Source organism: Kineosporia sp. NBRC 101731 (genome assembly GCF_030269305.1).
In the GTDB taxonomy this organism is placed as follows: domain Bacteria; phylum Actinomycetota; class Actinomycetes; order Actinomycetales; family Kineosporiaceae; genus Kineosporia.
The window spans coordinates 54,522-281,831 of sequence record NZ_BSTC01000004.1; the positions used below are offsets into that span (position 1 = coordinate 54,522).

Consider the following 227,310-nt stretch of genomic DNA (forward strand, 5'->3'; position numbering starts at 1 on the left):
CGTCGGGCTGCGCACCGCGGCCGGGCTGGCGGTCATCGGCGCGATCGTCGGTGACCAGTTCTTCCAGCGCGGCACCCCCGGCCTGGGCGTGCTGATCCAGGTGTCCAACTCGCGCCTCAACGGCCCGGGCACGTTCGCGGCCATCATCACCGCCTCGCTGCTGGGTGTCGTCGTCTTCCTGCTCTTCGGTCTGCTGGGCCGGCTGGTGACCGGCAAGTGGGCCGACCAGTCCTGAACCCCGGAAAACCCCCGAAAACCCGAACTTTCGAAGGAAAACCAACCATGATGCGTCGTCCTCTGGCCACGGGCCTGTCCGTCGCCGCCGTGCTCGCCCTGGCCGCCTGCGGCGGTTCGTCGTCCTCGACCGTGAGCGCCGCCCCGGCCGCCGCCGGGTCGGTGGACCTCACCGCCGACTGCCCGGCCACCGTCGTACTCCAGACCGACTGGAACCCCGAGGCCGAGCACGGCCACCTGTACCAGCTGCTGGGCAAGGACTACACGGTGGACGCGGACAAGAAGTCGGTGTCCGGGCCGCTGATGTACCAGGGCAAGTCGACCGGGGTGAACGTCGAGATCCGCTCCGGCGGGCCGGCGATCGGGTACTCCACGGTGACCAGCCAGATGTACCAGGACAAGGACATCATGCTGGGCTACGTGAACACCGACGAGGCGGTGCGGATGTCGAAGGACAACCCGATCACCGCGGTGTTCGCGCCGCTGGAGAAGAGCCCGCAGATGATCATGTGGGACCCGCAGACCTATCCCGGCGTCACCGACATCGCCTCGCTGGGCCAGGCCCTGAAGAGCAGCGGCGGGGTGACGCGCTACTTCGGCGGCGCCGCCTACATGGAATACCTGATCAGCTCGGGCAAGCTCGACAAGAGCGTCACCGACGGCACCTACGACGGCACTCCGGCCAAGTTCGCCGCGGCCAAGGGCAAGGACGCCCAGCAGGGCTTCGCCAGCGCCGAGCCGTACATCTACCAGACCGAGGTGAAGGCCTGGGGCAAGGCCGTGAAGTACCAGCTGGTCCACGACGCCGGCTACCCGTTCTACTCCTCGGCGATGACGGTACGCACCGGTGACCTGGAGAAGGACAGCCCCTGCCTGAAGAAGCTGGTGCCGGTGCTGCAGCAGGCCGAGGTCGACTACTTCGCCGACCCGGCGGCCACCAACGAGCTGGTGCTCGACCTGGTCACGCAGTTCAACAACGGCTGGGTGTACAGCCAGGGCGTGGCCGACTACTCGGTCAAGACGCTGCTGGCCGACGGGATCGTCAGCAACGGCGACAACGACTACGTGGGTGACTTCGACGCCGAGCGGATCCAGAAGATCATCGACATCGACACCCCGATCTTCACCGCGAGCAACACCGCCCCGAAAACGGGCCTGAAGGCCGCCGACCTGTTCACCAACGAGTTCCTCGACTCCTCGATCGGGCTCAAGTGAGCGGCGTCGCTGCCCTCGCAGCAGAACTTCGCACCCTGCTCGGGCCGGAGAACGTCAGTGAGGACGCCGCTGCCCTGGATCGCGCGTCGGTGGACGGCGCGCGGTTGTCGCCGATCATCCTCGAGCAGCTGCCCCTGGGCCGGGCCGAGCTCGTGGCCTGGCCCACCAGCGCCGACCTGATCGCCGCGACGGTCGCGGCGGCCGTGCGGCACCAGGTCCCGATCACCCCCCGCGGCAAGGGCACCGGCAACTACGGCCAGGCCATCCCGATGTCCGGTGGCCTGGTGCTGGACACCACCCGGGCCCGCGCGATCGTCGAGTTCGGTGACGGCTACGTGGTGGTCGAGGCCGGCGTGCCGATGGCCCAGATCGAGCACGAGGCCAACGCCCGCGGCCAGCAGGTGCTGATGTATCCCTCGACCGCGAACTCCAGCATCGGGGGCTTCCTGTCGGGCGGCTCCGGCGGCACCGGATCGATCCGGCACGGCATGCTGCACCAGGACTTCGCGCTCGCGCTCGACGTGGTGCACGCCCGCCCGGACGCGACCCTCGTGCACGTCGAGGGGGCCGAGGCCGAACCGTACATCCACAACTACGGCACGGCCGGGATCATCGCCCGGGCGAAGATCGCCCTGGAGCCGCTGCAGCCGTGGAAGGGGCTGTTCGCCAGCTTCGCCACCTTCGAGCAGGCCCTGAGCGTGATCCGGCCGTTCGCGCAGCTGGAGCCCACCCCGCGGCTGGTCTCGGCCGACCCGGCGACCCTCGCCGGGGCCCTGCCGGCCGACGAGGGGATCCCGGCCGGGCGGGCCAGCCTGCGGGCCATCCTCGACGCGGCCTCGCTGGAGGCCGCGATCGCGCTGGTCGAGCAGGCCGGGGGCCGGGTCGAGCTGATCCGCGAGGGCACGCAGGCCATGCTGAAGATGAGCCGGATCTCCTACAACCACCCCATCGAGTGGCTGCAGAAGTCGTTTCCGGGCAAGTACTTCCACGTCGAGGTGGCCGGCGACGCGCTGGTCGACCGGATCGCCGAGGTGGAGCAGGTCTACCCCGGCGGCCTGCTGCACATCGAGGCGCAGAAGGGCCGCCCGATCGGCATGCTGACCGGGATCTACTCCAGTGCCCAGGAGGTGTACGAGGGGTTCGACCGGCTGACCGAGCTCGGGGTGGGCTTCCACAACTGCCATCAGTGGTTCGTGGACTACCAGCCCGAGCGCACGGCGGAACTGGCCCGCACCACCGACCCGCTCGGACTGCTCAATCCGGGAAAGCTGCAGCAGGAGCTCACCGTGCGCACCGGGCGGCAGGCATGAGCGGCCGCTACCGACTCGCGGAGCTCTCCGGGCCCGCGGTCGCGACCGAGCTGACCGCCTCGTCCGTCATCGTGCTGCCGACCGGGGCGATCGAGCACCACGGCGCCCACCTGCCCCTGATGACCGATGCCCTCATCGCCGAGAGCGTGGCGGAGGCGGCCGTGGTGGAAGGGCGCTCGCAGGGGCTGGACCTGTGGCTGCTGCCGACGCTCACCTACACCAAGTCGGACGAGCACGCCTGGGCCCCCGGCACGATGTGGCTGTCGGCGGAGTCACTGTGGTCGACGCTGGTGGACCTGGGCCGGTCGATCGCCACGACACCGGCGCGCACGGTCGTGTTCGTCAACGGTCACGGCGGGAACACCGCCTTGCTCGGGGTGGCGCTGCGGGAGCTGCGCCGTCAGTTCGGCCTGGCCACGTTCAGCATGCCGGCCGGGGTGCAGCGGGCCGGGCGGGGCATCGAGGGTGAGCCCGACGAGCTGGGCATGGGCATCCACGCCGGGTTCGGCGAGACCTCGCTGGTGATGCACCTGCGCCCGGACCTGGTCGACCTGGATCTGGCCGAGCGCAACGTGCCGGAGAAGATGGCCGCCCTGAAGTACGTCGGGTTCAACGGGTACCCGGTCAGTTTCGGCTGGACCAGCGACGACTTCGGTTCGGGCGTGATCGGTGACCCGACGGGATCGACCGCGGCGGTCGGGGCGCAGCTGTTCGGGGAATCGGTCCAGCGGGCCGTGGGGGCGCTGACCGAGATCGCCGGCTTCCGGCCGTGAGCATCGAGGGTGAGGCCTGGGAGCTGCTGTCGAGCTGGCTGCCGGTCAACGGTGACCCGCAGCGCCCGCGGATGCAGCTGGCGACCGTGACCGGGCAGGGGGTGCCCGACGTCCGTACCGTTCTGCTGAGTGAGTTCTCACCCGAGGGCTTCTGGTTCCACACCGACAGTCGTTCGCGCAAGGTCGCCGACCTGGCGGCCTCGCCCCAGGTGGCCCTGTTGCTGTTGTGGCCGGACTTCTCCCGTCAACTCAGCGTGCAGGGCGTGGCGTCCCTGGCATCGGCGGACGAGATCGCGGCCGCCTTCGCCGCCCGCACCCCGTTCCTGCAGCAGGTGGCCTGGCAGAACACGGACGACCTGGCCCGGCTGCCCGACGACGAGCGGCGGGCCCGGTGGGCGGCCCACGTGGCCACCGACGAGCCGCCGGTCACCTGGACCGGCTACCTCGTGCGCCCGACCCGGCTGACGTTCTGGCGGACCCATGAGGGCACGGCCAGCCGCCGGACGGAATTCACCCGCTCGTCCTCGGGGTGGTCCCGGCAGTACCTGGCCGGATAGCGCGGTTGCCTCCGTCATCCCCCTGTGCATGATCACGACCAGGAAGATGGTCTGCGCGGGAGGAGCGGCGTCCCGGGACGGTGACCGTGGCGCGCCTGACCGCCCGAGCGCGGCGGGCGCCCGGCTGGGTCTTAAGTCCCAGCTACATCATGGCGGGCTCGCCGGACCGTCATGGTTACCTCAAGTGGCCCCGATCGCCTTGACCGCCGGTCGCGAGGGGGACAATTCTCCGGGGTGAGCAATCCCTGAATGACCTGGTGGCGCAGTGCGGCCCGGCCCTTCCGGCCGGGCCGCACTGCGTCCGCCTCCCGTCAAGCTCACCGAGGAGTCAGCAATGCCACCCCCCGTTTCCCGTCCGCGTGGTCGCAAGGTCCTGGCGATCCTGATCGGCTCGGTCCTGGCCCTGATCGCGGGGCTTTTCGCGTTCGGCCCGATGGGGCCCGCCACGGCCGCCGAGCCGGCCGCCGCCGAGCCCACCGCGACCGAGCCCGCGGCCGACGAGGCCACGCTGCCGACCTCCGACACCCCGGACTTCGGCGAGAACGTCAAGATCTACGACTCGTCCACGTCGGCCGCCACCATCCAGAAAGACGTCGACGCCGCCTTCGACGCCCAGAACGTCAGTCCCACGGCCCAGTTCGGCGACCAGCGCTACGCCTTCCTGTTCAAGCCGGGCACCTACGACCGGGTCTGGGCCAACCTGGGCTTCTACACGTCGGTGGCCGGGCTCGGCCGCAACCCCGACGACGTGACCATCAAGGGCGCCGTCAACGTCGATTCCGGCTGGAACTACGGCGACACCGCCAACGCGACCCAGAATTTCTGGCGCAGCGTGGAGAACATCGCGATCGACCCCGAGGGCGGCACCGATCGCTGGGCCGTCTCCCAGGCCGCACCGATGCGCCGCGTGCACATCAAGGGTGACCTGACCCTGGCCCCCTCCAACCAGGACAACGGCCAGGGGTACTCCAGCGGTGGGTACCTGGCCGACAGCCTGGTCGACGGCAAGGTCTCGTCCGGTTCGCAGCAGCAGTGGTACACCCGCAACAGCGACATCGGCAGCTGGGAGGGCGGCGTCTGGAACATGGTCTACTCCGGCGTGAAGGGCGCTCCGGCCAACGCTTTCCCGGACAAGCCGCACACCACGCTGGCCACCACCCCGGTCACCCGGGAGAAGCCGTACCTGTACGTGGACGACGCGGGCAAGTACCAGGTGTTCGTGCCCGCGTTGCAGAAGGACTCCTCGGGCACCAGCTGGCCCGACACCGCCGGTGAGTCGATCCCGATGAGCCAGTTCTACGTGGCCAAGCCGGGTGACAGCGCCGCCCGGATCAACCAGGCCCTGGATCAGGGACTCAACCTGTTCTTCACCCCGGGCACCTATCAGGTCGACGAGACGATCGCGGTGACGCGGCCCGACACGGTCGTCACCGGGATCGGTTTCCCGACGATCGTTCCCGAGGGCGGGGTCACGGCGCTGAGTGTCGCCGACGTGGACGGTGTGAAGGTCAGCGGCCTGACGTTCGACGCCGGCACGACCAACAGCAAGACGCTGATGAGCGTCGGTGCCGAGGGCGAGCACGCCGACCACGCCGCCGACCCGACCAGCATCCAGGACGTGTTCTTCCGGGTCGGCAGCAGCGTGCAGGGCAAGGCCACCACGACCCTGCAGGTCGACAGCGACGACACGATCATCGACCACATCTGGGCCTGGCGGGCCGACCACGGTGGCGCCGCCACCGGCTGGGACGTGAACACCGGTGACACCGGTCTGCTGGTCAACGGGGACGACGTGCTGGCCACGGGGTTGTTCGTGGAGCATTACCAGAAGTACGAGGTGATCTGGAACGGCAACCGGGGTAAGACGATCTTCTTCCAGAACGAGAAGCCGTACGACGTCCCGAACCAGGCCGCCTGGATGAACGGTTCCCAGAACGGTTACGCCGCCTACAAGGTCGCGGACGCCGTCACCGATCACGAGGTGTGGGGCGGTGGCTCGTACGCGTTCTTCAACACCGACCCCTCGGTGAAGCTGGACCACAGCTTCGAGGTGCCGCAGGCGGCCGGGGTGAAGCTGCACAGCATCCTGACCGTGTCCCTCGGCGACAAGGGCACGATCAGCAACGTCGTGAACGACACCGGTGGTGCGGTGCCGAACCCGGCCGGGAACACGACACCGCGCAACCTGGTCGCCTACCCCTGAGGTAGTCCGCCCATCGGCTCCGCCCGGAAGCACCGGGCGGAGCCGATGGGGGTCAGGGGCTGATGCGCCGCCCGGTCACCTGCGACCGGGGGAGCCGGCCGGCCCGGGAATGCCCGCGCATCTGGTCGCTGACGGTGCCGCACCCACTGGAACGGCTCGTGTCGGCGGACACGGTGATCGTGCCGGGCCGCACCCTCAATCGCCGGTTCGCCGAGGAACTGGGCACCACCCCCAGCGGCTGGCTCACGCGCTCGCGGGTGCGCCGGGCCCAGCGACTGCTGGAGACGACGGACTGGCCCATCGACCGTGTCGCCGCCGCGTCCGGGCTCGGCTCGGCCCAGAACCTGCGCTCGCGGTTCGGGCCCCTGGTCGGGACCAGCCCGGCGCGGTACCGGGCCGCTCTCGGCCCCTCGGTCACCGGGTGAGAGGTGCGGGGGGTCCAGGTGCTGAAGGTGGCGCTGGAACTCGAGGTGGTCCTCGCCGGGCCTGAGGGGACGGTACACAGCGCGTGACCAGACACGCCGGGCCCGACGGTGGGGCGGAGGATGACCGATGCCGGCCGAGGGTCCGAGAGGTACTGACCAGTTACGTGTTCGGCTTGTCGCACCTGTCGCAACGTCCCCTTTTTGTCCTTCGCGACACGCCGACCTCATTACACTCCTGTAATTCATTGGCTACCTAGAGTCACTCACGCTGCAATAGGAATTCTGGGGGAGTTCACGAATGCGTGCGTGGGGTCAGTGGATCGGCGATAACAGGCCGACAGCGAAATGGTTGACGGTTGTCACCGACCGATATCGGCTCGAGAACAGGGCCGAGGATGCCAGGCAGTCCGACCGTCCGGCCTCCGAACCGGGAGGTGGGCCGGCATCGGCCCCGGCGGGCCCGCAGCGACCGGTACGCGGCCTTCGGCCCTCACCCGACAACGCGGCCGGCCGCCTGGAGCGTCGTTCGCCGACCTGCTCGGCCACGCGCTTTCCCCGCGCCACGCGCTTTCCCCGTGCCGTGCGGGTGACCGCGGCCCGTGGCCTCACCGGGCTCCTCGTCGCCGGTCTGATGATTCCGCTCGGCGCGCAGCCGGGTTCGGCCTTCACCGGCACGGTCATCGCCAACGCCAACGTACTCAACGGCAGCGTGACGCTGCTGGCGGCGGCAACGGTGAACATCGCCACCGTCGCCCGGTCCCAGTACCCGGGCACACCCAGTGCCCAGCTGGCGAACCTGTCGGGGCTCGGCCTCGACGCCGTCGCCTCGGCCGGGGTGGTCCAGACCGCCGCGACGGCCGATCCGCTCTACGACACGGCGAACTCGAGCTCCGACCTGGCCAGCCTGAACGTGGCCAGCGGCCTGGTCTCGCTGGGCCCGACGCACTCGCAGTGCGTGGCCACGGGCAGCGGGGTCACGGCCTCCTCGACCGTCACCGGACTGGTTCTGGGCGGCGGTCTGATCGGGTCGATCCCGACCGGCGCGGTGGCGCCCAACACCACGGTGCCGCTGACCCTGAACGTGCTCGGTATCCCGACCACGGCGGGCTCGATCATCCTGAACTACCAGAGCACCGCCAACCAGGGGGCCGGTCAGTACTCGACGAAGGTCGTCGCGGCGCGCATCGTCATCAGCGTCGCGGGTCTGGCCAACGTGAATCTCGACGTCGGTACCAGCGAGTGCGGCACGAAGGTGCCCACGCAGCCGGCCGTCTCCGGTATCTCGCCGGTCAAGGGTCCCGAGGCCGGTGGCACGTCCGTCACCGTGACCGGTTCGGGCTTCCTCGGCACGACCGACGTGAAGTTCGGCTCGACCAGCGCCACGAGCTACACGATCAACTCGCTGACGAGCATCACGGCCGTCGCGCCGGCGGGCACCAGCACCACCGACGTGCGGGTGGTCAATCCGGCCGGTACGTCCGCCAACACCGCCGCCGACGACTACACGTACGTGCCCCGGCCGGTGATCACCGCCGTGGCGCCGGTCCGCGGGCCCACCGCCGGCGGCACCACGGTCACCATCACCGGTACCAACCTCACGGCCGCCACGGCCGTCAGTTTCGGTGGCACCGCGGCCACGGGTTTCAGTGTGGACAGCGCCACCCAGATCACCGCCGTGGCCCCGGCCGGGTCGGCCGGGCAGGTGGACGTGCGCGTCACCACCGTCGGCGGCCAGTCCACCGTGGTCACCGCCGACCAGTACACCTACGTCGCGGTCCCGGCCGTCACGAACATCAGCCCGTCGGTCGGCACGATCGCGGGCGGCACGAGCGTCACCATCACCGGTACGGCCCTGGACAACGCCACCGCGGTGAAGTTCGGCAGCGCCTCCGGCACCATCACGAACAACACCGGCACGAGCATCACCGTCACCAGCCCGGCGGGCAGCGCCGGCGTGGCGGACGTCCTGGTGACCACCGCGGGTGGGACGTCGGCCGACACGGCCGCGGACAACTTCACCTACGTGAGCCAGCCGACCGTGACGAACGTCAGCCCCGGCAGTGGTGCGGCCGCCGGCGGCACCTCGGTGACCATCACCGGTACCGGGTTCGCGGGCCTGTCGGGCGCCGCGGCCGTGAAGTTCGGCGGCACCAACGCCACCAGTTACACGGTGAACTCGGCCACGAGCATCACTGCCGTCGCGCCCGCCGGATCGGCGGGCACGGTCGACGTGACCGTCACCAACCCGGCCGGCACCAGCGCCGCGAGCGCCGCCGACCAGTTCACCTACGTCGCCCTGCCGACGGTCACGAACGTCACCCCGGCGACCGGCCCGATCGCCGGTGGCAACACCGTCACGATCACGGGTACCGGGTTCACCGGGGCCCCGACCGTCAGCTTCGGCACGGGCAACACCTCGAGCCTGGTCACGGTGGTCAGCCCGACCCAGATCACGGCGACGGTGCCCGGGGGTTCGGGTTCGGTCGACGTGCGGGTCACCACGACGGGCGGTACCTCGCCCAACACCGGCGCGGACGACTACCTGTACGCCGGGACGCCCACGGTGACGAACGTTTCCCCGGGTGCGGGACCGGTCGCGGGCGCCACGAACGTCACGATCACCGGGACCAACCTCACCGGCGCGACCGCGGTGAGGTTCGGTGGCACCAACGCCACGAGCTTCACCGTCACCTCGGCCACGAGCATCACCGCGGTCAGCCCGGCGGGAAGTGCCGGGGCCGTGGACATCACCGTGGTCACGCCGGGAGGCACCAGCGCCACCTCGGCGAACGACCGGTTCACCTACACGGCGCTGCCGGTCATCACGTCGATCACGCCGAACCAGGCGCCCGCCGCCGGTGGTGCGCTGTCGGTGACGATCAACGGCTCGAACTTCACCGGGGCCACCGCGGTGAAGTTCGACAACACCAGCACCACCTACACGGTGGTGAGTGACACCCAGATCACGCTGACCCAGGTGCCCGCGCACGCGGTCGGCCCGGTGTACGTGAGCGTGACCACGCCCGACGGCGGTACCACGGCCCAGACCCCGGGCTCGGTGTTCACCTACGTCGGGGCACCGACCCTGACGACGGTGTCGCCGGCGTCCGGCCCGACCGCGGGCGGTAACACGCTGACGCTGACCGGTACCGGCTTCACGAACGTCACCACCGTCGACGTCGGCCCCACCGCGGTCACGAGCTTCACGAAGGTCTCGGACACGCAGATCACCCTGGTCGCCCCGGCCGGTGCGGCGGGAACGGTGAACGTCTCGGTGACCGGCTCGTACGGCACCTCGGGCACGCGGAACTACCAGTACCTGGCGCTTCCCACGGTCACGCAGGTCTCGCCGGCCGCGGGCCCGACGGCCGGGGCGACGACGGTGACCCTGACCGGTACCGGCTTCACCGGCGCCACCCAGGTGCAGTTCGACTCAGTGCCCGGCACCACGGTGACGGTCAGTTCCGACACCAGCCTGACGGTCACGGCCCCCGCCCACGCGGCCGGCCCGGCCGAGGTGACGGTGATCGCCCCGGGTGGCACCTCGTCCACCGCCGGTAGCGCGAACGACTACACCTACGTTGCGGCGCCCGTCATCACGGCCATCACGCCGAACTCCGGTCCGACCGGCGGCCTGAACTCGGTGACCATCACCGGTACGGGGTTCACCGGCACGACGAGCGTCAGCTTCGGCGGGAACACCGCGCCCGGGGCCTCCGCGGGCAGCGACACGAGCATCACGGTCCCGGCTGTCCCGGCCCACCCGGTCGGTGACGTGACGGTGGTGGTGACCACGACCGACGGCGGCGCGAGCAGTGCGTCCGCCGGATCCACGTACACCTACCTGGGCGCCCCGACCCTGGCCGGCATCGCCCCGGACAGCGGCCCGCTCGCCGGTGGCAACCAGGTCGTCCTCACCGGCACCGGGTTCAACCAGGCCACCTCGGTGGACTTCGGCGCCGCCGGCGCCACCTTCACCACGGACTCCGACACCCAGATCACCGCGACCGTCCCGGCCGGCACGGGCACCGTGAACGTGACGGTGACGGCGGGGGCCAGCGGTGCCTCGAACACCCAGCCGTACACCTACGTGGCGGCCCCGGTGGTGACCACCGTCGCCCCGCAGTCCGACTCGGTCGAGGGCGGCAAGACGGTCATCATCACCGGCACGGGTTTCACCGGGGCGACCGACGTGAAGTTCGGGACGACCTCCTCGCCCGGGCCGATCACGGTGAACAGCGCCACCCAGATCACGGCGACGGCCCCCGCGCACGCCGCGGGCACGGTCGCGGTGACGGTCGTGGCCCCCGGTGGCACCTCCGCCGCCTCGCCCACCGCGACCGACTTCACCTACATCGCGCAGCCGGTGGTCGGCTCGGTCTCGCCCACCGCGGGCCCGAATGCCGGCGGCACCAGCGTCACCATCAGCGGTAGCGGCTTCACCACGGCCACCGGTGCGTCCGCCGTGCAGTTCGACGGCGTCAACGCCACGAGCTACACGGTGAACAGCGACACCAGCATCACCGCCGTCACCCCGGCGCACGGAGCCGGCCCGGCCGTGGTCACGGTGACCACGCCCGACGGCGGAACCAGCAGCGGCACCACGGCCTTCACCTACCTCGGGGCCCCGGCCGTGACCGGCGTCTCGCCCGGCGCCGGCACCACGGCCGGCGCCACCACGGTGACGATCAGCGGCGCCGGCTTCACGCCCGGCAGCACGGTCAGCTTCGGCGCCACCCCGGCGACGAACGTGGTCGTGAACAGTTCCACCAGCATCACGGCGACCGCCCCGGCGGGCACCGGAACGGTGGACGTGCGGGTCACCACGGCCGGGGGGACCTCACCGAACACGGCGGCCGACAACTACGCCTACGTGGGTACCCCCGTGGTCTCCGGCCTGGCGCCGACGGCCGGCGGGGTGGCCGGCGGTGAGTCGGTCAGCATCACCGGGTCCGGGTTCACCGGGGTCACGGGCGTCGACTTCGGCGGCACCACGACCACCTACACCGTGCAGAGCGACACGCTGATCACCGCGACGGCCCCGGCCCACGCGCCCGGCGCCGTCAACGTGCACGTCACCACGACGATCGGTGGGGTCTCGGCCAACCAGGCCGCGAACCAGTACACCTACGTCGCGGCCCCGGTCGTGACCGCCCTGAGCCCGAGCTCCGGCACGGTCGACGGCGGTACGACGGTCACCATCACCGGTACCGGGTTCACCAGCGCCACCGGCGTGAAGTTCGGCAACATGCTGGGCACCAGCCCGAACGTGGTCAGCAACACCCAGATGACGGTGGTCTCCCCGGCCGGCGCCGCCGGCACCGTGAACGTGACCGTGGTGGGTGTCTACGCGAACTCGGGCACCTCGTCCTCCAGCCAGTTCACCTACCTCGACCGCCCGGACATCACCGGTGTCGCACCCGACGCGGGTACCGCCGCCGGGGGCACCGAGGTGACGATCAGCGGCACCGGGTTCACTCCGGCGTCCACCGTCGCGTTCGGCGCCACCCCGGGTACCGGCGTCGTGTACGTCAGCGCGACGCAGATCCGGGTGACGTCCCCGGCCGGGGTCGCGGGCCTGGTCGACATCGCGGTCACCACGAACGGGGGGACGTCGGCCACCGGTGGTACCCGCGACGACTTCCGGTACGTGGGGACCCCGACCATCACCGGGCTCAGCCCCACGGCCGGGGCGGTCGCCGGCGGTGACACCGTCACCATCGACGGCACCCAGTTCTACGACGTCACCGGGGTGACCTTCGGCGGTGTGGCCGCCACGAACGTCAACCGCACCAGCGCCACCCGGGTCACCGTCACCACCCCGCCGCACGCGGCGGGAGCGGTCAGCGTCGTGGTCAGCACCACGGCGGGCGGTGCCTCGGCCGGGTCCACCTTCACCTACGAACCGGCTCCGGCCGTCACCACGGTCACCCCGGACAGCGGGCCCACCGGTGGCGCCACCACCGTGACCCTGGCCGGTAGCGGGTTCACCGGGGCCACCCAGGTGTCCTTCGGCACGGTGCCGGCGACCGGCTTCACCGTGGACTCGGACACCCAGATCACCGCCACCAGCCCGGCCTCCAGCACGGCCGGTACCTTCTACATCACCGTCGACGGGCCCTACGGCACCTCGGCGACCGGCCCGGGCAGCGAGTTCACCTACGCCGGGTCACCGACCGTCAGCGCGATCACCCCGACCCGGGGCGCGCTCGCGGGCGGCACCGAGGTCACCGTCACCGGTACCGGTTTCACCAGCGGCTCGACGGTGAGTTTCGGCGGGAACGCGGCCACGGTGGTCTTCGTCAGCGCCACCGAACTGCGGGCCACCACCCCGGCGGGTTCGGCGGGCACCGTGACCATGACGGTGAACAACGGTTACGGCACCTCGGCGCCGGTGAACTTCGCCTACGTGGACATCCCGGCGATCACCGCCCTCTCACCCTCGAGCGGACCCCAGGCGGGTGGAACGGCCGTGGTGATCACGGGTTCCGGTTTCACCGGGGCGAGCGCCGTACGGTTCGGGACCGACACCGCGTCGTTCTCGATCATCAGTGACACCCAGATCCAGACCACCTCACCCGGTGGCACCGGCAGCGTGAACGTGCGGGTCGTGAACGACGGCGGCATCTCGGCCACCGGGTCCACGACCGGGTTCGACTACGTGCCCCCGCCGGCCGTGACCGGCCTGACCCCGGGCGCGGGCCCGATCGGCGGTGGTACCACGGTGACGATCACCGGCACCGGCTTCACCAACGCCGCGACGGTGCGCTTCGGCTCCACGCCTGCCACGAGCGTCACCTACGTCAGCGCGACGCAGCTGACCGCGGTGTCCCCGGCGGCGGGGTCGCCGGTGACCGCGAGCGTCTCGGTGACCACGGTGAACGGCACCTCGTCGACCACCGGCAGCGCGGACGACTTCGCCTACGTGGGAGCACCGTCCCTGAGCGGGGTCTCGCCCTCGGCCGGGGCCCTGGCGGGCGGCACGATCGTCACGATCAGCGGTAACGGGTTCACCGGCGCCACCGGGGTCTTCTTCGGCGGCGTCGCGGCGACCAGCTTCACCGTGAGCACGGACGGCTCGATCACGGCCACCGCCCCGGCCGGGACGGCGGGCGCGGTGGACATCACCGTGGCCGGTCCCGGTGGCACCTCGGCCACCGGCCCGAACAGCCAGTTCCGGTACCAGGCGGCGGCTGCGGTCTCCGGCATCTCGCCGGACACCGGATCGGTGCAGGGCGGCGTGACCGTCACCATCACCGGCAGCGGGTTCACCGGCACGACGGACGTGACGTTCGGTGCGACCAGCGCCACCTCGTTCACGGTGGTCAACGACTCCACCATCACCGTGGTGACCCCGTCGGTGGCCCAGGCCGGTGCCCGCACGGTGCGGGTGCTCGCCCCGGGCGGCACCTCACCGGTGACACCGGCCGCCACCTACACCTACGTGGCCCCGCCGACGGTGGGCGCCCTGTCGCCGGCCGTGGGCCCCATCGCCGGCGGCACGTCGGTGACGATCACCGGGACCGGGTTCACGGCGGCCACCGCGGTCGCCTTCGGCACCACCACGGTGACGCCGACGGTCACCAGTGACAGCACGATCACCGTCACCACCCCGGCACACGCGGCGGGCCCGGTCGACGTGTCGGTGACCGGGCCCTCCGGCACCGCCGTCCTGAACAACGCCTTCACCTTCCTGGCACCGAACTCGGCGCCGGTGCTCTCGGCGGTCGACCCGGCCCGCGGGCCGGTGGCCGGTGGTAACCAGGTGACGCTGACCGGCTTCGGGTTCACCGGTGCCACGGCCGTCACGCTCGGGGGAGTGAGCGCGGACTTCACCGTCGTGTCGAACACCGAGATCACCCTCACGGTGCCGGCCGGTGCGGAGGGCACGGTGACGATCCGGGTCACCACGCCCGAGGGCAGCAGCACCGACGTGGTCGGCTACACCTACGTGCCCCTGACGGAACTGCCGCAGGTGCTGGGCATCACGCCCGACGTGGGGCCGGTCGCGGGCGGTACGCCGCTGACGATCACCGGGGCGAACTTCGACGAGCAGACCACGGTCCTGTTCGACGGGGTGCCCGGGACCGGGCTGACCCTCGGCCCGGACGTCGGCGGGGCCGGGTGGCGCCGCCTCCCGGTACGGACGGTGCCGACGGTGCCGACCGTGCCGGCTTCGATCCGGGCGACGTACTCGAACACACTGACCGTGATCTCTCCCGCTCATGAGGCGGGGCCGGTGACGGTGCAGGTGACGAACGCGGCCGGCACGATCAGCTTCGTCCAGGCCTTCACCTTCATCCCACTACCGAGCGCGTCCGTCACCTTCTCGGTGTCGGTACCGACCGGCAGCACGTCCGTGATCGCCCCGCAGGGGGACGATTACCTCGAGCTGGGTGTGGACGCCTGCTCGGCCCCGACCGGCGGTGGTTCGGTCGAAGTCGGCCCCCGGGGCCTGGCCTGCGTCTACACGGCGCCCGGCAGCGTCGGCACCGACTCCTTCACCATCGACGTCACCGACGCGATCGGTCAGGCGAGCACCCAGACCGTGCAGGTCACCGTGACCCAGAGCGACGGCACGGGCAACGGTGGCGGTGGCGGTAACAACGGTGACGGCGACGGTGAGGGTGACGGCGGCGGTACCGGATCCGGAGGCGGCGGCGGTAACGACGGTGACGGTACCGACGGCGGTACCGGGTCCGGCGGCGGAGGCGGCAATGACGGTGACGGATCGAGTTCCGGTTCCGGTTCCGGTTCGGGCCCGGGTTCGGATTCCGACGGCGGGCTGGCCTTCACCGGCACCCCGTACTTCCTGATCCCCGCCATCTCGGGAGGCCTCCTCCTGATGCTCTTCGGCACCGGCCTGATCAGCGCCGAATCACGGCGCATCCGGGTGCGTGCCCGCCGCCGCGAGGACGAGGAGAGCACGCAGCAGTAATGCTCGGTTGCTCTCGCACCCTCGCGTGATCATGCACGGTCCGGCCAGGTGACCTTCGAACCACCTGGCCGGCCGTGCATCGTCACGTCCGCCCTCCCGGCGGGAAGAGGCCGAAGGGCCGGCCGGTTGCCACCGTCGTCCGTGATCGTGTGCCCATCGTGCATCCATCGTGCGCTGTCGAAGGAGAACTTCTGTGAAGGCGATCGTCTACACCGATACCGGGGACGCGAACGTGCTGTCCGTCGTCGAGCGGGACATCCCCGCACCGGGGCCGGGTGAGGTGCGGGTGCGGGTCGCGGTGTCCGGGGTGAACCCGACCGACTGGAAGAGCCGGGCCGGGTCGAGCACCCGCCGGCGGGTGTCGGTGGAGTCGGTGCCCAACCAGGACGGATCCGGAACGGTGGACGCGGTGGGCCCTGGCGTCTCGTCGGTGTCCGTCGGCGACCGGGTCTGGATCTACCTGGCCGCCCCCGACAACGGGCTGACCGGCACGGCGCAGGAGTACACGGTGCAGCCCGAGCACCGGGTGGTGAAACTGCCCGCGGAGGCGTCGCTGGACGTCGGAGCGTCGCTGGGCGTGCCCGCGATGACGGCGCACCGGGCCCTGACGGTCATCGAGGGTGGCCCCACGCGGCTGTCACCCGGAGCCCTCACCGGCCGCACGGTGCTGGTGGCCGGAGGCGCCGGAGCGGTCGGGCACGCGGCGATCCAGCTGGGGGTGTGGGCCGGCGCGACCGTGATCACGACCGTCAGCGGACCGGAGAAGGCCGCCCTGGCCGGGGCCGCCGGGGCCGACCACGTCATCAACTACCGCACGGACGACGTGGTCGCCCGGGTGCGGGAGATCGCCCCCGAGGGGGTGGACGTGGTGGTCGAGGTGTCGCCGTCGAAGAACTGGGACATCGACCTGGCGGTGATCAAGCCGCGCGGCACCGTGGCCGTCTACGCCAACGACGGTGGCAACCACCTGGACCTGAACATCGGGGCCGGGATGGGCCCGAACGTGCGGCTGCAGTTCATGCTGCTCTACACGGTGGGCGACGAGGTGATGACCGCCGCGGCGCAGGACATCGGCGCGGCCCTGGCCGACGGCGCCCTGCCGGTGGGGGAGGAGCACGGGCTGCCGCTGCTGCGGTTCGGGCTGGAGGACATGGCGGCGGCTCACGACGCGGTTCAGGCCGGCACGGTCGGCAAGGTCCTGGTGGACGTTCCCACCGGGTGAGGTGCCGCGGCGGACCGTGATCGTGGTTCCGCGTGGCGGTCGGCCGACCGGGTGGCCGGGGACACGGTTGCTCGTGCGGGCGCGATCACCGCCGACCGAGTACCCATGCTGAAGCTCGCGGCGAGGAGCCCGGGCCTCTTCCTCCTGGGCGTGGTCACCGTGGTCGGCGTGCCCCTGGCCACCCTGCCGGGCTACGCGGACCCGATCAGCGCGACGGCGTACTTCGTCGTCTTCTGCCTGTGCCAGGTACTGACGGTGCTGGCCGTACGCCGGATACCGGGGCGCCACCGCGGGCCCTGGAGCCTGATGCTGGTGACGTCCTTGATGTGGTTCCTGGGTGAGGCCTACACCCTGGGGATCATCCTGCGGGGCGACGAGGCGTGGCCGACCCCGGCCGACGGGGGATACCTGATCGCGTACGTGGTGATGGCGCTGGCGGTGCTGCGCCTGGACCGGGAGGAAGCCCGCCACCTACGGTCCGGATCGCTGCTGGACGCCACCATCGTGACCCTCAGCGCGGCCACCCTGACCGTGGTGTTCCTGGTGCAGCCGCTGGTGACGGACGGGACGCAGTCCATTCTCGTGCGGGTCGTGTCGAGCGTGTACCCGCTGATCGACGTGCTGCTGGTCTATCTGGTGGCCCGGCTGCTGGCCAGCGGCCGTACCCGCACCCCGTCGCTGGTGTGGCTGGCGGTGGCCATGGTCTGCACCCTCGTGGCCGACACGGTGATGAATCTGCAGTCACTGGCCGGGGACTTCCTGCACTACCCGCGCCTGCTCAACCTGCTGTGGCTGATGTTCTATCTGTGTGTGGCGTTCGCGGCGCTCGAGGCGGGACGCCCGGTGAAGGCCCTGCCCGGGCCACGCCCGCGCGCCGACGGGGGTGCCCACCGCGGCACCGCCGGTGACCTCGGTGTGGCCCGGCTCGCCGTGCTCGCCCTGGCGGCCATGCTGCCCTCACTGGTGATCGTGACCTACGGATGGTGGGGAGGGGGCTCGCTGACCTCCAGCGCCCAGCTCGGCGCCGGGTCGGTGGTGCTGATCTCCCTGGTCGCGGCCCGGATCTGGGGACTGATACGGCAACTGCGCTCGCAGGCCCGGCAGCTGGACGAGCTGGCCGCGACCGACCAGCTGACGACGGTGGCCAACCGCCGCACCTGGGACGCCGAGCTGGCCCGGCTGGTGCGCCCGGGCGAGGCGGCCCCCGAGGGGGCGGTGCTGGTGGCACTGCTGGACCTGGACCACTTCAAGCGGTTCAACGACTCCTTCGGGCATCAGGCCGGCGACGACCTGCTGCGCAGCACGGCCGCGGCCTGGCAGCGGGCGCTGCGGGCCGACGGCAGTGACGGGTTGCTGGCGCGCTGGGGCGGTGAGGAGTTCGGGGTGATCCTGCGGGTGGACGACGAGCGCCGGGGGCTGGCCGTGCTCGATGGGCTGCGCGCCGTGGTCACCGACGGGCAGACGGTGTCCATCGGGGTGAGTGTGTGGGACGGGAAGGCCGGTCCGGACGACCTCATGCACGCGGTCGACCGGGCGCTCTACCAGGCCAAACACGGTGGGCGCGACCGGCTGGTGCTGGCCGCCCCGCTGAACCCTGAGCCGGCCCTCGAGCAGGCCCCTGAGCCGCCCCCGGAGCAGGCCACTGCGCTGACCAGCTCGGTGCCCGGCCGCGTCCCCGTTCCCCAGGGGCGATCGGGCGTCCGTTCTCCCGGGACGCGTTGAGGTCGTTGACGGACGAACCGGCACCGGTCACCGGGGTCTGGGCCTCTGCCTCCCCACCCAGGGAATCGATGGGCATCCCGGGCGGGACGCGTTCGCCCGGTTCGCCGTCACCGTGAGTGACTCACCAGGGGCCGGTCTGATCCGAACCGGTCGTGGCGGCCCGGTTCTGTGAGCCGGGGCCCGGGGCGGCCGAAGGACTGGACGTGACCGGGCAGCCATTTCGCAGCACGCGCCGTGGCCCCTTCGTGGCCGGCCGGCGCCGGGTTCAGGTGGCGGTTCGGTGACGCGGGCCCGTGCGGCGGGTGTCGCGGTGGAGATCCGGATGAGTCGGGGAGCCGGGGGAGCCGGGGGAGCCGGGGGAGGTCGCCGGTGACCCCCGATGAGATCGGTGCCGCCGCCGTGCTCCAGCGGCCGGGCACCCATCAGCGGCCGAGCCGGGCCGACGGGGCACTGGACGGGTCCGGCCGGGATCGGCCGGTCGCAGCATGATCGTCCTCCTGCCGCGGCTGCTCCTGGTGGCGACGGGCATCCTGGCCACCCTGGCGGTGGCCGGGCTGACCCGGCAGAGCGAGGGCACGACCGGCATGACGGTCGCCTACACCAGCTCGGTCGGCCTGAGCTCGGCGTTCCTGCTGCTGGCCGTCCGCCGGATACCCGCACACCAGCGCCGGCCCTGGTACTGGCTCCTGGCCAACATGGGCCTGTGCCTGACCGGGGAACTGGTGCTGGCCTACTACCAGGTCATCGGCGACGACCACTGGCCCACCCCGGCCGACGCGTTCTTCGTCGTGGCCTACCTCACGACCGCCCTGGGCGTCCTCGGTCTGGACGCCCAGCGCCGTCGACGGCCACCGTTCGGAGCGGTCCTGGACGCCCTGATCGTGGCGACCGGCATCGGGGTGCTGGCCCTGGTCTTCGTCGTGCTGCCCCTGCTGTCGGACACCACCCAGCCGATGGCCGCCCGCGTCGTCGGCACCGTGTACCCGCTGGCCGACCTCCTCCTGCTCTTCCTCGTGATGCGCCTGTTCGCCGCCGGCCGCGGGGCGGGCGCCACGGTGTGGTGGGTGACCGCCTCGATGCTGTGCACCCTGACGGCCGACGCCGCGCAGAACCTGATCGAGCTGACCAGCGGCGGCAACAAGTTCGCGGTCTGGATGAACGTCGTGTGGGCGAGCGCCTACCTGTGCTGGGGATTCGCCGCTCTCAACGCGTGGCGTCCGGTGCACCCGGTGACCGTCGTGGAGCCCTCGGACCGGGCCGAGGGCCTGACCGTGCCCCGCCTGACCGTGCTGGCGCTCGCGGCCGGGCTGCCCTCGGTGGTGCTCATCGTGCGCACCGCGACCGGTCGTCACGACGGTGTGGTCCTGCTGGGGCTGGGCTCGATGGTGCTGCTCGGGATGGTGGTGACCCGGATCTGGATCCTGCTGCAGGACTTGCGGTGTCAGTCCGACCAGATGGCGCTGCTGGCGCGCACCGACCCGCTGACCGGCCTGTCCAACCGCCGCTCGTGGGACTTCGACCTGGCCCGGGCGATGGGGACGGCCCGCAGCACCGGATCGGTACTGATGGTGGCGCTGCTCGACCTGGACCATTTCAAGACGTACAACGACACGCACGGGCACCAGGCCGGTGACGAGTTACTGCGGGAAGCGGCCCAGGCGTGGAGTGCCGCGCTGGCCCCGGCACCGGTGCTCGCCCGCTGGGGCGGTGAGGAGTTCGCCGTCCTGACGCACTGCTCCGGTACCGGCACCGGGTTCGAGCGGCTGGACGCCCTGCGCGCCGTGGTACCCGGCGGGCAGAGCGTGTCGATCGGGATGGCCGTCTGGGACGGTGAGGAGGACGCCGGCCGACTGCTGCAGCGCGCCGACGCGGCGTTGTACCTCGCCAAGGCCGGCGGCCGCGATCGCAGTGTGCTGGCCGAGGTTCAGGCTCCGCTCGACCCGCTCGACCCGGCCGAGTCGGCCAGCTCGGTCAGCTCGGCCGTCCAGTCACCGTCGTCGTCCTTCTCCAGCTCGGTGAACCCCACCGACGCGTAGAGCGTGCGGGCATCGGCGTTGTCCTCGTGCACCGCGAGCCGGACCCCCGCGCAGTCGGGCAGTTCCAGCAGGTAGCTGAGCAGGGTCACCAGGGATGCGCGCCCGATGCCCGAGCGCTGCGACGGCTCGTCCACGAGCATGCCGCCGACCCAGTAGCGGTCGTCGTCCTCGTCGTAGGCATACATGATGTGCCCGGTGACCTCGTCGCCCGCATAGATGCCCAGCGACGTCCACAATCCTTCGCGCTCACTCAGCAGCAGGTACCGGGCGCCCGAGGTGGCCACCCAGTCCCGCTGGTCGTCCCGGGGCACGACATCCGCCACGGCGCGCCAGTTGTCGTCGTCCACGCCGCGCAGGGTCACAGGCCGGCCGGCCCGGTCGGTGAGGCCGGCGTCGATCATCTTCATCACCCGCAGACCATCTCATGCCCGGCATACCGCCCTCGCCGCTCCATATCATCATTGTGATAACAGGCTAATGTGAAATGAATACACGGCAGCGGAACGCATCACCGGGGCGGCAGCCAAGAAGCCACCTGCTGGCTGCCGCCCCTTCCCGTCGAGAACGGCTCAGGGCTGGCTGTGCTCTGTGTGCTCTGTGCGGCGGGCCGTCACCATCGCCCCGAACGCGATCAGCGCGGCCGCGAACATGACCACCGCGAGCGGTCCGGCCGTGTTCTCGCCGCGGATGCTGACCAGGGGCGATACGACGGCGGCGAGGCCGAACTGCAGGGCGCCGAGGGCGGCCGATCCGCGGCCGGCGGCGTGCTGGGCGTGGCTGAGAGCCAGGGCGGTGGCGTTGCCCATCACCAGGCCCAGGCTGGAGACGCCGGTGAACAGCGGCACGGCCAGCCAGCCCGCGGGAACACCGGCGAGGACCAGCAGGCCGAACACGGTGGTGGACACGAGGACGCCGGTGATGCCGGTGGACGTCATGCCGGCCGGGGTACGGGTGGCGGCCAGGCGGGCCGCGAGCCCGCTGACGACCATCAGTCCCAGGGCGTTGAGGCCGAAGGCCAGGCCGTAACCGACCGAGCCGAGCCCGATCATGTCCTGGTAGAGGAACGGGGAGGCCGAGATGTAGGCCATCATCACGGCGAACCCGAAGGCGAACGTGAGGGTCCAGGACAGGAATCCGGCGGAGAGCAGGCTGCCCGACGGCGTGGGACGTTCCTGCCTGACCTCGCCACGGAAGCGGGGATGCGTCTCGCGGATCACGCCGAGCACGCTCACCAGCATCATTGCGGCCAGGGCCAGCACCACACCGAGGATGCCGCGCCAGCCAATCGGGTCGACGAGGAAGCCGCCAACCAGGGGCGCGATCACGGGGGCGACCCCGCCGACGATCATCATCAGACTGAACGCAGACGCGGCGGCGCGGCCGTGGGCCAGGTCCGAGACGATCGCGCGGCCGATGACCATGCCGGCGGCGCCACCCAGCCCTTGCACCAGTCGGGCGGCGATCAGCACGCCGACATTCGGGGCGAACACGGCCACCACGCTGGCCGCGACACACAGCAGGGCACCCGCCACGAGTGGGGCCCGCCGGCCGAACCGGTCCGACAACGGCCCGAACGCCACCTGTCCCACGGTGATACCGAGCAGGAACGCGGTGAGGGTGAGCTGGACCGTGGTGGTGGATGTGGACAGCTCGTCCGTCATCTGTGGAAAGGCCGGCAGGTACAGGTCGGTGGAGAACGGTGCGACGGCCGACAGGAGCGCGAGCACCAGCAGCACGGGCCGGCTCACCTCGCTCCGGGGTTCCGTTCGTACGACGGTGACATCCTCAATCATTGAATTATGAAAACATAACCATTGTGAGGGGGCCAAGGCGGGGGAGGTGTGCATGATCATGAGAGGGGTAGGGCGCACCTCGCGCACCTCGCGCACCTCGCGCAGCCGCGGTGGCGCCCCCCATGTTCGCGGATCATGCAAACCTTCCCCGGTACATCGACGGCAGGGGAGTGGTGATGACGGCGAGCAGGTGGGACGGGCTGGACCCGGGGGAGAGGCTGGCGGCGCGTCTGGCCGATCTGGTGTTCGTGGTGGCCCGGGAGGTCGAGCCGCACGGGCGCCGGCGGGCCGACGTGATCGAGCTGACGAACATCGAGGCCCTGGTCATGCACTGGATCGACGACCATCCGGGCACGTCGCCGAGCGCAACGGCCGAGGCGGTCAGCCTGCAGCGCAGCAACCTGAGTACGGCTCTGAAGGGCCTGGAGGGGAAGGGGTTCATCACCCGCCGGCCGGACGAGTCCGACCAGCGTCTGGTGCGCCTGTACCCGACGCCACTGGCTCACGAGAACGTCACGAAGCTGCACCGCCACTGGGCGCAGCTGGTCAGCGGTGCGCTGGGCGGTGACACCACGGGCCTGGCGGCAGCGATCGAGGTACTGGAGCGCATTGAACAGGGTTTTCGCCCATCAGCCTGATAACAGGCTATTGCACAACTTTTAGCTCTCAAAATCAACAGCGACAGCAGGGGACGAGAGGCTAGGGTCCCGCACGTACGTTGTCCTAGGGGTGCTCGGGCAGATCATGTGCGGTCCGTGCGTTCGGCGCGCATGAATGGCCCACGATCTCGTTCGACGGGGAGTGGGATGAGTAGGTATCTGGTCACCGGCTCGTCCGGGCATCTGGGCGAGGCGCTGGTGCGCACGTCGACGGATGCCGGCCATGACGTGACCGGCATCGATGTGCGGGCCGGTGAAGGCACGACCGTCACGGGTTCGATCGCGGACAGCGCACTGATGAACGAGTGCCTGGCCGGCGTGGATCACGTGCTGCACACCGCCACGCTGCACAAGCCACACGTCGGCTCGCACAGCCGGCCGGACTTCGTCGACGTGAACGTGACCGGCACCCTCACCGTGTTGACGGCGGCAGCCCGTGCCGGGGTGAAAAGTGTTGTCTTCACGAGCAGTACGAGCACGTTCGGGCGGGCGATGACTCCGGTTCCCGGCGGGCCGGCCACCTGGATCGACGAGGATGTGCGTCCGCAGGTGAAGAACATCTACGGTGCCACGAAGGTCGCGGCCGAGGACCTGTGTGAGCTGGCCGCGCTCGACGGTCTGCCGGTGGTGGTGCTGAAGACGTCGCGATTCTTCCCCGAGCGGGATGACGTCCAGACCGATGCCCACGACACCGCGCTGAAGGTGGCCGAGTTCCTGTACCGCCGGGTCGATCTGGAAGACGTGGTGAACGCCCATCTGATCGCGGCCACGCGAGCGCCACAGATCGGTTTCGGTCGCTACATCATCAGCGCCCCGACCCCTTTCGTTCCCGGGGACCTGACCGATCTGGCGGATGATGCGCGCTCGGTCGTGCGCCACCGGTACCCCGACCTGATGGCGCGCTTCGAGGAGAAGGGCTGGCCGATGCCGTCCACGGTCGACCGGGTCTACGACAGCCGGCGGGCCCAGGCCGATCTGGGCTGGAATCCGCGGCACGACTTCGTCGCGGTGGCCGAAAGGGCTCTCGCTACAGGGGAATGGCGTAGTGACCTGGCATTGCGCGTGGGCTGGAAGGGCTACCATGACCACCCCACCGGCGTTTATACGGGTCCCTGACCCCATTTTGATAACAGGCTTTGGCCTGTCGATTTGATGCGAAAACCGTTCGGGTCTGAAGACTGCCTCACGGCAGGATGAACTCATGGACGTGCTCTCTGCTGTTGCTTCGTTCGCCGTGGTCGCCGGGCTGCTGACGATCATGCCGGGCCTGGATACCGCGCTGGTCTTGCGGAGCGCCGCCGCTCAAGGGCGCGCTCATGCTTTTGCGACCGCGCTGGGTATCAACACCGGGGCCCTGATCTGGGGTGCCGCTGCTGCTGGTGGAGCTACGGCTCTGCTCACTGCTTCGCACACCGCCTATACGGGACTGCGGATCGCCGGTGCCGTGTACCTGGTGTGGATGGGGGCCGGGATGCTGCGCTCGCTGGTGCAGAGGTCGTCCACACCAGCGCAGGTCGAAGGAGAGCCCGTACCTGTCGAGCGCGCGGTCTCCCGGCACCGGTTCTCGGGCTCCTATCGGCGTGGGTTGACCACGAACCTGCTCAATCCCAAGATCGGCGTGTTCTACATGGCGATGCTGCCGCAGTTCATTCCGGCGGGTGTACCGCACCTACCGATGGGTGTGCTGCTGGCGTTCGTGCATGATGTCGAGGGCATGCTCTGGTTCACGCTGCTGATCTTCGGTGTCGAACGGGTGGGGGTCCTGCTCAAGCGTCTTCGCATGAGCAGGCGCACCGCACAGCGGTCTCTGGACGGTGTCACCGGGACCGTCCTGATCGGGTTCGGTGTGGAACTGGCCCTGTCCGAGCGCTGAGCCTCCACCTCCTGAACACGGAGGTCAGGGGGTGGTTTCCTGTTCCTCGTGGCCGACGGCCAGGTCGAACTCGTTGCCCTCGGGGTCTTGCAGGCACACCCACTGGATGCCGTATTCCTGATGTTCGGAGACCTGGGTGGCGCCCAGGGCCAGGATGCGCTCGAGTTCGGCTTCCCAGTCGCAGTCTTCGTCGAGGGTGAGGTCGATGTGCATGCGGTTCTTGACTTTCTTGCCTTCGGGCACGGCCAGGAACATCAAGGACAGCTCTCCCTCGGCGCCGGGCAGGTTGGCGAAGTACTGATGGGCGCCCGGAGCGACCGTGCGATCCAGAAGTCCGGCCCAGAAACCGGCGAGCTTCTCGGCGTTGGCGCAGTCGAGCACGACCTGGGCGGCGGTGACAGACATGGTGGTTCCCCCTCGATGGATGTGATGCGGGTGATGCGTTGGGTGGTGCTCAGGCCGGGATGTGCGTGATCGGCCAGCAGACCTCGGTGCACAGCGAGCCCGGGTCGTCGGTCTCGGCCGGGCTGACCAGGTAGTTCTCACGGATCGGCCCCGGCGCGGCGATCCCTTCGGCGTGGACGTGCTCGCCGAGAGCCCCGTAGGTGCGGTCGATGTCGGCGTACGGGCCGCGATGCACCGCGATCGCGTACGGCTGGGACTCCAGCACCCTCACCTGCACGTCCAGGTCGGTTCCCTCGTCCCCTGCTGCTGGTGCTGCCGTGACCGGAAGCAGCGCTGTCACCGCGGCGTCCTGACCGGTGAACCAGTCACCGCTGTAGAGCGCCCCACCCACCCCCGACGGCGCCACCTGCAGTGCCTGGGCCGCGGTGAACAGCCGGGGAAAGACTTCTCCCGCCCAGGGCGCAAGATCGTCGTGACCGACCTCGTCGGTCAGCACCAGGGCGTTCTCCTGCGTACCCGGGCGGTACGTGACCGCGAGCGCCGGGTCGGTGTGGTGGAGCATCTGGTGCAGGGACAGGAGTGCTGTGGCGGTGGCGGCCAGGTCGCGTTTGAGCTGGTCGAGGTGCTCGCTGATGAGGGTGTTGCGGGTGTTTGGGTCGGTGGTGGTGAGGACGTCGCGGATGTGGGGTACGGGCATGCGTACGTCGCGTAGGCGCCGGATCAGTTGGGCGTCGGGGATCTGGTCGGGTGTGTAGTGCCGGTAGCCGGTGAGGGGGTCGATGAGGGCCGGCACCAGGAGTTCGACGTCGTGGTAGTGGCGCAGGGTTTTGGCGCTCAGGTGGGTCAGGCGGGAGAACTCACCGACCAGGAAGAAGGTCTCGGGCACGGATTCAGCATGGGGGTTCCGGTAGCGGGAAGGTCCAGTCGTTCAGCGGGCCGTGCGGTGGGCCTGGATCAGGGTGCGCGAGGAGTGCGCCACGAAGGGTTGCCCGGCTCGCATCGACGCGTCCAGGGCCCGTAGCTGGGGGGTGTAGCGGTCGATGCTGAAGTCGGGCACCCACCACACGCATTTGCGCAGGATCCAGACCACGGCGCCGATGTCGTGGAACTGCAGGCGGCACCGGGCTGTCTGCACGCTGGTGATGTTCAGGCCGGCTGCTGTGGCGTCCTTGGTCTCGGTCTGGGGGTCGCGGGTTGTGTGCGTGCGGGGGAGCGGTCCGAGGAAGACTTCGATCAGTTCGAATGCCGAGGCGGGGCCGACGTGCTGGGCGAAGTAGGTGCCGCCGTCGCTGAGGACCCGGGCGATCTGTGACCAGGCTGGTTTGATCGGATGCCGGCTGGTGACCAGGTCGAAGGATGCGTCGGCGAACGGCAGTCGGTCGGTGGAGGCCTGTATGACCGTTACGCCTCGTGGGGCCAGGGTTGCCTGCGAGCGCAGCACGTTCGGGCCCCAGGCTTCGGTGACGGCCATGCGGGCGGGTAGTACGGGCATTGTGGCGATGATTTCTCCGCCGCCGGTGTCCAGGTCCAGGGCGCTGGGGGTGTTGGCGTACCACGTCTGCAGGTGGCGGGTGTATCCCCAGGGTGGGCGTTCCTCGGTGGCGCGCCCGTTGAGCCAGGTGAAGTCCCAGCCGGTGATGTCTGCGTCCTGGGCCTGGGTGAGAAGGTCTTCGAAGGATCTCATGGTGACCTCATCGGCTCCTTGATCAGGGCGAGTGTCATCTGCAGGTTGTGTTCGGCGATGTGTTGCATGGGCGTGCGGTCGGGGAAGTCTCCGTCGAGTAGTCGTAGCGGGCCTGTGACCAGTGAGAGCCGCATTGCCAGGCGGTAGAGGCGGAGGCGGTCCTCGTCGAGGGCGTCGACGGCGAGGGCTGTGTACCGGTCGTGGAAGCGTAGTTCCAGGAATGCGTGTTCCCATTCGATGTCGAAGAACATCAGTCCTTCGATGTCGATGAGCACGCTTTGACCGGCGGTGTCGACCAGGACGTGGTCGGGGCCGAGTTCGCCGTGGATGAGCGAGTACTTCTGCCGTGGTCGTACGCGGTCGTGCAGGTCGTGCAGGCGTTGGAGGATGAGGGGGTGGGCTGCTCTGAGTCGTTCGTCCCGGCGGGCGCCTTCGTCCAGGTCGCCGCGGGCGCGCTGGAGAACCATCTGTTCGCAGGAGGTTCCGTAGTTCTCCAGATGTCCCAGGGGTCCGTAGTGGTCGGTGGTGCGTGCGTGCAGGCGGGTCAGGGAGGCGGCCAGGTCGTGCAGGACGGTTTCGGCGCGTGCGGGATCGGTGTCCATCAGCGTTTCGAGGGAGCCTGCGGGCACGTCTTCGATCACGGCGACATCGGCCGGGTAGTGCTGGTGGGAGTCGTCGGACCACAGGACGCGGGGTGAACGGACGCCGGCGGTCTGGAGTTCGTGGGTGGCGGCCAGGAGGCGGGGCAGGCCGGTGGCGGCTGCGAACGGATCGCCCGGGTCGGGGGCGTCCGTCGCACGGGGCCAGAAGTTTTCTTCCTGCGCCCAGCTGTACACCATCACGCTGGTCGGCGGCCCACCGAGATGAACCCGGTACACGCCTTTCTTGCTGCCACCGCGTAACCGCTGGATCCCGGTGACCGGCACGGCCGTTCCCAGAGCGATCTGGACGAGCCCGGCGAGGTTCTCGGTGTCGGCGGTTCGGTTCACCCGGTGACGTTACTGCGGGGCGAACGATGACGAACAGCGGTTTTCTACGCGGCCCACCAGGCTTCGGTCGCGCAGGCTACCTCGTACTGCCACCAGCCGGCCGCGGCGCCTTCTTCCAGGAGCACCTTGATGCTGCGGAAGTTCGCGTCGGCCGGCACGTCGAACGCGACCAGCGGCAGTTCCGGGCTCAGTACGGCACCCTGAAGGCCGAATTCGGCGAACTGCGCGTTCACCATGTCCGCGCTGGAGCCCAGGGGTCCGGAGGCTTCGGGGAAGACCCGTACGACGCAGTTGCCGGAGGGCTCCACCGTCTCCAGCGCCCAGTGCGCTCCCCATTCGTCGGTCTCGAACCGGACCACGTCGCCGGGGGCGACCCCCACCTGATGGAACGGTGCGCTTGCCACTCGCGCGGTGCGTGCGCTGATCGGTGCCGCCCAGACCTCCTCGGTGTCCTGATCGTGCCCCGCCCGTGGCGGATATTTGAAACAGAGTCTGATCATTGGATGGTTACCGGTCATCCGGGACATGATGCTGCCCCGGCCACACTGATGCCAACGATGCTCAGAGATCACCGGTCGATGCGGCGTTCGGCGGGCGCTGGCCGGCCACCCGCGAGCGCCGTGTCACGGGCCGGGCTGCGGGTTTGAGTGCTGGTTTTCCCTCGGTCAGTTGCTTCCTGAGCTGGGCGATCTGGGCGTCGGCGTGTTCGCGGACCCGCTGCAGGTCGCTGTCGTGGCGGGCTGCGGACTCGCGGGTGTGTTCCTCGTGCCGGGCTTGTGCCTGCCGGTGCTGCTGCTGTTCCTGTGCCAGTTGGGCGCTTAGTTCCGTGACACGATCTGCCGCCTGGTGCAGTTGCACGCCGGTGGTGGCCACCTGTAGGTCGAGCTGTGTGATGCGGGCGCGCTGGTCCTGGACGGTCTCCAGCAGCTCGGCGTGCTCGCGCCGTTGTAGTTCCAAGGATGTGCGCACGGCCTGGAGCTCGGCCTCGGCCTGGCCGCGGGCGCGTTCGTGCTCGGCGACCTGTTTCCAGGCTTCGTCGCGGATCTGCTCGGCCTCGTGGCGGGCCTGCTGTGCGCTGCGGGTGGCGCGGTCCTTGTCCTCGCGGTCGGCCCGGGCGGCCGCGAGCGCTTCCCGGCGGGCCTGCTCGGCCTGTTGTTCTCCTTCGGCGGCCCGGGCTGCCTCGGCGTGGGCCTGCTCGGCCTCGGTCTCGGCGGCCGCGACCCGCGCGAGGGCGCCGTGCTCGGCCTGTTCGAAGCGGGCCATCAGGGCGGTGAGTTGTTCGCTGAGCTGGCGTGCGACCGGCAGGACGCCTTGCGTGGCTTCTTTGGCCAGGGCCAGCGGGTCTGCGATTGAGGCCAGATCGTTGGCGCGCCGCTGACGGGAGGCCGCATCCGCGTGGGCCTTGGAGCAGAACCGGGCTCGTCGTCCGCCCTTGGGGCGCCCCAGTTCATCGCGCGGGCGCGCGGGCAGGGGTTCCTGGCAGCCGTCCAGCCCGCAGGTGCTCGCCGCCGCGTCCGCGGCCTCGTCGGTTCCTGCTCGTGTTCCTACGCGTGGTCCTACGCTGTGCGTGCTCACCTGCAGCAGTCTTCCGTATCGCCGGATTCGCCCGAGCACAGCCTGATCTGCCTCCGGTGCCGGCTGCACGCTCCTGCCTCACCTATCTCACCTGGTCTCACCTGTCTCATCTGATCCGGAGGGCCTTACCCTGTGGATCACCATCCCCCGGACCGAGGAACGATGACGTGAGCGACCCCGTGCTCGACCCGACGCCCCGCCCCGAACCTCGTCTGGTTCTGCTGACCCGCTGCGTCACCGTGGTGCTGATCCTGCTGGTCCTGCTCCCGTTCGTGCAGCCGCTCGAGCGCCGCGAGGACAATCCCGTCCTGGCGGTGGTGGGCCTGCTGGGCTGGGTCTTCCTGATCGCCGGGGGCAGTTATCTGTTCGGACGGCACGGGAGCCCGCACGACCTGACCCTGAGCGACGGGATCCTGCACCTGCCCACCCCCTTCGGGTCCCGCACGATCCGTACCGCTGATGTGCGGGCGGTGCGCTGGCGGCTGGTGGTCAGTGATGAGGACGCCGAGACCGAGATCGTGCTGCGCTCGCGGTGGCGGCGGATGCGACTGCGCTTCGATGCTGTCAGTACCCGCCCGGTCCCGGTGCTGGCCCAGGCCCTGCGTGAGATCCAGGCCCACCGCCCCGCAGCGGTCCCGGCCACCGTGATGCCGGGAGAGGACGACATCGTCGCCCCGCTGGATGTCCAGGCTCCCGGGTTCCTCGGCGGTGTGATCGCTCTGCTGCGCATGCTGTGGCACTACCTGCTGGGCAAGGCCCGCTTCACCGTGCTGGTCGTCGGCGGCGTGTTCGGGTACCTGGCCCTGGTGCTGTTCCTGCCGTTTCCCTGACCGATCCGATGTTGGACGTTCGTCCCCCACCGGATCGGTCAGGTCACCGCTCCGGTGCGGTCAGTGGGCCTTGTCCTCGAGGTCCTCGAGGACGGCCGCGCCGTCACTGTCACTGACCGACCACCGGCCCGAGGCCACCCTCGCATCTCAAGACGGCCCGCTCGGCGGCCGATCATGGGGCCGTGAGCACTCTGCGACTTCCCCATGGTTCCCGCATGAGCGAGACGTCATGGCAGGCGCGCCATCGCATCATCCGCGGCGCCGCCCTCAGCAGCGTCCCGGTCCTCATCGCCGTCGGCGTGGCCGGGCCCACCCCCACCCTCGAGGCCGTGCCGCTGTCTCTGGTTCCCCTGGTGCTGGTCGCCCTGGCCGGGATGGCCCGGGGCCGGCGCCTCACCTCCGAACTGACCAGCCTGGCCCTGATCTCGAGCGCCTTCATCGGGATCGACCTGTCCGGCGGCAGCCTGCACGCCCACTTGTTCCTGCTGTCGGCCATTCCGTTCGTGGCGCTCTACCAGCGCTGGTCACCGTTGCTGGTCACGGTCGGGGCCGTGGTCGTCCACCACCTGCTGTTCGGATTTCTGGCCCCGGCCCGGGTGATGTCGATGTCGATGCAGTCCATGCACGGCACCGAGCCAGGGGCGCGCGAGGTCGCGATCATGGTCATCACGCATGCGGTGTCCGTGATCGTCGAGATCGTCGCCGTCCTGATGTGGTGGCACTTCGCCGAGATCACCGAGGCCGAGACCGAGAGCCAGCGTGCCGCCCTGGACGCCGAACGCGAGGCCACGGCCCGGCTCCAGACCCGCAGCGCCGAGGCCGAGACCCTCGTTCAGCGCGAAGCGGCCCAGGCCGCGGCCCGCCGCGAGGAGAGCCTGGCCGCGGATGCCGAAATCATCCGGACCCTCGCCGGCAAGGCCTCGGCCGCCATCGACGACCTGACCCGCCAGTCCGACATGTTGGAATCCGCCGTGAACGACATCGCCCGCCGGTGCCAGGAAACGGCCAGCACCGCCCAGCAGGGCCAGGACGCCGCCGAACACGCCGTCCACGACGCCGCCCGGCTCGAGACCGCCGTCAGCGAGATCTCCGGTGTCAACGCCATGATCGAGAGCCTCGCCGAGCAGACCAACCTGCTGAGCCTGAACGCCACCATCGAGGCGGCCCGCGCCGGTGAGGCAGGCAAAGGCTTCGGCGTGGTCGCGCTGGAGGTGAAGTCCCTGGCCGCCGCAACCGCCGAGTCCACCCAGAAGGTCCGCACCGTCGTGGACGTGGTCTCCCAGCAGGCTCACAAGGTCGCCGACAGTTTCCGCACCAGTAACACCCTCGTGGCCCAGATCGGCGACTCCCAGACGGCTATCGCCGCGGCCGTCGATGAACAAGCCGCCGTACTCGCCGAGGTCGGGCGACGCACCTCCGAAGCCGCCGACGCCGCCCGGGAGATCACCCAGGCGCTGGAACGCATGCTCCACAACGCCGGCCGGTAGACGCCGCGAGCGCACCTTCGGGGCACGGTGCTCAGCAGGGCTGAGGTTCCGTTCCAGCGGCGCATCAGCGCGATTTCAGCGCTGCGGGAGAGTCTTCTGGGACAGACGAGCGTGTCGTTCTCGTCGGAATCAGTGAACTCGACTGCACCATGCGTGGGGAGAAAACGATGCACATCCGCACCCTGATGCTCACTCTGGCCGCAGCTGTCGCCCTCAGCGGGACGACCGCGCTGGCCGGTGCTACCACAGCGAGCGCAGCAGTACCGACGGCCGGTGCCCAGACAGCGGCCGCTACCAGCGGGTACCACCAGATCAAGAACCAAGCCACCGGTCAATGCGTCGACGCGCCGGGCGGGCGTCGTAACGAGCGGCTGCGGCTCGTCGACTGCAGCTCCGCCACCACCCAGAAATGGGGATTCACGGAGCTGGAACCGGGCGTCTATCAACTGAGGAACCAGCACAGCTCGTACTGCATGGAAGTCAACAACGGGACGAGTGTTCCTGGGGAAGCCGTCGATCAGTACGACTGCAGCATCATTGCCTCTTCGGAGAAATGGGTCCAGGACGACTTCACCGTCTTCGGCACGACCTACGCCCGGTTCCTGCACCAGGGCACCAACCTGTGCCTGGACACCGTATCGGGCCGCAACAGTCAGCTGATGCAGTGGACCTGCGATCCGGAAGGCAGTAACGGCGCTCAGAGCTGGCGCATCCTCTAGCGATGGATTCGCCGGGGCCGGAAAGGGACCGCTTCAGGCCTCTTTCCGGCCACCCTTCGACCGGTCAGGAACCTGACCTCGGCCCTGGCCGCCCGGAACACCTTTGTTCACAACGCGAACAAGCCCTGTACCGCGGTCGATGGCAGCAGAACGACCACGACCGGTCTCCGGCGTGGTCTGCGGGAGGGCAAGAAGCTGGTACCCGGAATCCCTCCGGATCCGCCGTCCTCAGTTGCGGTCCGAATATTTTCAGGAACCGAAAGCCCGGTCCATGGGAATCGGGCCCGAACTGTACGGCCTGCGTAAGAACGGCACCCAATGTCCCGTCGAGATCAGCCTCAGTTCGATCGACACCGATGAAGGACCACTGGTCGCCAGTTCCATCCGCGATCTCACCGAAAGGCATCTTGCGGAAGAGGCCAACCATCAGCCGGTCGCCATCGTCAATTCTTCCAACGACGCCATCATCGGCTCCACCCTGGACGGAACCATCACCTCCTGGAACCGCGCAGCACACGAGCTCTTCGGCTACACCGAGTCCCAGACACTGGGCTCCTCCTTGTCCATGCTGCTGGCCGACGCGGTCCGCCGGCACCAGGACGGCCACACCCTCGACGTCTCCATCAGCCTGTCCGCGATCCGGTACCAACGAGGCACGCTGATGGAAGCCTCGAAGGTGATACCAGGACATCAGCGTCCGCAAGGAGGCGGAGGAGGCCCTGGCCCTCGCCCGGGACGCAGCCGAAACCTCCAGCGCCGCGTTCGAGGCCTTCAGCTACTCCGTTGCCCACGACTTGCGCGCTCCCCTGCGGGCCATCGATGCGTTCAGTGCGCTGCTGGCCCAGGAGTACGGGGCGGGACTGGACGAGATCGGGCACGACTACCTGGCCCGCGTTCGCAGCTCGGCCCAGCACATGGCCCATCTCATCGACGGCCTGCTCAAGCTCGCCTGGGTCACCCACCGCGAACTGGGTACCGACGTGATCGATCTCAGCATGCTGGCCACATCGATCTGCCGACAACTGCAACAGAATGGCCCCGAGCGCCGGGTGAGCGTGACCATCCAGCCCGCCGTGACCGGTCGCGGCGATCCCGTCCTGCTCAAAAATGTTCTGGAGAACCTCCTCGGCAACGCCTGGAAGTTCACCTCCGGCACCACGGAGCCGCACATCGCCTTCGGTGCCGACGAGCAGGGCTTCTTCGTCCGGGACAATGGGGCAGGATTCGACATGGCCACCCCTACGAGGAACGGGACCCCAACGATCAGCCCCTCGTGGTAATCCTCGACCTCAACATCCCCAAAACAGGCCCGGGCGGTGCACCACCTGTCTGAAGGCGAAGGCCCACGTGTCGTGGTGAAGACACCACTGTCGCGAGCGCGCCCGGGCCACCCACGCTGGAGCCCGTCAGCCCCGGTCCCCTCCGTGCCCGGTGATCGTTCTGCCTCGGCGGGGTGAAAAATTACCCGGGGATGTACATGCCAGAGGCCATCTGCGCGTTAGGTGCACGTGAGAGACGACGAAGCCGAGGCAGAAGCGTAGGCAGCGTCGGCTGGCCGCCACCGCTTCAGGAGTGCTGCTGGCCGTGGCGGTATCCGTGGTGGCCGTGAACCTGCCGACCGACCCAGAATCCTGGCCAGGACGCACCTCCGCCGCACCTCACCAGCGGATCGACGTAGAACTGGCCGGCTGGTCGGTGCGGTCCAACGCCGACTCCACCCTCACGATCACCTTGCGCGATCCGCATCTGTTCGACTTCCAGCATCCTCAGCTGATCGATGAGGACCGACTCACGTCCACCCTGGCGAGCGCCGGCGTGCCGATCGTCCTGGAATTCCATGACCTGACAGCACAGGGCGGCGTTCTGGTCGATTGCCACGACACCGGCGACGACTTGGAGCAGCAGGTGGTCGTTCAGGATCCGGGAGCATCCGACGGCAGCGACGGTCATTCCTGGGTCATCACGCTTCGACCGGACCGGTTGCCCCAGGGGGCAGTCGTGAAGCTGGTGCTGACCGCGGACCGCACCACGATCGTCGACAAGAACGGCCAGGTGTCACACGGGTATGGCTGGGGCACTGCCGTCATGGTGTTCCCGGGTACTCCGCCGGCATGCACCCTCACCCGCTTGCCCGACGGCGATCTCCCGTGAGGCCGGACCCAGACGCCATCGGACCGAGGAACGCCAGGCACTTCGGCGAATCGCCATCGGGCGCTGCAGTATCGCCCCTCGTAGGCTCACCTGGCCACGAAGGTCGAGGCCAGGTTGGTGACCGTAGTGGCGATGACCGGTGGTACACAACAGCGAGGGAGTGGTGGGCTGTGCGGGGGACAGCCCACCACGGGTGATCAAGAGGGCTCTGGGGCATGCCGATCTGGGGAAAGCACCTCGGACGAAGGGCAGGAAGTATGTCCTGGATACGGGGAGCATCCATGGAGCATCTGGGGGAACTGGTCCATGCATCAGCACCCTGAGCATCGGAGCTGCCCGCGTCCAGCTCCATCGCCGACCGGCACCCCCCAGCCATCGACCGGTCGGAGGGTGACACCTGTTGCCATAGCAGCGACCGTGCTGACGGTGCGGCGAAGCCATGACTCAGGTACTGATCAGCTGGGAGGCCGGCCGGTGTCTGACGCGGTGGACGCGACCTTGAGGCGGCGCCGGGGGACGGGCGTCCCCTTGCCCGAGACCGTGGCCGGGCCCATGGGACAGGCCTTCTCCGCGGATCTGAGCACCGTGCGTGTTCACCACGATCAGGAGGCCACGGCTCTGGCCACAAGCCTCCAGGCCAGAGCTTTCGCCTACGGCAACGACCTCTACTTCAGTGCCGGGGCCTTCCAGCCCGGCACAGCCTCCGGACGCCGGCTGCTGGCCCACGAAGTGGCACATGTCCTACAGCAATCCGCTGCGGGAGGATCCGGTGCACCGACCATCGGGCGCAGCGACGATCCAGCTGAGGCTGCCGCGGACGCCATGGCGGACCAGGCTCTGAGAGCTTCAGATCCCGGACGGACAGATCGGGGGTTCGTGGGCGAGGTGCCCGTGAATCCTGACTACCGGACGTTGCGTCGCGACATCGGGTTCGAGTTCGAGATCAAAGACCTGGGCGTCACGTCCCTGGAGCATGACGGTGGGCCGCAGACGCTGAAGAAAGGGCTCTCGCTCTTGCAGAACAGCGAGCAATGGATCGCCCAGCATCGCTTCGATATTCAGGTCGACGAGATCGGCTCAGAGTTCGATGTCGAATTCGTGACGCCAACCCCCCTGAGCGACAAAGACGGGTCGGTCGCCACGAGCCGGGAGAAACTTGATTGTGCGGCGCGCGAGGTGATGAAGATCGCCGAAGCACTGAAGAACTGGCCTGATCAGAAGGGACCCGCGACGTCGCACCATTTCCGGCCCGGTCTGAGCATCGCTCATCATGGTAACGAGACGGTGAGCGGCACTCTGCAGATGACCGTCGGGCTCAGCCTCGACGAACTCGCGACCGTCCGTAGGACCGGACTCCTGCAGGAGGACGAAGAAGACCGGGGCTTGGGGCTGCGTGCCGGGCGGCCCCAAGCCCAGAGCCAACTCCCTCTACCGTACGACCAGCATGTCTACACGAAAGCCGACGGGGAAATCTCGAGCTCCGCACGTGTCTTCGGGCTCCTCAGTATCATCGCTCAACTTCCGCTGAAGGCTCACGACCGGCACCGGCGCTTGGGGTCCGCTGCGAGCGCGAAGGCCCTCGAGGAGAAGCGGACGAGCATCGGGACGAAAAGTGTTCTGCAGCAGCAGCTCGACACTCTCCAGGAGGAATCGCGCCAGAAAGAGGAGGCGGCCCGCGACGACGACGCCGACGAAGACACCCTGCGCGGCCTGAAACGGCTGGCTGAGGCGAAGGCCTGTCCGCTCCAGGACAAACTTTCCGGGCTACCTCAGGCATGGCGTGAGCATCGCAAGACGGCCCAAGCGGTGGAGTATCCCAAAGCCCTACTCGACCTGCTCTACCGCACGGATATCCCGGCCATGCTGAGTCTGCTCGCCCCGGACGAACTGGCCTGGCTGGCGCACAAGACCGACGGTGTCTCGAACCTGTGCTCAGCCGTGCTCACGATCACCGGGACGAAGGCGCAGGATCCGGTCCTTCCCCCGAACGTGATCATCGGGCACGACGGGCCCTTGAACTATGCGATCACGATGGGGCCATGGCTCACCGGCCTGCTCAACCTCGACGAGGAGGCCGTCGGACGGGGCGAAACTGTCTACCGTTCGGTCGATCCGCTGACCAAGGCCAAGACCTCGTACATCCTGACCGTCACAGCAGGCACGGTGCGCATGGACAAGACGCCGTCCGCGGCGGCGGACAGCTACAGCTATGAAGATGCCTACCTCGAATCCATCGGTGCCTACGGCTCCAAGACCGACGCGGCCCGTGCCGACGGGCAGCCACGGCGGGCCATATTCGAGATCCGTGGAATCCCCCGGCTGACCACCCGCGATCTGCCGGCCACGATGCTGAAGATCTACGACGCCGTCCAGGCCTTGAGAGAACGCGGCGCCTCCGGCTGATTCAGGTCTGTCAGCGCTTCCGGCGTACATCATCACCTCGTACCCGGCAGCGACCTCCGCCAAGGTGGGGCAAGGGCTGCATCAGGCGGAGGAGCGGTCACGTGCACGTCTGCGGCCTAAATCTTTTGTTCACGGCTTGAACATGTCGACAGCAAGGGTGGGTCTCCGTCTCGGCGGAGAAAAAGCAGTGCAGCTCCCCACCGTTCTGCACCGCTCCATCCTCACCGTGAAACCGAACCGTCGATAGGCCCAGCAGCGTTCCACCGCCGAGCTGGCCGCACCGGGCCGGCGCTCCCCGTCGAGGCACCTGCGTACCCGAAGCGTCCTGCGTCCTCCATGTGACGCGAGTGGACCCTGACCTTCGCGTGCCAATTCTCCCCTGCAGGCTGATGAACTGCGCCTACTAGCTTTCGCGTACGCGTGGCGCATATTCAAATCGCGCACCGCGTTACGCATTACCATGATTCTTCAGGAACACTATCCAGAAGGAAACTTCTAGATAGTTGATGCCAGGAGCGCCTCAGAGAGGCCCCGAGGAGGCTGCGGTAACGCGAAACGGGCACTGACGCGAATGCCCGCACGCGTCGATCGCGCAGGGCCTGCCACCACCCGTCATGACAGGCAGCGGGCTACTGGAAGGCGCAGGCGGTGGCACCACAGCGAAGAAGCCGTTCTCATCCGTGTGGACGCTCCGATCTGCGCACAGGGGTGAACCCAGGTCGGTGCGAAGGTCCCGGTCCAGGCACCTGCCGGCGCGCACCGACCCGGGTCGGCTGTGCCAAGCCGTGCCAGCGCGTGCCGATATCGCCGTCATGACAGCAGGCGCCGGCCGATCGTCGGCGCGCATCCCCCGAGAACCGATGGTGGGTAGGAGCTGAAGGCTGCGTCGGGTCACCAGTCACCTACGTGACGCGATGGCCATGAAAAGCCATGATGGATGGTATGGCTGAAATGGCTGATTCTGCCCACATCCTGGATACGCCTGAATCGCCGTGGACGGGCAAGCGGGTCGGGCTTTTCGTGGTGGCGGCACTGTGGGCGCTGGCCACGACCGCCGTCATCGTGATTCTTGCCGGGCCGCTCGTCCTCGCCTCGGCCGGGATCGGCCCGGCGTCCGGGACGGTCTCGGTCAGCTCCTGCTTCGTGGCGAGCACCGCCGACGGCTACATCGACGGTCACGAATGCCAAGGGTCGTTCACCCGCAGAGGCGAGCAGACGCCCGGCGAGATGGTCACGTTCCGCTCACGTGGCCTGCACGAGAGCGGAAAGATCGACGTGCGGTTCGCCGTCAACCACTACACCCAGGCGTATGTCGGAGGTGTCCTGAACTTCGTCTGGTGGTGCCTGCTGCTCGCCGCGATGGGCTGGCCGCCGCTGGCGTGGCTGATCGTCCGGGGTCGCAGGGACTATTCCACGAGCGATGACCTCGTCTTCGGTCAGTTGGGCCTGATCTTCATCGTGCTCGTCCTCGGTCTGCCGATGACGTTCTTCGCCTGACAACCGCACGGTGTCTGCGGGGTGGACACACGCTCGCGAGCGCCTCGCTCCCGTATCCGTTCCTGACGTCTCGCCGAGGAAATCCAGGTACGGGGTAGAGCCAGCTCTACCCCACTGGTAGCGCAGCCTCACCCGGATGCCTCAGTTCAGGCACCATCGTGCTTTGGACGCTGCGTCTTTACCGTCGTGCCATGCGAAATCGACCGATCACCACACCTGCACCGACCCCCGTTCCCGGCCGCGAAGCCGTTCGACGGCCGGCGCCGTCGGTGATCGGGTTGCTGCTGGCGGCCGCCGCTCTGACGATGAAGCTGGGCCTGGCCGCCCGGCAGCATCGACCCGACCTGGTCATCACCGATGTCCGTATGCCGCCGGGCTTCACCGACGAAGGGCTACGGGCTGCGGTGGCACTGCGCGCCGGCGATCCGGGCGCGGCGGTCCTGGTGCTGTCGCAGTACGCGGCCACCGCGTACGCCGCTGAACTGCTCGGCCGCCGGCGCACGATCAACCCCCTCGACCGGTTGAGCGGGCGGGAACGGCAGGGCCGGTGCTCGGGCAGATGGCCGAAGGCCACAACAACGCCTCCATCGCCCGGGCACTGAGCATCAGCTACGCCGCGGTCGCCAAGCACATCGGCAACATCTTCACCAAGCTCGACCTGCCCGAGGCCGACGGTCACCGTCGGGTCCTGGCGGTCCTGACCTACCTGCGTCACTGACCGCCACCGGGCCGGCGGCCGGTCACGCCGGCAGGCCCGGCCCGGTGGCGCCCACCCACCTACCGTGCGGGACGAACGTCCTCCATCACCGGGCCTGAAGATATCCACTACATGTGGTGTCGGCGTGTCGCATGAACCAGCAGATGTAGTTTCCGATCATGACGGGCAAGCAGACACAGATTGACGCCGTGGCCACGGTGACCGAATACCTGGAGCGCAGCGACTGGCGGGTGAACGCCAACGCCAATCAGGGATACTCGCTGGGCGGGCTGATCCTGAACACCGCCGGGAAGGTCGTGGCCAACTACTGGCTGGACCAGGTGTACCCCCCGGCCGTAGGGGCCGCGCACCGCGAGGGCGACCTGCACATCCACGACCTGGACATGCTGGCCGGGTACTGCGCGGGCTGGTCGCTGCGCACCCTGCTGGAGGAAGGGTTCAGCGGGGTACCCGGGCAGATCGACTCCGCACCCCCGCGGCACTTCTCCTCGGCGGCCGGGCAGATCGTCAACTTCCTGGGCACCCTGCAGAACGAGTGGGCCGGCGCGCAGGCGTTCAGTTCGTTCGACACGTACATGGCGCCGTTCGTCCGCCGTGACGCGATGACGTACGAGCAGGTCCACCAGTGCGTGCAGGAAATGGTGCACAACCTGAACGTGCCCTCGCGGTGGGGCACGCAGACGCCGTTCACGAACCTGACGTTCGACTGGACCTGCCCGGCCGACCTGGCCGATCAGAGCCCGGTGATCGGTGGTGAGGACATGCCGTTCACCTACGGCGACCTGCAGGCCGAGATGGACCTGGTCAACCGGGCCTACATCGAGGTGATGAGCGCCGGGGACGCCACCGGGCGGGTCTTCACGTTCCCCATCCCCACCTACAACATCACGGCGGACTTCCCGTGGGACAGCCAGAACGCGCACCGGCTGTTCGCGATGACCGCGAAGTACGGGTTGCCGTACTTCCAGAACTTCATCAACTCCGACCTGGAACCGGGCCTGATCCGCTCGATGTGCTGCCGCCTGCAGCTGGACCTGACCGAGCTGCTCAAGCGCGGCAACGGACTGTTCGGCAGCGCCGAGCAGACCGGGTCGCTGGGGGTCGTCACGATCAACTGCGCCCGCCTGGGGTACCGGTACGCCGGGGACGAACCGGCCCTGCTGGCCGCCCTCGATGCCCTGCTGGACCTGGCCCGCGACAGCCTGGAGATCAAGCGGGTCACGGTGCAGGACCTCATCGACGGCGGCCTGTTCCCCTACACCCAGCGGTATCTGGGGTCGCTGGGCAATCACTTCTCCACGATCGGCGTGAACGGCGTCAACGAGATGATCCGCAACTTCACCCACGACGAGCACGACATCACCACCGAGCACGGGCACGCGCTCGCGGTGCGGCTACTGGATCATGTCCGCACGCGGATGGTTGCCTTCCAGGAGCAGACCGGTCACCTGTACAACCTGGAGGCCACCCCGGCCGAGGGCACCACGTACCGGTTCGCGAAGGAGGACCGGCGCCGCTTCCCCGCCATCCTGCAGGCCGGCACCGACACCCACCCGTACTACACGAACTCCTCGCAGTTGCCGGCCGGATTCACCGACGACCCGTTCGAGGCCCTGGAACGCCAGGACGAACTGCAGGGCAAGTACACCGGCGGCACGGTGTTGCACCTGTACATGTCCGAGGCGATCTCCACGCCGGAGGCCTGCCGTTCCCTGGTGCGCCGGTCCCTGGAACGTTTCCGCCTGCCTTACCTGACGGTGACACCGACGTTCTCGATCTGCCCCGGGCACGGGTACCTGCCCGGAGAGCAGCCCGTGTGTCCCTCGTGCGGTGGGGACTGCGAGGTCTGGACACGGGTCATGGGCTACCACCGGCCCGTGTCCTCGTTCAACATCGGCAAGCAGGGTGAGCACGCCGAACGCATCCCGTTCGCCGAGCCCGCGAGCGCGGTGTGAGCGTGGGGATCCGGATCGGTGGCTGGTCGCGGCTGTCCACGTGTGACTGGCCCGGTCGCCTCGTCACCACCGTCTTCTGTCAGGGCTGCCCGTGGCGGTGCGGCTACTGCCACAACCGGAGCCTGCTCGATCCCCGGGCCACCCCGTACGTGGCCTGGGAGACGGTGACTGCTCACCTCGTGCGTCGGCGGGGGTTGCTCGACGCGGTCGTGTTCTCCGGTGGCGAGCCCCTTCTGCAGCCACACCTGGCGCAGGCCATGCATCAGGTGCGGGACCTGGGGTTCGCGGTGGGGTTGCACACCGGTGGCGCCTACCCGCGGCGTCTGGGGCAGATGGTGGACGCACATCTGCTCGACTGGGTGGGTTTCGACATCAAGGCCACCCCGCAGCGGTACGACCACGTCACCGGCACCGCCAACAGTGCCGTTGCGGCGCTGCGCAGCCTGCAGCTGTTGCGGGATGCGGGGATCGCGTACCAGCTGCGCACAACCGTCGATCCGTGTGTGCTGACCGATGAGGACGTCGCCGATCTGCGGGTGTGGCTGCGCGAGCAGGGACTGGCCGAGCATCACCAGTGGCAGCAGGCCCGGCCCGTGGGATGACGGTGTTCACTGCGGGGATGGAGTTTTTCGTCTTTCACCGTGACCGGCCCGGTTCGCTGCCTGCGCGCGATGACCTGCTCCAGGAGCACTGGTCGTACATGGACCGCTTTGCCACGGGCATGATCGCGCGCGGGCCGGTCTTCACCGCGGACGGCGAAACCCTCGTCGGGAGTGTGCACATCGTCGACCTGCCCGACCTGACGGCCGGGCGCGCGTTCGCCCTGCAGGAGCCCTACTACCAGGCGGGTGTCTTTCGTGACGTGCTGCTGCGACGGTGGCGCAACGTGCTGGGCCGCACGATGTGGGAGTTCCCCGGCGGCACGGTCGGTGAGGACGACGGCGGGTACCTGGTCCTGGGTCTGGGCACGGCTCCCGTTCCCGACAGCGAAGCAACGGACGAGGTCCTCGCCCGCGACGCCCCGGTCGCCTACGGGCCACTGCTGTCCGACGACGGACGCACCCGGGTGGGCACGGCCGCGCTCGTCCAGGCGGCGAGCGCGGCCCAGGCCCGAGAGGTACTGGACCCGGACGATGGCATGAACGGTGATGTGGACGATGATGTGGACGATGATGTGGACGGGTATGCGGTGGTCGAGGTGTACCGGTGGCAGTTCGGTGGGCGGCGCTGAATCCTGAGACCGGGCACCGGCCGACGACCCGGTTCCGAAGGCCGGAGGCTCTCTTCCCTTCTCCCGGTCCACCCGACCTGATCCCTTTGTTCAGGTCGTGAGCATAATGTCCGGTGTGATGGCACCGGCTGTTTCCTCCACCACCGATCTGCGGGGTGCCCATCTGTCCCGGGCGCTGCGGGCGGTCCACTCCTCGCCCCAGGCACTGAGCCGCGCCGATCTGGCCCGCGTGCTGGGCTGCACGCGCGCGACCGCCGGCGCTCTGGTCGCGGACCTGGAGCGTCTGGGCCTGATCGAGCAGAAAGACGTGATCGTCTCGGGTGGGCGCGGGCGCCCCAGTACGTTGCTGGGTCCGTCCGCGAACGGTCCGGTGGTCGTGGCGGTGGAGATCGGTACGGACGCGGTGCGCGCGGCCCATGTGCCGGTGACCGGTGGGCTGGTGGACGTGCAGACCCGTCCGTTGCGCTCGCATGCGGTGCCGGATGTGCTCGCGGTGGTGGGTGAGCTGCTGACCTCACGCCTGGACGCGCTCGGTGCGCGGGTGGCCGGTGTCGGGATCGCGGTGCACGGCCTGGTCGACCGGGTCAGCGGTGAGGTGCTGTCGGCGCCGGGCCTGGGCTGGTTCGGCCCGGCAGTTGATGTGCTGGGGTGTCTGGGTTTTCGGTCGGAGCACGCGTCATCACCACAGGAACGGCAACGGATGCACGTGGGCAACGTCGCGACGCTGGTGGCCGTCGCGGAGACCGTCCGGGGCCGGGCCGTCAAGGACGCCGGTGAACCGACGGGCCCCGGCGAGGCGGACACTCCCGGCTCGGGTGCCGATTCTGGTGCGGTCGGGACCGTGCTGGTGCTGCACGCCGATGTCGGGCTGGGCGGTGCGCTGCTGATGGATGGGCGTGCGGTCACCGGGCGCCGTGGTCTGGCCGGTGAGTACGGGCACCTGCCGTTCGGTACGCAGGATCGGGTGTGCCGGTGTGGTGCGCGCGGTTGCTGGGAGACCGAGGTGGACCAGATGGCGCTGGCCCGCGAGGCCGGGCTCACCGTTGCCCCGGGTGCGGCGAGCGCCGCGGCGGACGTGGTCTTCGCGGCGATGACGTCCGCGGCCGGTGGCGTCTCTGCTTCGGGCCGGAGGCGTGGTGCGGGTGGCCGGTCGGCTGACCGGGAGACGGCGCCGGTGCCTGCCGCCGGCGCCGCGCGTGCTACGCCGGGGACCGCTGACCCGGCGAACGGACTGGTGGCGGTTGATCCGCAGCGTGCTGCGGAGGCCGTGCACCGGGCCGCAGTGTCTCTGGGGCGGGGTATCGGGGCGCTCGTGCTGGTGCATGATCCGGATCTGGTGCTGTTGTCCGGGCACGCGGCGGCGCTGCTGAGGGCTGCCCCCCAGGTGGTGCGTGCAGCGATCACGGCCGATGGTGGTGGGCCTGGTGGGCTTTTCGGCGCCGGGTACGGTGTGCTGCCGGTGGAGGAGATCGCGCTCGGCGCCGATGCGGGTCTGGTGGGTGCGGCCGAAGCGGTGTTCGGTGCGCTCCTGGACGACGTGTCACTGCTGACCGCCGGCTGGGTGCGTTCCTGATGGGCACCGAGGGAGCGCGGCGTGGGACGTGGCCGCGATCGCCCTGCTGGTCACCGAGGCCGGTGGCACGGTCACCGACCGGCTGGGCGCGGCTCAGCGCTACGACCGGCCGGTGAACGGCTGCATCCTGTCCAACGGTCGGGTGCACGAGGAGCTGGTGCGCGCCTGGACCCAGGACTACGTCCCCCGGCGGTAGCCGTCGATGAGGGAAACGTGCGAGGTGAGCGAACACGTGGCCAGCTCCGACGCGCTGTCCGAGGCTGCCGGCAATGGCGATCTTCGCGCTGTCCGAGCGCTCCTGAAGTGCGGCGTAGGCGTTGATGGCACGTCTTCGCGGGGGGACACCGCGCTCGTGGCGGCCGTCGAGCACCACCATGTCGAGGTCGCCCGGGAACTACTGGCGGCTGGGGCCGACCCGGACCAGCGCATGGGGCAGGGCCGCGAAAGTTTCCCTCTTCGCTACGCCGCCATGCACGGTCTGCTCCCGATGGCCTGCGTCCTTCTGGAGGCCGAAGCAACCGTCCAAGGCCACCCCCTGTCACAGGTAAGGATGCCCGAGGTAGTCCTGCGCCAGATCCGATCAGACCTGGAGATTCGTGCAGCGCCACAGTTCGTTGCGCGTTCTCCCCTGACAGAAGCGGCCGGCCGAGGTCACACAGACATCGTGCGCTTGCTGCTGGAGCACGGTGCAGACCCCAACGACCCCAAGACCACCACCGGTGAACCGCTGAGGACCGCGGCCTATGGCGGACATCCTGGTGTGGTCCGGCTGCTGATGGAACGGGGAGCTCGCATCGGCGCTGACACGCTGGTCTGGGCCAGGAGGGGCGCTGCCAGGCCCGGCGCACACGTCGATGCCTACACCGAAGTGTTCACGCTGCTCACCGCGAAGTACGGCGGCCTCCCTTCGTGATCTCTGTTTCGGTGAGGAGATCGGCCGGCAGCGGGTAGTGGTGGTCAGGATGGGCCAGATCGAGATTGCGGGCCTGGTCGAGGTCCGCCCAGATGAGGTCGTCGTGTTCATCGGGTGCGGCGTCGGTGGGGTGCCGGTCCAGGGCTCGATCAGCCGTGCGCGCTCGCGGACGAGGTGACCGGCACCGGCTCAGCCGCCGAGGATGGTGGTGGCGCTCGCCCATGCGCGCGCCCGCTCCAGTTCACCGTCGGCCCCGCGGAATCCCGTCCACCAGCCGCGGTCTGCTGCCCAGAGCGCGGACTCCACTCCCCGGGCCGTCGCCCAGGCCGCGACCCGCGCACCGTCCAGACCCGTCAGGTCACTCAGCAGGCGCGTGCGCTCGGCGAGCACGCCGGCTGGTGGTACTGCCTCCGTCCAGTGGCCGACCTGCGTGATCAAGGGCCAGGGGTCCCAGGCGAGGTCGCCCACCACTGCTTTGGGGTCGATGGCGACCCAGGTGGCCGTGCCGTCAGTGTCATGGCGCAGGATGTTGCCCGGGTTCAGGTCGCCGTGCGCGAGTCCTTCTCGGGGAGCGCCGACCGGCAGCGTTCGTAGAAGAGTCACCGCGTGCAGGAGCAGGCCCCTGTCCCACGGGATCGGGGCGGAGCCGGCCAGCCGGTCCATCCGTTCCCCGGCGATGTCGGCGAGCTCGGCCGCGACCTGGACCAGCCGGGGAAACGGCGCATCGGGCGCCACCGTCACGCTTGCCATCCGCTCGATCAGCTCGGCACCGATGCGGATGTGCGCGGCCTCATCGAGGTCTGCGTCGCGCAGGGCCGTGCCGGGCCGGCAGCCGGTCAGCAACAGGGCCCAGTCGTCCTCGTGCGCGTCCAGGATGCGCACAGCCCCGTTCCCGGCCCACACCCGCAAAGCGTCCGCCTCGTACCGGGCCTCGGAGTGCGGGTAAGAGATCTTCAGCACCACGGGGGCTCCGGTCGGCCCGACCGCCGGGGCGGTCCAGGCGGCCATGCCATCGTCGAAGGGGCGCTCAAGCGTCAACTGCCAGCGTCGCGCGTTGCGCTGCACGAGCGTGGGGAGAGCCTCGAGCCACTCATCGCCCCCCGGGCCACCGGCAACCGAATGACGAAGACGCTCGGGCACGTGGATCATCGCTCGAGCATGTCACTTCAGAGGCCGGCCGGAGCCGGCTGTTTCGGCGCTGTTGCCGACCGGACTCGTGGAGCTGATCGAGTCCTTGGCGCTGCAACGGCACTGGGCTGCTGTGGCCCTGAACCTCGCCGAGGGCTGGTTCTCATGGCCGACCAGCTCCTACTCCTAGTGCTGTGTGTCCCGACAGGACGGGGCTTAGGCGGGCCGTGGTGAGACGGGCTGGTCCCGGTCATGCGACGGGGACCGCCCGCCTCACCCGCGGGTGGACGGGGTGGTGTGGTCGACCGAGGTCAGGAGGCCTGGAGGTCGGCGTGGGCGGTGTGGACCTGCTGGATCTTGTTCCAGGACTTGGGCCGGGTCGGGGTGGTGTCGGTGTCGGCGGTGCTGCGGCGGGCCAGGGTGGTGCCGACGCCCAGGTCGGGGCGTTCGGGGGTGAACAGCCAGGTGGTGAACAGGTCGTCGAGTTGCTGGCCGGAGATCTTCTCGGCCAGGGCGATGAACTGATCGGTGGTGCCGTTGCCGTACTGGTGCTTCTGGAGCCAGGTGGGCAGGAGCTCGAAGAACGCGTCGTCGCCGATCTGGAGCCTCAGGGCCTGCAGGGTGAGGGCGCCGCGGTCGTAGACGGCGCCGTCGAAGACCTTGTCGGCGCCCGGGTCGCCGGGCAGGACCTGCCAGAACGGGTTGTCGGCGGGGTAGCTGGCGTAGGTGAAGTCGAACAGTTCCTGGGGCGTGCCTTCGCCTTCGTGCTCGGACCAGAGCCATTCGGCGTAGCTGGCGAAGCCTTCGTTGAGCCAGATGTCACGCCACTGGGTGACCGAGACCGAGTCGCCGAACCACTGGTGGGCGTTCTCGTGGGCCACGACGTAGGTGTTGCTGCCGCGGCGCCAGAATCGTCCGTCGTAGACGGGGCGGGTCTGGGTCTCCAGGGCGAAGCCGGGGGCGCCGGGGATGGCGGCCACGCCACCGCGGGCCTCGAACGGGTACCTCCCGAACCAGGTTTCCTCGGTCTCGATGATCTCGTTGGTGCGGTTGATACCGGCGCGGGCGGCGCCCTCGAAGTCCCCGAGGGAGGTCGAGAACGCGTTCAGGATGGGTGAGCCGTCGGCGGCGGTGTCGGTCTCGATGTCGTACCGGCCGATCGCGAGGTAGGTCAGGTACGTGGCCTGGGGTTTCGTCGAGCGCCAGGACCAGCGGTTCCAGCCCTTGAGTTCGAGGTTGGGGCCGCTGGTGAGGGTGCCGTTGCTGATGACCTGCACGTCGTCGGGGGCCAGCACGGACACGTCGTAGGTCGCCTTGTCGGTGGGGTGGTCGTTGCTGGGGAACCACCACCAGGCGCTCTCGGGTTCGTTCACGGCCAGGGCGCCGTCGGCGGTGCGGCTCCAGCCGGTGTACCCGTTGACCTCGACCTGGGAGGGGATCCCGGCGTACTTGACGGTGACGGTCAGGTTCGCGCCCTTGGGGATCTGGCGGGCGGGGGTCACGACGAGCTCGTGCTCGCCCTCGCGGGTGAAGGTCGCGGCCCGGTTGTTGACCTGCACCGAGGAGACGTCCAGGGCGAAGTCGAGGTTGAACCGCGACAGGTCCTGGGTGCTGTGGGCCAGGATGGTGGTCGTGCCGCTCAGCTGGTCGGTGGCGGGCTGGTAGCGCACGCGCACGTCGTAGTGCTGGACGTCGTAGCCGCCGTTGCCGTAGTCGGGGAAGTAGACGTCACCAGCGCCGGGTGCGCCCGGGGTCGCGGCGGCGTTGGCCACCCCGGCGCCCAGGGTGAGGGCGACGGACGTGGCGGCCGCGGTCATGATCGTTCGGAGTGATCCTCTGCGCATGGTCGAGAAATCCGATCGTCAGGGTTTCTTTCTCGGTCGTCCCGGTAGGGACTGCGACATTCTCCATAAATATGGTCTAAAAGGACACCCCTGGGGGGTTCAGCTGTCATCGCGGGGCATGACCTCGAAGACGGGGACCCCGGTGGGCAGGGCGTGCAGGGCGGGCCCGAGGACTTCCAGGCCGTTGGCCCGGGCCAGGCGGTTGACCTGGGTCCACAAGGTGGGCAGCCCCGGGGTCGGCTGCTCGGTGAGCGGGGTGTTCTGGTTGCGCTGCGGGTGGGAAATCATCGAGGCCTCCGCTCGGGACAAGGTGATCGGTTGCCGGACTACGCGTCTGGTCAGTGCTCGGGGTCCGGGCCGGGGTTCAGGTGCGCGGATCGGTGTCGAGGTGCCCGACATCGTTGAAGCTGATCAGGGCCGGTGGGCGCCCGGGCCGCTGCGGGTCGTCCGGGGCGTGCGGGTCGTGACTCCAGCGCACGACGGTGATCGCGCCGTTGGCCTGGTTCAGGCCGAGCCAGCGCCATTCGGGGGCATCCAGCACGTGCCGGACGAACCAGCCGATGACGAAGTTGTGCGTGATGACCAGGTCGGTGCGCTCGCGCTCGCCGACGGCACCCAGGTGCTCCACGGCGGTGCGCAGGGCGCGTGCGCCCGGGTCGCGTTCGTCGTCGGGGACCTGCGCGAAGAAGTCGCGGTAGCGCACGGGGTAGGTGTCGGGCACCGGGGTGCGGTCGCGCACCAGGTCACACGCGTGCACCGCGACCCCGGGCAGGTGACCGGCAACAATCTGCGTGGTCTGCACGGCCCGCGCCAGGCTGCTGTGGTGCACGGCGTCGAACGATGTGCCCGAGGCCTGCAGGCCGGCCAGGCGCCGGCCCAGCTGCTCGGCCTGGATGCGACCGGTGGGTGACAGGCCACTGTCGCCCTCGTGCTCGTCCTCAATTTTCTGCTCGCCGTGACGCACGAGATACAACGTGGTGGTGGGCATGGGGCTCCTAGGACGTCGGGCAGGGCAGAATCGCGGTGTATCAGGCAGGCGCGTAGACCGTGACGGCGACCGTGGTGACGGCGTTGAGCAGGGCATCGGCGAGCTCGGCCGGCAGATCGCCGCTGGTGTGCACGCCCACCGGGCCCGGCAGGAGAGAAGGCGGGGGCTGGTTCGGCATGCCCATAGGGGTATCAGCCGGGTGCGACAGTCTTGAAATGTGCGAACGGGGCAGAATGGGCACATGACCTCCTCCGCCGTTCCTGATCCCGAAACCTGGCGTGAGACGTCCGAACTCGCCGTGATCGCGGCGGGGGGTGAGCTGGATCCGGCGTATGCGTACGCGGCGCGGCTGGCGGCGATCGATGAGCAGGCCGCGCAGGACTCGCTGGCACCTTCGACGCGGGCGGCGTACCGGCGGGCGTGGGAGTCGTTCGAGGGGTGGGCCGGTGAGAACGCGCTGGTCGCGTTGCCGGCGAGCGCCTCGACGGTGCGGGCGTTCGTGGCGCACCTGCGGGATCGGCAGGTCCCGGCGAGCCTGCCGACGATCAACCAGCATCTGTCGGCGATCTGGGCGCGGCACGCGGAGCTGGGTCTGCCCTCGGCGCGTCAGGACGGTCAGTTGCGGTTGCGGTTGCAGGGGTATGCCCGTCAGGACCAGGAACGTCTGGTGCGCCAGATGTCGGCGTTGATGGTGCGCGACGTGCAGCGGATCGTCGACACGATGGATCACGACCTGGCGGTGGAGCGGCGCGGGGTCAGCGATGTGCGGGCGCTGCGCAAGGCGGAACTGGTGTGCCTGCGCGACCGGGCGGTGATCCTGGTCGGGCTGGCCACCGCGATGCGCCGCTCGGAGCTGGCCCGGATCGAGGTCGAAGACCTGCGCGAGGAGGTGGAGGGACTGGTCCTGACGCCCCGCTGGACCAAGCGGGACCAGGCCGGCACCGAGCGCAACCCGCGGGCCGTTCCGCGCGGTGCCTCCCGGGTGACGTGCCCGGTGACGGCCTTGACGACGTGGCTGCAGGTCGCGGGGATCACCCGTGGTCCGGTGTTCCGGCCGGTGACGCGCTGGGGCACCGTGGGGACGAAAGCGTTCACGCCGCAGGTGATCCGCACGATCGTGGCGCAGCGTGCGCAGGCGGCGGGCCTGCCGGGCACGTGGGGTGCGCACTCGCTGCGGGCGGGTTTTGCCACGCAGAGCGCGAAGAACGGCGTGGCCCGGCACGTGATCATGGCCGACGGTGACTGGCGGTCGGCGGCCGTGGACCGGTACATGCGCCGCGGTGCCCTGTGGGACGGTGCGGCCGCCAAGAGCCTGGGCCTGTGAGCCAGGACCAAGCCCTTCTGCGTGGTTCTGTGTGGTTCAGCCGGTCAGGCGGGCGGTGAATGCGTCCAGGTCGGGCAGGAACCACAGGTGCCGGCCGCGGTTGCTCTCGCGCACGAAGTCGCCCAGGGCGTCGCTGGCCGTGGTGTGGGCGCTGATGTCGCCGGTGACGGCCAGGCCCAGGTGGTAGGTGACGAACTTCTGGGTGATGGCGCCGGCCAGGCCGGTGCGCAGGTGGAAGAAGTCTTCGCCCAGGCGGGCGGCGGGCAGGAGTACCCAGGTCGCGCCCTGCCAGGCGGCGTTGCCGACCAGGTCGGTGGCCTCGCGCTCGCTGGTCAGGGGTGGCCCGGCCGGGTCGCAGACCAGCGTCGTCACACCGGCCAGGGTCTGCAGGGTGTCGGTGGGCTCGCTCATGGTGGGCTCCTGGACGCTGGTGTCCGGCATCCCCGGTGTTCGGGCAGGGGGTGGGCTGCGCGCGGGGCCAGTGTAAGGGTCACCGGACGAGGGGACACCGGTCCTGTTCAGGGGCCTGACGCGCAGACACCGCTGAGCGGAGGGCCACCCGTCGTGCAGGCGCACGCAGGACCGTGCCTGGATCAGGTGGTGCGGGTGTTCGGGGATTCGTTGGTCGAGATCCAGTAGACCCCCAGTTGCTGGACTCGTTCGGCGAACTCCTCGAATTTGACGGGTTTGACGACGTAGCTGTTCGCGCCGTTCTGGTAGCCGTCGATCAGGTCGACATCCTCCCGGGAGGAGGTCATGATCACGACCGGCAGCAGACGTGTGCGCTCGTCCGCCCGGATCGCTTTGAGCACGTCCAGCCCGCTGATTTTGGGCAGGTTGAGATCGAGCAGGACGACGTTGGGCTGGACCATCACATCGCGGTCCTCGAACTGGCCCACGGCGAAGATGTAGTCGAGGGCCTCGGCGCCGTCTCGCACGACCGTGACGTCGATGCGCCGTGTGCTGGTGCGCAGTGCCCGGCAGGTGAGAGCCTCGTCGTTGGGGTTGTCCTCGACCAGCAGGACCTCTGGGCGTTGGTGGTTCATCAGGGTTTCTCCGCGAGGGTGAAGTGGAAAGTGGCTCCGTGCCCGACGCTGCTGTTGGCCTGGATGTGTCCTCCGTGTCGTTGGATGATCCGTTGCACGGTGGCCAGGCCGATCCCGGTGCCCTGAAACTCCTGCGGGCTGTGCAGGCGCTGGAACACCCCGAAAAGCTTCGCGGAAAAGGCCATGTCGAACCCTGCGCCGTTGTCGCGAACGAAGTATCCGGCGCCGTCACGACCGAACTCGATGCGGGCCTGGGGTGCGTCGCGGGTGAATTTCCAGGCGTTCGTGAGCAGGTTCTCCAGGGCGTTGGCCAGTAACGTGCGGTCCCCGAGCGTGGTGAGCCCGGGTTCGACGAGCACGTCCACCCGTCGCAGCGGTGATTCTTCCTGCAGGCGGGCCAGCACAGTGGTGGCGAGGGCGCTCAGGTCGACCGTCGTGGTGGAGATTTCGCTGTGCGTCACCTTGGCCAGGCTGAGGAGGCCATCGATGAGCGCGGCCATCTGTTGGGCGGAGGTGCGCACCCGTTGGAGGTAGTCAAGGCCGATCTCGTCGAGGATCGGAGTGTATTCATCGGTGAGGGCCTGGCTGAACCCGTCGATGGCCCGTAGGGGGGCTCGCAGGTCGTGGGCCACTGAATAACTGAAGGCCTCGAACGCCTTGCTGGAGGTTTCTGCGGCATCCTTGGCCTCGGCCAGGGCCACCTCAGTTTGTTTGCGGGCGGTGATGTCGCGGACGACTTTGGCCGCGCCGATCAGGGTCCCGTGCTGGTCGTGGATGGCGGACAGGCTGATCGAGACGTCGATCTCGTGACCGTCAGCACAGCGGCGGACCGCGTCGTGGTGCTCGACTCGTTCGCCGCGCCGGATCCGGGCCAGCATTTCCTCGGCCTCGCTCGCGTGATCTGCCGGTATCAGGATGGACATCGAGGAACCGAGCACCTGGTCCGCGGTGTAGCCGAAGATTTCCTGGGCGGCGGGGTTCCAGCTGGTGATCGTTCCATCCAGGGTCGAGCTGAGCATCGCGTCGTCGGAGGAGTCGACGATCGCGGCCAGGCGGAAGCGCGCCTCCTCGGCCTGGCGGCGTTCGGTCAGGTCACGGATCGAACTGGAGACCCAGAGCCCGCCGTCCGTTTCCAGCGGGCTGAGGCTGATCTCGACCGGGAACTGGGTACCGTCCTTACGCAGGCCGTAGAGGTCGAGCCCGGAGGCCATCGACCGGGCCGTGGGGTCGAGGAAGTACTCGGCCCGGTGGCCGGGGTGGGCGGCCCGGAACTGCTCAGGCACCAGTTTTTCGACCTTCTCGCCGAGCAGTTCGTTGCGCGGATATCCGAACAGCCGTTCGGTCTGGGCGTTGATCAGGACGATCTGGCCGTCCTGATCGGCGATGACGGTCGCGTCCGGTGCCGATTCCACGAAGCGGCGAAATTCCTCGGCCCGCGCGCGCTCGGCCCAGCGTCCGATATGGGCGCTGATCGCCTCCAGCGCCGTCGAGGTGTCGGCGTCGGGTTCGTCCATCTGCGAGGCGAAGAAGACGAGCACACCCGGGCGGTCGCCGGAGCGCAGCGGTATCCCCAGGACCGCATGGATCCCGGCCTGCAGGGCCAACGGGGCCCGCGCGAAAGGCCCCGGCGCGCGGGCCAGATCACCGAGCCAGATCGGTGACCCGCTCGACCACACCGCCCCGGGTAGCCCTTGCCCGCGGGTGAAGGCCGGCTCAGCATCACCGGTGGAAGGCGACATCACGCCCGGAGACGGCCAGGATGCCACCCGGGCGATCAGGTCACCCCCGACGTCGGACTCCCAGTACTCTCCGCCGGCCCATCCCAGGCTCTGGCAGATCACCTGCAGGATGGCGACCATCCCGGTGCCGGCCGAGCCCTCTTCGGATACCACCCGGGCCACCGCCTGCTGAGCGTTCCGCAGTTCTTCAGCGCGCCGCTGCCCGGTGATGTCACGTACCACAGCCACCGCGAAAAGCGGTGATCCTGAATCGTCACGCACCAGTGAGGCTCCGACGCTGACCCAGACGGGTTGCCCACCCGGCCGGACGACTTGGCGTTCCTGGTCCGCGAGCGCGCCCTCGGCGATCAACCGGGTCAGGCTGCTGTTGAGCATGCCCATGTCCGCCGGGGCGTAGAGATCCTGGTACATGCTGCCGCGAAGTTGATCCTCAGTCCGGTTGACCAGAGCGCACAGGGCCGGGTTGACCTGAAGGATCTGTCCCGGAACCCCGTCCGTGACGCCCACCAGAACTATGCCGACCGGGGCCCGTTCGAACGCCGATCGGTACTGCACCTCGTGCTCGCGAAGTTCTCGCGCCACGTCTTTGGACAGGACCGACCATTCCAGCCGGCTCCACGCGATCGCGATCAGCAACCCACCACCGACGACCTGAGCCACATGCGGCAGCACATCCTGGAGCACCATCTCGCCCGTCGAGGCACTTGCCATGCCCGGCATACCGGTCATTGGCGCCAGATCCGCTCCCGGGCCGACCCCGTGCAACCAGTGGATTCCCATGCCGAGATGAGTCAGGGCGCACCCGGCGAAGAACGCCATGGCCCCCCACCGCGCCACGCGCAGCAGCCCCGGCTCCATCTGCTCCGCCCGAGCCAACTGTGGAAGCACCCCGAAAGCGATGATCGCGTACATCGCCGCCACGATGAACGCCAGCACCGCCGCCAGAAGCTCCATGCCCCCCCATCGGCACAACCCCGCACGATCCGTAGTCCGCGATCAGCCGTTGAGCATCCATCACCGACCGCATACGTCGAGGCCCGTCCCGTGCGGGTTCCCCTCCCGTGGGCCACGTTGATACGGACCGCGTTGGCGGCCTGCATGGTCCGTTCGCCCGGATGCCCACGCACGGCGTCCTGGGGTCTGAACGCTGATGTCCTGCACGACCTGCGGGGCATCCCGGTGCAGGGAGATCGGTGGACGACGAACCGCCTGCGCTCACCGCAGGAGGGTGGGCGCAGGCGGGGGTTCCTCGACCGGGCCGGGCGAGAGGGTAGGACTGTCAGCTGGCGGCGAGGGACTTGCCGGCCGCGGTGGCGGCCTCGTGGGCGTCCTTCTTCAGCTGGGCGCCGATCTCGGCGAACTGGTCCAGGGCGGGGTTGACGCCCACGAGGGTGAATTCGCGCTCCACGACGGTGAGGTTGGCGCCCCAGACCTCTTTGAGGACGCGGGTCAGGTAGCCGACGCTGTGGTCCCAGCCTTCCTTGGGGGTGCCGGGGGAGTAGTTGCCGCCGCGGGTGACCAGCAGGACGACGGGCTTGCCCTCCAGGATGCGGTCACCGGGGTTGGCGCCGGCGATGACCAGGTCGATCCAGGTCTTGACGTGCTGGGAGACGCCCCAGTTGTAGAGGGGGAAGGCCAGGACGACGTGGTCGGCGTTCACCAGCTCGGCGTGCAGCTCCTGGGCCAGGGCCACGGCGGACTTCTGGGCATCGCTGCGGGCGTCCTCGGGGGTGTAGCCGGCCATGACGGCGGTGGCCCAGGCGTCGGAGGGCAGGGGGTCGGAGCCGAGGTGGCGGGTGGCGACCTGCTCGTCGGGGCGTTCTGCGGTCCAGGCGGCCAGCACCAGGTCGGCCAGTTCGCTGCTGGCCGAGTTGGGGCCGAGGATGCTCGCGTCGATGCGCAGAAGGGTCATGGAAGGTGCTCCCAGTGAGATCAGATCGTTGGATTGAATGTTCAAGTCCGAGCAGGATGTTGCCACCTATCGGTTGAACATTCAATCCAGTAGCCTGGGCGTGTGAGTGACGACACCCCCTGGCTGACCCCCGAGCAGACCTACCGGTGGATGCACGTGGTCGCGGCCAGCTCGGCGTTACCCACCGCCATCGAGCACCAGCTCAAGCGCGACGCAGGCCTGAACTTCTTCGAGTACTCCGTCCTGTCCGGCCTCTCCCAAGCCCCCGAGCGCGCCATGAAAATGTGCGAACTGGCGATGTTCTCCCACGGCTCCCCCTCCCGTCTGTCCCACGCCGTCAGCCGGATGGAACGCGCCGGCTGGGTCCAGCGCCGCAGCTGCATGGAAGGCCCCCTGCGCTCGGTCGAGGCCGTCCTCACCGACGCCGGGTACGACAAGATCGTCGAGGCCGCCCCCGCCCACGTCCGCGAAGCCCGCCGCCTGGTCGTGGACGCCCTCACCGAGCAGGAGCTCCAGCAACTCCAGCACGCCCTGCGCAAGATCCTGCGCGTCGCATCCCCACCGCTGCTGGACGTCATCGACGCATCGTTCGCGAACGCCCACCCCACCGCCGACGCTCACGACACCGAACCCACCGGCCTCTGCTGAGCCCTGCTGAGCCCTGCTGAACCCTGCTGGGCCTGCTGGGCCTGCTGGGCCTGGTGGGCCCTGCTGAACTGCACCCTCTCACCTCCGGCACACGCTCTAGCGTTACCTGACATGGCTCCCGCCGAGATCACCGCCGACCTGATCCGCGACCTCCTGCGCGAGCAACACCCCGACCTGGCCGCTCGTCCCATCGAGCTGGGGGCCCGGGGCTGGGACAACCAGCTGTGGTGCCTGGGCGAGGATCTGGCCATCCGCCTGCCCTGGGCCACCGATGCGGCCGGCGAGCTCCTGCGCAAGGAACACACCTGGGTCCCCACCCTGGCCGGGCACCTCCCTCTGCCCGTCCCTGTTTCCCAGCGCCTGGGTGAGCCCTCCGGGCGGTTTCCCCGTGCCTGGATCGTCACCACCTGGGTGCCCGGTGAACCCGCCGACCGCGCCCCTCTCACCCGCGCCCGCCCCGCAGCAGAAGCTCTGGCCACCTTCCTGGGCGCCCTGCACCGGCCCGCACCCGCGCACGCCCCCACCGGCCGCGAGCGCGCAGGAGCACTCAGCGATACACCGAGGGCTTCACCCACCACCTCACCGTCGCTACCGACCTGGGCCTGATCGGTGACCCCGACGCGCTGCGCGCCCTCTGGGACGACGCGCTCGCCGCCCCCCCTCTGGAACGGCCCACCCGTATGGGTGCACGGCGACGTGCACCCGGCCAACGTCCTGACCGGCGAGGGAACCCTCACCGGCGTCATCGACTTCGGTGACCTCTTCGCCGGTGTCCCAGCCGTCGATCTCTCCGCCGCCTGGATCCTCCTACCCGACGACCCCGACGACCCCGACCAGCCCATCAACCACTTCCACCGCAGCTACCGCCCCACCTACCAACCGGCCCTGGACACTGCGATCTGGCGCCGCGCTCGCGGTTTCGCCCTGACGCGCGCTCTGGCCTATCTTCTGAAGGCCGGTCCTGGGCTCAGAGGACTCGTAGATGCCCAGCAGGTAACCCTTGCAGCCAGACGTCCGCCTCTTCCAGCGCTGCCCCCAACACCTCTACGGGGCTGCTCCCCTCCCACTCACTTGCCGGGTACTGCGTACCCGGCACCGGGATGGCGACTGTCCAGCGCCACAGCCCGCACTCTCCGGTGGGGGTGTACCCGACGCTCAGCTCCATGCCGGCGTCCTCGTCAGGCAGGTGGCAGCACAGACGCGCCACGTCCGCCAGCAACTGTGACCACCCGCGCCACAACCGAGCGGCTTGGTGGACGAGGTCCTCCACCTCGCTCGGCACCGTGACCTCTGCGACGGTGGAGATGGACGTGACCAGCTCTTCGACCACCGCCGCGGGATGACCCGCCAGCTCGTAGGTGTCCTGACCGCAGGGGCCAAGACCGAAGTTCACCTCCCAGGACAGGTCAACTCCTTCGTCCTGGCCCAGAGGACTGTGGGGCACATACGCCACGACGAAGCCGCAGCCCTCCGAGGATCGGGCGATCAGCGAGGCCATCGCGGCCTCGAGGGCTTGCTCTACGTCCGACCAGGGACGGGGATCACCCCACCCCTTGACGTTCGAGGGAACTTCGAGATCCTCTCGGCACGCCACCCATACAGCATGACCTTGATCTGCCATCCCTACGAACAGACGCGATGTGCAACGAATCAGCACATGGGAAATCTCAAACGGTGTACAACGCTCCGCCCATCACCAGACAATCGATCCAGCGGCACGACAACCAGGCACAACAACTAGGCACACCAACGCCCCACCACCGGTTTTCGCACCCCACCGGCACCACCGGGCCACCGTCCGCAGCTACCCGCAGACCGTGCTGTCGACATTGGCCCCGTCACCCACTGCCGCCGACCGATGCCAGCAACCTACGATGACCAGGGATCACCTAGACGACGGGTGGTGGGGGACAAGTGCCGAACACGCGAACCAGTGCTCGCCTGCGCATCCTCGTGGTCCAGCACGACCCCCACGTCGCGCGATCCCTCTCCCAGGCACTACGCGGCCACGGCTTCCAGACCCTGCACGCCGCCACCGCCACCGAAGCCGCAGCGTTGACCGGGGGAGCAGACCTCCTGCTGCTCGACCTCGGCCTGCCCGCACCACCCAGCATCACCAGCACGGTCAGCACTGCCAGCACTGCCAGCACTGCCAGCACGGCCAGCCCTGCCGGCACCATGACGGGCGACACCTCCACCCACGCATCGGACAAGACGTCCGCCGGTCATGGCGCTCGCTGGCTGCTCGAACACCTGCGCCAGTCCCACCCGCACTCCAGCGCCACCCGGATGCCGGTCATCGCCCTGACCACCCACCGTCCCCGGTCCCCGGACCCGGACCTCGACCCTCACATCGACGACTACGTGACCCGGCCCTGCAGCCTGGCGGTGCTCCTGGCCCGCATCGACGCCGTGATCCGCCGCGCGCTACCGCACCGCCTGCCACCGGCCCCGGTCGTCGACTTCGGCATCCACATCGACCCCGACACCCGCCAGATCCACGGCCCGGCCGGCACCGTCACCCTGACCGCCAAGGAATGCGACCTCCTCACCGCCCTCATGCGCCGCCAGGGCGCCGTGGTCACCCGCCAGAACCTGATGGAAGAAGTCTGGGACGTCACCTGGGTCGGCGCCTCCCGCACCCTGGACGTCCACATCGCCACCCTGCGCGGAAAACTGGGCGCCAGCAGCGGAACCACCGACACCAGCACCCGCATCGACACCCTGCGCGGCACCGGATACCGACTCGTCCCGGCGGAAGCACCCACCCTCATCGCCGCCGCCACCCACGCCCGAACCCACGAGCCCTTCGCGCCCACCCACGAATAGACGACCCCGCACCCGCATCGCCGACGTCCCACTACGGCGTCACCAAAGCGGCCCTCAACACCAGAGACGGCCCACACCTGCCGGCAGAGCGGAACATCACGACCGCACGAGCCGCTGGGCGATCAAACTGCGGGCGGTATCGACGATCGATTCCTCGGCGGGACGCGGCTCGAAGCCCAGCACCCGCCGGGCCTTGGCGTTGGAGGCCTGCCGCGCGTGGCCGAGGTTGGGAACGACCGGCCGGAACTCGGCCGAGAAAAGGGCACCGAACCTGACCACGAAGTCCGGGATGGAGCGCGTCAGCAGGTGCGGGGCAGCATCACCCAGACGCTCACGCAGGATCTCTCCGACCTGCTTCATCGAGATCGCCGGATCGCCCGAGACCAGGAACCGCTCGCCCGCAGCACCCTCGGCATCCAGGGCCGCCACGTGGGCCGCGGCGACGTCACGGACGTCCACGATCGGGAAGAACAGGTTCAGGTAGCCCGGCAGGGCACCGTCCAGAATGCGCTGGACCAGCCCGTTCGACCCGGAAATCTGCGGCCCCATCACCGGACCCATGACCGCCGTGGGCAGAATCGTGGTGAGCTCCAGCGCGCCTGCCTGCGCCGCCACGAAATCCCAGGCAGCCCGCTCCGCCAGCGTCTTGCTCTTGCCGTAGGCGTCCATGCCCGGGCCGTCCACGACGCCCCAGTCCGCCTCGGTGAACGTGCGGCCCCGGTCGTGCGGGTGCCCCCAGGCGACCGAGTGGAACGACGACGTGAGAACCAGCCGCCGCACACCGGCGTCACGAGCAGCGCGCAGAACCCGCAAGGTGCCATCACGCGCCGGCAGGATGACGTCGTTCTCGTCCTTGACCCCACCCGGAGCGACCGGCGAGGCGATGTGCAGAACGACGTCGCAACCGGCGACCGCCTCGGGCCACCCCGCATCGCTCAACAGGTCCGCGGCCACGAAACTCAGATCGGCGCCGTCGGACACGCCGGCCGCGGCCAGCACCGAGCGGACCACGGCCTCGCGCTCCAGCGAACGGACGGTGGTGCGGACGGAATAACCCCGCCCAAGCAGCTGCAAGATGCAGTGCCCGGCGATAAAACCCGACCCGCCGGTGACAAGGACACGCTGTGCGCTCATGGTGGAACCTCTCTCTCAGTCACCCGAGCCTCGCCACCCGGCCCACCGTTAGGCAGTCGTGCGGTTTTCGTAGGACTACCGGGGCCACGACAACACCCAGGCAGTACCGCACACTGCAGGAATGCCATCGTGGGAGTTCGGGCGCATGCTGCGCCGCTGGCGCGATCGCGTCGCGCCCGAGGCGGTAGGGCTACCGGCAGGAGGCCGCCGCCGCGCGAGCGGCCTGCGCCGCGAAGAACTCGCCGCGCTCGCCGGCATCTCACCCGACTACCTCACGCGGCTCGAGCAGGGGCGGGCGACATCCCCCTCCGTCCAGGTCGTCGAGGCCCTTGCCCGCGGCCTGCGTCTCACCGACCCCGAACGCGGCCTGCTCTACCGCGAGGCCGGTCACGTCGCTCCCGGACCCGACCTCGTGCCCTCACGCATCCCGCCGAGCGTCCAACGTCTCCTCGACCGTCTCGAGAACGTCCCACTCGTCGTCTACGACGCCACCTGGAACCTCCTACTCGCCAACACCCCGTACGACGCCCTCATGGGCGAGACCGGACACTGGCACGGCCTCGAACGCAACGCGATCTGGCGCAACCTCGTGGGCCCGGCCGGACGGGTCCTGACCACGCCCGACGAACGCGCCGAGCACCAGGTGCGACTCATCGCCGACCTACGACAGACCGTGTCGCGGTATCCGGCCGACCGCTCGGCCGCACGACTCGTCACCGAACTCACAGCCCAGAGCCCACGCTTCGCCGAACTCTGGAAAACAGGCAACGCCGACCCCGGCCGCGACCCCGCCCGCCACAAGGTCATCGATCACCCCACGGTGGGCAGGATCACGCTCGACTGCGACACACTCCTCGTCGCCGGCGATGACCTGCGACTCATGACCTACACCGCAGCACCCGGCACCGCAGACGCCGAACGCCTCGCCCTGGCACTCGTCCTCGGCACACAAACCCTCGTCGACTGAAAGACACCCACGACAACACCCACCCATCCACCAGCCGGCCCATCAACCGGGCAAGAACGCGTCCTCAACCGCCGTCGCCACACTCGCCAACCGCGACAACGACCCCGCACCCCGGTCGTACGCCTTCGTATTGTTCAAGCTCGCATGCCCCATACCGTCCTGCAGCCGATCGATCTGCGCCCCCGCCTGATCCAGATAAATCGTCGCATGCGAAGCCCGCAACACATGCGGCGTCACATCCAGCCCCACCCGCGCCCGCCGCGACACCCGCACCGTCAAGTTGTACAGATCCCAGTAACTCAACCGCCCACCCTGCGCATTCACCAGCAACGCCCCGGACGTGCGCTCGCCGATGTACTCGGCCACGAGGTGGCCAGTGCCGGGGGACAGGGGCAGTTCCTGACGGCGCCCGCCCTTGTGCGTGACGGTCAGGGTGACGTGACCGAAATGCTGACGGACGTCGGTCACGTCGAGGCTGACCAGTTCCGTTGCGCGCAGTCCCCGGCCCAGCAGGATGCGCATGGCCACGTACGACAGTTCACCCAGACCCTGTGCGGCACTCAGGAAGCGTGCCGCCTGCTGGGTGTCCAGCGCGGCGGTCGCGGCGAAGTCGCCGCCCCGGGGACGTTTGATGTGGGCGGCGGGGGAGGCGGCCAGAATGTCCTCGCCCACCAGGTACGCGTACAGAGACGACACCGCCGCGAGCTTCAGGCGCACCGTGTTCGCCGAGGCCGGCCGGCCGTGGAAGCCGCCGGTGGCCTGGATCTGCACCCGCCAGTCATCCACGTCACCGCGGCGCGCGTCGATCGGATGCAGCGAGCGAGCCTTGCAGAACTCCCGCCACTGCAGCTCCGCCGTCATGTACGTCTTCACCGTGTTCTGCGCTCGCTGCGCGATCAGCCAGGCCCGCACGAAATGGGGCCACACGTCACCGTTCCCGACCTCGAACTCGTCAGGCAGGACAGACGTGACCTCCACCGGCACCAGCTGGGACTCGAACACCTGTCCATTGTCCCAGAACTGTCCGGTATGCAGGGCGCCGCCTGCTCAGGGCACTGCGGGAACCCGGAGCATGAACCGCGCAGGATCGGCCTCAGCGAACCCGTACTGCTCGTAGAGACCGTGCGCGTCGGCGGTCCCCAGGAACGTGCGGGGGAGTCCCAGCCCATCCAGGTCTTCCAGCACCCCGGCCACCAGCAGCTTCCCGGCCCCGTGCCCACGCACGCCCGGATCCACGAACACGTCGCACAGCCAGGCGAACGTGGTGCCGTCGGTGACCACCCGCGCATACGCCACCTGAGCGCCACGCTCGTCGTACACCCCGTAGTTACGGGAGGCGTCGATCGCGGTGTCCTGCGCGGCACGGGTACGACCCAGCGCCCAGTACGCCTGCTCGCTCAGCCACCTGTGGACGAGGTCCCGATCGATCCGGGCGGTCTCGGGGGAGAAGATCCATGTCACGTCCGGCACTGTAAGAAAGGAACCCCGCGAGACCCAACGTCCAATGTGCATCTGATGGCCCGAGCCCTGAAACGCACCGAAAACCCCTGTGTGGCAGATAATCACAGTTATCTAGGTGAAAGACGTCGAAAGGCACTGTCTCGCAACCGCTTTCGCGGTGACATAGAGTGAGGCGATGTCGTATCCGCAGGCGGGGGAGAAGCCCTCGTTCAACCCTTCCAGAGTTCCAGCAAGGTCCTTATGGCCCTCATCTCGGAGCCTGCGACCTGCGCAAATGTGTTCCCGGGAAGGTACTCATCCAAGGGTCGGTCCAGCTCCAGCAAGGTCAACGGCTCACCCAGACCGCCCGCGCCGGCGATGATCCGGTAGTACCAGGTCGCCGTGGCATCGACCTGCTCAAGGGTCGTGACGTCATGTTCCAGGGCGCCGTTCTCGCCGAGCGACCAGTCACCGTCCAGTTCGGTGTGCGCCCGTACCGTGATCATTTCCGGGCCGCCGGAAGTCCAGGTGAATCGTTGCGCCGCGAACCCGCCACCCCAGCCGGACCAGTACATCCAGCCCGTGCCGTCAGACCAGACACCTCAATTCCGAACTGCTCACCGCACACAGTATGGCTGCGAAAGAGCCCCTCTCGGCCCTGCTCCCCTAACGCCGATAATGAACATTATGACATTTCATCTGGAGAAGGGCTCCCCTCAGCAGAGATAACTGCCGCAGCGTTCTTCGTCCTCTATCCTCGGCGCGTGGATTTTGGACTCGGCCGATACGAAGCCAAAGCAGCACAACTCGAACCCGCTGCCCGGGCCGTGATAGCGGAACTGCACCCAGCCCCCAGCGACCGCGTTCTGGATCTGGGATGCGGCACCGGCAACGCCGCGCTCCTCGCCGCTGAGCAAGGAGCGAGCGTGATCGGCGTTGATCCCGCACCACGCCTGCTGACCCTGGCTCGTCGCCGCGCCGACCAGGCCGGCCTCACGCTGGACTTCCAGCTCGGTGAGGCGGCCCGGATTCCGTTGCCGGACGACTCCACGGACGCGATCGTCTCGGTCTTCGGAGTCATCTTCGCTCCCGATGCGACGACAGCAGCAGCCGAGATGACGCGCGTGCTGCGCCCCGGCGGCCGGCTGATGTTGGCCGCCTGGACTCCTGAGGATGCGCCCGCCGGCCCGGGACCGTTGCGCCGCGAAGCCCTGAGCGCTGCTGGACACGATCAGCCGGTCAGTCACGCCTTTGCGTGGCATGACCCCGCAGCCCTCAACAACCTATTCGAGTTCGCGGGGATGACCTTCACGATCCAGCGCGCTGACGTAACGATCACCGCAGACTCACCTCAGGCCTATGCTGAGGCCGACCTCGCCAGCCATCCGTTGTGGGTGGACGCCCGCTCCGTGCTCGAACCGGCCGGGCGCTGGGAGAACCTCCGCGAGCAGGTGATCCAGCTCCAGACCGAGGTGAACGAAGACCCCATGGCCTTCCGCATCACCTGTCCCTACGTGATCGCTACTGGTGTCCTCCCCCAGTAAGGCCAACAGCCAGGACAAAGGCGGCTTCTTCAAGTTGCCTGAGAGCGGGGATCGCCTCGACCGTCAGATGGTCAGGCCGGTCTTCTCCAGGATCAGCCGGGCCGCGCTGTTCCTGGCCACATCCTTGCTCGAATCGGACAACGGTTCCGCGATGGTCACCGTGCCCTGCGGGCCGAAGACCTTCATCTTGCCGACACCGGCGCGTTCCACCTCGCCGCCTGCCTTCTTGATCTTCTTGACCAGGTCCCGAGCAGCGGAGGAGCGCCAGCGTTCAGCCATGCCCCCAGCTTAGGTGCATCGTCGGGGACCCGATCGAGGGCCCACTCCCCCGTGCGCCGACAGTCCAAGATCACCGATTCATCCCCTGCACCTCACTGACCTGAGCTCATGGCAATTCGGTTCGCCGAGGTGCAGCGATACCCGAAATTCGGGGCCGAGCAGTGGTTCGGCATCAGGCCACCTGCTCACCGTCACCCCTAGATCCGTTACCGGTTGTCCCCCGCACCACCCAGCACTCCCCGGCCCTGGCGGTCAGCCAGCTTGGCCAGGTTGCCGGCCGCAATGTCGTCCAGGGACAGGTCCAGGTAATCCGCGAGCACCGCCACGTACCAGAGCACGTCCCCCAGCTCCTTGGCCAGATCGTCCCGGTCGATGCGCGACTCGTCACTGTCGAGGTCCCGCACCCACTTCTTGAACTTCTCGGCGATCTCCCCGGACTCACCCACCAGACCGAGCACCAGGTGCAGCAGCTCGTTCTTCTTCTCCCGCGGCGCCGCCGTGCGCAGGGCACCCCGCTGATACGCGTCCAGATCCATGGTCGAGCAGTATGGCGACCTCTCCCCCGGCGCCCCATCATTCCCGGGCCCCCACGAAAGCCCTGGATCGCGCTTTCATCCGGGACCACCCGGACCTCATCGAACGGGCCGCCCAGGTCAAGGGCATCGACATCGACGTCCAGAAGATCATCACCCTGGACGCCGACGTACGCTCCAGCCAGCACCAGCTCGACGAGTCCCGGGCCGAGAAGAAGCGCCTCTCCGACGGATTCCGCAGTGCAACCCCCGACCAGCGCGCCGACCTCAAGGAACGCAGCGCCACGGTCCAGGCCACCATCGACACCCTCACCCAGCAGCCCCAGAACCTCTCGTCGTCTGCCCCGCCGACGAGAACACCTCCCGGCAGTGGCACAACACCCTCCTGGCCTCGGCCGAGAACATCCTGACCATCCTCGAACTGCCCTACCAGGTCGTCGACTGCTGCACCGGCGACATGGGCCTGGGCAAGCACCGCATGAACGACATCAACACCTGGTTCCCCTCACTCGACACCTACCGGGAAACCCACAGCTGCTCAACCCTTCTGGACTGGCAGGCCCGCCGCGCCAACATCAAGTACCGCACCACCGACGGCCAGATCACCTTGGCCCACACCCTGAACAACACCGCCGCCGCAACACCCGTCTCCTGGCCGCGTTCCTCGAGAACCACCAGCAGGAAGACCACACCGTCCACATCCCACCCGGCCTGCGCGCCTACCTGCACCATCGCGACGTCCTCTGATTTAACGGCAGGACACCATCGCCACCCTCCTGCCAAGGTGAGTGCCGTGAGCAACACAGAACTCGACACCCTCAGCTTCCGCGGCGACAAGGCCGGCCTACGCGCCCGCCGCGCCGCCGACATCCCCATCCTGCACAACGAACTGCACCACGACCCCGTCGACAGCTCCCGCGCCAGCGGCCGAGCCTGGATCCCGATCTCCCCCGACAACCCCGACGACTCCCCCTTCGCCGTCAAACCCGACGCCCCCCACGCCGTCTTCTCCATCGTCGACCTCGCCACCGGAGACCTCGCCGGAGACGTCGGCCTCTGGGGCATCGACCTGCACAACCGCAACAGCCAGATCGGCCTCGTCCTACGCCCCACATTCCGCGGCCGCGGCCTGGGCACCGACACCATCCGCCTCATCTCCGACTACGCCTTCACCACCCGCGGCCTGCACCGACTCGAGATCCGCACCCTCGCCGACAACCGCGCCATGATCAAGACCGCGCTCGCCGCCGGCTTCACCCAAGAAGGCACCCTGCGCCACAACGCCTGGGTCAACGGCACCTACCTCGACGAGATCGTCTTCGGCCGCATCACCCCCCGGTAAACACCCCGAGCGGGGGCCCTACCGCTCCAGGTCCAGGGCCTCCGCAATCATCCGCAACCCCTGGCGCTCAAACCCCTCATCACCCACCTGATGAGCCCACGCCGCCGTCCCGATCGCCTCCCGCACCCGCAGACGCTCCCACGCCCCCACATCCCCCGGGCGCTCGCCGTACCCCTCGAAAAACGCCACCTCCAACTCCGGCCGCCCCCGGAACTGCTGAGCCGACAACCGCGCGAAATCCGTCAACGCAGGCCGTAAATCAGCCCGACCAAAATCAATGACGCCCACCACCGCGCCATCTGACGATCCAGCTCATCACCGGCCTTCACCACGTAGCGCTCGCCACCGTGCACGACCTTGAGCACCGTCGTACCCACGAGGTCCCAGCTGAGGTCGCGCACCACCTCAGCGCCCGGCAGCCACGCGGCCACCAGAACCCGCTGCCGCTCGTCCAATTTCTCGAAACCCGAGGTCACAGCGCGAGGATAAAGACTGTCGGTGGCCTCTGGCACGATCCTCGCCATGGACCCGGCAGCCCTCAAGACGCAGATCACCGATCTCGTCGAAGCCCTGACCCCGCACGACGATCTGGGCCGCGCCCACCAGGCCACCACGCGGGAATGGCTGGCCGGCACCGACGACATCTACCGCCGTGCCAAACCCCGCACACCCTCACCCCACCTGGTCGCGTACGTCCTGCTCATCGACCGCCAGGCCGACAGCGTCCTGCTCTGCGACCACCGCCTCGCCGGCCTCTGGCTCCCCGTCGGAGGCCACGTCGAGCCCGCTGAGCATCCCTACGACACCGTCCGGCGCGAGACCACCGAAGAACTCGGCATCACCGCGACCCCCGACCCCGTCACGGGCGCAGCGCCGTTCTTCCTCACCGTCACGCAGACCCGCGACACTCCCGAACGCCGCCACACCGACGTCAGCCTCTGGTTCGCCCTCACCGGCCGCGTCGACCAGCACCTGACGCCCGACCCGGGCGAGTTCGCCGAGATCCGCTGGTGGAAGCCCTCACAGATCCGCGCCGAAGACCCCGCCACCTTCGATCCGCACCTGGGGCGCGCTCTCGAGAGCCTGGCCCTGTGAGCCGGTCACCACGAGATCATCCACCCCGCGCTGCTCTCCCAGTCGTCGCAGGCATGCTCCCGGAAGTGCGCCGTCTCATCGACCATCTCTACCTCCACCTCACGCTCCGGGTCGTACTTCTCCCACCACACCTGACCCGGCTTCAATCCGTTCAGCGTCTCCTGGCTGAAAGAGGCCCTGATCGACCAGTCCTGGTTCTCCGACCAGCCGCCCAGGTCGTAGGTGGCATCCTCCAGAACCCCTTCGAAGGGGTGCCTGACCGTCCATTCCGACCCCGGGGATGCCAGCGGCACCTCCGCCGAACCCTTCACCGGCGTCGTGGCATCCAACTGGGCCAGCTTCACGAAATCGTCTTCGTCCTCGTCCAGATACAGCAGCAGTCCATTGACGTTTCCCTCGCACAGCGCGATCACCGCGACCGGAGCACCGTCCTCGTCCACGCTCACGCCCATGTACCCAGCGTCCGCCGGCGAACAAGCCGTCAGACACAACAACAGCCCACCGGCCACCAGAAGAGGCCGAGCCCTCACCAAGATCATGACCGTCAGTGTGCGATTCGTTCACTGACGAAATACGGCTTTTCGCGTAACGATTCAGCGAGACTCGCCCGGCGGTGGCGCCGCCGCGGACGCGGCACCGGAAAGCACCGCCTTCTGCACCACATACCTGGCCGCCACCCGGAACCCCGCTGGATCCTCATTCGCGTCCGAGGACAACCGCGTCAGTCGATCCCGTGCCTCCGGCCAGCGCCCACCGGCCTCCAGCGCCAGCTGTGCCCGCACCCACATCGGATGGTGCGCCAGCTCCCCGTCCACGAATGCCTCGGCAGAGCAGCAGGCAGTAATTGAGGCGCAATGCGTTCCTAAGCCCCGCCCTCCCATGAGATGGGAGCCAAGCGTAGGCCCCGGTTCATCCGGGCCGTTCGGCGCCGTAGGCGACGGATGTGTTGAGGAAGGGTTTGCTCAAAGCCTGTTATCGACGCAAGCTAACCTTGATGAACTCGCCACTCACGAGGAGGAAGACGCTACACCCAGCGCACCTGATTCCCCACCGCCACCGAAGTCGCCGGTCGCCCATCGAGATCCGCACAACCGGGGAAGCGGCCGCCGGTCAGGCTTCACCCCCGACTCTCCCCGCTAGCCCGGCCTTTCCAAGAGCTACCCATGGGGAGAGGTTACGTGCGTTCACAACGCAGGTGACCTCCCCCATCCCATCGCCACGGAAATTCGCCTCCTGCGCGCGTCCACACCAAGGACCCACTAGGGCCTGTCCTGGATGCTTGGCGCGGCGGCCATTACATTGGCGAGGCGGCAGTCTCGGGTGGGGCTCGGCCAAGGTTCCGCATCCACCGCTCTGGGCGACGACCTCCCCCCAAGTATCGCCACGCCGGTCGCTCCCTGTTCGTCCTTTGCTTTTTCTCGGTGAGTATAAATGGCAGAGCACAAGCCTGTTATCATCTCTAGAATGCAGGCCAGGACAGCGATCCAGTCATACCTCGGGATTCTCGATCGTTCCGGGGCCTCGCGATCCACCCGGCGGCAACGCGAGTGGGCGCTGAACCAGGCACTCACCGCTGCTGCCCTGCACCGCATCCACGGTGGTGTCCCTACCGAGGAACAGGTTCGCGACACCCTCCCCGAGCAGGTCTTCGCCGCCGGTCAGCGTATCGACGTCACCGAGATCCTCGGTGAGGACTTCGCCGGCTGGTTCCTCCCCTGGGCCGCCACCGGCATCCTCGCCCAGACCCAGGGCGCCGCCCGCAGCCAGGCCGCCTCCCGTGCCCGCGCTGCCGCGCTGCGCGCTCTGGCCCTGGCTCATGGCAGCACTCCCATCACGCACACCGAACCCGCCGTTCAGCTGCGCACCCCCACCCCCATGAACGCCCGTGCCCTGCGGCAGGTCGCCTTCGGACTCGTGGCCATCGACCCGCCGTCCAAGGCCGCGATACGCCTGAGCGCCATGCTCGCGATCATGATCACCACTCCCCTGCGCCCCATCGACCTGTGCGACATGACCCTCGAAGACGTCCGCATCGGCACCGACGGCAGCATCTCGATCCCCGCACTCCCCTTGCCTCCCGACGTCCCCGCCCCTGTCGGATACACCGGCCGGGCCCTGATGGAACCCGCCCTCGGCCACCTGGTCGAAAGCTGGCTCGAGACCCGCCAGATCCTGGTGTCGAAGCTGCAGGGCTCAGCCCCGAAGACACTCTGGGTCTCGGTACGCGCCTCCCCCACCGACGACGGAACCATCCGCCCCGCCGGTCTCCCCCTGCATCCGCGCGGGCTGGAACGCAGCTACGTCGGCCAGGCCAAGAACTTCAACGCCGAACTGCGCGCCGGCTCGCGCGGATCACTGCCCCTCGGCCGCGACGGCGTACCGGTCAGCCACCTCCCCCTATCCTTCGATCACCTGCGCCGTTCCCTCCTCACCCTTGAAGAAGAAGCCCAGGTCTCCCGCGCGGGTCACTGATGGCGGATGACCCCGGGCTCCTAGCTTCCAGGCGGGGTTGCCTGTGCTTTTGTTGGTGAGCGAAAGCCTGTTATCAGATATGAGTGATGGCGACGGGCAGCTCCGAATCACCAGGAAACGCTGCACCGCACCATCACGCTCGTACCTGACTCTCTCAGCAGCCCCGTCTCACGGCCGCAGCAGCTCGCCGCAAGGCCGAGTTCCACCCATCGAGCTCGGCTGGAGGGTCTTCTGCGAAACCGGACAGGACCACCTCCAGACGACCGCCCGCGTCCCCCGCCTTGGCCTTCCCTCCCCAGAGCCGGATCTCGGCCGAAACACGCCACCACCGGCGAGGTCTTGCACGATCACGAACGGGTGGGCGAAGGCCCCTCCCCCACCATCAGGCCGACCCCACGGGCGCCTCGAGGAGCAGACGGTTCTCCGTCACCCGGAACCCGGCCCGCCCCAACGCCCGCGCCATCGGGATGTTGGCCAGATCAGTGGTGGCGGTGATGTATTCGGATCCCTGCCCGGCATGGAAACGAATAATCTCGGCGAGTAGGTCATCGACGATCCCCCGGCCCCGGTGGGCGGGGAGGACGCCGAGGTAGCCGACATTGCGGTGGTAGGGGGTCGCCGAGGGAACGATGAAACCCACCGGCTCCCCCGTGGCGGTGGTGGCCATGCGCCACCAGTCCCGCTCACCGGGGCAGTCGAGGTAGAAGTCGTAGTCGTCACGGGCCTGGGCGGCAGGGGTCATGACCGCCAGGGACCTGCGGGTGTTGAGGTCCAGAGTGCCGACGGCCGCCCGTTCGAAGAGGTCGAGGAACTCTCTCTCGGTGCCGGGGCGCATACGCAGGCGGCCAGTCGCAGGTGGTTGCCCGGCCCTCGGTTCCCAGGCGTAGCGGAGTCGTTCCACCTGTTCGGTCAGGGCGGCCGCGGCGGCGGCGCGCAGACGCCAGCCGACGGCGTCCCGGGCAGCCGGGTCGTCACGCCAGTGCGTGGGCAGGGCCAGCTGGTAGGCGGGAGGCCGGGCCGACCCGATGAGCGCGCGATGCGCCGATATCAGCAGGTCAGCCGCGACCTGGGCGCGATCCGGGACACGTTCCAGCAGGTGCAGGCAGTCCAGGGCCAAGGGTGCGGTGCTGTCGGAGCGTCCCCACCACAGGGCCCGGCCGAGCAACGTGCCGTCCTGGTCGAGCACGAGCCAGGTCCAGGGCCATCGCAGACGCCCTGCGGCCAGTTCTTCCTGGAGGCGCCGCGGGCCGATGGTGCCGACGGCCCGGTCGAGGGGAAAAGCGAGCAGGGCGTCGAGGTCGGCCGGGATGGCGGGGCGGATGTGCACGACCTCTGGATACTTCACGGCAGCGGCGGTACCCAGCGAATAACGACTGTTGCCGCTCCCCCGTCGATGACAGCATCCAGATTTGTGACGAACCCTGCGAACCGCTACGACGCCGTCTTCCTCGAGACCCTGCCCCCGGTGGCCCACCTGATCGACGAGCCGGCGCTCACCGAGCGCTGGGACCAGGAGAGTGTGCTGGCCAAGATGTCCGTAGGGGCATTGGCCTGCCACCTGAACCGGCAGATCACGTTGGCGCACCAGTTACTGAGCACACCCACGGACTTCCCCGTGCTGAGCGGCGGAGCCGATGAGCACTATGCGCGGGCGGCGTGGGTCACGACGACCTCTCCCGACGACCCCGAGAACGACCGCAGCAGTTATGAGGAAGAGGCGCGGTGGGGCGTCCACCGTTTGAGGGAGGCCACCACGAGGGCCGCGCACGAGGTGACCACCCTGCTGACAGGCGATGGCGCAGGCGAGCTGGCGGGCTTGCCGTGGCAGGGGTGGGCACTGCGGCGGGACGCGTTTCTGCTGACACGGATGCTCGAGGTCGTGGTGCATGCCGATGACCTGGCGCTGAGCATCGGGGTGCCAACGCCGGCGTTCACCGCGGGGGTGTTCGAGCCGGTGGTGGAGTTGCTGGCGCGTCTGGCGGCGCGCCGGCACGGTCAGTCGGCGGTGATCGGTGCGTTGTCCCGTCGGGAACGCGACCGGGGTGTCTCGGCGTTCTGACCCGCTCTGACAGCTCTGACAGTTCTGAAACGGTCTCAGGCGGGGTGTTCGGGCAGCCAGGTGCGGTCCCAGGCGACGACGTCGATGAGGGCTGCCAGAGCCGGGCTTCGGGGGCCGGTGGTGCGCCAGGAGGCGGTGAGTTCACGGGTGGCCCGGTGGTCGTCGATGGGGATCTCGATGAGGTCAGGGGTGGGTCCGAGTGGGGGGACGATGGCGACGCCGAGGCCGGCGGCGACGAGTCCGCGCAGAGTGAGGACGTCTTCGCCTTCGAAGGCGGTGGCGACGCGGACCCCGGCGTCACGCAGGAGGGTGTCGGTGATGGCGCGCAGTCCGTAGGCGGGGGCGAGGGCGAGGGTGGTTTCGCCTTCGAGTTCGCTGAGGCGGATGGTTTTTCGGTGCGCGTAGCGGTGGGTGGGGGCTACGGCCAGGACGAGGTGTTCGGTGTAGAGGCTGACGGTGAGGACGTTTTCGGCAGGGTCGGGGGGTGGGGAGACGAGGACGAGGTCGGCTCCGGTGTCGAATTCGGCGAGGCAGTAGGCGCGGCCTCCTTGGCGCAGGTCGACGCGGGTGCCGGGGCGGCGGGTGACGAGGGTCTTGACCAGGGCGGGCACGACGGCGCGGCCCAGGGAGTTCTGGAAGACGATGGAGACGCGGTTGGCGCGCCGGGCTTCGTCGTCGCGGATCTGGGTGACGGCTTCGGTGACGAGGTCGAGGGCTCGGCGGGTGGTGGTGGCGAATTCGGCGCCGGCGGCGGTGAGGCGGACGCCGCGGCCGTCGCGGTCGAGGAGGTCGCAGCCGAGGTGGTGTTCGAGGCGGGCGAGGCCGCGGCTGACGGTGGATTGGGGGACGCCCAGTTCGTCGGCGGCGGCGGAGATGCCGCCGGTGTCGACGAGGGCGGTGAGGAGGGGGAGGGCGGCGAGGACCTTGCGGAGTTCGGCAGGGTCGGGAGGTGGTTCGTCGGCGTGATGCATGCATTGATGCTATGCGTTGCGCTCATTGATGCATTTGAGCTCGGTGAGGGCCGCACTTAGCGTCCGGGTTGTGAAGACTTCCCCTGCCGGCGTGTTGATGGATGGCCCGTCGAGCGTTCTGGTGACCGAGTTCTGGGAGGGGCACGCGGAGGGTTCCCGGGAGTACCGGCGCATCCTTCTGGCCCTGCTGTCGGCGGGGGTGGCGTGTTTTGCCGCCCTGTACGCGCCGCAGGGTGTTCTACCGCTGGTATCGGCGGATCTGCAGATCTCGGAGGCGCGCTCGGCGTTGCTGGTGTCATCGGGCACGATCGGTCTGGCGATCGGGGTGTTGCCGTGGTCGTGGGTGGCGGACCGGATCGGGCGGCTGACGGCGATGCGGGTGGCGATGCTGACGTCGGCGGTGTTCGGACTGGCATGGACGGTGTTTCCCTCGTTCGAGGGGATGATCGTGCTGCGGGTGCTGCAGGGCATGGCGCTGGGCGGGATCCCGGGGCTGGCGATCACGTATCTGCATGACGAGATCCGGCCTTCGCAGGCGGCGGTGGCGGCGGCCACGTACGTGTCGGGTACGACCGTGGGGGGCATCAGCGGGCGGATCATCTCGGGGCCGGTCGGGGAGGCGTGGGGGTGGCGCTGGGGTGTGGGCCTGGCCTGGGTGGTCGCGGCGCTGGCGTCGGTGTTGTTCGTGGTGCTCGCGCCTCCGGCGCGGGGTTTCGTGCGGGACACGCACACGCGGGTGCGGGATGTCGCGCACCATGTGGGGATGAACCTGCGCGACCCGGGGATGGTGACGTTGTACGCGCAGGCGTTCCTGCTGATGGGCGGGTTCGTCGCGGTCTACAACTACCTGGGTTTCCGCTTGCAGGCAGCACCTTTCGGGTTGAGCGCGGCGGTGACGTCGTTGTTGTTCCTGGCCTATCTGTCGGGCACGGTGTGCTCGCGGCAGGCCGGGCGGATCGTGGGGCGGTTCGGGCGGGGCCGGGTGCTGGCGTTCATGTCGGGCGTGATGGCGGTGGGGGTGCTGCTGACGCTGGCAGGGAATCTGGCGGTGATCATGGTCGGGTTGGTGACGCTGACCGGTGGGTTCTTCGGTGCACACGCGATCGCTTCGGGCTGGGTAGGTGCCCGGGCCCGGGTCGGGCGGGCGCAGGCGGCCTCGTTGTACAACCTCTTCTACTACCTGGGCTCGAGTGTGGTCGGCTGGGCCGGGGGGATGTTCTTCGCCGGTGGGGGCTGGGCCGGTCTGGTGGCACTGGTGGTGGGGCTGGTGGTCGTGGCCCAGGTACTGCGGATGGCGGCGGCCCGTCACCTGCGCGAGAGCTAGAGAGGCCGCACCCAGCGCGACCATTCCTCCTGCAGCCGGTAACCCCGGGCCCACCAGGCGCTCTGGGCGGGGATGTTGTCGTCGAGCACCATGGCGTCGGAGCGGGTGCCGCCCAGGGCGCGAAAGCGCTGCTCGGCCGCGTCGATGAGGGCGGTCGCGATGCCCTGGCGGCGGTGGGCGGGGGCCACGGCCAGGCGGTAGAGATGGCAGCGCCAGCCGTCGAAGCCGGCCACGACGGTGCCGAGGAGGTGGTCGTGGGCGTCCACGGCGACGATCAGGGCGTCGGGGTCGCAGGTGATGAGGTTCCTCACGGCCGTGTCGGAATCCTCGGGCCGGGCGGCGTTCTCGGCGGCGTCGCGCCAGAACTCCAGCAGGGCGGGCACGTCGTCGGGGGTGGCTGGTCGCAGCGTGAACACGAGGGCGACCCTATGGCGTCGGTGCCCTGACGTTTCCGGACCGGAAAAGGATGCCTGGTTTCAGGTCACGGTTTGGTCAACTGCCGGACACCGTGTGTGGACGCTTCTAGCCTCGATAGATGCCAGGTTTCCCGTTCGTCTTCACGCCCCGGGTGGGCCGTGCCGGGCGGGTGGCCTTCCAGGAGACCGGATTCCCGCCCGGCAGCGGGCAGCACGAAATTCTTCTTGGCACACCCCGTGAGTGTGCGTGTTCGGATGTTCCCGGTGCGGAATACTCGGCCTGGGCGGTCGGTGTGCGCTCAGGGCACGCGGTCGACCGCCTCGCCTCCGCGCCTCGCCCCGTCCCGGCGATGCGTGCAGACCAGGTACTCCTCACCTACTGAGGTGGTGCCGGGGCTCGTGAGAACCCCGGGTACGGCGGGAGTGGTTCAGGCTCCCCGCATCTCGCCGGCTGCGATGCCGTCGAGGAATGCCGACCATTCGTCGTTGCTGAAGCTGAGCACCGGCCCGAGCCCCTTGGCCTTGGTGTCGCGCACGGCCACGCCGCCGCCGGTGCGGAACGCGATCTCGACGCAGTTGCCGTTCACGGCGCTGAACGAGGACTTCCTCCAGTCCAGGGAATCGTCGTCATTACTCAGCAGGTTGACCTCGGTTGCGGACATGACCGCTCTCCCATCACTCGGTTCATCGGTGGTTCTGGTGGCCGCCCGATCTGGTCGATCGGGCCGGCCGGGCGGTGAGGCACCCGGTCGCGCATTCAGGACCGGGTGAGGTGCGACAGATCTGTGAGTACGAGAGGCTGGTCGACAACCTCCGGGCGGACGGTGAGCAGTGTCCGCCCTTGCTGGACGGTGAATTCCACCCGTCCCCAGCGGCCCGGTTCCCGTAGGGCACCCCGGCGGGCCAGCCAGCCCCGCAGTTCCTCGACCGGGATGTGCGCGTGTCGCACATCGCAGTACCAGACATCGACGCTCGAGCCGTCACCGCTGCGGGAAAGGGTCACGACGGACTGCTCCCCGGTGGTGGTGACGATGTCGATATCCATCCCGTTACTCCTCGTAGTTAATCGGTCAGTATCCGCAGCGCCGGTGACGCGGATACCGCCACCTCTCGACAGCTACGAAAGATAGCCTCCATTCCACGAAAAAGCCCAGTTCAGCCGTTCAGTCGAGGTGTCGTGACGATCAGTGGGCCGGACATTTCCCAGAGCGATCATGAGATTGCAGCAATCGATGTAAAGATTGCACTGTGTAATGCTCATATCGCCACTTAATTTCGGGGAGGGCCGATCATGGAATCCGCGCGCCGCGAGCGCGTCCATCCCTCCTCACGGCCGGCCCGTTGTGGGCGGGGCGATCTACTGGATGCGCTGGACGATCTGGAGGTGGAGCGGTGGGATACCGCGAGCCTGAGCCCGGGCTGGGCCGGTGCTGTTGGGGGGTCAGTCCGGTGTCCCGTTCTCGCCGCAGTGCTCCCCGGCGTTGATGCAGTTGCGCACCAGCGCCCTCAGGATCGTGGGCTGCCATCCGGTCACCACCCCGAATCCGTACGTCCCGCCGGAGATCCGCACGGATGCGCTCACGTCGATCGGGTAGACCACCCGTACCAGCAGGGTCGGGATGACCACGGGGTGGCTGGCCGGGCATCCTTCGCCGGCGGCCCAGGCCAGGTGGGAGCGGTGTGCGGGTACGTCCAGGTGGCGTCCGTCCCAGCATCCGGGGGCGGCGATCGTGGCGATCAGCTTGTCTCCGGCCCGGCAGGTGGAGGCCTGGGGCGGGACGGATGCGTCGTAGCCGGTGCACGCCCAGGTCACCGAGCTGTCCGGCGCCGAGGAGGGTGCCGCGCCGGTGCCTCCGGCGAGGATCCGGAGGCCGGCCGGGAACGGCTGGACGCTCGTGTAGTCGCGCACCATGCCCTTGTGCAGTATCTGGAACGACTCCGGCTCGATGTGCCGGCCGCGCTGCAGCAGGGACGGCACCCAGTACGTCGAGCGGTCGCCGGGGTTCAGGCACGAGGACGTTCCTGTCGGTGTTCGGCCCGGGGCGGCGAGCGTTGTGGCGGTGCTGCCGAACACGTCGTAGCGCGTTCCGGTGGTGGCCAGGCCGGTCACGGGGGCTTGGGTGGTGGTGCGCACGGGGGCGCACATGCTCGGGAATTCCTGGTAGACGGCGCGGGGTGGGGTTTTTGCCGGGCGGGCGGTGACGGCGGGGCGCACCCGGTAGGGGTTGGTGGTGTGGGTTGCCTTCGGGGTCGGGGTCAGCGGGGTGGGTGGGGTCGAGGTGGTGGACGTCGTGCTTGCCTGGGGGGTCGTGCTCGCCGGGGGTGCGGGGTCGTGGCCGGGCTGGATGAGGACCGGCACGACGGCGGCCACGCCCACGAAGATCACCAGCAGGATGACGGCGATCGTCACCTGGCGTGCGCTCCATTCGCCCCAGGTACCCGGCACCCGCATTCCCTGCTCCTCCCGTTCGAATTCAGTGCCCGACGTCGCGGCCGTTGCGCCCTCTTCCTTGTTCGTGATCGTGCAAGGTGTCCCGAGTGTTCTGGATCTGTGACGGCGGGAGTTCTGGAGCTTCGGGGTTGCTTTGCATGATCACGAACGGAAGCTGGGTTCAGGGGAGTGGGGCACTACCGGCGCGTCACCCTATGCTGCCCGCATGAACGGCCCGTCCCCCTCCCGTCGCCGGGCCCGTGAGCTCGTGGAACCGCAGCACTGGGTCGGTGGCGCGACCGAGAGTGTCGCCGGGCTCTGCCAGTTCGTGCTGCTCCTGCGGCTGGGGGCCACGCTGATGCTGGTCGTGGCGGCTGTCCTGATCGAGCCCGACCCGCAGACCTTGCTGCTGGGCACCCTGGTCGCGGGCATCGTGACTGCCGCCGAGCTGGCCGTTGTGGTGCGGCATCCGGTGGCGGTGGTGCGGTGGCCGGTGTTCGTGCTCGTCGAGCTGGCCGCGGGCGCCGCGATTGCCGCGCTGATGCAGGGTGGGCCGGTGTTCTTCTCGTTCTCCTGCGGGTCGGCGGCCGTGTTCGGGGTGGCCGCGGGGCTGCGGGCGTGGCCGGTGTGGGTGGTGCAGACGGTCGCCGCGTACGCGGTGGTGGCCTGGATCATCCGCCTGGACGAGGTTCCCGCGACGCTGGCCGTGTACCTGACGGGTGTCCCCACGTTGTATGTCCTGGTCGGCCTGGCCTCGGCGACGGCCCGTGCCGCGGTGATCCGGCACGTGAACCTGGCTCGTTCGGCGCTGGAGGCGATCGAGCGGTCGGCGGTCGCGGCCGAGCGCACCCGGGTGGCGCGGGAACTGCATGACTCGGTCGAGAAGACGCTGCGTGGGCTCTCGTTCGCGGCCGCGTCACTGCCCCAGGCGGTGCAGCAGCGCCCGCAGCTGGCCGCCGAGCTGGCCCGTACGGTGGCTGAGGGGGCTCGCACGGCCGCGGACGAGGCCCGGGAGCTGCTGGGCATGCTGCGGGCCGACGACCTGGATGCCACCTTGGCCCAGGCCATTGAACGGGCCTGCCGGGAGTGGTCGGCGAAGAGCGGTCTGCGGGCCGACACCGACCTGAGCGACGTGGCGGCCGATCTGCCGGTGCGGCACGAGGTGCTGCGCATCGTGCGCGAGGCCCTGGGTAATGTGGCCCGCCACTCCGGCGCCGAGCACGCCTGGATCGACCTGGTCCGGGAGGGCGTCAACCTGCGACTGACGATCCGCGACGACGGTCACGGCTTCACCGTTCCCGCTGACCTGGACCGGCTGTCGGCCGCCGGGCACTACGGCGTGGTCGGGATGGCCGAGCGCGCCCGGCAGATCGGCGGGCGTCTGCGGGTCTTCTCCGGCGAGGACCTGGGCGCGGTCGGGGGCACCCAGGTGGTGCTCTGGGCACCGGCTGGAGTGATGGCACCGATGTCTGACAGGGTCCGCACATGAGGATCCGGGTCGCGGTGGTCGACGACAACCCGATGGTGCGCGCCGGGCTGCGGGCCATGCTCGAGCTGGGCGGCATCGACGTGATCGCCGAGGCCGGCGACGGGCGCGCCGCCGTCGATGTTGTGACCCGGTACCGGCCGGACGTCATCCTCCTGGATCACCGCATGCCCGTCGCCGACGGCCTGCAGGTGCTCTCCCACCTGGCCGACCTCACCCGTGTGCTGCTGCTGACCTCTGACGACAGCGACGCCGTGATCAGCCAGGCCCTGGCCCGGGGCGCCAGCGGGTTCCTCAGCCACAACTGCCTGGGTGGTGACGAACTCCTGCGCGCGGTGCACGCGGTCGCGGCCGGTGAGGGCTGGCTGGCCCCGGTCGCCGCCGCTGTCGCCGTCCGTCAGCTGCGGGGGCGGGCCGAACGTGAGTCCGCGGCCCGCATCCGCTTCGATCTCACCCGCCGCGAGCGCGAGCTGATGGATCTGCTGATCAAGGGCATGACGAACGCCGAGATCGCCGCGCACCTGGTGCTGTCGGAGAAGACGGTGAAGAACCATCTCAACCATGTCTACGCGAAACTCGGCGTGCGGCACCGCACCGAGGCCGTGGCCCGCTGGCAGGGCGAGGTCTGAGAGGTCGGAAGGGTCGGAGAGGGATCTGAAGGGGAGGGGCCCACAGATCTGGGCCCCGCGCGTCCTTCATGTGGGACCCGGGACCGGCGAGCGCACAGCCGCCGCACAGCCAGACTTCGAGGCGTCCGCACGACGACGTCTCGAAGGGAACCGCGAACAGTGAAACGACGCTATACGGTGGCGGGGAGCGTGGCCGGGGCCGCGCTCGTGGGAGTGCTGGTCGCCGTGTCCAGCGGCGTTCCCGCGTTCAGCGCCCAGAACACCTCCAAGCACCACCCGATGACCGGCATGCATCACAGCGCGAGCGCCACGACCTCAGCCGCCCCTGAATCGGCTGAATCGGCCGAATCGGGTGAGCCCACCGCGGGGCCGACCGCCACCAAGCCGGCCGACGCGACGCCCCCCGGCGACAGCGACGACGACGCCTCCGACACCGCGGGAGGTGCGACCGGGACCGCCGACCCCTCGGCGCCCACGGCCACTCCGGACGCCACCAACGACCACAACATGCCCGGCATGGTCGCCCAGCCCGCCTACGGCCCGAATCTGGACCCGGGCGAGTCTGACACGGTCTCCCCCGCGGTCAAGGGCATCACTCCCGAGCAGAGCTTCAACCCGGGCCCGGACATCTCCACGCACCGTGAGTTCCAGGCCAACTGCTACATGAGCCACCACGCGGCCAACGACCCGATCGTGTTCCCGGGTATGACCGGCGCCTCGCACATGCACACGTTCATGGGTTCCAGCACCACCGACGCCGACACCACGACGAAGTCGCTGCCGGCGGGCAAGACCAGCTGCATCACCCCGGGTGACAAGTCCGGCTACTGGCACCCCTCGATCTACAACGGCGACAAGCTCGTGACGACCGAGTACAAGCAGACGATCTACTACAAGTCCGGGATCTCCGACTACCGCACGGTGCGGGCGTTCCCCTCGGGTCTGCGGTTCGTGGTGGGCAGCCCGACGCAGACCAAGGACGAGTTCAAGAACCACCCCGGCACTGTGGAGGGCTGGGAGTGCGGCAACAGTGCCAACAATTTCGAGATCCCCGACCACTGTGCCGAGGGCAGCTACCTGAACATCCGGATGCAGGCCCCCAGCTGCTGGGACGGCGTGCACCTGGACTCCGCCGACCACAAGAGCCACATGGCGTACCCGGTCGCCGAGAACTACCGCAAGGTCTGCCCGGCCTCGCACCCGGTCGCCGTGCCGATGGTCGAGTTCAAGATGGGCTTCAACGTCTCCGGTGACATGAGCAACGTGCGCCTCTCCAGCGGCACCGACTGGAGCTGGCACTACGACTTCTTCAACGGCTGGGACGCCCCCACCCTGGCCGCCCTGGTCAAGCACTGCATCAACGGTGGACTGCAGTGCGACCCGCGCGGTTTCGACCTCTACAAGCCCGGGCGCGGCGCGGCGCTGAACGAGAACTACGAACTCGCGAGCTGACCCCTCGCACCGCAGGCCCCGGTCGTCCCCACCCTCCAGGGACGGCCGGGGCTCTACCTTCCCGACGAATGCCGGCAGCCACCGAGAGCTGCCTAGAGCTGCAGGGTGAAGTACGCGCTGTTCGGGTCGTTCGTGTAGTCCGCGAACGGGTCGGCCTGCACGAACCCGTAGCGCGCGTACAGGCTGCGGGCCGGCTCGAAGAAGTCCTCGCTGCCGGTCTCCAGGCTGATGCGCTTGTACCCGGCCTCGCGCGCCTGGTGCACCGCGTGACGCAGCAACTGCCCGGCGATGCCCTGCCGCAACCGCGCCGGCAGCGTACGCATCGACTTCAGCTCCACATGGTCATCGTCCAGACGCTTCAGCGCCACGCACCCGACCACCTCATCGCCCTCCCGCGCCGCCCAGAACGAGATCGCGGGCCCTCGCAACGCCTCGACGTCCAGCGCGTGGACACTCTCGGGCGGCGACACCTCCCGCATCTGCGCCACATGCCCCTCCAGCAGGGCGATCACCTGCGGATCGGAGAGGTCGTCCAGCGATATCACCAGTTCAGCCACACCGAACATGGTCGCAGACCACCCCTGGTGGACGCCCGTCCGCCCGGTCCCGGCGTGGCCACGGGGGCGGGATACCCGTGGCGCGTTAGCCTGTTATCGACGGAGACGGGAGCATGGGGACGGCCTGCGGAGAGGGCGGGACTGACTCAGGACGGTGGCCGGCACATCAACAGCTCGGCCTCGCCCGCCACCTGCAGCGCTCCCGCCGCGTACGGCACCACCGTGGTGGTGCCCGCCGCCAGCCGTGTCACCGCCCCGGCCGCGGGGCGCACCTGCACCGACCCCGACAGCACCACCAGAACCCCGAATCCCGACCTCAGCACGGCCGAACCCGCCACCGACACGCGCTCGAGGACGAAGTACTCCCCCGCCGCCACCGGCAGCACCTGCGGGCCGACGCCGGCCGGGCCCACCAGCAGCGCGATCTCCTCGATCGTGCGGGCCGTACGTTCCACCGCCGCCAAAGCCACCCCGAAGCCCAGCCCCAGATGACCGTCGCGAGCGCCGTCGAGCTCGAAGCCCTTCCACTCCAGCAGGATCGACAGATCTTCGGGCTCCTGCACCTCGACCAGGAACACCCCCTCACCGATCGCGTGCAGCACCCCCGGCGGCACGTACACCACGTCACCACGGTGCACCTCGATCCGGTGCAGCAACCCCAGCAGAGCCTCGGTGTCCTGTTCCTGGACCAGTGCGGCCAGCTCGTGGGCCGGGATGTCCTCGCACAGCCCCAGATGCACCACGCCGCCGGACAGGATGTACCAGGCCTCCGCCTTGCCGTGCGAGCGGCCCAGATGAGTGGCCGCGAACGACCGGTGCGGGTGGGCGTGCACCGGGAGCCGCTGGCCTGCGTCCAAAAGCTTGACCAGCAGTTTCGTGTCGGCGCCGAACGTGTCCACGTGGGCCGGGCCCAGCCACCCGAGCGGGTCGGCCGTCACCGCCGCCGCCAGCGAGCGCCCGTCCGGCAGCGTGCTGCGGCCCCGGGTGGGTTCCCCGAACAGCGAGGTGGTGGAGGCCACCCAGTCTTCGGGCTCACGGGCGGGGGCCGGGCCGGGCTCACCCCGGAAGGAGACGATGCCCGCCCCGCCCCGGTAGAAGCGCTCGGGGGGACGGTTCGAGGAAAGCTCTACGACGTCCATACTTGTGTTCCCTCCTGCAGGACGGCCGACAGGAACCCACCGACGAAAGTGTCACCCAGACCGACCGTTGTGGGTACCTCCACCTCCAGCCGGAGGCCGGGACGGCAGCGCACCACCACACCGCACACGGCTGCGCTCGTCTCCAGCTCCCCGGCGAACGCCACCGACTCGGCCCGGCGCGGCAGGGCGGCGACGCCGGCCATCTGATCGTCCGTGAACCCGTCGCCGTGCACGTACCGCACACTGGCCATCAGCATGCCTGCCTCCAGCGCCGGACCGTACGCCGGTGCGTGCGTCCCGATCGCGGCCGACCAGTACTTGGTGTGCACCACCAGGACCGGCGCCGGGATCAGCCGGTGCAGCTCGGTCAGGGCCGAGCAGACGTCGGGGGCGCACAGCAGGTCCACCGCCCGTCCCAGGTAGGCCTGCATCTCGTCCTCGTTCAGGCCGTACACGTCGACCCGCCCCAGTACCGCACGGCGCACCCGGGCCCGGAACGCCGGCTCGTGGAACGCGGCGTCCTCGTAGTAGACGAACGCACCGCGCGGCAGCCGTTCCATGTCCCTGCTCATCGTGCCCAGGCGCGCGTCCAGCAGGTCCGGGTCCCGCACCGCGTTGAACCCGCTGATCAGGAACAGCCGCGCATCGGCCAGCAACGCCCCGAGCTCGTCACTGAGCAGCAGTTCCTCGTTGGCCACGTCGTTGACGTAGATCAGCCGGTTCGGGAACGGCGCGACCAGGTCGATGTCCCCGGCCCGCACCCGCAGCCCGGCCTCGTACTGCACGATCAGGTGCGGGTAGAGGCTGTCGTGCGGGGAACTGCACACGTAGTCGCTGCGCGCGGGCAGCAACCGGCGGAAGTGCTCATTGAGCGTCACCAGGTGCAGCGTCGAGGACAGGCCCAGACGATCGAGGGTGAATCCGGCCCGCACCGACGTCCCGCCCAGCGCGATGCCCCGGGGGAAACGGGCCGCGAAGCTCTCCAGTGCCGCGGGTGAGGCCACGAAGTGCTCCCCTCCGCCACCACGCCTCAGGTACCCCAGCACCGACACCAGCAGGTCCCGCTCGTCCGTGATCGAGGCGACCACCGACGTCCCCTGCTCCTGATATTCCAGTTCCGCGGCCCGCACCCCGTGCTCCCGCACGAGCCGCTCCAGGCCACGGGAGGTGAGCCTGACCTCGTAGTCCACACAGCCCCCCAGGCCCAGAACGACTCGGGAGCTCATCTCAGTACAGCTTCGCCTTGCCGGCCGCGTCGAACAGCTCGATCTTGTGCGCGGCCACCTCCTTCAGGGCGTCGATGCACGGCGGCTGGATGCTGTTGGGCTCGCGAAGACCCTTCTCCAGCAGCACCTCTCGCATCTTGTTGTGGTAAACGACCTTGATGTCGCTGGAGATGTTGATCTTGTTGACGCCCAGCTTCACGGCCTGTGCGATCTCGTCGTCGGGGTTGCCCGAGCCACCGTGCAGCACCAGCGGGATCCCGACCGCGGCCTTGATCTTCTGCAACAGATCGAGCTTCAGCTCCGGCTTCAGGGTCGGCGGGTACAGACCGTGGTACGTGCCGATCGCCACCGCCAGACTGTCCACACCCGTTTCCCTCACGAACGTCACCGCCTCGTCCGGGTCGGTGTACAGGATCACGTCCGCGCCCGCCTCGGCCTCCGGATCCTCGTCCATCTTCCCGATCGTGCCCAGCTCGGCCTCCACCGAGACACCCACCGCGTGGGCGATCTCGACGGTCTGACGGGAGATCGCGATGTTCTCCCCGAACGGCAGCATCGAACCGTCGATCATCACCGAGGTGAACCCGATCCGCAGCGCCGTCAGCATCTGCGGGATGTCCGCACCGTGGTCCCAGTGAATCGCGATCGGCACGCAGGACGTGTGCGCCCGCTCGCGGATCGCCGGGATCAGCTCGTGGCGGATGTGGGAGACCTCGTCCGGGTGGATCGCCACCAGCAACGGCGCGTTCGTCTCCTCACTGATCTCCACGATGCCGTTGAACATCGCCCAGTCACTGATGTTGAACGCGGGAACGGCGAAGTTCGCCTCGTTCGCCACGTCAAGGATCTTCTTACCCGTGGTCAGCATCGCAGCAGGTCTCCTTCGGGGGTGGGGGGTGTCAGGCCTTCACGGCGCCGGCGGAGAGCCCGCCGATGAAACGCCGCTGAAAGATCAGGAAGAGGACGAGAACCGGGATCGACCCGAGGATGCTCATCGCCATCATTTCGTTCCACTGGTACGAGTGCTGGCCCATCAGCAGCTGGATCCCGATCGGCACCGTGCGCATGTCGTCGGTGCGGGTCAGCGTGAGCGCGAAAAGGTACTCGTTCCAAGAGATCATGAACGTGTACACACCCACCGCGATCATCCCGGGCACCGAGATCGGCACCAGGATCCGCCACAGGGCCGTCCAGCCGGTGGCGCCGTCGACCTTCACCGCCTCGTCCAGTTCCCGCGGCAGGGTGTTGAAGTAGGCCGTCATCATGATGATCGCGTAGGGCAACGTGAACACCATGTGCGTGATGATCAGACCCGGATAGGTGTTGTACAGACCCATCGACACCATCAGCCCGAAGTACGGGATGACCAGCGTGATCGGCGGCACCGCCTGCACGCTCACGATCACCACGTTCACCAGGCGCTTGCCCGGGAACTCGTACCGGCTGAACGCATACGCCGCCAGGATCGCCACCAGTAACGTCAGCGCCGTCACCGCGAGCGCCACCACGTAACTGTTGACGAAGAACCGCAGCTTGTCCGGGTCGGTCAGCACCGTGGTGTAGGCGGCGAACGAGACGTTGCCGCCGATCAGTTGCGGCGGGGTCGCCATGACCTCGCCGTTGGGCTTGAGTGACGTGGACAGCATCCACAGCACGGGGGCCGCGGCGAACACCGCCCCGAGGCTGAGGCCTGTGATCAAGGCGGCCTTGGTCAGCCGGCGCCGGCGTTCTCTGGTGCGGTGAAGGGTGGACGTCGTGGTCACCGTGCTCACGCGGCTCACCTCTCCCGCTGCTGGCGCACGTAGAAGATCGCCAGGAGCATCGTCAGAAGCAGCACGATCACCGCAGCCGCGGAGGCCAGGCCGAACTCGTAGCTGCTGAAGGCCTGCTTGTACACGTAGGTGCTGAGCATCTCGGTGCTGTTCAGCGGGCCGCCGCCGGTCGTCATCCAGATCAGGGCGAACTGCTGGCTGGTCCAGATCAGGTCCAGCACCGCCATGCTCACCAGAATCGGGCGCAACTGCGGGATCGTGACGTTCCAGAAGGTGTGCCACGGGCCCGCACCGTCCACGGCCGCGGCCTCGTACAGGTCGGTGGGGATGCCCTGCAGGCCGGCCAGGATGCTGATCATGAAGAACGGGTAGCCCGACCAGATGTTGATGAACAGCACCGCCCACAGCGCGGTGGTGGGACCGGCCAGCCAGTCGACCTGGCCATCGATCAGGTGCAGCTGCTCCAGCACGTAGTTGACGACACCGGCCGGGTCGAGCATCAGCCGCCACAGCACCGCCACCACGGCGATCGTGAACAGCCAGGGCAGGATGTACAGCACCCGAAAGACACTGCGGGTCAGCGGGCCCAGCAGCGGCGAGTTCAGCATCATCGCGAAGGCCAGGCCCAGCACCAGGTGGGCGCCCATGCTGCCGAGGATGAAGATCGCCGTGTTCTTGATCGCGGTGCGGAAGTTCGGGTCGGTCAGGATCTGCGTGTAGTTGGCGAACCCGACCAGCACCGGGTTGCGCTCGACGATGACGTTGTCCTTGAACGAGTAGCTGATCACCATGACGATCGGCACGACCATCAAGACGATCAGCAGCACGATCGTGGGGGTCAGGTACCCCCAGGGCACCAGTTGCCGGGACACCCTGCGGGCCCAGGGCATCCGGGCCGGACGAGGGGGCGGGTTCTGCTGCGGGGCAGGGGTTGTGGTGCGGGTCAGGGTTGAGATCGAGGACGCCGGGGTCGGCCCGGCGGGAAACGCCGGGTCGGGTGGCGACGGGCGGACGGACGGGCCGGCGGTCGGGTGCGCGGGCTCCATCGGGCACCTCCTGGGTAGGCGGGGACTGCACCGCAACCGGCAGTCCTGACGGGACAGGACGGCCGGACGGCGCCGGTTGCGGTGCGGCCCCCCCCGACGAGGGGGCGGGTGAGGGGAGCTCACCCGGAAGGTCCTCAGAAGTCCTCAGAAGACGGAGGCCCAGTTGTCCTGGGTGTTCTTCAGGGCCTCGTCCACACTGGTCTTGCCGGTGAGGACGGCCTGCAGCTGCTCGTTGAGCGTGCGCATCAGGTCTTCGGACTTGGGCAGGCCGGTGAACTCGTTGGCCGGCGTACCGTCCTGGTAGATCGTGAAGGCCTCTTCGAACTTCGGGTCACTGTCACCGAAGTCCGGCTCCGCGGTGGTGTTCCCGGGAAAACCGTTGGCCAGGGTGGACAGCTGCGCGTTCACGTCCTTGCTCATCAGGTACTCCACGAACCTGAACGCCTCGGCCGGGTGCTCGCTGGAGTCGGCCACCCCGATACCCCAGCTGGCGTAGGGAATACCGCGCTTGCCGGTGTAGTCGTCGGCCGCCGGGATCGCCGCGACCTCGAAGTTCAGGTCGGGCGCGTTCTCCTTGATCAGATTGATGTGGGCCAGGGAGTCGACCATCATCCCGACCTGGCCGGTCGAGAACTTCTCGACCTTGTCCTGCTCCTTCATGGTCAGGTACCCCGGCGCCACCGCATCCGCGTCGGTCAGGCCCTTGATCATGTCGATGACGCTCTTCACCTCGGGCGTGTTCATGTTCGGGCGGCCCCCGGCCAGCATGCTGCCGCCCGAGGCCCACAGCCACGACATCACATCGTTCTGCGCGCCGTTGGGGGCCGAGGTGTCCAGCGGAAGGGCCCAGCCCTTCTTGTTGTCCCCCAGCGCACTGATCTTCTTCGCCGCCTCGACGAACTCGGTGCGCGTGCTCGGCACCTCGTTCACCCCGGCCTCCTTCAGCAGGTCGGTGTTCACGAACAAAGGGTAGACGAAATTGACCACCGGGATCATGTAGGTCGACCCCTCGACCTGGATCTGGCTGGCGAGCTGACTCTCGTCGTAGCCGGCGTCTTTCATCAGGTCACTGAGGTTCGCGATGGCGCCCTGCTGCGAGAAGTCGTTGACCCAGGCCCCGTCCAGGCCCACCACGTCGGGCAGCGTGCGCGAGGCCGCGCCCGAGACCAGCTGCTGCTTGGTGGAGGCGTACGGGGCGGTCACCAGCTCCACCGTGATCCCCGGGTTCTTCGCCTCGAATTCCGCGACGATCTTGTCGAAGGCACCGTCGGGGAGTTCCGCGGCCCACCACTGGGCGAACTCCAGCTTGACGTCGCCACCGGAGGCGGCCGCACCGGACCCGGAACCGCATGCGGCCAGGGCGCCGATGACGGCCGCCGTGGTCACGATCCCGAAAAACCGACCCGGCCGTAGGGCCTTCCTGACACCGCTGACTGCCGACATCCTCAACTCCCTTGTCGAGATACCGCTCTGTGCTGCGTTCCGCGACAGTAACAAGAAGTCTTGAGCATCTACAAGGTTCTTCTTGCAAAAGTTCCGACCAGAAACGCATTTCTATGCAGAGAACCGCAGACAAGCGCGCGTAAGATGCGTGGAGTGTCCCTTTCGTCACCCCGGCAGGAAGAATTCATGCCGGTTCCTGAGGCGGGTACTGCCTCCGGGGGCCCCAGGGATGCGAAGATCTGCTGTTCTCAGCACCGGACAGTGCCGAAGATGCGCACCACCCGTGCGCAGGAACCGCAACCACCAGGCCACACAGACGGGACCACACCGTGACCGCACGGGAACCAGCGCTCGACCCGGCGCATGAGCCCACCTCCGGAGCCGCACCGGTGTCCGTACAGGGATCAGCACCCTCGGCACCACCCTCGGCACCGTCGGAGTCACCCACGCGGTCCTCCCCTGAGTTCTCGCGGGAGTCCTCGCCGGACTCCTCACCGGACTCCTCACCGGACTCCTCACCGGACTCCTCACCGGAGTCGGAGGAGAAGCAGCGGCACCTGCCGGCTGGGCGCAAGGCCCAGCTCGCCGCCTACGTGAGCGAGGCCGGACAGGTCACCGTCACCGAGCTCGCCACCCGTTTCGGGGTCTCCAGCGACACCATCCGTCGTGACCTGGACCAGCTCAGCAACGACGGCGTCCTGGTGCGCACCTACGGTGGCGCGGTCAGCCAGTCCACCATGGCTCCCGTCGACAGCACCATCGACGTACGGCTGAAACTGCAGCAGGACGAGAAAGACGTGATCGCCGCCCTCGCCGTCGGCCTGATCGAGAACGGCTTCACGATCATGCTCAACGGCGGCACCACCACCCTCGCCGTGGCCCGGGCCCTGCATCACCACCGCGACCTCACCGTGGCCACCAACAGCCTGCCCATCCCCCCGGCCATCCCTGAGTCCGCCGTGCGCGGGGTCTACCTGGTCGGCGGCGCCGTGCGGCTGCTCACCCAGACCACCGTCGGGGCACTCACCTTCCGCACCGCCGGCGGCAACGAGCTCGAGGTCAGCTGCGACCTCGCGCTCATCGCCGTCGGGGCGGTCTCGGCCGACGCCGGATACACCACCAGCAACCTGGCCGAGGCCGAGATGATGCGTGAGATGTGCTCACGCTCCTCCCGCGTGGCCATCCTCGCCGACTCCACCAAGTTCGGGCGCCGCCTGTTCGCCCAGGTCTGCGCCCTGAGCGACGTCGACTACCTGATCACCGACGCCCCACCCCCGGCCGACCTGCGCGCAGCCCTCGCCGCGGCCGGGGTCGAGATCCTCTTCCCAGAGCTCTGAGCCAGCCCTAAACCCTTTCCAGATAACCGTTGTCGACCAGCCACAGCACATTGAGCGACGCCGGCGCCCCCGGCACATAGGCCCCCGACAGCTGGTACTGCCAGCCCTCACCCCGCTGCTCGAACCACGCCGCGATCGGCCCGGCCGCCACCTCGAACGACTTCAGCACCCGGTAACGGCGGTAGTTGCACCCCGCCGCCGGGGTACCGGCCAGGTTCGAGGGCGGAATGGCCCGCTCGGCGTACGGAGTGCCCGCCGGACTCAGGAAGGCGCCGTACTCACTGCCGAACCGGTCCAGCTCCCGCCCCACCTTCAGGGTCTTGCGCCAGACCTCCGGGGCACCGTCCGACCCCAGCTGATAACCGTTCTGCGGCGGATAGATCCACGTCCCCACCGACGCGTCGTAGTACTCGGCCAGGAACGCCTGCGCCGACAACTCCCCCGTGCGCCGGTACCCCTTCAGCTCGAACCCGACCGTGCCGGAGTTCGGCAACGTGGCCGGACCCAGCCGCCGGTCCCCCTCGGCGTACTCCACCGAGCAGGTCGTGGACAGCTCCCGGCCCGCCGCCACCGGCGCCACCACCGAGGACGCCTGAGCCGGAGCGACCGGCGCCACCACCGTCCCGACAGCCAGGACAGCCGTGGCGAGCGCCGGGGCAAATCCCCGCAGACGAACGAAGAACGCAGTACTGGAATGCATTTCGGAATCCCCCCGACAACCGGTCATGATCGCCGCAGACCTTAGCCACCCAACCCGCCAGTACCCCGCAACCGGCCCCCGACAACCCGATGCCCGCCACCAACGCCCCTGCCGCCGCCTCTTCGCCACGACAGCCGCAGGTCGATCCGGTGGCAGGCGCCCGTGCTCGAAGGCGCCGCAGCGATCACGGGACGAACGGGGAAGCCGCCGATCATCTGGGCCCCGTGAAACTTCTCCTCGCGGGTGGCGCACTGGCCGGTCCGGCATTCGTCGCGGCGTTCCTGATCGAAGGTGCGCGCCGGGCCGACTACGACCCCGCGCGTCACCCGGTCAGTTCCCTGGCGCTCGGACCGGGCGGGTGGCGGCAGGCAGCCAATGTCGCGACGGCCGGGGCGCTCTACCTGGGCCTGGGCGCCGGTCTGCGTCAGTCCTCCCGCGGTGACGCGCTGGTGGCCGCGGCCACCGGTGCCGGACTGCTCGCGTCGGCGGTCTTCACCACCGACCCGGTGAGTGGGTACCCGCCGGAAACGGCATCCCGACCCCGAAAGTCTTCCTGCGAGGGCCAGTTGCACGACCTCGCGGCACTGCCCATCTTCCTGGGCCTGCCCGTCGGCCAGCTGGTCACGGCCTGGCTCTGCCGACGGCAGGACCGCCCCTGGGCCCTGGCCAGTGCGGCTGCGGGCATCACGATGCTGTGGACGCTCTCCGGGTTCTCCCGAGGCTTCTCGCAGGACCCGCACTTCGTCGACCGAGCTGGGCGGTTGCAGCGAGTGGGAGTCACCACCGGCTTCCTGTGGCTGAGCGGTCAGGCCCTGCGCGCCGGGCGGACGTAGGCGCGCGGACGTAGGCGCGCGGACCAGCTCAGGCGCAGAACACGCCCCAGAGCGCCGTTCTAGGTGGGCGCCCCTCCTCTGCCCCTACTGTGTGAGGCGATGTCCGGGACCGGGGAACGGCAAGGCGGGCAGCCAGACATGTGGCCACCCACCTGGGCGTGCCCGCGCGCGGGAGCCCGGTCCCAGCCAGGGCTGCTGGGGTTGCTGATGGTGTGGACCGTCATGGGCGGTCTGCTGGCCATGCACGCTCTCAGCACAGGCCACAGCTCACACACCGCCATGCCGACCGGTACCCAGCACGGCGCCGCAGACGTCCACTCCAGCGGCCACCACCCAACCGACTCACCTCGGACCGGCCCGTTCGATCGGGCCCAGAGCGCCGTGGGTGCTGCGGTTGCCTCGGCGGTGAACGGTCTGAGCGTCGGCCCCTCTGTTGTCCGGGCCGACGACGCGGTTGTCCGGGGCCCAGCCGGGCAGCAGGCGGTGCGGGGGCCCGGGATCACGAGCGCCGTCCTGGTCGGCACCCGTGATGAGCACGCCGAGCGAGTCCTCGGTCATGAGCTGCGCCCGGAATGGGTGCCGGGTCATGGCCCGGATGCGCCCACGGGTACCCCCCTGTGCCAGGCGATTCTCCGTGGTGCAGGTGTGGTGCTGCTGCTCTTGATCCTGAGCAGGCTGGCCCTGGCCACCCGGGGAACGGCGTGGGTCCTGGCCCGGCATCCGATGTCGACCGCCGACGGTCATGGCCGGTGGAGAACCTGGCAGTGCCGCCTGCCGGTCCGGGGCCCTTCGTTGCAGAAGCTCTGCATCAGTCGCACCTGAGCCGGCCCTGAGCACGCACCTACCCGCCCGCACCCGATGCCGGGCACGGATGGCCGTAGGCGTGTTCCTCATCGGCACGGTGCCAGCAGACGTTCCCTATGCGAAGGGTTGAACCAGCATGCGTACAGCACACCACCTCAAGGCCTGCCTCGCCCTGCCCGTCATCGCCGGCCTGCTCCTGAGCGGATGCGGCAGCGACGACGAGCCGGCCTCGAACGGCAGCGCCACCAGCAGCGCCACCAGCAGCGCCAGTGCAGAACAGGGCGTGTCGTTCAACGACGCCGATGTCGACTTTGCCAGCGCGATGATCCCTCACCACGCGCAGGCCATCGAGATGGCCGATCTGGCCCTGACCAAGGCCACCAGTGCGCAGGTCAAGAACCTGGCCGAGAAGGTCAAGGCCGCCCAGGCCCCAGAAATACAGACCCTGTCAGACCTGCTGTCCAGTTGGAACCAGCCGGTTCCCAGCACCGAGGGCAGCAGCTCCATGGAGGGGATGGATCACGGCGAGTCCGACTCCACCATGATGACCAGCGAACAGATGGACGACCTCAAGGACGCCGGCGCCGCCGAGTACGACCGGATGTGGGTCGACCTGATGATCCAGCACCACGAAGGTGCCATCGCCATGGGCAAGACCGAGGTCGCCGACGGCACCCATGAGCAAGCCACTCAACTGGCCCGGACCGTCATCGAGGCGCAGACCACGGAACTCGCCCAGCTGAAGAGCCTGGCCGCCGAACTGGCCTGATGCTCCCTTCCGACACCGCGTCGGAACGGGCATCCATCACTGCCCTGACGCCTGGCCGCCGACCAGTCCCAGGTCCTTGATGGGCAGGGCGGGGCCTCGCCCCGACAGCGAGGCCCCACCCCCCCGATCTGGGAACTTGCGTGCCCCGGACGCTTGCGGTCCACCTGCCGTCCTTGGCCCTCCCACAAGGAGCGACATGAACGATCGAACCGCTACCTGCCGTTCCCCCTGGCCACGACGGTGGCTGCTGCTCGGACTGGCCGTTTTCGCCAGCATGATGGTGGCGTTCCCGGCCTCCGCTCACCTGGATCTGGTCTCCACCACCCCGGCCGACGGCACGATGCTGAAGAACCCCTCGGCCGCGATCACCGTCACCTTCACCAAGGCGGCCACCCCCTCCGGCAAGGGGTTCACCCTCTACAACTCCGCCGGCCGGGCCGTGCCCGTCCAGGGCGACACCAGCGATGACGGAGTGACCTGGAAGATCCGCCCCACCACGGCGCTGCAACCCGGTAGCCGCTACGGCCTCACCTGGAAGGTCACGGGCGGCGACGCCCACGTCAAGTCCGGCACCATCACCTTCCGTGTCGCCGCAGCACCCGCAGCCAGCCCCGACGACACCGTCCCATCCGACTCCTCCTCGACGTCCTCTGTACCGGCATCGTCGGACGGCCCCACCGATGCCGGCGCCATCGAGGCGACCCCGGAATCGGCCTCGGACGCTGATGATCACGCACAGATGCCCGGGCACACGATGAACGACCCGGACACCCAGGACACCCAGGTCGGTGCCGATCTGGGTACCGGTCCCGAAGCCGGTCTGGATGCTGTGCTGGCTTCAGCCGACGAGGAAGGATCCACCCTCGCGGACACCGCGACCGCGGTGGCGCGCTGGATGTCCTACCTCGGGATCCTGGTGAGTGTGGGGGCACTGATCGTGGTCATCACCACCCTGGTCGGAGCCGCCGGGGACGTACGTCTGGGCGAGCACGTCGTGCGGTGGGCGGCGGGACTGTGCGTGCTGGGTGCCCTGATGGAGGGCGCCTGCCTGCTGTGGGCATCAGACACCCCGGTGCCGTGGTCACCGGCCCTGGCCACAGGCCTGCGCCTGGCCGCCGGCACGGCGATGGTCCTGACGCTGGAGCTCGTACCGCGCAGCACCGGGGGCCGCCGCTCGTACGACGTTCCCGCGCTACCGGGCGCGCCCCGCACCCGATCCTTCTCAGCTGCACGAGGCGAGCGTCCTCACGGGGAAAGCAGCAGGAACGACGCCGTCTCAGGGACCAGCCGCTCGTCCCAGTTGATCCTGACTCCTCCGGTGCGTACCGGGCGAGTACGCGGGGTCCCGATGCGCCCTGCCCTGACCGCCGTGATCGGCACCGTGATGCTGGTGTCATTCGTGTTCGACGGGCACACCGCCACCGTCAGCCCACGACTGCTGATCGCCATCGCCGACCTGGCCCACACCACCGCAGCCGCCGTCTGGGTCGGCGGCGTGGTCCTGCTGGCCGTCCTGCTGCTGGTGCGCGCCCGTGCCGGGGTGCCGACCGGCGCCGGCGAACTCGCCGTCCGCTTCTCCGTGCCCGCCACCGCCGCCGTCGTCGTCGCCGGCCTGGCCGGAACCGTCCTGACCCTGCTCATCATCGACAGCCCCGACGACCTCACCGGCACCCCCTGGGGCCGGATCATGCTGATCAAGCTCGGCCTGGTCGCCGCCGTAGCGGTCATGGGCTACGCCAACAACCGCTACGCCCTGCCCGCCCTCGATTCCTGGCGCCCCGGCACAGCCCGTCTGCTCCGCCGCACCGTCGCCGCCGAAGCCACCGTCATGATCGCCGTCCTGCTGATCACCGCGATCCTCGTCGCCTCACAGACCTGATCAACAGCCTCGTGACGTCCGGAGGGGAATACCGCGAGAACCTATGAGGCCCGCAACCGACACGCCCATGGGGACCTAGGGCCGCAGCTGCTGCATCGGCCGCGAACGGCGCAGGACCGGGCCGGTCAGAGCCAGGACGGCCAGTTCGGGCAGGAGCGGGAGCAGCATGCCCGGGCTGACGTGTGAGGTGTGCGGAATGAGCGTGGGGGCCGCGACCAGGGCGACCGCCCCGTGCCCGTGCGCGGTGGGGGCGCCGGTGAACGCGGGGGTCACGGCCAGCAGGTAGCCCAGGTGCGCCACGATCATCAGCGCAGCCATACCGGAGGCCATCATCAGGGCCGATCGCGAGCGTGCCCGCATCAGGTGCAGCGCGCAGCCCAGGCAGATGAGGGCCATGGCGCCGAAGACCCAGGCGGTTGCGTCATGTGCGGTGAGCGTGGCCAGGTGCAGCAGGCCGCCGAGCCCGGCCAGGGCGCTGATCGTCCGGGCGGCCGGGAGGCGGCACGGGTTCGGGTCGGCGGTCGGGCTCACATCCGCCAGCGTGCCACATTGGATCCATATTCATCTAGAGAGGATCCAGAAAGGCGTGCAAGTCCGGGTCCGGACATGATTCGAGACCGGGGCCACACCGGCGCCGGTCTCGTCAGAAGAAAGGATCAGGCAGTTGCTGCGAGCGTGAAGACCTCGTCGTCCTGCGGACGGGGAGCAGCCAGCAGGGCGGCACCGCGCTCGCTGGTCTCCAGCACGATCGCGTACTCGTCGTCGTTGGACAGGCCGAAGCGGACCTTGGCGACCTCGGTCAGCGGACGGCGCACCATCACACCGATCAGCATCACGACCACCCCGAGAGCGCCCAGCAGGACCGGGGTGAGCAGGTCACCGTCGTCGAGCGTCAGCGCGGCCGCGGCCAGCAGCGAGGCCCCGACCACACCGAACAGCGCGGTGGACGAGTGCACCAGCGACGTCTTCACGCGCTCGCGGGCGGCGATCACGCCCAGGGCCCGGTCGCACTCGGCCTGCAGCTCGTTCATCAGCTCGCGGTGGGGCAGGTCGTGCTCGCGCCGGAAACGCAGGTTCACGACGGTGGCGTGAACGGCGGGGTTGCGGCAGCCCTCGGGATCGAAGGCGTCCAGTACCCAGCCGAGGTGCCGGTACGCATCGCGGTAGACCCACTCCAGGCGACGCGGAGCCTGCACGGTGGCGAACTCGTAGTCGGCCGGGTCGACGGCACCGTCAACGATGGTCTCGGACATCAGGATGTTCCCCTTGGTTCGTGCCGCGGCCGGTCCCTCACCGTCCGCCGACCTGCATAAGCCTGCTACTCGAAGATCTTCAGCGCATCCGCCTGCAGGAGCATTCCCGGGTACGACGAGAGTCGTACGACGGGGCGTATGGCATCTGCCACAAAGAGATACTTCGGCAGGTCGTCCTGATACGAACGCACTACGGACGTGCGACGGACGTGCGAGGGACGCAGGTGCCGGATCGGGAAATCCGGACGGACGGGGCGCCAACCATCAGGTCAGTGATAAACCCACGTCAGGCTTCGTCCGAGCCTTGGGATAAGCCTGCAGCCGGGCAGTCTCCACCGATAGTGTGCCCTTGACAACGCAGGCCCGGCATCAGCCGAACACAGGAGCAGACTCGACGTGTACGACCTCCGGCCCGGGGATCCGGAGCAGATCGGCGAATTCTCGGTCGTCGGCCGCCTGGGCGGCGGTGGCATGGGCACCGTATACATGGCCGAATCACCCGACGGCACCAGGGTCGCCATCAAGGTCGTGCACGAGTACCTGGCCGCCGACCCCGAGTTCCGGCGCCGGTTCGCGCACGAGGTCGACTCGGCCGGCAAGATCTCCGGCACCTACACCGCCGAGGTCCTCACCGCCGACACCGAGGCCCGCCTGCCCTGGATGGCCACCGAGTTCGTCGAGGGCCGCAACCTGCTGCAGACGGTCGACGCCGACGGCCCGCTGAGCCCCGAGGCCGTGCTCGAGCTGGCCGCGGGCGTGGCCGACGCCCTGACCGAGATCCACCGGGCCGGCGTCATCCACCGCGACCTCAAGCCCTCCAACATCCTGCTCTCGCCGCAGGGCCCCCGGGTCATCGACTTCGGGATCGCCCGCGCCGCCGAGGCCAGCACCGTCACCAGCACCGGCAAGATCACCGGCTCGGCCGCGTACATGTCGCCCGAGCAGGCCGTGGGCCAGCGGGTCGGGCCCGCCACCGACGTGTTCTCCCTGGGCGCCCTGCTCTACTACGCGGCCACCGGCGAGCCCGCGTTCGGCACCGGCCCGGCCACCGCCATGCTCTACCGCACGGTGCACGGCGAGGTGAACATGGAGCCGATCCGGTCCGCGCCCCTGCGCGACCTGATCTCCGCGCTCCTGGAGAAAGACCCGGCCGACCGGCCCAACGCCAAGCACATCGCGATCGCCGCACGCACCGGCAACCCCGTCACGCGCCTGCCCCGCAGCACTCCCGCGGCCGGGGTCCGGGTCGCACCGCCGGTGCCCACCCCCGCCGGCGGCGTCAGCGCCTACGACAACCTGATGAACCAGGTCGCCCTGGCCACCGCCTCGCGCGGCAACCCGATCATCCAGACCACGCAGCAGCACGCCCCGGTCGACCGGGCCTCCCGGTTCCGGTCGCCCTTCCTGGTGCAGGCCGCAGCCGGCGCCGCGCTGCTGATCGCCCTGGTCGTCGGCGGCGTGATCCTGTTCACCACGGACGACAAGGCGAAGGCGCCCGCAGCCAACGTCTCCGGCTCCGACGACGGGCCCTCGCCCACCGCCACCACCGCCGGGCCCCAGAGCACCGGCAAGACCCGGCCCGTCGGCGCCGGTGGCCCCACCAGCGTGCCGACCTACGCCACGACCACCGGGCGCAGCTACACGACGACCACAGCCGGCGCTCCCCTGGCCACGGTGACCGTCAAGCCATCCCAGACGAGCACCCCCACCCCGACCAAGAGCAAGCCGCCCGCGACCACGAAGCCGCCCGTCACGACCACCACCAGCACCCCGGCAGTCGACCCGACCACCACCAGCGGTGGGGACGACGGCGGGGACGACGGGGGCGACGGCGACGGAGAGACCGGCGGCAGCACCCCCTCGCCCTCGGCACCCGGTGCCGCCGAGGAAAACCCGTAAGCCCTCTGCGGCCACATCAATCTCCCGGCCGCAGCAGGCGAAGGGCCGCCACCTACGATCGGCGAACGTCCGGGGGCATCGCACCAGCTACGGCTGCGGTCGGCGCCGGGCCAGGAAGTCCGCCACCCGGTGACCCTTCTCGATCCCGCGGGCCTCGAACCGGGTCACCGGCCGCCAGGCCGGGCGGGCCACGGCGCCCCCGCCCTCCAGCGCGAGGGCGGGCTCGGCCGCCAGCACCTGCGCCATCTGCTCGGCGTACGGCTCCCAGTCGGTGGCGCAGTGCAGCAGCCCACCGGGCGCCAGCCGGTCCGCGACCAGCGCCGCGAACCGCGGAGTGACCAGACGGCGCTTGTGGTGCCGGGCCTTCGGCCAGGGATCGGGGAAGAACACCCGCACCCCGGCCAGGCTGCCCGAGGGCACCCGCTCGCGTAGCAGCGCCTCACCGTCACCGTTCAGCACCCGCACGTTCTCCAGCTCGCCCTCCGCGAGCGCGAGCACCAGATTGCCCACGCCCGGGGTGTGCACGTCGGCGGCCAGGACACCGGTGCCCGGATCGGCCGCGGCCATCGCCAGGGTGCTGCTGCCCGAGCCGAAACCGATCTCCAGGACCACCGGCATCCCCGGTGAGAACATCGTCCCCAGGTCCAGCGGTTCGTCACCGGCCGGGACCTCGAACCGCGACAGGTGCGCGGCCATCGCCTCGCGCCGCATCAACCCCATCCGCCCCCGCCGGAGCTTGTAGGTGGGAACGGCGGGCGCGGGTGTCTCGGTCACGCCGGTCATTATCCGGCCAGGCACCATCCGGTGATTCAACCGGTCATCCAGCCCGGCATCATCCGGGACGCGCCCTACCGGCGGCGGGAGGGGTGCGGCGGCTGCTGACGCCCCGACCGCACCGGAGGGGCCGGGACCGCACAGTCCTGACCCTCCTGCGCCCACGGGTTCTGCGGGTCGCCCTCGGCGAGCGCGCCCTCGTACAGGGAGATCTTCAGGCTGACGGCGTCCAGACTGGCGGCCAGGCGTTCCATCTGGGCGCGCACCGCGCCCTGGTGCTCGCGCAGCAGGGCGAGGCGTTCCTGTTCGTTGCCGGCGCCGGCGCGGACCAGTGCGGCGTAGCGGGCGATCTCGGCCAGGGGCATGCCGGAGTCACGCAGGCGGGTGGCCAGCAGCAGCCACTGCACGTCCTGGCGGCCGTAGACGCGCCGGCCCGACCCGTCGCGCGCGACCGGGTTCACGAACAGGTTCTCCTGCTCGTAGAAGCGCAGCGTGTGCGCGGACAGGCCGGTCTGCGCGCTGATCTCGCCGATGCTCAGGACGTCGGACGCGGGGGCTGCGCTCGTGGTCGTCACAGCCCTCACTGTAATCAACGCTCAGCACTTGTCTTCGAGTCCTCTCGAACTCCTAGCGTCGTCGGTGACCACGAGGAAGGACTTCCCCCCATGAGTACCCGTACCTGGATGATCACCGGCGCCTCCGGCGGTTTCGGCCGTCTGATGACGCAGAAGCTGCTGGAACGGGGCGACACGGTGATCGGGGCCGTGCGCCGCCCGCAGGCCCTGGACGACCTGATCGGTACCTACGGCCCGCAGCGGTTGCGGACGGTCCAGCTCGACCTGACCGACGCCGGCTCGATCCGGGCGGCCACCGACGCGGCGTTCGCCGCCGGCGAGCGCATCGACGTCGTCGTCAGCAATGCCGGGCACGGAACGTTCGGTGCCGCCGAGGAACTCACCGACGAGCAGATCGAGCGGGTGATCGGCGTGAACCTGCTCGGCTCGATCCACCTGATCCGCGCCGCGCTGCCGCACCTGCGGGCGCAGGGTGGGGGCCGGGTGCTGCAGGTGGCCTCGGAGGGCGGGTCGATCGCCTACCCGAACTTCAGCGCCTACCACGCCAGTAAGTGGGGCATCGAGGGGTTCGTGGAGTCGGTCCGGCAGGAGGTCGCACCCTTCGGGATCGACTTCACCGTGCTGGAGCCCGGGCCCTCGCAGACCGGCTTCGGCGACGCCCTCGACACCGCCCCGGCCTCACCGGCCTACGACCAGACGCCCTCCGGCGACCTGCGGCGGATGCTGCAGACCGGTGAGGGGCTCGACTGGTCCGACCCCGGCCTGATCGCCGAGGCGACGATCGCCGTCGCCGACGTCACCCCCGCCCCCGTGCGCCTGGCCCTGGGCCGGGGCGCGTACGCGCAGATCCACGCCGCCCTGGAGTCGCGGCTGGCCGAGCTCCAGGCCCAGCGCGAGATCAGTGAGTCCGTGACCGTCTGAGTCCTCGGGGTGTGGGCCCTTCCCGGTTCACCGGGTTCACCGGGAAGGGGCCCACCCGATCCGTCCGCTCAGGGGCCGACACCCGCCCGAGGAAACCATCCGCGTCCTGCATCACCCCACGCATCGGTGACGACCGGGGTGAGGGCGTCGGTGTCGAACGTCTGGGCGGCCGCCACATCGGGCATACCCCGGCTGATGACATCGAACGTGAGCTGCATGGTCTTCTCCCCCGTCCTGGTACGTCTCAGACGGTCTGCTGCATCCGGATCAGGTTGCCGGCCGGGTCGCGGAAGGCGGCATCACGCACGCCGTAGGGCTGGTCGGTGGGTTCCTGCACGATGTCGATGTCACCGGCCTGGAGCTTCTCGAAGGTGGCGTCCAGGTCGGGCGTGGCCAGGTTGAGGCTGGCGAACGTGCCCTTGGCCATCATCTCGGCCACGACGCGCTTCTCCTCGTCGCTGACGTTCGGGGTGGCCTCCGGCGGGTAGAGCACGATCGCGGTGTCGGCCTGACCGGCCGGGCCGACCGTGATCCAGCGCATGGCCTCGTAGCCGACGTCGAGGCGCACCTCGAAGCCCAGCAGGTCACGGTAGAAGGCCAGCGAGGCCTCCGGGTCGGTGTGCGGAAGGAAGCTCGAGTGGATGGTGATGTCCATGACCGTCACGCTAGGGGCCCGCCCCTGAGCTGGGCTTCTCGATTCCTGATCGGCTCGCCGTTCTCCACCGTTCTCCACTGTTCTCCGCCGGACGGTGGATGCGCCCTGTGCGATGCTGACAGGCGTGACGTCGTTGGAGGATCTCGTCCGGCTGCGCCGGGCCCGTGACCTGATGGACCGGGACTACGCCAGTCCGCTCGACGTGACTGCCCTGGCCCAGTTCGCCCTGATGTCGCCCGGGCACTTCTCCCGCAGCTTCCGGGCCGCGTTCGGGGAGTCGCCCTACAGCTACCTGATGACCCGCCGCATCGAGCGGGCCATGGCCCTGCTGCGCCGCGGTGACCTCAGCGTCACCGAGATCTGTTTCGCCGTGGGGTTCTCGTCACTGGGCACCTTCAGTTCCCGCTTCAGCGAACTGGTCGGCGAGAGCCCCAGCGCCTACCGGGCCCGCGACCACGCCGCAGCCCCCGGCATCACGGGTTTCGCCGGGATCGCGCCCTGCCTGGCCAAGATCCACACCCGCCCGGTTCGCCACCGGTCAGCACGACCCGAAACTGTCGGACCCCGTCCCTAGACTCGCGCGCATGGACGGAACGACTCTGCGGGCCACAGCCTTGCGCATCGCGACCGGGCTGCCCGCCGCCGAGCACTGCTTCCCCTTCGGGCCCGAGCACGAGGTGTGCAAGGTCGTCGGCAAGGTGTACTTCCTGGCCGGAGAGCTACGGGCGCAGCCGCTGGTCACGCTCAAGTGCGAGCCGGAATACAGCCTGGCCCTGCAGGAAGAGTTCCCCTCCATCTCTCCCGGCTATCACATGAACAAGAAACACTGGATCTCGATCAGTGCCGGTGACGACATCACCGATGAACTCCTCGACGAGCTGGTGCGGTCGTCCTACATGCTGGTGGTCAGCACGCTGCCCCGCGCGAAACGGCCGGGCCTGTCGGCGCAGGCCATGAAAGGCATCGTCCACGAATGAAAGGGACGACGAAGCACCTCACCCCTCGCGCACGTGACCGGCGATCTGCCGGTCCAGTCGCCGCGCCCGGGTCCGGTGCTCACGCACGACCCGGACCTGCTGCTCGTACGCGCGGTTGAGCCACCACTCCTCGAGTTTGACCTTCAGGAGCAGAACGAACGGACGCGTGGGGGCGCCGGCCTCCAGGGCCTGGGCCCGCACGTCGAAACGCACCGCCCAGCGCCCACCTGTCAGTTCCTCACCCGGGACGGCACCGAAGAAGGTCGCGACGGTGGAGATCTCCACAATGGCCTCGACCTGCGGCACCTGCTTCTCCCGGTGCACCAGAGTCACATCGGTGACCCTCAGCGACCAGGGCGTCAGCGGAATGCGCTGCCGCGCGTTCAGGCGCCCGACAATCTCGGCCGCGGGGAGCGGGAGCTCGTACCCGGCTGTCATGAGCTCACGGTAGAACCGGCCACCCACCTCCGAACCGGGCCTTTGGTCGTCCTGCGCGGGAACCTCGTCCTCTGGTGAACCCCCGCCGGTACCGGCCGCTGCAGATGCGCCTCGACCATGCATCACGGGCACCGATCAGAGCGGGGAAGTTCCGTGCGCCGAGACCGCACGGAACTTCCCCGATCCGATGAAGGACGGGCGTCCCGAACCCTCTGGCCCCGAAGATCGACCACGCCGGGTGAGAGGGCCGGATCAGACGGCCGGATCGAGGACGCCCTTGGTCAGGACGGGGGCACCGGCCAGGAAGGGAGCCAGCGCCGTGGGTGCACCCGGCCCGGCGCGGAACGTGCGGTACGCCTCGTCGGCCTCCAGGGACTCCCAGCGCTCGACCACCACCAGGTGTGCGGCGTCCGCCTGGTCGACCATCACATCCACGCTCTGGCACCCGGCAAAAGCCCTGGTCACCTGGAGCACCTCGTGAACGACCGGCAACGCCTCGGCGAGAGTCTCCGGCTTGAAGGTGAAGTCGAGCACCGCGATCACGGTCATGGTTGATTCCTCGCCTCGTCGTTCGGGTGACACCCCAGACGTTAACCCCCGCCTGCGGTGAACCCCGCGACACCGCCACGTCGTATAGGTACCGGCCGGATCACGGCCGCACTTTCGGGAGCTGCCGCAGCTTCGACCACAGACAGGAGGGCCCCGGTGGCCGACATCTTCCTCCCGGGTGACGACCTGGACGCTGCCCGCGCAGCGCTGGACAAGGTGCGCGAGAACATCGACATCAGCGGCGCGAACATCGACTTCGACCAGGCCCTGGGCCGTGACCTGGCCCGCGCCGCCGGCTCGTTCGAGAGCGCCTGGTCCGACGGCCGGTTCCAGCTGCTCCGCGAGATCGACGGCATCCGCGACAAGTTCCAGCAGGTCAGCGACGCCTTCGCCGACACCGACGCTCAAGCCGCCGAAAGCCTCGTGACGGAGTAGCCATGCCCGACCGTGAACGCTTCCTGCTCAACGTGCCCGAGACCTGGAACACCACCGACCTGTCCGGCCAGGAGATGGCCGCAGCCCGCGCCCGGGCGCTCGCCGAGACTCCCGACCCCCGGGCCAAGGCCCAGGTCAACGATTTCTTCCGCACCGGCCGCGAACTCCTGCGCTCGGCCCGTAAACACGGAGCGCTCTTCAGCGCCAGCACCGCCGAGATGTACGACGACGGGCTGTTCATGGCCTACGTGATGGTGTTCGCGGTGAACACCCCCGAGGGCCTGGAGTTCACGTTGCCCGTGCTGACCCAGGCGCTGGGCACCTCCCGGCGCGGTCCCAGCGACCGCGAGGTCACCTCCGTCACCCTGCCGCACATCGGCACGGTCGCCCGCGTGACCGGCACCGAGGAGACCGCGATCGCCGCCGACGTCTCGACGAAGTTGCTGACCATGCACACCATGCTGCCCGTGCCCGGCAGCCCCCAGGAGTACCTGGTCGTCTCCTGCGCCAGCCCGAACCTGCCGCTGAAAGAAGCGGTGCACCCGCTGTTCAACGCCATCACCGCGACGTTCCGTTTCGTCGCACCCGACGGCGCACCCCGGCCGGCCACGTCCTGAGCAAAGCTTTTCGAGGAGGATCCCGGTGCCCAGACCGACCAGCGCAGACCTGGCCCTCGTCGGCCTGTCCGACGACCCCACCCCCGGCGACACCGCCGAGATCGCCCGGCTGGAGGCCCGCTACCGCGACGTCGGCGACCAGGCCTCGACCGCGCTGAACTTCGTGCGCAAGGGTGGCGTACTCGACACCCGCGGCCGCGGACAGGCCGTCGACGCCCTCAAGGAGCAGGTGTCCAAGCTCGAGGGGTTCCTCCAGCAGACCGTCGAATCGTTCCAGCAGGCGGCCGACGCCTACCAGGACTACTCCACGAAACTCGACGACGCCCAGGGCAAACTCGACGAGGCCATCGCCGACGCCCGGCCCGTGGCCGGCACCGCCTCCCAGACCGTCGCACCCCTGGCCACCGACGCCACCGACACCCAGCGCTCTGACGCCCACCTGCAGCAAGACCGTATCGACGACGCCAACGAGGCGCTGAGCGCGGCAAAGCGTAAGGCCGAAGACGCCCGCAACGACCGCGAGAGCGCCCGCCGCGCCTGCGAGAGCGAACTCGACGAGGCCAAGGACAAGGCCATCGCCGAACGCAACGTCTTCCAGAAGATCGCGGACTTCTTCGAGGACAACTTCTTCGTCCAGCTCATCCTGGCCGCCATCGTCGGCATCATCGCCCTGGTCTTCCCCGTCGTCGGACTCCTGCTCGGTGGCCTGCTGTTCGTGTTCAATCAGGCCGTGGCGATCGGCGACGGAGCCTTCAAGATAGGCGACTTCATCACCGGTCTCATCGCCCTGGTGCCGGGTGGGGCCCTGATCGGACGATTCGCCGGCACCCTCACGAAACTGCCCGGCCTCCAGCAGATCCTGAACTCCGGCCTGGTCAAGGGCGTCACCAAGTTCAGCGAGAACCAGGGCAGCAAGAACTTCGCCGGCCTCCCCCTGGACAAGGTGGTCGGGCCCTCCGGCGACCTGATCAGGGAATTCGGCAAGGGCGCCACCCTCGAGGTCATCGGCAAGGCCGGCAACGGCGAGGAGATCACCGCCGCGAACATCCTGGCCCCGACCGCCGTCGGCGCCCTGGGCGCAGTCGGGGCCGGAGGCCTGCTGAGGAAGTTCAACCCGGACAAGACCCCGGCCGGAGCAGGAACACCCGGCGGAGCAGGAACACCGGGCGGGGCAGGAACACCGGGCGGGGCAGGGACCGGTGGCACCAGCCGCCCCGGCAGCCCGACACCCGGCGCCACGCCCGCTACCCCGCCCGCCGCGGCTGGTGCCGGGTCTGCCGGTACAGGTTCCGGTGCGGGCGCAGGTTCCGGTGGCCCAGCGGTTCCGGCCGCGGCCAGTGATCCGAGCCCTCCGGCTGCTGCGAGCAGTGCCGGAAGTGCCGGCGTGCCGGGGAAGTTCGTCCCCGAGCGGTCCGCCCGGGACGAGGTCAACGAGCAGCTCGCCAACAACATCTCGCAGTTCGCGGGGGCCTTCACCAAGGTCGGGGTGTCCATGGAGGAGAAGGGCATCACGTTCGAGGAGGCCCTGAACGGCGAGGCCGCGAACCTCATCCCCGGCGTGGCCGGTGGCCCGGCGGGCAAGGATCGCTCGGTGAGGAACGTCTTCGGAGAAGTCCCCGCGACCGGCCCCCAGAACCCCCAGAACCAGGGCCCGAACTCCGGTGGCATCCCCCTGACCCCGCAATCCTCGCAACCGTCGCAAGGTCAGCCGCCGGACCCATCACCCTCGCCGTCCCCGACGCCAGCAACTCCCGACCCGGCGACCCAGCAACCGGCCCCGTCACCTCCGGCCTCCCCGACCCAGGCGACCCCCGACCCGGCCCCGCAACAACCCGCCCAGTCGCCGTCCTCACCGACTACGACCACGCCCGACCCAGCCCTCCAGCAGCCCGCGCAGTCACCGGTGCCCGACCAGACCGCGCAGCAACCTGCCCAGTCATCATCGTCAACACCGGCCCCAGCCACGCCGGACCCGGCCCCACCGCCGACGCAGGCACCTGACCCCGCCGCCCAGCAGCCGGCCCAGACCTCGACGCCGACTCCGACCACGCCCGCCCCGGAAACCCAGCCGGTGTCCCCGTCACAGCCGACCGCGGACCCTTCGACTCAGCAACAGACCCCGTCACCACGGTCTCCGGCCCCGTCCGTACCTGGCCCCGTGACACCGCCGGACCCGGCACCGCCACCACCGGCCCAGTCGCCGCCCTCGCCGGTGACATCCGCTCCGCAGGCACCCGCACCGCAGCAGCCCGCGGATCCGCCGACGACGCCTGCCGATTCGACCCCGGCCGCGCCGGGCTCGTCCCCACCCGGTTCGGATCCGGCGCCCAGTACCCCCACCCGACCCGGCGGCGCTTGATGCGAGATGACCGCCGACCGGATCGGGGAAGTTCCGTGCGCCGTGACCGCACGGAACTTCCCCACAGATGGACGACGGCACGTTCTCGCGCATCCGGACAAGGGTTCGGGTCAGACGGCGTGGCTCATGAAGAGGTATCTACCCCCCTCAGGCGGACAACCCGATCAGCACAGCCACCGCCGTGGCCAGCGCGGCAGCACAGAAGGCGCTCACCCACCGGCCGGCGGGGTCCCCCGCCCGCAGGTGAAGAATCATGGCGCCGACGGCGCCGACAGCCAGGTAGATCGCTGCCCCTGTCGCCACCCACGGCTGGACCAGGCCCGCCACGATCAGCCCGGCACACAGCACCTCCGATGCACCGAGCCAGCGATAGACCACGTACGGGATGCCCAGCCCCTCTGCGTCCTGTCGGACGGGCGCGAATCCCACGATCCGCAAGGGACCTACGACCAGGAGGAAGAGGACGAGAACACCGGCCAGGATCACCGTCGGAACAGGCACGAACGACTCCTCGAAGACATCGACGGATCACGGGTCGCAGCGCTGCTGCGCTCGTGATCGTCACAGCGTCGCCGGACTTCTTGCCAGCGATCTTGCCGATCGGCAAAATCGCCCGCATGAGTGACGCCGATACACGGGCCCAGGCCGATGTCGGGCAGCGCCTGCGTACGCTGCGTCAAGGTCGCGATCTGCGGCTGGCCGAGCTGGCCGAACTCACCGGCATCACCGTGAGCACCCTGTCCCGGCTCGAGAACGGCCTCAGACGGCCCACTCTGGCCCAGCTCGTGCCGCTGGCCCGCGTCCACGGCATCACGCTCGACGAACTGGTGGGCCTCGATCGACCCGAGCGCGTTGACCAGCCGCGCGTCATTCACCGGCACGGGGCGGTCTTCGTCCCGCTCGCCCAGCAGGCCGGTGGCATCCAGGCCTACAAGATGTACTCGCCGGCCCGGACCACCCTGCCGGAGCCTGAACCACGCAGACATGAGGGTTTCCAGTGGGTCTACGTCCTGAGCGGCCGCCTGCGGGTTGTCTTGGGTGACAAAGATTTTCTTCTCACCCGGGGAACGGCGGCCGAGTTCGACACCGGTGTCGCGCACTGGATGGGCCATGCCGACCATCACCCGATCGAGCTGCTGATGATGTTCGGGGCGCAGGGCGAACGTGCCCAGGTCATCGCCCGCACCAAGGACTTACGGTCGGCACACACCCACTGAGCACCGACCGGGTGCGCCGTCTCCCGGGCCAGGACCTCCCCCGGCACACGCGGTCGCCCTCACCCCCGCACCGGCACCTGCACACCCAGCAGAACCCCGTCGCCCAGGTGCAGGAGGCCACGGCCGGGCTGCGGGGCCTGACCGACCAGACCGCGGGTCAGCTTCACGCCGATCACCTCGCCGTCGCTGAGCCCCTGCGGGGACAGCAGCATTCCGGTGCGGTTGCGCTTGGCCTGCCCGACCCATCCGGCCAGGCTCAGGCTCAGGGACTCGGCATTCCCGGCCGCGAGCACGCCCCAGCCGTTGCCCTGGGCACCACGGGCCAGCGCGGCCAGGTCGGGGTCGATCTCCGAGTTCATCAGCAGCTCGGCGTCGTCGACCACGATGACGGCCGTCGGCTCGGGAATGTTGCCCAGCACCTGACGGAAGGCACCGACGCCGACCTCGGCCTCGGTGATCACGGCCGCGACCCCGGGCCGGCCGGCCAGGTCACGCAGCGGCGAGCGCCGCGGGGCGATGACGACCAGGCCACTTCCCGCCGCCAGCAACGATTCCGCGGCGGCCAGGAGGGCGGTGCTGCGGCCGCTGCGGGGAGGCCCGGCGATCAGGAACGAGGGGACGTCCGAGAGGTCGGGTCCCAGCGCGGTGAGGGTGTCACCGCCCACCGCCAGCAGCGGACGCATGGCGCCGGGTGTGTAGGGCAGCAGCACGGCCTCGGCGTAGGTGATGCGGTCGGGCAGGACGTCCAGGCGCAGGGCCCGGCGGGTGGCCGGCACCCCGGCCTCGCGCTCGTGCAGTTCGGCGCCCAGCGAGCGCAGCACCTCGGCCTGGGCCGTGCCGGCCAGGTCGCGGGACAGGACGGCGATCTGGACCTCGCTGAGGTCGCTGGTGCGCACGGCCCGGCCGGGGGCGGGGTCTTCGGGGGCCTGACGGGTCGGGATGCCGACGCTGGAGTAGTCCTGACGGTCGTTGAGGCGCAGGACGAGTTTGTCCTCGGTGGTGCCGGAGTAGCGGTTGCTGCCGAGCACCTTGTCGCCGGCGAGGATCAGGTGGATGCCGACGCCGGCGCCGTCGCGCAGCAGACGCAGCAGACGCTCAAGGTAGCTGCCGTTGTCGTAGGACAGGAACTCGCGGTCGAAGACCTCGAACCGGTCGACCATGACGACGATGTGCGGCAGGCGCTCGCCGGGGGCCTGACCGGCGCGCAGCTCGGTCAGGTCGGCGGTGCCGCGGGCGCCGAGAATGCCCTGCCGACTGGTGAGTTCGGTGTTGAGGCGGTCGAGGAGGCGGCCCAGGCGCTCGATCTGCTTGCGGTCGACGACGGCGCCGGTGTGGGGCAGGGCGGTCAGGGCGTTGAGGGCGCCGTTGCCGCCGTCGATGCCGTACAGGTGCAGGTCGTCGGCGCCGTGGGCGGCGGCGAGGGCCGCGGCCAGGGTGCGCAGGGTCTGGGAGCGGCCGCTGCGGGGTGATCCGACCACGTGCAGGTGCCCGGAGCGGTCGAGGTCGAAGGTGAGGTCGGTGCGGGCCTGCTCGGCGGGCAGGTCGATGATGCCGAAGGGCACACCGGGCAGAACCGCAGGGCGTACGGGCGCCTCGGGCGGCGCGGGTGGTCGGGTCCAGTCGAGCAGGAGGGGCAGGGCGGGCAGCCAGGGGCTGGGCTGGCGCTCGATCCCGGCGTCGCGGGCGGCCTGGGCCAGGGCCTCGACCAGGACGGCGAGGTCGGTGACGGCCTCGACGTCACCTCCGCGGGGGCCGCGGGGGCGGGCCGGCAGTGGGCCGCCGAGCTCGGCCCAGGTGACGACCTGGGCCTTCACCGGGGGCGGGGTGTCGGTGCGGATGTCTGCGAGGCCGGCCGGGCGGCGGCCGCCGACGCGGGCGGACTGGAAGGGCAGCAGCACCGAGGGGCCCAGGCGGGCGTACGCGCGTCCGGGGTTGGCCGGTGAGATCTCCCCGGAGGCCGGGCTGTCGATGATGTCGCGGCTCTCGGTGCCGTCGGTGGTGCGCAGGGCGATGCGCAGGTTGGTGTTGGCGCGGATGTCGGGGGTCACGGCGCCGCCGGGACGCTGGGTGGCCAGGACCAGGTGGATGCCCAGCGACCGGCCGCGCTGGGCGATGTTGACCAGGCCGGAGATGAAGTCGGGCAGTTCGCGGGCCATGGACGCGAACTCGTCGATGACCAGCATCAGCCGCGGCAGCGGGGGCAGGCGGTCGGCGCCGCGGCTGCGCTTGTCCAGGTAGTCGAGGATGTCCTTGGCCCCGGCCCGGGCCAGCAGGGTCTCGCGGCGGCGTAGCTCGGCCCCGAGGGAGACCAGGGCGCGCTCGACCAGGTGGGTGTCGAGGTCGGTGACCAGACCGACGGTGTGGGGCAGCTCGGCCGCCTCGGCGAACGCACTGCCGCCCTTGTAGTCGACGAGCACGAAGGTCATCTCGTCGGGCCGGTTGACCACGGCCAGGCCGGCGACCAGGGTCTGCAGGAGCTCGGACTTGCCCGAGCCGGTGGTACCGGCGATCAGGGCGTGCGGGCCGTCGCGGACCAGGTCGACGGAGAACGGGCCGTCGTAGCCGGCGCCCAGGGTCGCCACGGTGCTGCGCCCGCCCAGGCTCCAGCCGGCGACCAGGGCACTGGGTGTGGGCGGTTCCAGTTTCATCAGGTCGAGCAGGCGCACCGCTGCGGGCAGGGTGCTCTCGTCGCTGTCGCCGACGCCCCGCAGCGGGGCCAGGGCCCGGCCCAGGTGCTCGTACCAGGAGTGCTCGGGTGAGTCGGTGCGCACGTTCTCCAGTGCGGCCCCCGGACCTGTGCGCAGGGTGAGGGTATGGCCGCCCCTGGACGGCCCGGCCGAGGAAACCGGCGCGGTGACGATGACCGCGCCGCTCTCCTCGGGCAGGAGACGTTCCTCGCGGTCGACACCGATGACGAACACGCCCACCGCCGGGCCCTCGCGCAGCAGCGCGATCACCCCGGGCAGCGAACGGGCCCGGCGGGCCTGCTCCAGCACGACCAGGATGTCGGGGTAGCCGTTGACTCCGCCACGGGTCAGGTCACGGCCCAGGGCCGTGCGGGAGGTGACGATCTGGCCGAGTTCACCGATGCGCCGGGCCAGGGAGTCGGTGGAGGTCCCCACCAGGCAGTACGCGTCCTCCCCCTGAGCCTGGGTGTGCGGCAGCCAGCGGGTCCACGACCAGGTGCTCTCGCCGTCCGGGCCGGCCAGGACCACCAGCCGCAGGTCGGTCGGGCCGTGCAGCGAGACTGCCTGGGCCGCCATCCAGGCCGCGAGCGCGCTGCCCTGCGGGCCGGCGATGCCGACGACGCCGGCCTGGCGCACGTCGACGCGGACCGGCACCTGGTCGAGCCAGGGCACGGTGGTGCGGCGGTGCTCGTCGCGGGTGGGGTCCTCGACGCTGGTGGCCGAGGGCAGGTCGGTGGTGCCGACCCGCACGCTCAGGAAGTCGGGGTCGGCCCAGCGGCGTTCCCACAGTCGTTCGGAGGGCTGGGCGGCCATCCGCAGCAGCGAGGCCGGGTCGGGCAGTGACAGACGCAGGTTGTGCTGCTCGTCCAGGACCGTGGCCTCGATGTCGTGCGTCAGCCGGGCCACCCGGGCCTCGTGCTCGGCCAGATCCTGGCGGTACTTCTCCATCGCCTGCTTACGGCCGCTGAACTGGGTGACGAGGGCACCCAGCGGGGAGAGCAGGGCGATGAAGATGAAGGTCCACTTACCGGTCACGAGGATCGTGACCAGAGCGCTGCCGGCCGGCAGCAGCAGGATGGGCAGTAGCGGGATCGGCCGCTTGTCGGGCTTCTTCGGCGGCGACGGCAGCCGGAAGGTCTTCCCGGCCTCCGGCGGCAGAAAGCGCGGTGGCCGGTTGAACTCCAGGCCCAGGCCGTCTTCGCTGGGGGTCAGCGGTGCTGGGACCGCGTGCGCCGAGGACACCTCCAGCAGGCTGTCGCCCACGCCCAGCAGGCTGCCTTCGCGCCAGCGGACGCTGCCGGTGAGGTTCTTGCCGTCGAGCTGGGCCGCGTCGGCCCGCAGCAGTTCGGCGGTGCCGTCCAGGTGCACGCGCACCTGCGCGGCGAAGGGCGGGGTGCCTCCCTGTGCCGACAGCCGCACCCGGCAGGCCGGGTCGCTGCCCAGGTCGTAGTCGCCCGGCGGGAGCCGGAACACCGTGCCCGCCGAGGGACCGGAGACCACCCGGACCTCGGTGCGGCCCTCCGGCGGCGGCCCGGCCGCGGCCGGCGCCCCCAGCCCGAGGTCGGCCCCGTCCCGCACCCCCGCCCGGCGCAGCGTGTCGCCGGGGGCCAGGGGCAGGGCCCCGGCGAACAGCACCGGCTCGCCCGCCCCGACCTGGTCCTGCCCCGGAGAACCCACTGTACGAGCCAGTTCCGCGGCGAGATCCCCGACCCGGGCCGCGGGGTCGGTCTCGACCACGACGGTGGTGGACACCGCCGGGTCGTACGGGTCGCGAACGCTGACATTCAGTCGCACGGCACATCGGCCTTCGTGATCGGTGGGTCCGGTGGGGCAGACAGGCCCGAGCTGGCAGGAACAGAGGACGACGGTGGGCCCGGGCGGTTCAGCCCAGGTTCGAGCCGAGCTGGTCGTCGGTCTGGGTGAAGGCCTCACCGACCGAGCGCACGTACTGGCCGATGCCCTGCAGGCCGGTGTTGACCTGCTCGAAGCCCTTGCTGAACTCGTCGAAGAAGGGCGAGAACTTCTGCTGCGCGGCCGGGGTGGAGTACCCGTTGGCCAGCAGACTCTGGATCTTGCCGCGCACCTCGGTGAGCTTGTCCTGCAACTGCGTGAAGTCGTTCAGCAGCGCCTGTGAGGTGGCCGCGGTCTCGTCAGAGTTGATCTTGTAATCGGGCACGGCGGTATCTCCTCGGCGTTGGGCGGCTCGTTCACGTGCGTGTCGCCAGCCATACGACGCACCGGGTCCCAAGGGTTCAGTGCACGAACATCGAACCCTTGACCCACTGCGCCTCGTACCCCGGGCATGACGCGGAGAATTCCCGGCGGCCGGGCACTGCTGAGCCTGACCCTGCTGCTGCTCGTGACGCTCGGGCTGCTCGGCACCCTGGCGACCACGGCCTCCGCCGCCCCGCTCACCCGGACCACCCACAGCCGGCTCGCCCTCGTAGCCGCTACCGCCGGAACTGCGAGCGACGGCGAGAACCTCGTCAAGGTCTTCGTCGTGCCCGGGCTGGACCGGACCGGCGGGCAGCCGGTCGGCCTGGCCCAGGTCGCCGCCGCCACTCTCGGCGACCAGAACCGCGCCGGCGAGATCTTCCAGCTGAACCAGGGGCAGCGTCAGCCCGACGGTGACGCCCTGCAGAACGCGAACCAGCAGCTGACCCCCGGCTGGATCCTGCGCCTGCCCGACGACGCCACCGGTCAGCTCGTGCAGCTGGCCCGTGAGCGGGCCGACCAGGCCGTGGAGATGGACAACGGCCAGACCCAGGGCGGCAACGACACCGGTCTCCCGACGGCGGCGGTGCTCGCCGCCGCCGGCTCGGTGCTGCTGGCCCTGATCACCACCGCGATCGTGGCCCGGCGCCGGGTGGCCCGCTGGTTCTCCGGCCTCGGCCGGGCCCTGGACCGCCTGCGCGAGCCCGGCCGCCGACGCCGTCGCCTGGCCGGCCGGCGCTCGCTGGGCGACTCCTTCCGCTCCGACACCGAGACCGTGCGCCGCGCCTACGGCACGCTGGGCACCCTGCAGGCCGTTCCGGCTCCTCCCGGCGGCCACCCCCAGGTGCACGCGCTGGAGGTGGACCACGCCGGCGTCACCGTCTGGATCTCCGCCGACACCGTGGAACCGGTGCTGCCCGCCCCCTGGCAGAACCTGGAGAGCACCCGCTGGCGGATGAACGGCCCCGGCCGCCCCGACGCCCCCGGCGCCCACGGCACCAGCGACGGCAGCGCGTGCCTGGTCCGGGTGGGACGCTCCGACTCCGACGGCATGACCGACGCCGTCCTCGTGGACCTGAGCCGGCTCGACGGCGTCCTCAGTGTGACCGGGGACCCCGAGGTGAGCCGCGACGTCGTGCGCCACCTGCTCGCCGAGGTGGCCGCCGTGGCGCCCGGCACCCCGGTGCAGGTGATCGGCGCGCACCCCGCCCTGCCCGTCCCGGCCGGGCTGAACCAGGTCTCCGGCCCACCGGCGCGCACCCCGGCCCCACGGGAGAACTCCCCCGTGCGCGCCACCGCCGTGCGCCGGCCGGTCCGGGGACTGGTCGTGGTCGCCGGCACCCCCGACCGCGCGACCCTCGACGAATTGTTCCGGCTCTGCGGATCCGACGCAGCCGGATGGACGGGCCTGGTCGCCGGCGACGTCGCGACCGGCGCGCACTGGCGCTGGCACGCCCGCGCCGACGGCGACGTGCGCATCCCGGTGCTGGACCTCGACGTGACCGTGCCGGCCTGAGACCTACCCCCTGTTCGTGATCATCGAGTCAGGCGGCAACCTTCCGGCGCAGGACCGAAAGGGCATAGTGACGACGGGACTTCACCGTTCCCACCGGAATGCCGAGAGCCAGGGCGGTCTCCCGGGCGGTGAGCCCGTTCAGGCAGGTGTAGCGGATCACGTCGCGGTGCTCGGCCGACAGATGACGCAACAGCTCGTCGGTGATCTGCACGGCCACCACCTGGTCGGCGTGATCGGGATGCACCTGGCCGGTCAACGGCTCGGGACGGTGGTCGGTGCCGACACTCTCGTGCCGCGCACTGGCGCTGCGGATCCGGTCGATAGCCAGGTTGCGGGCCACCGTCAGCAGCCAGCCGCGCACCGAGCCCCTCGCCGCGTCGAGCACCCCGGCGTGCCGCCAGGCCCGGATCAGTGTCTCCTGCACGATGTCCTCGGCCAGGTGGTGATCGTTGATCACCGACTCGACGTACGCGAGCATCGCCCGGGAATGCTCGGCGACCAGGGCATCGAACAGCGGGTCCTGCCCGGTCACGGGAGATGACGTGATCATGGCGGTCATGTCAGGGACCGTAGGTAGGTCCGCTTCCGGAACTCTGACGTTTTTCTGACGTCCGTCCGACCGGCCCCGCCGGTTGGCCCTCCCCCGGGCCCTCCACCGGTTCAGGAGCGCTCGCGCCGCATCCCCGACCCGGTCGCCAGCACCTTGACCCGCACCAGCTCGGCGTCCGGATGACCGAGGTCTTCCAGCACGACCAGCGCCTGCCCCCACGCCGTGACGGCCGCCGCCGGCCGGCCCGCCCCCTGGTGCGCGTCACCGATGTGCACCAGGGTGTCGGCCTCCAGGTAGCGGTCGGCGATGTCGCGGAAGATGGCCAACGCCCGGGCGAACGAGTCCAGGGCCTCCTCGTACCGGGCGAGATGGTGCTGCGCGTACCCCAGGCTGTCCCAGGCCGCCGCCTCACCGTTGGGGTTGCCCACCTGCCGGTGCAGCGTGATCGACGCCCGGCAGTCGCCGAGCGCCTTCTCGTGGTCCCCGATCAGGATGTGCGTCCAGCCGACCTCGTTGTGCACCCAGCCCTGACCGCTCAGGTCGTCCAGTCCCCGGTACAGCGCCGCGGCACTGCGGTACTGCTCCAGCGCGACCAGGTGGTCACCTCGTCCGTTCGCCTGGAACGCCAGCTGCCGGTGCGTGAACGCCTTGCCGACGAGGTCGCCGATCCGATCGAACAGCCCCAGCGCCTCGACCAGGTTGCGGGTGGCCTCGGGGAACAGACCCAGGCGGAACTGCGCGAACCCCAGCGCCCGCGCGGCGTGCGCCTGACCGGCCCGGTCACCGCTACGCCGGGCCGCCCGCACCGCCAGCGACTGCAGCTGGGCCTGCACCTGCCAGGAACCGGCCCGGTCCAGGTAGTTCTCGATCACCCCGGCCAGCTGCCAGACGTGCCGGGCGTGATCGCCACGGTCGGCATGGTCGGCGCCCTCGGCGAAACTGCCCGGCGAACCGTGGATCTCCTCCTGCCGGATCGTCGAGACCAGCGCCAGCCGCTCGGTGTCCAGCCAGCCCGCCGCTTCGCGGGTGCTCGCGAACGTCTGCGTGACGGTGCCGGGAACCGCGTCCGGCAACGGGATCCGGTCGCGACCGGGCCTCAGGGTGGCCGCCGCCGCGTCGGCGCTGTGCAGGTAGTGGTCGAGCAGCCGGGTGCGGGCGGCCGCGGACTCCTCCCGATGCTCCGGGAGCGCGGCCAGTTCCGCCGCGTACGCCCGCAGCAGCTCGTGGCAGCCGTACCGGCCCGGGCGGGTCTCGAAAATCAGGCTGGCGCGCAGGAGTTCGCGCAGCAGCAGCCGCACCTGCGGGCGTGGCTGACAGGCCAGGCTGACCGCCGCGGACAGGGAACAGTCGGGGCCGGCCTGCAGCCCGAGCAGACGGAACAGTCGCGCGGCGCCGGAGGTGAGGACCTGGTACGACCAGGAGAACACCGACCGCACGTCGGTGGGGGCGCTCTCACCGCTGAAGGAGTCGAGGCTGCCGATCTCCCGCAGGTCGGTGGCCACGGCCTGCAGTGAGTAGGCCGGATTCACCGCGGCGTGCGCGCAGACCAGGGCCAGGGTCAGCGGCAGCCGCCCGGTCAGGTCGACGACCTGGGCCGCGGCGTCGGCCTCCAGGGTGGTGCGATCGGCGCCGAGCCGGGCGGCCAGGAAGGCCAGAGCCTCCGGGCGGGGCAGCAGGTCGAGCGCGACCGGGTGCGCACCCTGCGTCGCGACCAGATCGACCAGCTGGTGACGGCTGGTCACGATCACCAGGCTCCCGGTGGTGCCCGGCAGCAGATGACGGACGTGGTCGCTGTCGCGGGCGTTGTCCAGCAGGATCAGCATCCGGCGTCCGGCCAGCAGACTCCGGTACAGCGATGCCTGGGCCTCCAGCCCGGCCGGGACCCGCGGCGCAGGCACCCCCAGCGCCTCCAGGAACGAGCGCATCACCTCGATCGCACCGGTCACGACGCCGCTGGGATGGAAACCGCGCAGGTTCACGTAGAGCTGGCCGTCGGGGAACCGGTCGGCGACCTGGTGCGCCCAGTGCACGGCCATGGTGGTCTTCCCCACCCCACCCATGCCGCTGATCACCACCAGCCGGGGGGCACGGCCCGTTCCGGTCCCGGACAGCAGCGACGACACCACGTCCAGTTCGTGCCGTCGGCCCGTGAACGAGGCCAGGTCGGCCGGCAGCTGGGCGGGCGCGACCAGGGCGACCACCTCGTCCTCAGTTCCGGCCTTCTCGTCCTGATCGGCGTGATCGGCGTGATCGGCGTGATCGGGCCGGGCCGAAGAGCGCGGAACAGAGGACGAGGCGCTCACCTCGGTCTGCTCACGCACGCGCTGCCGGGCCTCGCGCAGTTCCGGACCCGGGGTCAGACCGAGCTCCTCGTCGAGCACGACCCGCAGACGCTCGAACCGGTCCAGCGCCTCCGCGGAGCGGCCGACCGCCGCCAGTACCAGCATCAGCCGGGCCTGCACGGCCTCGTCCAGCGGATACCGGTCCGAGGCCTCCCGCAGCCGGGCGGGCAGATCACCGGCGATCGGGGCCCCGCCCGCGAGCGCCCGGTCGGCGGCGCGCCGGACCGCGGACAGGTACTCCGCCTCGACCGCGACGAACGCCGGGTGCTGGCGCACCTCGGGGGTCAGGTCGGCGACCACCGGGCCGTGCCACAGGGACAGGGCCTTCAGGAGCATCCCGGCGGCACGGTGGTGATCGGTGAGGGACGAGGCCTCACGCACCAGGTCGCGGAACTCCTCCAGATCGAGTGCGCGGCCGGGCGCGGCGGATGCGGCGCGTGCACCGCCGGTCACGTCGAGGCGGTAACCGGCTGCATCGCGGGTGACCCAGCGTGATGGGGTGCGCGCGGGAAGTTCGGGTTCGAGGGTGCGGCGCAGGGCGGCCATCTGCCGGTGCACCACGTTGACGGCCGTGTGCGGTGGATCGTGCGGCCAGAGCAGGTCGACGAGCTCGTGCAGCGCGACCGGCTGCCCGGACCGGACCAGCAACAAGGCCAGGACGGCCCGCTGCTTGGGCGGCCCGAGGCGTAGCTCGGCGTCGCCCGACCAGCCGCGAAGAGGCCCCAGCACCCTGAAATGCACAGATACCAGTCTAGGTGGCCCTTTACGGTGAGTCACGGTTTTGCGCTCCCCCGTGTACTTCTGGCTCTCGCGGTCCGCGAGCGCAGACGGCAGCCAGATCAGTCACTCCCGCGACGCTACGGCGGTGCGGGCGAACACTCGACGAACCGGCCGGAATATCCGGGAAACGCCCCACCGAGAACACTTCCGACAATCGGAGAATTACTCCGAGTCGGTCCTGAGAAATTCGGCTGCGTGCTAGCTTCGGGGTCTTGCTCCGCTAGTGTGACCAGTCGAAACTCGGGGGAGATTGATCCGCATGCCGCGATCATCCATCGGCTTGATTTCACCGTCCGGCATCAGCGTCATTTCTGACGCGCTGGATGTTGCACTAGGGGGGAAGACCTTGGTTGACGACGATCTGCGTATTGCACGAGCTGTACCGCCACGACCCCGTCCTTCCGGAGAGACCCGGACGGTGCCGGAGATCATCGCTGAGTCCGGCGGGGAACTGACCATTCCCCAGCTTGCGGAGAAGATGGACAAGCCCATGCTGACCGTGGCCGAGATCGTGCTGGAACTCGACCGTCTCGAGATCGTCCAGCTCGCCGGCCGTCCGGGCCACGAAAGTGTCCGGCTTCCTCCGCGGTAGCACCAAGGCCCAGGACGGCGGGGGTTCGCCCCCGCGTCTGGCGGCCCTGCGGGAGACCCCGACCGAATGGCGGCGGGGGCATCTCCTCGGCGCCGCGCTCGCGCTGGCGACCCTGATGGTGCTGACCCGTGAGGCGGTCGTGCTGGATGACCCGGGGTATTGGTCGTTCTACATCTCCGGACTTCTCGGCGGTATGACGTCCTTGGCGGAACTGGTGTCCCGGTATCGGGATGCCCCGGTGGTCGCCTCGATATCCATGCCCGGCCTGGCCTATATCCTGGTGAATGTCGGGGCCGCCCTGTGTGCCCTGTACATCGTCCAGAAATTTCATTGGGATCTGGGTGCGGGCCGCGAACACGAGCAGATCGCCCAGATCTTTCTCGCCGGATTCGGGGCGGCCGCCGTCTTCCGCAGTTCTTTTCTCAATGTCACCTGTGGCGAGCAGCGGGTCAGTGTCGGCCCGTACGCGGTGCTGCACGTGATCCTGACGGCCGCGGACCGGGCGGTCGACCGGGAGCGGGCGCTGGCCCGGACCCGGCACGTGCGCCGGGCCATGCGCGGCATCTCGTTCCACGAGAGCGCGGACACCCTGTTCACCTACACCGTGGCGACCCTGCAGAACCTGCCGCCCGACGAGGTGGCGAGCGTGACGAACAAGATCTCCTTCCTGCGGGACTCGCAGAACCAGCGCGTTCCCGACTCGGCGAAGGCCCAGATTCTCGGGCTGTCGCTGATGACCCTGGTCGGCAGCAAGGTGCTCATGCAGGCTGCCGAGCACGTGCGCGAGCTCCAGAACGAGCGGCACCCGGCCGGCCGTACCCAGCACCGCGTGATCCAGCTACCGGACGAAGCCGGTGACACCGACCGCGCGGCGCGGCTGAGCGCGCTGATCGACGTCACCCTCGCCCAGGAGGAGCAGGTGCCGCTGACCACCCTGCGGCAGTTGCTCGAGGCGCCCCTGAACGACTTCGTCCCGGTCATGAACGCCCGGCTCAAGCAGGGCACCCTGCTCGTGCACGGATCACCCGGGGCCGAACTCGTCTCCCGCCCGATGCCCGGCCCGGGCGAGACCGCGGTCGCCGTGGACGATCACGAGACCGTCTGAGACACCGTGCCGGCCATCTCGTCCAGGGCCCGGATCCACTCCTGCATCATCGCTTCGCCCCCGTGCCCCTCGTCCCCGATCACCACCAGGCGGCTCGCCGGCCAGGCCCGGTGCAGGTCCCAGGCCGTGTCCAGCGGTGAGGACACATCCCAGCGGCCGTGGATCAGCACGCTCGGGATGTGCGCGATGCGGTGCATGTTCTCCAGCACCGGGCGGTCGTCGAGGAAGCAGCCGTTGCCCCAGTAGTGCGTGATCAACCGGACGGACACCTGCTGCTCCAGCGGGGGTTTCAGCGTGTAGTGCGGCCCGGCGTTCGGGGCCAGGGACGTGTGCGTGTCCTCCCAGACGCACCACGCCTGCACGGCTGTCGCGACCACCGCCGGGTCCGGGTCGCCCAGCCGCCGGGCGTAGGCCGCGGCCAGGTCGCCGTCGCGCTCGCCCGGGGGCACCACGGCCGCGAACTCCTCCCATTCCCGCGGGAAGAGACGTCGCATGCCGCGGGTGATCCATTCGGTCTCGCGGCGGCGCCCCGCGGTCACGGCCATCAGGACGATGCCCGCCACCCGGTCGGGGTGCGCCTGCGCGTAGGCCAGGGCCAGCGACGACCCCCACGACACCCCGGTGACCACCCAGCGATCGATGCCCAGGGACGTCCGCAATGCTTCGAGATCCCGCAGGAGATGCGCCGTGGTGTTCACTGACAGGTCGACCCCGGCGTGCTCGGCGAGTGGCCGGCTCCGGCCGCAACCGCGCTGGTCGAACAGGACGGCCCGGTAGACGGCGGGATCGAAGATCTCGCGCATGCTCGGCCTGGCCCCCGACCCCGGACCGCCGTGCAGGTAGACCACCGGCAGACCCTCGGGGTTGCCCGACGTCTCCCAGTAGATCTCCTGCCCGTCGCCGGGTTCCAGATGACCGGACGCGTAGGGCTCGATCGCGGGGTACCGCATCAGTGCTTCTCCACGGTGCGCGCCAGGATGCCCAGCGTCGCCTTGAGCCCGGCCTCGGGGATGACCGGGAAATTGACGACACCGCGGTAGCGCGGGGCGATCTGGCTCCAGTCGTAGTACGACGTGACCAGCGTGCCCTCCGGCGTCGGCTCCAGCGTGTACCCGTAGAGATGCTTGATCGGTGGCTGCACCGTGCCGGAGATCGTCCACTCGATCGCCGCGTCCGGCTCCAGGCGCGTGATGATCACCGTGACGTCGTACTTGCCCATCGGCAGGTCACCCAGCGACTCCCGGTCCATGTGCACCACGAACGTGTCGCCCACCTGCGCGACCCGCTCCCCCTCGGCCCACTGCAGCATGCCCGAGGAGTCGATCGCGACATGCCCCTGCGGGTCGGTCAGCACCGCGAACACCTCCGCCGGGCTCGCCGCCACGTGCCGCCCGACCTCGAACCGCTCATTCGTCATGGAAACAGCCTAGTTTTCCGCCCGCGCCGAGATCTGCTGAATGGCCCAGCCATTGCCGTCCGGATCGCTGAAGAACACGAAACCCACATTGTCCAGAGCCTTTCCACCCCGCTCCAGCCTGGACGCATCCCCGTCGAGGGCCTGCACGTCACTGACCTCGACACCCCGGGCCGCCAGCTCCGCGTGCGCGGCGACGAGGTCGGCCACCACCAGCTGCAGCCCTCTCAGCGCGCCCGGCTCCATCCCCATCTCCGCCCCCAGCACGATCGAGCAGCCCGAACCCGGCGGGGTGATCTGCACGTAGCGCACACCGGGCCGAGGCTCGACGTCGTGGTCGACGGGCCACCCCATCTTCCGCTCGTAGAAGTCCTTGGACGCGTCGATGTCCCGGGTCGGCACGGCCACGACCTCAAGCGTGTAGTCCATCTGGTCTCCTCCTGGCTTGAACGCCAGTTGATCCTGACGCTCCCTGGTTGGGAAACTCATCGTCGCCATGACAGATCCCCATCTGCGCCGCGCCACGCCCGGCGACGCCCCCGCGATCATCGACCTGCACCTCGCCGCCCTGCGAGCGGTGGGGGCCGACGCCGGCCCCGGCCCCTGGGACGACGACCTGAACAACATTCGGCAGCACTACCTCGAGCCGGGCGGTGAGTTCCTCGTGCTGGAGTCGGAATCCCAGATCATCGGCATGGGAGCCCCCTGAGGGCGGCCTGCCCGGTTTCCCCAGCGGCAACGCTGCGTCATAGGACTTAGCTCACTGTGCGAAGCCCGGGGTCCGACGCAGGATGGAGCCATGAATCGCACCGAGTGGATCGAGCAGTACGCGGAAGCTTGGCGCGGTCGGGATCACGAGGGCGTGGTTGAATTGTTCGCGGTCGACGCGGTTTACCACTCCTCCCCCACCGGCGTCCCATATCGAGGTCATGCGCAGATCGCGGCCTACTGGAAACGGGCCACGCACACCCAGACCGATCTGAAACTCTTTCTCGGCGTACCGATCAGCGACGCACGCCGCACGATGGTGGAGTGGTGGGCCACGATGCGCGACCCGGACTGGACACCGGACGCCGCTACGCCCGAGGTGACGCTTCCCGGCTGCCTCGTGCTGACCTTCGACGCGAACGGTCTGTGCGAAGAGCTCTGGGAGTACTACAAACCGGTTTTCGGGAAGACGGTGGACGCACCGGCCGGCTGGGGTGCCTGAACCGACCCGGCAACGAACGGACGCGGCCCTCCCCGGAAGGGGGAGGACCGCGTCCGTTGCTCGAGAACCGGAAAATCAGCAGGCCTGGTAGACGTAGCCCTTGCTGCCCTTCGGCGACACGTCGACGTCGCGGCGCACCACCGAGAGCTTGCTGCCGTACGCGTTGCAGGTCTTCGTGAAAGCGCTCTTGGTGTACTCGATCACGATGACGTGGTTGCCGTAGACCTTGGTGTAGTCGCCGCACTCGCTGTAGCGGCCGCACTCCTCGGTGACGGCGAAGTCCAGCCCGGCCTTCTTACCCTGCGTGCCGAGCTCGACGGTGTTCTTCTGCCCGATCGCCAGGCCGGCCGTGTGGGCGCGGGCGGCCAGCAGCTTCGTGAAGGCCACCGCGTTCGCCTTGGTCAGCAGCTTGCCCGAGCGGGTGTACGAGTCCAGGTTGTCCGGCTCGACGGCCTGGTATCCCTTGGTCGCGCAACCGGTGAACCACTTGCCCACGATCGCGGCGAGCTGCTTGCGCTTGGCCGCCGTGGAGGTGTCGAGCATCAGCTCGTCCCAGTCCTCGTCCACCACGTAGTCACCGCTGCTGTCCTTGAGCAGCAGGCCCGGGTGGTTCTTCTTCCACCACTTCTCCTCGCCCGGCTGCACCTGGAACGCGTTGACGTAGCAAATGTTGTACGCACCCTTGGCGATCTTGGCCGTGCGGTCACGGGTGACGATCTTCGTGCCCGCCGGCGGGGTGTAGGCCCCGCCCAGCTGGTAGTCGACCTTGCCGTTGACCGGCGGGAGCTTGTAGGTCTTGGCCGCCGCAGCAGTGGTGGCCGTGGTGGTGCCCGAGGCGGCAACCTTGGGTGTGGCGTCAGCACCCGACATGGTGAAGTACGCCACCGCGCTCAGGGCCACGACCGCGGCCAGTCCGAGCGCGAACAGGCGCTTGAGGTTCAGGGCAGGGGACACCGGGTCTCCGAACGTGCTCAGCGGTCTGCCCCGCCTCGGGATATCCCTGGCGACCGGATGCCGGACTGGGTACCGGCTGGGCTCGACCACGATTCGGCCTTCACCCTGGCGGAAAAGCGCAGGTCAGGTCAACCGGCGGTAACCCGGGCGGGGTAAAAGCCGTTGATCTTGCACGTTCAGCCCTCCATCGTGGCCCTCGTGTCCATCCGTGCCGCGCTCGCCGAAGACCTGCCCGTGCTCCCGCAGATCGAGTGGGCGGCGGGCGAAAGGTTCCGGGAGGTCGGGATGGACGAGATTGCGGACGACGAACCTCTCAGTCTCGCCGAGCTCGACGTCTACCGGGCCGCGGGGCGCGTCTGGGTCCACGTCGAGGACGGAACGCCGGTCGCCTACCTGCTCATGGACGTGGTGGACGAGCTCGTCCACATCGAGCAGGTGTCGGTGCACCCCCGGGCGGCACACCGCGGGATCGGGCGGGGACTGATCGAGCACCTGTCCGACCTGAGCGCCGGCCAGAGTCTGGTCCCGCTGACCCTGACCACCTTCCGCGACGTGCCGTGGAACGCGCCCTACTACGCGCGGCTCGGGTTCCTGCCCTTCACCATGCCCGGGCCGCAACTGCTGGAGGTGCGCCGGCAGGAAGCGGCGCAGGGGCTCGACCGCTGGCCCCGCGTGTGCATGATCCGGCCGGCCGCCCGACGATGAGGGATCAGGCCACGTAGAGCGGTGGCCTCGGGCCCGGCTCGACGGTCTCGATCGCGCCCGAGGCCAGCGACGCCACCCCGGCCTCGGCCGCGACCTGGGCCGCATAGCCGTCCCAGGCGCTGGGGCCGCCGAGGTCTGCGGCCCAGACCGAGCCGGTCCGCACCGACCCGGCCCACCGGCCCAGTTCGATGCGGTAGGCCTCGGCGAAGTGGGCGACGAAGTCGCTGCGCACCACCCGGCCCTCGACCCCGGCGATGCGGGAGGAGACCGGTGACGCCGTGGCTAGCGAGACCGTCCCGAGGGTGCCCACGCATTCGCAGCGCACGTCGTACCCGTACGCGGCGTTGACGAACACCTCCACACTCGCCATCACGCCGTTCCCGGTCCACAGGGTGGCCAGCTGAGGGTCGCGAAAGCCGTTCCGCACGGGTGACTCCACCCGGATCGCGGTCAGGTGCGACCCGACCAGCCAGGGGATCAGATCCAGCTCGTGCACCATCGACCCGGTCACCAGCCCGGCGTCGTCGGTGCTCGTGGCGTTCGCGGCATTGCGGTGCACGGCGTGCACCACGCGCACGTCACCGATCGTCCCGTCGCTGACGGTGCGGCGCAGATCGACGAAACCCGGGTCGTAGCGGCGCATGAAACCGACCTGCACCAGGCGTTTCCCGGCGCTCAGCTCGGCCTCGACCACGCTGTAGGCGTCGCTCGCGGTCACGGCCAGGGGTTTCTCGCACAGCACCGGCCGGCCCGCGGCGATGCAGGCCCGGGCCAGAGCGGCGTGGGTGACGTCGGGCGAGGCGATGACGACGGCGTCGACGTCCGGATGACCGATCAGTTCACCGGCGTCGGCGAACACCCGGGCCCGCACCGGATCGGCCGCCCGGGCGGCCCGGTGCGGATCGGGGTCGAACACGGCCGTGACCCGGGCGGCCGGCACATCACTCGTGATCGTGCGGACGTGGGCCGAGCCCATCATCCCGGCCCCGATCACCCCGATGCGTAGCGGCTGCACATCAATCCCCCCGAACCTCGGTGACCGGCGTCAGATACGGGCGCTGGGCGCCCTGGTGCTGCTCGTAGACGCTCCGGGCCTCCCGGGTGGACGCGATCGTCGAGACCTCGGCGACCGGCACGTCCCACCAGGCTGCATCGCCCAGGGAGCCGATCGGTTCCCCGGGGACCGTCTCGACGTGGATCACCGTGGTGTGCGGGGACTTCTGTGCCCGGCGCAGCGCGTCGTCGAGTTCGGGACGGGTGGACGCGGTGAGCACGTCGGCGCCCAGGCTCGCGGCGTTGGCGGCCAGGTCGACGGGCAGGCGATCCCCGTCCAGGCGCCCGGAGGCCGAGCGGTACCGGTACCGGGTGCCGAACCCCTGCGAGCCGACCGTTTCCGACAGGGCCCCGATCGAGGCGTAGCCGTGGTTCTGCACCAGCACGACGATGATCTTCACGCCCTCGGCGACCGCGGTGACGATCTCGCTGCTCATCATCAGCCAGCTGCCGTCACCGACCAGCACGTACACGTCCCGGTCCTCGCCCGTATCGAGCACCGCCAGCCGCACCCCGAGCCCTCCGGCGACCTCGTACCCCATGCAGGAGTACCCGTACTCCACGTGATAGCCCTTGCGGTCGCGGGTGCGCCACAGCTGGTGCAGGTCACCGGGCATCGAGCCGGCGGCGCAGACCACCACGTCCTGCGGGCGCGACACCTCGTTCACCGCCCCGATGACCACGGACTGGGCCACCTCGTCCTGCGCCGGCAGCCCGTACATCCGGGTGACCGTCGCGTCCCACTGCCCCGCGAGCCGGGTGGCCGTCGCGCTCCAGTCACGGGGCGCCGCCCAGCCCCGCAGGGCGAACCCCAGCGCGGTCAGGCCCTCCCGGGCATCGGCCACCAGGGACAGCGCCGACAGCTTGTGCGCGTCGGGGGTGGAGACGTTGAGATTGACGAAACGCACGTCCGGGTCGGCGAAGACGGTGCGGGAGGCGGTGGTGAAGTCGCTGTAGCGGGTGCCGATGCCGAGCACCACGTCGGCCCGGGCGGCCAGGTGGTTGGCGGCCCTCGTGCCGGTGGCGCCCAGGGCCCCCACCGACTGCGGGTGGTCGTACGGCAGCGATCCCTTGCCGGCCTGGGTCTCGGCGACGGGGATCCCCGTGGCCTGCGCGAAAACTCGCAGCGCGGCGTCGGCCCGGCTGTAGATCACGCCGCCACCGGCCACGATCAGCGGCCGGCGCGCGGACCGGAGCACAGCGACCGCCCGCTCCAGGGCGGCCGGTTCCGGCCGCGCCCGCGGCACGTGCCACACCCGGGGCGCGAACAGCTCGTCCGGCCAGTCGAACGCCTCGGCCTGCACGTCCTGCGGCAGCGCGATCGTCACGGCGCCGGTGCGGGCCGCGTCGGTGAGCACGGCCAGCGCGTTCAGCAGCGCCGAGGGCAGCTGCTGCGGGCGCTGCACCCGGTCGAAGTACACCGACACCGGCCGGAACGCGTCGTTGACCGAGACATCGCCCGCCGCAGGGTGTTCCAGCTGCTGCAGCACCGGGTCGGCAACCCGGGTGGCGAACGTGTCGCCCGGCAGCAGCAGCACGGGCAGCCGGTTGATCGTGGCCAGGGCCGCGCCGGTGACCATATTCGTGGCGCCCGGCCCGACCGAGGTGGTGACCACGTGCGCGGCCAGCCGGTCACGGTGACGGGCGTAACCGACGGCGGCGTGCACCATCGCCTGCTCGTTACGGCCCTGCCGGTAGACCAGAGAACTCCCGGCCAGTTCGCCCTCCAGCAGGGCCTGGCCCATCCCGGCGACGTTCCCGTGCCCGAAGATGCCCCAGCAGCCGGTGAAGAACGCGTGCCGGTCACCGTCGCGCTCCACCTCCTGGGCCTCCAGGAACCGGACGGTGGCCTGGGCGACGGTGAGCCGGACGGTCATGTCTGTCCTCCGTACGGAAGACGCGGGTCCACGGGCTGGGAGGGCCAGGTCTCCCGCACCCACGCGTGGTCGGGGTCGTCGCGGATCAGCCAGGCCCGCTGCGAACCGGCCATCACGTTGAGGTAGTACAGGTCGTAGCCGGGCGCGGCCATCGACGGGCCGTGCCAGCCGTGCGGAATCAGCACGGCGTCACCGGTACGCACCTGTGTCAGCACATCGGCCGAACCGTAGACCCGCTGATAGGCCGGGCCCTCGGTCTCGTAGTAGTAGATCTCCTCCAGACGGGTCTCGCCGTCGCGTTCCTCGTCGTGCTTGTGCGGCGGCCACGACGACCAGTTGCCGCCCGGTGTGATCACCTCGCAGGCGATCAGCCGGTCGGCCTCCAGTACCCCCGGCACCCCGAAGTTGTGCACCTGCCGGCTGGCGCTACCGGTGCCGCGCAGCTCGACCGGCACGTCAGCCGCGGGCAGGTGGGCGGGCTGCAACCGGGCCGTGCACACCGCCGAGCACAGGGCGAAACGACCGCCCCGCGGCGAGATCACGCTGAACGTCGCGTCGCGCGGCACGTACACGACGTCACTGGGCCCGGCCAGCACCCCTGGCCGCCCGTGCAGGGTGAACTGCACCGATCCGTCCACATCCACCGTGGCCGACCCGGACAACGAGATCAGGGCGACCTCCGCGTCCTGGGTCCGGATCGTCTGCGACCCGCCGGAGGGCAGTTCGAGGATCCGCAGCCCCGCGCGTTCCCACCCCGCCGACTGCGGCGTCACCTCCAGCGCGAACGCCCCCTGGGCACCCTCGTGCCGGCGCACCACCGCAGGGCCCCTCACAGCAGGCCCACGGTCGCGTCCACGGCGGCCTCCACGTCACCGCCGGGCGGGAACAGCAGCGAGCGCCCCACCACCATGCCCCGCACCGCCGGGGCGGCCAGCGCCTTCGCCCAGGAGGCCAGCTGCGCGTCGTGCTCGGCGGCGTCCGTACCCACCTCACCCCCGAGCAGCAGCACCGGCAGCGACGTGGCCGCGACCACGGCCTCCATGTCGTCCACCACCGGCAGTTTCAGCCAGGTGTAGGCCGAGGTCGACCCCAGGCCGGCGGCGACGGTGGCCGAGCGGACCACCGACTCCACCGACAGGTCGTTGCGGATCCGGCCGTCCGGACCGCGACGGGAGATGAACGGCTCGACCAGGGCCACCAGTTCGCTCTCGGCCAGCCGGTCCACCGCCCGCGCGCAGGCCTGCAGGGCGGGCGCGGTCAGCGGGTCGTCCGGGTCGATGCGCAGCAGCATCTTGCCGCCCTGAAAGCCGGCACCGGCCAAGGCCGGCGCGGTGTACCCGGTGAAGCGGTCGTCGATCTCGAAGACGGTGCCCGCCAGGCCGCCGCGGTTCATCGACCCGAACACCACCTTGCCGTCGAGCGCGCCGAGCAGCAGCAGGTCTTCGAGCACGTCCGCGGTGCCCAGCACCCCGTCCACCCCGGGCCGGGCCAGGGCCCGCACCAGACGGTCCAGCAGCGTGGCCCGGTCGCCCATGGCCAGCGGGTCGTCCCCGGCCCGCAGGCTGCCCCGGGCCGGATGGTCGGCGGCAACGATCAGCAGCCGCCTGCCCGGCCCACACACCCCGGACGGGCGCGGCCGGGCGGCGGCCAGACGGGCGATGTGGCCCGGGTCCTGCATCCGGGTGCGCACGATCGAGGTCAGGTCGTCGGCGGTGACCGCCCTCATGCGGAGCTCTCCAGGTAGCTCTCCAGGTAGCTCTCCAGCTCGGCCAGGTCGGGCATGGCGTCGGCGCAGGCCAGTTGCCCGGCCACGTACGAGCCCGCGGCGTTGGCCAGGGTCAGCGTGCCGGCCAGGTCGTCGCCGGCCAGCAGGCCGTGCACGAGGGCGCCGCCGAAGGCGTCCCCGGCGCCGAGCCCGTTGACCACCTCCACCGGCAGCGGCGGCACCACCACGCGTTCGGCCGTGCTCCGCCGGCTGCCCAGCACCCCGGCCGGCCCCTGTTTCACCACCGCCAGGTCCACCCCGGCGTCGTGCAGGGCCTTGACCGCGCCGTCCGGCGACCCCTCACCGACGGCGACGCGGCACTCCTGCAGATTGCCCACTGCCGCCGTGACGTACGGCAGGGCACTGGCGATGTGCCGGGCCGCAACCCCTTCGGACGACCAGAACATCGGCCGGTAGTCCAGGTCGAGCACCGTGATCCCGGACCGGCCGCGCGCCTCCAGCGCGGCCAGGGTGGCCTCCCGGCTGGGCGAGCGGGACAGGCCGGTGCCGGTCACCCAGAACACCCGGGCGGCGCGGATCGCGTCCAGGTCCAGCTCGTCCGGGGAGATCTCCAGGTCCGGGGCCTTGGGGAAACGGTAGAAGTAGAGCGGGAAGTCGTCGGGCGGGAAGATCTCGCAGAACACCACCGGGGTGGGCAGGTGCTCCACCGGGCGCACCCAGCGGTCGTCGACGCCGAAATCCTGCAGGGCGCGGTGGACGTAGCGGCCGAACGGGTCGGCGCCGGTGCGGGTGATCACGGCCGTGCGGCGGCCCAGCCGGGCCGCGGCCACCGCCACGTTCGTGGCACTGCCGCCCAGGAACCGGCGAAAGCTCGTCACCTGCTCCAGCGGCACCCCGACCTGCTCGGGATAGATGTCGATGCTGACCCGGCCCATCGTGACCAGGTCGAAGGCCGCCCTCATGCGAGCACCCGCCTCAGGTAGTCCAGGGAGCGGCTCACGGCGTGCACCGGCCCCGCGCCCGGCGGCGGTTCCTGCCCCAGCATCACGTCGTGCTCGAGCACGTACCAGCCCTGGTAACCGACCTGCTGCAGGGCGCCGATCATGCTCTCCAGGTCGACCGAGCCCTCCCCCAGCACCGTCCACAGACCGTTCGCGACCGCGTCCGAAAAGCTCAGTTCCCCGCCGGTCACCCGGGCCGCCAGGGCCGCGTCCACGTCCTTGAGGTGCACATGCCCGACCCGCTCGGGGGCGGCGAGGGTGATCGCGACCGGGTCGGCGCCCGCAGCCACCAGGTGGCCGGTGTCGATGCACAGGGCAATGGACGATCCGGTCAGGACCCGGCGCACGTCACCGTCGTTCTCGATCAGGGTGCCCATGTGGGGATGCACCACGGCCAGCAGCCCTCGCCCGGCCAGGTGCTCGTTCAGGAGGTCCAGGTTCGCCAGCAGCGTCTTCCACTGAGCCGGGTCGAGTTCGGGCCGCACGTCGTAGCCGTCCAGACCGGTGACCGCCGCCAGCACCACCACCTCGGCCCCGGCTGCCGAGCACGCGTCCGCGAACACGTCTACCTCCGGCAGCGGGTCGTGTTCGGCCCGGTGCAGCACGACCGGCAGGAATCCGCCGACCGCCTCCAGACCGAAATCCGCCAGGAGCGAGGCTTTCTGGCGGGGATCGACGGGAAGGAAGCCCGACGGGCCGAACTCGGTGGCCCGCAGGCCCAGGTCGCGCATCTCGGCCAGTACGCGCGGGGCGGGCATCTGGTAGCCCCATCCGGGCACCTCGCAGACGCCCCAGGAGATCGGCGCCCCGGCCGTGCGGGAACGCGAAACATCACTCGTCATTGAGCGTTACAGCTCCTCGTTCGGCCTTACACGTCACCGTGCAGGAAGGCCTTGCCGGGAACACGGGCCGTCTCCGATCGTCAGCCGCGGGTATCGGGATGTCAAGGTTTGTCAGGACAAACGGCCATCCCGCGACCCTTCACGATGCCGGGAAGGTATGGGCCCGTACCCGAACGGAGTTGGACACGCATGAGAGCCGGTTCCTGCGCTCCGGGCATCCCCGGAGTGCCTCATCGAAGGAGAGATCAGCACTCCCCGCCCTCTGATCGCCGTGAAGGCTCAACTTCGCGCTCGGCCTGCCGATCACGTCCGGGTAGGAGGGGCGTGTATGCCAGGGGCTGGAGCCGTGGCACGGCGATGGGTCGTGGCCACCGTGGCGTGCTGGGTACTGCTCGGCGCCGTCATCGTCCTGCCGCGCCCCTCCGGAGCCTTCTTCACGGCCGGCACCGGTACCACGGCGCAGTTCCGGGCCCCGGCCTGGACCCCGCTCTCGGGTCTGTTCTGGTCGGGCGACGACTCGTCCGGTTCGGCCGGGGAGGCCGGGACCGGCGACACGGTGGCCGTGCGCAGTGCCACCGCCCTCGCCGGCGGCGGGACGTTCTCGGCCCTGGGCACCGGCTACTACCACTCGTGCGCGATCCGTTCCTCGACCGTCGGCGCCCAGGGCCCGGGCACCCTGGTCTGCTGGGGCCGTAACGGCGGGGGGCAGCTCGGGCGCGGTGCCACGAGCACGCTGGAGGCCACCCCCGGGTCGGTGCTGCCGGCCGGTACGACCTGGAAGGCCGTGACCGGTGGCGAGGAGGTCACGTGTGCCCTGCAGAGTTCACCGACCGACGGATCGGTGTGGTGCTGGGGCTGGGGCGGCGTGGGCCAGCTGGGCGCCGGGAGCGTGGTGCAGAAGCTCAACCCGAACCGGATCACCTACGGCGGCGGTGTTCCCGAGACCTGGCGCTCGATCAGCGGTGACGGCAACCGGTTCTGCGCGATCGCGACCGACGGCGGGCTGTGGTGCTGGGGCCGTAACAGCGACGCCGAGGTGGGCGACGGCACCACCACCCACCGCACCGTGCCGGTGCGGGTCGAGAGCGGCGCCACCTTCTCGTCGGTGTCCGCGGGGCAGATGCACACCTGCGCGCTCGCGGCCTCGGGCACGGTGCAGGGCGCGGCCGTGGTCGCGGGACAGGCGTTCTGCTGGGGCGGCAACTCCTACCGCCAGTCGGGCACGAGCAGCTCCGCCGCCTCGCTGACGGTGCCGACGCCGGTGGTCGCGGCCGGCTCCACCGGGGTGCGCACCTGGTCGATGCTGGCCGCCGGCAGCCGCGCGACCTGCGCGATCACGGCCGACAGGGGTGACAGCGCCGTCCCCGCCGGGCAACTGTGGTGCTGGGGCCAGCTCGGCGACGGCGGCGCGAACACCACCGCTCCGGCGCAGGTGGGCACCTCCACCGGCTGGACGTCGGTCGATGTCGGGGGTGACGGCGTGAACCAGTTCTGCGGCGTGGACGCCGGGGTGCTGACCTGCCGGGGCGGCAACTCCCAGGGGCAGGCCGGTGACGGCACACAGATCTACCGCACGGCCTGGGGGCCGGTGGGTGGCGGCACCACCAGCAGCTGGAGCTCGGTCTCGGTGGGCCGGGGCCACGGCTGCGCCCTGACCACCACCTCGCAGCTGTCGTGCTGGGGCTCGGCCGAGTTCGGGCAGCCCGGCAACGGCGCCGTCTGGTTCCGCAACACGCTGCGACCGATCAGCAGCAGCACGGCCCGCTGGTCGTCCGTGGACAGCGAGGACACCCACACCTGCGCGTTGCAGGACAGCAACCTGTTCTGCTGGGGCCGCAACACCAGCGGTCAGCTCGGTCTGGGCTCCTACGTCTCGTACGGCACGCCGCAGCCGGTGCCGGGGGCCTGGTCACGGGTCACCGTCGGCACCGAGCACACCTGTGCGCTGGACACCGGCGGCGCGGCCTGGTGCTGGGGACGCAACCTGGCCGGCGCCACGCTGGGCACCGCGAGCGGGAACTCCACGAACGTGCCGACCCCGGTCGTGGTGAGCGGGGTGAGCGGGGAGCGCTGGACCGGGATCGACGCGGGCCTGAACGCCACCTGCGGCACCCGCTCGGACGGCACGCTGTGGTGCTGGGGCGCCCAGTCGCAGGGGGTGCTCGGCAACGGCACGAGCACCACCTCCGCGACCCGGCCCGCCCGGGTCTCCGGCGGCGGCACCGACTGGGCCGGTGTGCAGGTCAGCAGCAACGAGCACGCGTGCGCGACGCGCACCTCGGGCACGCTGTACTGCTGGGGGTCGAACGGGTACGGGCAGATCGGCACGGGCACGTCCGGAGGAACCGTCACCGCGCCGGTCGCGGTGACCCGGCCGGCCGCCGTGAGCGGTGCCCTCATCGCGTACGGGGTGGGGCAGGAACACACCTGCGCCCTGGACTCCGCAGGGGTGCTGTGGTGCTGGGGCCACAACAACGACCGGCAGTTCGGCACCCCGGCGAACACGGCCGACTCGGCCACCCCGGTACCGGCCGCCGCGGCCACGAGCGGCACCACCTGGACCTCGATGGTCGTGGGCGGCAACAGTACCTGCGCCGGGCGCTCGGACGGTGGCCTGTGGTGCTGGGGCCACAACTACCGCGGCAAGCTCGGGCAGGGCAACGACAACGCCACCGTCAGCGCCCCGGCCCTGAGCTCCGCCGCCACCCCGGTCGCGGTGCGGCTGTCGCGGGTATCGCTCTTCGTCCTGCGGTGAACCCCCCACGCGCCCGGCACGAGCCCGACGGCAGAAGGACGCGTGATCGCGTATCACACCGCGACCACGCGTCCCCTGCCGAAAGTTACTGCCGAAGAACCGGCGCTCGCGGACTCAGTGCCCGGCTGCGGTCTTCTTCTTCGGCACGAAGTGCATGATCGTCACGACCACCGCGCCGACGACCAGGCCGATGAGGGCCGAGCAGAGGGTGTTGACGCACCAGGCCAGCACACCGCCGACACCGCCGACGTCGTGCACGCTCTCCTCGAGGTGGTGCACCAGTTCGTAGGGCCCGTGCCAGCCGAGCTCGTCGACACCGACGAGCAGGATGTGGCCACCCACCCAGAGCATGGCTGCGATGCCGACGGTCGAGAGCACCGACAGCACCTTCGGCATGGCGGCGACCAGGCCGCGGCCGAGCGACGCCCGCGCGCCCGGGCCGGACTCGATCAGCTTCAGGCCGACGTCGTCGACCTTCACGATCAGGCCGACCAGGCCGTAGACCACGACGGTGACGACCAGCGCCACGAAGGCCAGGATGATCGCGCGGGAGACGAACGGCTCGTCGGTGACCTCGTTGAGGGAGATCACCATGATCTCGGCGGAGAGGATGAAGTCGGTGGTGATCGCGCCCTTCACCATTGCCTTCTCGGCGTCCGGCCCGAGCGCGGCCGCGGTCTTCTCCGGCTGGTGGTCGCCGTGACCGCCGAACATCTCGTAGACCTTCTCGGCCCCCTCGAAGGCCAGGTACACGCCGCCGCACATCAGGATCGGCGTGAGCGCCCACTCCGCGAACTGACTCAGCAGCAGCGCGGCCGGGAGGATGAAGAGGATCTTGTTGCGCAGTGAGCCCAGCGCGATCCTCCACACGATGGGCAGTTCCCGGTCGGGGGTGAAGCCGTGCACGTAACGCGGAGTGACAGCCGTGTCGTCGATGACGACCCCCGCCGCCTTCGTGCTGGCTCGTCCCGCAGCCGCGGCCACGTCGTCCACCGACGCGGCGGCTGCCTTCGCCAGTACGGCGATGTCGTCCAGAAGTGCCGCCAGACCGCCTGCCATCGAACTCCCTCACTCGTGATCCGGGTGGGCGCATGGGCCCCATCGTGCGCACAGCATCCCGTACCCGCCCTTCGCCCGAGGGTTCTGCGGCCCGATGGGCGTCGCGAGGAACGTCACCCGGCCGGACGGGAACTTTCACAGGATACCGATGGCTAGCTCCCCGTGACCGGCCGGTGACCAGGGGCGGAGCATATTCCCGATCTTCGCGGGCGATTTGCGCCCGCGGGCGTAAGTGTGACGAAATGTCCCCGCCGCCCACTGAGATCGAGGGAAATCCATGGCCCCGCAAGTCGGAAAGTCACTCGTCGCGCTCCTCGGGGTGACCGGTCTTCTCGGTGTCGGCCTCCTGGCCACCCGGGGCCTGGACGACACCGGGGCGACCAGTGCGGTCGCGGCGGTCCTGAGCTCGGGTTCCACCCCGTCGGCGAGCACGCCGGCCGTCGACGCGGTCACCGACATCGCCGAGAACACCCGGCAGTGCGCGCTGATGTCGTTCGACCAGATCTCCACGGTGACCGGTGGCGTGGTCGGGTACGACCCCGACCCGGCCGCGTTCGAGGGCGACGTGTGCCGCTGGAAGATCTCCGGTTCGCAGAAGGTGCCGGCCGGGACGCTGCTGAGCCTGTCGGAGACGCGGGACCTGTCGGCCCGGACGTTCCGCACGTACGCGGCCGCGGCGGTCAAGAGCGGCCGGGCCCAGCGCGTGAAGGGCCTGGGTGAGCCGGCGATCGTGAACAGGGCCGGCGAGCTCGAGGTGTACTCGGCGGGAAGCTCGTACCGGATCGGGTTCGACATCCCGGACTCCCGCCCCCCGGCCCAGGAGATCAAGGCCCTGCAGATCGAACTGGTGCAGGTCTTCGTACAGTCCGGCACGGGAGCCTAGGACAGGCCCTTGACCGCTTCCACGCGGGGGACGCGCTGGTCGGCCAGCCAGGCGTGCAGGGCGACGGCCGCGAGCGGTTTGGCGATCAGGTAGCCCTGGATCAGGTCACAGCCGCCGGCCTGCAGCCAGGTCATCTCCTCCTCCGTCTCGACCCCCTCGGCGACCACGGAAAGCCCTAGCCGGTGCGCCATGTCGATGGTGCTCGCGACGATGATGCCGGTCCGGGCGTCGGTACTGAGGCGACTGGTGAAGGCCCGGTCGATCTTCAGCGTTGCCACCGGCAGGTCGTGAAGGTAGGCCATGCTGGAGTAGCCGGTGCCGAAGTCGTCGACCAGCAACTCGAACCCCAGATCGCGGACGGCGAGCAGGAATTCGCCGGCCCGGCCGTGGCTGTCGACCAGTAGCGACTCGGTGATCTCGATCTTGATGGCGGAGGCGGGCAGGCTGCGCCGGGCCAGGCGCTGGGCCAGTTCGTGCTCCAGCGAGCCGTTCATCAGGTCGCTGGCCGACAGGTTCACCGAGACCGCGATGTCGTAGCCCAGGCGGCGCAGGGCATCGGCCTCGTCGAAGGCCAGGTCCAGCACGATGCGGGTGATCTGGGGCATCAGCCCGGCGTGCTCGGCCAGCGGCAGGAACACGTCCGGCGGTACGAAACCGCGCTCCGGGTGGGTCCAGCGCACCAGAGCCTCAACCGACCGGATCTGGCGCGTGTGCGCGTCCACGATCGGCTGGAAGGCCAGGCTCAGCTGGTGGCGGTCGAAGGCGAGCCGTAACGCCTCGATGGTGGCCAGGCGGTCCCAGGCGCTGCTGTGCTCGGCGTCGTCGTACGTCTCGAAGCCGGTCCGGGCGGTCTTGGCCCGGTACATCGCCATGTCGGCCTGGGCCAGGGCACGGCCCACCTGGGTGCCCGGGGACAGGGCGGTGATGCCGATGCTGCCGCCCACGTGCAGCAGGGTGCCGCCCACGGTGAACGGCTCCTCGAGCGCGGCGATCAGGTTGGCGGCCGTGCGGGCGGCCTCGTCCCGGGAGGTCAGGGGTAGGTGCACGGCGAACTCGTCACCGCCGAGGCGGGCGATCACCCCTGGTTCCGGTACCCGGGCGACGAACCGGGTCGCGACCTCCCGCAGCAGCTCGTCGCCGACCTGGTGACCGAGGGCGTCGTTGATCTCCTTGAACCGGTCCAGGTCGATGATCATCACGGCGCCGGTGCCGCTGCTCTTCTGCTCCAGCAGGTCGTAGAGGGCACGCCGGTTCGGCAGGCCGGTGAGGCTGTCGGTGCCGGCCATGCGCCGCATGTCGGACAGGTCCACGACCTCGCGCATGGTCAGGGCGGTGCGTACCGCGAGCGCGGCCAGGGCCCCGATGGCCAGCACGATCGCCAGCAGGCTGCTGGAGACCGAACCCAGTACCAGGACCACCAGCGGCGGCAGGCTGAACAGCAGCGGCCCCAGGAACTCCCGGTTGCTCACGGCGCCGCTCGTGCGCGGTGGGCCGGTCTCCTCCGGCCGCAGGGCGGCCAGGGCGATGAGGGCGTCGGCGACCAGGTACGAGGCGTCGTTCCAGCCGCCGTGCACGAAGGTGCCCTCGAGCACCAGCACCAGGTACCAGGAGTCGGCCACGGTGAAGGCGACGAACCCGCAGACGAGCAGGATCCAGGTGGGCCGGCGCCAGGCGCCGAGCGCGGCCATGGCCCCGATCGCGGCGGCGGCCAGGCTGAGATCGACGACCGGGTAGGCGAAATTGGTGACGATCTGGGCGACGGAGCCCTCGCTGGCGGCGTCGGTGATCCGGGGGAAGAGCAGCAGCGACCCGACCGAGGCCAGTCCCAGGCCGGCGATCGCGCCGTCGAGCAGGAAGCTGCTGCGCCGGGGGATGCGGGCCCGCAACATCAGCCAGATCGCGGCCATCGACAGGGGGGCCAGGGCCAGCCAGAGGGCGTCGGCCGGACCGGGGTAGGGCACCACGTCGCGCCGCTCGTACACCAGCTGCCACAGCAGGGTGCCGAGGGCGTAGCTGCCCATCCCGGTAGCGATCAGGGTCCAGGCCAGCCGGTCGGCGGGCACCCGGGCGGCGCGCAGCCCGCAGGTCACCGCGGAGCCGGTGAAGACGACCTGGGGAAGGCCGACGATGACGAGCTGGTTCAGGGTGAGCACGCCGAACTCGCTGAGCGCGACCAGGGCGCAGTAGACGAGCAGCGCGGTCACGACGACAGCACACATCCATCGCACCGCGCGCATGTTCCCCCTTTCCACCGCTGGGAAAAGTTATCGACGCGCCCTGGACCGAACTTGATGTCCGGGGCCGCCTGCTCCATAGATGATCTAGGGCGTTCTATGACAAGGAGTGGCATGCGGCAATCGGTGGACGTGTGGTGCCGGCGGTTCCGCACGGCCTCGGCGAAGGTTCCGGTCGTGGCCCGGCTGGTGTGCCTGCCGCACGCGGGCGGTTCGGCATCGTTCTACCTGCCGTTGACGCGGGCTCTGGCCCCGGCCGGGATCGACGTGCTCGCCGTGCAATATCCGGGGCGCCAGGACCGCAGCTCCGAGGTGCCGGTACGCGACCTGGGGGTACTGGCCGACCGGGTGGCCGAGGCGGTGGGCGCCCTGCCCGGCGAGGTGCCCTTGAGCCTGTTCGGGCACAGCATGGGGTCGGCGGTGGGTTTCGAGGTGGCCCGGCGGCTGTCGAACACCGGACGCGGCCCCGCCCGGTTGTTCGTGTCGGGCCGGCGGGCGCCGTCGGTCTTCGGGGGCGGGACCGTGCACCGCCGCGACGACGCGGGGCTGCTCGCCGAGATCCGGAGTCTGGACGGCACCGCGGCCCTGGTGCTGCAGGACGAGGAACTGATGCGCCTGGCCCTGCCGGCCCTGCGGGCCGACTACGAGGCGATCGAGCTGTACCGGGCCTCGCCCCAGGACACCGTGGACTGCCCGGTCACGGTGCTCACGGGTGATGCCGATCCCCGCACGCCGCTGGAGGAGGTGGCGGGCTGGGCCACGCACACCACGGCCACCTGCGAGGTGCAGGTGTTCCCGGGAGGGCACTTCTACCTCAGCGAGAACGTCGACGGCGTGGCCGGCCTGCTCCGGGAACGGCTCCTGCCGTAGCGGGCTCCAAGGTGCTCTTGGGCGGACCCCAACCGGCGCTTGGCGTGCCGAAAGACCCGCTGGCGAGGTCTCGTCCGTACCCTCTACGGTTCGCCACAGCGGTGTGCACGGCACAGCACGGCACAGCGCCCGACAATCTCGATCTTGTTAGTCTAGAAACTCAGCTTTACCGGCGACACCAAGGAGCAGGCATGCCGGCCGACCGGGCTGCACGACCGACCATCCTGATCGTGGGCGCAGGCGTGGCGGGCACGCTCGTCACCCTCCACCTGGCCCGCCTGGCCGCGCGCCGGTCCACCGGGATCGACATCGTGGTGCTCGAGCCCAGCGATCTGCTCGGCCGCGGCGTGGCGTTCGGCACGCCCGAGGACCGGCACCTGCTCAACGTCCCGGCCAGCGGCATGAGCGCCCTGCCGGAAGAGCCCGGGCACTTCGTGGCCTGGCGCGCGGCCGACTACGACGGTCAGCCCACCCACCCGTACGACTTCACCTCGCGCCGCGAGTTCTCCCGCTACGTGCGGCTGCTGCTGACCGAATCGCTGCACGCGGCGGGCGACTTCGTCACCCTGCGGCACGTGCAGCAGCAGGCCGTGACGGTGCGCCGCTCCGGCGCCGGGGCCGTCGTCACCACCGCGGCCGGGCGCAAGTTCGCGGCCGACGCGGTCGTGGTCGCGACCGGCCTGCCCGCCGCGGGCTGGGACTGGGCCCCCGAGAGCCTGCGCGCATCACCCTTCTTCGTGCCCAGCCCGTGGGCCCCGGGCGCCCTCGACGTGATCCGCCGCGACCGCAGCGGGCCCGCTTCCGTTCTCATGGTCGGGACCGGGCTGACGATGGTCGACGTCGCGCTCTCCCTCAGCGGCCAGGACGCCGGTCGCGACGACCGGGTGCTGCACGCCCTCTCGCGCAGTGGCCGCCTGCCCCGCACCCACGCCCGCGGCCCGAAACTCCCCACGATTCCCGATGTCTCGGACTGGGACACCTCGATCGAGGAACTGCGCCGGCAGGTCCGGCGACACTTCACCGAGGTGGTCCGGGCCGGCGGCGACTGGCGACCGGCCCTGGACGGCCTGCGGGTACAGGTGTCACACCTGTGGAGCCGGATGAGCGACGAGGACCGTCTCACCTTCCTGCGCGAGGACTCCGGCTACTGGAACGTGCTGCGCCACCGTATGCCGCTGTCCAGCGCGGACAAGCTCAACGCGCTGCGGGCCGCCGGCCGGCTGCACCTGCACTCCGGAGCCACGGTCGCCGAGGCCGAGCCCCTGCCCCGCGGCGGTCTGCACGTCACGCTCACCGACGGCTCCACCCGCGACGTCGGCTGGGTGGTCAACTGCACCGGCCCGCGCACCGACATCCGCGAACTCGGCAACCCGCTGCTGAACGACCTGCTCGCCCCGGTGCACGGCGTCGCCTCGGCCACCGTCGCCACCGGCGGCATGGGCCTGCGCACGGTCAACGGCCGCCTCATCGACTCGGCCGGCAGCCCGGAGGCACCACTGTGGACCCTCGGCGCCCTGCGCCGCGGTGAACTGTGGGAGACCACGGCGGTCCCGGAGATCCGCACCCAGGCACTCGCCCTGGCCACCACCTTGCTCGACACCCTGGCCCCGCTCCCCCGGCGCCTGGCCGACGGCCGCCTGGTCAGCGGTCACCACCCGGTGGCCCGGCCCCGCGATCTGCTCGGCCTGCCGCTGTCCACCACCGCCGAGGCCGCGGCCAGTTTCAACGCCGGCCTGGAGCGCGTCATGCGGCTGGAGGCCGGCCCGGAAGACCTGCTGCGCGAGGCCATCGAGCACGACCCGGACTTCGCCCTGGCCCACGCCGCCCTGGCCATGCTCGGCCACGAGGCGGGCGCCCACGCCGACGTCGCCGCCTCCCTGGCCGCCGCCCAGCGCGCCGTCGCGCTCAAGGGCGACGACCGCGAGCGCAGCTTCGTCAACGTGATCGAGCGGCGGGTGCACGACGTGCGCCGCTCGGGGGCGCAGGCCCTGATCGCGCACATCGCCGCCTACCCGCGGGACGTGCTCGCGGTCTCGGCCGCGGTGCCCACGATCGCCTTCTCCGGTGTCACCGACCTGCAGCAGGAGACCTGGGCACTGGTCGAGGGCCTGGCCCCGGCCTACGGGGACCACTGGTGGTACATCTCGCTGCTGGCCTTCACCCGGCAGGAACAGTCCCGGTTCGAGGAGGCCGCGCTGCTGGCCGAGAGCGCGCTGGCCTGTGAACCGGCGTCCGGGCACGCGGTGCACGCGCAGACCCACGTGATGTACGAGACCGGGCAGCACGATGAGGGACGCGTCTGGCTGGACCACTGGGTCGGGGAGACCGGGCGCTCGGCCGGGTACCGGGCGCACTTCGCCTGGCACGCCGCCCTGCACGAACTGGCCCTGGTCGACCTGGAGGCCGTGCGCCGCCGCTACGAGACCCACCTGGCCCCGCCGGCCGTGACCGGCGTCCGGGCCCTGATCGACTCGGCCTCGCTGCTGTGGCGCTGGCGTCTGGCCGGAGACCGGCCCCCGCCGGCCGGTCCGGTGCTGGAGGCGATCGGTGAGGGCCTGCTCAAGACCCCGCAGACGCCGTTCATCGCGCTCTACGCCGCGATCGCGCTGACCGCGAACGACGACGTGAAGGGGCTCGACGAACTGCGGCGGCACGCCCTGGGCTCGGCGGAGTCGTCCATGCACACGCTCGTCGTGGCGGCCTGTGAGGCGCTCACGGCCGTGGTGGAGAAGCGCTGGGCGCAGGCCTGGCCGATCCTCGAGGACCTCTACCCCCAGCTCGACCACTACGCCGGATCGGCGGCCCAGCGTGAGGTGTTCCAGGACACGCTGATCCACGCTCTGGTGCAGGACGGCGAGCAGACGCGGGCCCAGGAGCTGCGGGCGGCGCGGCCGGAGCGTCACCGTTGCTAGATTCGGCGCCGTGCCTCCCCTGGAACCGCTGAACGACCTGCCGGCCGCCGCGCGCACCATCGCCCGCACCACGATCGAGGCGGTGGACGCCGCGCTGGCCGGTGACGTCGTCCTCTTCGAGGAGGCCGCGGCCCGGCTCGCGCTGTGTGAACCGGAACAGGTGCGGCTGGTGCTGGGCAACGTGGTGCGTGACCTGCTGGAGCACCTGAACCCGGACGGGCTGGCGAGCGACGACCTGCTCGAGCTGATCCGCAGCTGCGCCCGCCGGGCCTTCACCTGGTACCCGACGATCGACGTGAACGCGCTGATCGTGGTACTCACCGGCGCCTTGGGCCTGCAGGAGGACGAGGACGAGACCAAGCCGATCCGTTACACCCCGGCCCAGGTCGCGCAGCATGCCCCGCTGTTCATCACCGAACTGCTGTCCCAGCCCCGGCCGGCGCCCCTGACCCTCCCCCAGTACCTGCGCGCGGCCTTCGACCAGCTCCGCACGGCGGAACTGAACGAGATGCCCTGACCTCTCCCGTCAAGTCCCGATCATGGTCGATCCCCGGAAAACCCTTGTCTGCCTCCTCCTCGGCGCGGGGCTGGTGGCCTGTGGTGACGAAGAGCCGAGGAGTGCCGCGCAGGACGCGCAAGCACCCCGAACTCTCTGGGACGCACTGGGAACCGTCAGCTACGACTTTCCCGTGTACGGCACCGTGCCGGGCCTCGTCGATGCCTCGGACCTGGCCGTCGTGGGCGACGTCGTGGATGTGCGCGCCGGGAAAACGCTGGGCGCGCCCGACACCCCCGATGCCGTTCAGACATCGCATCTGGTGATCGACGTAGAACGCGTGCTGCAGGCACGGCCGGGCCACCGGCCGCGGCAGGTGGTCCTGGCCATGACCACCCCCATGGGGCAGGACGCCGCGTCCCTGGCCGAGCTGGCCGCTGCGCAGGAGCAGAGCATCTTTCTGCTCACCGAGACCGGGAGCCCCGAACTGTACGGCCCCACCAGCGGGGACGGCATCGTCATAGCGACGGCCACGGGTGCGGCCTTTCCCCTCGTCGAGGGGGAGACAACGGCCCTCACCGAAGCGTCCCGAGGATCTTCCCTGCAGGAGGTGGCCGCACGCGTACGGGCAGCCGGCGCACGCTGAGGAGCACGCTGAGGCGCGCGTTCAGGCGCCCTCGAGCAGAACCCCCGGCCGCCGGGCGACTTCGGCCGCCGCCGGGCCGATCCGGCCGCCCTCGTGCGGCTGCGTGACCGACGTCAGCGCGCGCCAGATCTGCTCGATCTGGGCGTCGAGCACCGATGTCGCGTCGTAGCGCACCGCCAGGCGCCCGGCGTGCAGGGTCTCGCCGGTGAAGGGGCCGCCCGGCTCGTGCCGGGTGGCCTGCACCTGGACCAGGGCCCTCACCCCCAGGCCGGGCTCAGAGGTGACGCCGGCCCCGACCAGCGCGCCGTCGGGAGGCTGCGCCCCGGCGGGCAGCGGCAGAAAGCTCTGCACCCCGCTGCCACAGGTCATGGCCTCGTCGGCCGCGGCGTGCGCGTGCACCTGGTACAGGCCCCGTGGGCCAGCCGGGCTGCACATCCACCAGGCGCCCGGCAGGGCGTCCCGCACCCGGGAACCGAACGCGCGCAAGTCGTCGTCCAGCAGCCAGAGGCGGGTCGTTCTCGTCGTCACGCCGCCAGTTTCCCAGTCCGTGCGGAACGCTGCGGCGCAGGTCCCGGCCCGGCGGGCAGACGAGCCGGCGCCGGACCACCGGCGCGTGCAGCATCATGATCCGATGGTCGCGCCCGATGCCCCCGACGTCCCCGACGTTGACGGCCCCAGGGCCCCGCTGACCGTCCCGCAGGTACAGGCGCTCTTCGGCGCCCTGACCGTTCGCTGGTGGCTCTCCGGCGGTCACGCGATCGATCACCGCCTCGGCCGGGTGAGCCGCGAACACGGAGACATCGACGTCAGCACGCTGCGCCCGCTGCTGCCGGCCCTGCTCGAACGGCTGCCCGGCACCCTGGTGCCGTTCGCCGCGATGTCCGGGCGGGTGCGTCCTCTGTTCCAGCACCTCGACGACCCATTGCTGCACAACATCTGGGTGCACGATCACCTCACGCATCGGTGGGTTCTCCAGATCAACCTCGAAAACGGGGACGACGAGCACTGGGCCTACCGTCGTCACCCGGACATCACGCTGCCGTGGCACCGTGCCGTGCAGCCCGTGGCCGGTGTACCCACCGGAACCCCCGCCACCCAGCTGCTGTGGAAGGCGAAGTCACCGCGGGCCGTCGACGAGCACGACCTCGCCGTCACGCACCTGTCTACGGAAGAACAGGCCTGGCTCCAGAACTCGATCCGTGCCGCTCATCCCGACTCCCCCTGGGTCTTGCGCCATACCGACACCTGACGTTCGCTGTCGGCGGTGAACGGTGTGCCGTCCCAGTCCTGGAGCCGCTGTTCCAGCGTCATACCGGCCAGCTGCGCCATCAGGTCGAGCTCGGAAGGCCACACGTACCGGAAGTGATGGTCGCCATAACGGTAACCGCCGTCGGGCTCCCGATGGAAGTGGTGCGAGGTCGCCTGCTGGGTGACCAGATCGAACGTGTCGAAACCGGTGTGTGTCTCGCTGATCTCGAACGGCACCCCGACCTGGCCCGGCGGCAGGCGGCGCAACGGTGGCACCAGCACCTCGATCACGAACCGCCCGCCCGGCACCAGGTGCCGCGCCGCGTTGGCGAAACACCGCACCTGCTCGGCCTGCGTGCGCAGATTGCCGATCGTGTTGAACACCAGATAGACGAGCGTGAACTCACCCTCGACCACGGTGGTGGCCATGTCCCCGGTGACGACGGGCAGCTCGGCGGCGGAGATCTTCTCGCGCAGCTTGGCGGTCATCGGCGGCGACAGTTCGATCCCGGTCACCGGCACGCCCCGCCGGGCCAGCGGCACCGCGATCCGGCCCGTGCCGCTGGCGAACTCCACCGCCCGCCCACCCGCGGCCTTCTCGACCAGGAAATCCAGCACCGGGTCGATCTTTTCGTCCGAGAACATCTCCCCCGAGAGATCGTCGTAGTGCTCCGCCTGATCCTGGGTCCAGAGGTCGCTACTGGTCATGGGAGCCATCCTGGGCGAACCCACGGGCCTTGGCGAACGGTTTTCCGGCGATCAGGGCCCGGCCGGGCCGCCGCCCCTCACGACTGCGTCAACGGCACCGTGCTGTTCCGCGCTGTTCCGCGCTGTTCCGTGCAGGTCCTCACGGTCAGCAGGACGGAGCCCCTGGCTCACGGCGTGCGCCGGCGGAGTGTGGCCGCTCCCAGGATCACGAGCCCCAGGACGAAGCCGGCAACGATCAGGACGTCTTTGAGCACCGACCCGGTGGCCTGCGCCGATGTCGTGATCGTGGTCATGGCGTCGATGGCGTAGGACAGCGGCAGGATGTCCGACACCTGGGACAGCCCACCGGGTAGGTCGTCGCGGGGTACCAGCAGACCGCACAACAGGAACTGGGGAACGATGACGGCGGGAAGAAACTGCACCGCCTGAAACTCGCTGCGCGCGAAAGCACTGATGAACAGGCCCAGAGCAGTGCCGAGCAGCGAGTCGACCGTGGAGACGACGACCAGCAGCCACAGCGGGCCGGCGACGTCCAGGCCGAGGACCTGGACCGAGAACGCGGTGGCGATCAGGGCTGCGGCGATCCCCAGGCCACCGAAGGCCACGGCATACCCGCCGATCAGGTCGGCCTTGGCCAGCGGCAGGGTCAACAGACGTTCCATGGTGCCGCTCTGGCGTTCCCGCAGCGTCGAGACACTGGTGATCAGGAACATCACGATGACCGGGAAGAGAGCCAGCAGAGGGGCACCGATCCGGTCGAACAGGCCACCCCCCTGATAGATCCAGGCCAGCAGACCGATCAGGGCGCTGGGCACGACCAGGAGCATCGCGAGGGTGCGGGGATCGTGCCGGATCTGACGCAGCACCCGGATCGCGGTGGCCAGGGTGAGGGAGATCGTCATGCTCGCGCCCCACCGCTGCGGCCCGCTCGATCGACCAGCGTCAGGAAAGCCGTGTCGAGGTCGGAGGCACCGGTGCCGGTGAGGATGTCGGCCGGCGTCCCGTCCCCCAGGACCCGGCCCTCCCGCAGCAGGATCAGCCGGTCGCACCGGGCGGCCTCGTCCATCACGTGGCTGGAGACGACGATCGTGGTTCCGGCCTCGGCCAGCGCCCGGAACAGCTTCCACAGTTCCCGGCGCAGCACCGGGTCCAGGCCGACGGTCGGTTCGTCCAGCACCAGCAGTTCCGGTGTCCCCGCGAGCGCCGCGGCCAGGGACACGCGCGAATACTGGCCGCCGGAGAGCCGATCGACGCGGCGGTGTGCCTGCTCCTCCAGATCGACCACTGCCACCAGACGATTCACCTCCGCCTCCCGCCTCCTGCGGGGAACACCGACCACGGCGGCGAAGTAGCGCAGGTTCTCCGCGACGGTGAGGTCCCCGTAGACGCTCGGGCTCTGGGTCACATAGCCGATCCTGGCGCGCAGCGCCGGATGACCGGCGGGCAGACCGAGAACCCGGGCCGAACCGCCGGCGACGATCTGGGTCCCGACCAGGGCCCGCATCAGCGTGGTCTTGCCGCATCCGCTGGGGCCGATCAGGCCCGAGATCTGCCCGGCCGGAGCCTGCCAGCTGAGGTCCGGCAGCACCACGCGGCGGCCCCGCAGCACCCGTAGCTTCCCGACCTCGATCGCGGGCATCGCCGTGGTGGTCATCTGCGGGACTCCTACGTCTCAAGGATGTGACGCGCCCAATGGCGTGCTCGGCCCGGGGATCCTCGGGCCGATCACCGTCCGGTGGACCGTTCCAGCTTCCGGGTGCCCGAGGTCGAACGGCCAGAGTCGAACGGCCTGGGGCGGCAAGAAACTCGTGGTCGTGACCGCCGAGGCCGGTGAGGGCCTTGTGGTCACCGCTCGATCAGGGCCGAGGCCAGAGTGCGGCCGTCGGCGCGGGGGGTGCTCTCGCGCAGCTGCACGTGACCGGTGACCCGGATGGTCTCGACCGGGGTCCCCGATTCCCGAAGAGCCAGTTCCACCGCGCGCTCCCCCAGTTCCTGCAGGGGCACACCGACGGTGCTCAGGGCCGGGGTGACGTCGCGCAGGGTCTCGATGTCGTCGAAACCGGCGATCGCCACGTCGCGGCCGGCCACCAGCCCCGCCTCCCGCAGCGCCGCCATCGCGCCGACCGCCATCACGTCGTTGACCGCGAACACGCACGACACCGCCGGGGCCCGCGCGATCAGCCGTTGCATCGCCTCGTAACCGCCGTCCCGGGTGAAGGCCGCTCGCAGCACGTTCTCCCGGGCCAGGCGGGTGCCCGAACGCCGCAGGCCGTCGCGGAAACCGGCCAGCCGGTCCTGCGAGGTCAGCATCGCCGGGTCACCCGCGAGCACCGCGAACTCCTGGTGCCCGAGCTCCACCAGCGCCTGGGACAGGGCCTGGGCGCCGGCCCGGTTCTCGATGGCCAGGGTGTCCACGGGCAGCACCGGCTGGGTGATGGCCGCGACCCGTCCGCCGGCCTCGATGTATGCCTCGAACTCCTCGATCAGGCGCGCGGTCGCGACCTGGTCGGAGGTCCGGCTACCGACCAGCACGATCGCCCGCGCCCGCTGCCGCCGCAGCCGGGCCACACTCTCCAGTTCGGCCCCGGCACGGCGCCCGGTGGTCGCGATGGTGACCGCCAGGCCCTGGTCCTCCGCCCCCTTGATCACCCCGGCGGCGATCGAGGAGAAGTAGGGGTCGGCGATGTCGTGCATGACCAGGCCCACCGAGTCGGTGCGGCCGCGGGCGACGGCCTGGGCATTGGGGTTGGGCGCGTAGTCCAGGCGCCGGGCGGCCTCCAGCACCCGCTCGCGCAGGTCGTCGGCCACCCGCCGGTTCTTGCTGCCGTTCAGCGCCCGCGACGCGGTGGCCAGCGAGACCCCCGCGAGGGCAGCCACGTCGGCGAGCGTCACCAGGGCCACGCCGCCGGAGCTTCTGTCGAGGTCACGCATGGCACTGATTGTGCCGCAGAGTAGTCAGAGTAGTCAGGGCCCTCAGCCACCGTCACCCGGTCCTCCCGATCCTCCCGATCACCGTCCATGTCAGGCGTTCGGGACGGGGTAGGCGTTCAGGTAACCGCACATGCCGAGCGTCACCTGCTCCGGTCGTTGCGTGCGCGACACCGTGGCCTCCCGCAGATACGTGTGGTCACCGGCCGCCAGAGCGTCCAGTTGCGCTGCGGTACGGGCAACGGACGCGGCGGCACCCGCGGCGAGGATCCCTCGCCAGTCGTCGAGTACGGGTTGCACCAGACGGCTTGAGGACGCGTGGAACGCCTCCAACGGTTTCGGGTCACCGGCCTCGAACGCCTCCCGCAGTTCCCGGAAACCCACGACGGCCAGGTCACGCCGCCGGCGGGCCCGGTCGGCGGAGGGAGTGCCGTCCGGGCCCGTCAGGTCGCGCGCCCTCCGGTAGGTCTCCCGGTCGGCCAGGTGAGCGGGCGGGAAGGTGAGCACGGCGTCGCCGGCCTCGGGCAGGCCCGAGTTCTGCATCAGCACGAGTACCTGCAGGTCACCGTCGTTGATCGCCCGGTGGATCGTTCCGGGGGTGAACCAGACCACGTCGCCGGCGCCCAGCGGCTGCTCGCTGAACCCGTCGAGGGTCAGCGTCTGCAGCCGGCCCCGCCCGGAGATCACCAGATAGGCCTCGGTACAGCACAGATGCAGGTGCGGTGAGCCACCGCACAGGCCGTCGAGCGCTTCCCAGGGATACACCCGCAGCGCACTCAGACCCACGCTCCCCGGAAGGGGGGCGTCGTGCGTCCCTGATTCCGAACTCACTGGGCCACCCGCGAAAGGTAGCTTTCGATGGCGTCTTTGGACCAGGCGCCGTCGGCGATGACGAACCGGTGCGCGAGGATGAGGGTCTCCCCGGGGGCCAGCACGATCTCCTGGTGGAAGGCGGGCGAGGGCGCGACCGCCGGGAACGGGTCGTTGCGCACGAACCACGTCAGCGAACCGTGCGAGGTCTCCCCGGCCACCGCGAGAATCGTCACCTCCCCGTCGATGTCGTCGTTCTGCCCGGTGTAGGCCAGCCACGCCGACTCCGTGCCCATGGCCTGCGCACCGGCCCCGTCCGCGGCCAGCACCGCACCGCCGGTGAGGTTACGCGGGCCCCGCCAGAACCAGCCGGTGTAGCCGGCGTTCTCGCGGCCGTGGGTGGTCGGGCTGCCCAGTTCGAGGTCCGCCCCGCGAATGTTGGTGAGCTCGCTGCGCACGTCGATCACGTACGACCCGGTCGTGGCGTCCACCGAGTGCACCCGCAGGCGACGCCGCTCGGACACCCATTCCTCGCCTCCCTGCGTCACCCAGGTCAGCTCCTCGTTCAGGGTGAGCTCGGTGCCGTCGTGATCGATCGTGTCGAAGGCGTCGTGCCGCATCCCGCCGACGTTCTCCAGCGGGAGGTAACCCTCACCGTGCACGTAGGTGTTTCCGCCCCAGAAGTTCTGGCCCGACACGTGCGACCAGGTCATCTGAAGACCCTTGTGCCAGCGGTGGTCCCACGGCCGGTAGGCCGACACCAGAGCCCCTGACAGCGTCCGTAGCGGGTGCAGGTACGGCTTGGGCGCCTCGAACTGCGGCATCTCCTCGCCGTACACGTAGCGCAGGATCTCGACGGCCCCGACCCCGATCCCGATGCTGTGGCCGTGCCGGTGGTCGATCGTCAGCTGGGTCATCGGGCGACCTCCGGGGTCGTGCCGGGACGTGCGGGCCGGTACTGCCCGCCGCCGTCGAGCTGGGTGTAGAAGGGGTTTCCGGGTCTCAGGTCCTCGCGCCGGACCGGCTGACCGGTGATCGCCGACTGGTAGAGACCGGTGACCAGTTCCAGGCTGCGGCGGCCGTCGTGACCGCTGGCGGGCGGGCGCGACCCGGCGTCCATCGCGTCGAGGTAGCTCTTCAGCTGGGCCGTGTGCGAGCTGGCCTCGTCGGTCGGCGGGGCCCAGGCGGCACCGTCCACCCCGTCGCGGGGCGTCCACGTCCAGTGCGAGTTGTCGTACCCGTACAGGTGCGAGACCTCGACCGTGGCGTCGGTGAAGTCGAACCGCAGGTAGCTCTCCTGCCGCGGCGAGAGCACGCTGTTGACCACCGAGGCCAGCGCGCCGCTCTCGAACGAGACCGCGGCCACCGACACGTCTTCGGTCTGCACGTCGCGATCGAGAGTGCCCATCAGTGAGCGGATCTCGTGCCAGTCGCCGAGCAGCGAGAGCATCAGGTCCATCTGGTGGATGCCGTGGCCCATGGCCGGGCCACCACCCTCGGTCTCGAACTTCCCCCGCCAGGGCACGGCGTAGTAGTCGTGGTCGCGGTACCAGAGGGTGTGGCAGATCGCGACGTGCGGGCGCCCCAGCGTGCCTTCAGCGACCTGCTGCCGCAAGGTGTTCGCGGCCGAGCCGAAGCGGTGCTGGAACACGTAGCCGACGTACGGACCGGCCTGATCGTCAGCGCTTTCGGCCGCCGCCAGCTCGTCGTACTCGGCCAGCGACAGCACCGGGGGCTTCTCACACCACACCCAGGCCCCCGCCGCGAGGCTCGCCAGAACGGCCTCGCGGTGGGCGCCGGGCGGGGTGCACACCGTCACCAGGTCCGGGTGGACGTCGGCCAGCAGGGTCGCGAGGTCGGTGAACACGGCCGGCACCCCGTGCTCGGCCGCGAACGCCGCCGCACGCGCCCCGTCCAGGTCGGCGACCGCGACGACCTCCGCCCGGTCGCCCAGAGCCCTGACCGCCCCGGCGTGGGCCGCGGCGATGGCCCCGGCCCCGACGATCGCGACCCGGTACTTGCTCCCGCTCGGCATATTCCGTGTCCTCCCGGTCGTGCTGGTCAGTGCTGTTCGCTGCTGGCTACTGGCTACTAGCTACTAGCTACTGGTGACCGGTTACTTGGCATTCTCGACCGAGGCGGTCAGCTCCTCGACGTACTTCTTGCCCGCCTCGGCCGCGGACTGCCGGTCGAACAGCACCTCCTGCATGTACCGGGCGGTGAGGTTGTTGATGTCGCTGGCGCCGGCCGGGGTGAGCGCCGGCGGGTCGGCGACCACGGAGGCCACCTTGTCGTTGTACGCGGCGGCCAGCTCCGACGTCGGGTCGAGGCTGGGCCGGATCGCCTTCAGGGTCGCCTCGTTGGCCGGGATACCGCGGTCGGTGCCGAGGATCTTGGCGGCCTCGGTGTTGTTCGTCAGGTAGTCGACGAACTTCGCGGCCTCGGCCGGGTGCTGGGTGCCCGCCGAGATCGACCAGTACATCGACGGCTTGTAGTAGAAGCCCGGCGCGCTGCCCCCGGCCGCCTGCGGCAGCTGCAGCAGCTTGAAGGTCTCCTCCTTCGTGGCCTCCTGCAGCGACGAGATCTGGGTGTTGTAGTTGAAGTTGATCGCCTGCTTGCCCAGCACCAGCCAGGTCTGGTTCAGCGGGGCGGTCAGCTGCTCGGCCGTCGACTCCGCCGAGGGCTGGCCCTTACCGGCCAGCTTGCGGTTGAACTCCCACATCTCCGCGGGAATCGCCGGGTCGAGCACGACCTTGCCCTCGTCGTCGAAGAGCGCACCGCCGTGCTGGCGGGCCCAGATGGTGAGCAGACCGGCCTCGGTACCCAGCGCACCGGAACCGACCACGTCACCGCCGGAGGCCTCCATGATCTTCGCGGAGATGTCGGCGAAGTCGTCCCAGGTCCAGCTGGTGTCGTCGGGCAGGTCCACGCCGTACTTGTCGAACAGCCGGGTGTTGACCACGGCCGACAGCGAGCCGTTGCCGATGGGCAGCGCGTACTGCGTGCCCCCGGCCTGCCCGGCGGCCAGGGAGATGTCGCTGAAGCCGTCGGTCTTCAGGAACTCCTTGGTCTTGCCCAGGTCGAGCAGCGAACCGCGGTCGGCGTAGGTGCGCAGGTACAGCTCGTCCATCTGCACGATGTCGGCGGCGTCGCTGGCCGCGAACGTGGTGGCCAGCCGGTCCCAGTACCCCACCCAGTCGGCGAACTCACCCTTGATCTTGATCTTCGGGTTCTCCTTCTGGAACGCGTCGATCACCTTCTGGGTGACCTCGTGACGCGCGTCCGAGCCCCACCAGGTGAACCGGAGTGTCACCTCCTCGTTGGAGAGGGCGACGTCGGTGTCTTCGTCCTGGCTGACCCCACAGGCGGCCAGGCTCAGGGCGGAGAAGCCCGCGAACGCTCCGCCGAGCAGTGTCCGGCGGGAGAAGGGGGTGGTCATCACTTGCCTCCGGTGGTGGCGATGCCCTGGATCAGGTAGCGCTGACCGAGCAGGAACGCCAGGAAGATGGGGACGAGGGAAACGACGCTCATCGCGAACAGAGCGCCGAAGGAGCTGTTCTCCTGGGCATCGATGAACGAGCGCAGCGCGACCGGCACGGTGTACAGGTCCGGGTCGGTCAGGAAGATCAGCTGGGTGAAGAAGTCGTTCCAGGTCCAGATGAACGTGAAGATCGCCGTGGTCGCCAGCGCCGGTGTCATCAGGGGCAGGATGATGCGCAGGAAGATCCGGGCGTGCCCGGCACCGTCGATGCGCGCCGCCTCGTCCAGCTCCCGGGGGATGCCGCGGATGAACTGCACCATCAGGAAGATGAAGAACGCGTCCGTGGCCAGCAGTTTCGGGGCGATCAGCGGCACGAACGTGTTGATCAGGTCGAGGTTGGCCCACAGGATGTACTGCGGAACGATCACCACGTGCACCGGCAGCATGATCGTCAGCAGCATGATCGCGAACGCCGTGCGCTTGAACGGGAACTCCAGCCGGGCGAACGCGTACGCGGCCATCGAGCACGACACCAGGTTCCCGACGATCGCGCCGAGCACCACGATCGCCGAGTTCAGCAGGTAGCTGCCGAACGGCTGGGCCAGGGCGTTCCAGCCGTCCGGATAGTGCGAGGTGTCGAACGTGTTGACGAAGATCCCGTAGCTGCTGAAGATCTCGTTGTCCGGCCGCAGTGAGCTGGCAACCATCCACAGCAGCGGGTAGAGCATCACGAACGCCGCGGTGATCAGCAGTGCGTGCCGCAGTACCGAGCGCAGGCGAGATCCGTTGCTGCGGCGCGGAATTGCTCTCGGAGTCGGTGGTTTCGGCGGTGGCGCGGCTACGGGCGGAGCCACCGAGGCATCAGTTGTCATAGAACACCCAGAATTTCGAGGCCCAGAAGTTGATGGCCGTGAAGACCGCGATGATGAGCAGCAACAGCCAGGCGAGCGCCGATGCGTAGCCCATGTTGAAGTTCACGAATCCCTGTTGGTACAGGTAGAGCGTGAAGAACAGCGTCGAGTCGGAGGGACCACCACGACCGTCGGACACGATGAAGGCCTGGGTGAAGGACTGGAAGGCCCCGATGAGCCCGAGCACGAGGTTGAAGAAGATGATCGGCGAGAGCATGGGCAGCGTGATGTTGCGGAACTGCTGCCGGCGCGAGGCACCGTCCACCGACGCCGCCTCGTAGAACTCCCGCGGGATCTGCCGCAGCCCGGCCAGGAAGATGACCATCGGCGCCCCGAAAGTCCAGACGTGCAGCAGGATCAGCGTCGACAGGGCGGTCGAGGGCTGAGATATCCAGCCCGGTCCGTCGATGCCGAACAGCGACAGGAACTGGTTGAACAGCCCGTCGACACCGAAGACCCGCTTCCACAGCACGGCCACCGCCACGCTCGAGCCGAGCAGCGAGGGCAGGTAGAAGATCGAGCGGTAGAGCGAGAGCCCTCGCAGACCCCGGTCCAGCACCACGGCCAGCCCGAGGGCGACGGCCAGCTGGATCGGGGTGGAGACGAAGACGTAGACCATCGTGACGGTCAGGCTCTTCGCCAGCCGGGTGTCGTCCAGCATGCGCTGGATGTTTTCCAGACCGGTGAAATTTGCGTTGCTGAGCAGGTTGTAGTCCGTGAAGGACAGATACAGCGACATCAGCATCGGGCCGGCCGTGATGGCGACCAGTCCGATGATCCAGGGTGCCAGGAAGACGATAGCCGCCTTCCCGTCGTGGGTCTTCACTCCTTGACCCTTGCGCCCGGAGCGCCCGGAAGGCTTTCTCAGCGTCCGGATCTCACTGACCACACTCAAGGCCGACCTCCTTGCCTGCCAAGCGACGTTGCTGCAGGGAAAGCGCTATCCAGCGCGGACCCAGTGAAACAGCTCACGCGGATTCGGGCAATGCCCTTCTCCCAACTTTCCGGCGCCAACCGGACATCTGCCGTTCACCGTCTGCTGGTGGGAGCAAGCGTGCGACGAACGGTCGTGCGGCTGTTGACCCTCGCCGCCGGTGGTGCCAGTCTGCTGGAAAGCGTTTACCACGAGGTCGTCGGCGGGCCGCCTGCCGACGACCCGTTTCCCTGTGCGCGAAGCCATCGAACGAGGAGTCGGCATGGCACACGACCCCATCGGCATCATCATGAACGGCGTCTCCGGGCGCATGGGCTACCGCCAGCATCTGCTGCGCTCGATCCTCGCGATCCGTGAGGACGGCGGCGTCCTGCTCGCCGACGGCACCCGGGTCCAGGTCGAGCCACTGCTGGTCGGGCGCAGCGAGGACAAGCTCGCGCAGATCGCGAAGAAGCACGACATCGCCGACTGGACGACCGATCTGGACGCCGCCCTGAGCGACCCGCGCTGGAGCGTCTACGGCGACTTCCAGATCACCAGCGCCCGGGTCCCGGCCCTGCGCAAGGCGATCGCGGCGGGCCGGGCGATCTACACCGAGAAGCCCACCGCCGGAACCCTGGACGAGGCCCTGGAGCTGGCCGGGCTGGCCCGGGCCGCCGGGGTGAAGAACGGCGTGGTGCACGACAAGCTCTACCTGCCCGGCCTGCGCAAGCTCGCCCGGCTGGTGGAGTCCGGGTTCTTCGGGCGCATCCTGTCGATCCGCGGCGAGTTCGGCTACTGGGTGTTCGAGGGCGACTGGCAAAGTGCGCAACGCCCCAGCTGGAACTACCGCAGCGAAGACGGCGGGGGCATCGTCGCGGACATGTTCCCGCACTGGAACTACCTGCTGGAGAATCTGTTCGGACCGGTCGAGGCGGTGTATGCACGGGCCGTCACGCACCTGCCCAGCCGCACCGACGAGCAGGGCCGCCCGTACCCGGCCACGGCCGACGACGCCGCCTACGCGGTGTTCGAGCTGGCCGGCGGCGTGGTGGCACAGCTGAACTCCAGCTGGGCGGTGCGGGTCAACCGCCAGGAGCTCGTGGAGTTCCAGGTCGACGGCACGCACGGCAGCGCCGTGGCCGGGCTGTTCGGCTGCCGGGCCCAGCACCGCACGGCCACCCCGAAGCCGGTCTGGAACCCCGACCTGGCCGAGACCCACGACTACGCCGCCGACTGGGCACCGGTGCCGGACAACGATGTGTTCGGCAACGGCTTCCGTGAGCAGTGGGAGCAGTTCCTGCGCCACGTCGCGGACGACTCCCCCTACCACTTCGACCTGCTGGCCGGTGCCCGTGGTGTGCGGCTGGCCGAGGCCGGGCTGGAGAGCTCACGCACGGGCCGGCGCATCGAGCTGGCCCCGCTGCAGACCAGCGGCCCGGACGTGAGCCCCGGCACCTCGACGGTGGGGGCCCTCTGATGCCGTTGATCGCCACCCTGGCCCCCGACGGGACCACCGGGAACCAGGAGCTGAGCGACGCCCACCGGTTCACGCGTCCGGTGGCACCTCTGAGGTCACGCGTGGTGTACGCCGCCGCCCACGTGGTGCCCCGGGTGGCCGGCGACAACGTCCCCGGCGCTCCCGCCGACATCGACTGGGACGCCACCCTGGCGTTCCGGCGTCACCTCTGGTCGTGGGGCCTCGGGGTCGCCGACGCGATGGACACCGCGCAGCGCAACATGGGGCTCGACCCCGTCGCGGTGCGGGAGCTCATCGCCCGCAGCGCCGCCGAGGCCGTCTCGGCGGGCGGCGCGCTGGTGGTCGGGGTGAACACCGACCACCTGAGTGACGAGGTGGTGTCGCTCGACGACGTCGTCGCGGCCTATCTGTACCAGCTGGAGCACGCCGAGAAGCACGGCGCCGGCGTTGTTCTGATGGCCTCGCGGCACCTGGCCCGGGCGGCCACGTCGGCGGCGGACTACGAGCGGGTGTACCGGGAGGTGCTGGCCCGCGCCGGATCCCCGGTGGTGCTGCACTGGCTCGGCGAGGCCTTCGACCCACAGCTGGCCGGGTACTTCGGGCCGGAACTTGACGTGGCCGGGCGCATCGGCGTGGTGGCCCGCATCATCACCGAGAACGCCGCGCAGGTCCGCGGGATCAAGATGAGCCTGCTCGACGCCGGGCACGAGATCTCGCTGCGGGCCCAGCTTCCCACCGGGGCGGCGATGTTCACCGGCGACGACTTCCACTACGCCGGGCTGATCGCAGGCGACGGGGTGCGTCACTCCGATGCCCTGCTGGGCGCCTTCGCAGCCCTGGGACCGCATGCGTCGGCCGCGGTGCAGGCGCTGGACGCCGGCGACACCGATGCCTACCACCGCATTCTCGATCCGACGCAGCAACTCGCCCGGCACGTGTTCGAGGCGCCGACGTTCCACTACAAGACCGGGATCGCGTTCCTGGCCTGGCTGAACGGGCATCAGCCGGCGTTCACCATGGTCGGGGGTCTGCACGCGGCCCGGGGCCTGCCGCACCTGTCGCGGCTCGTCGAGCTGGCCGACCGGGTGGGGGCCCTCGAGGATCCGGAACTGGCGGCCCATCGCTGGAACCGTTTCCTCGGCCTGCACGGCGTCTGCGTGCCGACGGTGGTGCGGACATGAGCGAGCTGTCGCCGAACCGGCTGTCCCGCCCGTCCCGTCTGTCGCGGTTGTCACTGAACCAGGCCACGATCAAGTACGCCGACCTGGCCACGGCCCTGTCGGTCACCGCCGGGGCCGGGATCGACGCGATCGGGCTGTGGCGCGAACCGGTCGCCGCGGTCGGGCTGGCGCAGGCCGCGCAGATGGTCGCCGACTCCGGCCTGCGGGTGTCGAGCCTGTGCCGGGGCGGGTTCTTCACCGCGTCCTCACCGGATCTGCGGCAGAAGGCGCTGGACGACAACCGCCGGGCCATCGACGAGATCGCCACGCTGGCCGAGGCCGGCGCCCCCGGCTCGGCGCCGGTGCTGGTGCTGGTCGCGGGCGGTCTGCCCGAGGGCGACCGTGACCTGGCCGCCGCCCGGGGCCGGGCGGGCCAGGCCGTCGAGGACCTGGCCGCGCACGCCGCCGGGGCCGGGGTGGTGCTGGCCGTCGAGCCGATGCATCCGCTGTACGCGGCCGACCGGGGCGTGATCTCGACGCTCGGGCAGGCGCTCGACCTGGTCGCCGATCTGCCGGCGCAGGTCGCGGGCGTGGTCGTGGACACCTTCCACGTCTGGTGGGACCCCACGCTGACGGCCCAGGTCTCCCGGGCCGGGGCGCAGGGGCGCATCGCCTCGTACCAGGTGAGCGACTGGATCACGCCGTTCCCCGGGGACGCCCTGCTCTCGCGCGGGATGATGGGAGACGGGCACATCGATCTCGCGTCCTTCACCCGCCAGGTGCTGGACGCGGGGTACACCGGCGACATCGAGGTGGAGATCTTCCACCAGGAGATCTGGGACGCCGATCCGGGCCAGGTCGCGATCCGCACCGCGAAGGCCTTCGGCGAGAGCGTCGGGCCAGGGTTATAACGGTCCGTATTCCGTGGCCTTTCGGGCACCCGTCCTCGGCGTCAGCTGCGGGGGCGGGTGTCGTCCATCACTGCTACACGACGTCTGAGGCCTTTTGTCCCCGTCAAAGTATTCGTAAAGGCGCCATTTCGGGCCTCCCGCCGATTTACCCGCCTGTTAGCGTCCCCGCCCGAGGTGGGGGCACATCTTCTTGGCACCCCGTGAGCGCGTGTGACTGTGGGGCGTTGGGTGAATCAGAACGAGTCAGGACAGCGGGAACCGGGCGAAGGCCAGGGGGCGGACAGTAAGCCGTTGACAGACCGGGATTTTGGGTTCGGAACGGTTTCGGGCGGGCCGGATGCGAGCGCGCAGAACTCGGGTGGGCAGGTTCCGGGTGGCCCGGTCTCGCACGGCGCGATCTCGAACGGCCCGGTCTCGAACGGCCCGGTCTCGGGTGGGCAGGATTCCGGTCAGGCTGATCAGTCTGGTGTGACGCGGCCGCTTCCGGGCGGGCAGAGCTCACCGCAGGCTTCGGCCCAGTCCGGCGAAACGGCGTCCTCGGGAAGTGCGGCCTCGCCGGAAGGCGCTTCTGACGCTGGATATTCGGCACCGGTGGCGGGCGAGTCCCGGCCGTCGGAGTTCGGCGCGCCCGCACCGTCGGCGCATCCGGTCGGCTCGAGCGACGCGTCCGGGCCGAGTGGTCAGGCGGAGCCTGCCGGCCCGTACGGCGCCCCCGTCCCGTCCGGCGGGTCGGAGCAGTTCGGCCAGGCGGCGCCGTCGGGCCAGCTTGGTCAGGCGAATCAGCCGGGTCAGTTCGGCGAGCAAGGCCAGTTCGGTCAACCAGGCCAGTTCGGCCAGCCGGCTCAGTTCGGCCAGCCGGCTCAGTTCGGCACGGGTCAGTCCGGCCGGTTCCACCAGAACAGCAGCGGCCAGAACGGCTCCGGCCAGTCCGGTCAGTCCGGTCAGTACGGTCAGTACGGTCCGCCTGGTCAGTTCGCGCAGCCCGGCCAGCCCAGCCAGTACGGCCCGCCCGGTGCCGGCTGGGGCCCGAACGCCGCCCCGGCCGCGGGCTGGAACGGTTCCCAGCCGTCGAAGCCGATGAGCTCGAAGCAGAAGAAGGTCATTCTCGGCGCGGCCGGCGGGGCCCTGGCACTGCTCCTGGTCGCCGTGATCGCGGTCGTCGCCCTCAGGGGTGGCGAGAAGGACAGCGGGACGTCCGGGAACAAGACCTCCAGCCTGTCGGCACCGTTCGTGGATGCCGCGAACTCGTTCATGGCCGCATCGGGCATCGGGTACAGCGACGGAGACTACAACGTCCGGGTCATGAAGAACGGTGACATGACGGGAACTTTCGGAGGCTACGCCAAGCTCCCGATCCTGCGCACCGACGGCACCACCTACGCGAAGCTGGCCTCGTACGAGGTGCGTCAGCTGATCCCCTACCTCGACTACTCGTTCGGCACCGACGACCGGTGGGTACAGATCGAGGACTCCAACCTCGAGGCACTGAACGTCGACCACGTCGCGCCCGAGTCACCGGAGGTCGTCGGTCAGCGTGTCCTGGACGCGCTCAACCAGTCCACCACCAACTTCTCGCCGTCGCCGTACGGGTCCGACGACTTCGCGGACCTTTACAACACGACCGAGCCCGCCGACGGCGCCACCAACACCGAGGTGAACCTGGACGGCACCGCCGCCCTGATGGCGAGCACCCCGGCCGGTCCGGTGTACATCACCGCGTCGACCCCGCACACCCTGCTGAACGTGCCGGCGGAACTCGTGACCGGCGACTCCTCCAGCTCCTCGGCCGGCGGCAGCACCTCCTCGGCCACCCCGTCCGGTGAGTCCAGCACCCAGGAGTCCTCGAACCTGCCCGACGGGGAGGCACTGGGCGGTTCCGGGAGCACGGCCGAGAACGTCGGGTTCAGCCGGCGGGCGGCCACCTCGCCGCCGTCGGTCTTCGCGACCGACGGGGTCGCCCTGACCGAGATGAACATCGACCAGATCAGCCGGGCCTACGACGACATGATCGTCTACGCCCAGAAGCTCGGCGGGTCGCTCGACGCCCGGTTCGAGGTCACGGCCGGCACCCCGAAGTACACCTGCACGGCCGCGCGGTGCTCGTACAGCGTCGAGGTGAGCGTCAGCCCCTACACCGGCGGTGGTGACGCCACCACGGCCCTGGTCGGCGTGGTCGCGAGCTTCACCGTGGGCGACGCCCGGACCGCGGCCGACACCTGCTCCTCCACCACCGAGGTCCCGCTGAACGGGACCAAGACCGTCTCGTGTTCCACCACGGGGACGGCCAAGCAGATGAAGGCGGCGATCGCAGCGGCCAAGGCCGAGGCCCGGGAACGGTCGAAGGCCTACGGCTTCACGATCGACCCGGCGGACGTGCGGTACTACACCGACGGCGCCGTGCTCGGTGTCTCCGGTGTCGACTCCGTGAAGCTGGTCAGCGCACTGACCAGTGCTCAGAGCGAGTTCAAGGCCGGCCAGTAGCCCGGCCGGAGTCAGGGAGCCGGAGTCAGGGAGAAGGGCCGGGGATCAGCGTGACCGATCCCCGGCCCTTCTCGTTCCACCGGCGGCTCTCGTGCGGCAGCCCCGAACCGTCACTCCTCGTCCGTGGTCACCGCACCGGCGATCCCCAGGGAGGACGCGTGTCCCTCACCGGTGCGAGCGGTACCGTCGTACAGGTGGCCGCACGCGGCCCGGTGGTGGGGGCCTGCTAGTCTCCCCGCCCGAAGTGGGGGCATCTGCGGTTTTATGCCCCGTGGACGCGTTGCTCTGGGGCGGTTCGTGAATCAGCAGGATGCAGGCCAGCCGGAACCGGGTGCTCCGGGGGCGTCATCGGGGGCAGACGCCTGGCAACGGCCGGGCGGATCCACCGGGCCCGATCAGCCGGTTCCGTCGCTCTTCACTCCCCGGGTGGCGCCTCCCGCGTCCCCACCGAACTGGGGCCCGGGCCCCCACAACGCCCCTGGGCCACACACCGCCTCCGGGCCAAACAGCATCTCTGGGCCAAACAGCATCTCTGGGCCACACGACGCCCCTTGGCCGCACAACGCCTCGAGCCCGCACAACGCCTCGAGGCAGAACAACATCTTCGGCCCGGACAACGGTTCCGGCCCTGCCGGTGCTGCCGGCCCGGGCAACGCCTCCGGCCCGGTCTGGGGCGCCTCGTCCCCGGCCCCGATGTCCGGCCGGAACAAGCGCCTGGTCCTGGGCGGGCTGGGCAGCGTGGTGGTGCTGGCGCTGATCGCCGCGATCGCGTTCGTCGCCGTGCGGGGTTCCTCCGCTGACGACGGCCCCTCGGCCGAGCAACTGCGAGCGCCGTTCCTGGAGGCCGCCAACTCGCTCGGTGCCGCGCCCGGGATCGACTACGACGACGGCACGTACCAGGTGAAGCTCTCCCGGTACGGCGATCTCACCGGCACGTTCGAGGCCCGCTTCACCCGGTACCCGATCATCCGCACCGACGGCGTCACCTACGCGCAGCTCGACGCGGCCACGGTGAGCAGGATCCTGCCCTACGTGTCCACGACGACGGGGACGACGGGAAAGTCCTGGGTCCGGCTCGGTGAGGTGGCCTACGCGGGCCTCTTCGTCGATGCCCGGGTGCCGGACTCCCCGGAGGCCCTGAGCAAGCGGGTCCTGGCCGAGCTCAATGGCCCGGAAGCTGATTTCACGCCGCCGACGGATTCCGCCGCGCCCTCCACGGCGGAGCCCTCGTCGGGCTCGGCCAACACCTCGGTGACGTTCGAGGGCACCCCGGCGCTGATGGCGATGACCGGTGCCGGGGCGGTGTACGTGACCGAGGCGTCCCCGCACAAGCTGCTGCACCTGCCGGTCGAGCTGCTGACGGGTGAAGCCGCTCAGGAGACCGAGCCGGACACGGCCGGCAGTGCGCAGACCGATCACACCGATGTCGTCTCGTTCTCCCGGCCGCGCGCGTCGGGCGGCCCGGCCGTGGCCGCGTTCGCGGGGGTGAACGTGGCCGAGCTGAGCACCGGGCAGGTCGGCGACGCCTACGACGAGCTGCTGGACCGGGGCCGGGCGCTGACGGAGGTGCTGGACGGGGAGGCCGCGCTGGCCCTGGGCCTGCCGAAGGTCAACTGCACGCTCTCGACCTGCTCGTACAAGGTCAAGGTGACCGCGAGCGCGGCGGCGGCGTCGCGGATCGCCCTGACGGCCACCTTCGAGGTCGACGGCAAGAAGAAGGCGGGTGGGTGCAGTGCCGTCCTGACCTTCGCCCAGAGCCAGGCCCGCACGGTGGGTTGCTCCACGACATCGGCTGCGGGCGAGATGAAGGCCGCGATGGCGAAGGCCCGCGCCGACGCCCTGGTGAGGTCTCGGGCCCTGGGCGGTGCCCGGGTCAGTTACTCGGTGCCCTACTACGGCGAGGGTCTGGTGCGGGGCATCGTGCCGGTCGGCGTCAAGAAGCTGGTGAGCGCCCTGCGGGAACGGCGCAGCGAGTTCGGCCCGGCGGTGGGCGGCAGCGACACCCAGTGACCCCCCAACCGGAGGGGTCGGGCGTCCATCATCTGACCCTGGCCGGCCGGCTCAGCCCCACAGACGCTGGGCGTCGGTGGGGATCTCGAGACCTTTGAGGACGATGTCCGCGCCGAGTCCGTCGAGGTCCTCGACCCGGGTGCCTCCGGTGGCCACCAGGGCGCAACGCAGCCCCAGGGCCTGGGCGCAGGCCAGGTCTCGCGGGGTGTCACCGATGATCCAGCAGTCGCGCGCCTGAGCGGGCCAGTCCGGGCCGAACAGCGCCACGAGGCTGGCCGTGGCCACCTCGGCGCGGGTGGTGCCGCTGTCGCCGTAGCCGCCCACTTCCGGATCGATGGGCGGAACCAGTTCGGCTGCTGCCAGTTTCATGGCGGCGACGCTACGGATATTGCCGGTTACCACGGTCTGGCGGATTCCGGCGTCCACCAGCCGATCGATCAGCTCCCGAACGCCGGGCAGGGCCCGGGTCTGGGCCTGGAGCGCCCGGACGTTCTGCTGGACCAGGTCGTGCAGGCGCTTCAGCACGGCCGGGACATGACCGGCGTCGTGCCCGGTGGTGGCCAGCAGCAGGGTCGCGATCTCGGGGTCGATCCGGCCGCCGAACTCGATCCCCTCGACCTGCGGGGGCACACCGGTGACGTGCTCCACCGCGTCGAGGAAGGCCCGGGCCGCCACGCTCCCGGACGTCAGCAGTGTTCCGTCGATGTCCCACAGCACCGCGGACGCCGACCCCAGCCCGCCTGATACCTCCGCAGCCTTCATACCCGCGAGCCTACGACTCTCTCCTTCGTGCGTGATCAGGCGATCTCCCGGCCTTCGGCCGGGGAAACGCTTGCATGATCACGCACGCAGGGGCGGGGCGGCGCTCGTCTCGTCGTGCTCTACCGGTCTGGGCTTCCGGCGACGATCGGGCCGGAGGAGCCGGCGAGTTCGAGGCACTCGTCCTCGCTGCCGATGTCGTCGGAGTCGAAGGAGACGTCGCTCTCCTGGGTGGAACGCCCGATGCTCCAGCCCGAACCGGACCGCTGTACCGCGACAGTGGCCACCACCAGCCCCTGACCGTCCTGGAGCGTGATGATGGCGCAGTCGTCCCAGCCGTCGGTCCAGGCCACGGAGGCGTCGGTGTCACCGGTACGACGGCGGTACTGCGTCAGGGCCGCCTGGGCGGCGGCGTCGGACTGGTGATGACCGTGCACGAGCCCGCCCGTGATCAGGAGGGCGACGGTGCCCAGAACGCCGGCGGCGACAGACTGCTTCACCGGCCCATCATGAGGGAAATTCCTGTCACCTCACGGCAACCTTCACAGCATCGGGTAATGCCATCCTGAACATGGGGTGACCACGGTTTAATCGCGCGCGTCAGGCGCGCGGGTTTGGATAGGGTCGTCGGGTTACTCATGGGGATTTTCGGTTCGGGGTAGGCGCGCGGCGCGCAATTCGTCCGTCAGTTGTCGGTTTTCGCAGGACGACGGCGCCCATCACCGGCCCGGTCAGTGACCGCACCACGTTGTGCGACGGAGGGGTTAAGCAGTGACACGCGTATTCAGAGGGCTCGGGCAGCTGGTGTCGCGGAGGCCATGGTGGGTGATTCTCGGCTGGGTCATCTTCGCCGTGCTGTCGGTGGTGCTCGCGCCGACGGTGACCGCGACGACCGACCAGGCCGACTTCCTGCCGAACAAATACGAGTCTATCAAGGGTTATGAGCTGCTGGAGAAGGCTTTTCCGCAGCAACAGCAGTCCGGGGCAACGATCGTCTTCGACCGCGGTGACGGCGCCGCGCTGACCGAGGCCGATCTGGCGAAGATCACCGAGATCAGTAAGGGCCTGAAACTGGGGGACGCGTTCGGCACGGTGGACGCGCCGGTCCCGTCCCCGACCAACCAGGTCGCGATCGTCAACATCGGCCTGGCGCAGGGCGTCACGGGTCAGGACCAGGAAGATCTGGACCAGGTCGCCGACCTGCGCGAGGCCCTGGGCAAGGCCGTCGAGGGCACCGGCCTGGACGAGGGGGTCACCGGCTCTCTGGCCCAGGGCTACGACCAGACCCAGTCCGGCCGGAATGCCGAAATCATCGTCACCTTCGCCACTCTGGGTTTGATCATCCTGCTGCTGGGGGGAATCTTCCGCAGCGTTCTCATCGCCTTCATGCCGGTGGTACTGGTCGGCCTGGTGTCGGTGGTGGCCGGCGGCCTGATCGCCATGGTGGAGAAGGCGTTCGACCTCAACCACGACCCGTCCACCAGCGTCATCCTGATCGTCGTGCTGTTCGGCATCGGCACCGACTACATCCTGTTCTTCTTGTTCCGCTACCGCGAGGCGCGACGCGACGGCCAGGAGCACCGCGAGTCCGTGGCCTACTCGATCGAGCACGCCGGTGAGGCGATCGCCTCGGCCGGCGGCGCGGTGTTCGTCGCGTTCATGACCCTCGTGCTCTCCACGCTGGGCATCTTCCGGTCGCTGGGCCCGTCGCTGGCGGTCGCGGTGGCGGTGACGCTGCTGGCGGCGCTGACCCTGGTGCCGGCCGCGGTGACCCTGCTGAACCGGGCGCTGTTCTGGCCCTCGAAGAAGTGGCGCGAGCAGCCGACCGGCACCAGTTTCGCCCGCGTCGGAGCGTCCCTGGGCCGGCACCCGGTGCGGTACGCGAGCGTCTCGGGCGTCTTCCTGCTGGTGCTGGCGGTGTTCGCGCTGCTGTTCAACCCGACCTTCGACCTGGCCGACAGCAACTCGGCCTCCGATGTCGAGTCCGCCCAGGCCACCGCCACGATGGAGGCCAAGGGCTTCAGCGCGGGGGCCACCGACCCGACGCCGATCGTGCTGCACTCCTCCGGCGGCACGGCGCTCACGGAAGAGGCGGTCAAGACCTTTGCGGACGCCATCGGTGCCGTCGACGGGGTCGGTCAGGTCAGTGCGACGACGGTCTCTCCGGCCGATCCGAGCACGGCGCTGGTCATGACGATCCTGGACTCCGACTCGGCCTCGACCCGGGCGCTGGAGACCGTGAAGGACCGGCTGCGCCCGGCCGCCGACCAGGCCGCACCGGAGGGTTCCGTGGCCTACGTGGCCGGTACCTCGGGGGTCTTCGTCGACTTCCAGGCCGCGATGAACCGGGACTACAAGGTCGTGTTCCCGGTGGCCGCACTGATCATCCTGCTCATCCTGATGGTGCTGCTGCGCAGTCTCGTCGCCCCCTGGTACCTGATGATCTCGGTCGGGCTGGGCTTCGCGGCCACGCTCGGCGCCGCGGTCATCGTCTTCCAGATGATCAAGGGGAACGACGGCCTGATCTTCCTGCTGCCGATCTACATCTACCTGTTCGTGGTGGCGCTGGGCACCGACTACAACATCCTCATGGTGGCCCGGCTGCGGGAAGAGGCCCGTCTCGGTAAGGACCCGAGAGAAGCTGCCTCGCAGGCGGTCCGGCACGCCGGTCCGACGGTGGCGGCAGCCGGCGTGATCCTGGCCGGCACCTTCGCCTCGCTCATGCTGGCGGGCAACTCGCTGCTGCTGACCATGGGTTTCGCAGTGTCGTTCGGCATCATCATCGCGGCGGGCGTGATGGCCATGTTCTTCGTGCCCGCGCTCACCGCGCTGTTCGGGCACGCGGCCTGGTGGCCCGGGCACTCCGACACCGCTCCCCCGGCGCACCCGCCCGTGGGCCCGGACGGGCAGGACGGGCAGGACGCACCGCTGGAACCGCACAACGACCCGGTGGCCTGACACCGCGTCCTTGATCAGGGACCGGGTGGGAACTGCTCAGACATTCCCACCCGGTCCGATCAGAGCGGTACCACCGTGCTCAGCCGAACAGGGCCGAGACCTTCTGCACGGTCTCCCAGATGCCGTACGCCAGCAGGCCGCCGACCACGACCCACAGGGCGATTGCCGCCCCCTGGACCGAGGCGGGGGCCGAGGCGGCCGCGGGGGTGCTCACGTCGTCTTTCATTTTCCCTCTCCTACCGGGGTTTCGGCGGACCCGGCCCGGGTCCGGGGCAACGCCCGCACCAGGGCGTTGGCGGCGAAGCCGACCACGAGAATGCCCACCATGATCTGGAACGACAGGGTGTAGAGGTCGGCGCCGGACTTACCGGCGGCGTCCTGGTGGTCGGCCACCCGGTTCACGACCAGCGGGCCCACCACTCCGGCCGCCGACCAGGCGGTCAGCAGACGGCCGTGGATGGCGCCGACCTGCAGGCCCCCGAAAAGGTCTTTCAGGTAGGCCGGGATGGTCGCGAAGCCACCGCCGTAGAAGCTCAGGATCACGCAGGCCGTCACGATGAACAGGCCCACGCCCGAGGTGCCCGACAACGCCAGCACCAGGTACAGCAACGCGCCGATGCCCAGGTAGATCGCGTAGATCGGTTTGCGGCCGATGTGGTCCGACGTCGTCGACCAGACGAAGCGCCCGGCCATGTTGCACAGCGACAGCAGGCCCACGAAGCCGGCCGCCTCGGTGGCGTCGACGTCGGAGAAGAAGTCCTGGATCATCGGCGACGCCTGCTCGAGGATGCCGATGCCCGCGGTGACGTTGCAGAACAGCACCGTCCACAGCAGCCAGAACTGCGGGGTGCGGATGGCCTGGTTCGCCGTCAGGTCCACGGGTGCGCCGTGCCCGAGCCCCGGACGCCGGGCCGCCGCGACGACCGCCGCACCCGAGGAGAAGCCCGGCGGCGTCCACCCCTGCGCGGGAACCCGGATGACCCAGGCCCCGAGCGACATCAGCACCACGTAGATCGCGGCGAGGGTCAGCATGGTCGGCGCGATCGCGTCCTGCGGCCGGTCGGCGTAGGCGTCCAGCAACCGGCTGGTCAGCGGGGAGGCGACCAGCGCGCCGCCCCCGAAGCCCATGATCGCCAGACCGGTGGCCAGGCCCGGGCGGTCGGGGAACCACTTGATCAGCGTGGACACCGGCGAGATGTAGCCGATCCCCAGGCCGATGCCACCGATCACGCCGTACCCGAGGTAGACCAGCCAGAGCTGATCGGTGGCCACACCCAGCGCGGCCACCAGGAACCCGGTCACCCAGCAGGCCATCGACACGGTCATGGCCTTGCGCGGGCCGTTGCGCTCGACCCAGGTGCCACCGAACGCGGCGGACAGGCCGAGCATCACGATCGCGATCGAGAAGATGATCCCGATCGCGGTCAGGCTGGAGTCGAAGTGGGTGACCAGCGGGGTCTTGAAGACGCTGAAGGCGTAGACCTCGCCGATCGAGAGGTGTACCGCGAGCGCAGCCGGCGGGACCAGCCACCGGTTGTACCCCGGCGGGGCGATCGTTCGATCACGGTCAAGAAAACTGGGCATGCGCTCGCTCTCCGGCTCACCATCGGGCTGACGGGCATCAGGCTTGCACAGGTAAGAGGCTTTCGCCCTGTTGTGCGTCCCCGGAACCGAAGAACGTTCGGGACCGGCCGTCGCGGTGTTCCCCCGCACGCCGTGGCCAGCGATCACGATCGGCTCCCGCCGTACACGCGCGTTGTTCCCGGGCCCCGGCGACCGGGCTGCTACGTTCGCCGGACCGGGCGGGGGTCCGGGCAGGATGCTGTCGGACGGGGTGAACACGGGTGAGGCGGTCAGTGCTGGCCCGGTATCTCGGGGCTCCCCTGCTGCTGCTCCTGAGCTCCTGCGGATCCGGGAGCGACGGCGGACTGACCTGGGCCCTGGCACTCCGGAACCAGGACTGCGCCAACCCGGTCGGAGCGGGCGGGCCGGGCGAGCCGATCAGCCGGGTGCGAACCGTCGCGTGCAGTCGGGCCCATCAGCTGGAGGTCTACGCCACCCTCAGCTACTCGCCCGGCGACCGGCCGGGCGGCACCGATCCCCGGGCCCAGTACCCCGGGCACGAGGCCCTCAAGAAGTACGCGCGCGAGCAGTGCGCCGGCCGGTACCGGGCCTATCTGGGCGCCGCACCGCGGACACCGGACCAGTACCTGACCTATCTGTACCCGTCGGTGGCGTCCTGGACCGCCTACGGCGACACGACACTGAGGACGGGGCCCCTCGAGCGGATCGTCGGCAAGGCGCCCCCGCCCCGGCGCACCATCATCTGCGTGGTGCAGTCGACCGGCGCCGCCTTCGACCACTCGGTGCGTACCGGGGGAAAGAACCCCGCATGAGCCCGCTCCCGGTGGTGTCAGGTGCCTTGCTGCAGTGTTCGATGGGCACGGTGCCCACCCCTCTCACGGTTCTGCCCACGGCCCGGGTCATCGTCGAGAGCCGCCCGGTCGCGAGGGTGACCGACAACGTCCCGGGCCTGAACATCACGCCGTTCGGCCTGTGCCGCAGTCCCGCCAACCCCGCGGTGGCGATCGCCACCGCCGCCGCCCTCGGTGTTCTCACCCCGATGCCCTGCTGGCCGGTGCCGGCCGGCCCCTGGATCAGTCCGGCCACCCGCAGCGTCGCGGGCGGGATCCCGTTCCTGGCCTCCGGCGGCACCTGCCTGTGCGCCTACGGCGGGGTCATCAGCATTCAGATGCCCGGGTCCCTGCGCAGTCAGGTGAGCTGACCGGTGCCCGTCTTCGGGGTGGGCGCTCAAGGTTCGCCCACCGCTCACCGAAAGCCTTGACGGTTGCTCCGTTCCGGGTGGTGCTGTTGACATCGTCCGGCGGAAGGGTCCGGGAGACGGATCCACGGGGGTGGGCACGGAAAATGCCCGATCAGCTTCTGCGCAGCCGACCTACGACTCTCAGGAGCTTCCGGCATGCCCACCTATACCGCTCCAGGCGTCTACGTGGAGGAAGTATCTTCCTCGCAGAAGGTGCTCACGGCCGCGCCCACCGCGGTGGCCGCGTTCGTCGGCTTCACCGAGCGCTTCCCGGCCGACGACCCCCGCGACCCGGAGGGTCTGTCGCCCCGCCTCGTCACCAGCTGGATGCAGTTCGAGAGCCTGTACGGCAGCTTCATCGCCGGCGCCGTGCTGCCCCTGTCCGTGTACGCGTACTTCCAGAACGGCGGCCAGCTCGCCTACATCGTGCGGGTCCCGCACACCGCACCGGCCGGGGCGCCGTCGGCGATCGCCGTGCCGGCCGCCGACCGTGCCCTGGGCGCACCGCTCAACGTCGAGTCGCTCGAACCCGATGCCCCGCTGAGCATCTCGGTGCACCCGGAGGAACCGGCCGGCGACGATGCCCCGGTCACCTTCCGCCTGGAGGTGCACGAGGGCGACCAGGTCGTCGAGTCGTACCCGGGCCTGACCCTCGACGGACCGGACGAGGCGTCCACGAAGATCAACGGCACCTCGACCCGGGTCAAGGTCGAGGTCCGGGTGAGCGCCGACGCCGACCTCGCCACCCAGCTGGAGCTGTTGCGGCCCGGCCACTACGAATTGCTGAAGGCCCAGCCCACACCGGTGCCGGTCACGGGCCGCCACTTCGCCGGCAGCGAGTCCGAGCGCCGCGGCCTGGGTGGCCTGTCCCTGGCCGAGGACGTCACCATGGTGCTGCTGCCCGACCTGGTCACGGCCGCCACCCGGGAGGACGGATCGATCGACCTGGGCCTGTGGAAGGCCGTGCAGACCTCGCTGATCACCCACTGCGAGCAGTACACCAACCGCATGGCCATCCTCGACCCGCCACCGGGGATGACCGCGCAGCAGATCAAGGAGTGGCGCAGCGATGTCGCCATGTACGACAGCCCTTTCGCCACGATGTACTACCCGTGGGTGAAGGTGGAGAACCCGATCGGCTCCGGTGCCGACACCGAGATCATGGTGCCGCCCAGCGGTCACATCGCCGGGCTCTGGGCGCGCACCGACGCCACCCGCGGTGTCTGGAAGGCCCCGGCCAACGACATCCTGCGCGGTGTCCTCGACATCGAGCGCAGCATCAGCCAGAACGAGCAGTCGCTGCTGAACCCGATCGGGATCAACTGCATCCGGCCGTTCGGTGTGCGGGGCATCCGGGTCTGGGGTGCGCGCACCCTCACCAGCGACACGGACTGGACCTACATCAACGTGCGCCGGCTGTTCAACATGGCCGAGAAGACGATCCAGGACGGCACCCAGTTCGCGGTGTTCGAGCCGAACGACATCGCACTGTGGGAGGGCGTGAAGCGCACGCTCGACGCTTTCCTGCGAGGACTGTGGACGCAGGGGGCACTCGTCGGCTCCTCACCCGACCAGGCCTACTACGTCAAGTGCGACGAGGAGACGAACCCGCCCGAGAGCGTGGACGCCGGTCGCCTCATCGTCGAGGTCGGACTGGCCCCCGTGAAGCCCGCCGAGTTCGTCATCTTCCGCATCGCCCAGCACAAGCAGACGGCCGCCTGACCCACCTGAGTCCCACCTGACTCCCATCTGATTTCGAAGGAGCACCCCACCATGTCCGACACGACCGTCGTCTCCAACACCGGCCTGATGTCCAACGCCTTCTACCTCGAGGTGGACGGCTCCCCCATGACCATGCTGACCGGGGTCAGCGGCCTGGACGTCAGCGTCGAGGCGACCGACATGCAGCAGACCACGGCCAAGGGGCAGATGGTCTGGACCCGCACCCTGGGCAGCCGCCAGACCAGCGGCACCCTGACCCTGACCCGCCTGGCGGTCGACGACTCCCCCACCGACGGCGTCTGGCAGTGGTTCTCCAAGGTCAAGGACAAGGGCTCGCTGACCGACGCGCGCAAGAACGGTTCGGTGGTGCTCTACGCCACCGATCACGCCACCGAACTGGGCCGTTACAACTTCACCAACGGCTGGGTGTCCAAGATCGCCCTGGACAGCCTGGACGTGTCCAGCGGCAACCCGCTGAAGGAGACCATCAGCCTGGAGATCGACAGCCTCGAGCGCAAGAAGTAGATCCAGGACGAGGCACCTCACCTGCCGGCCGGTTCCCGCAGGTGAGGTGCCGGCCATCGGGGAAGGGACGCGCATGACCCTCATGACCGGCATGACCCGAGCACAGTTGACGGTGCGTGTGCGAGGAGCAGTCCGTGGCGGCCGCTGACGCGACCGCGCTCGGCGACCAGCCTCCCGTCGCCGCCAATTTCCTGCTGGAGGTCGACGGCATCGCCATCGGGACCTTCGAGAAGGTGCAGGGCCTGGAGGTCACGGTCGCCGTGCAGGAGTACGCCGAAGGCGGCGTGAACGGCTTCGTCCATCGCTTCCCCGGCCAGATGAGCTGGCCCAGCCTCGTCTTCAGTCGTGGCCTGACGAAGTCGGACAACCTCTTCGAGTGGATGAGGAAGACGGCCGGCGACGGGTTCCAGGGGGCCGGCGGCAAGCTCGAGCGCAGGACCGCTTCCGTCACGCTGGTCGACGTGGGCGGTACCCGCCTGCGGTCCTTCTCGATCAGCGACGCGTTCCCGATCCGCTGGACCGGCCCGGCGCTCGCCACGGCCGACACCTCGGTCCTGTCCGAGGAGCTCGAGATCGCCCACCACGGCTTCACGTCCAGCACCCTCGCATGAGTACGTCCGGCACCCAGACCAAGGCCTACTTCCAGCCGGAGACCGGGGCGCGGATCGACTGTCTGTTCAACCCCTCCGAGCTGGCCATCTCCCGCAGCAACGAGTGGCGCTGCGCCCCCCGGGCCGGCCGGGACGTTCCCCGGCTGGAGTACGGCGGGGCCGTCAGCGGCACGATGTCGTTCGAGATCTTCTTCGACACCACGGGCACCGGCACACCCGTGACCCGCTACACCGGTGCCCTGATGGCGCTGATGGACGTCGATCCCGATCTGCCCGGCAGCGACCGCACCACCGGCCGGCTCCGTCCCCCGACCGTCGTCTTCCACTGGGGCGATCTGCGCTCGTTCCCGGCGGTCGTCACCGCCCTGGACGTTCACCTGGTCTACTTCTCCGGCACCGGGGTTCCCCTGCGCGCCCGGGTGCGGGTGTCGCTGCAGCAGTACGAACAGGACGATGCCTTCGGCCCGCAGAACCCCACCTCCGGTACCCCCTGGCCCCACACCGTGCACCAGGTCAGCCCCGGCGAGACGCTCGACCGGATCGCCGCCCGCTACTACGCCGATCCCACCGCCTGGCGGCTCATCGCCGAGGCCAACAACATCCAGGACCCGCTGGCCGTGCGCCCCGGCGCCACGCTGGCCATCCCCGGGAGGCCCGCATGACCTGTGTCCCGATCATCACGCTCGGCGGGAACCAGCTGCCCTGGGACCTGGGCGCGCACCTGATCAGCGTGTCGGTGGAACGTGGGCTCCGGCGCGCTGCACGGGCGGAGATCTCCTTCAGCGATCCAGGTTTCGTGATGCTCACCGACAAGGCCCGGTCGTTCGCACCGGGCACCGAGGTGGCCGTCTCCTTCCCCGACGCGCGAGGTGCCGCGGTGAAGGTCTTCGCCGGCACCGTCAGCGGCCTCCTGGTGTCCTGCCCCGACGAGGGCGACCACCACACCGCGGTGACGATCGTGGCCGAAGACGCCGCCCACGGCCTGGGCAGTGTGGGCCGCACGGTCAACACGGCCAACGCGCCCCTGACCGACGCCCTGCAGGCGGCGCTCACCCCGCACGTGCGATCGGTCCGGATCGCCGGGCTTCCCGCCGGCGCCCGCGATGCCGTGATCGTCGCCTGTTCGCCCCTGGAACTCCTGGAGCAGATCTCCGAACGCTACGGGACGGAGTGGTGGATCGACCCGGCCGACGGTGTGCTCCAGGTAGCTCCGGCCCCGGCCTCGGGTTCCGCCGTCACCCTCGACCTGGGCGCCGACATCGCCGATCTCGACTTCCGCACCTCGGGCAAGGCCACCGGCACGGTCGTGCTGCGCGGCTGGGACCCGGTCACCAAGCAGGAACTCACCGGCCGTAACACCTCCGCGACCGCCACCTCCGGCGGCCCGGCCCTGCTCACCGGGGCCGGCGGGTTCGCGCAGTCCGACACCGCATCGACCTACGAGACCCGCGCGCTGTCCACCGCCGGTGAGGCCGACATCATCGCCCAGGCCACGGCCCAGGCCGGGCGCTTCGCCCGGTCCGGCACCACCCTGCGGGTGCGCACCCATGCGATCGCGCCGGACATCAGCCCCCGCAAGGATCTCTCGCTCACCGGCGCCGGACCCCTCGCCGGCCGGCACGCGGTGGTCGCGGTGCGGCACGACTGGGGCCCGGTGACGGGCACCACGATCGTGGCCGGGGACCGCACCCACGGTGCGGTGCCGGTCGTCGCCGCACCGGGCGTCCCGCAGGCGCCGCCGGTGACCTCGCCCATGATCGGCGGGACGATGGGTCTGATCCCCGGCCTGATCTCGAACATCCACGACCCCAAGAACTGGGGACGCGTGCGGGTCAAGCTCCCGACACTGGGCCCGGATGTCGAAACCGGCTGGGCCCGGGCCGTTCTGCCGGCCGCCGGGCCCGGCCGGGGAATGGTGGTGCCGCATCGGGTGGACGACGAGGTCCTCGTCGGTTTCGAAGAGGGAGACCTGCAGAGGCCTTTCGTACTCGGAGCGGTCCACAACGGGCACGACGGCACCCCGGCGGCCACCGCCGGCCGCCAGGCCGATCTGTCATCAGGCATCACGACCGCCAACGGGCACGCACTGGTGATGACCGATGCCTCGGCCCCGGGGAAAAACTCCGTCAGCCTGAAACAGACGTCAGGACATGAACTCCTGATGTCCGGCGACGGGATCGTGCTCCGGGCGGCGGCCGGGAGCCCGATCAAACTGCAGGCCGGACAGGCGTCGATCACGCTGGACGCGCAGGGAAACATCAGGATCGAGGGGGTCAACGTCACCGTGACCGGACAGCAGGGCGTGGATCTGCGGGGAACGAAGATCGCCGCGCGGGCCTCGGCCACCCTGGCGCTCGAGGGCACGACGTCCAGCGAACTCAAGGGCCTGAAGGTGGACGTCACCGCCGGCGGACCGGCGTCCGTCAAGGGCGCCACCGTGGCGATCAATTAGGAGGCGCCATGAGCGACACCTTCGACACGTCGATCAACACGTCGATGTCCACGCGCCCGATCCCGGCGCAGCGCCGTCCCGCCGTACGCGCCGGGTGGCACTCCCAGCCTCCCACGATCGACCCGGCCCCGAACGTCGCCGGGCAGCGCGAGCTCACCGACTTCGTCGGACGGGGCATCGCCTGGCCCCTGCGCGTGGACCACACCGGTGTCATCGCGCTCGACGGCGGGCCCGCAGACCTCGAGTCCTCGGTGCGCACGGTGCTGCTCACCGCACCCGGCGAGCGCCTGATGCGCCCGGAGTTCGGTTGCCGTATCCACGAGCTCGTCTTCGAGCCGGTCAACCCGAACACCATCGGCCTGATGCGCCACGCGGTGCGGGAAGCCCTCACCCGGTGGGAACCCCGGATCACCGTCGACGAGGTCGATGTCGTGCCCGATCCGGAATCGGCCGGCCTGGTGCACCTTCACGTCGGCTACCGGATCCGGACCACGAACGACCGCCGCAACCTCGTTCACCCGTTCTATCTCATCCCGCAGGAAGACGCCTGATGCCCCTCCCCGTACCCACCCTGGACGACCGCCGGTTCCAGGACTTCGTCGATGAGGCCAAGCGCGCCATCCCCCGCCACTGCCCCGAGTGGACCAACCACAACCTCAACGATCCGGGCGTCGCCCTGATCGAGTTGTTCGCCTGGATGAGTGAGCAGGTGATCTACCGGCTGAACCAGGTGCCGGACCGGCTCTACCTCCAGTTCCTGAATCTGCTCGGGATCGAGCCGTTCGCCCCCGGCGTGGCCTCCACCGACCTGACCTTCTGGCTCTCCGACGTGCTCGACCACGAGGTCCGGGTCCCCGCCGGGAGCCAGGTCGCGACCATGGCCGGGACCGGCGACGCGGTGGTGTTCAGCACCGTGCGCGAACTGGTGATCACACCCCCGGTACTGGCCCACACCCTGTCGGTCACGGCCGACCCGGACGCCCGGGATCTGCTGCCCATCCTGCGTTCCGGCGTGGCCGTGGACTGTTTCGGCCCGGATCCCGTCGAGGGGGACGCCCTCTACCTGGGGTTCACCGAACCTCTGCCCGGCACGGCCCTGCGGCTGAACATCACCGCCCAGGCCGCCGGTATGGGCATCCACCCGGACCGCCCGCCGATCCTCTGGCAGGCCTGGACCGGGCAGGAATGGACCCCGGTGACGGTTCACCGTGACAGCACCGGTGGCCTGAACCGGCCCGGGGAGCTGATTCTCCTGATGCCCGGTGCCCACGTCGCCCGGGCCGTCGGTGGGCGGACCGCCTCCTGGGTCAGGGTCGTTCTCCAGGACCCGGACCCGGGCGAGCCCGGGTACACTCGTCCGCCCCGGATCTCCTCCCTCACCGCCTCGGCGGTCGGGGGCACGGTGCCCGCACAGCACGTGGAGCTGGTCGAGGCCGAGGTCCTGGGTCGCAGTGACGGTGGCCCCGGACAGGTTCTGCGGACCTCGCGCCGGCCGGTGGCCCCCCGTCGGCCCGGTGAGGAGGTCACCGTGACCGGCGCCACGGGCACCGATGTCTGGACCGAGGTCGCGGATTTCACCCGTAGCGGCGCTCAGGACAAGCACTACGTCTGGGAGGGTGCCAGCGGCGAGATCCGTTTCGGGCCCTCGGTCCGCCAGCCCGACGGCAGCGTGAGGCGTCACGGGGCCGCACCGCTGGAAGGCAGCCTGATCGGCGTCACCGGATACCGGGTGGGCGGAGGCGCGGCCGGCAATGTCGGCGCGCGGACCCTCGTGGCGCCCCGGTCGCCGCTGCCGTACATCACCACGGTCTCCAACCTCCGTGCGGCCACCGGTGGATCCGATCCGGAGACCGTCGACGAGGTGAAGGTGCGGGGGCCCCTGACACTGCGCACGGGCCGGCGGGCGGTCACCGCCGCCGACTTCGAGCAACTGAGTCTGGAGAGCAGCCCCCGGCTGGCCCGAGCGCGCTGTGCGGTGCCCGAGACCGACGGTGGGCCCGTGCGGCTGCTGCTGGTGCCCCGCCGGCCACCGGCCCCGGGCCTGCGGAACGTGGACGAGTTCGCTCTCGAGGAAGAGCTTCTGGAGGAAGTCACCGCCGGTCTGGAACCGCGCCGGCTGGTCGGCTCACGCATCGAGCTGACCACCCCGTACTACATCGGGGTCGCCGTGGAGGTGTCGGTGCGGGCCGCCACCGGTCACAGCGCGGCCGCGGTGCGTCAGACGGCCGAGGAGACGCTGCGCACCTGGCTGGACCCGCTGCACGGGGGTGCCGACCGCAGCGGCTGGCCCTTCGACCGACATCTCACCGGGTCCGCCGTCGTGCACCGGCTGGAAGGGCTGGCCGGTGTCGCGAACATCGAGGACGTGCGCCTGTACGAGTACGACCTGCGCCGGGGGGAACGGGTCGGCCCGGTCCGGGACGTCCTGACGCTGGACGCCGACAGCCTGTTCCTGCCGGGTGAGCTGATGGTGGTGGCCCGATGAGTGCGCCGGCCCCCGGCTGGCTCGCCCGGCAACTGCCGGTCGTCATGCAGCAGGACGACTTCACGGTGCGCTTCCTCGCGATCTTCGAGGACCTGGCGGACACCCTGCTGCACTCGGTGGGTTCGGTGGCCGAGGCGGCCGATCCCACCGTCGCGCCCGCCCCGATGGTGCCCTGGCTCGGGAGCTGGATCGCCGGCCCCGTCGATCCCGCCGCCGGCACCCACCCGCTGCGCGACCGGGACTGGCTGCGAGCGCAGTCCCGGGCGCTGGGGGCCCGGGGCACCCGGGCCGGTCTGGAGCAGTGGCTGTCCCTGCTGTCCGGCGGGCGCCCGGTCGAGATCATCGACGGCGGTGGCGTCTACCGCGAGGGTCAGGCCCCGGAGGGAGCGACCGGCTGGGTCCAGGTCCGGATGCCACTGGCCGGCGATGTGGATGCGCAGCAGGTCGTCGCCCTGATCGAGGACGAGGTGCCCATCGGCGTGAGGGTCGAGCTCCTGGTGATTCCGGACGAGCCCTCCGGGGTGCCCCGGCCCCGGGACGCTCAGGACGATGCCGATCACACCGATCACACCGCTGACGCCGATCTCCGGGAGCCGATGCCGGGCGGCCCGTACTTCTGGGACGGCGGGGACGAGGACGTCTTTCCGCCCCTGTGGGAGGAAGCGATCCCGGCCCCGGAAGTCACGGAGAACACGCAGGAGGCCCCGCTGTCCGGTGCGCTGCGCCGGCTTCCGGGAACGGGCGGACGGGCCGTGCGCGCCGGGCGCTTGTGCCCGGAGTGCGCCGAGCCCAACGCCTTCGGATCACTCACGTGCCTCCGATGTGCATCGGTGTTGCGGGTTCCCCGTCCGGTGGCGGAGCCGGTTCCGGAGCCCGAACCGGAGCCCTTGTGGGACGACGAGGACTGGCTGCCACAGCGGCGGACCCGGCCCGTCGTCGTCGCGACGGCCGGGCTGCTCCTGCTTTTGAGCCTCATCCTGTTCCTCACGTACCTCCTGCGCTGAGCCTCACCGGCGCCAGGGTGGTCCTGGCGCTCGTCACCGTCTCCACCATCACGCAGGCACCGCTGTAGCCGCGGCTGCGGAAGTAGATCGCGTATATGCCGGGCGGCAGATCCGCGCTCCAGTCGTGGCCGCTGATCGTGACCGGGTACGTGGTCCGGCCCGTGCGGGCGCTCGCGCCGCTGAGGTTCTCGCGCGAGAGACCACGCACGAACGCCGTGATCGGTGAGGAGGCACCGCCGTCCAGGAACACCGTGCCCTGGACCCGTACGGGGCCCGGGGCGCGACGCATGCGGGCCACATTGGCATCCCGGTCGGCGGTGTCGACGATGGCCGCCAGGGTGCGCGCCCGCGGTCCGGCCGACGCGGCCGTGAACACTTTCACCCCCGCCACGACCATCAGCAGCAGCGCGACCAGCAACACGGCGATCACGGCGACCACCCGAGGACGCCGCGTTGCCGGTCGCGCAGAACCGCTCGGGGGTTGTGGTCGGTCGGTGAACGGCGGGCGGCGAACCGTCAGCTGGGAATCGGCGACCGGCACCGGAGCACCCGAGGTCTGCGCGGTCAGGGTCCAGAGGTACCGGCCGGGCAACGTTCCGGCCGGAGGGGTCAGGTAGACGAAGACCTCAGCCGTGTTGTGACCCGGCAACTGCAGGACCTGGGCCGGCGGGCACCAGGACGACGGCAGGCCCCGGGCGAGCAGAACAGCCCGCACCTCCTCGCCCGTCAGGTTCTGGACGGTTCCACGCACGACCACCGTCTGGCCGGCGTCGACCGTCCCTTCCTGAGCCGTCACCCTCAGCGTGGCGCGGTCACCTGACCAGGACGCTGCCTGCCGGTCTGTTGTGGGGCTGCTCATGAAACTCCTTCCGACGACGTTTCGGTGGGTGTGGCCGGTGGGGCGGTCGTCGCCGACGGCCGGACGCAGATGAAGACGTCGTGCCACCAGGAGCACCCGGCCGGGCCCGACACGCCGTCCTCCCCCGGGGGACCGCTGGGACCCGGCGGACCGGAAGGCCCTACGGCGCCGTCCGTTCCGTCAGCACCGTCGCTGCCGTTCGTCCCGTCGGTGCCGTCACTCCCGCCGGTGCCGGCCGTGCCGTCGGTGCCGTTCGTTCCGTCCGTGCCGTCCGTTCCGTTCGTGCCGTCGATGCCGTTGGTTCCGTCCCGGCCGTTCGTACCGTCCGCACCCGGGTCGCCCGTCGTCCCCGCACCACCCCGGTCACCGCGAGGGCCGGGTTCTCCGGTCGCACCCGGCGGAAGCCGCAGTCCGCTCGCGGGATCCGGGGCCAGTCGTAAGGTCACGTCGGCGGGCACCCCCGGCTCCAGCGTCACGGTGGCCTGAGCCGGGCGGTATCCCTCCTTGGCGGCGACCACCGTGTAGCGGGCCGGGGCAAGCACGTCCTTCGCCACGAATACCGCGGTACCCGGCAGTTGCTCCGCCTGCCTCACCCCCGCTCCCGGAGCCGCGGTTCCCTCACCCAGCTGAAGATTCACCTCGGCACCCGCCGGGATGTCCATGTCGAGGGTCACGACGACCGTTCCCAGCGCCAGTCCCGGCACCATCGGATTCAGCGACGTGCCTTCACCACCGGTCGCGGTGACCGGTGCCGCATCCTCCGGGTCGGTCGCCTGGGGGTACCAGATCGGATGCGGACCCGTGCCTTCGAGCCGGATCAGGTACTCCCCGGACGGAACCTCCATCTGCCAGGTGCCGTCCGCACCGAAATCCTTGGTGCTGACCACCGGGACGGCGGTGTCATCGAGCCGGTACGCGGAGACGACCGCACCGGTGGGCAGTCCCCGGCCCCGACGTCCGCCGCTGCTCACCGGCGCCGCACGTCCGGACCGGACCGACTCGGGCTCCGGCTGCACCGTTCCCTTCAGGAAGCAGGGGCAGTCGGCCGAACCGTCCGCCGCTCCCCCGACGTGCGGATCGCTGACCTCGTCCAGTTGATCGGCGGTATTGGCCTGTTCCACGTCGTGCTGGGTGAAGATCGCGCCCACGGTGACGGCGGCCACGCCGAGCACCAGCGCCAGGACCACCAGACTCGCCCCCAGCGACAACGCGGCCCGGCTGATCCGCGGTTTCTGCAGGAAAGCTCCCTGGGCCAGCGGCCCCTCGACAGGAACCCCGATCCGGCGTTCCTGATCCGTGCGCGCATCCGCATACACCGAGAACATCCGGGGCGCCGGCATACCCGTCCAGGGCCGGCGCCGCCGGACCGTCACGTCGATGCGGGTCTGCTCCCCCGGCGCCAGGTCCAGCCGCTCCGAGCTGAAATCGAAGGTGAGCCGGGCCTCGTCGTCCACTCCCACCAGAGGGCTGCCCACGGTCGTGTTGCCGGCGTTCTCGGCCCTCAGCCGGAAACCGGCACGACGGCCTCCGGACACCAGCGGCGGCCTGACCGTCAGCAGCAGGCGCTCCCGGGCGGGCACGTGCACCTCGACCGGCTGCAGCCAGCATTCCTGGCGGCCACCGACCTCCTGGACCTGCACCGTCAGGGGATGGGAGCCGGCGGGAAACGTCTCCGGCAGGAGCACCCGCACCGTCAGCTCGCGCGATTCACCGGGAAAGAGCTCGAACTCAGGAACGCCGACCTCGACCCAGTCCGGGTCGGCCCCCAGAATGCGCACCGAGAACGCGGAAATGGTGTCCCGGACGTTCTGCACCCGCAGGGTCATCTCACCCGGCGAGCCGGCCCGGTGCACGATCTGCCCGGGTGAGAACTCGGTGATCATCCGGGATCACCTGCACAGGTCGCCGAACTCGCCGAGAACGGCACGGAATAGAAGTTCGCCCGCGCCGGGAGCACATGCAGACGACAGGCGTGCATCGCCTGCCCGCCCACGGTCATCGTGAGGTCGTAGTAGCCGGGTGCCAGCAGCCCCGTCAGACGGATCTGGCTCTCCCACCCGCCGCCGGCGGCGGGCCGGGACGGAAACTCCCCCGGCCCGGAGCCGCCCGCCGGGTCGCCGGGTCCGGCGCCTTGTGTGCCTTCCTCCCCCTTACCCGTCGGCGTCCTGGCCGGCAGCCAGACCGGGCCGGCCGGCCGGGCCGGATCGGACCGGGCACCCTCGAACGCACCCGTCCCCGCACCGGCAGAACGACCGGCGGAAGAACCGGACAGCGCTGTCGCAGAGGGTTTCCGGGCCGAGGAAGGGATCGGCCCGCAGGCCGGGACCGGTGTCGGGGCCACCGTGACACCCGGGGACCTCCCGGCCTCCGGGGTTCCCCCGGTATCGACGTCCGCCGAGGGCTGCTTCGGCGCCGACAGCCGGGCGGTGACGTGCACGGCCGGCGTGGCGGATCCGTCCGGGTTCCGCAGCCTCACCGTCAGCTGAGCCGGACGCCCCGGCAGCCGCCCCCGGACCCGGCAGGACTCCTGGTCCACGGCGGCCCGCAGCCTCGCATTCCCGTTCCAAGGCGGTGCGAGAACGATCTCGTAGCGGGCGGGAAAGGTGTCCGGCAGCCAGAACCGGCCCTGGCTGTCACTGGCGGTCCGGTAGGTCGTGGTGGCCTCGGTACAGCGCGACCGCGGCCGCACCGCAGGGTCCTGGCTGCACGCCAGCACCTTCACCCCGGACACCGGCGAACCGTCCACCTCCGAGACGACCAGTCCGGACAGTGTGAGCGCCACATCCAGAACGTCACGAGGCCCCGGACCCGTCCGGAACCCGTCGGGTACCGCGACCGGCGGTGCCTCCGGGCGGACGAAGGCACGCAGCCCGAGATATCCCAGGGTGCCCCAGATCGCCAGCACCAGAACGAGGACCACCGCGAACACCAGCCCGTGACCCAGCACGGGCCGCTGACGGAAGGTGACCCGCACGTCCTGGTGCAGCTCCTCGTCCAGCATCGGGTGCCCGGGCGTGACCGACGCGGCCACGACGCGTACATCGGCCAGGTGCTCACGGACAGCGCCGAGCAGACGCCAGGGGGCGGTGACCTCCACCCGGCAGACCTTCGTCTGCCACGGTTCGATCATGGCCTCGTCCGGCTCGAACGTCATGGAGACCCCGTCGGGGAGGTCGACCTCGCGGGGATGAACCAGCAGAGCGGTGTTCCCGCGGTTGGCGACCGTCATCGGGAAGGACACGCGACGGGTGCCCATGCGTACGCAGGGGCGGACACCGGCCGTCAGCGCGGGACGCGCGGCCACGTCGACCTGCAGGCCGGCCTGATGCTCCCTCTCGGTCGCGGTCGCCCGCACCACCACATCGACGCGGTGCCGGCCGGCCGGTACCTGGGCCGGCAGTTGCACCTGCAGCGGTAACCGCCGCCGCTCACCGGGAAACAGCGTGGGGGTGCTCTCCAGGCGCACCGTGGCCCCGGAGAGACCGGTCAGGTCGATCTCGACCGCGTCGATCACATCGTCGGTGTTGACGACGTCGATCAGCACCTCCCCCGGAACCTCCGGTTCCAGGCTGACCTCGTCGTTGACCAGCCGGACCTCCATCAGGCCCCGTCGCGCTGCCGTTGCCGCGAGGCCCCGAACCAGCCGGGGCGACGCCCGGTGTCCGTCGCGCTGCCCGACCGGCGCAGCGGCGCCACGGTGGTCTCCACCCGCCGGACCGGCGCCGCGACGCGCTGCGGGCGGTCCAGGGTAACGGCGGTCGTGGCGACGAGAACCAGAGAGGGGCGCAGCTTTCCCCCCAGACCACCCCAAAGATCCCGGCCTCTGACCTGTTCCGGATCCGCCAGGGCGATGTTCACCTTGCCCGTGATCTCCCCGCCCTCCGTGTCCCCGTCCAGCACCGGTGTCCGCAGCAGACCTCGCACGGCATCCCCCAGGAGCCGGTGCTCCTCCCGCACCCCGCCACCCCAGGCACTCAGGAGGTACGAGAACGAGACCACGGGCGCCGGCCGGTCCCGCACGACCACCCCGTTGGTGTCGCGGTACGGACCGGTCACCGCGGGTTGCACTGCCGCCCGGGCAATGTCGAAAAGAAAAAGGTTCAGTGTCGGCCGCGTGAGAGACGTACCCCAGGTGCCGTCCGGGCTCTCGAACGAGACGTCCCCGTCCTCCTCGGGCAGCGGCACCTCTTCTTGCAACCACGACTTCAGCGTGCTTTCCAGCGCGGACAGCGGCACGATTCCTCCCCGGTGCTCGGGCCGGTGCAGCTCACCTGGACAGGAGCCCCCGGCACCGGCACGAACCTCAGGGACGTTACCAAGGGCGAGGACGCGTTCCGCGAACCACGCGCAACGGAAGCCATGAAGTTGCTACTCACCCGCGAGAGACCTCGCACCCGCATGTCACCGACCGCAGCTGCCGTGGTTCGTGAAAGGGTGCGGCAGAGGATGAAACCAGGGGGAAGCCATGTCTCCAGTCGACCACCGGGACCGGCCGCTCTCACGCCGATCCGTGATGAGCATGGGTGTGACCGCCACCGTGGCGGCCGGCCTGACCGCCGCCGCGGCCACCGGCACGCTCAGGATCGCGTCGTCCCTCGACCCGCCCTCCCCGGTCGTCCCCGGCCAGGAACCCGATCATGCCTATACGACGGACACCGCTGAGGCCCGGGCGCTGGCGCAGGCCGGTTACCTCGACGAGACGCTGCGCCATCCGCTCTACCTCTTCACCCAGGAGGTCCCTTCCGAGGAGAGTGGCCGGATCGCCCGGCTCCGGCGCTTTTACAACGGCCCTGGGCAGGATCACTTCTACACACCGTTCGAGGACGAGTTCCTGTCCGTCGCCCACGACGAGGGCTACACCGACGAGAGCGCCGACCATCCGATGTGGGTCCTGATGGCCGACAACGAGGACGACATACCAGCGGGCGCCCAGCGGCTGTACCGGGTCTTCCAGCCCGTGTGGGTCGACAACTTCTACACGACGAGCCTCGCCGAGGCCGAGGCCGCGGTCGCCGGCCAAGGGTACGAATGGCGCTGGACCGACCGGCGTTACCCGTGCGTCTTCACCTCTCCCGCCATCGGCGGCGGAACCCCTGCGGCCAGGTGGCACCGCCTGTACAACCCGCCGCGATAACCGGTCCGCCCGAGGTCACGGCCGCACCGTTCTCCCGGCCGCGACCACGTCCGCGGTCATGTCGGCGGTCACGCCTGCGGTCATGTCGGCGGCGCTCTGGGTCACCGGTGTCCGGCGCCGCGGAATGCCCGGCCGGTCGCGCCGGCCCATCTTGCGCAACTCACGCTGCAGCGCCGAGGTCACGTGCCGGTGCCCGACCCGGCCGGCGCTGTCGTCGAACGCGGCGAAAGCCGCCGAAAGAACCACGTTCCGGATGACGCCACCGCTCAGTTCGTCCACGCACGACAGGGCTTCGATGTCGATCGGGTCGTCGAGATCGAACTGCGCGACGTGCTGGAGGTGGGCTCCCCAGAGGGCGACGCGTCCGGCGTGGTCGGGTTCGGGGAAGTTCAGGATGAACTGGAGCCGACGCGTGAACGCGGAGTCGAGGTTGCCCCGCAGGTTCGTGGCCAGCACCACGATGCCGTCGAACTGCTCCAGACGCTGCAGCAGGTACGAGACCTCGAGATTGGCGTAGCGGTCGTGCGCGTCCTGCACCGCGCTGCGGCTGCCGAAGAGCGCGTCCGCCTCATCGAAGAACAAGACGCAGTTGAGCCTTTCGGCGGTGGCGAAGATCTTGGCCAGCCGCTTCTCGGATTCCCCCACGTACTTGTCCACGACCGTGGCCAGATCCACCTGGTACAGATCGAGCCCGAGGCTCCCGGCGATCGCCTGCGCGGCCATGGTCTTTCCGGTACCTGATCCGCCCGCGAACAGCGCCGCGATGCCCCGTCCGCGTCCCCGGCCCATGAGCGGGCCCTGGGCGAGCACGGCGTCGCGATGGCGCCCCCAGCGGATCATCTCTTCCAGACCACCGCGGAGCGACGCGGGCAGCACCAGGTCGTCGAGGGTCACCTCCGCCCGCCGCATCGTTCCGGCCTGATCACCCAGGCGCCGTGCTGCCTGCAGAAGGTCTTCGGCCGTAGGATTTTCCGTCGTAGAGCGGGCCAGGTCACCGACCGCGCGAATTTCTTCCGGCGTCACGCGCAGAGCCATCAGGTCCCGCCGGACCTCACCGTCGGGCGACCGTTCGCCGAGCTGGCCCGACCACAGACTCTCCCGCTGATCGTCGCTCAGGCGCAGCGCGGGAACCACCGGTGGCAGCCACCCGGCCCAGGCCGGGTCCCACGCCGTTGCGGCCACCACGGCCACCGGCACCGGGGCCTCGGACAGGCGGTGCACCAGCTGGGCCCCGGTCCCCTCCGCCCGCCCGGTGACGATCAGGGCACCCCCGCACAGAACGGCTTCGAGGACCGCGGCATCCAGTCGGCCGGCCGGATCGTCATCGGCCCGGGACAGATCGACCGCGACCACCTCGAGCCCGAGCCGTGCGGCCGCGCCCGCCACCATGGCCAGACCGGCGCTCCCCTGCGGGCCGTGTACCCAGACCAGACCCGGGCCCGACCGCCAGTGCTCCAGGACCTGGCCGCCACCGGGAAGATCCAGGGGGCAAGGAGTGACGAGGCACGCCCCGAGCGTGGCGTCAGGCGTGTGGTCACCCAGCAGATGGGCGGCCACCCGGTCGGGCAGGACCAGACTGCGGGTGAGGAAGGGACCCGTGTCCGGCACCCGGAGCAGACCGGTGAGCTGGAGGCTTCCACCCGGACGCAGCGCCGCACGGACCTGCGGGACGACGTTGGCGATGCCGAGCAGTTCCAGCACCGGACCGATCGTGGGATGTTCCTTCGGCCCGCCGAACGGCCTGATCCGGTCCAGGGCCACGGCCAGGGACGGATCGAGGTCCGCGGCCAGCGTGACGGCGACGAGGTCGGTCTCGAACTCGGTCAGCCCGACGGCGGCGGCCAGGTCGTCCAGGCTCTCGTCGATGCGCGCGAACAGGTCCGGCGCGCTCGTCCAGGCCTGCCGGACGGCCTGCCCACAGGACTCCAGGATGCTGATGTCACGGTCGGACTCCGCGCCGGCCGGCCGGTCCCGGGCCGGTGCCCGCCGCCGGACCGCTTCGTCCAGACCGTCGAGAAAACGCTGCCAGCGCACCGAGAGTGACTCCCCCATCCGGCAGAAGCTACCGGTAGCGGCGCGTGGCTCAGCGCTGACGCGCGGGCCGGGTCAGGCCGTTCACCGGTAGCTCAGGCGTCCTGCTCGTAGTCCGATTCCGACTCGTAGGCGTCCAGTTCCGCAGCCGCCTGCAGCCGGGCCACTTCTTCCTCGCAGACGAACGTGGCTCCACCGTTCTTCCAGATCGCGCCGGGCAGCTCGAGGCGGACGAGCTCGCGCATCCGCTCAGCGGCGGCCGCGTCGTTGCGCATCCAGGGAGGCATCCGCCAGTTCGGGTAGGAATACCGGTGGGTGCCGCCGGTGACGGCCCGGTACCCGGTGGCCGCGTGTTTCTCGTTGAACACCAGGAAACCCAGATGGCACAGTCGGCAGTCGCGGTGAACGCCGCCGAACGGCAGATCGTGCACGGCCTCGGCCGGTTCTCCACCGACGTGAGCGATCACCGCGCCGAGGATCGCCATCTCGGCGTGAACATCCCCCTTCTTGTCCTTCTTGTTGGCGACCCACTGCATCTTTCCCTCGGCCAGGGGGGCCTGCAGCGCGGTCTGCAGGGCCGTGAGCCGGGCCGACTCGGGCTCACCGAGTTCCTGGAGCCCCAGGTACTCCCCGGTGGCGAGAAGACCGATCTTGCGCAGGTCTTTCCGTTTGCGCAGGGCGTTCGCCCGCTGGTAGCTGGCGGGCAGCTTCTCGGTGAGAAATTCGTGCCAGTTCCCCCGGGGGGCCCGGCCGTTGCTGTTGGCGGCCAGGTAGAGCACGTCACCGGCCAGGCAGACGGCCACGTGCGGGCCGACCTCGCCGAACTTGTTCTGCACGATCCGGCCGATCCGGTCCAGCATCCCCTGGGAGGCAGGCCCGGGCGAGAGATTGACCGGGTTCGCCAGGTGCGGCGTCACATAGGCATCGCCCCGCGATGCCTTGTCCTCCTCGACCTTCCTACGCCACTGCGGCGGCGCGGGCACCTGCACCATTTCGGCCATGCGCGGTGATCGGCAACCGCCCGGTCCGGCTTGAGACCCGGGGCCGTCCTGCGGTTAGGCCGCCACCGGGCGCACCGGCCGCACCGCCGCGCCCGGCAGGAACCGCCCCACCACCGCCACCCCACCGGCGGTGGCGGCGGCCAGCCCGGCGAGCGCCAGCCACGGCACGGCGTGCCCGAGCGCGAACAGGGCGGTGAACGCGCCCGGCACCACGACATTGGCGATGGCGAAGCCGTACTGGAACCCCGCCAGGTACATGCCGCGGTGCTGGACGGGCGCGGCGTCGGCGGCCAGGGCCTGGGCGACCGGGGCGTGGATCATCTCGGCCAGGCAGTAGACCAGGACGAGGACGGCGAGCAGGAACGAGGAGAAGATCATCGACCGGACCGGCAGGACGGCCATGGCCAGGGCCCACACGCACCACAGTCCGCCGGCGGCCGCGAGCGCCTGTACGCGGGAGAAGCCGCCGAGGCGGTCGGCGACGAACAGTTGCGCCGTGACGATGACGAGGGTGTTGAGCGCCAGGAGGGGTCCGAGCACGGCCACGTGGGCGATGCCGCCCTCCTTCACCGCGATGGGCAGGCCGACCATCAGGGCGTCGCTGCAGATCGCGAAGCCGATGTCGACCACGATCAGGCCGAGGAAGGCGCGGTCGCGCAGCAGGGTCCTGAGCCCGGACTGCCGCTGCGCGGCGGGGACGGTGAGGGCCATCGGTACCTGGAGCAACAGCACGGCGGCCACCAGGTAGGAGAGCACGTTGAACGCCAGGGCCACCTGGAACAGCGGCATCGATCCGTGCGCCACGAGCAGGCCGCCGATCAGGGCCCCGACGCCGAACCCGATGGCCTGGGTCATGCCGGTCATGGCGAACAGGCGTTCCCGGGACAGCACCAGGGGCAGCCCGGCGAGCATGGAGAAGAAGGTGGCCCAGAACACCCGCAGCCCGGCGGTCGACAGCACGAACGCGAGGAAGATCGGCACCGGGTCGCGGGCGACGAGGAACAGGATGTAGCCCAGGGCCTGGATCAGCTGCCCGGCCACGACCAGGGCGCGGGGTGAGAAGCGGTCGGCCAGGCTGCCGGCGAAGAGCGGGATGACCAGGCCGGTCGTGGCAGCGACGCTGGCGATCAGTCCCACCTGGGCCAGGGGCAGGTCGGCGACGCGGTGGAAGTACAGCAGCACCATCGGCCCGGCGGTGCCCGATCCGAGGGAGTCGATGAGCAGGGACGCGAGCAGGATCGGGTGGACGCGGGTCACGTCGGGTCCGGTTCACCGGCCGTGTAGGCGGCGGAGGTCAGCTCGACGATCCAGCCGTCGAAGGTCCGGTCGGGTTGCTCGCGCTCCCACGGGTCGGCCCGGTCGACCTGGCGCAGTCGTCCGCTGTTCGGCACGGTCTCCCGCGTGCGCTCACGCAGAACCCGCCCGACCGTGAGCACCTGGATGCCGGCGACGGTTCCGGTCAGTACCCCGTCGGTCCGGCCGCCGTGGTGCTCCTCCTGGAAATGGATCCGGCGCGCCCGGTCCGCGCTGAGCCGATCGTCCACCCCGCCGATGCCCTCCGGGGTGGCGAGCACGTCCCAGCGCACGTCGTCACCGGTCCGGAAGACCTCACCGCAACACTGGAACTGCCAGCTGTCCACCCACACGTACGCGCGCACGTCCATGATCCTCTCCCCGAACCCGCCGGTTTCCTGAGGTTACTCAAGCATTACGCAGCGGTTTCCCTCCGGCGTACCCGCCGGTTGAGGACAGGGCGGGTCCATGCCGTACCGTTCCCCCTCGGCCCCGGCCTCGTGCGCGACCTGAGGTCCTTGGTCCCGGGCCCCGACGCCTGCCTAGAGCCGCGCCCGCACGGCCAGTCCCGCGCAGACGATGACGACCACCCCTCCGGCGAGGGTCGGCCAGGTGAGCTGTTCGTGCAGCAGGAGCGAGGCCCACAGGATGCTCATCACCGGCTGGGTCAGCTGCACCTGGCTGACCTGGGCCATCGGTCCGATGGCCAGTCCCCGGTACCAGGCGAAGAAGCCCAGGAACATGCTCACCACACAGAGGTAGGAGAACGCCGCCCACTGCGCGGGCGACCCGGCGGGCGGCTCCCGCAGCAGTGACGACAGGGCCAGGGCGAGCATCAGCGGGGCCGCCAGCACCAGCGCCCACGAGACGGTTTGCCACGAGCCGAGTTCGCGGGCCAGCAGGCCGCCCTCGGCATATCCCACGGCGGCCGCGACGACGGCACCGAACAGGAGCAGGTCGGCCTGCGCCAGGCTGCCCAGTCCCCCTGACTGCAATCCCGCGAAGAACAGCGCCGCCACCGCGCCCAGCCCGGCGAATCCCCAGAAGGCAACCGCCGGTCGTTCTCCCACCCGCAGCACGACCGCGATGGCGGTGGCCGCGGGCAGGATCGCGATCACGACCGCCCCGTGACCGGCCGGTGCGGTGGTCAGCGCGTAGGAGGTCAGCAGCGGGAACCCGGCCACGACACCACCGGCGACCACGGCCAGGCGACCCCACTGCCGGCGGTCCGGACGGTGCTGACGGGTCGCCCAGAGCGCCACCGTGGCCAGGACAGCGGCGACCACCGCGCGGCCGGAACCGATCAGCAGGGGCGAGAGCCCACCGACCGCCACCCGGGTGAAGGGGACGGTGAAGGAGAAGGCCAGGACCCCGAGAAGGCCCCAGGCCAGCCCGGTCCGGGGTGATAGCACCGGACGTTCAGGAGTGATAGTGCTACCGTGCGTCGACATGGCCGACGGTAGCACCGAGCGCATTGTCCAGGGAGTGCGAGCCTGGATCGCCGCCGCTCCGGCCGGGGCGAAACTCCCGAGCAACCGGGAGCTGATGGCCGAGTACGGCGCCGGGCCGGTGACGGTGCAGAAGGCCATGCACGCCCTCAGCGGCCTCGGCCTGGTCGAGAGCCGGGCCGGGATCGGCACGTTCGTGCGACCCGCGCGCCTACCGCAGCCGGTGGACCACCGGTGGCAGACGGCCGCGCTCGGGCAGCCCCACACCCGGCTCCCGTTGGTGCCCACTTCGCAGCGACTCGCGGCGCCCGATGCGATCGGCCTGCACTCGGGTTATCCCGACCCGGATCTGCTGCCCGGTCCCCTGGTGCGGGCCGCCCTGATCCGGGCGGCGCGCTCGGGCCCGACGCTGACCCGCTCCCCGGTCCGTGGGCTCCCGGACCTCCAGGCCTGGTTCGCGGCCGGTCTGGCCGGCACCGCTCCCGCGGGGGTGACACCTCCTGTCAGCCGCGACGTCACGATCGTGCCGGGCACGCAGAGCGGGCTCAGTTCGGTCCTGCGCTGCGTGGTCGGTCCCGGCCGGGCACTGCTCGTGGAGTCGCCGACCTACTGGGGTGCCCTGCTCGCGGCCGAGCAGGCCGGCGTCACCCTGGTTCCGGTGCCGGGCGGCCCGGACGGTCCCGACCCCGAGACCGTGCGCGAGGCCTTCGCCCGCACCGGGGCCCGGGCCTTCTACGCCCAGCCCACGTACGCCAACCCCACCGGCGTCCAGTGGTCCCGCGAGCGCGGGCAGGCGGTGCTGGAGGTGGTGCGCGAGTTCGGGGCGTTCCTGATCGAGGACGACTGGGCCCACGACCTCGCCATCGACTCAGACCCCGGTCCGCTGGCCGCGCACGACGACAGTGGGCACGTCATCTACCTGCGCTCGCTGACCAAGAGCCTGTCGCCCGCCCTGCGCATCGGTGCGGTGATCGCCCGCGGGCCCGTGCGGGACCGGATCGCCGCCGACCGCGGGGCCGAGGGGCTCTACGTCAGCAGCATCCTGCAGACCGCCACGCTCGATGTCCTCACCCGGCCCGGATGGCGTACCCATCTGCGAGAACTGCGGCAGGGACTACGGATCCGGCGTGACCTGCTGCTGCGGTCGTTGCGCGAGCACACGCCCGCCGCGCACCTCGAGCAGGTTCCGGCCGGCGGGATCCACCTGTGGGTGCGGCTGCCCGACGGCATCGATCCGGACCGGCTCGCCCGTGACTGTGAGGCCCGTGGTCTCATGGTGGCGCCGGGCCCGGAGTGGTTCCCGGCCGAGCCGACCCACCCCTACCTGCGGCTGAACTACTCCGCGCCGGGCCCCGACCGGTTTCCCGAGGCCGCGCAGATTCTTCAGGCCGTCATCGAGGGGTAACCAGGGTGATCGTGCAGATCGTGCACGGCCTGCCAGCGTCTTGACCGGCCGTGCATCACCGCAGGTGGCGTGGCTCAGCCGAGCCAGGCCCAGTCGCTCGGCGAGGCCGAGTAGGTCACGTCGCCCCAGACCGCATCGACGTCGGTGTCGGGGGTCGGGGAGTCGATGTAGACGGTCTGGCGCAGACCGTTCTTTCTGTCGTCCCTGGTGATGCCGACATTCGAGTCCGGGCACAGGTCGCCCGGGATGTCGATGATCTCGGTGCAGACCCGCACCGTTCCGCTGGGGCCGGTGAACTCGGCGCTACGGGCGATCGACTGCAGATCCCCGTTGCCGTCGTAGATGCTCGCCACCGACCAGAACCGCTTGAGCTGATAGCCACCGGGCATCGTCGTCGGCAGGGGCAACGTCACGCCGGACGCCTCGGCGTACGCGTCCTCGACCTTCACCCGTGCTTCGTTCTCCTGGACATGACCACAGCCGGCCAGAGCCAGGAGCACCATCCCCACCACAGCCAGCTTCTTACCTACACGCACACGCACTTGCGACGGCCCTCCCCGAGCCTCGAACGGCCAGCTCGATCCGGGCATTTGCTGGCCTACAGCGCGAACCTTCGCACAGATGGCCCCGGCTCGGTCAACTTCTGGGACCGCTTCGGCAAAAGTATGACGCAGCGTGAAACACCGTGTTGGCATTGATGATTTGGACGGCATACCGAGAACACTCAGCGCGGTCGCCCGCCACCAGAGCGCTACCGGCGCACTACCGCGACCGGCGGCGCGATCATCCCCCGGTCATAGGGGTTTTCAGCTAGCCGCCGGACAATCGCGATCTTTACCGGGCGGCCGACGGGAGAGCGCCACGCTCCGTCCACCGTGCGACGCGACCCTCCCCGTCTGCGCTACGCCAGATGGCTGACGTGACCCACCGACTGTGACCCCGAGTCACCTATCTGGCACTCAGCGGTGTTAGCTTTTGGGGGTCAGGCAATCCGTCGCCATCAGGCGGGCAGTAAGCCCCCGTCGAGACCACCGGCGGAAGACCAGCAGCCTTCGACCGGAAGGGAACAGCCGTGAAATTGGTCCCGTGGCCACGCAAGAACGACCGGACGTCCGCGGCACGATCCAGCCGCCTCCCTGTCGAGGCACCCATCCAGCGGCGTCGTTTCGTCCGCGAGATGGTGCGGGTGCCGGTGGTGGTACTCAACTCGAACGGCATCCGCCTGGCCTCCGGCGCCACCATCGAGGTCAGTGAGGGCGGGGTCCGCGCCCACCTGAACCAGCACCTGCACGAGAACACCCGGGTGCGTGTGGAGATGCACCTGGCCCGCGACCGGATCGTCGCCATCGGCGGCACGGTGCGCCGCGCCCCGGGCGACCGGCGCCCGATCGTGGTCGCGTTCGATCACCGGCACGCCCACCAGGACGATCTGCGGGCGCTCGTCTTCGCCGCCCAGCGGGCCAACGCCAAACGCTGAAGCCTCGCCGCTGTTCTGCCGAGACACGCCGTGACGCAGGTTCAGCCGAAGCGACGTCAGGGGAACGACATGGCGGTCACCGCCCTGAAGATCGGCCGGTTCAGCATCTCGGTCGCCAAGGCCGAGACCTGGGTGAGGCAGTACACCGCCGAACGCACTCGTCCGGCCTACGCCTACCCGGCGTACGACGGCTACCGGGCGTCCGGGCGCGCCGGTCCCCTGGAGGACGCCGACCTGCTGGCCCCGGTGCTGCTCAACGTCCGGCCCACCCTCGAGGCCTACTACTGGCTGCAGAGCCGGCTGCCGGTGCTCAACGAGGCACTGGACCGGATCCCGCCCGACGCCTCCATCACCGGCAACGACCTGGGTCTGCTCGAGCCGTTGTTCGCCGTGCTCGACGGCAACACCCGCTGGGGGGTGGGCATGCCCACCCTGGCCACGGTGCTGCACCGCAAGCGCCCGGGCTTCGTACCGCTGTGGGACGAGCGCGTACGCGCCTGCTACTACGGGGCCGACGCCCCGGTCCCACCGGTCCCGGGCCGCGGCAAGGGACAGTTGGCCGTGGCTGTGGCCGCCGCCATGCGCGACGACCTCACGGCTGCGACCCCGGCCTGGGCGGCCCTGGCGACCATCGCCACCGAACCGGCGATCACGCCCCTGCGCGTCCTGGACATCGTCGCCTGGCAACTGGGCAAGGACGGCGAGTCGGTGCCGCGCCAGGCCGGCCCGGCCGACGCGACCGTGTGATCCACTCGCCCATTCGTGACCAGGGCCCCGGGCCCGATCACGAACCAGGCGGGGCGTGGCTCCCGTCGAGCAACCGCTGCGCGAGATCGGCCATCCGATCGCGCAACGACGCCGGCTCCTCGATCACGAACGGCAGGTCGAGCCCCGCGATCAGCGCCGGCACCCAGTCAAGTCGCTGCGCGTTGAGCCGCACGCGCACCCAGCCCGGGTCGTCGGCCAGCTCCTCCACCAGCGCCAGCCCGGGCGGCAGGCGACGGCCCACGTCGACCGGGCCGGCCTGCACCCGGACCGACACCGGATGGGCCCACGGGGTCCGGGCCAGGGACGTCAGCACCGTGGCCCCCGGATCAGGATCCCGATCCCCACCGGCGCCAGAGCCGGAGCCCGGGTCAGTGGCCCGCTCGACGGCCCGTTCCGGGGCCGATGCGATGGCCTGCTCGACGGCCGATCCGGTGGCCGGTTGCGAGGTGCCCGGCACCTGCGTGACCCGCGAGATCCGGTCCAGCCGGAACGTCCGCTGCTGGTGCTCCTCGACCGTCGCCGTCAGGTACCAGCGACCCGCATGCCCGACCACATGGTGCGGCTGGATCGAACGGACGGACGCGCGTCCCTCACGGTCGGTGTAAGCAATGTCGACACCAAGGTTCTCGTGGGCGGCAACGGCCAGCGACAAGAGGACGCCGGTGTCCACCGGCGGTTTCCGGGCTGCCGGGGCAGTGAAAGCCGCCGTCGCGAGGAACGCCTCCATCCGCGTACGGGAGGCGTCGGGCAGGACGCGGCGCAGCTTGGCCAGAGCGCTCTCGGAGGCGGTGGAGTCCGGCACCAGACCGGCCCGGCTACCGATGACCAGGCCGGTCATCACCGCGATCGCCTCGTCGTCGGTCAGCATGAGCGGCGGCATCCGGAACCCCGGGGCCAGCCGGTAGCCGCCGTAACGCCCACGCTCGGACTGCACCGGGATACCCAGATCCATCAGGTGCGCGGCGTATCGCCGTACCGTGCGCTCGTCGACGTCCAGCCGCTGCGCCAGGTCCGCCACCCGGCGGGTGCCCCCGGCCTGGAGCATCTCGAGCAGCGCGAGCACGCGGGACGTCGGACGGGTCATCGGAAAAGAACATCACGGATACCGGGCGGATCCTGCCCGGTATCCCTCCTACGGTCGCGTCATGACCGCAACCAGCTTCGCCTCGATCCGCATCATCACCGCCGACGTGCCCGCCCTCGTCGCCTTCTACGAGAAGATCGCCGCCACCACCGCCGACTGGGCCACCGACCTGTTCGCCGAGGTGCGCACCCCCGCCGCCCGGGTGGCCGTCGCCGGCACCGCGACCCTGGCCCCCTTCGGCATCCGCCTCGACCCCGCCGCCAACCGCTCGGTCATCGTCGAGTTCCTGGTGACCGACGTGGACGCCGAGTACGACCGGCTCACGGGCGAGCTGGACGGGCTGAAGGTCGTGCAGGAACCCACCACCATGCCCTGGGGCAACCGCTCCCTGCTCGTGCGCGACCCGGACGGCAACCTGGTGAACCTCTTCACCCCGGTGACCGCGGCCGCGCAGGAGCGGTTCGGGCAGCCCGGCTGAGCGAACCTCGACATCGGCGCGACCGGCCGCGCAGCAGCTACGGATGCTCCACGCACCTACGCTCCCGTGCTCACGTCCGTCCATCTATGTCGGTGTCCACCACGTCGGACAGCCACGTCGGACAGCCACGTCCGACAGCCACGTCCGACAGCCACGTCCGACAGCCACGTCCGACAGCCACGTCCGACAGCCACGTCCGACAGCCACGTCCGTAGCCCTACTGATGCCACAACAACCTGATGCCACAACGGCCTGGCGCCACAACAACCTGGCGCCACAACGGCCTGATGCCACAGCGACCGGCCTGGGTGCCGTCTCCTCTGGAGCCCCACGGGAATCACCCACAAATCGCGGCACTCGGAGCGCGGAAGCTCCCATGAGGGAACACTTATCGATTGTGTACACATGGTACATCCGGTACCGGATGTACCGTTTGTACATGATTGATCTGCCCCGTCTGTCCATCCGTGACGTCCGCGAGCGGCTGGCCGACGTGGTGGACGAGGCCTGCCACGACCGACCCACGGTGATCACCCGCCGGGGCAGGCCTGTGGCGGCCCTCGTCCCGATCGACATCCTGCGGCGCTACCTCGAACTCGAAGAACGCGAGATCAACCGCATCATCGATGAGCGGATCTGCGGGCACCCGCAGAGCGAGGGTGAGACCGAGGACAGTGGCGCCCCGGCCGGAGCAGTCCCACTGGAGACCGTACTGCGCGAAACAGCCTCTCGTGCAGAGTGATTACCAGGTAATGGTGATGCCATCAGCCCGTGCGGAACTCGCCCGGGCTTCCCGGGCTGCGGCCCTGCGCATCCTGAGGAGACTGATCGAGCTCGAAACCGATCCCTACAGTTTCTTCTCGGCCGGACCGGTGCCCTTCACCTCCCGACCAGAACGCCGCATGCTGCAGGTGGGCGATCACCGGGTGGTCTACACGATCGAGCGGCAACACATCATCGTCCGGGCCGTACTGGCCGGCGGGGGCACGACGCTGCCGGTGACTTCACCGATGCGGTGACCACGTCGTCCTCCATGGGGGAAGGTGGCCCGGGAACGCCGGTGGGCCCGGCCGATCCCGCGAGGGATCAGCCGGGCCCACCGATTGTTGCTGTGAGCCTGAAGGATCAGGCCAGGTCGAACCGGTCGGCGTCCATGACCTTGACCCACGCCTTGACGAAGTCCGCGACGAACTTGTCCTGGGCGTCGGCGCTGGCGTAGACCTCGGCGAGCGCGCGCAGGATCGAGTTCGAGCCGAAGACCAGGTCCACCGCGGTGGCGGTGTACTTGACCTCGTCGGTACCCAGGTCGCGGATCTCGTAGAGGTTCTCGCCCTCGGCGGCGGCCTTCCACTTCGTGCCCGGCGAGAGCAGGTTGACGAAGAAGTCGTTCGTCAGCTGCCCCGGCTTGTCGGTGAAGACACCGGCCGGGTTACCGCCCACGTTGTTCCCGAGCACCCGCAGGCCACCCAGCAGCGCGGTGGTCTCCGGGGCGGTCAGGCCCAGCATGTAGGCACGGTCGACCAGCAGCACCTCGGGCTGGGTCTTCTCACCCTCGCGCAGGTACTGACGGAAGCCGTCGGCCCGCGGCTCGAGCACCGCGAACGACTCCACGTCGGTCTGCTCCTGCGTGGCGTCGGTGCGGCCCGCGTGGAACGGCACGGTCACCTCGACGCCGGCGTCCTTGGCCGCCTTCTCGACGGCGGCCGAACCGGCCAGCACGATCAGGTCGGCCAGCGAGATCTGGGCGCCACCGGCACCGTTGAACTCGGCACGGATGCCCTCGAGCTTGCCCAGGACGGAGGCCAGCTGCTCGGGCTGGTTGACCGCCCAGCTCTTCTGCGGCTCCAGGGCGATGCGGGCACCGTTGGCGCCACCGCGCTTGTCGGTGGTGCGGAAGCTCGCGGCGCTGGCCCACGCGGTCTGCACCAGCTCGGCCACGGACAGGCCGGACTCCAGCACCTTGGCCTTGAGCGACGCCACGTCGGCGTCGCCGACCAGGGCACCCTCGACGGCGGGGACCGGGTCCTGCCACAGCTGCGGCTCGGCGACCCACGGGCCCAGGAAGCGGGCGACCGGACCCATGTCACGGTGCAGCAGCTTGTACCAGGCCTTGGCGAAGGCCAGCTGGAACTCGTCCGGGTTCTCCAGGAAGCGCTTCGAGATCGGGCCGTAGATCGGGTCGAAGCGCAGGCTCAGGTCGGTCGTCAGCATCGTCGGGCGGTACTTCTTCGACGAGTCGTAGGCGTCCGGGATGATCTCGTCGTCCGTCTTGGCCACGTAGTGCTTGCCGCCACCGGGGCCGGTGGTCAGCTCCCACTCGTACCCGAAGAGGATCTCGAAGAAGCGGTTGCTCCACTCGGTGGGCTTGTCGGTCCAGGTGACCTCCAGGCCGGAGGTGACCGTGTCCTTACCCTTGCCGGTGCCGTTCGGGTTCAGCCAGCCCAGGCCCTGGGCCTCGATGGCCTCGCCCTCGGGCTCGGGGCCGATCTCGGCCACGGAGGCGCCGTGCGTCTTGCCGAAGGTGTGGCCACCGGCGATGAGGGCGACGGTCTCCTCGTCGTTCATCGCCATCCGGCCGAAGGTCTCGCGGATGAAGTGCGCGGCGGCGCGGAAGTCGGCGCTGCCCTTGGGGCCCTCGGGGTTGACGTAGATGAGACCCATCTCGGTCGCACCGACCCCGGGCAGGACCTCGTTGTCGGAGACGTAACGGCTGTCGGCCAGCCAGGTGTCTTCCGGGCCCCAGACGATCTCTTCCGGCTCCCACACGTCGGCGCGGCCGAAACCGAAGCCGAACGTCTTGAAGCCCATCGACTCCAGGGCCACGTTGCCGGCGAGCACGAGCAGGTCGGCCCACGAGACGGTCTGGCCGTACTTCTGCTTGACCGGCCACAGCAGGCGGCGGGCCTTGTCCAGGTTGGCGTTGTCGGGCCAGCTGTTCAGCGGAGCGAAACGCTGCCCGCCGTCACCGGCGCCACCGCGGCCGTCCTCGATGCGGTAGGTACCGGCTGCGTGCCAGCTCATCCGGATCATCAGGCCGCCGTAGTGACCGAAGTCAGCCGGCCACCAGTCCTGCGACGTGGTCAGGACCTCGACGATGTCGGCCTTCAGGGCCTCGACGTCGAGCTTCTTGAACGCCTCGGAGTACTCGAAGTCCTCACCCAGCGGGTTGCCCTTGGACGAGTGCGCGTGCAGGACCGACAGGTCGAGCTGGTTCGGCCACCAGTCCCGGTTCGTGCGCGGTGCACTGGTCTTGGGGGTCGGCGCGCTGATCGCCGGGTTTTCGCTCTCGCTGCCGTTCGCCGTCACTGAGTCGTGCGCGACGGGGCAGCCGCCCGCGTTCTGGGTGTCGCTCATGTGCATCCTTCCGGGGCTGGCCAATTACTGAGATGTGCGTTCGGCCGTACAACGGGGGCACATGCCCCAGTAGACGACCTCCGCCTCGTCGACCACGAAGCCGTGGTCGTCCGCAGCGGTCAGGCAGGGGGCGTGGCCCACGGCGCACGCCACATCGGCGATCGCTCCACACGATCGGCACACGACGTGGTGATGGTTGTCGCCCACCCGGGTTTCGTACCGGGCATTGGCACCCATCGGCTGGATCCGCCGGATCAGCCGGGTTTCGGTGAGAACACGCAGAACGTCGTAGACGGCCTGATGACTCACCGCCGGCAGCTCGGTCCGCACCAGGCTGATCACCGTGTCGGTGTCGACGTGCGGGTGCTCGTGCAGGGCCGTCAGTACGGCCACGCGAGGCCGGGTCACGCGCAACGAGACCGAGCGCAGCTGGGCCTCGAAGTCGGACGTCATAGGCATGACCTTAGGGCACTTTTCTGGAGTAGTTCAAGTTTCTGGGCGGGCCAATCCGTGTGCCCCCGGTCGCTCCCTGCCTACGCCCGGTGACCCCACCGCCTTATTCGTGATCATGCCGATTCCCAGCCTTGGGCCGGGAGATGTCCGATCGGGTGGATTCCTGCGGACGAACAGACAGAGATCCCTCCATCGGCACGTCAGGCACGTCGCCATACGTCAATCTGACTCTTCGCAGTGTGAGGGGCCTGGCCCGTGACGGCCCTTCGCCGGTGCCGGCCGCGGCACGACCCCATCGGCTTCCTCGCCGGCCCCGACACCGAAGGACGCGCCCCAGCATGAGCCTGCCCGACCTCAGCCAACCCGAGCAGCCGCCCATCTCGGGCCCCCTGACCGGCGGGACCTGGACCCCGGTCGGGGTTCTCGCCGCCGGCATCATGGTGGAACGGCTGCTGCACTGCCTGCTCGTGCGCCCGGCCCGCCCCACCCCGGCCCAGGCCGAGGCCGGCGCCCAGCTGCGGGTCTTCGCCGAGGCGGCCGACCTGACCGTCTCCGCGACGGCCCCCGGCCCCGGCCACGCCCTCACCGTGTACATCGCCCCGTTCAGCGGCACCAACCTGTCCGGGCTGCTGACCACCCTGCGCGAGCCCCTGAACCGCCTGCGCGAGGCCGGCGGCTACCAGCAGATCCGGGTCGTCACCGGCGGCGTGGCCCGCGAACGCGGTTCCGGGGCGAACCCGTTCCACGCACTCGCCGACGCCCTGCGCGTCCCCGTCCTGGCCCCCCTCGGCACGCTCCTCCAGGTGCCGGGCAACACGCTCTTCCCGGTGGACGGCCCGGGCGCCGGCAACTGGCAGCGTTTCGCGCCCGGCCGCGTCGAACCGGTCCTGGTCGGCCCCTGGCACTTCACCGCGTCCTGGGGCTCCACGCTGCCCCTGCCCGCGCCGCGCACCGGGGAGTCCGGACTGGACGTGCTCCCGGTACCCGCCGGGGTCGTCCTCCTGCCCCACGACGGCAACGCCTCCCCCGCCGACGACATCACCTACTCGCTGCCCCTGGACCCGCGTCACCCGCTCGTGGTGGTCGACCGGCTGGGCAGTTCCCGGGTCGAGCCCGAGCAGGTGGCCGGATACCTGCGGACGATCCCGGACCAGACCCGGCACGCCGTGCGGGTGTGCACCGCTGCCACCGAGCCCACCCCCGATTGGGGACGCGCGGTCGCGGACGCCCTGGGTGAGCCGGTCGAGGTCCTTACCGGTCTACCCCTGCTGCGGGCCGGGGAGTACACCTCCTGTGTGCTGCGGACCGACGCCGCGGGTGGGGTCGAGGTGCTGTGGGAGCCGTTCGTCAGCCGCCTGCGCTACCCCTCCGGTGCCCCGGAGGTGGCGGCGCAGGTCACCGGCTGGCGTTCACCCGGCAGCGACCTGAGCCAGAGCACCGATCGGGTCTACCGGCTGGACGAGGACTGGGTGGTCGAGGTCCTGGCCAGCGGTCTGTGGTTGCGGCGCAGCGGGAACCACGCACGTGACGCCGCCGTCGACGCCCCGTTCGACCCGGCCGAGCCGACCCTCCTGGTCGGGGCCCCCGGCGACGACCTCACCGAGCAGGCCTGGTCGTACGTGGGTGACCTGACCGACCGGATCGGCCGGGGCACGGGTGCCCGGGGCCGGGTGCGGGTGCTCGGCTCGACCGGCTCGACCGGTGCGACCGGCTCGACGGCCGGGACCGCCGCACCCGTCCCCTCCCTCGACGAACCGGACCTGACCGCGTTCCCGGAACAGCCGCACGCCGTGAGCGCCCGGCAGCCGGGCGAGAACACGTCCGCGTCGGCCGACACCGCCGGCCACGAGCAGGCCGACGTCATCCCGTCCCCGCATCCACGTTCTCAATCCCTTCCCTGAGGAGCCGAGTCCGCTCATGCCGGATACCACGACCACCGTGCCGCGACGTCTGGAGGAACTGGAGGTCCGGCCCGCACCGCAGCTGTTCGCCCGGGCCACTGCCCTCCAGCTCTTCACCGACGAGCCGGAACCCGTCGAGGATCCCGGCGCCGGTCACGGGAACAGCGTGGACAGTGGTGCGGGAGCGGACACCGGGTGGATGGCATCGGGCCCACCCGCCGCGCTCAGCGGGACCCACGATCACGAAGGAGCAGGCGCTTCCCCCGGCTTCGAGGGACCCGGCCGGAGAATGCCGACCCTCCGGCGCTGCCTGGCCGTGGCGGGTGTGGTCGCGGTCCTCATGACCGGCGCGGGGCTGAGTGCCCAGGCTCTCGGCCCCGACGATCCGGCCGAACCTCCGGCGGCACCACCGTCGGCGTCCACCCCCGAGACCGCTCCGGGCACCAGCCTGGCGGGGACCACGGTGGGCTGGGGATCAGCCGGCCTGGCCGTGGGCGGCGGTATGGCGGCGCGCGCGTACTTCGGCCGGCTGGACGACCTCGTCTCGGAACTCGACGGCACGGTGAGCTTCCGGATCGTGCCCGGATACCTCGAATCCTTCCCCGAACGCTGCGCACTGACGGTCATTTTCACCGGCGTGCACGGCAAGGAGGCCAGCGCCTACGCCATGGACCTGGGCGACAGCTGGCCGGCCCCGGAGCTGGCCCCCTCCTCGAAGGTGTCCACCGACCACGGCGTGGTGCACCACCAGATGGTGATGCCGCCCGCATCCGTGAAGGCGGGCACCTCCTGGACCTACTGGTCTCTCATCGACGTCGACGGCCAACAGACCAACACCGGCCCGTACTCACTGAACCTGGTGAAACGCGACGGCTCCCGCCTGACCTGGTCATTCGGCGGGCAGACGATCACCTGCTCGGTGTACTGAGAGAATCAGCCGTGCCGAAGACCGAAAAGGGCTCTGTGCCCGAAGATCCACGCCGACCTCTGGAGATCAGGATCCAGGTGCTGGCCACGCAGGCCCAGGCCCTGGCCCTCCAAGACGTTCTCGGCGCGGCGATCTGCGGTGCGGAACTCGACCATGACGGCCCCTGCCGGGTGGCCTGGAGCACGGGCGTGACCACCGATCTCTCCACGAAGGACCGCAAGTTCCTCTGGAAACACCTCGGGCAGGTCGAGACCTGGGACAACACGGCGGTGAACGAGTCCCTGGGGATCGTGGACGAGGTCTGACGGCTCACGACGTCCGGGACCAGCCTCATGACCAGCACCGATTGTCCCCTTCGAGCCGGTGATGGCTAGGCTCCGTGAGTGGAATCAGGTACGGGCACGCCCCGCAGCACCGAAGATCAGCCTTCTGACGTCGCCGGCCCGGCGGAACGCGAGGACGGCCGGATGGCTGACGTGCTGCCCTTCCCGGGAGCTCTCGCAGCCAAGCACGCGGGCGAGCCGGAGGCCGATGCCCTCTACCACCAGGGTCAGGCCCTGAGCTCGGCCGGAGATGCCGCGGGCGCACTGGACCACTTCGAACAGGCCCTGAGCCTGTACCGGGCCGCCGCCGACCAGGCCAACGAAGCCGCCACCCTGAACGAGATCGGCAGCGTTCATTCCGAGTCCGAAGAGCCGAGTGAGGCCTTCGAACCCTTCGAGCAGGCCCTTCTCATCCTGCGGGAGATCGGCGACCGGGTCGGTGAGGCCACAGCGCTTCACAACATCGGCCACGTTCACCACCGGCTGGACGACACCGAGAAGGCCCTTGCCTGCTTCCGGCAGGCGCTCCCGATCCGCAAGGCAGTCGGTGACCGGGCCGGCCGGGCCGTCACCCTCATCAACATCGGCCAGATTCACGAGAAGCTCGGTGAGTATCTCCCCGCCGTGCACCACTACACGCAGGCCCTGACGATTCAGAAGCAGCTCGGCGACCGGGCCGGTGAGGCGGCGACCCTGAACAGTCTCGCCCACGTGCAGGATCTCCTCGACAATCCCCAGCAGGCCATCAACAACTACAGTTTGGCTCTGCCCATCCTGCAGGAGCTCGGAAACCGGGCCGCCGAGGCCACGATCCTCAACAACCTCGCCGTGATCGCCCACAAGAACCGCTATCTGGAGCAGGCGCAGGCCTACATGAACCAGGCCCTGGAACTGGTCCGCGCTCTGGGCGATCGCGCCACCGAGGCATCGTTCACCTTCGCCAGCGCCATCATCATGTACAAGCTGGACCACCCCGAGGAAGCTCTCACCACGCTCCGCGGGGCCATCGACCTGGCCATCGAGACCGGGAACCCCGATCTCAAGGACATGCAGGAATTCCGGGAGCACCTCGAAAAGTCTCTCCCGACAGAGGAATAGCTAAGGCATCGGCACCTGGGTACCACGACGCACCCGGAGGGTGGCACCCCGGTACCGCATCGGTGAGGCCCATGGGCTGATTCGCCGGGGTGCCGGCGCTGCCTAGATTGCCGGTATGTTCGCGAAGATCGCCTGCCGGCCCAGCCGATCACTGAGAATTCCTCAGCAGGTCAAGGAGTTTCACCGGGACCGGGCGCGGGTCATCGCGCTGCTCGTCCTCGTCTCCACGCTGATCGTCGCCCTCGACCGGTTCGTCTTTCACCTGGTACCACGAGACTTTCTGACCTACCGGTACGCCGGACAGCAAGCCGCTGCCGGGCACGACATCTACCAGGGTGACATCTCGGGCCTCGACCTCACCGGGCAGCCGTTCACCTACCCGCCGTTCGCCGCTCTCGTCTTTCGCGGGTTGGGCTTCCTGAACTGGCAATTCAGCTACTTCCTCTGGACCGTCGCTTCCCTCACCGGTCTGGGACTCGTCGTCTATTGGCTGCTTTCCCCCCTTGCCCACAGACGTCTTGAGTGGTCGGCCGGAGCCCTCGTCGTGGCCTCCTGCACGAGTGTGGGTTTCACCAATGTCGCCGACGGGCAGGTGAACATCGCCCTGATGACTCTCTGTCTCCTCGATCTCCACCTTCTGCGATTCTGCGTGGACCGCAACGGCACCGGGCGCTGGATCCAGAACCTCAGCGGTGTTGGCGTGGGCCTGGCGGCGGCGATCAAGATCACGCCCGCTCTGTTCATCGTCCATCTGGCCGTGAGCCGCCAATGGAGGACACTGGCCGTCAGTCTGATGTCAGGAGGCTCGGCCACCCTCGCGGCCTACGTGTTCTTTCCGCAGCTGTCGACGACGTTCTTCTCGGCCGTGCTCTGGAACCTTCAGGATCGCGTCCGCATGGATCATCCCCTCAGCTTCTGGGGCAATGCGTCTGTCACCGGGGCGCTCCACGCAGGGGGAGACTGGACAACTCCCGTCATTCCCCTTGTCCTGCTGATGATCGTGGCCGGGGCTCTCGCCGGCGCCGCCTTCGCCCACCGACGCGGCCACCCCCTGAACGCGATCCTCATCATCGGGCTCGTCGCCCCGATCATCTCGCCCTACGCCTGGGTCCACCACTACATCTACCTGGTACCGGCCGGCACCATCATCCTCCGGCCGCTGCTACTGCACCCACCTCATCCGGATCTCTCGAACCGGCTCCGCCGGGCCGGGGCCGTCTGGTGTCTGCTGGCCCTGGGACCTGGTTCCGGGCACTGGCTGCTGCAGCACGGCGGAGAGTGGCTGCTGCCCCTGGCCCTGATCATTCGCGAGGGGCCGATCCTGGCCAGCCTTCTGTGCATCACCCTGTTAGTGCGTGACGCCCAGACACGATCGCCTGTAGCGACACCGACCACGACGTCCTTCATCGGTCGGTTTTCCTGACCGCCTCGACCTCACGCACCTGCAACGCCGGGCTGAACGACAGCACGCACGCGGTGAGCACCAGACCCGAGCAGATGAGCAGGCCACGCTGCATGCCGCTTTGGGTGACGGTGACGGTGACGGTGACGAACAAGGGGCGGCGACCGAGGGCGTCCCCCAGTCGTCCACCGGGAACCAGCCCGAGGCCGAAGGCGAGCGAGTAGATGGACAGGAACCACGCGACCCCGCTGCTCGGGGCACCGAGCTCGGTGCCGAGGGACGGCGCGGCGTAATTGACCACGGCCGAGTCCAGGAGCGTGGCGAAGCCAGCCCCGGTACAGGCGGCGAGCAGGCCCCGTTGCTCCCGGGCGGCGACATCTACGGAATCGTTAACGTCAGCAACGTAACCCTGCCGATCGTACTTTGTCCACTAATCTGGTCGACATAGGTACGCCGGCATGTCTCTCAGGAGGTTCCGATGAGTGATTTCGAGGTCCGCCAGATCGTTCTGTCGACCGACGATCTGGACGCGTCGATCCAGTTCTATACCGAGACCCTGGGCTTCGCCCTGAAGTTCCGCGACGGCGCCCACTACGCGGCGCTCGACGGCGGTTCCGTCACCGTGGCGCTGGCCACGCCCGTGGATCACCCTCTGCCGGGCAAGACCGTGGTGGCGATCAAGACCGCCGACGTGGACGCGGCGGCCAAGGCGATCGAGGCCGGCGGCGGTGCGATCGTGAAGGGGCCGTACAACGACGCCCACGAACGGCGTGCGGTGGCCTACGACAACCAGGGCAACGGGCTGGTGTTCTACAGCCCTCTGCCGCGATGAATTCCGTTCTGGTCAGGCGTTTTTCTCGAACCAGGCCGCGAACCGCGCGGTGAAGAGGTCTGCGCCCTTGCGCTGGGCGACCGTCTCCACCGTGGCCGCGGCGACACCGGCGGGTGTCGGGAGTTGCCCGACGCCCGCCCGCGGGCCCAGCGGCAGCAGGATTCTCCGATCCGGATCCGGGGTGTGAACAGCGCCCGGCCGGTCACCGGCGATCTGTGCCGTGATGTTCTCGGCCACCAGCGCGGCGTGGTTCATCGCGTAGGACGCCATCTTCGGATCGGGCAGGTCGGCGATGTCACCGATGGCGTAAACGTGATCGTGGCCTGGCACATTCAGCCGCTCGGTGACCGGGACCAGGCCCTGTTCGGTGAGGGGTGAGAGCTGCGCGTCGGCCAGATAGTCGGTGTTGACCTGAACCCCGAACGCCCGGAACCAGATGTCGGCGACCACCTCGTCCCCCTGTTCGGTGGTGACCGTGAAACGACCAGCCCGGCCCGGCTCGACCGTCGGCAACGAGACCAGAGAGGTCCCCAGCTTCAGGTCGATGCCGAGCTCGTCCAGCTGACGCAGCAGACCGTCGCGCACCTCGGGCAGGAAGCCGGGCAGCAGCTGGTCGGACCGGTCGACGATGACCACGTCCTTGTCCGGCCAGACCTCCTTGATCTCACCGGCCAGCTCCAGGCCGACGGGCCCGGCGCCGAGAATCAGCGCGCGGTCGGCGTCGGCCAGTTCCTGGTGCGTCTCGCGCAGGTCCCCGAGCTGTCGATCCAGAAGGGTGGACGATGGACGCGGCTTGGCCGGGTAGGCGTAGGTGGATCCGGTGGCCAGCACGAGATAGTCGGCCTCGACCCGTTCTCCCGAGGCGAGCTGCACACCCTTCGGGTCGGCCGAGACCACCCGGTCGCGGATCACCCGTCCCCGTTCGAGCAGCGTGCCGAACGGGAAGAAGGCGTGGGGCGCCCAGTCCGGCTGCGTCAGGGCTCGCAGCGAGGCGGCCGCATTGACGAACGCCTCGCGGGGGTCGATCAGGACGACATCTGCCGCGGGATCAAGCGTCCGGGCGACCAGCGCCCCTGCGTACCCTCCGCCGACGACCACCACTGTGCGATGCATAGAAGTTCTCCTGAAAGTGCTTTGACGGTCTGACGTACATCGCCACCCGAGTTGACGTGTCAACTTTAGGTCGGGAAAGTTGACACGTCAACTCGTAGGCCCGGTACGATTCGGGCATGGCCAAACCCCGCACCCTGAAACCCGAGGAGTGGGAGCTCTGGCACACTTGGATGCAGGCGCAGCGCCTCCTGGCCCGCGAGCTGGACCGCGGCCTGCAGCGCGACTACGGCATCTCCAAGGCCGAGTTCAGCGTGCTCGTGTCACTGCACCAGGCGCCCGAGGGAAAGATGCGCGTCGGCGAACTCGCCGAGTCTCTCGCCTGGGAGAAAAGTCGTGTCTCGCACCAGCTGACGCGGATGGAGAACCGCGATCTGGTGACTCGCACCGATTCCGGCGGCCGCCGCTCCGGGATCGAACTCACTGCCCAGGGCCGCAGCGCCGCGCAGGCCGCCATCCTGGGCCACGCCGAGAACATCCGCCGCTACTTCTTCGAGACTCTCACCCCCGAGCAGACCTCAGCCATTCAGGGGTGGAGCCAGCAGGTGGTCGGCCTCATCGAGGGGCATGACGGCGACGGTCCCGAATAGCCCACACATATCTAAGCTTCCGCCGGGGCCACCTCAGCTGGTCCCTGCCCGGGGTCCCCCGGCCTCGGTCGGGGGACCCTCCACCGGGCGAACAGACCTACGCCGAACGATCGATGCGGTAGACGACGTGGGTGGCCAGCGGTGAGGCGGCCACGTCGATGGGCTCGGCTTTGAGGTCGGGGACGCCGTCGAAGAGTCGCTCACCGCTACCCAGCAGCACGGGGGCGGTACTGAGCATGATCTCGTCGATGATCCCGCGCTGCAGACCCTGGCGCACGGCGCTCGCCCCGCCGGCAATGGTGACGGTCTTGTCGCCGGCCGCCGTGACCGCCTGCTTGACGGCCTCGTCGAAGTCATTGACGAAGTAGAAGGTGGTGCCACCCTCCATCTCGATCGGTTCGTGCGGGTAGTGGGTGAGGACGAAGACGGGCGCGTGGTAGGGCGGCTCGTCACCCCACCAGCCGCGCCAGTCGCAGTCGCTCCACTCGCCGCGGACCGGCCCGAACATGTTGCGGCCCATGACGTAGGCGCCGCGCGGCCCCATGAGCCGCTCGTTCATGCGGCGGTCGGCGTCGTTCGTGGGCTCGCTGATGTGCCAGCGGTGCACCTCGATCCCGCCGACGCCGAGCGGGTTGTCCTGACTCTGGTCGGGGCCGGCGACGAAGCCGTCGAGGGAGATGGAGAGGTGGGCGGTGATGAGAGGCATGCTTGTACGACTGTCCCCGCCCATGGAACTCATCGGGCTGCCGGCCCGACCGGACGGCCGGTGATCTCCGGCAGAAGGTCCCTCAGGGTCCGGACCGTTTCGCGGTCGAGAATGACGCCGGCCTCCAGGTTGCGCCGGTCGATCTGATGCAGGAACTCCCGGCACCGGCCGCAGGGTGGCAGGACCTCGAGCTGGCCCTGCTCGTTGCGGGTGACGGCGACGACCTGGTCGATGTGCGACTGACCGGCCGTGATCATCGCCGCGACCGCCGCGGCCTCGGCGCAGAACCCGAGGCTGCAACGGGTGTCGATACAGACGCCGAAGAACAGATCACCCTGCCGGGTCAGGATCGCCGCGGCCACGCTCCCGGACAGCCGATCGTCCACCTGCACGGGATGCAGGCGGTCGGCGGCCAGGTCGATCAGCTCCATCAGGGTTTCTCCCCCAGCAGCGCCCGCACCCCGTCCGAGTAACCCTCGATGCTCGTGCCGGGCATCAGCAGGTTCTGTACCAGGAAGCCCTGCGTGATGCCGAGCATGACGGCACCCACCTGGACCGGGTCGGCGCCGGCCGGAAGCTGGCCCTCCGCCTGCGAGCGCTGCACCACCTCGGTGTACCGGCTGCGCAGTCGCGAGACGGCAGCGTTGACCCGGGCGCTGAGGTCGGGGTTACGCACGGCCTCGGCCCAGACCTGCAGCGCGATGCGGGTCAGGTCGACGCCCGCGACGGTCTCCCGGGCGACGTTGGTCATCAGGTGATCGATCATGGTCGTGACGGCCTGGGCCGGGGAGGGCGCCGGGTCGAGCTCGAGCAGCTGGGCGAACACTTCGTCGGCTGTGCCCAGGGCACTCTCGGCCACCGCGCCGATGAGTTCCTCCTTGCTGCGGAAGTAGCGGTAGACCGCCCCGGCGGACAGCCCGGAGGCCGCGATGATGTCGGCCATCGACGTGACATGAAAGCCGTTTCGGGCGAACAGCTCCCCCGCGGCAGAGATGATCTCGCCGCGGCGGGCGGCACGGTATTCCTCGGTGACGCGGGGCATGCCCCCACCTTAAAAGCGAACGTTCGTTCTTGACAACGAGACCTCCGACTCCTAGCTTCAAAACGAATAACCGTTCTCCTTTAAGGAGCGAACGTCCATGACCACGGACGGCGCCACGACTTCCCCCGCAGAACCCCAGAACTCCCCCTGGCCCCAGGTCGCCGTCACGGTGGCGGTGCTGACCGTGCTGATCAGCCTGATCCTGGTCGCGTTCGCCTGGCCGGCGGCGCGCTCCTCGGCCCACGACATCCCGATCGCGGTGGCCGGCCCCGCCGCAGCCGCCGACCCGGTCGTCGCCGCCCTGGAGCAACGCGACGCCGGGGCCTTCGACATCACCCGGGTCGACGACACCGCCGCGGCCGAGGCCGCCGTGCGCGACCGGGACGTCTACGGCGCGATCGACGTCAGCACCGGCACCCCACAGGTGCTCATCGCCTCGGCCGCCAGCCCGGTGATCGCGCAGACGCTGCAGGCTGTGGGGGCCGCCATGTCCTCGTCGGCCGGCCAGCCGGCCTCCGCCGTGCGCGACCTCGCTCCCCTGCCCGCCGACGACCCCCGCGGCGCGGGCCTGGCCGCCGGTTCACTGCCTCTGGTGCTCGGCGGCATGCTCGCCGCCCTGCTGCTGACCAACCGGGTGCGCGGAGCGTCGCGGCGCATCGTCGGGGCCCTGAGCTACTCGATCACCGGCGGCCTGGCCATGGCCGCGATCCTGCAGTTCTGGCTGGGCTCGCTGGAGGGCAGCTACTGGGCCAACGCCGGCGCGATCGCCCTGGCCGTCGGCGCCACCTCGGTCACCATCCTCGGCCTCGAGAGCCTGCTCGGCACCGCCGGATTCGGCATCGGCGCCGCGACCATGATGCTGCTGGGCAACCCCTTCTCGGGCACGACCAGCGCCCCCGAGATGTTGCCGGGCTGGTCGGGTCAGGTGGGCCAGTTCCTGCCGCCGGGCGCGGCCGGGCACCTGCTGCGCTCCACCGCCTTCTTCGACGGCCACGGCGCGCAACAGTCGGTCGTCGTGCTCATCGTCTGGCTGCTGGCCGGAGCCGTTCTCGTGACGATCGGCAGCACCCGCTCATCCCACCGCACCCGTCCGGCGGTTCCGCAGCCGGCCGAACCCGCCCTGGCCTGATCACTGCGCTCCGCCCACCGGATCGGGGAAGTTTCGTGCGCTGTGACCGCACGGAACTTCCCCGATGACGATGACAGCCGGCGGCGGGAGACCGCGTGCGTGATCACGGAACGGAAGAGCTCAGCCCCGGCGCAGAGCTGTGTGGTCCACCGGGCAGCCACCGTTCGCAGGGGCACCCTCATCGGCCCACACCGACTCGTGCGGGTGCGGAGAGGTTGACCGCTCGGCCATCGTGACCGCGTGACGCCCGGTGCGCGACGATTCCAGGTCGGCCAGGTGCACGGGCACGTCGGGGCGCAGTGACTTCACCGAGAGCCAGTGCTTGACCAGCGCGGCACCCTGCTCCTGCGGCTTGTGCGGCATCGGGTGGCTGGGGAAACGGAATCGCGAGCCGATGCGGTTGGAGGTCCACCCGGTGTCGTTCGGCGGCATCTCGCCGTGCGTGGCCTCGTGCCGCGTGCAGAACTTGGCGAAACCGTTCTGGCTGGAGGAGAGGTTGTTGAGCTTCATCCGGTTCTTCTTGAACCCGGCGCGCACGGCCCGCAATGTCGCGATCTCGATCTGGGCCATCTTGTACTCGTCGAAACGGTCAGTACGCGAGAGCATCTGACGATCAACCGGACCGTGGATGGCCTCGCTGATCCGACCGACCCAGTCGTAGCGACGGGTGTCGAGGAAGTTGGTGGCCAGTTCCTCGTCCACGTACCAGCCGTTGAAGATCGTGCAGTAGCGCTGCCCGGCGATGTCGATGTCGAAGTTGGTCTGCAGCGGGATCGCCGGCCAGCATGCGAACGGCTCGCCGTACCCGGCGTCGTCACCCGCGGTGACGTCGGTCTCCGGGTGCCGCGGCCACGGGATGTCGATGAGGTACTGGGCGGCATTCGGCACGGACGCCATGACCAGCTCGCCCTCCTCGCCCATCGCGATCATCGGCAGCACGTCGAAAGAGGCCGGGCGGTAACCGGGCATACGCTGGATCAGCGCGGAACCACCATTACGGTGCACCCAGTCGGTGACGTCCAGATAGCCACCGTCGCCGACCCAGCCCTCCGGCGTGCGGTATCCCGCCGCGCGCAGCATCTGCTCGGTCACGAACATCGGGCCCAGCTCACCGGGCGCCGTCGGCCCACCCAGCACCGTGATCACGGTCTGCGGCGGAACCGGCGCGCTCATCGCCATTTTCGCATGATCGACAACAGCCTTCAGCAGGTCGACCGCACTGCGGGCCTCGGGCCGGTACTGGATCACGGCGTGCTGCAACGCGTGCTGACGCCCCGAGCAACGGTCGGAGTTGATCCACGAATACCGCACCCAGAACTGCATCTCGTTCGGCTGCACGGTGAACGTGCGCCCGGGCCCGACCTCGGCCCGCAGCTCACGGATGCGGGCGCTGCGCGCGGCGTAGGTCAGGTCGGCCGCGGTGAAACCGCAGACCGAGGCCATCTCCTCGTCGCGTTCCAGCCACTCGTACATGAGCGCCCAGTCGCGCGCCACCCGCTCGGGGTCGATCGGCGCACGCTCGGTGTCGTGCCGGAACGCCGTGGTGTCCCGGAACACCGGGTGTTCCTGCGGGACATCCGAGAACGAGGTGCTTGAGGACGACGTTGTCACCGCCGGCGCGGTGGTCGCCGGGGAACCCGTGACCGGCGAGCCGGTGGCCGGGGACGCCGTGGTCATCGAGGGCATACCGGCTCTCGATGACACACCGGTCGAGGACGAGGTGGTCATCGCGGACGAGGTGGTCGCCGCCGATGCGGGGGTCACGGCCGAGGTGGGAATCGCAGCCGAGGTGGGGATCGCGGGGGCCGCCGCCGGTGTCGCAGTGGCGGACAGGTGGCTCGCCGACGCCGTACCCGGGCCGTCGGTGAACGGCGGCACCGCGGCGATCGGCGGCATCGGGGCGACGGGGGTGACCGGGGACGTCGGCGCGACCGAGGGTCGCGTCCCCGCCGAAGACCTCGCGGCCGTCGAAGACCTCGTGGTCACCGAAGACCTGGACGTCCCGGCGGGCATGGACGTCCCGGCGGGCAGGGCGGTCGTCGGCTGCGCGGAACTGACCGGCAGGCCCGACGGGGCAACACCCACCTGGGGGGCTGCCGTCAGACCCGCCGGTGGGGTCGGGGGCAGCGACGGGGTGGGCGCCGTGTCCGGCGAGGTGCTCACCGCGACGGTCGGCGCGCTCGCCTCGAACGAGTCGGCGCCCGCGGCGAAAGCCTGTGCGTTGGCCTCGAACGAGGGAAGCCCGAACCCGGCGCCGGAGTGCAGGTTCTGCTGGGTCATGCCGTGCCCTGCCAGGTCTCCGCCGGGTACCCCGGCTGCGGCTGCGTGTCGTCGGGCCCGATCTCGTCGTTCCCGTACTGCTGTTGCGCGTCGTACCGGGCCTGCTGCGCACGGTCGGCCTGGTCACGCTGCTGCTGGGTGTACCGGGGCGGGTGCGTGTAGGTGGCGGGTTCGGCGTGGGCCGGCTGCCCGGTGTAGGCAGCACGCTGCTGCACGGCCCGGGAGCGCTCGCCGTACCCGGCCCGATCACCGCGGTCGGTGCGCCCGGCGTACCTCAACTGCTCCGGCTCCGACTGTCCAGCTTGTCCACCCTGTCGGGCCGACCCGGGCTCTTCGGCGTAACCCGGCTGGGCACCGTACTGCGACTGCCCGCCCTGACCCGGCTCGGAGTACCCCGGCTGCGCATAGGCGTCGGGGTTCTCGTACCCGGTCGGTTCCGCGCGCCCCGGCTCGGCGTATCCGGCCTGGTGGTCCGGCCCCGGGCGCTCGAAGTAACCCGGCTGCTCAGGGTGAATAACCGGCCGGGCATACCCGGCCTGACCCTCACGCCCGGCCTGCGGGAAATACCCCGGCTGCTGGGCCCGGTCGGACTGGTCGAGGTCACCGGGCTGCTCGAAGTAGCTCTGCTGCCCAGCGGTACCCGGGCGCTGTGCGAACCCGGCCGACTGCTCGGCTCCACCGTGCGGCGCGGCGTATCCGGACGCCTCGCCGGCCTCGGGCTGCTCGAAGTAGCCCGGCTGCACGAGCGCACCGGTCTGGCCGGACTGCTCGTCATAGCCGCGCTGGCCGGCTTGATCGCCCGCAGCGGACTGCTGCCCCGGCAGACCCGGCCGACCCGCGTATCCCTGGCCGGCCGGCTCGAAGTACCCCTGCTGAGCCGCGGCACCCGTCTGGCCCGACTCCTCGAAATACCCCGGCTGCCCGATCGAACCGGTCTGCCCCGGCTCCTCGAAGTACCCCTGCTGAGCCACGGCACCGGTCTGGCCCGACTGCTCGAAATACCCCGGCTGATCGGCCTGGTCGGCCACTCCCGGCTGCCCGGCGTACCCGGCGTCGTGACCCGCTGGATCCGCGTAACCCTGCTGCCCCGAATATCCCGGCCGGCCGCCATTTCCAGGCTGCTCGGCATAACCCTGCTGGTCCGCGTATCCAGCCGACTCGGCGTATTCAGACTGTTCAGCGTATCCGGACTGCTCGGTGTAGCCCTGCTGATCCGGGTACCCGGCCTCGTTCGCGTAGTCCTGCTGCTGCGCGTAAGCGGCGTCTTCAGAACGCAGAACGGGCAGCTGAATGGCCGCCGTCTCACCGGTGTAGCGCTGCGGGGGCCGGGCGAACTGGGCGACCGCACTGGGCTGGGGCCGGACCTGGTTCTGGCCTGTCGAGGGCTGACCACCCTGGTTCCGGCTGATCTGGTTCTGCCCGGTCTGGTACTGACCGTGCGGATACTGGCTCACCGCCGGCTGGCCGGTGGGGTTCTGCCCCCGCGCCGGGTTCTGGGACCGGCCGCCGTACTGCGCCGGCTCGTCGTACTGTTCCAGGGAACCGGAGGCCTCAGCCTGCTCACCGCGTCGCGCGAGAGGGGTTCCCGGCTGCGCGGCGTACGGGGCGGCGTTCGGCTGCCCGTCCGGACCGGCCTGACCGTAGGAAGGCCCTGCCGGCAGGGCGTTCTGCTGCGTGGGCGGCGCACTGTAGTACTGCTGCTGACCGGTGTACTGCTCGGGCTGGTCGGCCTCGTAGTAGGGCCGCACCACCGCACCCTGCCGGGTCTCGGCCATCCGCTCGGCCTCTTCGGCCTCGTCGGCGCCCGCGATCATCACGGCGGCCATCCACTCGTAGACGGCCATCCAGCACGAGGCGACCGTGGTCTCCAGGTCGCCGCCGTTGAGTTCGCGCAGGGCCCGCACCAGCGCATGGGCCACGTACGGGTAGAGGTCATTGGTCACGGAGTGCTTGCGCCGGTGCACGCCACCCCAGCGTCGCAGGTGGGACTCCACGGCCTCCGGATCGTCGAGGTGCTCGACCGTGAGCAGGATCGCCTTCAGCAGGCGCTCGTTCTGCTCGGTCATGTCCTCGGGAAAGAGTGCCCGCGCGTGCGGAGCCATGACAAAGAGCTGGCGGTAGAACTCCTGCGTCAGCTCGATGTGGTCCGGCGGCAGGGCGGCACAGCTCTTACGTACGACCGCGATGGTCCGCGGGTCGAAAGGAGGAAGCTCCTCCAATCGTCGCGGCTCGCGAAACATCCAGCACTCCCAAGAAATTCGTTTCAGGGCGACGGTTCAGGGTCACCGGATGAGGTTGCGTCGAAGACCGTTCTACAGAGAAAACCCGGAAACATGCAAACCCGACAGAACCTACGAAATTGATCACTCAAAGTTATCGACCGAGCACGCGTTGCACGTCATGCCTGGTGAAAGGCTCTGGCCAGAGCCAAGTTGGCCAGTTGAACATGCCCAACTCTGAGTTACACCAATGAATATTGGTCCGCAGGACGAGAAAGTCGGCGCGAGGTATTGACATGCTTGTCATCGATCAAGCAATGCGACGTAAAATCCCGGTAACGGATATCGGCCGACGCTGTGAAGATCGCCTCCTGGCAAGGCATTGCCACCCGATGATCACTGTTACTAGAATCACGCTCTAGATGTCTGTCGGTGGCCAGGGGATGGTGATGGGGATCAGCACCGCGCGCGACCGGCGCGCACCCCTGGGTGATGCCTGAACGCCGGATCAGCACCCTGATCGTCGATGCCGATCCGATCGTCGCCACCATGCACGCCCAGTACGTCGGCCAGACACCCGGTTTCATCGTCTCCGGCATCGCGAACACCGGCGCGGACATGCTGCGCCAGACGCAGCCCGCGGACCCCGACCTCATCCTGCTCGACCTGAACCTGCCCGATGCCAGCGGCCTGGAGCTGTGCCGCATCCTGCGGGCGCGTAACTCCACGGTCGACATCATGGTCATCACCTCGTCGCGCAACCTACTCCTGGTGCGACGCGCCATCAGCTTCGGCGTCGTCCACTACTTGCTCAAACCCCTTTATCTGCAGGACTTCCAAGAGCACCTGCGGCGCTACGCGGCCTTCCGCCGCCAGACCGCCCACTCCACCGGGCCGGTCAGCCAGCGTGACATCGACTCGGCCCTGGCCCTGCTGCGGCCCGACGTGCGAGCCGAAGTCGCTCCCGCACGCCTGTCGGCCCGCCGCACGCTCGACAAGGTCGCAGCGCATCTGCGCACCACCCCCGACCCGGTCTCCGCCGACGAGGTGGCCCAGGCCCTGGGGATCTCCCGGGTAACGGCGCGGCACTACCTCGAAGAGCTCACCTCGCGGCACTTGGTGTCCCAGACGCAGCGTTACGGCACCTCCGGACGTCCCCGCAATCTCTACCGCTGGCACGCCGACCAGATGAGCTGAGGGTTACGTTTCAACGACAAAGCGTGACCATGGACAGTCCAAGAGGGCCCGATCGGGTGGTATCTGACACTCCCACGTGATCTACGGGACGGATGCCCGCTTCGTCATCCAGAATCGGCGACCATGAGTTCCGACCTGGGGGGCCAGGCTGATCATGCCCGGACGGTGCTCGACACCGTTCCCGAGCTCAGCCGTCTGCTGCTCGACCTGAGCAGATGCCCGAACTGTTCCGCCGTCCTGAGCGGACCGCACTGCGCGGTCTGCGGCATCGACCTCACCGGACCGGAGGGCGGCCACCTGCAGCGGCTGGGGCGCGACGCCGCCGCGGCCCTCGACCGGCGCGAGAGCGTGCTGCAGTACCTGCGCGCCCAGGTCCGCCCCACCACCTCGGCCGCCCCAGACCCTTCCGCAGGCCCGTCCGCAAGCCCGTCCGCAAGCAGGGGCGCCGCGACCTCACCGCCCTCGCCCGTACCTCCCGGTTCAGCGGCGACCCACCCCGGCACGCCCTCCCCCGTGAACGCTGCGCAGGCCACCGCACCCGACGCGTCCCCAGAAACTCCAGGACACCCCTCGACACCACAGACCGCACAGACTCCACAGACCGCGGCCACCTCCTCGTCCTCCATCGACCCCGTGGTCTCACCGCCCGCGCCGGGAGGCAACTGGTCCGGCCCGAACTACCCCCCGCAGCCCCGCCCACAGCCCGTGTCACAGATGTCACAGGTGTCGCCGGTGTCGCAGGTGGGCGTCAACACCATCCTGGTCGGCATCGGTGCGCTGCTGCTGGCCGTGGCCGCGATCGGCTTCCTGATCTTCTCGTGGCAGAGCATGCCGCTGGCCGCCCGCGCCGCCGTGATCGGCGCCGCCACCCTCACCGCCCTCGGTGTCGCGGCCTGGCTGCGCCCGCGTCTGCCGGAGACCGCCGAGGCGGTCGGAGCTCTCGGCGTCGTGCTGGTGCTCGGCGACGGCTGGGCGATCCGCCGCACCGGCCTGTTCGGGGCCGACCATCCGCACGCCGCGCTCTACACCGGCGCCGCGCTGCTGGTCAGCGGTGTGATCACAGGTCTTTGGGGACGCGTCGGTCGCCTCCGCGCCGGCACCCACGCCGGCGCGGTGTTGGTGCCGATCGGCACGGTGCTCACGGTCGGCCAATCGTTGAACAACGTCCTCGACCGGTTCGTCCTGTGCTGGTCGCTCGCCCTGGTGGCCGGGGCCGCGGTCGCCCTGCTCCGGCGCACCCTGCCCCCGCAGTGCCGCACCGAGCGACTCCTGGCCCGGACCCTCGCCGCCACCATGCTGGTGCTGGCCACCGTCCCGGCTCTTCTCGGCCTCCCGGACCCGAACCTGGCCCTGCTCACCCTGCTCTGCACCACCGCGGGTTTCGCCGCCCAGACCTGGGCCGACAAGACCACCGACGTCCGTGACCAGTCGCTCCCCCGCCCTCCGGCCGGGGAGGACCACGATCACCGACAAGAAGGGTGGACGCCCACCCCCACGTGGGCGGACGGGGCCGGTGTGCGCGCAACCAGCACCGCAACGCTCTCCCGCCGGACCGATCCCCTCGGACTGAACCGGGTCTGGTCGGTTGCCACCGGTATCTCCGCCACCGCTGCGGCCGCGGTCGCCGGGCTGGCCGTCACCGAGTCACTCAGCCTGACCTCCGACATTCCCGTCCTGATCCCGATCACCCTGCTGACCGGTCTGCTCCTGATCGCTGTCTCCCGCCTGACCCCGGCCCCACAGTCCGCCCTGCGCCGCACCGCCCTGGCCCTCGGGGTCCTGGGCACCTACGCGCTGATCGCCGTGCCCCCGCTGGTCCTGGTCCTCGCCCAGGTCGTCCGGCCCCTGCCCCAGGTGCCTCGCAGCGTCGACGCCACCGCCCGGCTCGACGCCATCGGCGCCGTCGACGCAGCCCCGGACCATCTGACCCTGACCTGGGTCGTGACCCTCGCCTGCCTCTCGCTTCTCGCGGCGGTGACCTGGGTGGCCTCCCGCGGTGACGCCTGGCCCGCCGGTCCGTGGCCGCGGCGGGTGCGCCGCACCCTGCGCCAGACTCCCCCGGTGCTGCTGGCCCTCGTCGCACTCCTGCTCACGCTGGTACCGGCCGCCGCGGTCGTGACCACCGTGATCGCGCTGCTCGCCGTCGCCGTGGCAGCCTCGGTCCTCGCGATCCGCGCCGACCGGAGTACGTTTCCGTCCCAGATCTTCTGGCTGTTCAGCGCCCTGACCGGCACGCTGGCGGCCACCCTGGCCTGGACCACCCACGAACTGCCCAGCGTCGCCACAGCTCTGGCCGCCCTGGCTCTGCTCGCCGCCCGCCGCCGGATCACGGACGACGGACCGGACAGCCGTACCGGCCGGGCCGGTCTCGCTCTGCTGGCCTTGAGCCTGGCCCCGGTCGCGCTCGGTGTACTCCTCGACCAGGCGAACCGCAGCTCACCGCTCTTCTGGGTCGCCGTGACCGGTGCTCTCGTCTCTCTCGCCCTGCTCACGGTGCCCCGGCTGCCGCTGCCGGAACGCCCGGGCCGCGCCACCTGGACCCCTACAGACCGTCTCGCGGCCGCCGCACCGGGATACCTCGCGCTCGGCATCGGGCTCGCCAGCACCCTCGGCATCGACTACCAACCGGCCTGGCACCAGCCCGTCCTGCTCGCGGTGACCGCGCTCGCCGCCCTCGGCGGTGCGCTGTGGGCCCGCGCCGGCCTGGTCCAGACCGTGCCCCTGCTCGCCCCGGTCTTCACCGCCCTCATCACCCCGGCCATCGCCCTGTTCCTGCATTCCTGGGCGCACGCCGGTTCTTTCGACGCTCTGACCCCCGCCCTGATCTGGGCCCTGACCGCAGCCGCCGGCGCCCTGCTGGTCACCGTGCTGGCCCTGCGGGGGCGGCTCGGGAGTCAGGCGCTACGACGGGCCGGGGCCGAGGCCGGTCTGGCGATCACCGGACTCGTCGCCCTCGCCCTGGCCGTGACTCCGGGGCAGGAGGAACAGCTCTGGCTGGTGCTCCTGATCGTCGGCTCGGCGGTGACCGCGATCGCTCTGACCCCCGGCCGCTCGCAGATCGGCTGGGTGGCCGGGCTGCTGCTCACCGCCTCCAGCTGGACCCGGCTGGTGGATGCCGATGTCAGCCTGGTCGAGGCCTACACGGTGCCACCCGCCCTGGTCCTGCTCGGCATTCAGCTCTGGGCCCGGCACACCAGATCAGACCCGGCCGGGAACGACCGCCTGATCCTCACCCCACTCGCGCTCGGCCTGGTGCCCAGCGTGATCACCTGCCTCGTGCGCGACGACATCGCCCGGCCGATCACGCTGATCACGCTGGCCGCGCTCGTGGTGGCCGGCTGTACCTACCTGATCCGTTCCGGCACAACGGATTCCGTGCCCACCTGGCTGGGTGGCACCGCCGTGGTGCGCCCGGCCCTCCTGGCCGCCACCATCACGGCGGTGGCCACCGCGCTCGCCCGGGTCGTGTTCGGGCTCAGCGATCAGGGCGGTCCGGGGGCCGATCCCGGCCTGTCCTTCGGCGTTCTCGAGGTCTGGACGATCCCGGCCGCCCTGATCGCGCTGCTGCACGGCCTCGACCGCTTCCCGCTGCTGGAGGACAGGATCCGGAGGCACCCCCAGGACAATCTGCCGGGGGCGCTGCCGTCGCCTCTGCCGGCCTCCTGGCCGGCCTTCTCCCCGGGACTGGTCCTGCTGCTGGCCCCCGGTCTCCTCTGCACCCTGACCGGGACCGAAGGCCCGGACCTGCGTCCGTTCCTGGTCATCCTGCTGGCCGCCGCCGTCGCCGCGGCCGGTGCGCAGCAGCGTCTGCAAGCTGTCCTGGTGCTCGGGTCGGCCACGCTGGTGCTCGAGGCGCTGGTGCTGCTGTCGCCGTGGATGACCGAGATCGGCGCGACCGTGCCGCTGTGGGCCTGGGCCGCCGTGGTGGGCCTGGCCCTGCTGGTGCTCGGTGGTGGTTACGAACGCCGCCTGGCCCAGCTGCGGTCGGTGCGTTCCCGTATCGCGGCGCTGCGCTGACCACGACCGTCACTTCGTGATCGGGCCAACTGTCCCCGGGGACAGTTGGCCCGATCACGAACAAGGGCTCGGCTCACATGGTGACGACGATCTTCCCGACGTTCTTCTCCCGCACGTAGGTCACGACCGCGGTGACTGCCTCGTCCAGGGTGAAGCGGTGGGCGATCCGGGCCGACAGCTCACCCTTCTCGGCCGCGCGGGCCACGTCGTCCATGGTGCCGAACCGGCCGTCCGGGTCCAGGTAGTACCGCAGCGAGACATCCTCCCGGCCGAGCAGTTCCGGTGTGGGCTCGGGGAAGATGATCGACACGAAGCGGCCGCCCGGCTTCAGCACCCGGGCCGCGGACGGAAGGTCGGCCGGGTACAGGGCCAGGTTGAACACCACGTCGACGTCGGAGGGGTACCCCTCCGGTGCGTGCCCGATGACCTCACCGGCCCCGAGCTCCCGCAGGATCTGCGCCCCGGCCTCGGTCGAGGACGTCGCCACGATCTGCGCCCGCGCGGCCGCCAGCAGCGGGATCACCGCCGTGCCCACACCACCCGTGGCCCCGATCACGAGAACCCGGTGGCCCGGTTTGATCTCGCCGAGCTTCATCAACCCCAGAGCGGTGGACCCGACCACGCCCAGTGCCGCGGCCTGCTCGGCCGGCACCGAGGCCGGACGCAGCGCCAGCAGCGGAGTGTCGGCCTCCACGACGGCGTACTCCGCGAGCCCACCAGTGCTGAGCGACGGCCTGTTATCGTCGGCTACGAAGTTCAGCTGCCGGGGCATGGACAGCCCGAAGATCTCGTCCCCCACCGCGAAGCGGGTGACGCCGGCGCCGAGCTCGACCACCCGGCCCGCGAAGTCATTACCCGGCACGTAAGGGAATTCGAGCTCGACCAGCTCGCGGAACCCGCCCCGCACGACGATCGCGTCGGTGGGATTGAGCGACGAGGCGGCGACCTTCACCAGCACCTGACCCGGGCCGGGTTGTGGCACCGGGAGTTCGGCGATCGACAGCTGCTCGGGCGGGCCGTACCCGGTGGCGACAAGGGCCTTCATGACAACCTCCAGTAAAGTGACCGTTGGGTCCGTTTATTGACCAGGGACGCTAGCCACAAACGGACCGGGCGGTCAACTTGGTAAGGTGCGTGGGTGAGTGAGCCCGTCCGACCCCTGCGTGCCGATGCGGCGCGCAACCGTGAACTGCTGATGGCCGCGGCCGAGGAGGAGTTCGCGCAGCGGGGGCCGGAGTCGTCGGTGGCCGACATCGCGCGCCGGGCGGGGGTCGGGAAGGGCACGGTGTTCCGGCATTTCGCCACCAAGGAAGACCTGATCGCGGCGATCGTGCTCCAGCACCTGGAGCCGCTGGACGCCGCGGCGCAGCGCCTGCTCACCGCCGACGACGCGGGTGCTGCCCTGCTGGAATTCCTGACCGTGGCGGCCGATCAGCGTCAGCAGCACGACGTGTCGTTCCTGCTGGGCGCCAGCGAGAACCACACGAGCGTCATCGAGTTGCGTGACCGGCTGTTCGGCGCCGTCACCGCGCTGACCGACCGGGCCCGCGAGCAGGGAAAGGTGCGCCCGGACGTCACCGGTGCCGACATCTGGGTGCTCATCTGCGCACCCGTGCACGTGGTGAGTTTTCTACCGAACCCCTCACCCGACCAGTGGCGCCGCTATCTCGCGATCATCTTCGACGGCCTGCGCCCCGAGGGCGCCCACCCGCTCCCCCAGCCCGCGCCCACACTCACCTGAGCGATCTGAGCGCGAGGGGACACCTCGTCCTCAATTCGGCAGTAGACGCGGGACCACCCGCACGTACACGACCATGCCGACCACCTCGACCAGGGTCTGGGTGACCACGACCACCGCGGCAACCGCGAGCGCGTCGGGCAGGGCCAGGGCGACCGGGAGCACGACCAGGGAGTTGCGGGTGGCGCCGGTGAACACGATGGCGCGCCCGGCCGGGGCGTCGAGGCGGAACAGGCGGGCGACGGCGAGTCCGGCGAAGGCCATGACGACCAGGAAGGCGACGTACACCGGTATCACGCGGGCGACCGGGGCCAGGGAGTCGTTCACCCGGGGGATCTGGGAGGCGACCACCGTGAGCAGGGTGGCGATCATCAGGGGCACCATGGTGAGGTTCGCGGTCGTGGTGAATCGTTGCCCCGCAACGCGTCGCGCCGCCCAGGCCTGGGTCGACCAGGCCAGCGTCAGCGGGATCACGATGAGGACGACGAAAGCCTCGACGAACGGCCCGGGTTCGATCACGTCGGCCAGATCGGGGCCGAGGAACAGCAGCAGGTAGACCGGCAGCAGCATCATCTGGGTGATGAGCAGCATGGGGGTGGCGGCGAGCAGGCGGCGGTTGCTGCCCCCGGCCAGTCCGCTGAACACGATCACGTAGTCGACGCAGGGGGCCAGGAGCACCAGCAGGACCCCGAGGCGGACGGCGCGGTCGTCGGGCAGGACGGTGAACAGGGCGGCGACCACGAGCGGCACGACGACGAAGTTGACCACCAGGGCGGCAGCCAGGAACCGGCCCTCCCGCAGCGAGCGGCCGAGTTCGGCGGCGGGTACCTGGAGGAAGGTCACGTACAGCAGCAGGCCCAGGACGGGGTTGATGGCGTGCTCCAGGCCCGGTCCCAGTGCGGGGGCGGCCAGGCCGAGCAGGGCGCCGGCGGCCAGGGCGGCGAGGTAGAGCGCGACCTGGTGCTGTTCCATCCGGGCGATCATGGAGCTCCTTGCGCCCGGGCTGGTGAACGGTGAACGGGGAACAAAGCTTACCCGGGGCCGGACTTTCGTCCCTGGGCCGGGGCGTGCAGCGGGTCGAGACTGGGGGCATGAGCCCGGGAGTCCTTCTCGTGACGTTCCTCATCGTGATCGGCCTCGTCGCCACCTGGTGGGACGTGAGCCAGGTGCTCGCCCAGCGCCGGCAGCGCCGTGATCCCGCACACGCCGTGTCCCCGCCGGTCGTCGCCGCGGTCACGCTCGAGGGGGTGCTGGCCCGCCAGGTGATGGGTCACCAGATCACGACGGCCCAGTACCGCCGGGCCATGCGGTCGGTCGCCGACCGGGACGACGGGCGTCATCCCCTGGACCTGCCGCCGGATCTGCGCCCGCCGCAAATGCTTTAGGCCTCGGACGAGCCGTACTGCTCCCGCCAGCGCCGGGCCCGCCGAGCGTCGCGCAGCACGAACGGCAGGGAGGCGTACATCATGATGAACGCGAAGAGCGAGAACCAGTCCAGGGAGCCGCGATCGCCCCAGATGATCCGGGCGAGGAACGGCAGGGAGACCAGCGGCAGCAGCAGGACGAGCCAGCGTTGCCCGACCATCCGCCGGGCCAGGTCGTCGGCGACTTCCTGATCGGCCTCCGGCACCGGCTCGACGGCCCGGATGTTCTTGAAGATGCTCTGACGTCGCTTGCGGTCGACGCCCAGCGACAGCGGCGGCTGGGCCCATCCGACCCCTCGACGGCGCAGCCAGAACAGTCCGCCCAGCACGAGCAGCAGGATCAGGAGTTGCACGCCGCCCAGGATCCAGAGGAACGGCGGGAGGCTGTCGCGGTCCTCCTCGTCGACGACGAGGAAGGTCGCCAGAAGGATCCCGGGCAAGAGCAGGACGCAGATCCCGAGAAAGAGGAGCCACACCGTGTTCTGCCGGCGTCGTGCGCGCTGAGCCACATCCGTGTCGGGCATGCCTGTGATGATCACGGGGAGGGACGTAGTACGCATTTCGACCGGTCTGAGGTGCTCCGGGTCCGGGCAAGTGCCCTGCTCAGGACCTCGCAGCGTATGCTCGAGGGGTGATTGCGGCGGGTCCTGACGATCTCGGTCTGGGCGCCTGGCGCCGCGACCGGGGCACGGTGCTGCACCGGGGTGGAGGGCGGCCGGTGGCGGATCCCGCGCCGCTCACGATCGTGGCCCAGTCTCACTCGCACAGCGTGGCAGCGGAGTGGTCGCCGCACGTGCATCCGATGCATGAGCTGGTCTGGGTGCGCGGGGGCACGCTGACCTCCCGGATCGGGCATCAGATCTTCACCGTGCCAGCCGGTTTCGGCATGTGGCTGCCGGCCGGCGTGGTGCACGGGGGCCGCGTGACCGCCGCCGCGCAGTTGCACAGCGCCTTCTTCGCCCCCGGGCGCATCCCGGTCGAGTTCTCCGGGCCGACGTCGATCACGATCACCCCTCTGCTGGAGTCTCTGCTGGTGCGCCTGGGCCGCACGGATCTGGACGAGGGGGCGCGGGCCCGCGCCGAGGCGGTGGTGTTCGACGTGCTCGAGGCCGCGGAACGGCAGTTCGCCCTCGACCTTCCGGGCGATCACCGGATCGACGCGATCGCCGAGGCACTGATCGACGATCCCTCCGACGACCGCAGCCTGGCCGAGTGGGCCGCACAGCTGGGCACGAGCGACCGCACGATCACCCGGGCGTTCCGCGAGGCGACCGGACTGTCGTTCGCGCAGTGGCGCCAGGCGCGGCGGATCCACGCGGCGCTGGCGCTGCTGTCGGCCGGCGCTGACGTCCAGGAGGTCTCCGAGCTGCTCGGCTACGCGCAGCCGAGCACGTTCATCGCGGCCTTCCGGCGCGTGATGAAGGTGACTCCCGGCACGCTGGCCAAGACATCCGGACCGGGATTGTCCGAAAACCCGTATCCCCTGTCCTGACGACGGGATTGTCGGCCAAGATCCTCGGCACCTAGTCTCTATTAGGTAAGGCTGGCCTACCTCAACGGAGTCGATCGATGCCCACCCCGGGTGTGCCCGCCGTTCTGCGCGGCGACCGGCTCGTTCTCCGGTACGGCAGAACCACTGTGGTCCAAGATGTTTCACTGGAGCTGCGACCCGGACGGATCACCGCACTGGTCGGGCCGAACGGCAGCGGGAAGTCGACGCTGCTGCGCGCCCTCGCCCGGCTTCACGACGTCGAGAGCGGCCAGGTACTCCTGGACGACCAGCCGGTGTCGACGCTGAGCGTGCGCCAGTTCGCGCAGAGGGTCACCCTGTTCACGCAGTCCCGGCAGGCCCCGCCCGGCCTGACCGTGAGCGAGGTCGTCGCGTTCGGGCGCCATCCGCACCGGCGCCGCTTCAGCGGTGCCTCCACCCACGACCGCGCCGCGATCGACCGGGCCATGGCGGCCACCGGAACCGCGGACAAGGCCGACCGGCCGGTCAGTGAGCTGTCCGGCGGCGAGATGCAGCGTGTCTGGCTCGCCGCCAGCCTCGCCCAGGAGACCGGCGTCGTGCTCCTGGACGAGCCGACCAACCACCTGGATCTCCGCTACCAGGTCGAGACCCTGGACCTGGTGCGCGATCTCGCCGACGAGCGGGGCGTCGCCGTCGGCATCGTGCTGCACGATCTCGACCACGCCGCGCGGATCGCCGACTCCCTCGTGCTCCTGCACGCCGGGCGGATCCACGCCGCGGGCGACCCGTTCCAGGTACTCACCGCCGAGCACCTCAGCGAGGTCTACGGCCTCACCGTCGAGGTCGCCACCGACCCGGGCACCGGGCGCCTGCGCATCGACCCCCTCGGACGGCACCCCGTCGTCCGTACTCTCCCTGTCACCCCGAAAGAGACGTTGGCATGATCTCTGTCCCCCGCCGCGCCCGCGGCGCCGCGACCCTCGCCGTGATCACCCTGGCCCTGGCCGCCTGCGGCACCACGGATGTCGAGGCGGCCACCGGCGGCACCGCCGCCCCCGCCTCGCAGACCTGTGCCGACGACACCACGAAGACCTCGACCGGCCCGGTCACGATGACCGACGGCGTCGGGCGCACGATCAAGCTCGACAAGCCCGCCGAGCGCGTCGCGGTGCTGGAGTGGCAGCAGACCGAAGACCTGCTCACCCTGTGCGTGACCCCGGTCGCGGCCGCCTCCACCGACGGGTACGCCCAGTACGTGACCGCCGAGAAGCTGCCCGCATCCGTTCCCAGTGCCGGCGAGCGCGGCGAGCCCGACCTGGACGCGCTGTACGCGACGAACCCCGACCTCATCGTCATGGAGGTCTACCAGGCCGACGACGAGCTGCTCGCCAAGCTGGAGAAGCGGGGTGTTCCGGTGCTGGCCACGGTCGGGGCCGATGCCTCGGGCCAGATCGACAACATGAAGAAGGTCTTCTCCATGATCGGTGAGGCCACCGGCCGCACCGAGCGGGCGGACGCCGTCCTGGCGGAGTTCGACACGCACTTCGCCGAGGCGAAGCAGAAGGTCGTCGACGCCGGGGTGAAGCCCACCGACTTCCTCTTCTTCGACGGCTGGATCGAGGGCAGCAACGTGGTGATCCGCCCCTACGGCAAGGGCGCCCTGTTCACCGAGATCGGCGAGGCCCTGGGCATGACGTCGGCCTGGACCGACGAGATCAACTCCACCTACGGCAGCGGCGGTGTCGACCCCTCCTACGGTCTGGCCCAGACCGACATCGAGGGCCTCACGGCTGTCGGTGACGCGACGCTCTTCTACGCCAACGACGGCACCGAGGACAACTACGTCGACGAACTGGGGAAGAGCAAGATCTGGAAGGCTCTGCCGGCGGTGAAAGAAGGACGCGCGCACGCGTTCCCCAACAGCGTCTGGGGTGCCGGTGGTCCCAGGTCGAACGAGCAGGCCATTGACGCCTACGTGAATATCCTGACCGCGAAGTGACCGGAAGCTCGCCGTCGCGGCCGCTGCCCGGGATCGGGCTCGGCCGCGGCGCGAGCGGGACGGCCGTGTTGCTCGTCCTGCTCGCCTCGGTCGTCCTGGTCGGCCTGTGGCATCTGACCCAGGGAACGTCCGGCGTGGGACCCCTGGACCTGGTGCGCTATCTCTTCGGTGTCCGCGAGAACGTCGGCGGTGTCCCGATCGGTGATGTGCTGACCGGGTCGCGGCTGCCGCGGCTGCTCGCCGGGACCGCGGTCGGGGTGGCGCTCGGCGCGGGTGGCGCCCTGCTGCAGTCGATCACCCGCAACCAGCTGGCCTCCCCCGACACCCTGGCCGTCACCGCCGGGGCCTACTTCGCGCTGACCGGCGTCGCCGCGTTCGGCCTGGTCGTGCCGCTGTGGGCCTCGGGCGCCGTGGCCTTCGGCGGTGGCCTGCTCGCCGCGGGCGTCGTGCTCGGGCTGGCCGGGGCCGCGACCGGCGTCAACTCCACGCGGTTGATCCTCGCCGGGTCGGCGGTCGCGATGGCCCTCGACGCCGCCAGCGCCATGCTGCTGATCCTGTTCAAGGAAGGCACGGTGGGGCTGTACGCCTGGGGCAACGGTTCTCTCGCGCAGCTCAACCTCGACGCCGCGGCCCGGGCGAGCCCGGTCATCACCGTCCTGATCGTCCTGGCCGTCCTGATGTCCCGGCGCCTGGACGTTCTCGGGCTCGGTGACGATGCGGCCGCGTCCCTGGGCGTGCCGGTGCGCTCGACCTGGATCGTGGCCGTGCTGGTGGCCGTCATGCTGACCGGCATCTCGGTGACGCTGGCCGGGCCGCTGGCCTTCGTCGGTCTGGCTGCTCCGGTCGCGGTGCGCCTGGCGGCCACGCGCATCGGCGCTCTGAGCCGTCACGTCTTCGGGATCCCGGCCTGCGGGCTGGCCGGCGCGTTGCTGGTGCTGCTGGCGGACGCGGTGCTGCGGGCGATCATGGGGGCCCAGGCCGCGGCCTCGATCCCCACCGGGATCCCGACCTCGCTGCTCGGTGCCGTGGTCATCGTGTTCCTGGCGCTGCGCCTGCGCGACCTGGGCCCGGCCCCCCACGCCCACGTCGCCGTGCGCTCGAGGCGGCGCTTCCTCACCGTGATGGTCGTCGTCACCGTCCTGCTCGTGGCCGCCGTGCTCGTCGGCCTGCTGGCCGGGAGCCTGTGGCTGCGCCTGGGTGACCTCTCCCTCTGGGTCCAGGGCACCGCCCCCGACCTGATCGCCCGGGCCCTGGACGACCGCGCACCCCGCGTTGCCGCGGCCGCCACCGCCGGTGCGGCCCTGGCCCTGGCCGGAACGGTGGTGCAGGGCACGGTGCGCAACCCGCTGGCCGAACCCGGCATCCTCGGCATCACCGCCGGGGCCGGGCTCGGCGCGGTGCTCGTGGTGACCTCCGGACTGCCCGGCGGCCGGCCCACGCTCGTCGTCGCCGCCGTCGCCATGGGCCTGGCGACCTTCGCCCTGATCACCGCGCTGTCCTGGCGCGGCGGCTTCCGGCCCGACCGCTTCCTGCTCATCGGTATCGGATGTGGCTACGCACTCAGCAGTTTCAGTACCTTCCTGCTGCTGCGCGCCGATCCCTACGACACCCCGCGGATCTTCACCTGGCTGTCGGGCACGACCTACGGCCGGACGTTCCCGGACGTTCTCCCGGTCGCGGTGACGCTGGTGATCGCCACGCCCCTGGTGCTGGGCATGCGACGTGAGCTGGACCTGCTGGCCATCGACGAGGACACCCCGCAGATCTTCGGGGTCCGCCGCGAGCGCGCCCGCCTGGCCCTGCTGACGATCGCCGCCGTGACCGCCGCCACGAGCGTGATCGCGGTCGGGGTGGTCGGTTTCGTCGGGCTCGTGGCCCCGCACCTGGCCCGGGCCCTGGTCGGCGTGCGGCACGGGCGGATCATCCCGGTCGCCCTGCTGCTGGGCGCCCTGCTCGTCGTGGCCGCCGACGCCCTCGGCCGCACCCTCATCGCCCCGTCGCAGATCCCGGCCGGGCTGATGATGGCCCTGATCGGTGCGCCGTACTTCGTCTGGCTGCTGCACCGCTCACGCAGTACCCGGTGATCGACGGGATCGGTGGGTTCGCCGGTGCCGCCTACGACACCGGCGTCCCCGTGGGCACCGCTACCCGACCTCGACGATCAGCTCCACCTCGACCGGCGCGTCCTTGGGCAGGACCGCGACGCCGACCGCACTGCGCGAGTGCTTGCCCGCCTCACCGAAGGCGAGGTCCATCAGGGCGCTGGCGCCGTCGGCGACGGCCGGCTGACCGGTGAAGCCGGGCTCGCTCGCGACGAACACCACGACCTTCACCACCCGCTTCACCGCGGACAGGTCGCCGATCTCGGCCTTGATCGCGGCCAGTGCGTTGACCGCCGCCTGCCGGGCGCAGTCGGCGGCCTGCTCGGGCAGCACGCCGCCGCCGACCTTGCCCTCGGCGAGCATCACCCCGCCGGACAGGGGCAGTTGCCCGGCGGTGAAGATCAGGGAGCCGGCGCGGGTGGCGGGCACGTAGTTGGCCAGCGGCGCCACCGGGGCGGGCAGCTCGATACCGGCCTCGGCCAGGCGGCTCTCGGGAGTGGTCATGGTGCTGGCGTTCCTTCCGTCGTTCAGCTGTTCCACCTGTGCGGCGCTCAGGGTATCGACGGCGTCTTTCAGTCCGCGTCGATCATGCCCTCGGCCCCCGGACCGAGCGAGGCCCCGATCTCGTCGGAGCGCTCCAGCATGATCTTCTCGTAGCTGGTCAGGGCCTCCTCGACGGTCGCGGAACCGGCCAGGGCGAGGGCCAGGTCGTGGGCGTCGTGCAGGGCCAGGTTCACCCCGACGCCGATCGGGGGCATGACGTGCGCGGCGTCGCCGAGCAGGGTGAGCGTGGGTGAGTGCTCCCAGCCGTAGGGGGCGGGCAGGGCGAAAATCGGGCGATTGACGTAGACACCGTCGTTGTCGGTGAGCATCTGGGTCATCCGCGGGCCCCAGCCGGCGAATTCCCCCAGCAGGTGGGCGCGGATGCCCGCGGTGTCGTGAATCGTCAAGCCCAGTCGGGAGATCCAGTCGAGCTCAACCTTCTGAATGATGTAGACCCGGATGTGGTCGCCACCGTTGCGCTGGGCGAACAGGGCGCGGGAGCCGTCGGCCGAGGCCATCAGCCCCTGCCCGACCAGGTCGGCCAGGTCGGTGTGCCGGGCTTCGACGTCATCGAACCAGGCCTCCAGAAAACTGATGCCCGAGTAGAGCGGAGCGCAGGACGACACGGCCGCCCGCACCCGGGAGGAGGCACCGTCGGCGCCGATCACCAGGTCGGCGTCCTCCTGCGTGCCGTCGGTGAAGTGGAGGCGGCGCCCGTCCTGCACGGAGGCCAGAGCCTTTCCCCACCGGACGGTTCCGGGCTCCAGCGAGTCCAGCAGCAGGTTCCGCAGCAGCCCGCGGTCGATCTCGGGCTTGAACATCTCGTCGGGCTCGGGAAGGTGCTGCCCGAGCAGCTCTCCGGTGGGGCCGACCTTGCGCATCTCCTGGCCCTCGGGCCGGGCCAGGGCGAAGAACTGCTCGAGCAGGCCGGCCTCCCGCAGGGCGTTCTGGCCGTGCTCGGTGTCGAGGTCGAGGGTGCCGCCCTGGTTACGGGCGTCGGGGCCGGAGTCGCGGTCGTACACGGTGACGTCCAGACCGTGCTTCTGCAGAATCCGGGCGCAGGTCAGGCCGGCCGGACCGGCTCCGACGACGGCGATGCGGGCTTCACGAGGCGATGTGCTCATGTCCATCATGAAAGCTCACTCGATCCAAAAGTGCAATGGTTTCACTTTTTAATCTGTTGCACTTTTGCTCTACGATGAACCCATGCAGACCCCCGTCACCCCAGGCCGCCGCGAGCGCAAGAAGGCCGCCACCCGGCAGTCGATCGCCGACGCGGCGCTGCGCCTGTTCCTGGAGCGGGGCTACGACCAGGTGAGCATCCGGGACATCGCGAACGCGGCAGACGTCTCCACCACCACGCTGTTCAAGCAC

Annotated in this window: 213 protein-coding genes and 4 pseudogenes (2 of these 217 running past the window's edge); 111 read left to right on the forward strand and 106 right to left on the reverse strand. The window is 70.0% G+C overall.

Annotation, left to right across the window (positions count from 1 at the left end):
- The 11 genes from QSK05_RS13095 to QSK05_RS13145 form a co-directional block, all read left to right on the forward strand.
- Positions 1-235, forward strand: the end of a protein-coding gene (locus QSK05_RS13095) for an ABC transporter permease (protein ID WP_285597429.1). The gene continues 542 nt to the left of window position 1, outside the view; the window shows 235 of its 777 coding nt (coding positions 543-777); the start codon falls outside the window, past its left edge; the stop codon is at positions 233-235.
- A 47-nt stretch (positions 236-282) separates the two neighbouring features.
- Complete coding sequence (locus QSK05_RS13100; protein WP_285597430.1) at positions 283-1,449, forward strand: substrate-binding domain-containing protein; 1,167 nt, start codon at positions 283-285, stop codon at positions 1,447-1,449.
- The gene (locus QSK05_RS13105; protein ID WP_285597431.1) at positions 1,446-2,759 is read left to right on the forward strand and encodes an FAD-binding oxidoreductase; all 1,314 of its coding nucleotides are present in this window, start codon (positions 1,446-1,448) and stop codon (positions 2,757-2,759) included. The genes QSK05_RS13100 and QSK05_RS13105 overlap by 4 nt, the downstream gene beginning before the upstream one ends.
- Positions 2,756-3,532: a creatininase family protein gene (locus tag QSK05_RS13110; RefSeq protein WP_285597432.1), complete on the forward strand. Its 777-nt coding sequence runs from the start codon at positions 2,756-2,758 to the stop codon at positions 3,530-3,532. Before QSK05_RS13105 ends, QSK05_RS13110 begins: the two co-directional genes overlap by 4 nt.
- Positions 3,529-4,089: a pyridoxamine 5'-phosphate oxidase family protein gene (locus tag QSK05_RS13115; protein WP_285597433.1), complete on the forward strand. Its 561-nt coding sequence runs from the start codon at positions 3,529-3,531 to the stop codon at positions 4,087-4,089. Before QSK05_RS13110 ends, QSK05_RS13115 begins: the two co-directional genes overlap by 4 nt.
- A 334-nt stretch (positions 4,090-4,423) precedes the next feature.
- On the forward strand, positions 4,424-6,292 hold the full coding sequence (locus QSK05_RS13120) for a pectate lyase-like domain-containing protein (RefSeq protein WP_285597434.1): 1,869 nt from the start codon (positions 4,424-4,426) through the stop codon (positions 6,290-6,292).
- A 62-nt stretch (positions 6,293-6,354) separates the two neighbouring features.
- Entirely contained in the window at positions 6,355-6,717 is a 363-nt protein-coding gene (locus QSK05_RS13125; protein ID WP_285597435.1) for a helix-turn-helix domain-containing protein, read from the forward strand.
- Between the two features lie 580 nt (positions 6,718-7,297).
- On the forward strand, positions 7,298-15,655 hold the full coding sequence (locus QSK05_RS13130) for a beta strand repeat-containing protein (protein WP_285597436.1): 8,358 nt from the start codon (positions 7,298-7,300) through the stop codon (positions 15,653-15,655).
- 193 nt (positions 15,656-15,848) lie between these two features.
- Positions 15,849-16,877 carry an NADPH:quinone reductase gene (locus QSK05_RS13135; RefSeq protein ID WP_285597437.1) on the forward strand — a complete coding sequence of 343 codons (1,029 nt, stop codon included), beginning with the start codon at positions 15,849-15,851 and terminating at the stop codon, positions 16,875-16,877.
- Positions 16,878-16,982: 105 nt separating this feature from the next.
- On the forward strand, positions 16,983-18,599 hold the full coding sequence (locus tag QSK05_RS13140; RefSeq protein ID WP_285597438.1) for a GGDEF domain-containing protein: 1,617 nt from the start codon (positions 16,983-16,985) through the stop codon (positions 18,597-18,599).
- Positions 18,600-19,084: 485 nt separating this feature from the next.
- On the forward strand, positions 19,085-20,635 hold the full coding sequence (locus QSK05_RS13145) for a GGDEF domain-containing protein (protein ID WP_285597439.1): 1,551 nt from the start codon (positions 19,085-19,087) through the stop codon (positions 20,633-20,635).
- On the opposite strand, the gene QSK05_RS13150 is transcribed toward QSK05_RS13145, so the two are convergent.
- Positions 20,524-21,036 (reverse strand): GNAT family N-acetyltransferase, encoded by a 513-nt coding sequence (locus tag QSK05_RS13150; protein WP_352301376.1) that lies wholly within the window; start codon positions 21,034-21,036, stop codon positions 20,524-20,526. The genes QSK05_RS13145 and QSK05_RS13150 overlap by 112 nt on opposite strands.
- A 168-nt stretch (positions 21,037-21,204) precedes the next feature.
- A complete protein-coding gene (locus QSK05_RS13155; protein ID WP_352301115.1) occupies positions 21,205-22,428 on the reverse strand; it encodes a multidrug effflux MFS transporter in 1,224 nt (407 codons plus the stop codon).
- A gap of 176 nt (positions 22,429-22,604) precedes the next feature.
- On the opposite strand from QSK05_RS13155, the gene QSK05_RS13160 reads away from it, so the two are divergent.
- From QSK05_RS13160 to QSK05_RS13170, 3 genes are all read left to right on the forward strand, one after another.
- Positions 22,605-23,066, forward strand: coding sequence for a MarR family winged helix-turn-helix transcriptional regulator (locus QSK05_RS13160; RefSeq protein WP_285597441.1), 462 nt, complete (start codon positions 22,605-22,607; stop codon positions 23,064-23,066).
- A 168-nt stretch (positions 23,067-23,234) separates the two neighbouring features.
- Positions 23,235-24,203: an NAD-dependent epimerase/dehydratase family protein gene (locus tag QSK05_RS13165; RefSeq protein WP_285597442.1), complete on the forward strand. Its 969-nt coding sequence runs from the start codon at positions 23,235-23,237 to the stop codon at positions 24,201-24,203.
- Between the two features lie 85 nt (positions 24,204-24,288).
- On the forward strand, positions 24,289-24,960 hold the full coding sequence (locus QSK05_RS13170) for a LysE family translocator (protein ID WP_285597443.1): 672 nt from the start codon (positions 24,289-24,291) through the stop codon (positions 24,958-24,960).
- A gap of 24 nt (positions 24,961-24,984) precedes the next feature.
- Here the strand turns inward: QSK05_RS13170 and QSK05_RS13175 are convergent, their stop codons facing one another.
- The 6 genes from QSK05_RS13175 to QSK05_RS13200 are packed head-to-tail and all read right to left on the reverse strand — an operon-like array spanning position 24,985 to position 29,613.
- Positions 24,985-25,365, reverse strand: coding sequence for a VOC family protein (locus tag QSK05_RS13175; RefSeq protein WP_285597444.1), 381 nt, complete (start codon positions 25,363-25,365; stop codon positions 24,985-24,987).
- A 49-nt stretch (positions 25,366-25,414) separates the two neighbouring features.
- Positions 25,415-26,251 carry a MerR family transcriptional regulator gene (locus tag QSK05_RS13180; protein WP_285597445.1) on the reverse strand — a complete coding sequence of 279 codons (837 nt, stop codon included), beginning with the start codon at positions 26,249-26,251 and terminating at the stop codon, positions 25,415-25,417.
- Between the two features lie 42 nt (positions 26,252-26,293).
- Complete coding sequence (locus QSK05_RS13185) at positions 26,294-27,049, reverse strand: methyltransferase domain-containing protein (RefSeq protein ID WP_285597446.1); 756 nt, start codon at positions 27,047-27,049, stop codon at positions 26,294-26,296.
- Positions 27,046-28,038, reverse strand: coding sequence for an aminoglycoside phosphotransferase family protein (locus QSK05_RS13190; protein ID WP_285597447.1), 993 nt, complete (start codon positions 28,036-28,038; stop codon positions 27,046-27,048). Before QSK05_RS13190 ends, QSK05_RS13185 begins: the two co-directional genes overlap by 4 nt.
- Positions 28,039-28,082: 44 nt before the next feature.
- Positions 28,083-28,565, reverse strand: coding sequence for a DUF4265 domain-containing protein (locus QSK05_RS13195; protein WP_352301123.1), 483 nt, complete (start codon positions 28,563-28,565; stop codon positions 28,083-28,085).
- A 34-nt stretch (positions 28,566-28,599) separates the two neighbouring features.
- Positions 28,600-29,613: a hypothetical protein gene (locus tag QSK05_RS13200; RefSeq protein ID WP_285597448.1), complete on the reverse strand. Its 1,014-nt coding sequence runs from the start codon at positions 29,611-29,613 to the stop codon at positions 28,600-28,602.
- Positions 29,614-29,780: 167 nt separating this feature from the next.
- On the opposite strand from QSK05_RS13200, the gene QSK05_RS13205 reads away from it, so the two are divergent.
- The 15 genes and pseudogenes from QSK05_RS13205 (at position 29,781) to QSK05_RS13275 (ending at position 45,090) form a co-directional block, all read left to right on the forward strand.
- A complete protein-coding gene (locus QSK05_RS13205; protein ID WP_285597449.1) occupies positions 29,781-30,443 on the forward strand; it encodes a hypothetical protein in 663 nt (220 codons plus the stop codon).
- A 215-nt stretch (positions 30,444-30,658) separates the two neighbouring features.
- The gene (locus QSK05_RS13210) at positions 30,659-31,930 is read left to right on the forward strand and encodes a methyl-accepting chemotaxis protein (protein ID WP_285597450.1); all 1,272 of its coding nucleotides are present in this window, start codon (positions 30,659-30,661) and stop codon (positions 31,928-31,930) included.
- A gap of 167 nt (positions 31,931-32,097) precedes the next feature.
- Positions 32,098-32,649 (forward strand): RICIN domain-containing protein, encoded by a 552-nt coding sequence (locus QSK05_RS13215; protein ID WP_285597451.1) that lies wholly within the window; start codon positions 32,098-32,100, stop codon positions 32,647-32,649.
- Between the two features lie 271 nt (positions 32,650-32,920).
- Positions 32,921-33,226: pseudogene (locus QSK05_RS36345) on the forward strand (PAS domain S-box protein); the annotation flags it as partial.
- A gap of 142 nt (positions 33,227-33,368) precedes the next feature.
- Positions 33,369-33,929: a sensor histidine kinase gene (locus QSK05_RS13220; protein WP_285597944.1), complete on the forward strand. Its 561-nt coding sequence runs from the start codon at positions 33,369-33,371 to the stop codon at positions 33,927-33,929.
- Positions 33,930-34,233: 304 nt separating this feature from the next.
- Positions 34,234-34,800: a hypothetical protein gene (locus QSK05_RS13225; protein WP_285597452.1), complete on the forward strand. Its 567-nt coding sequence runs from the start codon at positions 34,234-34,236 to the stop codon at positions 34,798-34,800.
- A 528-nt stretch (positions 34,801-35,328) separates the two neighbouring features.
- Complete coding sequence (locus QSK05_RS13230; protein WP_285597453.1) at positions 35,329-37,203, forward strand: eCIS core domain-containing protein; 1,875 nt, start codon at positions 35,329-35,331, stop codon at positions 37,201-37,203.
- Between the two features lie 942 nt (positions 37,204-38,145).
- Positions 38,146-38,700 (forward strand): hypothetical protein, encoded by a 555-nt coding sequence (locus QSK05_RS13235; RefSeq protein ID WP_285597454.1) that lies wholly within the window; start codon positions 38,146-38,148, stop codon positions 38,698-38,700.
- Between the two features lie 191 nt (positions 38,701-38,891).
- Positions 38,892-39,418: pseudogene (locus QSK05_RS36350) on the forward strand (response regulator transcription factor).
- 158 nt (positions 39,419-39,576) lie between these two features.
- Positions 39,577-41,373 carry a ribonucleoside triphosphate reductase gene (locus QSK05_RS13250; protein WP_285597457.1) on the forward strand — a complete coding sequence of 599 codons (1,797 nt, stop codon included), beginning with the start codon at positions 39,577-39,579 and terminating at the stop codon, positions 41,371-41,373.
- Positions 41,370-41,975, forward strand: coding sequence for an anaerobic ribonucleoside-triphosphate reductase activating protein (locus QSK05_RS13255; protein ID WP_285597458.1), 606 nt, complete (start codon positions 41,370-41,372; stop codon positions 41,973-41,975). Before QSK05_RS13250 ends, QSK05_RS13255 begins: the two co-directional genes overlap by 4 nt.
- A gap of 17 nt (positions 41,976-41,992) precedes the next feature.
- Positions 41,993-42,604 carry a YciI family protein gene (locus QSK05_RS13260; RefSeq protein WP_285597459.1) on the forward strand — a complete coding sequence of 204 codons (612 nt, stop codon included), beginning with the start codon at positions 41,993-41,995 and terminating at the stop codon, positions 42,602-42,604.
- A 118-nt stretch (positions 42,605-42,722) separates the two neighbouring features.
- Complete coding sequence (locus QSK05_RS13265; RefSeq protein ID WP_285597460.1) at positions 42,723-44,177, forward strand: ROK family transcriptional regulator; 1,455 nt, start codon at positions 42,723-42,725, stop codon at positions 44,175-44,177.
- Positions 44,178-44,205: 28 nt separating this feature from the next.
- Positions 44,206-44,373, forward strand: coding sequence for an inositol monophosphatase family protein (locus QSK05_RS13270; protein WP_285597461.1), 168 nt, complete (start codon positions 44,206-44,208; stop codon positions 44,371-44,373).
- 24 nt (positions 44,374-44,397) lie between these two features.
- Positions 44,398-45,090, forward strand: a complete 693-nt coding sequence (locus QSK05_RS13275; RefSeq protein WP_285597462.1) for an ankyrin repeat domain-containing protein — start codon at positions 44,398-44,400, stop codon at positions 45,088-45,090.
- A 189-nt stretch (positions 45,091-45,279) separates the two neighbouring features.
- On the opposite strand, the gene QSK05_RS13280 is transcribed toward QSK05_RS13275, so the two are convergent.
- The 5 genes from QSK05_RS13280 to QSK05_RS13300 form a co-directional block, all read right to left on the reverse strand.
- Entirely contained in the window at positions 45,280-46,239 is a 960-nt protein-coding gene (locus tag QSK05_RS13280) for an aminoglycoside phosphotransferase family protein (RefSeq protein WP_285597463.1), read from the reverse strand.
- Between the two features lie 290 nt (positions 46,240-46,529).
- Positions 46,530-48,035 (reverse strand): M1 family metallopeptidase, encoded by a 1,506-nt coding sequence (locus QSK05_RS13285; protein ID WP_285597464.1) that lies wholly within the window; start codon positions 48,033-48,035, stop codon positions 46,530-46,532.
- A gap of 126 nt (positions 48,036-48,161) precedes the next feature.
- Positions 48,162-48,350, reverse strand: coding sequence for a hypothetical protein (locus tag QSK05_RS13290; protein ID WP_285597465.1), 189 nt, complete (start codon positions 48,348-48,350; stop codon positions 48,162-48,164).
- Between the two features lie 76 nt (positions 48,351-48,426).
- Positions 48,427-49,050 carry a histidine phosphatase family protein gene (locus QSK05_RS13295; RefSeq protein ID WP_285597466.1) on the reverse strand — a complete coding sequence of 208 codons (624 nt, stop codon included), beginning with the start codon at positions 49,048-49,050 and terminating at the stop codon, positions 48,427-48,429.
- A 40-nt stretch (positions 49,051-49,090) separates the two neighbouring features.
- On the reverse strand, positions 49,091-49,228 hold the full coding sequence (locus tag QSK05_RS13300) for a hypothetical protein (protein ID WP_285597467.1): 138 nt from the start codon (positions 49,226-49,228) through the stop codon (positions 49,091-49,093).
- Positions 49,229-49,291: 63 nt separating this feature from the next.
- Between QSK05_RS13300 and QSK05_RS13305 the strand changes: the two genes are divergently transcribed.
- Complete coding sequence (locus QSK05_RS13305; RefSeq protein ID WP_285597468.1) at positions 49,292-50,374, forward strand: tyrosine-type recombinase/integrase; 1,083 nt, start codon at positions 49,292-49,294, stop codon at positions 50,372-50,374.
- Positions 50,375-50,410: 36 nt separating this feature from the next.
- Here QSK05_RS13305 and QSK05_RS13310 read toward each other — a convergent pair whose 3' ends face one another.
- The 4 genes from QSK05_RS13310 to QSK05_RS13325 all read right to left on the reverse strand — a co-directional run bounded on the left by QSK05_RS13310 (position 50,411) and on the right by QSK05_RS13325 (position 55,071).
- Positions 50,411-50,785 carry a DUF4180 domain-containing protein gene (locus QSK05_RS13310; RefSeq protein ID WP_285597469.1) on the reverse strand — a complete coding sequence of 125 codons (375 nt, stop codon included), beginning with the start codon at positions 50,783-50,785 and terminating at the stop codon, positions 50,411-50,413.
- A 182-nt stretch (positions 50,786-50,967) separates the two neighbouring features.
- Entirely contained in the window at positions 50,968-51,420 is a 453-nt protein-coding gene (locus QSK05_RS13315) for a response regulator (RefSeq protein WP_285597470.1), read from the reverse strand.
- On the reverse strand, positions 51,420-54,113 hold the full coding sequence (locus tag QSK05_RS13320; RefSeq protein ID WP_285597471.1) for a PAS domain S-box protein: 2,694 nt from the start codon (positions 54,111-54,113) through the stop codon (positions 51,420-51,422). The genes QSK05_RS13315 and QSK05_RS13320 overlap by 1 nt, the downstream gene beginning before the upstream one ends.
- Positions 54,114-54,438: 325 nt before the next feature.
- Complete coding sequence (locus QSK05_RS13325; RefSeq protein ID WP_285597472.1) at positions 54,439-55,071, reverse strand: FMN-dependent NADH-azoreductase; 633 nt, start codon at positions 55,069-55,071, stop codon at positions 54,439-54,441.
- Between the two features lie 102 nt (positions 55,072-55,173).
- Between QSK05_RS13325 and QSK05_RS13330 the strand changes: the two genes are divergently transcribed.
- Together QSK05_RS13330 and QSK05_RS13335 are read left to right on the forward strand one after the other, a co-directional pair.
- The gene (locus tag QSK05_RS13330; RefSeq protein ID WP_285597473.1) at positions 55,174-55,719 is read left to right on the forward strand and encodes a MarR family winged helix-turn-helix transcriptional regulator; all 546 of its coding nucleotides are present in this window, start codon (positions 55,174-55,176) and stop codon (positions 55,717-55,719) included.
- 111 nt (positions 55,720-55,830) lie between these two features.
- A pseudogene (locus QSK05_RS13335) lies at positions 55,831-56,574 on the forward strand (phosphotransferase); the annotation flags it as partial.
- A 112-nt stretch (positions 56,575-56,686) separates the two neighbouring features.
- Here QSK05_RS13335 and QSK05_RS13340 read toward each other — a convergent pair.
- The gene (locus QSK05_RS13340) at positions 56,687-57,313 is read right to left on the reverse strand and encodes a hypothetical protein (RefSeq protein WP_285597949.1); all 627 of its coding nucleotides are present in this window, start codon (positions 57,311-57,313) and stop codon (positions 56,687-56,689) included.
- A gap of 320 nt (positions 57,314-57,633) precedes the next feature.
- Here QSK05_RS13340 and QSK05_RS13345 point away from each other — a divergent pair, with 320 nt between their 5' ends.
- Positions 57,634-58,548 (forward strand): response regulator transcription factor, encoded by a 915-nt coding sequence (locus QSK05_RS13345; RefSeq protein ID WP_285597474.1) that lies wholly within the window; start codon positions 57,634-57,636, stop codon positions 58,546-58,548.
- Positions 58,549-58,644: 96 nt separating this feature from the next.
- Here the strand turns inward: QSK05_RS13345 and QSK05_RS13350 are convergent, their stop codons facing one another.
- Positions 58,645-59,682: an SDR family oxidoreductase gene (locus QSK05_RS13350; protein ID WP_285597475.1), complete on the reverse strand. Its 1,038-nt coding sequence runs from the start codon at positions 59,680-59,682 to the stop codon at positions 58,645-58,647.
- 121 nt (positions 59,683-59,803) lie between these two features.
- Here QSK05_RS13350 and QSK05_RS13355 point away from each other — a divergent pair, with 121 nt between their 5' ends.
- Positions 59,804-60,649 carry a helix-turn-helix transcriptional regulator gene (locus tag QSK05_RS13355; protein ID WP_285597476.1) on the forward strand — a complete coding sequence of 282 codons (846 nt, stop codon included), beginning with the start codon at positions 59,804-59,806 and terminating at the stop codon, positions 60,647-60,649.
- A 42-nt stretch (positions 60,650-60,691) separates the two neighbouring features.
- On the opposite strand, the gene QSK05_RS13360 is transcribed toward QSK05_RS13355, so the two are convergent.
- The 3 genes from QSK05_RS13360 to QSK05_RS13370 all read right to left on the reverse strand — a co-directional run bounded on the left by QSK05_RS13360 (position 60,692) and on the right by QSK05_RS13370 (position 62,664).
- Positions 60,692-61,651 carry a tyrosine-type recombinase/integrase gene (locus QSK05_RS13360; protein ID WP_285597477.1) on the reverse strand — a complete coding sequence of 320 codons (960 nt, stop codon included), beginning with the start codon at positions 61,649-61,651 and terminating at the stop codon, positions 60,692-60,694.
- A 45-nt stretch (positions 61,652-61,696) separates the two neighbouring features.
- Complete coding sequence (locus tag QSK05_RS13365) at positions 61,697-62,110, reverse strand: GNAT family N-acetyltransferase (protein ID WP_285597478.1); 414 nt, start codon at positions 62,108-62,110, stop codon at positions 61,697-61,699.
- Positions 62,111-62,319: 209 nt separating this feature from the next.
- Positions 62,320-62,664 (reverse strand): hypothetical protein, encoded by a 345-nt coding sequence (locus QSK05_RS13370; protein ID WP_285597479.1) that lies wholly within the window; start codon positions 62,662-62,664, stop codon positions 62,320-62,322.
- Positions 62,665-62,853: 189 nt separating this feature from the next.
- On the opposite strand from QSK05_RS13370, the gene QSK05_RS13375 reads away from it, so the two are divergent.
- Entirely contained in the window at positions 62,854-63,633 is a 780-nt protein-coding gene (locus QSK05_RS13375) for a class I SAM-dependent methyltransferase (protein ID WP_285597480.1), read from the forward strand.
- Between the two features lie 63 nt (positions 63,634-63,696).
- Here QSK05_RS13375 and QSK05_RS13380 read toward each other — a convergent pair whose 3' ends face one another.
- Together QSK05_RS13380 and QSK05_RS13385 are read right to left on the reverse strand one after the other, a co-directional pair.
- Positions 63,697-63,912, reverse strand: a complete 216-nt coding sequence (locus QSK05_RS13380; RefSeq protein WP_285597481.1) for a hypothetical protein — start codon at positions 63,910-63,912, stop codon at positions 63,697-63,699.
- A 206-nt stretch (positions 63,913-64,118) separates the two neighbouring features.
- On the reverse strand, positions 64,119-64,448 hold the full coding sequence (locus QSK05_RS13385; protein WP_285597482.1) for a nucleoside triphosphate pyrophosphohydrolase family protein: 330 nt from the start codon (positions 64,446-64,448) through the stop codon (positions 64,119-64,121).
- An 11-nt stretch (positions 64,449-64,459) separates the two neighbouring features.
- On the opposite strand from QSK05_RS13385, the gene QSK05_RS13390 reads away from it, so the two are divergent.
- The 3 genes and pseudogenes from QSK05_RS13390 (at position 64,460) to QSK05_RS13400 (ending at position 65,787) form a co-directional block, all read left to right on the forward strand.
- Positions 64,460-64,855, forward strand: coding sequence for a serine--tRNA ligase (locus QSK05_RS13390; protein WP_285597483.1), 396 nt, complete (start codon positions 64,460-64,462; stop codon positions 64,853-64,855).
- Positions 64,771-65,192 (forward strand): annotated as a pseudogene (locus QSK05_RS36640) (aminoacyl--tRNA ligase-related protein); the annotation flags it as partial. The gene QSK05_RS13390 and the pseudogene QSK05_RS36640, both read left to right, overlap by 85 nt.
- A 46-nt stretch (positions 65,193-65,238) precedes the next feature.
- Positions 65,239-65,787, forward strand: coding sequence for a GNAT family N-acetyltransferase (locus tag QSK05_RS13400; protein ID WP_285597485.1), 549 nt, complete (start codon positions 65,239-65,241; stop codon positions 65,785-65,787).
- Between the two features lie 18 nt (positions 65,788-65,805).
- On the opposite strand, the gene QSK05_RS36355 is transcribed toward QSK05_RS13400, so the two are convergent.
- Both QSK05_RS36355 and QSK05_RS13410 read right to left on the reverse strand, forming a co-directional pair.
- Positions 65,806-66,078 carry a phosphotransferase gene (locus tag QSK05_RS36355; RefSeq protein WP_352301143.1) on the reverse strand — a complete coding sequence of 91 codons (273 nt, stop codon included), beginning with the start codon at positions 66,076-66,078 and terminating at the stop codon, positions 65,806-65,808.
- Positions 66,030-66,263, reverse strand: coding sequence for a hypothetical protein (locus QSK05_RS13410; RefSeq protein ID WP_285597487.1), 234 nt, complete (start codon positions 66,261-66,263; stop codon positions 66,030-66,032). The genes QSK05_RS36355 and QSK05_RS13410 overlap by 49 nt, the downstream gene beginning before the upstream one ends.
- 46 nt (positions 66,264-66,309) lie before the next feature.
- On the opposite strand from QSK05_RS13410, the gene QSK05_RS13415 reads away from it, so the two are divergent.
- Positions 66,310-66,882 (forward strand): NUDIX hydrolase, encoded by a 573-nt coding sequence (locus QSK05_RS13415; RefSeq protein WP_285597488.1) that lies wholly within the window; start codon positions 66,310-66,312, stop codon positions 66,880-66,882.
- Between the two features lie 5 nt (positions 66,883-66,887).
- On the opposite strand, the gene QSK05_RS13420 is transcribed toward QSK05_RS13415, so the two are convergent.
- Positions 66,888-67,334, reverse strand: a complete 447-nt coding sequence (locus QSK05_RS13420; protein WP_285597489.1) for a hypothetical protein — start codon at positions 67,332-67,334, stop codon at positions 66,888-66,890.
- A 1,012-nt stretch (positions 67,335-68,346) separates the two neighbouring features.
- On the opposite strand from QSK05_RS13420, the gene QSK05_RS13425 reads away from it, so the two are divergent.
- Positions 68,347-69,354, forward strand: a complete 1,008-nt coding sequence (locus QSK05_RS13425) for a site-specific integrase (protein ID WP_285597490.1) — start codon at positions 68,347-68,349, stop codon at positions 69,352-69,354.
- A 382-nt stretch (positions 69,355-69,736) separates the two neighbouring features.
- Here QSK05_RS13425 and QSK05_RS13430 read toward each other — a convergent pair whose 3' ends face one another.
- Positions 69,737-70,699 carry a GNAT family N-acetyltransferase gene (locus QSK05_RS13430; protein ID WP_285597491.1) on the reverse strand — a complete coding sequence of 321 codons (963 nt, stop codon included), beginning with the start codon at positions 70,697-70,699 and terminating at the stop codon, positions 69,737-69,739.
- Positions 70,700-70,765: 66 nt separating this feature from the next.
- On the opposite strand from QSK05_RS13430, the gene QSK05_RS13435 reads away from it, so the two are divergent.
- Positions 70,766-71,413, forward strand: coding sequence for a maleylpyruvate isomerase N-terminal domain-containing protein (locus QSK05_RS13435; protein ID WP_285597492.1), 648 nt, complete (start codon positions 70,766-70,768; stop codon positions 71,411-71,413).
- Between the two features lie 35 nt (positions 71,414-71,448).
- Here the strand turns inward: QSK05_RS13435 and QSK05_RS13440 are convergent, their stop codons facing one another.
- Positions 71,449-72,384, reverse strand: coding sequence for a LysR family transcriptional regulator (locus tag QSK05_RS13440; RefSeq protein WP_285597493.1), 936 nt, complete (start codon positions 72,382-72,384; stop codon positions 71,449-71,451).
- Between the two features lie 70 nt (positions 72,385-72,454).
- Here QSK05_RS13440 and QSK05_RS13445 point away from each other — a divergent pair, with 70 nt between their 5' ends.
- Positions 72,455-73,708, forward strand: a complete 1,254-nt coding sequence (locus QSK05_RS13445) for an MFS transporter (RefSeq protein ID WP_285597494.1) — start codon at positions 72,455-72,457, stop codon at positions 73,706-73,708.
- Here the strand turns inward: QSK05_RS13445 and QSK05_RS13450 are convergent.
- The 4 genes from QSK05_RS13450 to QSK05_RS13465 form a co-directional block, all read right to left on the reverse strand.
- Complete coding sequence (locus QSK05_RS13450) at positions 73,705-74,124, reverse strand: GNAT family N-acetyltransferase (protein WP_285597495.1); 420 nt, start codon at positions 74,122-74,124, stop codon at positions 73,705-73,707. The two genes, QSK05_RS13445 and QSK05_RS13450, sit on opposite strands and share 4 nt — an antisense overlap.
- A gap of 428 nt (positions 74,125-74,552) precedes the next feature.
- Positions 74,553-74,786 carry a DUF397 domain-containing protein gene (locus QSK05_RS13455; protein WP_285597496.1) on the reverse strand — a complete coding sequence of 78 codons (234 nt, stop codon included), beginning with the start codon at positions 74,784-74,786 and terminating at the stop codon, positions 74,553-74,555.
- Between the two features lie 95 nt (positions 74,787-74,881).
- Positions 74,882-75,169 carry a hypothetical protein gene (locus QSK05_RS13460; protein ID WP_285597497.1) on the reverse strand — a complete coding sequence of 96 codons (288 nt, stop codon included), beginning with the start codon at positions 75,167-75,169 and terminating at the stop codon, positions 74,882-74,884.
- Between the two features lie 396 nt (positions 75,170-75,565).
- Entirely contained in the window at positions 75,566-76,576 is a 1,011-nt protein-coding gene (locus tag QSK05_RS13465; RefSeq protein ID WP_285597498.1) for a DUF1996 domain-containing protein, read from the reverse strand.
- A gap of 205 nt (positions 76,577-76,781) precedes the next feature.
- On the opposite strand from QSK05_RS13465, the gene QSK05_RS13470 reads away from it, so the two are divergent.
- The 3 genes from QSK05_RS13470 to QSK05_RS13480 all read left to right on the forward strand — a co-directional run bounded on the left by QSK05_RS13470 (position 76,782) and on the right by QSK05_RS13480 (position 80,122).
- The gene (locus QSK05_RS13470) at positions 76,782-78,044 is read left to right on the forward strand and encodes a sensor histidine kinase (RefSeq protein ID WP_285597499.1); all 1,263 of its coding nucleotides are present in this window, start codon (positions 76,782-76,784) and stop codon (positions 78,042-78,044) included.
- Positions 78,041-78,670, forward strand: a complete 630-nt coding sequence (locus QSK05_RS13475; protein WP_285597500.1) for a response regulator — start codon at positions 78,041-78,043, stop codon at positions 78,668-78,670. Before QSK05_RS13470 ends, QSK05_RS13475 begins: the two co-directional genes overlap by 4 nt.
- A gap of 159 nt (positions 78,671-78,829) precedes the next feature.
- Positions 78,830-80,122 carry a DUF1996 domain-containing protein gene (locus QSK05_RS13480; RefSeq protein WP_285597501.1) on the forward strand — a complete coding sequence of 431 codons (1,293 nt, stop codon included), beginning with the start codon at positions 78,830-78,832 and terminating at the stop codon, positions 80,120-80,122.
- Positions 80,123-80,214: 92 nt separating this feature from the next.
- Here QSK05_RS13480 and QSK05_RS13485 read toward each other — a convergent pair whose 3' ends face one another.
- The 7 genes from QSK05_RS13485 to QSK05_RS13515 form a co-directional block, all read right to left on the reverse strand.
- Positions 80,215-80,670 (reverse strand): GNAT family N-acetyltransferase, encoded by a 456-nt coding sequence (locus QSK05_RS13485; RefSeq protein ID WP_352301379.1) that lies wholly within the window; start codon positions 80,668-80,670, stop codon positions 80,215-80,217.
- A gap of 155 nt (positions 80,671-80,825) precedes the next feature.
- Positions 80,826-81,818 (reverse strand): class I mannose-6-phosphate isomerase, encoded by a 993-nt coding sequence (locus QSK05_RS13490; protein ID WP_285597503.1) that lies wholly within the window; start codon positions 81,816-81,818, stop codon positions 80,826-80,828.
- Positions 81,806-83,044 carry an ADP-dependent glucokinase/phosphofructokinase gene (locus QSK05_RS13495; RefSeq protein ID WP_285597504.1) on the reverse strand — a complete coding sequence of 413 codons (1,239 nt, stop codon included), beginning with the start codon at positions 83,042-83,044 and terminating at the stop codon, positions 81,806-81,808. Before QSK05_RS13495 ends, QSK05_RS13490 begins: the two co-directional genes overlap by 13 nt.
- A 1-nt stretch (position 83,045) precedes the next feature.
- Entirely contained in the window at positions 83,046-83,912 is an 867-nt protein-coding gene (locus QSK05_RS13500) for a ketose-bisphosphate aldolase (RefSeq protein WP_285597505.1), read from the reverse strand.
- Between the two features lie 31 nt (positions 83,913-83,943).
- Complete coding sequence (locus QSK05_RS13505; protein WP_352301382.1) at positions 83,944-84,807, reverse strand: carbohydrate ABC transporter permease; 864 nt, start codon at positions 84,805-84,807, stop codon at positions 83,944-83,946.
- A gap of 14 nt (positions 84,808-84,821) precedes the next feature.
- A complete protein-coding gene (locus QSK05_RS13510; RefSeq protein WP_352301385.1) occupies positions 84,822-85,706 on the reverse strand; it encodes a carbohydrate ABC transporter permease in 885 nt (294 codons plus the stop codon).
- A gap of 300 nt (positions 85,707-86,006) precedes the next feature.
- The gene (locus tag QSK05_RS13515; protein ID WP_285597508.1) at positions 86,007-87,305 is read right to left on the reverse strand and encodes an ABC transporter substrate-binding protein; all 1,299 of its coding nucleotides are present in this window, start codon (positions 87,303-87,305) and stop codon (positions 86,007-86,009) included.
- Between the two features lie 329 nt (positions 87,306-87,634).
- On the opposite strand from QSK05_RS13515, the gene QSK05_RS13520 reads away from it, so the two are divergent.
- On the forward strand, positions 87,635-88,642 hold the full coding sequence (locus QSK05_RS13520; RefSeq protein WP_285597509.1) for a DeoR/GlpR family DNA-binding transcription regulator: 1,008 nt from the start codon (positions 87,635-87,637) through the stop codon (positions 88,640-88,642).
- Positions 88,643-88,649: 7 nt separating this feature from the next.
- On the opposite strand, the gene QSK05_RS13525 is transcribed toward QSK05_RS13520, so the two are convergent.
- Positions 88,650-89,342 (reverse strand): TNT domain-containing protein, encoded by a 693-nt coding sequence (locus QSK05_RS13525; RefSeq protein ID WP_285597510.1) that lies wholly within the window; start codon positions 89,340-89,342, stop codon positions 88,650-88,652.
- A 224-nt stretch (positions 89,343-89,566) separates the two neighbouring features.
- On the opposite strand from QSK05_RS13525, the gene QSK05_RS13530 reads away from it, so the two are divergent.
- The 4 genes from QSK05_RS13530 to QSK05_RS13545 all read left to right on the forward strand — a co-directional run bounded on the left by QSK05_RS13530 (position 89,567) and on the right by QSK05_RS13545 (position 93,627).
- On the forward strand, positions 89,567-90,175 hold the full coding sequence (locus QSK05_RS13530; protein ID WP_285597511.1) for a DUF998 domain-containing protein: 609 nt from the start codon (positions 89,567-89,569) through the stop codon (positions 90,173-90,175).
- A gap of 138 nt (positions 90,176-90,313) precedes the next feature.
- Positions 90,314-90,997 carry a hypothetical protein gene (locus tag QSK05_RS13535; RefSeq protein WP_285597512.1) on the forward strand — a complete coding sequence of 228 codons (684 nt, stop codon included), beginning with the start codon at positions 90,314-90,316 and terminating at the stop codon, positions 90,995-90,997.
- Positions 90,998-91,115: 118 nt separating this feature from the next.
- Positions 91,116-91,748, forward strand: coding sequence for a DUF305 domain-containing protein (locus QSK05_RS13540; protein WP_285597513.1), 633 nt, complete (start codon positions 91,116-91,118; stop codon positions 91,746-91,748).
- A gap of 196 nt (positions 91,749-91,944) precedes the next feature.
- Complete coding sequence (locus QSK05_RS13545) at positions 91,945-93,627, forward strand: copper resistance CopC/CopD family protein (protein WP_285597514.1); 1,683 nt, start codon at positions 91,945-91,947, stop codon at positions 93,625-93,627.
- A gap of 75 nt (positions 93,628-93,702) precedes the next feature.
- On the opposite strand, the gene QSK05_RS13550 is transcribed toward QSK05_RS13545, so the two are convergent.
- Together QSK05_RS13550 and QSK05_RS13555 are read right to left on the reverse strand one after the other, a co-directional pair.
- Positions 93,703-94,158 (reverse strand): hypothetical protein, encoded by a 456-nt coding sequence (locus tag QSK05_RS13550; protein ID WP_285597515.1) that lies wholly within the window; start codon positions 94,156-94,158, stop codon positions 93,703-93,705.
- Between the two features lie 125 nt (positions 94,159-94,283).
- Positions 94,284-94,880, reverse strand: a complete 597-nt coding sequence (locus QSK05_RS13555) for a hypothetical protein (RefSeq protein ID WP_285597516.1) — start codon at positions 94,878-94,880, stop codon at positions 94,284-94,286.
- A 396-nt stretch (positions 94,881-95,276) separates the two neighbouring features.
- Here QSK05_RS13555 and QSK05_RS13560 point away from each other — a divergent pair, with 396 nt between their 5' ends.
- Entirely contained in the window at positions 95,277-96,779 is a 1,503-nt protein-coding gene (locus tag QSK05_RS13560; RefSeq protein ID WP_285597517.1) for a serine/threonine-protein kinase, read from the forward strand.
- 87 nt (positions 96,780-96,866) lie between these two features.
- Here the strand turns inward: QSK05_RS13560 and trmB are convergent, their stop codons facing one another.
- Entirely contained in the window at positions 96,867-97,562 is a 696-nt protein-coding gene (gene trmB, locus QSK05_RS13565; protein WP_352301160.1) for a tRNA (guanosine(46)-N7)-methyltransferase TrmB, read from the reverse strand.
- A 65-nt stretch (positions 97,563-97,627) separates the two neighbouring features.
- Positions 97,628-98,128: a MerR family transcriptional regulator gene (locus QSK05_RS13570; RefSeq protein ID WP_285597519.1), complete on the reverse strand. Its 501-nt coding sequence runs from the start codon at positions 98,126-98,128 to the stop codon at positions 97,628-97,630.
- A 90-nt stretch (positions 98,129-98,218) separates the two neighbouring features.
- Between QSK05_RS13570 and QSK05_RS13575 the strand changes: the two genes are divergently transcribed.
- A complete protein-coding gene (locus tag QSK05_RS13575) occupies positions 98,219-99,049 on the forward strand; it encodes an SDR family oxidoreductase (RefSeq protein ID WP_285597520.1) in 831 nt (276 codons plus the stop codon).
- A 68-nt stretch (positions 99,050-99,117) separates the two neighbouring features.
- On the opposite strand, the gene QSK05_RS13580 is transcribed toward QSK05_RS13575, so the two are convergent.
- Both QSK05_RS13580 and QSK05_RS13585 read right to left on the reverse strand, forming a co-directional pair.
- The gene (locus QSK05_RS13580) at positions 99,118-99,267 is read right to left on the reverse strand and encodes a hypothetical protein (RefSeq protein ID WP_285597521.1); all 150 of its coding nucleotides are present in this window, start codon (positions 99,265-99,267) and stop codon (positions 99,118-99,120) included.
- Between the two features lie 26 nt (positions 99,268-99,293).
- On the reverse strand, positions 99,294-99,704 hold the full coding sequence (locus tag QSK05_RS13585) for a VOC family protein (RefSeq protein ID WP_285597522.1): 411 nt from the start codon (positions 99,702-99,704) through the stop codon (positions 99,294-99,296).
- A gap of 112 nt (positions 99,705-99,816) precedes the next feature.
- Between QSK05_RS13585 and QSK05_RS13590 the strand changes: the two genes are divergently transcribed.
- Both QSK05_RS13590 and QSK05_RS13595 read left to right on the forward strand, forming a co-directional pair.
- The gene (locus tag QSK05_RS13590) at positions 99,817-100,278 is read left to right on the forward strand and encodes a helix-turn-helix domain-containing protein (protein WP_352301165.1); all 462 of its coding nucleotides are present in this window, start codon (positions 99,817-99,819) and stop codon (positions 100,276-100,278) included.
- Positions 100,279-100,288: 10 nt separating this feature from the next.
- Positions 100,289-100,681 carry an MmcQ/YjbR family DNA-binding protein gene (locus tag QSK05_RS13595; RefSeq protein WP_285597524.1) on the forward strand — a complete coding sequence of 131 codons (393 nt, stop codon included), beginning with the start codon at positions 100,289-100,291 and terminating at the stop codon, positions 100,679-100,681.
- 18 nt (positions 100,682-100,699) lie between these two features.
- Here the strand turns inward: QSK05_RS13595 and QSK05_RS13600 are convergent, their stop codons facing one another.
- Together QSK05_RS13600 and QSK05_RS13605 are read right to left on the reverse strand one after the other, a co-directional pair.
- Positions 100,700-101,119 carry a hypothetical protein gene (locus tag QSK05_RS13600; protein WP_285597525.1) on the reverse strand — a complete coding sequence of 140 codons (420 nt, stop codon included), beginning with the start codon at positions 101,117-101,119 and terminating at the stop codon, positions 100,700-100,702.
- Positions 101,120-101,371: 252 nt separating this feature from the next.
- Positions 101,372-101,668, reverse strand: a complete 297-nt coding sequence (locus QSK05_RS13605; RefSeq protein WP_285597526.1) for a putative quinol monooxygenase — start codon at positions 101,666-101,668, stop codon at positions 101,372-101,374.
- A 156-nt stretch (positions 101,669-101,824) separates the two neighbouring features.
- Between QSK05_RS13605 and QSK05_RS13610 the strand changes: the two genes are divergently transcribed.
- Genes QSK05_RS13610 through QSK05_RS13620 form a run of 3 tightly spaced genes read left to right on the forward strand, consistent with a single transcriptional unit; the run spans position 101,825 to position 105,079 of the window.
- Entirely contained in the window at positions 101,825-102,103 is a 279-nt protein-coding gene (locus QSK05_RS13610; RefSeq protein ID WP_285597527.1) for a hypothetical protein, read from the forward strand.
- A gap of 2 nt (positions 102,104-102,105) precedes the next feature.
- Positions 102,106-102,720, forward strand: a complete 615-nt coding sequence (locus QSK05_RS13615) for a hypothetical protein (protein ID WP_285597528.1) — start codon at positions 102,106-102,108, stop codon at positions 102,718-102,720.
- Between the two features lie 25 nt (positions 102,721-102,745).
- Positions 102,746-105,079, forward strand: coding sequence for an AAA family ATPase (locus tag QSK05_RS13620; protein ID WP_285597529.1), 2,334 nt, complete (start codon positions 102,746-102,748; stop codon positions 105,077-105,079).
- A gap of 147 nt (positions 105,080-105,226) precedes the next feature.
- Here QSK05_RS13620 and QSK05_RS13625 read toward each other — a convergent pair whose 3' ends face one another.
- Complete coding sequence (locus QSK05_RS13625; protein WP_285597530.1) at positions 105,227-105,580, reverse strand: DoxX family protein; 354 nt, start codon at positions 105,578-105,580, stop codon at positions 105,227-105,229.
- A 116-nt stretch (positions 105,581-105,696) separates the two neighbouring features.
- Here QSK05_RS13625 and QSK05_RS13630 point away from each other — a divergent pair, with 116 nt between their 5' ends.
- Positions 105,697-106,296, forward strand: coding sequence for a helix-turn-helix domain-containing protein (locus QSK05_RS13630; protein ID WP_285597531.1), 600 nt, complete (start codon positions 105,697-105,699; stop codon positions 106,294-106,296).
- Positions 106,297-106,355: 59 nt separating this feature from the next.
- Here the strand turns inward: QSK05_RS13630 and QSK05_RS13635 are convergent, their stop codons facing one another.
- Positions 106,356-110,777, reverse strand: coding sequence for an FtsK/SpoIIIE domain-containing protein (locus QSK05_RS13635; RefSeq protein ID WP_285597532.1), 4,422 nt, complete (start codon positions 110,775-110,777; stop codon positions 106,356-106,358).
- Positions 110,778-110,865: 88 nt separating this feature from the next.
- Positions 110,866-111,159, reverse strand: coding sequence for a WXG100 family type VII secretion target (locus QSK05_RS13640; protein WP_285597533.1), 294 nt, complete (start codon positions 111,157-111,159; stop codon positions 110,866-110,868).
- 126 nt (positions 111,160-111,285) lie between these two features.
- Here QSK05_RS13640 and QSK05_RS13645 point away from each other — a divergent pair, with 126 nt between their 5' ends.
- Positions 111,286-112,713, forward strand: coding sequence for a hypothetical protein (locus QSK05_RS13645; protein WP_285597534.1), 1,428 nt, complete (start codon positions 111,286-111,288; stop codon positions 112,711-112,713).
- Between the two features lie 28 nt (positions 112,714-112,741).
- Here the strand turns inward: QSK05_RS13645 and QSK05_RS13650 are convergent, their stop codons facing one another.
- Entirely contained in the window at positions 112,742-113,272 is a 531-nt protein-coding gene (locus tag QSK05_RS13650) for a sigma-70 family RNA polymerase sigma factor (protein WP_285597535.1), read from the reverse strand.
- A 101-nt stretch (positions 113,273-113,373) separates the two neighbouring features.
- On the reverse strand, positions 113,374-116,346 hold the full coding sequence (locus QSK05_RS13655) for an AfsR/SARP family transcriptional regulator (protein WP_285597536.1): 2,973 nt from the start codon (positions 116,344-116,346) through the stop codon (positions 113,374-113,376).
- A gap of 298 nt (positions 116,347-116,644) precedes the next feature.
- Between QSK05_RS13655 and QSK05_RS13660 the strand changes: the two genes are divergently transcribed.
- Both QSK05_RS13660 and QSK05_RS13665 read left to right on the forward strand, forming a co-directional pair.
- Positions 116,645-116,977: a hypothetical protein gene (locus QSK05_RS13660; RefSeq protein WP_285597537.1), complete on the forward strand. Its 333-nt coding sequence runs from the start codon at positions 116,645-116,647 to the stop codon at positions 116,975-116,977.
- Positions 116,955-118,082, forward strand: coding sequence for a hypothetical protein (locus QSK05_RS13665; RefSeq protein ID WP_285597538.1), 1,128 nt, complete (start codon positions 116,955-116,957; stop codon positions 118,080-118,082). The genes QSK05_RS13660 and QSK05_RS13665 overlap by 23 nt, the downstream gene beginning before the upstream one ends.
- Here QSK05_RS13665 and pip read toward each other — a convergent pair.
- The 3 genes from pip to QSK05_RS13680 are packed head-to-tail and all read right to left on the reverse strand — an operon-like array spanning position 118,067 to position 119,925.
- Positions 118,067-119,032 carry a prolyl aminopeptidase gene (pip, locus tag QSK05_RS13670; protein ID WP_285597539.1) on the reverse strand — a complete coding sequence of 322 codons (966 nt, stop codon included), beginning with the start codon at positions 119,030-119,032 and terminating at the stop codon, positions 118,067-118,069. The two genes, QSK05_RS13665 and pip, sit on opposite strands and share 16 nt — an antisense overlap.
- Positions 119,032-119,499, reverse strand: a complete 468-nt coding sequence (locus QSK05_RS13675; protein ID WP_285597540.1) for an SRPBCC family protein — start codon at positions 119,497-119,499, stop codon at positions 119,032-119,034. The genes pip and QSK05_RS13675 overlap by 1 nt, the downstream gene beginning before the upstream one ends.
- A gap of 9 nt (positions 119,500-119,508) precedes the next feature.
- Positions 119,509-119,925 carry a VOC family protein gene (locus tag QSK05_RS13680; protein ID WP_285597541.1) on the reverse strand — a complete coding sequence of 139 codons (417 nt, stop codon included), beginning with the start codon at positions 119,923-119,925 and terminating at the stop codon, positions 119,509-119,511.
- A 67-nt stretch (positions 119,926-119,992) separates the two neighbouring features.
- On the opposite strand from QSK05_RS13680, the gene QSK05_RS13685 reads away from it, so the two are divergent.
- Positions 119,993-120,205 carry a GNAT family N-acetyltransferase gene (locus QSK05_RS13685; RefSeq protein WP_285597542.1) on the forward strand — a complete coding sequence of 71 codons (213 nt, stop codon included), beginning with the start codon at positions 119,993-119,995 and terminating at the stop codon, positions 120,203-120,205.
- Between the two features lie 90 nt (positions 120,206-120,295).
- Positions 120,296-120,706, forward strand: coding sequence for a nuclear transport factor 2 family protein (locus QSK05_RS13690; protein ID WP_285597543.1), 411 nt, complete (start codon positions 120,296-120,298; stop codon positions 120,704-120,706).
- Positions 120,707-120,781: 75 nt separating this feature from the next.
- On the opposite strand, the gene QSK05_RS13695 is transcribed toward QSK05_RS13690, so the two are convergent.
- Positions 120,782-121,576, reverse strand: a complete 795-nt coding sequence (locus tag QSK05_RS13695; RefSeq protein WP_502879761.1) for an endo alpha-1,4 polygalactosaminidase — start codon at positions 121,574-121,576, stop codon at positions 120,782-120,784.
- A 282-nt stretch (positions 121,577-121,858) separates the two neighbouring features.
- On the opposite strand from QSK05_RS13695, the gene QSK05_RS13700 reads away from it, so the two are divergent.
- Positions 121,859-122,365 carry a GNAT family N-acetyltransferase gene (locus QSK05_RS13700; RefSeq protein WP_285597545.1) on the forward strand — a complete coding sequence of 169 codons (507 nt, stop codon included), beginning with the start codon at positions 121,859-121,861 and terminating at the stop codon, positions 122,363-122,365.
- 4 nt (positions 122,366-122,369) lie between these two features.
- Here QSK05_RS13700 and QSK05_RS13705 read toward each other — a convergent pair whose 3' ends face one another.
- The 6 genes from QSK05_RS13705 to QSK05_RS13730 are packed head-to-tail and all read right to left on the reverse strand — an operon-like array spanning position 122,370 to position 128,864.
- The gene (locus QSK05_RS13705; RefSeq protein ID WP_285597546.1) at positions 122,370-123,380 is read right to left on the reverse strand and encodes a Gfo/Idh/MocA family oxidoreductase; all 1,011 of its coding nucleotides are present in this window, start codon (positions 123,378-123,380) and stop codon (positions 122,370-122,372) included.
- A gap of 1 nt (position 123,381) precedes the next feature.
- Positions 123,382-125,295: a 3D-(3,5/4)-trihydroxycyclohexane-1,2-dione acylhydrolase (decyclizing) gene (gene iolD / locus QSK05_RS13710; RefSeq protein WP_285597547.1), complete on the reverse strand. Its 1,914-nt coding sequence runs from the start codon at positions 125,293-125,295 to the stop codon at positions 123,382-123,384.
- A complete protein-coding gene (iolB, locus tag QSK05_RS13715; protein ID WP_285597548.1) occupies positions 125,292-126,113 on the reverse strand; it encodes a 5-deoxy-glucuronate isomerase in 822 nt (273 codons plus the stop codon). Before iolB ends, iolD begins: the two co-directional genes overlap by 4 nt.
- Before the next feature lie 11 nt (positions 126,114-126,124).
- Positions 126,125-127,021: a Cgl0159 family (beta/alpha)8-fold protein gene (locus QSK05_RS13720; protein ID WP_285597549.1), complete on the reverse strand. Its 897-nt coding sequence runs from the start codon at positions 127,019-127,021 to the stop codon at positions 126,125-126,127.
- A complete protein-coding gene (gene iolC, locus QSK05_RS13725; RefSeq protein WP_285597550.1) occupies positions 127,018-127,983 on the reverse strand; it encodes a 5-dehydro-2-deoxygluconokinase in 966 nt (321 codons plus the stop codon). The genes QSK05_RS13720 and iolC overlap by 4 nt, the downstream gene beginning before the upstream one ends.
- On the reverse strand, positions 127,980-128,864 hold the full coding sequence (locus QSK05_RS13730; RefSeq protein ID WP_285597551.1) for a TIM barrel protein: 885 nt from the start codon (positions 128,862-128,864) through the stop codon (positions 127,980-127,982). Before QSK05_RS13730 ends, iolC begins: the two co-directional genes overlap by 4 nt.
- 346 nt (positions 128,865-129,210) lie before the next feature.
- On the opposite strand from QSK05_RS13730, the gene QSK05_RS13735 reads away from it, so the two are divergent.
- Positions 129,211-131,619: an RCC1 domain-containing protein gene (locus tag QSK05_RS13735; RefSeq protein ID WP_285597552.1), complete on the forward strand. Its 2,409-nt coding sequence runs from the start codon at positions 129,211-129,213 to the stop codon at positions 131,617-131,619.
- Positions 131,620-131,733: 114 nt separating this feature from the next.
- On the opposite strand, the gene QSK05_RS13740 is transcribed toward QSK05_RS13735, so the two are convergent.
- On the reverse strand, positions 131,734-132,678 hold the full coding sequence (locus QSK05_RS13740; RefSeq protein ID WP_285597553.1) for a DUF808 domain-containing protein: 945 nt from the start codon (positions 132,676-132,678) through the stop codon (positions 131,734-131,736).
- A 277-nt stretch (positions 132,679-132,955) separates the two neighbouring features.
- Between QSK05_RS13740 and QSK05_RS13745 the strand changes: the two genes are divergently transcribed.
- Positions 132,956-133,561 (forward strand): hypothetical protein, encoded by a 606-nt coding sequence (locus QSK05_RS13745; protein ID WP_285597555.1) that lies wholly within the window; start codon positions 132,956-132,958, stop codon positions 133,559-133,561.
- Here the strand turns inward: QSK05_RS13745 and QSK05_RS13750 are convergent.
- Positions 133,558-135,798: a putative bifunctional diguanylate cyclase/phosphodiesterase gene (locus QSK05_RS13750; RefSeq protein ID WP_285597556.1), complete on the reverse strand. Its 2,241-nt coding sequence runs from the start codon at positions 135,796-135,798 to the stop codon at positions 133,558-133,560. The two genes, QSK05_RS13745 and QSK05_RS13750, sit on opposite strands and share 4 nt — an antisense overlap.
- 111 nt (positions 135,799-135,909) lie before the next feature.
- Here QSK05_RS13750 and QSK05_RS13755 point away from each other — a divergent pair, with 111 nt between their 5' ends.
- From QSK05_RS13755 to QSK05_RS13770, 4 genes are all read left to right on the forward strand, one after another.
- On the forward strand, positions 135,910-136,665 hold the full coding sequence (locus QSK05_RS13755; RefSeq protein ID WP_285597557.1) for a thioesterase II family protein: 756 nt from the start codon (positions 135,910-135,912) through the stop codon (positions 136,663-136,665).
- A gap of 191 nt (positions 136,666-136,856) precedes the next feature.
- Positions 136,857-139,577: an FAD/NAD(P)-binding protein gene (locus QSK05_RS13760; RefSeq protein ID WP_285597558.1), complete on the forward strand. Its 2,721-nt coding sequence runs from the start codon at positions 136,857-136,859 to the stop codon at positions 139,575-139,577.
- A gap of 10 nt (positions 139,578-139,587) precedes the next feature.
- A complete protein-coding gene (locus QSK05_RS13765; RefSeq protein WP_285597559.1) occupies positions 139,588-140,094 on the forward strand; it encodes a hypothetical protein in 507 nt (168 codons plus the stop codon).
- A 22-nt stretch (positions 140,095-140,116) separates the two neighbouring features.
- On the forward strand, positions 140,117-140,719 hold the full coding sequence (locus QSK05_RS13770) for a hypothetical protein (RefSeq protein ID WP_285597560.1): 603 nt from the start codon (positions 140,117-140,119) through the stop codon (positions 140,717-140,719).
- A 21-nt stretch (positions 140,720-140,740) separates the two neighbouring features.
- Here the strand turns inward: QSK05_RS13770 and QSK05_RS13775 are convergent, their stop codons facing one another.
- On the reverse strand, positions 140,741-141,247 hold the full coding sequence (locus QSK05_RS13775; protein ID WP_285597561.1) for a hypothetical protein: 507 nt from the start codon (positions 141,245-141,247) through the stop codon (positions 140,741-140,743).
- A gap of 103 nt (positions 141,248-141,350) precedes the next feature.
- On the opposite strand from QSK05_RS13775, the gene QSK05_RS13780 reads away from it, so the two are divergent.
- Positions 141,351-141,968 (forward strand): nucleotidyltransferase domain-containing protein, encoded by a 618-nt coding sequence (locus tag QSK05_RS13780; protein ID WP_285597562.1) that lies wholly within the window; start codon positions 141,351-141,353, stop codon positions 141,966-141,968.
- Here QSK05_RS13780 and QSK05_RS13785 read toward each other — a convergent pair.
- The 10 genes from QSK05_RS13785 to QSK05_RS13830 all read right to left on the reverse strand — a co-directional run bounded on the left by QSK05_RS13785 (position 141,926) and on the right by QSK05_RS13830 (position 151,673).
- On the reverse strand, positions 141,926-142,675 hold the full coding sequence (locus QSK05_RS13785) for a class I SAM-dependent DNA methyltransferase (RefSeq protein ID WP_285597563.1): 750 nt from the start codon (positions 142,673-142,675) through the stop codon (positions 141,926-141,928). The two genes, QSK05_RS13780 and QSK05_RS13785, sit on opposite strands and share 43 nt — an antisense overlap.
- 167 nt (positions 142,676-142,842) lie before the next feature.
- Entirely contained in the window at positions 142,843-143,577 is a 735-nt protein-coding gene (locus QSK05_RS13790; RefSeq protein ID WP_285597564.1) for an ABC transporter permease, read from the reverse strand.
- Complete coding sequence (locus QSK05_RS13795; RefSeq protein ID WP_285597565.1) at positions 143,574-144,329, reverse strand: ABC transporter ATP-binding protein; 756 nt, start codon at positions 144,327-144,329, stop codon at positions 143,574-143,576. Before QSK05_RS13795 ends, QSK05_RS13790 begins: the two co-directional genes overlap by 4 nt.
- 191 nt (positions 144,330-144,520) lie before the next feature.
- The gene (locus tag QSK05_RS13800) at positions 144,521-145,606 is read right to left on the reverse strand and encodes a LacI family DNA-binding transcriptional regulator (protein ID WP_285597566.1); all 1,086 of its coding nucleotides are present in this window, start codon (positions 145,604-145,606) and stop codon (positions 144,521-144,523) included.
- Between the two features lie 90 nt (positions 145,607-145,696).
- Positions 145,697-146,434, reverse strand: coding sequence for a cupin domain-containing protein (locus QSK05_RS13805; RefSeq protein ID WP_285597567.1), 738 nt, complete (start codon positions 146,432-146,434; stop codon positions 145,697-145,699).
- A complete protein-coding gene (locus tag QSK05_RS13810) occupies positions 146,431-147,330 on the reverse strand; it encodes a DUF6807 domain-containing protein (protein WP_285597568.1) in 900 nt (299 codons plus the stop codon). Before QSK05_RS13810 ends, QSK05_RS13805 begins: the two co-directional genes overlap by 4 nt.
- Positions 147,327-148,448 (reverse strand): Gfo/Idh/MocA family protein, encoded by a 1,122-nt coding sequence (locus QSK05_RS13815; protein WP_285597569.1) that lies wholly within the window; start codon positions 148,446-148,448, stop codon positions 147,327-147,329. The genes QSK05_RS13810 and QSK05_RS13815 overlap by 4 nt, the downstream gene beginning before the upstream one ends.
- A gap of 81 nt (positions 148,449-148,529) precedes the next feature.
- Positions 148,530-149,852, reverse strand: a complete 1,323-nt coding sequence (locus QSK05_RS13820; RefSeq protein WP_285597570.1) for an ABC transporter substrate-binding protein — start codon at positions 149,850-149,852, stop codon at positions 148,530-148,532.
- Positions 149,852-150,766 (reverse strand): carbohydrate ABC transporter permease, encoded by a 915-nt coding sequence (locus QSK05_RS13825; RefSeq protein WP_502879756.1) that lies wholly within the window; start codon positions 150,764-150,766, stop codon positions 149,852-149,854. The genes QSK05_RS13820 and QSK05_RS13825 overlap by 1 nt, the downstream gene beginning before the upstream one ends.
- On the reverse strand, positions 150,756-151,673 hold the full coding sequence (locus QSK05_RS13830) for a carbohydrate ABC transporter permease (RefSeq protein WP_352301391.1): 918 nt from the start codon (positions 151,671-151,673) through the stop codon (positions 150,756-150,758). Before QSK05_RS13830 ends, QSK05_RS13825 begins: the two co-directional genes overlap by 11 nt.
- Positions 151,674-152,001: 328 nt before the next feature.
- On the opposite strand from QSK05_RS13830, the gene QSK05_RS13835 reads away from it, so the two are divergent.
- The 5 genes from QSK05_RS13835 to QSK05_RS13855 all read left to right on the forward strand — a co-directional run bounded on the left by QSK05_RS13835 (position 152,002) and on the right by QSK05_RS13855 (position 159,760).
- Positions 152,002-153,198 (forward strand): Gfo/Idh/MocA family protein, encoded by a 1,197-nt coding sequence (locus QSK05_RS13835; protein ID WP_285597572.1) that lies wholly within the window; start codon positions 152,002-152,004, stop codon positions 153,196-153,198.
- Positions 153,198-154,379 carry a dihydrodipicolinate synthase family protein gene (locus tag QSK05_RS13840; RefSeq protein WP_285597573.1) on the forward strand — a complete coding sequence of 394 codons (1,182 nt, stop codon included), beginning with the start codon at positions 153,198-153,200 and terminating at the stop codon, positions 154,377-154,379. Before QSK05_RS13835 ends, QSK05_RS13840 begins: the two co-directional genes overlap by 1 nt.
- Positions 154,376-155,269: a sugar phosphate isomerase/epimerase family protein gene (locus QSK05_RS13845; RefSeq protein WP_285597574.1), complete on the forward strand. Its 894-nt coding sequence runs from the start codon at positions 154,376-154,378 to the stop codon at positions 155,267-155,269. Before QSK05_RS13840 ends, QSK05_RS13845 begins: the two co-directional genes overlap by 4 nt.
- Positions 155,270-155,560: 291 nt before the next feature.
- On the forward strand, positions 155,561-157,750 hold the full coding sequence (locus QSK05_RS13850) for a collagen-like domain-containing protein (protein ID WP_285597575.1): 2,190 nt from the start codon (positions 155,561-155,563) through the stop codon (positions 157,748-157,750).
- A gap of 693 nt (positions 157,751-158,443) precedes the next feature.
- Positions 158,444-159,760, forward strand: a complete 1,317-nt coding sequence (locus tag QSK05_RS13855; RefSeq protein WP_285597576.1) for a hypothetical protein — start codon at positions 158,444-158,446, stop codon at positions 159,758-159,760.
- A gap of 51 nt (positions 159,761-159,811) precedes the next feature.
- Here QSK05_RS13855 and QSK05_RS13860 read toward each other — a convergent pair whose 3' ends face one another.
- Together QSK05_RS13860 and QSK05_RS13865 are read right to left on the reverse strand one after the other, a co-directional pair.
- On the reverse strand, positions 159,812-160,522 hold the full coding sequence (locus QSK05_RS13860; RefSeq protein ID WP_285597577.1) for an HAD family hydrolase: 711 nt from the start codon (positions 160,520-160,522) through the stop codon (positions 159,812-159,814).
- 119 nt (positions 160,523-160,641) lie between these two features.
- Positions 160,642-161,019, reverse strand: a complete 378-nt coding sequence (locus tag QSK05_RS13865) for a hypothetical protein (RefSeq protein ID WP_285597578.1) — start codon at positions 161,017-161,019, stop codon at positions 160,642-160,644.
- Between the two features lie 271 nt (positions 161,020-161,290).
- Here QSK05_RS13865 and QSK05_RS13870 point away from each other — a divergent pair, with 271 nt between their 5' ends.
- Positions 161,291-163,477: an MMPL family transporter gene (locus QSK05_RS13870; protein WP_285597579.1), complete on the forward strand. Its 2,187-nt coding sequence runs from the start codon at positions 161,291-161,293 to the stop codon at positions 163,475-163,477.
- A 79-nt stretch (positions 163,478-163,556) separates the two neighbouring features.
- On the opposite strand, the gene QSK05_RS13875 is transcribed toward QSK05_RS13870, so the two are convergent.
- Both QSK05_RS13875 and QSK05_RS13880 read right to left on the reverse strand, forming a co-directional pair.
- The gene (locus QSK05_RS13875) at positions 163,557-163,703 is read right to left on the reverse strand and encodes an MFS transporter small subunit (protein WP_231489220.1); all 147 of its coding nucleotides are present in this window, start codon (positions 163,701-163,703) and stop codon (positions 163,557-163,559) included.
- Positions 163,700-165,061 (reverse strand): L-lactate MFS transporter, encoded by a 1,362-nt coding sequence (locus QSK05_RS13880; protein ID WP_285597580.1) that lies wholly within the window; start codon positions 165,059-165,061, stop codon positions 163,700-163,702. Before QSK05_RS13880 ends, QSK05_RS13875 begins: the two co-directional genes overlap by 4 nt.
- Positions 165,062-165,321: 260 nt before the next feature.
- On the opposite strand from QSK05_RS13880, the gene QSK05_RS13885 reads away from it, so the two are divergent.
- The 10 genes from QSK05_RS13885 to QSK05_RS13930 all read left to right on the forward strand — a co-directional run bounded on the left by QSK05_RS13885 (position 165,322) and on the right by QSK05_RS13930 (position 175,100).
- Positions 165,322-165,873, forward strand: coding sequence for a septum formation family protein (locus QSK05_RS13885; RefSeq protein WP_285597581.1), 552 nt, complete (start codon positions 165,322-165,324; stop codon positions 165,871-165,873).
- Positions 165,870-166,262, forward strand: coding sequence for a DUF4280 domain-containing protein (locus tag QSK05_RS13890; protein ID WP_285597582.1), 393 nt, complete (start codon positions 165,870-165,872; stop codon positions 166,260-166,262). The genes QSK05_RS13885 and QSK05_RS13890 overlap by 4 nt, the downstream gene beginning before the upstream one ends.
- A 195-nt stretch (positions 166,263-166,457) precedes the next feature.
- Positions 166,458-168,023, forward strand: a complete 1,566-nt coding sequence (locus tag QSK05_RS13895) for a phage tail sheath family protein (RefSeq protein WP_285597583.1) — start codon at positions 166,458-166,460, stop codon at positions 168,021-168,023.
- Between the two features lie 51 nt (positions 168,024-168,074).
- Complete coding sequence (locus tag QSK05_RS13900) at positions 168,075-168,548, forward strand: phage tail protein (protein ID WP_285597584.1); 474 nt, start codon at positions 168,075-168,077, stop codon at positions 168,546-168,548.
- Positions 168,549-168,682: 134 nt separating this feature from the next.
- Complete coding sequence (locus QSK05_RS13905; RefSeq protein WP_285597585.1) at positions 168,683-169,159, forward strand: phage tail protein; 477 nt, start codon at positions 168,683-168,685, stop codon at positions 169,157-169,159.
- A complete protein-coding gene (locus QSK05_RS13910; RefSeq protein WP_285597586.1) occupies positions 169,156-169,821 on the forward strand; it encodes a CIS tube protein in 666 nt (221 codons plus the stop codon). Before QSK05_RS13905 ends, QSK05_RS13910 begins: the two co-directional genes overlap by 4 nt.
- Entirely contained in the window at positions 169,818-171,611 is a 1,794-nt protein-coding gene (locus QSK05_RS13915) for a phage baseplate assembly protein V (protein WP_285597587.1), read from the forward strand. Before QSK05_RS13910 ends, QSK05_RS13915 begins: the two co-directional genes overlap by 4 nt.
- Before the next feature lie 8 nt (positions 171,612-171,619).
- Positions 171,620-172,162 (forward strand): GPW/gp25 family protein, encoded by a 543-nt coding sequence (locus QSK05_RS13920; RefSeq protein WP_285597588.1) that lies wholly within the window; start codon positions 171,620-171,622, stop codon positions 172,160-172,162.
- Entirely contained in the window at positions 172,162-174,096 is a 1,935-nt protein-coding gene (locus QSK05_RS13925; RefSeq protein WP_285597589.1) for a putative baseplate assembly protein, read from the forward strand. The genes QSK05_RS13920 and QSK05_RS13925 overlap by 1 nt, the downstream gene beginning before the upstream one ends.
- Complete coding sequence (locus QSK05_RS13930; protein WP_285597590.1) at positions 174,093-175,100, forward strand: hypothetical protein; 1,008 nt, start codon at positions 174,093-174,095, stop codon at positions 175,098-175,100. Before QSK05_RS13925 ends, QSK05_RS13930 begins: the two co-directional genes overlap by 4 nt.
- Here QSK05_RS13930 and QSK05_RS13935 read toward each other — a convergent pair.
- From QSK05_RS13935 to QSK05_RS13950, 4 genes are read right to left on the reverse strand one after another with little or no spacing between them, the layout of a single operon-like run.
- Positions 175,081-175,959 carry an NEW3 domain-containing protein gene (locus tag QSK05_RS13935; protein WP_285597591.1) on the reverse strand — a complete coding sequence of 293 codons (879 nt, stop codon included), beginning with the start codon at positions 175,957-175,959 and terminating at the stop codon, positions 175,081-175,083. The genes QSK05_RS13930 and QSK05_RS13935 overlap by 20 nt on opposite strands.
- Positions 175,956-177,842, reverse strand: coding sequence for a hypothetical protein (locus tag QSK05_RS13940; RefSeq protein WP_285597592.1), 1,887 nt, complete (start codon positions 177,840-177,842; stop codon positions 175,956-175,958). Before QSK05_RS13940 ends, QSK05_RS13935 begins: the two co-directional genes overlap by 4 nt.
- Complete coding sequence (locus QSK05_RS13945) at positions 177,839-179,560, reverse strand: hypothetical protein (RefSeq protein WP_285597593.1); 1,722 nt, start codon at positions 179,558-179,560, stop codon at positions 177,839-177,841. Before QSK05_RS13945 ends, QSK05_RS13940 begins: the two co-directional genes overlap by 4 nt.
- Positions 179,560-180,195, reverse strand: a complete 636-nt coding sequence (locus QSK05_RS13950; protein WP_285597594.1) for a Pvc16 family protein — start codon at positions 180,193-180,195, stop codon at positions 179,560-179,562. Before QSK05_RS13950 ends, QSK05_RS13945 begins: the two co-directional genes overlap by 1 nt.
- Before the next feature lie 289 nt (positions 180,196-180,484).
- Here QSK05_RS13950 and QSK05_RS13955 point away from each other — a divergent pair, with 289 nt between their 5' ends.
- Positions 180,485-181,093 (forward strand): hypothetical protein, encoded by a 609-nt coding sequence (locus QSK05_RS13955; protein WP_285597595.1) that lies wholly within the window; start codon positions 180,485-180,487, stop codon positions 181,091-181,093.
- A 15-nt stretch (positions 181,094-181,108) separates the two neighbouring features.
- Here QSK05_RS13955 and QSK05_RS13960 read toward each other — a convergent pair whose 3' ends face one another.
- The 5 genes from QSK05_RS13960 to QSK05_RS13980 form a co-directional block, all read right to left on the reverse strand.
- Positions 181,109-183,145 (reverse strand): ATP-binding protein, encoded by a 2,037-nt coding sequence (locus tag QSK05_RS13960; RefSeq protein WP_285597596.1) that lies wholly within the window; start codon positions 183,143-183,145, stop codon positions 181,109-181,111.
- A 74-nt stretch (positions 183,146-183,219) separates the two neighbouring features.
- Positions 183,220-184,125, reverse strand: coding sequence for a hypothetical protein (locus QSK05_RS13965; protein ID WP_285597597.1), 906 nt, complete (start codon positions 184,123-184,125; stop codon positions 183,220-183,222).
- 54 nt (positions 184,126-184,179) lie between these two features.
- Complete coding sequence (locus QSK05_RS13970; protein WP_285597598.1) at positions 184,180-185,382, reverse strand: MFS transporter; 1,203 nt, start codon at positions 185,380-185,382, stop codon at positions 184,180-184,182.
- Complete coding sequence (locus QSK05_RS13975; protein ID WP_285597599.1) at positions 185,379-185,789, reverse strand: DUF6578 domain-containing protein; 411 nt, start codon at positions 185,787-185,789, stop codon at positions 185,379-185,381. Before QSK05_RS13975 ends, QSK05_RS13970 begins: the two co-directional genes overlap by 4 nt.
- Before the next feature lie 171 nt (positions 185,790-185,960).
- A complete protein-coding gene (locus tag QSK05_RS13980; protein WP_285597600.1) occupies positions 185,961-186,830 on the reverse strand; it encodes a DMT family transporter in 870 nt (289 codons plus the stop codon).
- 37 nt (positions 186,831-186,867) lie between these two features.
- On the opposite strand from QSK05_RS13980, the gene QSK05_RS13985 reads away from it, so the two are divergent.
- Positions 186,868-188,271, forward strand: coding sequence for an aminotransferase-like domain-containing protein (locus QSK05_RS13985; RefSeq protein ID WP_285597601.1), 1,404 nt, complete (start codon positions 186,868-186,870; stop codon positions 188,269-188,271).
- A 74-nt stretch (positions 188,272-188,345) separates the two neighbouring features.
- Here QSK05_RS13985 and QSK05_RS13990 read toward each other — a convergent pair whose 3' ends face one another.
- Positions 188,346-188,813 carry a hypothetical protein gene (locus QSK05_RS13990; protein WP_285597602.1) on the reverse strand — a complete coding sequence of 156 codons (468 nt, stop codon included), beginning with the start codon at positions 188,811-188,813 and terminating at the stop codon, positions 188,346-188,348.
- A gap of 530 nt (positions 188,814-189,343) precedes the next feature.
- Between QSK05_RS13990 and QSK05_RS13995 the strand changes: the two genes are divergently transcribed.
- Together QSK05_RS13995 and QSK05_RS14000 are read left to right on the forward strand one after the other, a co-directional pair.
- A complete protein-coding gene (locus tag QSK05_RS13995; RefSeq protein ID WP_285597603.1) occupies positions 189,344-189,748 on the forward strand; it encodes a PilZ domain-containing protein in 405 nt (134 codons plus the stop codon).
- A gap of 69 nt (positions 189,749-189,817) precedes the next feature.
- Positions 189,818-190,495, forward strand: coding sequence for a DUF6308 family protein (locus QSK05_RS14000; RefSeq protein WP_285597604.1), 678 nt, complete (start codon positions 189,818-189,820; stop codon positions 190,493-190,495).
- 37 nt (positions 190,496-190,532) lie between these two features.
- Here the strand turns inward: QSK05_RS14000 and QSK05_RS14005 are convergent, their stop codons facing one another.
- Positions 190,533-191,600, reverse strand: a complete 1,068-nt coding sequence (locus tag QSK05_RS14005) for a helix-turn-helix transcriptional regulator (RefSeq protein ID WP_285597605.1) — start codon at positions 191,598-191,600, stop codon at positions 190,533-190,535.
- 61 nt (positions 191,601-191,661) lie between these two features.
- Between QSK05_RS14005 and QSK05_RS14010 the strand changes: the two genes are divergently transcribed.
- The 3 genes from QSK05_RS14010 to QSK05_RS14020 all read left to right on the forward strand — a co-directional run bounded on the left by QSK05_RS14010 (position 191,662) and on the right by QSK05_RS14020 (position 193,097).
- Positions 191,662-192,078 carry a VOC family protein gene (locus QSK05_RS14010; protein WP_285597606.1) on the forward strand — a complete coding sequence of 139 codons (417 nt, stop codon included), beginning with the start codon at positions 191,662-191,664 and terminating at the stop codon, positions 192,076-192,078.
- A 439-nt stretch (positions 192,079-192,517) separates the two neighbouring features.
- Positions 192,518-192,820: a type II toxin-antitoxin system Phd/YefM family antitoxin gene (locus tag QSK05_RS14015; protein ID WP_285597607.1), complete on the forward strand. Its 303-nt coding sequence runs from the start codon at positions 192,518-192,520 to the stop codon at positions 192,818-192,820.
- A gap of 16 nt (positions 192,821-192,836) precedes the next feature.
- A complete protein-coding gene (locus QSK05_RS14020) occupies positions 192,837-193,097 on the forward strand; it encodes a type II toxin-antitoxin system RelE family toxin (RefSeq protein ID WP_285597608.1) in 261 nt (86 codons plus the stop codon).
- Between the two features lie 106 nt (positions 193,098-193,203).
- On the opposite strand, the gene katG is transcribed toward QSK05_RS14020, so the two are convergent.
- Both katG and QSK05_RS14030 read right to left on the reverse strand, forming a co-directional pair.
- Positions 193,204-195,432 (reverse strand): catalase/peroxidase HPI, encoded by a 2,229-nt coding sequence (gene katG, locus QSK05_RS14025; protein WP_285597609.1) that lies wholly within the window; start codon positions 195,430-195,432, stop codon positions 193,204-193,206.
- Between the two features lie 24 nt (positions 195,433-195,456).
- A complete protein-coding gene (locus tag QSK05_RS14030) occupies positions 195,457-195,885 on the reverse strand; it encodes a Fur family transcriptional regulator (protein WP_285597610.1) in 429 nt (142 codons plus the stop codon).
- A gap of 338 nt (positions 195,886-196,223) precedes the next feature.
- On the opposite strand from QSK05_RS14030, the gene QSK05_RS14035 reads away from it, so the two are divergent.
- From QSK05_RS14035 to QSK05_RS14055, 5 genes are all read left to right on the forward strand, one after another.
- On the forward strand, positions 196,224-197,786 hold the full coding sequence (locus tag QSK05_RS14035) for a hypothetical protein (protein WP_285597611.1): 1,563 nt from the start codon (positions 196,224-196,226) through the stop codon (positions 197,784-197,786).
- Between the two features lie 16 nt (positions 197,787-197,802).
- On the forward strand, positions 197,803-198,714 hold the full coding sequence (locus tag QSK05_RS14040) for a hypothetical protein (RefSeq protein ID WP_285597612.1): 912 nt from the start codon (positions 197,803-197,805) through the stop codon (positions 198,712-198,714).
- Between the two features lie 11 nt (positions 198,715-198,725).
- Positions 198,726-199,019 (forward strand): hypothetical protein, encoded by a 294-nt coding sequence (locus QSK05_RS14045; RefSeq protein WP_285597613.1) that lies wholly within the window; start codon positions 198,726-198,728, stop codon positions 199,017-199,019.
- 78 nt (positions 199,020-199,097) lie between these two features.
- Positions 199,098-200,135, forward strand: coding sequence for a tetratricopeptide repeat protein (locus tag QSK05_RS14050; RefSeq protein ID WP_285597614.1), 1,038 nt, complete (start codon positions 199,098-199,100; stop codon positions 200,133-200,135).
- Between the two features lie 115 nt (positions 200,136-200,250).
- The gene (locus QSK05_RS14055; RefSeq protein WP_285597615.1) at positions 200,251-201,558 is read left to right on the forward strand and encodes a glycosyltransferase family 87 protein; all 1,308 of its coding nucleotides are present in this window, start codon (positions 200,251-200,253) and stop codon (positions 201,556-201,558) included.
- Here QSK05_RS14055 and QSK05_RS14060 read toward each other — a convergent pair.
- Positions 201,539-201,889 carry an MFS transporter gene (locus QSK05_RS14060; RefSeq protein ID WP_285597946.1) on the reverse strand — a complete coding sequence of 117 codons (351 nt, stop codon included), beginning with the start codon at positions 201,887-201,889 and terminating at the stop codon, positions 201,539-201,541. The genes QSK05_RS14055 and QSK05_RS14060 overlap by 20 nt on opposite strands.
- 126 nt (positions 201,890-202,015) lie before the next feature.
- Here QSK05_RS14060 and QSK05_RS14065 point away from each other — a divergent pair, with 126 nt between their 5' ends.
- Positions 202,016-202,369: a VOC family protein gene (locus tag QSK05_RS14065; protein WP_285597616.1), complete on the forward strand. Its 354-nt coding sequence runs from the start codon at positions 202,016-202,018 to the stop codon at positions 202,367-202,369.
- 12 nt (positions 202,370-202,381) lie between these two features.
- Here QSK05_RS14065 and QSK05_RS14070 read toward each other — a convergent pair whose 3' ends face one another.
- Entirely contained in the window at positions 202,382-203,482 is a 1,101-nt protein-coding gene (locus tag QSK05_RS14070) for an NAD(P)/FAD-dependent oxidoreductase (RefSeq protein WP_285597617.1), read from the reverse strand.
- A gap of 116 nt (positions 203,483-203,598) precedes the next feature.
- Between QSK05_RS14070 and QSK05_RS14075 the strand changes: the two genes are divergently transcribed.
- Positions 203,599-204,069 (forward strand): MarR family winged helix-turn-helix transcriptional regulator, encoded by a 471-nt coding sequence (locus QSK05_RS14075; protein WP_285597618.1) that lies wholly within the window; start codon positions 203,599-203,601, stop codon positions 204,067-204,069.
- A gap of 97 nt (positions 204,070-204,166) precedes the next feature.
- Here QSK05_RS14075 and QSK05_RS14080 read toward each other — a convergent pair whose 3' ends face one another.
- The 3 genes from QSK05_RS14080 to QSK05_RS14090 are packed head-to-tail and all read right to left on the reverse strand — an operon-like array spanning position 204,167 to position 205,817.
- On the reverse strand, positions 204,167-204,775 hold the full coding sequence (locus QSK05_RS14080; RefSeq protein WP_285597619.1) for a dihydrofolate reductase family protein: 609 nt from the start codon (positions 204,773-204,775) through the stop codon (positions 204,167-204,169).
- A 29-nt stretch (positions 204,776-204,804) separates the two neighbouring features.
- Positions 204,805-205,206 carry a cytidine deaminase gene (locus QSK05_RS14085; protein ID WP_285597620.1) on the reverse strand — a complete coding sequence of 134 codons (402 nt, stop codon included), beginning with the start codon at positions 205,204-205,206 and terminating at the stop codon, positions 204,805-204,807.
- A complete protein-coding gene (locus tag QSK05_RS14090) occupies positions 205,206-205,817 on the reverse strand; it encodes a TetR/AcrR family transcriptional regulator (protein WP_285597621.1) in 612 nt (203 codons plus the stop codon). The genes QSK05_RS14085 and QSK05_RS14090 overlap by 1 nt, the downstream gene beginning before the upstream one ends.
- 97 nt (positions 205,818-205,914) lie before the next feature.
- Between QSK05_RS14090 and QSK05_RS14095 the strand changes: the two genes are divergently transcribed.
- Complete coding sequence (locus tag QSK05_RS14095; protein ID WP_285597622.1) at positions 205,915-206,946, forward strand: hypothetical protein; 1,032 nt, start codon at positions 205,915-205,917, stop codon at positions 206,944-206,946.
- 120 nt (positions 206,947-207,066) lie between these two features.
- Here the strand turns inward: QSK05_RS14095 and QSK05_RS14100 are convergent, their stop codons facing one another.
- Positions 207,067-209,226, reverse strand: coding sequence for a nitric oxide synthase oxygenase (locus tag QSK05_RS14100; RefSeq protein ID WP_285597623.1), 2,160 nt, complete (start codon positions 209,224-209,226; stop codon positions 207,067-207,069).
- Positions 209,223-211,466: a globin domain-containing protein gene (locus QSK05_RS14105; RefSeq protein ID WP_285597624.1), complete on the reverse strand. Its 2,244-nt coding sequence runs from the start codon at positions 211,464-211,466 to the stop codon at positions 209,223-209,225. Before QSK05_RS14105 ends, QSK05_RS14100 begins: the two co-directional genes overlap by 4 nt.
- 471 nt (positions 211,467-211,937) lie before the next feature.
- Here QSK05_RS14105 and QSK05_RS14110 point away from each other — a divergent pair, with 471 nt between their 5' ends.
- Together QSK05_RS14110 and QSK05_RS14115 are read left to right on the forward strand one after the other, a co-directional pair.
- Positions 211,938-212,642 carry a response regulator gene (locus QSK05_RS14110; protein ID WP_285597625.1) on the forward strand — a complete coding sequence of 235 codons (705 nt, stop codon included), beginning with the start codon at positions 211,938-211,940 and terminating at the stop codon, positions 212,640-212,642.
- Positions 212,643-212,765: 123 nt separating this feature from the next.
- Positions 212,766-216,659 carry an SCO7613 C-terminal domain-containing membrane protein gene (locus QSK05_RS14115; RefSeq protein WP_285597626.1) on the forward strand — a complete coding sequence of 1,298 codons (3,894 nt, stop codon included), beginning with the start codon at positions 212,766-212,768 and terminating at the stop codon, positions 216,657-216,659.
- Between the two features lie 73 nt (positions 216,660-216,732).
- Here QSK05_RS14115 and QSK05_RS14120 read toward each other — a convergent pair whose 3' ends face one another.
- Positions 216,733-217,704 (reverse strand): NADP-dependent oxidoreductase, encoded by a 972-nt coding sequence (locus QSK05_RS14120; RefSeq protein WP_285597627.1) that lies wholly within the window; start codon positions 217,702-217,704, stop codon positions 216,733-216,735.
- Between the two features lie 93 nt (positions 217,705-217,797).
- Here QSK05_RS14120 and QSK05_RS14125 point away from each other — a divergent pair, with 93 nt between their 5' ends.
- Positions 217,798-218,400: a TetR/AcrR family transcriptional regulator gene (locus QSK05_RS14125; RefSeq protein WP_285597628.1), complete on the forward strand. Its 603-nt coding sequence runs from the start codon at positions 217,798-217,800 to the stop codon at positions 218,398-218,400.
- Positions 218,401-218,430: 30 nt separating this feature from the next.
- On the opposite strand, the gene QSK05_RS14130 is transcribed toward QSK05_RS14125, so the two are convergent.
- Positions 218,431-219,381, reverse strand: a complete 951-nt coding sequence (locus QSK05_RS14130; protein WP_285597629.1) for a bile acid:sodium symporter — start codon at positions 219,379-219,381, stop codon at positions 218,431-218,433.
- 107 nt (positions 219,382-219,488) lie between these two features.
- Between QSK05_RS14130 and QSK05_RS14135 the strand changes: the two genes are divergently transcribed.
- Positions 219,489-219,782 carry a hypothetical protein gene (locus tag QSK05_RS14135; RefSeq protein ID WP_285597630.1) on the forward strand — a complete coding sequence of 98 codons (294 nt, stop codon included), beginning with the start codon at positions 219,489-219,491 and terminating at the stop codon, positions 219,780-219,782.
- On the opposite strand, the gene QSK05_RS14140 is transcribed toward QSK05_RS14135, so the two are convergent.
- On the reverse strand, positions 219,779-220,345 hold the full coding sequence (locus QSK05_RS14140) for a hypothetical protein (protein WP_285597631.1): 567 nt from the start codon (positions 220,343-220,345) through the stop codon (positions 219,779-219,781). The two genes, QSK05_RS14135 and QSK05_RS14140, sit on opposite strands and share 4 nt — an antisense overlap.
- 107 nt (positions 220,346-220,452) lie before the next feature.
- Here QSK05_RS14140 and QSK05_RS14145 point away from each other — a divergent pair, with 107 nt between their 5' ends.
- From QSK05_RS14145 to QSK05_RS14160, 4 genes are all read left to right on the forward strand, one after another.
- Positions 220,453-221,313: a helix-turn-helix domain-containing protein gene (locus tag QSK05_RS14145; protein ID WP_285597632.1), complete on the forward strand. Its 861-nt coding sequence runs from the start codon at positions 220,453-220,455 to the stop codon at positions 221,311-221,313.
- A gap of 77 nt (positions 221,314-221,390) precedes the next feature.
- On the forward strand, positions 221,391-222,236 hold the full coding sequence (locus tag QSK05_RS14150) for an ABC transporter ATP-binding protein (protein ID WP_285597633.1): 846 nt from the start codon (positions 221,391-221,393) through the stop codon (positions 222,234-222,236).
- Positions 222,233-223,291 (forward strand): iron-siderophore ABC transporter substrate-binding protein, encoded by a 1,059-nt coding sequence (locus tag QSK05_RS14155; protein WP_285597634.1) that lies wholly within the window; start codon positions 222,233-222,235, stop codon positions 223,289-223,291. The genes QSK05_RS14150 and QSK05_RS14155 overlap by 4 nt, the downstream gene beginning before the upstream one ends.
- Complete coding sequence (locus QSK05_RS14160; protein WP_285597635.1) at positions 223,288-225,375, forward strand: iron ABC transporter permease; 2,088 nt, start codon at positions 223,288-223,290, stop codon at positions 225,373-225,375. Before QSK05_RS14155 ends, QSK05_RS14160 begins: the two co-directional genes overlap by 4 nt.
- A gap of 60 nt (positions 225,376-225,435) precedes the next feature.
- Here QSK05_RS14160 and QSK05_RS14165 read toward each other — a convergent pair whose 3' ends face one another.
- Both QSK05_RS14165 and QSK05_RS14170 read right to left on the reverse strand, forming a co-directional pair.
- Entirely contained in the window at positions 225,436-225,897 is a 462-nt protein-coding gene (locus tag QSK05_RS14165; protein WP_285597636.1) for a RidA family protein, read from the reverse strand.
- A gap of 68 nt (positions 225,898-225,965) precedes the next feature.
- Positions 225,966-227,060 (reverse strand): FAD-dependent oxidoreductase, encoded by a 1,095-nt coding sequence (locus QSK05_RS14170; protein WP_285597637.1) that lies wholly within the window; start codon positions 227,058-227,060, stop codon positions 225,966-225,968.
- An 82-nt stretch (positions 227,061-227,142) separates the two neighbouring features.
- On the opposite strand from QSK05_RS14170, the gene QSK05_RS14175 reads away from it, so the two are divergent.
- Positions 227,143-227,310 carry the beginning of a TetR/AcrR family transcriptional regulator gene (locus tag QSK05_RS14175; protein WP_285597638.1) on the forward strand. It continues 417 nt past the right edge of the window, so only the first 168 of its 585 coding nucleotides appear in the window; it begins with the start codon at positions 227,143-227,145; its stop codon lies beyond the right edge, outside the window.

What these genes read in the sequence shown, in the direction of transcription:
- QSK05_RS13100 (WP_285597430.1), top strand. Translation starts at nt 283, where the DNA reads ATGATGCGTCGTCCTCTGGCCACGGGCCTGTCCGTCGCCGCCGTGCTC.
- QSK05_RS13110 (WP_285597432.1), top strand. Translation starts at nt 2,756, where the DNA reads ATGAGCGGCCGCTACCGACTCGCGGAGCTCTCCGGGCCCGCGGTCGCG.
- QSK05_RS13120 (WP_285597434.1), top strand. Translation starts at nt 4,424, where the DNA reads ATGCCACCCCCCGTTTCCCGTCCGCGTGGTCGCAAGGTCCTGGCGATC.
- QSK05_RS13125 (WP_285597435.1), top strand. Translation starts at nt 6,355, where the DNA reads ATGCGCCGCCCGGTCACCTGCGACCGGGGGAGCCGGCCGGCCCGGGAA.
- QSK05_RS13140 (WP_285597438.1), top strand. Translation starts at nt 16,983, where the DNA reads ATGCTGAAGCTCGCGGCGAGGAGCCCGGGCCTCTTCCTCCTGGGCGTG.
- QSK05_RS13145 (WP_285597439.1), top strand. Translation starts at nt 19,085, where the DNA reads ATGATCGTCCTCCTGCCGCGGCTGCTCCTGGTGGCGACGGGCATCCTG.
- QSK05_RS13150 (WP_352301376.1), bottom strand. Translation starts at nt 21,036, where the DNA reads ATGATCGACGCCGGCCTCACCGACCGGGCCGGCCGGCCTGTGACCCTG.
- QSK05_RS13155 (WP_352301115.1), bottom strand. Translation starts at nt 22,428, where the DNA reads ATGATTGAGGATGTCACCGTCGTACGAACGGAACCCCGGAGCGAGGTG.
- QSK05_RS13160 (WP_285597441.1), top strand. Translation starts at nt 22,605, where the DNA reads ATGACGGCGAGCAGGTGGGACGGGCTGGACCCGGGGGAGAGGCTGGCG.
- QSK05_RS13165 (WP_285597442.1), top strand. Translation starts at nt 23,235, where the DNA reads ATGAGTAGGTATCTGGTCACCGGCTCGTCCGGGCATCTGGGCGAGGCG.
- QSK05_RS13170 (WP_285597443.1), top strand. Translation starts at nt 24,289, where the DNA reads ATGGACGTGCTCTCTGCTGTTGCTTCGTTCGCCGTGGTCGCCGGGCTG.
- QSK05_RS13175 (WP_285597444.1), bottom strand. Translation starts at nt 25,365, where the DNA reads ATGTCTGTCACCGCCGCCCAGGTCGTGCTCGACTGCGCCAACGCCGAG.
- QSK05_RS13185 (WP_285597446.1), bottom strand. Translation starts at nt 27,049, where the DNA reads ATGAGATCCTTCGAAGACCTTCTCACCCAGGCCCAGGACGCAGACATC.
- QSK05_RS13195 (WP_352301123.1), bottom strand. Translation starts at nt 28,565, where the DNA reads ATGTCCCGGATGACCGGTAACCATCCAATGATCAGACTCTGTTTCAAA.
- QSK05_RS13210 (WP_285597450.1), top strand. Translation starts at nt 30,659, where the DNA reads ATGAGCGAGACGTCATGGCAGGCGCGCCATCGCATCATCCGCGGCGCC.
- QSK05_RS13215 (WP_285597451.1), top strand. Translation starts at nt 32,098, where the DNA reads ATGCACATCCGCACCCTGATGCTCACTCTGGCCGCAGCTGTCGCCCTC.
- QSK05_RS13235 (WP_285597454.1), top strand. Translation starts at nt 38,146, where the DNA reads ATGGCTGAAATGGCTGATTCTGCCCACATCCTGGATACGCCTGAATCG.
- QSK05_RS13250 (WP_285597457.1), top strand. Translation starts at nt 39,577, where the DNA reads ATGACGGGCAAGCAGACACAGATTGACGCCGTGGCCACGGTGACCGAA.
- QSK05_RS13260 (WP_285597459.1), top strand. Translation starts at nt 41,993, where the DNA reads ATGGAGTTTTTCGTCTTTCACCGTGACCGGCCCGGTTCGCTGCCTGCG.
- QSK05_RS13265 (WP_285597460.1), top strand. Translation starts at nt 42,723, where the DNA reads ATGGCACCGGCTGTTTCCTCCACCACCGATCTGCGGGGTGCCCATCTG.
- QSK05_RS13280 (WP_285597463.1), bottom strand. Translation starts at nt 46,239, where the DNA reads ATGATCCACGTGCCCGAGCGTCTTCGTCATTCGGTTGCCGGTGGCCCG.
- QSK05_RS13285 (WP_285597464.1), bottom strand. Translation starts at nt 48,035, where the DNA reads ATGACCGCGGCCGCCACGTCCGTCGCCCTCACCCTGGGCGCCGGGGTG.
- QSK05_RS13290 (WP_285597465.1), bottom strand. Translation starts at nt 48,350, where the DNA reads ATGATTTCCCACCCGCAGCGCAACCAGAACACCCCGCTCACCGAGCAG.
- QSK05_RS13295 (WP_285597466.1), bottom strand. Translation starts at nt 49,050, where the DNA reads ATGCCCACCACCACGTTGTATCTCGTGCGTCACGGCGAGCAGAAAATT.
- QSK05_RS13300 (WP_285597467.1), bottom strand. Translation starts at nt 49,228, where the DNA reads ATGCCGAACCAGCCCCCGCCTTCTCTCCTGCCGGGCCCGGTGGGCGTG.
- QSK05_RS13305 (WP_285597468.1), top strand. Translation starts at nt 49,292, where the DNA reads ATGACCTCCTCCGCCGTTCCTGATCCCGAAACCTGGCGTGAGACGTCC.
- QSK05_RS13310 (WP_285597469.1), bottom strand. Translation starts at nt 50,785, where the DNA reads ATGAGCGAGCCCACCGACACCCTGCAGACCCTGGCCGGTGTGACGACG.
- QSK05_RS13315 (WP_285597470.1), bottom strand. Translation starts at nt 51,420, where the DNA reads ATGAACCACCAACGCCCAGAGGTCCTGCTGGTCGAGGACAACCCCAAC.
- QSK05_RS13320 (WP_285597471.1), bottom strand. Translation starts at nt 54,113, where the DNA reads ATGGAGCTTCTGGCGGCGGTGCTGGCGTTCATCGTGGCGGCGATGTAC.
- QSK05_RS13325 (WP_285597472.1), bottom strand. Translation starts at nt 55,071, where the DNA reads ATGACCCTTCTGCGCATCGACGCGAGCATCCTCGGCCCCAACTCGGCC.
- QSK05_RS13350 (WP_285597475.1), bottom strand. Translation starts at nt 59,682, where the DNA reads ATGAGCGCACAGCGTGTCCTTGTCACCGGCGGGTCGGGTTTTATCGCC.
- QSK05_RS13355 (WP_285597476.1), top strand. Translation starts at nt 59,804, where the DNA reads ATGCCATCGTGGGAGTTCGGGCGCATGCTGCGCCGCTGGCGCGATCGC.
- QSK05_RS13370 (WP_285597479.1), bottom strand. Translation starts at nt 62,664, where the DNA reads ATGTACTGGTCCGGCTGGGGTGGCGGGTTCGCGGCGCAACGATTCACC.
- QSK05_RS13380 (WP_285597481.1), bottom strand. Translation starts at nt 63,912, where the DNA reads ATGGCTGAACGCTGGCGCTCCTCCGCTGCTCGGGACCTGGTCAAGAAG.
- QSK05_RS13385 (WP_285597482.1), bottom strand. Translation starts at nt 64,448, where the DNA reads ATGGATCTGGACGCGTATCAGCGGGGTGCCCTGCGCACGGCGGCGCCG.
- QSK05_RS13390 (WP_285597483.1), top strand. Translation starts at nt 64,460, where the DNA reads ATGGCGACCTCTCCCCCGGCGCCCCATCATTCCCGGGCCCCCACGAAA.
- QSK05_RS13415 (WP_285597488.1), top strand. Translation starts at nt 66,310, where the DNA reads ATGGACCCGGCAGCCCTCAAGACGCAGATCACCGATCTCGTCGAAGCC.
- QSK05_RS13420 (WP_285597489.1), bottom strand. Translation starts at nt 67,334, where the DNA reads ATGGGCGTGAGCGTGGACGAGGACGGTGCTCCGGTCGCGGTGATCGCG.
- QSK05_RS13425 (WP_285597490.1), top strand. Translation starts at nt 68,347, where the DNA reads ATGCAGGCCAGGACAGCGATCCAGTCATACCTCGGGATTCTCGATCGT.
- QSK05_RS13440 (WP_285597493.1), bottom strand. Translation starts at nt 72,384, where the DNA reads ATGCATCACGCCGACGAACCACCTCCCGACCCTGCCGAACTCCGCAAG.
- QSK05_RS13455 (WP_285597496.1), bottom strand. Translation starts at nt 74,786, where the DNA reads ATGTCCGCAACCGAGGTCAACCTGCTGAGTAATGACGACGATTCCCTG.
- QSK05_RS13460 (WP_285597497.1), bottom strand. Translation starts at nt 75,169, where the DNA reads ATGGATATCGACATCGTCACCACCACCGGGGAGCAGTCCGTCGTGACC.
- QSK05_RS13465 (WP_285597498.1), bottom strand. Translation starts at nt 76,576, where the DNA reads ATGCGGGTGCCGGGTACCTGGGGCGAATGGAGCGCACGCCAGGTGACG.
- QSK05_RS13470 (WP_285597499.1), top strand. Translation starts at nt 76,782, where the DNA reads ATGAACGGCCCGTCCCCCTCCCGTCGCCGGGCCCGTGAGCTCGTGGAA.
- QSK05_RS13475 (WP_285597500.1), top strand. Translation starts at nt 78,041, where the DNA reads ATGAGGATCCGGGTCGCGGTGGTCGACGACAACCCGATGGTGCGCGCC.
- QSK05_RS13490 (WP_285597503.1), bottom strand. Translation starts at nt 81,818, where the DNA reads ATGGACGTCGTAGAGCTTTCCTCGAACCGTCCCCCCGAGCGCTTCTAC.
- QSK05_RS13495 (WP_285597504.1), bottom strand. Translation starts at nt 83,044, where the DNA reads ATGAGCTCCCGAGTCGTTCTGGGCCTGGGGGGCTGTGTGGACTACGAG.
- QSK05_RS13500 (WP_285597505.1), bottom strand. Translation starts at nt 83,912, where the DNA reads ATGCTGACCACGGGTAAGAAGATCCTTGACGTGGCGAACGAGGCGAAC.
- QSK05_RS13510 (WP_352301385.1), bottom strand. Translation starts at nt 85,706, where the DNA reads ATGCCCTGGGCCCGCAGGGTGTCCCGGCAACTGGTGCCCTGGGGGTAC.
- QSK05_RS13515 (WP_285597508.1), bottom strand. Translation starts at nt 87,305, where the DNA reads ATGTCGGCAGTCAGCGGTGTCAGGAAGGCCCTACGGCCGGGTCGGTTT.
- QSK05_RS13525 (WP_285597510.1), bottom strand. Translation starts at nt 89,342, where the DNA reads ATGCATTCCAGTACTGCGTTCTTCGTTCGTCTGCGGGGATTTGCCCCG.
- QSK05_RS13535 (WP_285597512.1), top strand. Translation starts at nt 90,314, where the DNA reads ATGTGGCCACCCACCTGGGCGTGCCCGCGCGCGGGAGCCCGGTCCCAG.
- QSK05_RS13540 (WP_285597513.1), top strand. Translation starts at nt 91,116, where the DNA reads ATGCGTACAGCACACCACCTCAAGGCCTGCCTCGCCCTGCCCGTCATC.
- QSK05_RS13545 (WP_285597514.1), top strand. Translation starts at nt 91,945, where the DNA reads ATGAACGATCGAACCGCTACCTGCCGTTCCCCCTGGCCACGACGGTGG.
- QSK05_RS13555 (WP_285597516.1), bottom strand. Translation starts at nt 94,880, where the DNA reads ATGTCCGAGACCATCGTTGACGGTGCCGTCGACCCGGCCGACTACGAG.
- trmB (WP_352301160.1), bottom strand. Translation starts at nt 97,562, where the DNA reads ATGACCGGCGTGACCGAGACACCCGCGCCCGCCGTTCCCACCTACAAG.
- QSK05_RS13575 (WP_285597520.1), top strand. Translation starts at nt 98,219, where the DNA reads ATGAGTACCCGTACCTGGATGATCACCGGCGCCTCCGGCGGTTTCGGC.
- QSK05_RS13580 (WP_285597521.1), bottom strand. Translation starts at nt 99,267, where the DNA reads ATGCAGCTCACGTTCGATGTCATCAGCCGGGGTATGCCCGATGTGGCG.
- QSK05_RS13585 (WP_285597522.1), bottom strand. Translation starts at nt 99,704, where the DNA reads ATGGACATCACCATCCACTCGAGCTTCCTTCCGCACACCGACCCGGAG.
- QSK05_RS13590 (WP_352301165.1), top strand. Translation starts at nt 99,817, where the DNA reads ATGCTGACAGGCGTGACGTCGTTGGAGGATCTCGTCCGGCTGCGCCGG.
- QSK05_RS13595 (WP_285597524.1), top strand. Translation starts at nt 100,289, where the DNA reads ATGGACGGAACGACTCTGCGGGCCACAGCCTTGCGCATCGCGACCGGG.
- QSK05_RS13600 (WP_285597525.1), bottom strand. Translation starts at nt 101,119, where the DNA reads ATGACAGCCGGGTACGAGCTCCCGCTCCCCGCGGCCGAGATTGTCGGG.
- QSK05_RS13605 (WP_285597526.1), bottom strand. Translation starts at nt 101,668, where the DNA reads ATGACCGTGATCGCGGTGCTCGACTTCACCTTCAAGCCGGAGACTCTC.
- QSK05_RS13615 (WP_285597528.1), top strand. Translation starts at nt 102,106, where the DNA reads ATGCCCGACCGTGAACGCTTCCTGCTCAACGTGCCCGAGACCTGGAAC.
- QSK05_RS13630 (WP_285597531.1), top strand. Translation starts at nt 105,697, where the DNA reads ATGAGTGACGCCGATACACGGGCCCAGGCCGATGTCGGGCAGCGCCTG.
- QSK05_RS13645 (WP_285597534.1), top strand. Translation starts at nt 111,286, where the DNA reads ATGACGCGGAGAATTCCCGGCGGCCGGGCACTGCTGAGCCTGACCCTG.
- QSK05_RS13650 (WP_285597535.1), bottom strand. Translation starts at nt 113,272, where the DNA reads ATGACCGCCATGATCACGTCATCTCCCGTGACCGGGCAGGACCCGCTG.
- QSK05_RS13660 (WP_285597537.1), top strand. Translation starts at nt 116,645, where the DNA reads ATGCCGCGATCATCCATCGGCTTGATTTCACCGTCCGGCATCAGCGTC.
- pip (WP_285597539.1), bottom strand. Translation starts at nt 119,032, where the DNA reads ATGCGGTACCCCGCGATCGAGCCCTACGCGTCCGGTCATCTGGAACCC.
- QSK05_RS13675 (WP_285597540.1), bottom strand. Translation starts at nt 119,499, where the DNA reads ATGACGAATGAGCGGTTCGAGGTCGGGCGGCACGTGGCGGCGAGCCCG.
- QSK05_RS13680 (WP_285597541.1), bottom strand. Translation starts at nt 119,925, where the DNA reads ATGGACTACACGCTTGAGGTCGTGGCCGTGCCGACCCGGGACATCGAC.
- QSK05_RS13685 (WP_285597542.1), top strand. Translation starts at nt 119,993, where the DNA reads ATGACAGATCCCCATCTGCGCCGCGCCACGCCCGGCGACGCCCCCGCG.
- QSK05_RS13690 (WP_285597543.1), top strand. Translation starts at nt 120,296, where the DNA reads ATGAATCGCACCGAGTGGATCGAGCAGTACGCGGAAGCTTGGCGCGGT.
- QSK05_RS13695 (WP_502879761.1), bottom strand. Translation starts at nt 121,576, where the DNA reads ATGTCGGGTGCTGACGCCACACCCAAGGTTGCCGCCTCGGGCACCACC.
- iolD (WP_285597547.1), bottom strand. Translation starts at nt 125,295, where the DNA reads ATGACCGTCCGGCTCACCGTCGCCCAGGCCACCGTCCGGTTCCTGGAG.
- QSK05_RS13720 (WP_285597549.1), bottom strand. Translation starts at nt 127,021, where the DNA reads ATGAGGGCGGTCACCGCCGACGACCTGACCTCGATCGTGCGCACCCGG.
- iolC (WP_285597550.1), bottom strand. Translation starts at nt 127,983, where the DNA reads ATGAGGGCGGCCTTCGACCTGGTCACGATGGGCCGGGTCAGCATCGAC.
- QSK05_RS13730 (WP_285597551.1), bottom strand. Translation starts at nt 128,864, where the DNA reads ATGACGAGTGATGTTTCGCGTTCCCGCACGGCCGGGGCGCCGATCTCC.
- QSK05_RS13740 (WP_285597553.1), bottom strand. Translation starts at nt 132,678, where the DNA reads ATGGCAGGCGGTCTGGCGGCACTTCTGGACGACATCGCCGTACTGGCG.
- QSK05_RS13745 (WP_285597555.1), top strand. Translation starts at nt 132,956, where the DNA reads ATGGCCCCGCAAGTCGGAAAGTCACTCGTCGCGCTCCTCGGGGTGACC.
- QSK05_RS13750 (WP_285597556.1), bottom strand. Translation starts at nt 135,798, where the DNA reads ATGCGCGCGGTGCGATGGATGTGTGCTGTCGTCGTGACCGCGCTGCTC.
- QSK05_RS13755 (WP_285597557.1), top strand. Translation starts at nt 135,910, where the DNA reads ATGCGGCAATCGGTGGACGTGTGGTGCCGGCGGTTCCGCACGGCCTCG.
- QSK05_RS13760 (WP_285597558.1), top strand. Translation starts at nt 136,857, where the DNA reads ATGCCGGCCGACCGGGCTGCACGACCGACCATCCTGATCGTGGGCGCA.
- QSK05_RS13770 (WP_285597560.1), top strand. Translation starts at nt 140,117, where the DNA reads ATGGTCGATCCCCGGAAAACCCTTGTCTGCCTCCTCCTCGGCGCGGGG.
- QSK05_RS13780 (WP_285597562.1), top strand. Translation starts at nt 141,351, where the DNA reads ATGGTCGCGCCCGATGCCCCCGACGTCCCCGACGTTGACGGCCCCAGG.
- QSK05_RS13785 (WP_285597563.1), bottom strand. Translation starts at nt 142,675, where the DNA reads ATGACCAGTAGCGACCTCTGGACCCAGGATCAGGCGGAGCACTACGAC.
- QSK05_RS13790 (WP_285597564.1), bottom strand. Translation starts at nt 143,577, where the DNA reads ATGACGATCTCCCTCACCCTGGCCACCGCGATCCGGGTGCTGCGTCAG.
- QSK05_RS13795 (WP_285597565.1), bottom strand. Translation starts at nt 144,329, where the DNA reads ATGACCACCACGGCGATGCCCGCGATCGAGGTCGGGAAGCTACGGGTG.
- QSK05_RS13800 (WP_285597566.1), bottom strand. Translation starts at nt 145,606, where the DNA reads ATGCGTGACCTCGACAGAAGCTCCGGCGGCGTGGCCCTGGTGACGCTC.
- QSK05_RS13810 (WP_285597568.1), bottom strand. Translation starts at nt 147,330, where the DNA reads ATGACCCAGCTGACGATCGACCACCGGCACGGCCACAGCATCGGGATC.
- QSK05_RS13815 (WP_285597569.1), bottom strand. Translation starts at nt 148,448, where the DNA reads ATGCCGAGCGGGAGCAAGTACCGGGTCGCGATCGTCGGGGCCGGGGCC.
- QSK05_RS13820 (WP_285597570.1), bottom strand. Translation starts at nt 149,852, where the DNA reads ATGACCACCCCCTTCTCCCGCCGGACACTGCTCGGCGGAGCGTTCGCG.
- QSK05_RS13825 (WP_502879756.1), bottom strand. Translation starts at nt 150,766, where the DNA reads ATGACAACTGATGCCTCGGTGGCTCCGCCCGTAGCCGCGCCACCGCCG.
- QSK05_RS13835 (WP_285597572.1), top strand. Translation starts at nt 152,002, where the DNA reads ATGGCACACGACCCCATCGGCATCATCATGAACGGCGTCTCCGGGCGC.
- QSK05_RS13840 (WP_285597573.1), top strand. Translation starts at nt 153,198, where the DNA reads ATGCCGTTGATCGCCACCCTGGCCCCCGACGGGACCACCGGGAACCAG.
- QSK05_RS13845 (WP_285597574.1), top strand. Translation starts at nt 154,376, where the DNA reads ATGAGCGAGCTGTCGCCGAACCGGCTGTCCCGCCCGTCCCGTCTGTCG.
- QSK05_RS13855 (WP_285597576.1), top strand. Translation starts at nt 158,444, where the DNA reads ATGTCCGGCCGGAACAAGCGCCTGGTCCTGGGCGGGCTGGGCAGCGTG.
- QSK05_RS13860 (WP_285597577.1), bottom strand. Translation starts at nt 160,522, where the DNA reads ATGAAGGCTGCGGAGGTATCAGGCGGGCTGGGGTCGGCGTCCGCGGTG.
- QSK05_RS13875 (WP_231489220.1), bottom strand. Translation starts at nt 163,703, where the DNA reads ATGAAAGACGACGTGAGCACCCCCGCGGCCGCCTCGGCCCCCGCCTCG.
- QSK05_RS13880 (WP_285597580.1), bottom strand. Translation starts at nt 165,061, where the DNA reads ATGCCCAGTTTTCTTGACCGTGATCGAACGATCGCCCCGCCGGGGTAC.
- QSK05_RS13890 (WP_285597582.1), top strand. Translation starts at nt 165,870, where the DNA reads ATGAGCCCGCTCCCGGTGGTGTCAGGTGCCTTGCTGCAGTGTTCGATG.
- QSK05_RS13895 (WP_285597583.1), top strand. Translation starts at nt 166,458, where the DNA reads ATGCCCACCTATACCGCTCCAGGCGTCTACGTGGAGGAAGTATCTTCC.
- QSK05_RS13900 (WP_285597584.1), top strand. Translation starts at nt 168,075, where the DNA reads ATGTCCGACACGACCGTCGTCTCCAACACCGGCCTGATGTCCAACGCC.
- QSK05_RS13910 (WP_285597586.1), top strand. Translation starts at nt 169,156, where the DNA reads ATGAGTACGTCCGGCACCCAGACCAAGGCCTACTTCCAGCCGGAGACC.
- QSK05_RS13915 (WP_285597587.1), top strand. Translation starts at nt 169,818, where the DNA reads ATGACCTGTGTCCCGATCATCACGCTCGGCGGGAACCAGCTGCCCTGG.
- QSK05_RS13920 (WP_285597588.1), top strand. Translation starts at nt 171,620, where the DNA reads ATGAGCGACACCTTCGACACGTCGATCAACACGTCGATGTCCACGCGC.
- QSK05_RS13925 (WP_285597589.1), top strand. Translation starts at nt 172,162, where the DNA reads ATGCCCCTCCCCGTACCCACCCTGGACGACCGCCGGTTCCAGGACTTC.
- QSK05_RS13930 (WP_285597590.1), top strand. Translation starts at nt 174,093, where the DNA reads ATGAGTGCGCCGGCCCCCGGCTGGCTCGCCCGGCAACTGCCGGTCGTC.
- QSK05_RS13935 (WP_285597591.1), bottom strand. Translation starts at nt 175,959, where the DNA reads ATGAGCAGCCCCACAACAGACCGGCAGGCAGCGTCCTGGTCAGGTGAC.
- QSK05_RS13940 (WP_285597592.1), bottom strand. Translation starts at nt 177,842, where the DNA reads ATGATCACCGAGTTCTCACCCGGGCAGATCGTGCACCGGGCCGGCTCG.
- QSK05_RS13945 (WP_285597593.1), bottom strand. Translation starts at nt 179,560, where the DNA reads ATGGAGGTCCGGCTGGTCAACGACGAGGTCAGCCTGGAACCGGAGGTT.
- QSK05_RS13960 (WP_285597596.1), bottom strand. Translation starts at nt 183,145, where the DNA reads ATGGGGGAGTCACTCTCGGTGCGCTGGCAGCGTTTTCTCGACGGTCTG.
- QSK05_RS13965 (WP_285597597.1), bottom strand. Translation starts at nt 184,125, where the DNA reads ATGGCCGAAATGGTGCAGGTGCCCGCGCCGCCGCAGTGGCGTAGGAAG.
- QSK05_RS13975 (WP_285597599.1), bottom strand. Translation starts at nt 185,789, where the DNA reads ATGGACGTGCGCGCGTACGTGTGGGTGGACAGCTGGCAGTTCCAGTGT.
- QSK05_RS13985 (WP_285597601.1), top strand. Translation starts at nt 186,868, where the DNA reads ATGGCCGACGGTAGCACCGAGCGCATTGTCCAGGGAGTGCGAGCCTGG.
- QSK05_RS14000 (WP_285597604.1), top strand. Translation starts at nt 189,818, where the DNA reads ATGGCGGTCACCGCCCTGAAGATCGGCCGGTTCAGCATCTCGGTCGCC.
- QSK05_RS14005 (WP_285597605.1), bottom strand. Translation starts at nt 191,600, where the DNA reads ATGACCCGTCCGACGTCCCGCGTGCTCGCGCTGCTCGAGATGCTCCAG.
- QSK05_RS14010 (WP_285597606.1), top strand. Translation starts at nt 191,662, where the DNA reads ATGACCGCAACCAGCTTCGCCTCGATCCGCATCATCACCGCCGACGTG.
- QSK05_RS14015 (WP_285597607.1), top strand. Translation starts at nt 192,518, where the DNA reads ATGATTGATCTGCCCCGTCTGTCCATCCGTGACGTCCGCGAGCGGCTG.
- QSK05_RS14020 (WP_285597608.1), top strand. Translation starts at nt 192,837, where the DNA reads ATGCCATCAGCCCGTGCGGAACTCGCCCGGGCTTCCCGGGCTGCGGCC.
- katG (WP_285597609.1), bottom strand. Translation starts at nt 195,432, where the DNA reads ATGAGCGACACCCAGAACGCGGGCGGCTGCCCCGTCGCGCACGACTCA.
- QSK05_RS14030 (WP_285597610.1), bottom strand. Translation starts at nt 195,885, where the DNA reads ATGACGTCCGACTTCGAGGCCCAGCTGCGCTCGGTCTCGTTGCGCGTG.
- QSK05_RS14035 (WP_285597611.1), top strand. Translation starts at nt 196,224, where the DNA reads ATGAGCCTGCCCGACCTCAGCCAACCCGAGCAGCCGCCCATCTCGGGC.
- QSK05_RS14040 (WP_285597612.1), top strand. Translation starts at nt 197,803, where the DNA reads ATGCCGGATACCACGACCACCGTGCCGCGACGTCTGGAGGAACTGGAG.
- QSK05_RS14055 (WP_285597615.1), top strand. Translation starts at nt 200,251, where the DNA reads ATGTTCGCGAAGATCGCCTGCCGGCCCAGCCGATCACTGAGAATTCCT.
- QSK05_RS14065 (WP_285597616.1), top strand. Translation starts at nt 202,016, where the DNA reads ATGAGTGATTTCGAGGTCCGCCAGATCGTTCTGTCGACCGACGATCTG.
- QSK05_RS14070 (WP_285597617.1), bottom strand. Translation starts at nt 203,482, where the DNA reads ATGCATCGCACAGTGGTGGTCGTCGGCGGAGGGTACGCAGGGGCGCTG.
- QSK05_RS14075 (WP_285597618.1), top strand. Translation starts at nt 203,599, where the DNA reads ATGGCCAAACCCCGCACCCTGAAACCCGAGGAGTGGGAGCTCTGGCAC.
- QSK05_RS14080 (WP_285597619.1), bottom strand. Translation starts at nt 204,775, where the DNA reads ATGCCTCTCATCACCGCCCACCTCTCCATCTCCCTCGACGGCTTCGTC.
- QSK05_RS14085 (WP_285597620.1), bottom strand. Translation starts at nt 205,206, where the DNA reads ATGGAGCTGATCGACCTGGCCGCCGACCGCCTGCATCCCGTGCAGGTG.
- QSK05_RS14090 (WP_285597621.1), bottom strand. Translation starts at nt 205,817, where the DNA reads ATGCCCCGCGTCACCGAGGAATACCGTGCCGCCCGCCGCGGCGAGATC.
- QSK05_RS14095 (WP_285597622.1), top strand. Translation starts at nt 205,915, where the DNA reads ATGACCACGGACGGCGCCACGACTTCCCCCGCAGAACCCCAGAACTCC.
- QSK05_RS14100 (WP_285597623.1), bottom strand. Translation starts at nt 209,226, where the DNA reads ATGACCCAGCAGAACCTGCACTCCGGCGCCGGGTTCGGGCTTCCCTCG.
- QSK05_RS14105 (WP_285597624.1), bottom strand. Translation starts at nt 211,466, where the DNA reads ATGTTTCGCGAGCCGCGACGATTGGAGGAGCTTCCTCCTTTCGACCCG.
- QSK05_RS14110 (WP_285597625.1), top strand. Translation starts at nt 211,938, where the DNA reads ATGCCTGAACGCCGGATCAGCACCCTGATCGTCGATGCCGATCCGATC.
- QSK05_RS14115 (WP_285597626.1), top strand. Translation starts at nt 212,766, where the DNA reads ATGAGTTCCGACCTGGGGGGCCAGGCTGATCATGCCCGGACGGTGCTC.
- QSK05_RS14120 (WP_285597627.1), bottom strand. Translation starts at nt 217,704, where the DNA reads ATGAAGGCCCTTGTCGCCACCGGGTACGGCCCGCCCGAGCAGCTGTCG.
- QSK05_RS14130 (WP_285597629.1), bottom strand. Translation starts at nt 219,381, where the DNA reads ATGATCGCCCGGATGGAACAGCACCAGGTCGCGCTCTACCTCGCCGCC.
- QSK05_RS14135 (WP_285597630.1), top strand. Translation starts at nt 219,489, where the DNA reads ATGAGCCCGGGAGTCCTTCTCGTGACGTTCCTCATCGTGATCGGCCTC.
- QSK05_RS14140 (WP_285597631.1), bottom strand. Translation starts at nt 220,345, where the DNA reads ATGCCCGACACGGATGTGGCTCAGCGCGCACGACGCCGGCAGAACACG.
- QSK05_RS14150 (WP_285597633.1), top strand. Translation starts at nt 221,391, where the DNA reads ATGCCCACCCCGGGTGTGCCCGCCGTTCTGCGCGGCGACCGGCTCGTT.
- QSK05_RS14155 (WP_285597634.1), top strand. Translation starts at nt 222,233, where the DNA reads ATGATCTCTGTCCCCCGCCGCGCCCGCGGCGCCGCGACCCTCGCCGTG.
- QSK05_RS14165 (WP_285597636.1), bottom strand. Translation starts at nt 225,897, where the DNA reads ATGACCACTCCCGAGAGCCGCCTGGCCGAGGCCGGTATCGAGCTGCCC.
- QSK05_RS14170 (WP_285597637.1), bottom strand. Translation starts at nt 227,060, where the DNA reads ATGAGCACATCGCCTCGTGAAGCCCGCATCGCCGTCGTCGGAGCCGGT.